Annotated in this window: 218 protein-coding genes, 2 tRNA genes, 1 other RNA gene and 2 pseudogenes (2 of these 223 only partly in view); 99 read left to right on the top strand and 124 right to left on the bottom strand. The window is 66.6% G+C overall.

The window, feature by feature from the left end:
• Positions 1 to 131, top strand: partial view of a nuclear transport factor 2 family protein gene (locus tag AB4Y98_RS05350; protein ID WP_363730124.1) — the 3' portion only. 259 nt of this gene lie to the left of the window's left edge; 131 of the gene's 390 nt are visible here — the last part of the coding sequence; its start codon lies beyond the left edge, outside the window; its stop codon occupies positions 129 to 131.
• A gap of 76 nt (positions 132 to 207) precedes the next feature.
• Here AB4Y98_RS05350 and ffs read toward each other — a convergent pair.
• An RNA gene (gene ffs / locus AB4Y98_RS05345) (signal recognition particle sRNA small type) lies at positions 208 to 304 on the bottom strand.
• A gap of 299 nt (positions 305 to 603) precedes the next feature.
• Here ffs and AB4Y98_RS05340 point away from each other — a divergent pair.
• The 3 genes from AB4Y98_RS05340 (at position 604) to AB4Y98_RS05330 (ending at position 10,552) form a co-directional block, all read left to right on the top strand.
• Positions 604 to 921 (top strand): DMT family transporter, encoded by a 318-nt coding sequence (locus AB4Y98_RS05340; protein WP_032977375.1) that lies wholly within the window; start codon positions 604 to 606, stop codon positions 919 to 921.
• Positions 922 to 946: 25 nt separating this feature from the next.
• On the top strand, positions 947 to 1,123 hold the full coding sequence (locus tag AB4Y98_RS05335; RefSeq protein ID WP_170919616.1) for a hypothetical protein: 177 nt from the start codon (positions 947 to 949) through the stop codon (positions 1,121 to 1,123).
• Between the two features lie 165 nt (positions 1,124 to 1,288).
• Entirely contained in the window at positions 1,289 to 10,552 is a 9,264-nt protein-coding gene (locus AB4Y98_RS05330; RefSeq protein ID WP_442243922.1) for an autotransporter-associated beta strand repeat-containing protein, read from the top strand.
• 55 nt (positions 10,553 to 10,607) lie between these two features.
• Here AB4Y98_RS05330 and AB4Y98_RS05325 read toward each other — a convergent pair whose 3' ends face one another.
• Positions 10,608 to 11,051, bottom strand: a complete 444-nt coding sequence (locus AB4Y98_RS05325; protein ID WP_059063229.1) for a GNAT family N-acetyltransferase — start codon at positions 11,049 to 11,051, stop codon at positions 10,608 to 10,610.
• Positions 11,052 to 11,174: 123 nt separating this feature from the next.
• Between AB4Y98_RS05325 and AB4Y98_RS05320 the strand changes: the two genes are divergently transcribed.
• Positions 11,175 to 11,969, top strand: coding sequence for an isocitrate lyase/PEP mutase family protein (locus AB4Y98_RS05320; RefSeq protein ID WP_442243921.1), 795 nt, complete (start codon positions 11,175 to 11,177; stop codon positions 11,967 to 11,969).
• 465 nt (positions 11,970 to 12,434) lie between these two features.
• On the opposite strand, the gene AB4Y98_RS05315 is transcribed toward AB4Y98_RS05320, so the two are convergent.
• Positions 12,435 to 12,527 (bottom strand) — tRNA-Ser (locus AB4Y98_RS05315).
• Positions 12,528 to 12,649: 122 nt separating this feature from the next.
• On the opposite strand from AB4Y98_RS05315, the gene dnaX reads away from it, so the two are divergent.
• From dnaX to AB4Y98_RS05295, 4 genes are all read left to right on the top strand, one after another.
• Positions 12,650 to 14,746: a DNA polymerase III subunit gamma/tau gene (gene dnaX, locus AB4Y98_RS05310; protein WP_428703575.1), complete on the top strand. Its 2,097-nt coding sequence runs from the start codon at positions 12,650 to 12,652 to the stop codon at positions 14,744 to 14,746.
• 6 nt (positions 14,747 to 14,752) lie between these two features.
• Positions 14,753 to 15,073: a YbaB/EbfC family nucleoid-associated protein gene (locus AB4Y98_RS05305; protein ID WP_025879376.1), complete on the top strand. Its 321-nt coding sequence runs from the start codon at positions 14,753 to 14,755 to the stop codon at positions 15,071 to 15,073.
• Between the two features lie 111 nt (positions 15,074 to 15,184).
• Positions 15,185 to 15,784 (top strand): recombination mediator RecR, encoded by a 600-nt coding sequence (gene recR / locus AB4Y98_RS05300; protein WP_025879377.1) that lies wholly within the window; start codon positions 15,185 to 15,187, stop codon positions 15,782 to 15,784.
• A gap of 66 nt (positions 15,785 to 15,850) precedes the next feature.
• Positions 15,851 to 16,210, top strand: coding sequence for a histidine triad nucleotide-binding protein (locus AB4Y98_RS05295; protein ID WP_176021598.1), 360 nt, complete (start codon positions 15,851 to 15,853; stop codon positions 16,208 to 16,210).
• Between the two features lie 79 nt (positions 16,211 to 16,289).
• Here the strand turns inward: AB4Y98_RS05295 and AB4Y98_RS05290 are convergent, their stop codons facing one another.
• From AB4Y98_RS05290 to AB4Y98_RS05275, 4 genes are read right to left on the bottom strand one after another with little or no spacing between them, the layout of a single operon-like run.
• Positions 16,290 to 16,817, bottom strand: a complete 528-nt coding sequence (locus tag AB4Y98_RS05290) for a Slp family lipoprotein (protein WP_223494354.1) — start codon at positions 16,815 to 16,817, stop codon at positions 16,290 to 16,292.
• Entirely contained in the window at positions 16,814 to 18,763 is a 1,950-nt protein-coding gene (locus AB4Y98_RS05285) for a transglutaminaseTgpA domain-containing protein (RefSeq protein ID WP_428703466.1), read from the bottom strand. Before AB4Y98_RS05285 ends, AB4Y98_RS05290 begins: the two co-directional genes overlap by 4 nt.
• Positions 18,756 to 19,700, bottom strand: coding sequence for a DUF58 domain-containing protein (locus tag AB4Y98_RS05280; protein WP_312110732.1), 945 nt, complete (start codon positions 19,698 to 19,700; stop codon positions 18,756 to 18,758). Before AB4Y98_RS05280 ends, AB4Y98_RS05285 begins: the two co-directional genes overlap by 8 nt.
• A gap of 2 nt (positions 19,701 to 19,702) precedes the next feature.
• Positions 19,703 to 20,656 carry an AAA family ATPase gene (locus tag AB4Y98_RS05275; RefSeq protein WP_312110733.1) on the bottom strand — a complete coding sequence of 318 codons (954 nt, stop codon included), beginning with the start codon at positions 20,654 to 20,656 and terminating at the stop codon, positions 19,703 to 19,705.
• Positions 20,657 to 20,700: 44 nt separating this feature from the next.
• On the opposite strand from AB4Y98_RS05275, the gene AB4Y98_RS05270 reads away from it, so the two are divergent.
• The gene (locus AB4Y98_RS05270; RefSeq protein WP_442243920.1) at positions 20,701 to 22,542 is read left to right on the top strand and encodes a glycosyltransferase family 39 protein; all 1,842 of its coding nucleotides are present in this window, start codon (positions 20,701 to 20,703) and stop codon (positions 22,540 to 22,542) included.
• A gap of 72 nt (positions 22,543 to 22,614) precedes the next feature.
• On the opposite strand, the gene AB4Y98_RS05265 is transcribed toward AB4Y98_RS05270, so the two are convergent.
• The gene (locus AB4Y98_RS05265) at positions 22,615 to 23,187 is read right to left on the bottom strand and encodes a Maf family protein (RefSeq protein ID WP_363730142.1); all 573 of its coding nucleotides are present in this window, start codon (positions 23,185 to 23,187) and stop codon (positions 22,615 to 22,617) included.
• A gap of 115 nt (positions 23,188 to 23,302) precedes the next feature.
• Between AB4Y98_RS05265 and AB4Y98_RS05260 the strand changes: the two genes are divergently transcribed.
• The 15 genes from AB4Y98_RS05260 (at position 23,303) to AB4Y98_RS05190 (ending at position 35,483) form a co-directional block, all read left to right on the top strand.
• Positions 23,303 to 23,812 carry a YceD family protein gene (locus tag AB4Y98_RS05260; RefSeq protein WP_312787669.1) on the top strand — a complete coding sequence of 170 codons (510 nt, stop codon included), beginning with the start codon at positions 23,303 to 23,305 and terminating at the stop codon, positions 23,810 to 23,812.
• A 107-nt stretch (positions 23,813 to 23,919) separates the two neighbouring features.
• On the top strand, positions 23,920 to 24,114 hold the full coding sequence (rpmF, locus tag AB4Y98_RS05255) for a 50S ribosomal protein L32 (protein WP_025879386.1): 195 nt from the start codon (positions 23,920 to 23,922) through the stop codon (positions 24,112 to 24,114).
• Between the two features lie 91 nt (positions 24,115 to 24,205).
• Entirely contained in the window at positions 24,206 to 25,183 is a 978-nt protein-coding gene (locus AB4Y98_RS05250; RefSeq protein ID WP_100463418.1) for a beta-ketoacyl-ACP synthase III, read from the top strand.
• Positions 25,184 to 25,256: 73 nt separating this feature from the next.
• Positions 25,257 to 26,039, top strand: coding sequence for a serine/threonine protein phosphatase (locus AB4Y98_RS05245; RefSeq protein ID WP_312787665.1), 783 nt, complete (start codon positions 25,257 to 25,259; stop codon positions 26,037 to 26,039).
• A 165-nt stretch (positions 26,040 to 26,204) separates the two neighbouring features.
• Positions 26,205 to 27,149, top strand: coding sequence for an ACP S-malonyltransferase (gene fabD / locus AB4Y98_RS05240; RefSeq protein WP_025874079.1), 945 nt, complete (start codon positions 26,205 to 26,207; stop codon positions 27,147 to 27,149).
• Between the two features lie 82 nt (positions 27,150 to 27,231).
• A complete protein-coding gene (gene fabG, locus AB4Y98_RS05235) occupies positions 27,232 to 27,975 on the top strand; it encodes a 3-oxoacyl-ACP reductase FabG (protein WP_025874078.1) in 744 nt (247 codons plus the stop codon).
• A gap of 152 nt (positions 27,976 to 28,127) precedes the next feature.
• The gene (gene acpP, locus AB4Y98_RS05230; protein ID WP_025874077.1) at positions 28,128 to 28,367 is read left to right on the top strand and encodes an acyl carrier protein; all 240 of its coding nucleotides are present in this window, start codon (positions 28,128 to 28,130) and stop codon (positions 28,365 to 28,367) included.
• Positions 28,368 to 28,512: 145 nt separating this feature from the next.
• Complete coding sequence (gene fabF / locus AB4Y98_RS05225) at positions 28,513 to 29,775, top strand: beta-ketoacyl-ACP synthase II (RefSeq protein ID WP_164281031.1); 1,263 nt, start codon at positions 28,513 to 28,515, stop codon at positions 29,773 to 29,775.
• A 92-nt stretch (positions 29,776 to 29,867) separates the two neighbouring features.
• The gene (locus AB4Y98_RS05220; protein WP_442243917.1) at positions 29,868 to 31,232 is read left to right on the top strand and encodes an aminodeoxychorismate synthase component I; all 1,365 of its coding nucleotides are present in this window, start codon (positions 29,868 to 29,870) and stop codon (positions 31,230 to 31,232) included.
• Positions 31,233 to 31,444: 212 nt separating this feature from the next.
• Positions 31,445 to 32,506: an endolytic transglycosylase MltG gene (gene mltG / locus AB4Y98_RS05215; RefSeq protein ID WP_312112405.1), complete on the top strand. Its 1,062-nt coding sequence runs from the start codon at positions 31,445 to 31,447 to the stop codon at positions 32,504 to 32,506.
• Positions 32,503 to 33,168, top strand: a complete 666-nt coding sequence (gene tmk, locus AB4Y98_RS05210; protein WP_049467276.1) for a dTMP kinase — start codon at positions 32,503 to 32,505, stop codon at positions 33,166 to 33,168. Before mltG ends, tmk begins: the two co-directional genes overlap by 4 nt.
• Positions 33,165 to 34,121, top strand: a complete 957-nt coding sequence (locus tag AB4Y98_RS05205) for a DNA polymerase III subunit delta' (RefSeq protein ID WP_442243915.1) — start codon at positions 33,165 to 33,167, stop codon at positions 34,119 to 34,121. The genes tmk and AB4Y98_RS05205 overlap by 4 nt, the downstream gene beginning before the upstream one ends.
• Positions 34,118 to 34,471 carry a PilZ domain-containing protein gene (locus AB4Y98_RS05200; RefSeq protein WP_025874071.1) on the top strand — a complete coding sequence of 118 codons (354 nt, stop codon included), beginning with the start codon at positions 34,118 to 34,120 and terminating at the stop codon, positions 34,469 to 34,471. Before AB4Y98_RS05205 ends, AB4Y98_RS05200 begins: the two co-directional genes overlap by 4 nt.
• Positions 34,472 to 34,603: 132 nt before the next feature.
• A tRNA-Val gene (locus AB4Y98_RS05195) sits at positions 34,604 to 34,678 on the top strand.
• 424 nt (positions 34,679 to 35,102) lie between these two features.
• Positions 35,103 to 35,483: a tautomerase family protein gene (locus tag AB4Y98_RS05190; protein ID WP_025874066.1), complete on the top strand. Its 381-nt coding sequence runs from the start codon at positions 35,103 to 35,105 to the stop codon at positions 35,481 to 35,483.
• Positions 35,484 to 35,514: 31 nt separating this feature from the next.
• Here AB4Y98_RS05190 and AB4Y98_RS05185 read toward each other — a convergent pair whose 3' ends face one another.
• The 24 genes from AB4Y98_RS05185 to AB4Y98_RS05070 all read right to left on the bottom strand — a co-directional run bounded on the left by AB4Y98_RS05185 (position 35,515) and on the right by AB4Y98_RS05070 (position 54,509).
• Positions 35,515 to 36,588 (bottom strand): phage late control D family protein, encoded by a 1,074-nt coding sequence (locus tag AB4Y98_RS05185; RefSeq protein ID WP_312786209.1) that lies wholly within the window; start codon positions 36,586 to 36,588, stop codon positions 35,515 to 35,517.
• Positions 36,579 to 36,794: a tail protein X gene (locus AB4Y98_RS05180; RefSeq protein WP_099842002.1), complete on the bottom strand. Its 216-nt coding sequence runs from the start codon at positions 36,792 to 36,794 to the stop codon at positions 36,579 to 36,581. Before AB4Y98_RS05180 ends, AB4Y98_RS05185 begins: the two co-directional genes overlap by 10 nt.
• Complete coding sequence (locus AB4Y98_RS05175) at positions 36,778 to 37,245, bottom strand: phage tail protein (RefSeq protein ID WP_105163537.1); 468 nt, start codon at positions 37,243 to 37,245, stop codon at positions 36,778 to 36,780. Before AB4Y98_RS05175 ends, AB4Y98_RS05180 begins: the two co-directional genes overlap by 17 nt.
• 2 nt (positions 37,246 to 37,247) lie before the next feature.
• Positions 37,248 to 39,719, bottom strand: a complete 2,472-nt coding sequence (locus AB4Y98_RS05170) for a phage tail tape measure protein (protein WP_442243913.1) — start codon at positions 39,717 to 39,719, stop codon at positions 37,248 to 37,250.
• A 120-nt stretch (positions 39,720 to 39,839) separates the two neighbouring features.
• A complete protein-coding gene (locus tag AB4Y98_RS05165; RefSeq protein ID WP_312107798.1) occupies positions 39,840 to 40,130 on the bottom strand; it encodes a phage tail assembly protein in 291 nt (96 codons plus the stop codon).
• A gap of 83 nt (positions 40,131 to 40,213) precedes the next feature.
• Positions 40,214 to 40,717, bottom strand: coding sequence for a phage major tail tube protein (locus tag AB4Y98_RS05160; RefSeq protein ID WP_093817501.1), 504 nt, complete (start codon positions 40,715 to 40,717; stop codon positions 40,214 to 40,216).
• A 2-nt stretch (positions 40,718 to 40,719) separates the two neighbouring features.
• Positions 40,720 to 41,922 (bottom strand): phage tail sheath C-terminal domain-containing protein, encoded by a 1,203-nt coding sequence (locus AB4Y98_RS05155; RefSeq protein ID WP_312107800.1) that lies wholly within the window; start codon positions 41,920 to 41,922, stop codon positions 40,720 to 40,722.
• A gap of 106 nt (positions 41,923 to 42,028) precedes the next feature.
• The gene (locus tag AB4Y98_RS05150; RefSeq protein ID WP_442243911.1) at positions 42,029 to 42,688 is read right to left on the bottom strand and encodes a hypothetical protein; all 660 of its coding nucleotides are present in this window, start codon (positions 42,686 to 42,688) and stop codon (positions 42,029 to 42,031) included.
• Between the two features lies 1 nt (position 42,689).
• Complete coding sequence (locus AB4Y98_RS05145; protein WP_442243910.1) at positions 42,690 to 44,891, bottom strand: tail fiber domain-containing protein; 2,202 nt, start codon at positions 44,889 to 44,891, stop codon at positions 42,690 to 42,692.
• Positions 44,892 to 44,898: 7 nt separating this feature from the next.
• On the bottom strand, positions 44,899 to 45,678 hold the full coding sequence (locus AB4Y98_RS05140; RefSeq protein WP_442243909.1) for a phage tail protein I: 780 nt from the start codon (positions 45,676 to 45,678) through the stop codon (positions 44,899 to 44,901).
• Positions 45,671 to 46,567 carry a baseplate assembly protein gene (locus AB4Y98_RS05135; protein WP_336025333.1) on the bottom strand — a complete coding sequence of 299 codons (897 nt, stop codon included), beginning with the start codon at positions 46,565 to 46,567 and terminating at the stop codon, positions 45,671 to 45,673. The genes AB4Y98_RS05140 and AB4Y98_RS05135 overlap by 8 nt, the downstream gene beginning before the upstream one ends.
• 2 nt (positions 46,568 to 46,569) lie before the next feature.
• Complete coding sequence (locus tag AB4Y98_RS05130) at positions 46,570 to 46,908, bottom strand: GPW/gp25 family protein (protein ID WP_089239202.1); 339 nt, start codon at positions 46,906 to 46,908, stop codon at positions 46,570 to 46,572.
• A 52-nt stretch (positions 46,909 to 46,960) separates the two neighbouring features.
• Positions 46,961 to 47,551: a phage baseplate assembly protein V gene (locus tag AB4Y98_RS05125; protein WP_442243908.1), complete on the bottom strand. Its 591-nt coding sequence runs from the start codon at positions 47,549 to 47,551 to the stop codon at positions 46,961 to 46,963.
• A complete protein-coding gene (locus tag AB4Y98_RS05120) occupies positions 47,548 to 48,102 on the bottom strand; it encodes a hypothetical protein (RefSeq protein ID WP_312786201.1) in 555 nt (184 codons plus the stop codon). Before AB4Y98_RS05120 ends, AB4Y98_RS05125 begins: the two co-directional genes overlap by 4 nt.
• A gap of 119 nt (positions 48,103 to 48,221) precedes the next feature.
• Positions 48,222 to 48,533: a hypothetical protein gene (locus AB4Y98_RS05115; RefSeq protein ID WP_442243907.1), complete on the bottom strand. Its 312-nt coding sequence runs from the start codon at positions 48,531 to 48,533 to the stop codon at positions 48,222 to 48,224.
• Positions 48,475 to 48,822 (bottom strand): hypothetical protein, encoded by a 348-nt coding sequence (locus AB4Y98_RS05110; RefSeq protein ID WP_442243906.1) that lies wholly within the window; start codon positions 48,820 to 48,822, stop codon positions 48,475 to 48,477. Before AB4Y98_RS05110 ends, AB4Y98_RS05115 begins: the two co-directional genes overlap by 59 nt.
• A 26-nt stretch (positions 48,823 to 48,848) precedes the next feature.
• Positions 48,849 to 49,334, bottom strand: coding sequence for a glycoside hydrolase family 24 protein (locus AB4Y98_RS05105; protein ID WP_223494378.1), 486 nt, complete (start codon positions 49,332 to 49,334; stop codon positions 48,849 to 48,851).
• A complete protein-coding gene (locus AB4Y98_RS05100) occupies positions 49,331 to 49,681 on the bottom strand; it encodes a hypothetical protein (RefSeq protein ID WP_223494379.1) in 351 nt (116 codons plus the stop codon). The genes AB4Y98_RS05105 and AB4Y98_RS05100 overlap by 4 nt, the downstream gene beginning before the upstream one ends.
• Positions 49,678 to 50,106: a Mor transcription activator family protein gene (locus AB4Y98_RS05095; protein ID WP_223494380.1), complete on the bottom strand. Its 429-nt coding sequence runs from the start codon at positions 50,104 to 50,106 to the stop codon at positions 49,678 to 49,680. The genes AB4Y98_RS05100 and AB4Y98_RS05095 overlap by 4 nt, the downstream gene beginning before the upstream one ends.
• 361 nt (positions 50,107 to 50,467) lie before the next feature.
• Complete coding sequence (locus AB4Y98_RS05090; RefSeq protein ID WP_223484784.1) at positions 50,468 to 50,851, bottom strand: hypothetical protein; 384 nt, start codon at positions 50,849 to 50,851, stop codon at positions 50,468 to 50,470.
• Positions 50,852 to 51,019: 168 nt separating this feature from the next.
• Entirely contained in the window at positions 51,020 to 51,556 is a 537-nt protein-coding gene (locus AB4Y98_RS05085) for a hypothetical protein (RefSeq protein WP_442243905.1), read from the bottom strand.
• A 41-nt stretch (positions 51,557 to 51,597) separates the two neighbouring features.
• Positions 51,598 to 51,825, bottom strand: coding sequence for a hypothetical protein (locus tag AB4Y98_RS05080; RefSeq protein ID WP_105163551.1), 228 nt, complete (start codon positions 51,823 to 51,825; stop codon positions 51,598 to 51,600).
• Positions 51,826 to 51,897: 72 nt separating this feature from the next.
• Positions 51,898 to 52,173, bottom strand: a complete 276-nt coding sequence (locus AB4Y98_RS05075) for a DUF7696 family protein (protein WP_442243904.1) — start codon at positions 52,171 to 52,173, stop codon at positions 51,898 to 51,900.
• Positions 52,173 to 54,509, bottom strand: coding sequence for a VapE domain-containing protein (locus AB4Y98_RS05070; protein WP_442243902.1), 2,337 nt, complete (start codon positions 54,507 to 54,509; stop codon positions 52,173 to 52,175). Before AB4Y98_RS05070 ends, AB4Y98_RS05075 begins: the two co-directional genes overlap by 1 nt.
• Positions 54,510 to 54,996: 487 nt before the next feature.
• Between AB4Y98_RS05070 and AB4Y98_RS05065 the strand changes: the two genes are divergently transcribed.
• The 5 genes from AB4Y98_RS05065 (at position 54,997) to AB4Y98_RS05045 (ending at position 59,966) form a co-directional block, all read left to right on the top strand.
• Positions 54,997 to 55,221 carry a hypothetical protein gene (locus tag AB4Y98_RS05065; protein ID WP_223494385.1) on the top strand — a complete coding sequence of 75 codons (225 nt, stop codon included), beginning with the start codon at positions 54,997 to 54,999 and terminating at the stop codon, positions 55,219 to 55,221.
• Positions 55,222 to 55,232: 11 nt separating this feature from the next.
• Positions 55,233 to 55,487, top strand: a complete 255-nt coding sequence (locus AB4Y98_RS05060; RefSeq protein WP_089239227.1) for a hypothetical protein — start codon at positions 55,233 to 55,235, stop codon at positions 55,485 to 55,487.
• Positions 55,488 to 55,715: 228 nt separating this feature from the next.
• Positions 55,716 to 56,102 carry a DUF2946 family protein gene (locus AB4Y98_RS05055; RefSeq protein ID WP_442243937.1) on the top strand — a complete coding sequence of 129 codons (387 nt, stop codon included), beginning with the start codon at positions 55,716 to 55,718 and terminating at the stop codon, positions 56,100 to 56,102.
• Positions 56,103 to 56,220: 118 nt separating this feature from the next.
• The gene (locus AB4Y98_RS05050) at positions 56,221 to 58,359 is read left to right on the top strand and encodes a TonB-dependent receptor (protein ID WP_442243900.1); all 2,139 of its coding nucleotides are present in this window, start codon (positions 56,221 to 56,223) and stop codon (positions 58,357 to 58,359) included.
• Positions 58,360 to 58,370: 11 nt separating this feature from the next.
• Entirely contained in the window at positions 58,371 to 59,966 is a 1,596-nt protein-coding gene (locus tag AB4Y98_RS05045; RefSeq protein WP_442243899.1) for a PepSY domain-containing protein, read from the top strand.
• Here AB4Y98_RS05045 and AB4Y98_RS05040 read toward each other — a convergent pair.
• Positions 59,882 to 60,244, bottom strand: a pseudogene (locus AB4Y98_RS05040) (MFS transporter); the annotation flags it as partial. The gene AB4Y98_RS05045 and the pseudogene AB4Y98_RS05040 sit on opposite strands and share 85 nt — an antisense overlap.
• Positions 60,245 to 60,398: 154 nt before the next feature.
• Between AB4Y98_RS05040 and smqnr the strand changes: the two are divergent.
• Positions 60,399 to 61,046, top strand: coding sequence for a SmQnr family pentapeptide repeat protein (gene smqnr, locus AB4Y98_RS05035; protein WP_442243898.1), 648 nt, complete (start codon positions 60,399 to 60,401; stop codon positions 61,044 to 61,046).
• Positions 61,047 to 61,061: 15 nt separating this feature from the next.
• On the opposite strand, the gene AB4Y98_RS05030 is transcribed toward smqnr, so the two are convergent.
• A complete protein-coding gene (locus AB4Y98_RS05030) occupies positions 61,062 to 61,745 on the bottom strand; it encodes a class I SAM-dependent methyltransferase (protein WP_442243897.1) in 684 nt (227 codons plus the stop codon).
• Between the two features lie 117 nt (positions 61,746 to 61,862).
• Here AB4Y98_RS05030 and AB4Y98_RS05025 point away from each other — a divergent pair, with 117 nt between their 5' ends.
• On the top strand, positions 61,863 to 62,336 hold the full coding sequence (locus AB4Y98_RS05025) for a hypothetical protein (RefSeq protein WP_132825776.1): 474 nt from the start codon (positions 61,863 to 61,865) through the stop codon (positions 62,334 to 62,336).
• 11 nt (positions 62,337 to 62,347) lie between these two features.
• Here AB4Y98_RS05025 and AB4Y98_RS05020 read toward each other — a convergent pair whose 3' ends face one another.
• On the bottom strand, positions 62,348 to 63,073 hold the full coding sequence (locus tag AB4Y98_RS05020) for a hypothetical protein (RefSeq protein WP_442243896.1): 726 nt from the start codon (positions 63,071 to 63,073) through the stop codon (positions 62,348 to 62,350).
• Between the two features lie 49 nt (positions 63,074 to 63,122).
• Positions 63,123 to 64,511: an aminotransferase-like domain-containing protein gene (locus tag AB4Y98_RS05015; protein WP_442243895.1), complete on the bottom strand. Its 1,389-nt coding sequence runs from the start codon at positions 64,509 to 64,511 to the stop codon at positions 63,123 to 63,125.
• A gap of 133 nt (positions 64,512 to 64,644) precedes the next feature.
• Between AB4Y98_RS05015 and AB4Y98_RS05010 the strand changes: the two genes are divergently transcribed.
• The 3 genes from AB4Y98_RS05010 (at position 64,645) to AB4Y98_RS05000 (ending at position 67,396) form a co-directional block, all read left to right on the top strand.
• Positions 64,645 to 65,508 (top strand): DMT family transporter, encoded by an 864-nt coding sequence (locus tag AB4Y98_RS05010; protein ID WP_442243894.1) that lies wholly within the window; start codon positions 64,645 to 64,647, stop codon positions 65,506 to 65,508.
• Between the two features lie 79 nt (positions 65,509 to 65,587).
• Positions 65,588 to 66,469, top strand: coding sequence for an SDR family NAD(P)-dependent oxidoreductase (locus AB4Y98_RS05005; protein WP_442243893.1), 882 nt, complete (start codon positions 65,588 to 65,590; stop codon positions 66,467 to 66,469).
• A 39-nt stretch (positions 66,470 to 66,508) separates the two neighbouring features.
• The gene (locus AB4Y98_RS05000) at positions 66,509 to 67,396 is read left to right on the top strand and encodes a LysR family transcriptional regulator (protein WP_223494397.1); all 888 of its coding nucleotides are present in this window, start codon (positions 66,509 to 66,511) and stop codon (positions 67,394 to 67,396) included.
• A 463-nt stretch (positions 67,397 to 67,859) separates the two neighbouring features.
• Here the strand turns inward: AB4Y98_RS05000 and AB4Y98_RS04995 are convergent, their stop codons facing one another.
• On the bottom strand, positions 67,860 to 68,756 hold the full coding sequence (locus AB4Y98_RS04995; protein ID WP_059063312.1) for a LysR substrate-binding domain-containing protein: 897 nt from the start codon (positions 68,754 to 68,756) through the stop codon (positions 67,860 to 67,862).
• Positions 68,757 to 68,862: 106 nt separating this feature from the next.
• On the opposite strand from AB4Y98_RS04995, the gene AB4Y98_RS04990 reads away from it, so the two are divergent.
• Positions 68,863 to 70,377: an MFS transporter gene (locus tag AB4Y98_RS04990; protein WP_363730214.1), complete on the top strand. Its 1,515-nt coding sequence runs from the start codon at positions 68,863 to 68,865 to the stop codon at positions 70,375 to 70,377.
• Here the strand turns inward: AB4Y98_RS04990 and AB4Y98_RS04985 are convergent.
• The 3 genes from AB4Y98_RS04985 to AB4Y98_RS04975 form a co-directional block, all read right to left on the bottom strand.
• Positions 70,361 to 72,454, bottom strand: coding sequence for a TonB-dependent siderophore receptor (locus tag AB4Y98_RS04985; protein WP_442243892.1), 2,094 nt, complete (start codon positions 72,452 to 72,454; stop codon positions 70,361 to 70,363). The genes AB4Y98_RS04990 and AB4Y98_RS04985 overlap by 17 nt on opposite strands.
• 99 nt (positions 72,455 to 72,553) lie before the next feature.
• On the bottom strand, positions 72,554 to 73,939 hold the full coding sequence (locus tag AB4Y98_RS04980; protein ID WP_088101195.1) for a sensor histidine kinase: 1,386 nt from the start codon (positions 73,937 to 73,939) through the stop codon (positions 72,554 to 72,556).
• Entirely contained in the window at positions 73,917 to 74,600 is a 684-nt protein-coding gene (locus tag AB4Y98_RS04975; RefSeq protein ID WP_025874050.1) for a response regulator transcription factor, read from the bottom strand. Before AB4Y98_RS04975 ends, AB4Y98_RS04980 begins: the two co-directional genes overlap by 23 nt.
• 152 nt (positions 74,601 to 74,752) lie before the next feature.
• Between AB4Y98_RS04975 and AB4Y98_RS04970 the strand changes: the two genes are divergently transcribed.
• Positions 74,753 to 75,919, top strand: coding sequence for an efflux RND transporter periplasmic adaptor subunit (locus AB4Y98_RS04970; protein ID WP_442243936.1), 1,167 nt, complete (start codon positions 74,753 to 74,755; stop codon positions 75,917 to 75,919).
• Positions 75,920 to 75,923: 4 nt separating this feature from the next.
• Positions 75,924 to 79,025: an efflux RND transporter permease subunit gene (locus tag AB4Y98_RS04965; protein ID WP_442243890.1), complete on the top strand. Its 3,102-nt coding sequence runs from the start codon at positions 75,924 to 75,926 to the stop codon at positions 79,023 to 79,025.
• Positions 79,026 to 79,304: 279 nt separating this feature from the next.
• Here the strand turns inward: AB4Y98_RS04965 and AB4Y98_RS04960 are convergent, their stop codons facing one another.
• Complete coding sequence (locus tag AB4Y98_RS04960; RefSeq protein WP_025874047.1) at positions 79,305 to 79,709, bottom strand: GFA family protein; 405 nt, start codon at positions 79,707 to 79,709, stop codon at positions 79,305 to 79,307.
• 164 nt (positions 79,710 to 79,873) lie between these two features.
• On the opposite strand from AB4Y98_RS04960, the gene AB4Y98_RS04955 reads away from it, so the two are divergent.
• Positions 79,874 to 80,851, top strand: coding sequence for an Lnb N-terminal periplasmic domain-containing protein (locus AB4Y98_RS04955; protein ID WP_442243935.1), 978 nt, complete (start codon positions 79,874 to 79,876; stop codon positions 80,849 to 80,851).
• A pseudogene (locus AB4Y98_RS04950) lies at positions 80,848 to 82,737 on the top strand (esterase/lipase family protein); the annotation flags it as partial. The gene AB4Y98_RS04955 and the pseudogene AB4Y98_RS04950, both read left to right, overlap by 4 nt.
• A gap of 42 nt (positions 82,738 to 82,779) precedes the next feature.
• Here AB4Y98_RS04950 and AB4Y98_RS04945 read toward each other — a convergent pair.
• Positions 82,780 to 84,141, bottom strand: coding sequence for an MFS transporter (locus AB4Y98_RS04945; RefSeq protein ID WP_442243889.1), 1,362 nt, complete (start codon positions 84,139 to 84,141; stop codon positions 82,780 to 82,782).
• A gap of 88 nt (positions 84,142 to 84,229) precedes the next feature.
• Here AB4Y98_RS04945 and soxR point away from each other — a divergent pair, with 88 nt between their 5' ends.
• Positions 84,230 to 84,664 carry a redox-sensitive transcriptional activator SoxR gene (soxR, locus tag AB4Y98_RS04940; RefSeq protein WP_032951587.1) on the top strand — a complete coding sequence of 145 codons (435 nt, stop codon included), beginning with the start codon at positions 84,230 to 84,232 and terminating at the stop codon, positions 84,662 to 84,664.
• Between the two features lie 37 nt (positions 84,665 to 84,701).
• Here soxR and AB4Y98_RS04935 read toward each other — a convergent pair whose 3' ends face one another.
• Complete coding sequence (locus tag AB4Y98_RS04935) at positions 84,702 to 85,304, bottom strand: short chain dehydrogenase (RefSeq protein ID WP_165376438.1); 603 nt, start codon at positions 85,302 to 85,304, stop codon at positions 84,702 to 84,704.
• Positions 85,305 to 85,402: 98 nt separating this feature from the next.
• Here AB4Y98_RS04935 and AB4Y98_RS04930 point away from each other — a divergent pair, with 98 nt between their 5' ends.
• The gene (locus AB4Y98_RS04930; protein ID WP_442243888.1) at positions 85,403 to 86,278 is read left to right on the top strand and encodes a LysR family transcriptional regulator; all 876 of its coding nucleotides are present in this window, start codon (positions 85,403 to 85,405) and stop codon (positions 86,276 to 86,278) included.
• A gap of 54 nt (positions 86,279 to 86,332) precedes the next feature.
• Here the strand turns inward: AB4Y98_RS04930 and proC are convergent, their stop codons facing one another.
• Together proC and AB4Y98_RS04920 are read right to left on the bottom strand one after the other, a co-directional pair.
• Positions 86,333 to 87,154, bottom strand: coding sequence for a pyrroline-5-carboxylate reductase (gene proC, locus AB4Y98_RS04925; protein WP_312786827.1), 822 nt, complete (start codon positions 87,152 to 87,154; stop codon positions 86,333 to 86,335).
• 16 nt (positions 87,155 to 87,170) lie between these two features.
• A complete protein-coding gene (locus AB4Y98_RS04920) occupies positions 87,171 to 87,848 on the bottom strand; it encodes a YggS family pyridoxal phosphate-dependent enzyme (RefSeq protein ID WP_442243887.1) in 678 nt (225 codons plus the stop codon).
• 87 nt (positions 87,849 to 87,935) lie between these two features.
• On the opposite strand from AB4Y98_RS04920, the gene AB4Y98_RS04915 reads away from it, so the two are divergent.
• The 3 genes from AB4Y98_RS04915 (at position 87,936) to AB4Y98_RS04905 (ending at position 91,341) form a co-directional block, all read left to right on the top strand.
• The gene (locus tag AB4Y98_RS04915; protein ID WP_004147099.1) at positions 87,936 to 88,973 is read left to right on the top strand and encodes a type IV pilus twitching motility protein PilT; all 1,038 of its coding nucleotides are present in this window, start codon (positions 87,936 to 87,938) and stop codon (positions 88,971 to 88,973) included.
• A 100-nt stretch (positions 88,974 to 89,073) separates the two neighbouring features.
• Positions 89,074 to 90,216, top strand: a complete 1,143-nt coding sequence (locus AB4Y98_RS04910; protein WP_025874039.1) for a PilT/PilU family type 4a pilus ATPase — start codon at positions 89,074 to 89,076, stop codon at positions 90,214 to 90,216.
• A 141-nt stretch (positions 90,217 to 90,357) separates the two neighbouring features.
• On the top strand, positions 90,358 to 91,341 hold the full coding sequence (locus AB4Y98_RS04905) for an aldo/keto reductase (protein WP_032977300.1): 984 nt from the start codon (positions 90,358 to 90,360) through the stop codon (positions 91,339 to 91,341).
• Between the two features lie 81 nt (positions 91,342 to 91,422).
• On the opposite strand, the gene AB4Y98_RS04900 is transcribed toward AB4Y98_RS04905, so the two are convergent.
• Positions 91,423 to 92,298: a LysR family transcriptional regulator gene (locus tag AB4Y98_RS04900; RefSeq protein WP_442243934.1), complete on the bottom strand. Its 876-nt coding sequence runs from the start codon at positions 92,296 to 92,298 to the stop codon at positions 91,423 to 91,425.
• Between the two features lie 219 nt (positions 92,299 to 92,517).
• Between AB4Y98_RS04900 and AB4Y98_RS04895 the strand changes: the two genes are divergently transcribed.
• Both AB4Y98_RS04895 and AB4Y98_RS04890 read left to right on the top strand, forming a co-directional pair.
• Positions 92,518 to 92,730: a DUF4287 domain-containing protein gene (locus AB4Y98_RS04895; protein ID WP_223494409.1), complete on the top strand. Its 213-nt coding sequence runs from the start codon at positions 92,518 to 92,520 to the stop codon at positions 92,728 to 92,730.
• Between the two features lie 409 nt (positions 92,731 to 93,139).
• Positions 93,140 to 93,847: a YitT family protein gene (locus tag AB4Y98_RS04890; protein WP_442243886.1), complete on the top strand. Its 708-nt coding sequence runs from the start codon at positions 93,140 to 93,142 to the stop codon at positions 93,845 to 93,847.
• A gap of 33 nt (positions 93,848 to 93,880) precedes the next feature.
• Here the strand turns inward: AB4Y98_RS04890 and AB4Y98_RS04885 are convergent, their stop codons facing one another.
• Positions 93,881 to 94,426: a DNA-3-methyladenine glycosylase I gene (locus AB4Y98_RS04885; RefSeq protein ID WP_394196040.1), complete on the bottom strand. Its 546-nt coding sequence runs from the start codon at positions 94,424 to 94,426 to the stop codon at positions 93,881 to 93,883.
• Positions 94,423 to 96,234 (bottom strand): DUF4153 domain-containing protein, encoded by a 1,812-nt coding sequence (locus AB4Y98_RS04880; RefSeq protein ID WP_394196042.1) that lies wholly within the window; start codon positions 96,232 to 96,234, stop codon positions 94,423 to 94,425. Before AB4Y98_RS04880 ends, AB4Y98_RS04885 begins: the two co-directional genes overlap by 4 nt.
• An 81-nt stretch (positions 96,235 to 96,315) precedes the next feature.
• Here AB4Y98_RS04880 and AB4Y98_RS04875 point away from each other — a divergent pair, with 81 nt between their 5' ends.
• The 4 genes from AB4Y98_RS04875 (at position 96,316) to AB4Y98_RS04860 (ending at position 99,140) form a co-directional block, all read left to right on the top strand.
• Positions 96,316 to 96,882 (top strand): YqgE/AlgH family protein, encoded by a 567-nt coding sequence (locus AB4Y98_RS04875; protein ID WP_394196044.1) that lies wholly within the window; start codon positions 96,316 to 96,318, stop codon positions 96,880 to 96,882.
• The gene (gene ruvX, locus AB4Y98_RS04870) at positions 96,875 to 97,342 is read left to right on the top strand and encodes a Holliday junction resolvase RuvX (protein WP_025874031.1); all 468 of its coding nucleotides are present in this window, start codon (positions 96,875 to 96,877) and stop codon (positions 97,340 to 97,342) included. Before AB4Y98_RS04875 ends, ruvX begins: the two co-directional genes overlap by 8 nt.
• A gap of 16 nt (positions 97,343 to 97,358) precedes the next feature.
• A complete protein-coding gene (locus AB4Y98_RS04865) occupies positions 97,359 to 98,309 on the top strand; it encodes an aspartate carbamoyltransferase catalytic subunit (protein ID WP_025874030.1) in 951 nt (316 codons plus the stop codon).
• 339 nt (positions 98,310 to 98,648) lie between these two features.
• Entirely contained in the window at positions 98,649 to 99,140 is a 492-nt protein-coding gene (locus AB4Y98_RS04860) for an REP-associated tyrosine transposase (RefSeq protein ID WP_442243884.1), read from the top strand.
• A 54-nt stretch (positions 99,141 to 99,194) separates the two neighbouring features.
• Here the strand turns inward: AB4Y98_RS04860 and AB4Y98_RS04855 are convergent, their stop codons facing one another.
• The 16 genes from AB4Y98_RS04855 to AB4Y98_RS04780 all read right to left on the bottom strand — a co-directional run bounded on the left by AB4Y98_RS04855 (position 99,195) and on the right by AB4Y98_RS04780 (position 112,323).
• Complete coding sequence (locus AB4Y98_RS04855) at positions 99,195 to 99,992, bottom strand: prolyl oligopeptidase family serine peptidase (RefSeq protein ID WP_442243883.1); 798 nt, start codon at positions 99,990 to 99,992, stop codon at positions 99,195 to 99,197.
• Between the two features lie 70 nt (positions 99,993 to 100,062).
• Positions 100,063 to 100,329: a hypothetical protein gene (locus AB4Y98_RS04850; RefSeq protein ID WP_025874027.1), complete on the bottom strand. Its 267-nt coding sequence runs from the start codon at positions 100,327 to 100,329 to the stop codon at positions 100,063 to 100,065.
• A gap of 62 nt (positions 100,330 to 100,391) precedes the next feature.
• Positions 100,392 to 101,693 carry a magnesium transporter gene (gene mgtE / locus AB4Y98_RS04845; RefSeq protein WP_442243933.1) on the bottom strand — a complete coding sequence of 434 codons (1,302 nt, stop codon included), beginning with the start codon at positions 101,691 to 101,693 and terminating at the stop codon, positions 100,392 to 100,394.
• Between the two features lie 65 nt (positions 101,694 to 101,758).
• Positions 101,759 to 103,528 (bottom strand): phosphoenolpyruvate--protein phosphotransferase, encoded by a 1,770-nt coding sequence (gene ptsP / locus AB4Y98_RS04840; RefSeq protein WP_428703436.1) that lies wholly within the window; start codon positions 103,526 to 103,528, stop codon positions 101,759 to 101,761.
• 2 nt (positions 103,529 to 103,530) lie between these two features.
• Positions 103,531 to 103,800 (bottom strand): HPr family phosphocarrier protein, encoded by a 270-nt coding sequence (locus AB4Y98_RS04835; RefSeq protein ID WP_230113211.1) that lies wholly within the window; start codon positions 103,798 to 103,800, stop codon positions 103,531 to 103,533.
• Positions 103,793 to 104,185, bottom strand: coding sequence for a PTS sugar transporter subunit IIA (locus tag AB4Y98_RS04830; RefSeq protein WP_089239297.1), 393 nt, complete (start codon positions 104,183 to 104,185; stop codon positions 103,793 to 103,795). Before AB4Y98_RS04830 ends, AB4Y98_RS04835 begins: the two co-directional genes overlap by 8 nt.
• Before the next feature lie 411 nt (positions 104,186 to 104,596).
• A complete protein-coding gene (rapZ, locus tag AB4Y98_RS04825; protein WP_312109588.1) occupies positions 104,597 to 105,481 on the bottom strand; it encodes an RNase adapter RapZ in 885 nt (294 codons plus the stop codon).
• A gap of 27 nt (positions 105,482 to 105,508) precedes the next feature.
• Positions 105,509 to 106,459, bottom strand: a complete 951-nt coding sequence (gene hprK / locus AB4Y98_RS04820) for an HPr(Ser) kinase/phosphatase (protein ID WP_004147299.1) — start codon at positions 106,457 to 106,459, stop codon at positions 105,509 to 105,511.
• Positions 106,456 to 106,908 (bottom strand): PTS sugar transporter subunit IIA, encoded by a 453-nt coding sequence (locus tag AB4Y98_RS04815; protein ID WP_312787177.1) that lies wholly within the window; start codon positions 106,906 to 106,908, stop codon positions 106,456 to 106,458. The genes hprK and AB4Y98_RS04815 overlap by 4 nt, the downstream gene beginning before the upstream one ends.
• Positions 106,909 to 106,929: 21 nt before the next feature.
• Positions 106,930 to 107,247 (bottom strand): ribosome hibernation-promoting factor, HPF/YfiA family, encoded by a 318-nt coding sequence (gene hpf, locus AB4Y98_RS04810; protein ID WP_312109583.1) that lies wholly within the window; start codon positions 107,245 to 107,247, stop codon positions 106,930 to 106,932.
• A 58-nt stretch (positions 107,248 to 107,305) separates the two neighbouring features.
• Positions 107,306 to 108,745, bottom strand: a complete 1,440-nt coding sequence (locus tag AB4Y98_RS04805; RefSeq protein WP_442243882.1) for an RNA polymerase factor sigma-54 — start codon at positions 108,743 to 108,745, stop codon at positions 107,306 to 107,308.
• Positions 108,746 to 108,785: 40 nt separating this feature from the next.
• Positions 108,786 to 109,505, bottom strand: a complete 720-nt coding sequence (gene lptB / locus AB4Y98_RS04800; RefSeq protein ID WP_353101484.1) for an LPS export ABC transporter ATP-binding protein — start codon at positions 109,503 to 109,505, stop codon at positions 108,786 to 108,788.
• Positions 109,505 to 110,029 (bottom strand): lipopolysaccharide transport periplasmic protein LptA, encoded by a 525-nt coding sequence (gene lptA / locus AB4Y98_RS04795; RefSeq protein ID WP_025874018.1) that lies wholly within the window; start codon positions 110,027 to 110,029, stop codon positions 109,505 to 109,507. Before lptA ends, lptB begins: the two co-directional genes overlap by 1 nt.
• Positions 110,030 to 110,134: 105 nt before the next feature.
• Positions 110,135 to 110,710, bottom strand: a complete 576-nt coding sequence (gene lptC, locus AB4Y98_RS04790) for an LPS export ABC transporter periplasmic protein LptC (RefSeq protein WP_025874017.1) — start codon at positions 110,708 to 110,710, stop codon at positions 110,135 to 110,137.
• The gene (locus AB4Y98_RS04785) at positions 110,707 to 111,255 is read right to left on the bottom strand and encodes a KdsC family phosphatase (RefSeq protein ID WP_025874016.1); all 549 of its coding nucleotides are present in this window, start codon (positions 111,253 to 111,255) and stop codon (positions 110,707 to 110,709) included. The genes lptC and AB4Y98_RS04785 overlap by 4 nt, the downstream gene beginning before the upstream one ends.
• A gap of 66 nt (positions 111,256 to 111,321) precedes the next feature.
• Positions 111,322 to 112,323 (bottom strand): KpsF/GutQ family sugar-phosphate isomerase, encoded by a 1,002-nt coding sequence (locus tag AB4Y98_RS04780; protein ID WP_442243880.1) that lies wholly within the window; start codon positions 112,321 to 112,323, stop codon positions 111,322 to 111,324.
• A 54-nt stretch (positions 112,324 to 112,377) separates the two neighbouring features.
• Between AB4Y98_RS04780 and AB4Y98_RS04775 the strand changes: the two genes are divergently transcribed.
• The 3 genes from AB4Y98_RS04775 to AB4Y98_RS04765 are packed head-to-tail and all read left to right on the top strand — an operon-like array spanning position 112,378 to position 114,215.
• Complete coding sequence (locus tag AB4Y98_RS04775) at positions 112,378 to 112,608, top strand: BolA family protein (protein WP_025874014.1); 231 nt, start codon at positions 112,378 to 112,380, stop codon at positions 112,606 to 112,608.
• 21 nt (positions 112,609 to 112,629) lie between these two features.
• Positions 112,630 to 113,904, top strand: a complete 1,275-nt coding sequence (gene murA / locus AB4Y98_RS04770) for a UDP-N-acetylglucosamine 1-carboxyvinyltransferase (RefSeq protein ID WP_251471993.1) — start codon at positions 112,630 to 112,632, stop codon at positions 113,902 to 113,904.
• The gene (locus AB4Y98_RS04765; protein ID WP_025874012.1) at positions 113,901 to 114,215 is read left to right on the top strand and encodes a hypothetical protein; all 315 of its coding nucleotides are present in this window, start codon (positions 113,901 to 113,903) and stop codon (positions 114,213 to 114,215) included. The genes murA and AB4Y98_RS04765 overlap by 4 nt, the downstream gene beginning before the upstream one ends.
• A gap of 113 nt (positions 114,216 to 114,328) precedes the next feature.
• On the opposite strand, the gene AB4Y98_RS04760 is transcribed toward AB4Y98_RS04765, so the two are convergent.
• The 7 genes from AB4Y98_RS04760 to purM form a co-directional block, all read right to left on the bottom strand.
• Complete coding sequence (locus AB4Y98_RS04760; RefSeq protein ID WP_025874011.1) at positions 114,329 to 115,012, bottom strand: DUF3108 domain-containing protein; 684 nt, start codon at positions 115,010 to 115,012, stop codon at positions 114,329 to 114,331.
• Positions 115,013 to 115,014: 2 nt separating this feature from the next.
• Entirely contained in the window at positions 115,015 to 115,812 is a 798-nt protein-coding gene (locus AB4Y98_RS04755; RefSeq protein ID WP_394196262.1) for a DUF3108 domain-containing protein, read from the bottom strand.
• A gap of 68 nt (positions 115,813 to 115,880) precedes the next feature.
• Positions 115,881 to 116,537, bottom strand: a complete 657-nt coding sequence (purN, locus tag AB4Y98_RS04750) for a phosphoribosylglycinamide formyltransferase (protein ID WP_394196260.1) — start codon at positions 116,535 to 116,537, stop codon at positions 115,881 to 115,883.
• Positions 116,534 to 117,145 carry a DUF2238 domain-containing protein gene (locus AB4Y98_RS04745; RefSeq protein ID WP_394196281.1) on the bottom strand — a complete coding sequence of 204 codons (612 nt, stop codon included), beginning with the start codon at positions 117,143 to 117,145 and terminating at the stop codon, positions 116,534 to 116,536. Before AB4Y98_RS04745 ends, purN begins: the two co-directional genes overlap by 4 nt.
• 94 nt (positions 117,146 to 117,239) lie before the next feature.
• Positions 117,240 to 117,662, bottom strand: a complete 423-nt coding sequence (locus AB4Y98_RS04740; protein WP_428701576.1) for a hypothetical protein — start codon at positions 117,660 to 117,662, stop codon at positions 117,240 to 117,242.
• The gene (locus AB4Y98_RS04735) at positions 117,659 to 118,156 is read right to left on the bottom strand and encodes a hypothetical protein (RefSeq protein WP_442243879.1); all 498 of its coding nucleotides are present in this window, start codon (positions 118,154 to 118,156) and stop codon (positions 117,659 to 117,661) included. Before AB4Y98_RS04735 ends, AB4Y98_RS04740 begins: the two co-directional genes overlap by 4 nt.
• A gap of 22 nt (positions 118,157 to 118,178) precedes the next feature.
• On the bottom strand, positions 118,179 to 119,237 hold the full coding sequence (purM, locus tag AB4Y98_RS04730) for a phosphoribosylformylglycinamidine cyclo-ligase (protein ID WP_164280434.1): 1,059 nt from the start codon (positions 119,235 to 119,237) through the stop codon (positions 118,179 to 118,181).
• A 112-nt stretch (positions 119,238 to 119,349) separates the two neighbouring features.
• Between purM and AB4Y98_RS04725 the strand changes: the two genes are divergently transcribed.
• The 3 genes from AB4Y98_RS04725 to hda are packed head-to-tail and all read left to right on the top strand — an operon-like array spanning position 119,350 to position 122,353.
• The gene (locus tag AB4Y98_RS04725) at positions 119,350 to 120,477 is read left to right on the top strand and encodes a DUF2066 domain-containing protein (protein WP_442243878.1); all 1,128 of its coding nucleotides are present in this window, start codon (positions 119,350 to 119,352) and stop codon (positions 120,475 to 120,477) included.
• Positions 120,474 to 121,646, top strand: a complete 1,173-nt coding sequence (locus tag AB4Y98_RS04720) for an AI-2E family transporter (protein ID WP_080149494.1) — start codon at positions 120,474 to 120,476, stop codon at positions 121,644 to 121,646. Before AB4Y98_RS04725 ends, AB4Y98_RS04720 begins: the two co-directional genes overlap by 4 nt.
• Entirely contained in the window at positions 121,646 to 122,353 is a 708-nt protein-coding gene (gene hda / locus AB4Y98_RS04715; RefSeq protein ID WP_032977533.1) for a DnaA regulatory inactivator Hda, read from the top strand. The genes AB4Y98_RS04720 and hda overlap by 1 nt, the downstream gene beginning before the upstream one ends.
• A 728-nt stretch (positions 122,354 to 123,081) precedes the next feature.
• Here the strand turns inward: hda and murU are convergent.
• The 4 genes from murU to AB4Y98_RS04695 form a co-directional block, all read right to left on the bottom strand.
• Positions 123,082 to 123,792: an N-acetylmuramate alpha-1-phosphate uridylyltransferase MurU gene (gene murU, locus AB4Y98_RS04710; RefSeq protein ID WP_442243877.1), complete on the bottom strand. Its 711-nt coding sequence runs from the start codon at positions 123,790 to 123,792 to the stop codon at positions 123,082 to 123,084.
• Between the two features lie 11 nt (positions 123,793 to 123,803).
• Positions 123,804 to 124,829 carry an aminoglycoside phosphotransferase family protein gene (locus tag AB4Y98_RS04705; RefSeq protein WP_032975827.1) on the bottom strand — a complete coding sequence of 342 codons (1,026 nt, stop codon included), beginning with the start codon at positions 124,827 to 124,829 and terminating at the stop codon, positions 123,804 to 123,806.
• 65 nt (positions 124,830 to 124,894) lie between these two features.
• On the bottom strand, positions 124,895 to 125,164 hold the full coding sequence (locus AB4Y98_RS04700) for a GlsB/YeaQ/YmgE family stress response membrane protein (protein ID WP_025874000.1): 270 nt from the start codon (positions 125,162 to 125,164) through the stop codon (positions 124,895 to 124,897).
• 70 nt (positions 125,165 to 125,234) lie between these two features.
• Positions 125,235 to 126,728 carry a M20 family metallopeptidase gene (locus AB4Y98_RS04695; protein ID WP_080149492.1) on the bottom strand — a complete coding sequence of 498 codons (1,494 nt, stop codon included), beginning with the start codon at positions 126,726 to 126,728 and terminating at the stop codon, positions 125,235 to 125,237.
• A 198-nt stretch (positions 126,729 to 126,926) separates the two neighbouring features.
• Between AB4Y98_RS04695 and AB4Y98_RS04690 the strand changes: the two genes are divergently transcribed.
• The 4 genes from AB4Y98_RS04690 to AB4Y98_RS04675 all read left to right on the top strand — a co-directional run bounded on the left by AB4Y98_RS04690 (position 126,927) and on the right by AB4Y98_RS04675 (position 130,044).
• A complete protein-coding gene (locus AB4Y98_RS04690) occupies positions 126,927 to 127,253 on the top strand; it encodes a ComEA family DNA-binding protein (RefSeq protein ID WP_025873998.1) in 327 nt (108 codons plus the stop codon).
• Positions 127,254 to 127,590: 337 nt separating this feature from the next.
• Positions 127,591 to 128,658, top strand: coding sequence for a L,D-transpeptidase (locus AB4Y98_RS04685; RefSeq protein ID WP_105164937.1), 1,068 nt, complete (start codon positions 127,591 to 127,593; stop codon positions 128,656 to 128,658).
• A 17-nt stretch (positions 128,659 to 128,675) separates the two neighbouring features.
• On the top strand, positions 128,676 to 129,401 hold the full coding sequence (locus AB4Y98_RS04680) for a murein L,D-transpeptidase catalytic domain family protein (RefSeq protein WP_442243876.1): 726 nt from the start codon (positions 128,676 to 128,678) through the stop codon (positions 129,399 to 129,401).
• A gap of 34 nt (positions 129,402 to 129,435) precedes the next feature.
• Entirely contained in the window at positions 129,436 to 130,044 is a 609-nt protein-coding gene (locus tag AB4Y98_RS04675; protein WP_032975832.1) for a HutD/Ves family protein, read from the top strand.
• 252 nt (positions 130,045 to 130,296) lie between these two features.
• Here AB4Y98_RS04675 and AB4Y98_RS04670 read toward each other — a convergent pair whose 3' ends face one another.
• The 13 genes from AB4Y98_RS04670 to AB4Y98_RS04610 all read right to left on the bottom strand — a co-directional run bounded on the left by AB4Y98_RS04670 (position 130,297) and on the right by AB4Y98_RS04610 (position 143,777).
• Entirely contained in the window at positions 130,297 to 131,901 is a 1,605-nt protein-coding gene (locus tag AB4Y98_RS04670; protein ID WP_394196251.1) for a sulfite reductase subunit alpha, read from the bottom strand.
• Entirely contained in the window at positions 131,898 to 132,869 is a 972-nt protein-coding gene (locus AB4Y98_RS04665) for an FAD:protein FMN transferase (RefSeq protein ID WP_442243875.1), read from the bottom strand. The genes AB4Y98_RS04670 and AB4Y98_RS04665 overlap by 4 nt, the downstream gene beginning before the upstream one ends.
• A 55-nt stretch (positions 132,870 to 132,924) precedes the next feature.
• Positions 132,925 to 133,728 carry a DUF4198 domain-containing protein gene (locus AB4Y98_RS04660; protein ID WP_394196247.1) on the bottom strand — a complete coding sequence of 268 codons (804 nt, stop codon included), beginning with the start codon at positions 133,726 to 133,728 and terminating at the stop codon, positions 132,925 to 132,927.
• Positions 133,729 to 133,844: 116 nt separating this feature from the next.
• Positions 133,845 to 134,363, bottom strand: coding sequence for a DUF2271 domain-containing protein (locus AB4Y98_RS04655; RefSeq protein ID WP_394196245.1), 519 nt, complete (start codon positions 134,361 to 134,363; stop codon positions 133,845 to 133,847).
• A gap of 40 nt (positions 134,364 to 134,403) precedes the next feature.
• Entirely contained in the window at positions 134,404 to 135,039 is a 636-nt protein-coding gene (locus AB4Y98_RS04650) for a PepSY-associated TM helix domain-containing protein (RefSeq protein ID WP_442243874.1), read from the bottom strand.
• A gap of 248 nt (positions 135,040 to 135,287) precedes the next feature.
• Positions 135,288 to 137,708 (bottom strand): TonB-dependent receptor domain-containing protein, encoded by a 2,421-nt coding sequence (locus AB4Y98_RS04645; RefSeq protein ID WP_442243873.1) that lies wholly within the window; start codon positions 137,706 to 137,708, stop codon positions 135,288 to 135,290.
• 148 nt (positions 137,709 to 137,856) lie between these two features.
• Positions 137,857 to 138,252, bottom strand: coding sequence for a hypothetical protein (locus AB4Y98_RS04640; RefSeq protein ID WP_080149535.1), 396 nt, complete (start codon positions 138,250 to 138,252; stop codon positions 137,857 to 137,859).
• Positions 138,253 to 138,424: 172 nt separating this feature from the next.
• Positions 138,425 to 139,102 (bottom strand): Fe2+-dependent dioxygenase, encoded by a 678-nt coding sequence (locus AB4Y98_RS04635; RefSeq protein WP_032975840.1) that lies wholly within the window; start codon positions 139,100 to 139,102, stop codon positions 138,425 to 138,427.
• Positions 139,103 to 139,112: 10 nt separating this feature from the next.
• Entirely contained in the window at positions 139,113 to 139,832 is a 720-nt protein-coding gene (locus AB4Y98_RS04630; protein WP_442243872.1) for a tetratricopeptide repeat protein, read from the bottom strand.
• A gap of 70 nt (positions 139,833 to 139,902) precedes the next feature.
• Positions 139,903 to 142,185: a TonB-dependent receptor gene (locus AB4Y98_RS04625; protein ID WP_442243871.1), complete on the bottom strand. Its 2,283-nt coding sequence runs from the start codon at positions 142,183 to 142,185 to the stop codon at positions 139,903 to 139,905.
• Positions 142,186 to 142,338: 153 nt separating this feature from the next.
• On the bottom strand, positions 142,339 to 142,743 hold the full coding sequence (locus AB4Y98_RS04620; RefSeq protein WP_032975844.1) for a hypothetical protein: 405 nt from the start codon (positions 142,741 to 142,743) through the stop codon (positions 142,339 to 142,341).
• A 165-nt stretch (positions 142,744 to 142,908) separates the two neighbouring features.
• Positions 142,909 to 143,241 (bottom strand): non-heme iron oxygenase ferredoxin subunit, encoded by a 333-nt coding sequence (locus AB4Y98_RS04615; RefSeq protein ID WP_032975846.1) that lies wholly within the window; start codon positions 143,239 to 143,241, stop codon positions 142,909 to 142,911.
• Positions 143,238 to 143,777: a GNAT family N-acetyltransferase gene (locus AB4Y98_RS04610; protein ID WP_032975848.1), complete on the bottom strand. Its 540-nt coding sequence runs from the start codon at positions 143,775 to 143,777 to the stop codon at positions 143,238 to 143,240. The genes AB4Y98_RS04615 and AB4Y98_RS04610 overlap by 4 nt, the downstream gene beginning before the upstream one ends.
• A gap of 167 nt (positions 143,778 to 143,944) precedes the next feature.
• Between AB4Y98_RS04610 and AB4Y98_RS04605 the strand changes: the two genes are divergently transcribed.
• Entirely contained in the window at positions 143,945 to 144,256 is a 312-nt protein-coding gene (locus AB4Y98_RS04605) for a hypothetical protein (protein WP_152543295.1), read from the top strand.
• A 166-nt stretch (positions 144,257 to 144,422) separates the two neighbouring features.
• The gene (locus tag AB4Y98_RS04600) at positions 144,423 to 144,803 is read left to right on the top strand and encodes a hypothetical protein (RefSeq protein ID WP_442243870.1); all 381 of its coding nucleotides are present in this window, start codon (positions 144,423 to 144,425) and stop codon (positions 144,801 to 144,803) included.
• A gap of 79 nt (positions 144,804 to 144,882) precedes the next feature.
• On the opposite strand, the gene AB4Y98_RS04595 is transcribed toward AB4Y98_RS04600, so the two are convergent.
• From AB4Y98_RS04595 to AB4Y98_RS04575, 5 genes are all read right to left on the bottom strand, one after another.
• Entirely contained in the window at positions 144,883 to 146,139 is a 1,257-nt protein-coding gene (locus tag AB4Y98_RS04595; RefSeq protein WP_025873982.1) for a cysteine desulfurase, read from the bottom strand.
• Positions 146,136 to 147,398, bottom strand: coding sequence for a Fe-S cluster assembly protein SufD (gene sufD / locus AB4Y98_RS04590; protein WP_442243869.1), 1,263 nt, complete (start codon positions 147,396 to 147,398; stop codon positions 146,136 to 146,138). The genes AB4Y98_RS04595 and sufD overlap by 4 nt, the downstream gene beginning before the upstream one ends.
• Entirely contained in the window at positions 147,398 to 148,162 is a 765-nt protein-coding gene (gene sufC / locus AB4Y98_RS04585; RefSeq protein ID WP_025873980.1) for a Fe-S cluster assembly ATPase SufC, read from the bottom strand. Before sufC ends, sufD begins: the two co-directional genes overlap by 1 nt.
• A 73-nt stretch (positions 148,163 to 148,235) precedes the next feature.
• Positions 148,236 to 149,711: a Fe-S cluster assembly protein SufB gene (gene sufB, locus AB4Y98_RS04580; protein ID WP_033830551.1), complete on the bottom strand. Its 1,476-nt coding sequence runs from the start codon at positions 149,709 to 149,711 to the stop codon at positions 148,236 to 148,238.
• Between the two features lie 17 nt (positions 149,712 to 149,728).
• Complete coding sequence (locus AB4Y98_RS04575; protein WP_025873978.1) at positions 149,729 to 150,184, bottom strand: SUF system Fe-S cluster assembly regulator; 456 nt, start codon at positions 150,182 to 150,184, stop codon at positions 149,729 to 149,731.
• 210 nt (positions 150,185 to 150,394) lie between these two features.
• Between AB4Y98_RS04575 and AB4Y98_RS04570 the strand changes: the two genes are divergently transcribed.
• Both AB4Y98_RS04570 and AB4Y98_RS04565 read left to right on the top strand, forming a co-directional pair.
• A complete protein-coding gene (locus tag AB4Y98_RS04570) occupies positions 150,395 to 150,862 on the top strand; it encodes an SET domain-containing protein (RefSeq protein ID WP_010483549.1) in 468 nt (155 codons plus the stop codon).
• 129 nt (positions 150,863 to 150,991) lie between these two features.
• Complete coding sequence (locus AB4Y98_RS04565) at positions 150,992 to 151,534, top strand: type 1 glutamine amidotransferase domain-containing protein (protein WP_363730326.1); 543 nt, start codon at positions 150,992 to 150,994, stop codon at positions 151,532 to 151,534.
• Between the two features lie 72 nt (positions 151,535 to 151,606).
• On the opposite strand, the gene AB4Y98_RS04560 is transcribed toward AB4Y98_RS04565, so the two are convergent.
• From AB4Y98_RS04560 to AB4Y98_RS04545, 4 genes are all read right to left on the bottom strand, one after another.
• Positions 151,607 to 152,203 carry a DUF1439 domain-containing protein gene (locus AB4Y98_RS04560; protein WP_312786430.1) on the bottom strand — a complete coding sequence of 199 codons (597 nt, stop codon included), beginning with the start codon at positions 152,201 to 152,203 and terminating at the stop codon, positions 151,607 to 151,609.
• Between the two features lie 81 nt (positions 152,204 to 152,284).
• Positions 152,285 to 152,611 carry a hypothetical protein gene (locus AB4Y98_RS04555; RefSeq protein ID WP_312107593.1) on the bottom strand — a complete coding sequence of 109 codons (327 nt, stop codon included), beginning with the start codon at positions 152,609 to 152,611 and terminating at the stop codon, positions 152,285 to 152,287.
• A gap of 286 nt (positions 152,612 to 152,897) precedes the next feature.
• The gene (locus tag AB4Y98_RS04550; protein WP_180163815.1) at positions 152,898 to 153,206 is read right to left on the bottom strand and encodes a DUF3861 family protein; all 309 of its coding nucleotides are present in this window, start codon (positions 153,204 to 153,206) and stop codon (positions 152,898 to 152,900) included.
• Between the two features lie 305 nt (positions 153,207 to 153,511).
• Positions 153,512 to 153,913, bottom strand: a complete 402-nt coding sequence (locus tag AB4Y98_RS04545) for an HU family DNA-binding protein (RefSeq protein WP_089239384.1) — start codon at positions 153,911 to 153,913, stop codon at positions 153,512 to 153,514.
• Between the two features lie 370 nt (positions 153,914 to 154,283).
• On the opposite strand from AB4Y98_RS04545, the gene AB4Y98_RS04540 reads away from it, so the two are divergent.
• A complete protein-coding gene (locus AB4Y98_RS04540; protein WP_019659396.1) occupies positions 154,284 to 154,715 on the top strand; it encodes an OsmC family protein in 432 nt (143 codons plus the stop codon).
• 87 nt (positions 154,716 to 154,802) lie between these two features.
• Here the strand turns inward: AB4Y98_RS04540 and AB4Y98_RS04535 are convergent, their stop codons facing one another.
• A complete protein-coding gene (locus AB4Y98_RS04535; RefSeq protein WP_363730336.1) occupies positions 154,803 to 155,681 on the bottom strand; it encodes a PhzF family phenazine biosynthesis protein in 879 nt (292 codons plus the stop codon).
• A 94-nt stretch (positions 155,682 to 155,775) separates the two neighbouring features.
• A complete protein-coding gene (locus AB4Y98_RS04530) occupies positions 155,776 to 156,648 on the bottom strand; it encodes a PhzF family phenazine biosynthesis protein (protein ID WP_363730339.1) in 873 nt (290 codons plus the stop codon).
• A gap of 75 nt (positions 156,649 to 156,723) precedes the next feature.
• Between AB4Y98_RS04530 and AB4Y98_RS04525 the strand changes: the two genes are divergently transcribed.
• The 3 genes from AB4Y98_RS04525 (at position 156,724) to murD (ending at position 162,151) form a co-directional block, all read left to right on the top strand.
• Positions 156,724 to 159,318 carry a bifunctional aspartate kinase/diaminopimelate decarboxylase gene (locus AB4Y98_RS04525; protein ID WP_394196227.1) on the top strand — a complete coding sequence of 865 codons (2,595 nt, stop codon included), beginning with the start codon at positions 156,724 to 156,726 and terminating at the stop codon, positions 159,316 to 159,318.
• A gap of 90 nt (positions 159,319 to 159,408) precedes the next feature.
• Complete coding sequence (murL, locus tag AB4Y98_RS04520; protein WP_363730345.1) at positions 159,409 to 160,761, top strand: UDP-N-acetyl-alpha-D-muramoyl-L-alanyl-L-glutamate epimerase; 1,353 nt, start codon at positions 159,409 to 159,411, stop codon at positions 160,759 to 160,761.
• Positions 160,742 to 162,151 carry a UDP-N-acetylmuramoyl-L-alanine--D-glutamate ligase gene (gene murD / locus AB4Y98_RS04515; RefSeq protein ID WP_442243868.1) on the top strand — a complete coding sequence of 470 codons (1,410 nt, stop codon included), beginning with the start codon at positions 160,742 to 160,744 and terminating at the stop codon, positions 162,149 to 162,151. The genes murL and murD overlap by 20 nt, the downstream gene beginning before the upstream one ends.
• Before the next feature lie 87 nt (positions 162,152 to 162,238).
• Here the strand turns inward: murD and AB4Y98_RS04510 are convergent, their stop codons facing one another.
• A complete protein-coding gene (locus AB4Y98_RS04510; RefSeq protein WP_312787884.1) occupies positions 162,239 to 162,820 on the bottom strand; it encodes an SMI1/KNR4 family protein in 582 nt (193 codons plus the stop codon).
• Between the two features lie 70 nt (positions 162,821 to 162,890).
• Positions 162,891 to 164,171, bottom strand: a complete 1,281-nt coding sequence (locus AB4Y98_RS04505; RefSeq protein WP_442243867.1) for a hypothetical protein — start codon at positions 164,169 to 164,171, stop codon at positions 162,891 to 162,893.
• Positions 164,172 to 164,276: 105 nt separating this feature from the next.
• Between AB4Y98_RS04505 and AB4Y98_RS04500 the strand changes: the two genes are divergently transcribed.
• Positions 164,277 to 165,068 carry a dienelactone hydrolase family protein gene (locus AB4Y98_RS04500; RefSeq protein WP_442243866.1) on the top strand — a complete coding sequence of 264 codons (792 nt, stop codon included), beginning with the start codon at positions 164,277 to 164,279 and terminating at the stop codon, positions 165,066 to 165,068.
• 162 nt (positions 165,069 to 165,230) lie between these two features.
• Here AB4Y98_RS04500 and AB4Y98_RS04495 read toward each other — a convergent pair whose 3' ends face one another.
• Positions 165,231 to 166,229: a polyprenyl synthetase family protein gene (locus AB4Y98_RS04495; protein ID WP_301868841.1), complete on the bottom strand. Its 999-nt coding sequence runs from the start codon at positions 166,227 to 166,229 to the stop codon at positions 165,231 to 165,233.
• Positions 166,230 to 166,444: 215 nt separating this feature from the next.
• Here AB4Y98_RS04495 and AB4Y98_RS04490 point away from each other — a divergent pair, with 215 nt between their 5' ends.
• On the top strand, positions 166,445 to 168,058 hold the full coding sequence (locus tag AB4Y98_RS04490) for an alpha-glucosidase family protein (protein ID WP_154879587.1): 1,614 nt from the start codon (positions 166,445 to 166,447) through the stop codon (positions 168,056 to 168,058).
• A gap of 332 nt (positions 168,059 to 168,390) precedes the next feature.
• On the opposite strand, the gene AB4Y98_RS04485 is transcribed toward AB4Y98_RS04490, so the two are convergent.
• Both AB4Y98_RS04485 and AB4Y98_RS04480 read right to left on the bottom strand, forming a co-directional pair.
• Positions 168,391 to 171,150 (bottom strand): TonB-dependent receptor, encoded by a 2,760-nt coding sequence (locus AB4Y98_RS04485; protein ID WP_394196215.1) that lies wholly within the window; start codon positions 171,148 to 171,150, stop codon positions 168,391 to 168,393.
• 254 nt (positions 171,151 to 171,404) lie between these two features.
• Positions 171,405 to 173,459: a glycoside hydrolase family 97 protein gene (locus tag AB4Y98_RS04480; protein WP_253078469.1), complete on the bottom strand. Its 2,055-nt coding sequence runs from the start codon at positions 173,457 to 173,459 to the stop codon at positions 171,405 to 171,407.
• 236 nt (positions 173,460 to 173,695) lie between these two features.
• Between AB4Y98_RS04480 and AB4Y98_RS04475 the strand changes: the two genes are divergently transcribed.
• The 6 genes from AB4Y98_RS04475 to AB4Y98_RS04450 all read left to right on the top strand — a co-directional run bounded on the left by AB4Y98_RS04475 (position 173,696) and on the right by AB4Y98_RS04450 (position 180,511).
• Positions 173,696 to 175,888: an alpha-L-rhamnosidase-related protein gene (locus tag AB4Y98_RS04475; protein WP_394196213.1), complete on the top strand. Its 2,193-nt coding sequence runs from the start codon at positions 173,696 to 173,698 to the stop codon at positions 175,886 to 175,888.
• Positions 175,885 to 177,372 (top strand): MFS transporter, encoded by a 1,488-nt coding sequence (locus AB4Y98_RS04470; RefSeq protein WP_394196211.1) that lies wholly within the window; start codon positions 175,885 to 175,887, stop codon positions 177,370 to 177,372. Before AB4Y98_RS04475 ends, AB4Y98_RS04470 begins: the two co-directional genes overlap by 4 nt.
• Positions 177,372 to 179,087: an alpha-amylase family glycosyl hydrolase gene (locus AB4Y98_RS04465; protein ID WP_442243865.1), complete on the top strand. Its 1,716-nt coding sequence runs from the start codon at positions 177,372 to 177,374 to the stop codon at positions 179,085 to 179,087. The genes AB4Y98_RS04470 and AB4Y98_RS04465 overlap by 1 nt, the downstream gene beginning before the upstream one ends.
• 153 nt (positions 179,088 to 179,240) lie before the next feature.
• Complete coding sequence (locus AB4Y98_RS04460) at positions 179,241 to 179,627, top strand: SseB family protein (RefSeq protein ID WP_442243864.1); 387 nt, start codon at positions 179,241 to 179,243, stop codon at positions 179,625 to 179,627.
• Positions 179,628 to 179,744: 117 nt separating this feature from the next.
• Complete coding sequence (locus AB4Y98_RS04455) at positions 179,745 to 180,209, top strand: GNAT family N-acetyltransferase (RefSeq protein WP_088101569.1); 465 nt, start codon at positions 179,745 to 179,747, stop codon at positions 180,207 to 180,209.
• Positions 180,206 to 180,511 carry a hypothetical protein gene (locus AB4Y98_RS04450; RefSeq protein WP_033830565.1) on the top strand — a complete coding sequence of 102 codons (306 nt, stop codon included), beginning with the start codon at positions 180,206 to 180,208 and terminating at the stop codon, positions 180,509 to 180,511. The genes AB4Y98_RS04455 and AB4Y98_RS04450 overlap by 4 nt, the downstream gene beginning before the upstream one ends.
• A gap of 151 nt (positions 180,512 to 180,662) precedes the next feature.
• On the opposite strand, the gene AB4Y98_RS04445 is transcribed toward AB4Y98_RS04450, so the two are convergent.
• From AB4Y98_RS04445 to AB4Y98_RS04435, 3 genes are all read right to left on the bottom strand, one after another.
• Positions 180,663 to 184,241 carry an ABC transporter permease/M1 family aminopeptidase gene (locus tag AB4Y98_RS04445; protein ID WP_442243863.1) on the bottom strand — a complete coding sequence of 1,193 codons (3,579 nt, stop codon included), beginning with the start codon at positions 184,239 to 184,241 and terminating at the stop codon, positions 180,663 to 180,665.
• Positions 184,242 to 184,253: 12 nt separating this feature from the next.
• Positions 184,254 to 185,153: an ABC transporter ATP-binding protein gene (locus tag AB4Y98_RS04440; protein ID WP_059063355.1), complete on the bottom strand. Its 900-nt coding sequence runs from the start codon at positions 185,151 to 185,153 to the stop codon at positions 184,254 to 184,256.
• A gap of 72 nt (positions 185,154 to 185,225) precedes the next feature.
• Positions 185,226 to 185,690 (bottom strand): GNAT family N-acetyltransferase, encoded by a 465-nt coding sequence (locus AB4Y98_RS04435; protein ID WP_442243862.1) that lies wholly within the window; start codon positions 185,688 to 185,690, stop codon positions 185,226 to 185,228.
• A 335-nt stretch (positions 185,691 to 186,025) separates the two neighbouring features.
• On the opposite strand from AB4Y98_RS04435, the gene AB4Y98_RS04430 reads away from it, so the two are divergent.
• Positions 186,026 to 187,522, top strand: a complete 1,497-nt coding sequence (locus tag AB4Y98_RS04430) for an ATPase domain-containing protein (protein ID WP_442243861.1) — start codon at positions 186,026 to 186,028, stop codon at positions 187,520 to 187,522.
• On the top strand, positions 187,512 to 189,566 hold the full coding sequence (locus tag AB4Y98_RS04425) for an ATP-binding protein (RefSeq protein ID WP_442243860.1): 2,055 nt from the start codon (positions 187,512 to 187,514) through the stop codon (positions 189,564 to 189,566). Before AB4Y98_RS04430 ends, AB4Y98_RS04425 begins: the two co-directional genes overlap by 11 nt.
• A gap of 94 nt (positions 189,567 to 189,660) precedes the next feature.
• On the opposite strand, the gene AB4Y98_RS04420 is transcribed toward AB4Y98_RS04425, so the two are convergent.
• Positions 189,661 to 190,692, bottom strand: coding sequence for a LacI family DNA-binding transcriptional regulator (locus tag AB4Y98_RS04420; protein WP_442243859.1), 1,032 nt, complete (start codon positions 190,690 to 190,692; stop codon positions 189,661 to 189,663).
• Positions 190,693 to 190,916: 224 nt separating this feature from the next.
• On the opposite strand from AB4Y98_RS04420, the gene AB4Y98_RS04415 reads away from it, so the two are divergent.
• From AB4Y98_RS04415 to AB4Y98_RS04390, 6 genes are all read left to right on the top strand, one after another.
• The gene (locus AB4Y98_RS04415) at positions 190,917 to 191,561 is read left to right on the top strand and encodes a hypothetical protein (protein ID WP_428703406.1); all 645 of its coding nucleotides are present in this window, start codon (positions 190,917 to 190,919) and stop codon (positions 191,559 to 191,561) included.
• A 231-nt stretch (positions 191,562 to 191,792) separates the two neighbouring features.
• Positions 191,793 to 192,374 carry a single-stranded DNA-binding protein gene (gene ssb / locus AB4Y98_RS04410; protein ID WP_442243858.1) on the top strand — a complete coding sequence of 194 codons (582 nt, stop codon included), beginning with the start codon at positions 191,793 to 191,795 and terminating at the stop codon, positions 192,372 to 192,374.
• Between the two features lie 200 nt (positions 192,375 to 192,574).
• Entirely contained in the window at positions 192,575 to 193,471 is an 897-nt protein-coding gene (locus AB4Y98_RS04405) for a TIM barrel protein (protein WP_442243857.1), read from the top strand.
• A 26-nt stretch (positions 193,472 to 193,497) separates the two neighbouring features.
• A complete protein-coding gene (locus tag AB4Y98_RS04400) occupies positions 193,498 to 195,183 on the top strand; it encodes a GMC family oxidoreductase (RefSeq protein ID WP_363730385.1) in 1,686 nt (561 codons plus the stop codon).
• Entirely contained in the window at positions 195,183 to 195,758 is a 576-nt protein-coding gene (locus AB4Y98_RS04395) for a gluconate 2-dehydrogenase subunit 3 family protein (RefSeq protein WP_336025729.1), read from the top strand. Before AB4Y98_RS04400 ends, AB4Y98_RS04395 begins: the two co-directional genes overlap by 1 nt.
• 11 nt (positions 195,759 to 195,769) lie before the next feature.
• Positions 195,770 to 196,516, top strand: coding sequence for a 3-keto-disaccharide hydrolase (locus AB4Y98_RS04390; RefSeq protein ID WP_442243856.1), 747 nt, complete (start codon positions 195,770 to 195,772; stop codon positions 196,514 to 196,516).
• Positions 196,517 to 196,546: 30 nt separating this feature from the next.
• Here AB4Y98_RS04390 and AB4Y98_RS04385 read toward each other — a convergent pair whose 3' ends face one another.
• From AB4Y98_RS04385 to AB4Y98_RS04365, 5 genes are read right to left on the bottom strand one after another with little or no spacing between them, the layout of a single operon-like run.
• Positions 196,547 to 196,843 carry a c-type cytochrome gene (locus AB4Y98_RS04385; RefSeq protein WP_223494464.1) on the bottom strand — a complete coding sequence of 99 codons (297 nt, stop codon included), beginning with the start codon at positions 196,841 to 196,843 and terminating at the stop codon, positions 196,547 to 196,549.
• A gap of 19 nt (positions 196,844 to 196,862) precedes the next feature.
• Positions 196,863 to 197,729, bottom strand: a complete 867-nt coding sequence (locus AB4Y98_RS04380; RefSeq protein WP_336025731.1) for a sugar phosphate isomerase/epimerase family protein — start codon at positions 197,727 to 197,729, stop codon at positions 196,863 to 196,865.
• A gap of 19 nt (positions 197,730 to 197,748) precedes the next feature.
• Positions 197,749 to 198,873, bottom strand: a complete 1,125-nt coding sequence (locus tag AB4Y98_RS04375; RefSeq protein ID WP_049468733.1) for a Gfo/Idh/MocA family protein — start codon at positions 198,871 to 198,873, stop codon at positions 197,749 to 197,751.
• Between the two features lie 12 nt (positions 198,874 to 198,885).
• The gene (locus tag AB4Y98_RS04370) at positions 198,886 to 200,103 is read right to left on the bottom strand and encodes a nucleoside permease (RefSeq protein WP_025873936.1); all 1,218 of its coding nucleotides are present in this window, start codon (positions 200,101 to 200,103) and stop codon (positions 198,886 to 198,888) included.
• A 26-nt stretch (positions 200,104 to 200,129) separates the two neighbouring features.
• Complete coding sequence (locus tag AB4Y98_RS04365) at positions 200,130 to 201,182, bottom strand: sugar phosphate isomerase/epimerase family protein (RefSeq protein WP_442243855.1); 1,053 nt, start codon at positions 201,180 to 201,182, stop codon at positions 200,130 to 200,132.
• Between the two features lie 95 nt (positions 201,183 to 201,277).
• Between AB4Y98_RS04365 and AB4Y98_RS04360 the strand changes: the two genes are divergently transcribed.
• Positions 201,278 to 202,285 carry a LacI family DNA-binding transcriptional regulator gene (locus tag AB4Y98_RS04360; RefSeq protein ID WP_442243854.1) on the top strand — a complete coding sequence of 336 codons (1,008 nt, stop codon included), beginning with the start codon at positions 201,278 to 201,280 and terminating at the stop codon, positions 202,283 to 202,285.
• Positions 202,286 to 202,324: 39 nt separating this feature from the next.
• Here AB4Y98_RS04360 and AB4Y98_RS04355 read toward each other — a convergent pair whose 3' ends face one another.
• From AB4Y98_RS04355 to AB4Y98_RS04340, 4 genes are all read right to left on the bottom strand, one after another.
• On the bottom strand, positions 202,325 to 202,717 hold the full coding sequence (locus AB4Y98_RS04355) for a DoxX family protein (protein ID WP_442243853.1): 393 nt from the start codon (positions 202,715 to 202,717) through the stop codon (positions 202,325 to 202,327).
• A gap of 191 nt (positions 202,718 to 202,908) precedes the next feature.
• Positions 202,909 to 203,931 (bottom strand): ACR3 family arsenite efflux transporter, encoded by a 1,023-nt coding sequence (gene arsB, locus AB4Y98_RS04350; RefSeq protein ID WP_442243932.1) that lies wholly within the window; start codon positions 203,929 to 203,931, stop codon positions 202,909 to 202,911.
• A gap of 14 nt (positions 203,932 to 203,945) precedes the next feature.
• Positions 203,946 to 204,452 (bottom strand): arsenate reductase ArsC, encoded by a 507-nt coding sequence (locus tag AB4Y98_RS04345; protein ID WP_442243852.1) that lies wholly within the window; start codon positions 204,450 to 204,452, stop codon positions 203,946 to 203,948.
• Between the two features lie 15 nt (positions 204,453 to 204,467).
• Complete coding sequence (locus AB4Y98_RS04340; RefSeq protein WP_108265344.1) at positions 204,468 to 204,797, bottom strand: ArsR/SmtB family transcription factor; 330 nt, start codon at positions 204,795 to 204,797, stop codon at positions 204,468 to 204,470.
• Positions 204,798 to 204,814: 17 nt separating this feature from the next.
• Between AB4Y98_RS04340 and arsH the strand changes: the two genes are divergently transcribed.
• The 6 genes from arsH (at position 204,815) to AB4Y98_RS04310 (ending at position 210,059) form a co-directional block, all read left to right on the top strand.
• Positions 204,815 to 205,546 carry an arsenical resistance protein ArsH gene (gene arsH / locus AB4Y98_RS04335; RefSeq protein ID WP_442243851.1) on the top strand — a complete coding sequence of 244 codons (732 nt, stop codon included), beginning with the start codon at positions 204,815 to 204,817 and terminating at the stop codon, positions 205,544 to 205,546.
• Between the two features lie 85 nt (positions 205,547 to 205,631).
• Positions 205,632 to 206,657: an AI-2E family transporter gene (locus tag AB4Y98_RS04330; RefSeq protein WP_442243850.1), complete on the top strand. Its 1,026-nt coding sequence runs from the start codon at positions 205,632 to 205,634 to the stop codon at positions 206,655 to 206,657.
• Between the two features lie 55 nt (positions 206,658 to 206,712).
• Positions 206,713 to 208,455: a diguanylate cyclase gene (locus tag AB4Y98_RS04325; RefSeq protein ID WP_442243849.1), complete on the top strand. Its 1,743-nt coding sequence runs from the start codon at positions 206,713 to 206,715 to the stop codon at positions 208,453 to 208,455.
• A gap of 72 nt (positions 208,456 to 208,527) precedes the next feature.
• Positions 208,528 to 208,971: a hypothetical protein gene (locus tag AB4Y98_RS04320; protein WP_353098467.1), complete on the top strand. Its 444-nt coding sequence runs from the start codon at positions 208,528 to 208,530 to the stop codon at positions 208,969 to 208,971.
• 11 nt (positions 208,972 to 208,982) lie between these two features.
• A complete protein-coding gene (locus AB4Y98_RS04315; RefSeq protein ID WP_442243848.1) occupies positions 208,983 to 209,483 on the top strand; it encodes a GNAT family N-acetyltransferase in 501 nt (166 codons plus the stop codon).
• 144 nt (positions 209,484 to 209,627) lie between these two features.
• Entirely contained in the window at positions 209,628 to 210,059 is a 432-nt protein-coding gene (locus tag AB4Y98_RS04310) for a pyridoxamine 5'-phosphate oxidase family protein (protein WP_033832071.1), read from the top strand.
• Between the two features lie 42 nt (positions 210,060 to 210,101).
• Here AB4Y98_RS04310 and AB4Y98_RS04305 read toward each other — a convergent pair whose 3' ends face one another.
• Both AB4Y98_RS04305 and AB4Y98_RS04300 read right to left on the bottom strand, forming a co-directional pair.
• The gene (locus AB4Y98_RS04305; RefSeq protein WP_363730407.1) at positions 210,102 to 211,490 is read right to left on the bottom strand and encodes a DUF2867 domain-containing protein; all 1,389 of its coding nucleotides are present in this window, start codon (positions 211,488 to 211,490) and stop codon (positions 210,102 to 210,104) included.
• 11 nt (positions 211,491 to 211,501) lie between these two features.
• Complete coding sequence (locus AB4Y98_RS04300; protein ID WP_025873922.1) at positions 211,502 to 211,813, bottom strand: metalloregulator ArsR/SmtB family transcription factor; 312 nt, start codon at positions 211,811 to 211,813, stop codon at positions 211,502 to 211,504.
• Positions 211,814 to 211,944: 131 nt separating this feature from the next.
• Here AB4Y98_RS04300 and AB4Y98_RS04295 point away from each other — a divergent pair, with 131 nt between their 5' ends.
• The 6 genes from AB4Y98_RS04295 to AB4Y98_RS04270 all read left to right on the top strand — a co-directional run bounded on the left by AB4Y98_RS04295 (position 211,945) and on the right by AB4Y98_RS04270 (position 217,652).
• Positions 211,945 to 212,538 (top strand): NMCC_0638 family (lipo)protein, encoded by a 594-nt coding sequence (locus AB4Y98_RS04295; RefSeq protein WP_336025771.1) that lies wholly within the window; start codon positions 211,945 to 211,947, stop codon positions 212,536 to 212,538.
• Positions 212,539 to 212,724: 186 nt separating this feature from the next.
• Positions 212,725 to 213,192 (top strand): DUF2975 domain-containing protein, encoded by a 468-nt coding sequence (locus AB4Y98_RS04290; RefSeq protein WP_313252008.1) that lies wholly within the window; start codon positions 212,725 to 212,727, stop codon positions 213,190 to 213,192.
• A complete protein-coding gene (locus tag AB4Y98_RS04285; RefSeq protein WP_025873919.1) occupies positions 213,192 to 213,416 on the top strand; it encodes a helix-turn-helix domain-containing protein in 225 nt (74 codons plus the stop codon). The genes AB4Y98_RS04290 and AB4Y98_RS04285 overlap by 1 nt, the downstream gene beginning before the upstream one ends.
• A gap of 62 nt (positions 213,417 to 213,478) precedes the next feature.
• Positions 213,479 to 215,017: a TerC family protein gene (locus AB4Y98_RS04280; protein ID WP_442243847.1), complete on the top strand. Its 1,539-nt coding sequence runs from the start codon at positions 213,479 to 213,481 to the stop codon at positions 215,015 to 215,017.
• 82 nt (positions 215,018 to 215,099) lie between these two features.
• The gene (locus tag AB4Y98_RS04275) at positions 215,100 to 216,236 is read left to right on the top strand and encodes a metallophosphoesterase (RefSeq protein ID WP_442243931.1); all 1,137 of its coding nucleotides are present in this window, start codon (positions 215,100 to 215,102) and stop codon (positions 216,234 to 216,236) included.
• Positions 216,237 to 216,377: 141 nt separating this feature from the next.
• Positions 216,378 to 217,652, top strand: coding sequence for an MFS transporter (locus tag AB4Y98_RS04270; RefSeq protein ID WP_033832073.1), 1,275 nt, complete (start codon positions 216,378 to 216,380; stop codon positions 217,650 to 217,652).
• Between the two features lie 4 nt (positions 217,653 to 217,656).
• On the opposite strand, the gene AB4Y98_RS04265 is transcribed toward AB4Y98_RS04270, so the two are convergent.
• Positions 217,657 to 218,604 carry a nucleoside hydrolase gene (locus AB4Y98_RS04265; RefSeq protein WP_442243846.1) on the bottom strand — a complete coding sequence of 316 codons (948 nt, stop codon included), beginning with the start codon at positions 218,602 to 218,604 and terminating at the stop codon, positions 217,657 to 217,659.
• A gap of 154 nt (positions 218,605 to 218,758) precedes the next feature.
• Here AB4Y98_RS04265 and AB4Y98_RS04260 point away from each other — a divergent pair, with 154 nt between their 5' ends.
• Positions 218,759 to 219,097: a hypothetical protein gene (locus AB4Y98_RS04260; RefSeq protein WP_312786881.1), complete on the top strand. Its 339-nt coding sequence runs from the start codon at positions 218,759 to 218,761 to the stop codon at positions 219,095 to 219,097.
• A 51-nt stretch (positions 219,098 to 219,148) separates the two neighbouring features.
• Here AB4Y98_RS04260 and AB4Y98_RS04255 read toward each other — a convergent pair whose 3' ends face one another.
• From AB4Y98_RS04255 to mdcB, 4 genes are all read right to left on the bottom strand, one after another.
• Positions 219,149 to 219,868 (bottom strand): GntR family transcriptional regulator, encoded by a 720-nt coding sequence (locus AB4Y98_RS04255; RefSeq protein WP_312112709.1) that lies wholly within the window; start codon positions 219,866 to 219,868, stop codon positions 219,149 to 219,151.
• A gap of 104 nt (positions 219,869 to 219,972) precedes the next feature.
• Positions 219,973 to 221,340: an SLC13 family permease gene (locus AB4Y98_RS04250; protein ID WP_442243845.1), complete on the bottom strand. Its 1,368-nt coding sequence runs from the start codon at positions 221,338 to 221,340 to the stop codon at positions 219,973 to 219,975.
• 101 nt (positions 221,341 to 221,441) lie between these two features.
• Positions 221,442 to 222,362 carry a malonate decarboxylase subunit epsilon gene (gene mdcH, locus AB4Y98_RS04245; RefSeq protein WP_428703388.1) on the bottom strand — a complete coding sequence of 307 codons (921 nt, stop codon included), beginning with the start codon at positions 222,360 to 222,362 and terminating at the stop codon, positions 221,442 to 221,444.
• Positions 222,359 to 222,446: the 3' end of a triphosphoribosyl-dephospho-CoA synthase MdcB gene (mdcB, locus tag AB4Y98_RS04240; protein ID WP_442243844.1), read on the bottom strand. 770 nt of this gene lie beyond the right edge of the window; the window shows 88 of its 858 coding nt (coding positions 771-858); the start codon falls outside the window, past its right edge; it ends in the stop codon at positions 222,359 to 222,361. Before mdcB ends, mdcH begins: the two co-directional genes overlap by 4 nt.

The raw sequence follows: 222,446 nt of genomic DNA, 5'->3' as shown, positions 1-222,446 counted from the left end.
AGGTGCGTTACCGCAGTCGCTATCACGTCGATGACCAACCGCAGGGCTGGGTGCTGCGCAGCTCGCTGTGGCGTCAGCATTCAACGGGCTGGCGGGTGGTGTTCCATCAGGGTACGCCGGAGGCGCGGTAGCGCCGGTGCATTCCCGGCGAAGGGCGCCAAGCAAAGTTGGCATCTACTGGAGCGGGGCTTCGCCGAAAAGGCGGTGGCCCCGCCGGCTGACCTCGGCGCCCGCGTCGATCGATACCGTTGCTGCCTTCCGGCCCTGGCGGAGTTTTCGACCTAGCGTCGCGAGGGGCCGACGGGGCCACCATAGAGACGTTGGCCGCCCGGAGGCGGCCGATTCACGGATCAGGGGAAGCAGCGCGTCGTGCGCCAGAGACCACAGCCGGACTGCGCATCAGCTGACCGATGGCAGACGCGCATTCTAGCGCAGGCATGGGTGCTGACGCCAGCTTCACGCGCTGAATCCGATGTAACCCGTTGGCCACGTCATCTGCCCGGGGCGGTTGCCGTTGCTAGAATCCGGCCGCAGGAGGAACGACCTCCCCCACATCGGGATTCAATGACCAGGACGGCCTGGCCCTACCAAAGGAGGGCTGTCATGGCCTGGATCTATCTGTTGTTTGCCGGCTTGCTGGAAATCGTCTGGGCGGTGTCGATGAAGCAGTCTGAAGGCTTCACCAAACTCACCCCCACCGTCATCACCATCGTCGGCATGATCGCCAGCTTCTGGCTGCTGGCCGTCGCCATGCGCAGCCTGCCGCTGGGCACCGCCTATACGATCTGGACCGGTATCGGCGCGGTCGGTGCCTTCGTGGTCGGCATCGTGTTCCTGGGCGAGCAGGTCAGCCCGATGCGGATTGGCGCGGCGGTACTCATCGTCGCCGGCCTGGTGCTGATGAAACTCTCCAGCAGCTGAGTCCGGTTGCGAGCGCGACGGGAATATGGATATTCCCGTTCTGCAGAAACAAGAGAATATGCATTTTCGGCAAAGTCGTGACGACTGCCGTGATTATTTGACGGCCATCATGAAAATAACGTGCCGGATTCACGTGGTGCTGGCGGTGACGGCCGCACAGTGCGCCCATTCGTCGAGCGAAACCGGGGAGTTTTCGCGCTGACGGACATGCAGGGGCGCGCAGTTCCTGCAGCGCTTGCACGTGAAAGTGTGACTGTTTTCCAAGGTTGATACCGCAGGTCTTGTTCCCGGGTGGAGCAGGGCGGGACGACATCACCTCAAAAAAACCTGCCTGCTGTGCCACCGGTCATTTCATGGAGATTTACCGATGAACCGCATTTACCGTCTGGTTTTCAATCGTGCCCTTGGTGTGATGCAGGTGGCCTCGGAAATCACCCAGAATCCGACGGGAGGCGGTAAATCGGCAGGACGACATCTGCCGGGCCTGAAGGCGCATCGGCTGGCGCTGGCATTGACCGCTACTTTGGCCAGTGGGTCGGCGTTTGCGGCATGCACCACGGCCGGTGCGGTGATTACCTGCGATGGCGCGACGGACCAGAACACTCTTTCCAGTACCGCCAATGGCGTGACCCTGAACATCGCCACCGGCGCGGTGCTGAGCGTGCCGCCGGTGTTGGGGGGCACTGCGGTGACGCTGTCCGGCAACGGCATTACGGTGAACAACCAGGGCACGATCGATCCCACCATCAACGGCGGCTTGAGCCTTGCGGCGGCAGGCATGGTGCTGGGCAACAACACTGCCGGTGGCAATACCATCAACGTCAACAACCAGGCGGGCGGCAGCATCAAGGGCCTGGTCAACATCGGTTCGATTCTTGGGTTTGGTGGACAGGCACTGGTCACGCAGAACGCTGCCGGTGGTGTCACCAACATCACCAATGACGGCACCGTGGACATGTCCATCCTCGGGGCGGGGCTGTTCACCACTGCCGACGCCGCTGCCATCGTCAGCTACGGCGGTGCGCAGACCAACCTCACCAACAGCGGCAGCATCACCGGCCGCATAGGTCTGGGCGGATCAACAGCGGGCAACCATGTGATCAACGCCGGCAGCATCACCGGCAGCGTGCACCTGGGCAACTCCACGACGACGGGAAACACGTTCACCGCCGTGTCCGGTTCAAGCGTCAACCGCGGCGTGCTGGCAACGGGCATTGCGGGCGTTTTGGGCACCGTAGGCGTGAATCTGGCCGCTGCCGGCATTGTCGATGGCGGTACCGGTGCCAGCGATCGCCTGCTGCTGCAGAACAGCGCTTCGGGCCCGGGCGCGGGTACCGGCGGGACGGTGACCAACCTCGTTTGGGGCAATTACACTGGATTCGAGAACCTGACCGTCAACAGTGGTACCTGGAATCTGCAAGGTGCCTGGACCGGAACCAGTGCCACGATCAACGATGGCTTGGTCAACTTCAACAACGCGGCGTCATTCGGTACCGGTACCTTCAACGTCAACGGCGGCGCCATCGCGGCATCGGCGGGCGGGCTCACGCTTGCAAATTCCTTTGCGCTCAACACTGGCAGACTGACGTTGGGCGGCACCAACCCCTTCAGCTTGAGTGGTGTGCTGTCCGGTGCTGGCGGCCTGACCGTGACCAACACCGGTGTGGTCACGCTGGGCGGCGCGAACCTGTTCGGTGGTGGCGTCAACCTCAATGCTGGCGGATTGCTGCTGGGCAACGCAGGTGCGCTGGGCAGCGGTGCGCTGACCGTGGGAGGCAACGCATCGCTGGATACCAGCGGGGCCTTCAACCTGGCCAACAACATCGTCGTCAACGGTGGTGGCAACCTCAATCTGCTCGGCAGTAATGCGGTCACCCTCAATGGCTCGCTTTCCGGTGCAGGCAACCTGGTGAAGAACGGCGCCGGCACGCTCACTCTGGGTGGTACAAACACGCTTACCGGCAGTGTCTCGATCGCGGGCGGCGCGTTGGCGCTCGGTGCAGGCGGCAGCCTGTCACCGACCGCTGCGATCTCGCTCACGGCAGGCACGTCGCTGGACCTCACTGCCGCAGCCAACCAGACCGTCGGCTCGCTGTCCGGGCTTGGTGGAACGGTCAGCCTTGGCACTCGCACACTTACTCTAGGCGGTCTCGGCAATACCTCCTTCGCCGGCAACTTCACTGGCACTACCGGTGGCCTGGTCAAGGTCGGTACCGGAGTGCAGACACTGTCCGGCAGCAACAGCTTGACCGGTGGTTTTGCCCTCAACGGCGGCGGCCTGCTGCTCGGCAACAACGGTGCATTGGGAACGGGTGTGCTGAGCGTGGGCGGCGAGGTCACGCTGGATGGCACCACCGCAGCGCTCACCCTGGCCAACGACATCGTGCTCGGCGCCGGCGGCTCGCTCGCGCTGCAGGGCGGCCAGCCCGTGGTGTTGAACGGGGTGATCTCCGGCGTCGGCAACCTGGGCAAGAACGGCGCATCGCTGCTCACGTTGAACGGCGCCAACACATTCGGCGGCGGTGTGGTCGTCAATGGCGGCAACCTGCTGCTGGGCAGCAACACGGCACTGGGTACCGGCCTGTTGGACATCAACAATGCCGCCACGCTGGATGCAAGCGCGGCGTTGAACCTGACCAACAACATCAACCTTGCCGCGGGTGGTTCGCTCAACGTGCTGGGCGGCCAGCCGCTGACGCTGGGCGGCGTCCTGGGTGGCAATGGCGGCCTGATAAAGAGCGGCGCTTCGACCCTGACGCTGACCGGCGCCAATACCTTCAACGGCGGCCTGAACGTTGCTGCCGGTACGGTGGCGCTGGGCAGTGGCGGCAGCCTGGCCGCGACCGGCGCTGTAAACCTGTCGGGCGCTGGGGCGGCGCTGGATCTTTCCCTGGGGGGCAATCAGACCATCGGTGCACTGTCCGGCGTGGCAGGTACCACCGTGGCTCTGGGCGCGAACACGCTTGCCTTTGGCAGCGCGACCAACCAGACCTTTGCCGGTGTGATCAGTGGCGTCGGCGGAGGCCTGGTAAAGAACGGCAGTGGCGTACAGACATTGACCGGCGCAAACACCTTTACCGGCGGCGTCGCGCTCAATGCCGGCGGTCTGCTGCTGGGCAACAGCGGTGCGCTGGGAACCGGTGCGCTGAGCATCAACGGTGCCGCGACGCTGGACGGCACTACCGCGCTCAACTTGGGCAACGTCGTCAACCTCGGCGCGGCGTTGACGTTGGGGGGCAGCAACAACATCACCCTGACCGGCGACATCTCCGGCGTCGGCAGCCTCACCAAGAACGGCACCTCGCTGCTGACCTTGAACGGCACCAATGGTTTCAGCGGAGGTCTGAATCTCAATGCTGGCAGCGTCGTACTGGGCGGTAGTGCAGCGGCCGGCACCGGAGCGCTGAACATCGGCGGCAACGTGTCGCTGGACGGATCGGCTGCGCTGAACCTGACCAACAATGTTGCATTGGCTACCGGTGCGATTCTTACGCTGCCCGGCAGCCAGAACATCACGCTGGGCGGCGTGGTGTCCGGCAACGGCAGCCTGGTGAAGAGCGGCGCCACGGTGTTGACGCTCAATGGTGCCAATACCTTCGGTGGCGGCCTGAGCCTGGCGGGCGGCGGCCTGGTCCTGGGCAACAGTGGAGCGCTTGGAACCGGCGCGCTGAACGTTGCTGCGAACGCCAGCCTGGATGGCAGCGTTGCGCTTGATCTGACCAACGCAGTCAACCTTGGCGCAGGCTCGGCCCTGACGCTGATCGGCAGCAACGCACTCACGCTCGGTGGCGTGGTGTCCGGTACCGGCGGTCTGGTCAAGAACGGCGCCGGTACCTTGACCCTTGGCAACGCCAACGGCTTCAGTGGCGGCCTGGCGTTGAACGGTGGCAACCTGCAGCTGGGCAATGCCGGCGCTCTGGGAACGGGCGCGCTCAACGTCGGCGGCAATGCAACGCTGGATACTGCAGCAGCCTACACCGTGGGCAACGCGATCAACCTGGCTTCGGGTACCACGCTTGCCCTGCAGGGCAGCAATGCGCTGACGCTTGGCGGTGTGGTGGCCGGCAATGGTGCACTGGTCAAGAACGGTGCGGCGTCGCTGACCCTGACCAATGCGAACACCTACGTCGGCGGTACCACGATCAATGCTGGAACCCTGGCGCTTGGCGCCGGCGGCAGCCTGGCTGTCGGTGGTGACGTCACCCTCGGTGGTGCCGGCGCGGGCTTTGACATATCGGCGGCAACCGGCAGCCAGACCATCGGTGCGCTGAATGGCGTGCTCGGTACGACGGTCGCGCTGGGTGGAAATTCACTGACCTTCGGCACCGCCAGCAATGCGGTGTTCGACGGCGTGATCAGCGGAGGCGGTGGTCTGGTCAAGGTGGGCGCAGGTGTGCAGACCTTGTCCGGTGCCAACACCTTCGGCGGCGGCGTCAGCCTCAATGCCGGTGGCCTGGTGCTCGGCAATGACGCGGCGCTGGGCAGCGGTGCGCTGACCGTGGGTGGTGCGGCAACGCTCGACACCAGCCTGGCAGCGACGCTGGTCAACAACATCACACTCAACGCCGGCTTGACGGTGCTGGGCAGCAACGCGCTGACGCTCAACGGGGTGATCTCCGGCGCTGGTGGCCTGACCAAGAACGGTGCTGCCACGCTCACCCTCAATGGGGTGAACACCTATACCGGCGGCACCAACGTCAATGCCGGCACGCTGGCACTGGGGGCAGGTGCAAGCCTGGCCGCCAGCGGCATCGTCAACCTGGCCACCGGCGCTACGCTGGATCTCTCTGCGGGCAGCGGTACCCAGACCTTCGGCACCCTGACCGGCAATGGTACGGTCAACCTTGGCGCGAATTCGATCACTGTCGGCGGACCGACCAACGGTGTCTTCAGCGGCTCCATCGCTGGTACCGGTGGCCTGATCAAGGAGGGCACCGGCACTGAAACACTGACCGGCGCCAACACCTTCACCGGCGGTACGCTGATCAATGCGGGCACGCTGGCGATCGGTGCCGGCGGCAGCCTGGCGGCAACAGGCGCGGTGACGCTTTCCGCGCCGGGCACCGGCTTCGACATCTCGGCCGCGGGCAACCAGGCGATCGGCGCGCTCAACGGCGTCGCCGGCAGCACGGTGGCACTGGGTGGCAATACGCTGACCTTCGGCGGCACCGACAACGGCACCTTCGATGGCGTGATCGGTGGTACCGGTGGGCTGGTCAAGAACGGCACCGGTATCCAGACGCTGGGCGGTGCCAACACCTTCGGTGGCGGCGTGGCACTCAATGGCGGTGGCCTGGTGGTCGGCAACAATGGTGCGCTGGGTACCGGCGCGCTGACCGTGGGCGCCAACGCGTCGCTGGACAGCAGCATCGCCGCGAACCTCGGCAACGACATTGGCCTGCTGGCAGGCGCTACGCTCAACCTGCTCGGCAGTAATGCACTGACGCTGGGCGGAGCGATCTCCGGCGACGGTGGCCTGATCAAGAATGGCGCGGCAACGGTCACCCTGACCGGCGGCAACACCTTCACCGGTGGCACCGTCATCAACAGCGGAACGCTGGCGATCGGCGCGGGCGGCAGCCTGTCGCCGACCGGCGCGGTGAACCTGGCCGGTACCGGCACCTTCGACATCTCCGCCGGCGGCAACCAGAGCATCGGTTCGCTGGCGGGCGTGGCCGGCAGCACGGTGTCGTTGGGGGGCAGCAGCCTGACGCTGGGAGGTACCACCGACGCGACCTTCAACGGTGCCCTGACCGGCAGCGGTGGGCTGGTCAAGAATGGCAGCGGCGTGCAGACCCTCAACGGTGCCAGCACGTTCGGTGGCGGCGTCACCCTCAATGCGGGTGGCCTGGTGGTGGGCAACAACGCTGCGCTGGGAACCGGCACGTTGACCGTTGGGGGCGCTTCCACGCTCGATTCCAGCGGTGCGGTGACCTTGGCCAACAACATGGTGCTCAACGCCGGCCTGACCGTACTTGGCAGCAACGATCTCACCCTCAACGGCAATCTGTCGGGGGCCGGCAGCTTGACCAAGGACGGCGTTGCTACCCTCACGTTGAACGGCACCAACACCTATACCGGCGGCACCTACATCAACGCGGGCACGCTCGCGCTCGGTGCCGGTGCCAGCCTCAGCGCAGGCGGTATCGTCAATCTGGCCACGGGTGCCACCTTCGATCTTTCGGCCGGCAGCGGCACGCAGGTATTCGGCACGCTGATCGGCAATGGCACGGTCAACCTCGGCGCGAACACGTTGACCATCGGCGATGCCACCAATGGTGTATTTAGTGGTTCGATCGGCGGCACTGGTGGACTGATCAAGGAGGGCACCGGTACCGAAACATTGACCGGCACCAACACCTTCACTGGCGGCACCACCATCAACGCCGGCACGCTGGCGATCGGCGCCGGTGGCAGCCTGGCCGCTACCGGCGCAGTGAACCTGGCCAACGCCGGTACCGGTTTTGACATCTCCAGCGGTGGCAACCAGGCCATCGGTACATTGTCCGGCGTTGCCGGCAGCACGATCAGCCTTGGCGGCAACACACTGACCACCAACGCAGCGGGCAACAGCACCTTTGCCGGGGACATCAGTGGCGCCGGTGGCCTGGTCAAGAACGGTGCCGGCGTGCTCGGCCTCACCGGCAGCAACACCTTCGGTGGCGGAGTGGCGCTCAACGCCGGTGGTCTGTCGCTGGGCAGCAGTGGTGCCCTGGGCACCGGCACGCTGACCGTAGGCGGTGACGCCACGCTGGACGGCAGTGTGCCGCTGACCCTGGCCAACAACGTGCAGCTGGCAAGCGGCACGTTGACCCTGCTGGGGGGCACGCCGCTGACGCTGGACGGTGACATCGCCGGCAGTGGCAGCCTGCTCAAGGATGGTGCGGCGACGGTGACCCTGGGCGGCGCCAGCAGCTACACCGGCACCACGACGATCAACAGCGGCACCCTGGCGGTCGCCGCCGGTGGCAGCCTGTCCTCGGCCAGCACGGTGAACCTGGCCGGCGCCGGAACGCTGGACATCAGTGCGGCCGGCAACCAGGCCATTGGTGGCCTGGCCGGTGTTGCCAGCGGCAACGTGGTGCTCGGCGGTTCCACCCTGACCACCGGCGGCAGCAATGCCAGCACCACCTTCGGTGGCACCATCGGTGGCAGCGGTGGCCTGGTGCAGACCGGCACCGGCACGTTGACCCTGACCGGCAACAACACCTACACCGGTGGAACCACCATCAACGGTGGCAGCACCTTGCAGATCGGCAATGGCGGCGCGACCGGTGCGATCATCGGCGACGTGACCAACAACGGCGCACTGGTGGTCAACCTGTCGGGCAACACGACACTCGGTGGCGCCGTCAACGGCAGCGGTGGCCTGACCCAGGCAGGCAGCGGCACGCTGACGCTGACCGGCAACAATACCTATACCGGCGGCACCACCATCAATACCGGTGGCACCCTGCAGGTGGGCAATGGTGGTGCAACGGGGTCGATCATCGGCGACGTCGGCAACAACGGCAGCCTGGTGTTCAACGTGGGTGGCAACACTACGCTCGCGGGCGTGGTCAGCGGCAGCGGCGGGCTGACCCAGGCCGGTGCCGGTACGCTGACCCTGACCGGCAACAACACCTATACCGGTGGTACCACCATCAACACCGGCGGTACGTTGCAGGTGGGCAATGGTGGCGCCACGGGTGCGATCACCGGCAACGTCAGCAACAACGGCAGCCTGGTGTTCAACGTCGGCGGCAATACCACGCTTGGTGGCGTGGTCAGTGGCAGCGGCGGGTTGACCCAGGCCGGCAGCGGCACGCTGGTCCTTACCGGCAACAACACCTATACCGGTGGCACCACGATCAACACCGGCGGTACCGTGCAGATCGGCAACGGCGGCGCCAGCGGCGCGGTCACCGGCAACATCACCAACAACGGTGGCCTGGTGGTCAACACCGGCGGCACCACCACGCTGGGTGGCAGCATCAGTGGTACGGGCAGCATCGTGCAGGCCGGCCCGGGTCCGCTCAACCTGGGCGGCAACAGTGGCGGATTCACCGGTACCGGCCAGGTCACCGGCGGCGGCCTGAATGTCACCGGCACCGTCGGTGGCCAATGGACCATCGGCAGCGGCACCACGTTGTCGGGTACTGGCACCATCGGCGGCAACGCTGGCGGCGTCACGGTGAGCAGCGGCGGTGTACTGTCGCCCGGCAACGGCCCGGGCAATGGCAGCAGTGGCGGCAATGGTACGGGCACGATTACCGTGGGTGGCAACCTGACCCTGGCACCGGGCAGCACGCTGTCGGTCGACCTGGGCGCTACCGGCAGTGACGTGGTGCAGGTGGGCGGCAGCGCGAACATCGGTGGCGCATCGGTGGTGGTCAATGCCATCGACCCGAACACCAGCTACCAGCAGGGCCAGCAGTACACGATCATCAACGCAGGCGGCGGCGTCAGCGGGCAGTTCGTGCCGCCCACCACCACCTCGGCGTTCCTCTCACTGAGCCCGGTCTACACAGCAAATGCCGCGCAGCTGAAGATCGATGTGAAGCAGACAGCGGCCTTCGTCACGGCTGCGCAGACCCGCAACCAGCTGGGCGTGGCATCGGCGCTGGACAGCCTGCCGCAGACCGGCGCGGCGCTGGGCCTGTACAACACGCTGCTGGCCTACGACACCGCCACCGCGCGCAACGCGTTCAACCAGCTCTCCGGTGAAGTGCATGCAGCCAGCCGTGCAGTGCTGCTGTACGACAACTACCTGGAAGAGGGCATCCGCCAGCGTCTTGGCAGCGAGTTGCCGACGGTGCGTGGCGAGCGTGCTTCGGCATGGCTGGCGGGTAGCGGCAAGGTGTTCAAGCAGGACGGCGATGGCAACGGTGACGAGATCCGTGCCAACCGCAATGCACTGATGGCTGGCGTCGATTGGAAGCTTGGCGAGCATGTGGTGCTGGGTGCCGCGGCGGGCAGCGAGCGGCTCGATACACGGCTGTACGATCGCCAGTCGCGTGCACGCCTGCGTGGCAACACCTATGGACTGTATGCGCAGGGCGAGTGGAACAACGGATTTGCGGTCGGTGGCAGTGTGTCGCGCGGCGATTACCGCACGCGCACCACGCGTGAAGTGCCGCTGCTGGCACAGACGCTGCACAGCCGCCAGGATTCGGATGTCACCATCGCCCAGATCGAAGGCAGCTGGACCTGGACCCATGGCAGGACGCAACTGCAGCCGTATGTGCAGTTCACCAAGCACTGGGTGGACAGCGATCGCGCGGTGGAGCAGGGCGGCAGCGCGGCGCTGGTACTGGAGGGCGGCAAGGACACGCTCAATGTCAGCACCGTCGGCGTACGCGGCCGCTGGGATGTGGGCAGCGGCGAGCGCTATCCGGCACAGCTGACGGTCGGGCTGGGCTGGCAGCACGCGTCCGGTGACACCGACGTAGCCAGTCGGCAGAGCTTCGCCGTCGGTGGCACTGCGTTCGATGCCTACAGTGCCGTGATGGCGCGCAACGCACTGGTCAGCCAGGTCGGTGTGGCCGTCGGCCTGGGGCGCAGCAGCCAGCTGTCGCTGTTCGTGCAGGGCCAGCATGGCGACGGTCGCAACGATATCGGCGGCCAGTTGAACCTGCGCGTCGGGTTCTGAGCCAGTGCGTGACTTCGACGGATCCACGCCATGCGTGGATCCGTCGAGAGCCGGGTTACAGCACCCGCTGCATCTCCACGGCGTCGATTCCGGCGCCGTGGCCATCGGCTACCACGCGTACCACCTGGAAGCCGAGGCCGGCATAGAAGCCCTGCGTGTGCTGGCTGGTGCTGAGCGTGATGCGCTGGACCGATGGGTCTGCTTCAGCCTGATGCAAGCGGGCCACTGCCAGCGCGCGTCCCAGCCCCTGTCTGTGGCGACTTCGTTCGACCATGCCCCAGCACAAGCTGGCGCTGCCATCGCCGCAGTGCCAGAGGCCGCCGCAGGCCACCACCTGGCCCTCGACCTCGATCACCTGGAAGGCGCGTGGCACGGCGTGTTCGTGCAGGAAGCGCTCGAAGTCACCCCGCTCTGCGGGTGCGAAGTAGGTGGGCACGTTGCTGTCGAAGATCGACAGGCAGGCGGTGACGTCGGTGCAGCGGTAGGGGCGGGGTGTCATGAATGACTGTCATCGTGGTGGCGAGCACATTGTGCGCGAGGTCCGCACCAGTGATGTCCGGATATGGCGAGCCCGGAAACCGGTTCGGGCGCAGACTGCGGGTCCCCGTCATCAGGAGGTTCCATGTCCAACGTTCACCAGAACTTCGTTCAACTCCATCAACGCGCTGGTCTTTATGTGCTGCCCAACGTATGGGATGCCGGTGGCGCCCGCCTGGTCCAGCAGCTGGGAGCTGTCGCGGTGGGAACATCGAGTGCTGCCATGGCGTGGTCCTGCGGTTATGCCGATGGCGGTGCGCTGCCGGATACCGCGCTGCTGCAGCGGGTTTCAGAAATTGTTGGTGTGACCTCGCTGCCGGTCACGGTCGATATCGAGGACGGTTACAGCGATGTCCCCGATGCGGTCGCTGAGCGGGTGCTGCGCCTGGTGGAGGCGGGTGCGGTAGGGATCAACATCGAAGACGGTGCCGGCAGCCCTGCGACGCTGGTGGGCAAGATCACCGCCATCCGTTCGGCGCTGGGCGGACGATCGCTGTTCATCAATGCGCGCACCGATGTGTATCTGCGCGGCCTGGCTGAAGAGGATGAGGCGGTCAGGATGAGCATCGATCGGCTGCAGGCCTATGCACGTGCCGGTGCCGACGGCGGCTTCGTGCCGGGACTGCGCGCGCTGGACGAGGCTGCTGCGGTTGCCGGCGCCGTGCCGCTGCCTCTCAACCTGATGTGGTTGCCGGGGATGGCGTCGTTTGCTGCGCTGTCGCTGGCCGGCGTGCGGCGGTTGAGCGCTGGCCCGGCCTTGTTCATGCACGCATGGACGGCGATGGCTGCGGCGACCAGGGATTTTCTCGGCGACGCGATGGCGATGCCGGAGGGGGCGCCGGGGTATGCGGCCTTGAACCAGCTGTTCAGCGAAAGGTGAGGGCGACAAAGCGGGGCGTGCCGGCAGGCTCAACCACGGGCGGGTAGTCGATGCGACCGGGCCGAGGCATCCACGCATGGCGTGGATCTACTGCCATATCTGGAGGAACAAGCCCCTCTGTTGAGGGGCTGCCCCGGCAGGGGCGGGGAGAGGCAGGCAAAGGGAGGGGCCCGAACGTTGCGCAGCAACGTTTGGGGCGACGTGCGGAACGCGCGTCGCGTCCCCAGCCAGATAAATAAAAAAGGCCACCCGAAGGGCAGCCTTTTTTATTTATCTGGCGGAGAGAGGGGGATTGCTGGGTGCATCCCTGCACCCAGCCCTTCCGCGCTGCGCGCTGCAGGGCCAGCCTTCGGCTGTCCGGTTCTGCTCCTGCAGAACCGTCGAACCCCGGCGGGGCTTCTCTCGCCCGATGCTCTCCACCAGACAAATGAAGAAGCCGCCCAGAGGGCGGCTTCTTCATTTGTCTGGCGGAGAGAGGGGGATTCGAACCCCCGAAGCGCGGTTTAGACGCTTACACACTTTCCAGGCGTGCTCCTTCAACCACTCGGACACCTCTCCGGATCCCTGCCATCGGCAAACGCCTCAGCAGGGGCGCAAATTCTAGCGGGCGCAGCGGCAGGACACAAGCACTGGTTTGCAGGGCGAGAGGGCTGGACAGGCGTGGCACAATGGAACATCCGATGGAAGACGGTGGCCTGATGTCCTATCTCGTCCTTGCCCGCAAGTGGCGTCCGAAGCGTTTTGCCGAGCTGGTGGGCCAGGAACACGTGGTCCGTGCGCTCAGCAATGCGCTGGACAGCGGCCGGGTCCACCACGCGTTCCTGTTCACCGGTACCCGCGGCGTGGGCAAGACCACGATCGCGCGCATCTTCGCCAAGTCGCTGAACTGCGAACAGGGCACCAGTGCCGATCCCTGCGGCCAGTGTGCGGCCTGCCTGGACATCGACGCCGGTCGCTACATCGACCTGCTGGAAATCGATGCCGCGTCCAACACCGGCGTGGACGATGTGCGCGAGGTGATCGAGAACGCCCAGTACATGCCCTCGCGTGGCAAGTACAAGGTGTACCTGATCGACGAAGTGCACATGCTGTCCAAGGCTGCGTTCAATGCGCTGCTGAAGACGCTGGAAGAGCCGCCGGAGCATGTGAAGTTCCTGCTGGCCACCACCGACCCGCAGAAGCTGCCGGTCACCGTGCTCAGCCGCTGCCTGCAGTTCAACCTCAAGCGCCTGGATGAAGACCAGATCCAGGGGCAGATGACCCGCATCCTCACCGCCGAGGAGATCGAGTCGGACCCGACCGCCATCGTGCAGTTGGCCAAGGCCGCCGACGGCAGCCTGCGTGACGGCCTGTCGCTGCTCGACCAGGCCATTGCCTATGCCGGCGGTGCGCTGCGTGAGGACGTGGTGCGCACCATGCTGGGCACGGTCGACCGCACCCAGGTGGCGGCCATGCTCGATGCCCTGGCCGAGGGCGATGGCCCGCGCCTGCTGCAGGTGGTGGCGGCGCTGGCCGAGTTCTCGCCGGACTGGAGCGGGGTGCTCGATGCGCTGGCCGAGGGCCTGCACCGCATCCAGGTGCAGCAACTGGTGCCGGGCGCGTCCGCCGCTGCCGAGGGACTGGATGCCAGCGTGTTTGCTGAACGCCTGCGCCCGGAGGTGGTCCAGCTCTGGTATCAGATGGCCCTGAATGGTCGTCGCGATCTGCCATTGGCGCCCAGCCCGCGCGCCGGCTTTGAAATGGCCGTGCTGCGCATGTTGGCGTTCCGCCCTGCGGCTGCCGTGCCGTCGGTGCCGCGTACACCGGAATCCTCGGGTGGCAGCGCACCGACCGGTACGGGCCAGACCGGGGGCGGCCTTGCTGGCAGCCACGAAGGAGCTGCACCGGCCGCTGCTGCGGCGCCAGAAGCCGCAGCGGTCACGCAGGCAATTACGGTACCCGTGCTGGCGGAGGCAACCGCGCAGACGCCGAACCCGGCGCCACAGCGCGAACCCGAGCCGGAGCCCGAGCCGACCCCGGAACCAGATCCGACCCCTGAACCTGAACCGGCTCCGATCGAGGAACCCGGGTCACCGCTGCCGATGAAGGCACAGTTGGCTCCCGAGGCGGCCACGGCCAAGGCACCTGCTGAGGCAGACGACCTGCCGCCGTGGGCAACCGACGCGGCTGGCGCGCGCGATGAAGTGCTGGCGGCCGAGATGGCAACGCCCGACGCGGCCATGGTCGCGCCGTGGCACGAGCCGCCGCCGCCGGCTTCACAGCCGGTTGCAGAGGCTGTTGCCGCGCCGGAGCGTCCATTCCGTGCCGAGGGTATCGACATCGCCCCGGCACCGGTTGCGGCAAAGGAAAAAGCCCCGCCGGCAGGCAGCGTCAGTGACCTGGCCTGTGCCGAAGACTGGCTCGACCTGATCGCCAACAGTGGCCTGAGCGGTCCCTCGCGACAGCTGGCTGCCAATGCGGCCTTCATCAGCTGCCAGCATGGGGTCTTGAAACTGGGCCTTTCGCCCGGATTTGAATACCTGCGCTCCGAACGCGCGCTGGCAGCGCTGGGCGAGGTGCTGGAAAAGTCCCTTGGCCACGCGCTGAAGATCGTGGTCGAAACCGTGGAAACCGAGCAGGTCCCGGCCGAGACCCTGCACCAGCGCGCAGACCGCCAGCGTGGCGAGCGGCAGCAGGCTGCCGAGGCCATTTTCATGGACGATCCGGAAGTCCAGCTGCTGATCCAGCAGCACGGCGCCCGGGTTGTTTCCGATTCCATCCGTTCTTTTGACGAGTAAGACGACATGCGCGGCAATATCGCCCAACTGATGCAGCAGGCCCAGAAGATGCAGGAAAACCTGCAGAAGGCCCAGGAAGAAATCGCCAAGATCGAAGTGACCGGCAGCGCCGGTGGCGGCATGGTCAGCGTCACCCTGACCGGCGCCAAGGAGTGCCGCAAGGTACGCATCGATCCGTCGCTGGCCAGCGATCCGGAAATGCTGGAAGACCTGATCGCCGCCGCCTTCAACGATGCGTCCAACAAGATCGACGCCGAGTCGAAGTCGAAGATGGGTTCGGCCACCGCCGGCATGCAGCTGCCGCCGGGCATGAAGATGCCGTTCTGATGCCCTGCGTGGCACCCGCACTGCCGGGTGCCATGCACTGTGTAGCGTCGAGCGTGCTCGATTGCCCGCAATTTCCAGTCGAGCACGCTCGGCTCTACAGAACACGCCGCCGTGTCCGCACCCCTGCTTGAACAACTGATCGATGCATTGCGGGTGTTGCCTGGCGTAGGCCAGAAGACGGCACAGCGCATGGCCTACCACCTGCTCGAACGCGAGCGCGAAGGTGGCAAACGCCTTGCCGAGACGCTGGCGCAGGCGGTTGAACGCATCGGTCACTGTGCGCAGTGCCGAGACTTCAGCGAAACCGAGCTGTGCCCGACCTGCGCCAATGGCAGCCGTGAGCGCAGCCAGCTGTGCGTGGTGGAATCGCCGGCTGACCGCCTGGCGATCGAGAACGCCACCGGCTATCGCGGCGTTTACTTCGTGCTGCAGGGGCGCCTGTCGCCGCTGGATGGCATCGGCCCGCGCGAGCTGGGTCTGGAACAGCTGGAACAGCGCCTGGCCGAAGCGGAAGTGCAGGAACTGATCATTGCCACCAGCGCCACCGTCGAAGGCGAAGCTACCGCGCACTATCTCGCGCAGCTGGCGCGTGCCCGCCAGGTGCGGCCGAGTCGACTGGCGCAGGGCCTGCCCCTCGGCGGTGAGCTGGAGTACGTCGATCGCGGCACGCTGTCGCATGCGTTCGGCACCCGCAGCGAAGTGCGCGATTGAGTCGATGCCGGGCATGCCCCGGCGTTACCGGCCTACAATGCGGAAAACACCCCGCCGAGGCCGACCATGAGCAGCGAAACCCTCTTCAGCAAGATCATCCGTCGCGAGATCCCGGCCACCATCGTCTATGAAGACGAAGACGTGCTGGCCTTCAAGGACATCGCACCACAGGCGCCGGTGCACGTGCTGTTCATTCCGAAGAACGAGATCATCCCGACCCTGGATGACCTGCAGCCATCGCAGGCGCACCTGATCGGCAAGCTGGCCCTGGCCGCCGCCGAGTACGCGCGTCGGGAAGGCTTCGCGCAGGACGGCTACCGCATCGTGATGAACTGCCGCGAAGACGCCGGGCAGACCGTGTTCCATATCCACATGCATCTGCTGGCTGGCGCGCCGCTGGGTCACTTCGGTACGCCAGGGCGTTGAGGCAGCCATCCACGCATGGCGTGGATGAAAAAAGGCCGCCCGATGGGCGGCCTTGTGCATCATGCGTACCGGGCCTGGACTACCACCAGCCCCAGCCGCGGTAACCGCCCCAGTACGGGCCATACGGGCCCGGGCCCCACGGTCCGTAGGGGTAGGGCACCACATCGACCTGGCGCTGCTCCGGCCACAGGTAGATCACGTCGGCAGACAGCTTCGGCAGGCGATAGTCGTAATCGCCGATACGGGTATTGGCGTAGCCATCGATCTTGCCGATGAAGGTCACGTCGCGGCCGGCTTCGAACACGGCCGGATCGTAGAAGCCGGAACGACAGGCGATGAAGCGGCCGTCGCTGGCATCGGAAGAGGTCGTGTTCGGACGGCCGCTACCGTTGAGCGGGCGCGAGATGATCTGGAAACAGGTCTCACCCTGTCCGGGCTTGGTTTCGATGATCCGGCCACCCCAGCGCACCGGCGTGCCGACCTGCTGGGTGGCAACCGAGTCGCGCGGGGAAACCAGGCTGAACTGTCCCTGCAGCGGCTTGGGGGCCGTGGCGCAGGCCGACAGGGCCAGGGCGGCCACGGCGGTGAGGAGGAACTTGGTATTCATGGGGAGGCTCCGGAAGTCGGGCGATGCCTGCGCAGGTCCCGCAATAATGGGGCGAGCTCGGTACAAGTGCCAGCGTAGCGTGCATCAGCGAAACGCTGGCTGAGTGTGATGAGGGCCGGGTCGGGGCGCTGTGCGTGGACCCGGCGGGCCCAGTGCAGGGCGGGTTCGTGCGGTTCGCGGCCCAGCCCCAGCCGCGCATAGCGCTGCCCCAGCCGATGCCAGGCGCGCAGCAGCGGGTCACGCTCGCGTTCGCCACGAGCCAGCAGCCACGCCATCCACGCCAGTGCCAGCAACGCGGCCATCACGAAGCCGGCCAGCAGCTGTCCGGGGCCGAGGTCGTCCAGCCCGAACGGTTGCAGCAACTGCTGCTGGCGGCGCGCGTCAAAGGACAGCACCAGTTCGTTCCAGCCCCTTCGCATCCAGTCGCCGACCTGGCCCAGCTGCACCCAGCGCTGCTGCAGTCCGGTATCGGCACCGGCCTGCAGACGGTCGTCAAGCGTGTCCAGGATGCGCTCGGGTGCTACTGCCGCTGTCGGGTCGACGCGCACCCAGCCGCGTTGGGGCAGCCACACCTCAGCCCAGGCATGGGCGTCCATCCGCCGCAGTACCCAGTAGTCGCCGATCCGGTTGTGGGTGCCGCCGGCGAAACCGGTGACCACCCGCGCCGGAATTCCTGCATTGCGCATCAGCACAACGAAGGCCGAGCTGAAATGCTGGCAGTAGCCGGCCTTGTAGTCGAACAGGAACGCATCGACCGGATCGCGCCCGGCGGCCGGTGTTTCCAGCGTGTACGAAAAATCCGCGGTGATCCATGCCAGGGCGCGACGGACCACGGCGGCATCATCGCTTCCGGCGTCCTGTCGCCACTGTCGGGCGAGGGTTGCCGTGCGGGGGTTGAAGCCTTCCGGCAACTGCAGCGCTGCGCTGCGCTGATACGGCAACAGCGTGGCATCAAAGCGTTGCGGCGGGGCCGAATGCAGACGCCACCTGCTCAGCGCGGACAACGGGCGGTCGCTGCTCAGGCTCAGCGCTGCATCAAGGCGGCTGCCTTCCGGTGCGGTGGTGGGCAGGTCCAGCGCGACCAGCTGGCGGCGGTCGGTGGGTTCGTAATCGATCTGGTAGTCCCAGCCCTCCGTGCCGTGCTCGACGACGGCAGGTGGCAAACGTTCGGTACGGCGGTCGCGTCGCCAGACATGCCCGTCGAACTGGGTCAGTACCGGCCCGCGCCAGTAGCGCTGCGCCGGCTCTGGAGCCGCGCCGAAGAACTGCGCCCGCAGGGCCGGGGTGTCGTCGGCCATCAGGTCCAGCCACTTGTCCGGCTCCATCGTGTCCGACAGCCCGGGCGTGCCGACGGCGCGTTCGGGAATGCCCCACAGCGGCGTGGCCAATCGTGGGAACAGCCAGAAGCAGGCCAGCGCCAGCGGCAGGCCGATCAGCAGCAGGCGACCGACGCCGCGAAGTTGCGCAGACAGCGGCGGTGGCGCACTGCGGCCTTCACCCTGCGCCAGCCGCTGCAGGGCAATCAGGGCACTGGTACCGGCCAGCATGGCCAGTACGGTGGTCAGCGGCCCCTGGTCGAGCAGGAAGGCCGCGAACGGTGAGAACAGGGCAAAGCCGAGCAGGCTGCGCGCATCGCGCAGGGTACGCAGCTCGCTGGACTTGATCGCCAGCATCGCCGCCAGCAGTGCACAGCCGGTATCCCGGCCTGGCCGTACCGCCCCCATCTGCCAGGCGATGGCGGCCAGCATGCCCAGCACCAGCAGTACGCGCACCGGCATCGGCAGCATGCCGCGCTGCGACAGTGCTGCAGTGATCACTGCTGCCACGGCGATCAACCCGGCCAGCGTGGTGGGCAGCTGCAGCAGCAGCGGCAACAGGGCCAGTGCGGCGCTGGCCAGCGTCCACGTGCGGGTGTTGCGGTCCAGCAGCAGGGCAGATTCAGTCATGGGGAAGCAACGCCAGCGCACGCAGGCACAGGTGGTGGTGGCTGGCGCCCTGGCCAGGGCCGATCGGCGGGTGCATCGGCAGCAGCAGTGTGTAGCGACGGCCTTCGCGTTCGGCGCTATCCACCCAGCGTGCCAGCCGCGCGATGCGGGCCTCCTGGCCCAAGGGTGCCAGCGCGCGCCAGTCCAGAACCACTTCGATGCCTATCGGCTTCTCGTATTCGCGTACCAGCAGCGCGTCGCGGCGTGCGGAGTGTTTCCAGGCAATGCTGCGCGGTGGATCTCCAGCGCGATACGGGCGCAGCTGATGCAGTTCCTCGCCGTTGGCGTGGGCGCGGGTGTGCAGTGGATCGCTGCCCTGCTGCGGCAACGGTGGCGCCTTCGCTTCTGCCAGCGGGTAGACCAGCAGGGGTTCTTCCGGCCACACCCATGACCACGCCCTCACCAGGCCCAGCGGTTGTGTGGTGGACAGGCGGATACGCGGCAGGTCCAGCCAGCCGCGGCGTTGGCTGGGCACTTCCAGCTCGGCTTCACCACGACCGTGTGCGGGCAGGTCGAGCCAGGCTTCGCTGTCGCCCAGTTGCAGGTGCAGGCCGTGGCGCGCTCGTGGGTCGCGCAGCGACAGGTCCACGCGCAGGCGCAGCGGTTGCCCGGCTGGCACCGGTTCGGCGGAAATCGCGTCGATCTGCACACCCGACAACTGCAGGTGCGCGGCGATGGCGCTGGCAATTGCTGCCGCGGCCAGCAGCAGCGCCAGCAACAGCGCAGGGTTGTTGTTGTAGTTCAGCGCACCCAGCAACATCGCGACCAGCAGGCAGGCCACAAACAGGCCGAAGCGGGTGGGCAGCACGTAGATGCGCCGGCGGTCGAGCCGTTGCGGCAACGACTCCGGCGTGCGCGGGCGTGCCAGCTGCAACAGTCGCCGGGCATGCGATGCCATCTTCAATCGACCGCGACAGTCTGCAGGATCGCGCGTGCCAGCGCCGGCCCCGAGCTCGACTCGGCTTCGCCCACCAGGCGATGGCCGGCCACCGCTACGAACAGCGTCTGCACGTCTTCGGGCACTACGTGGCCACGGCCGAGCAGCAGCGCATGTGCCTTGGCTGCGCGCAGCAGGGCCAGACCGGCGCGCGGCGATAGTCCCACGCGCACGCCGGCGTGCTGGCGGCTGCGGGTCAACAATGCCTGCACGTAGTCCACCAGCGCGTCGCTGACATGCACCTGGCCGACGGCCTCGCGCAGTGCGCGTACCTGGTTGTCGTCCAGCTGGGGTAGCGCGCGGGCGATCAGGTCGCGACGATCACTGCCACGCAGCAGCTCACGTTCCGCTTGTGGGCTGGGGTAGCCCATCGCCAGCCGCAGCAGGAAACGGTCCAGTTGCGAATCGGGCAGCGGGAAGGTGCCTGACAGATCCACCGGGTTCTGCGTGGCGATCACGAAGAACGGATCGGGCAGGGCATGCGTCTGACCGTCGAGGGTGACCTGCTGCTCGGCCATTGCTTCCAGCAGGGCGCTCTGCGTGCGCGGCGGCGCCCGGTTGATCTCGTCGGCCAGCAGCACGTGGGTGAACACCGGCCCGGGATGGAACTGGAACTGGCGGCTGCCGGCGTCGTACACCGATACGCCGAGTACGTCGGCCGGCAGCAGGTCGGAGGTGAACTGCACGCGCTGGAAGCTCAGGCCCAGGCTGCTGGCCAAGGCATGGGCCAGCGTGGTCTTGCCGAGGCCGGGCAGGTCTTCGATCAGCAGATGGCCGCCAGAGAGCAGGGCCACGAAGGCCAACCGCACCTCGTGCACCTTGCCCAGCACCAGCGCATTGACCTGGTCCTGCGCATTGCGCAGGGACTGACGCAGTTGATCGGTTAGCATGCTGGGAATGGGGGACGAAGCTGTCATGGTCGTCTCAAGTTCGGTAACCGGTCGATTCTATCCATAGAGCAATGCAGGGCGAACAACGCGCACGTACGATTTTTCTCTGGTTATGGACGCTCGTCACAGCGGCCAAGCTGGTCGTGGCCGCACGCCTGCCGTTGTTCGTCGATGAGGCGTTCTACTGGCAGGAAGGCCAGCATCTGGCTGCGGCCTATTCGGATCTGCCGGGGCTGACGGCCTGGTTGACCCGCCTGGGTGTGGAACTTGGGGGCCAGCACGTGCTTGCGCTGCGCCTGCCGTTCCTGGCCATCGGCGCAGTGCTGCCGCTGCTGGTATCGCGCATTGCGGCGCGCTGGTTCGGCAATGTTGCAGGTTGGCAGGCCGGCAGCTTGACGCTGCTGATGCCGTTGTCGGCCACGCTGGGCCTGCTGGCCGTACCCGATGTGCCGATGGCGCTGGCGGCGGTGCTGTGCCTGGACGCCGGCGCACGCCTGCTGCGCAACGTCGACGCCTCCTCGGCGGTAAAGCTGGCGCTGGGCCTGCTGATCGGCGCGCTCAGCCACTATCGTTTCATCGGCGTGATCGGCGTCGGCTTCGTTGCCCTGTTGGCGCTGCCGCAGGGCCGGCGCATGCTGACCGATCCACGCGTGTGGGTGGCCCTGGCCATCGGCGTACTGGCATGGCTGCCGCTGCTGGCCTGGAATGCCGACAATCACGATGCCGGTCTGAAGTTCCAAGTGGTCGAGCGCCATCCGTGGGCGTTCGAGTGGCGCGGCCTGTGGTTCCTGGTGATCCAGCCGATGCTGGTGACGCCCATCCTGTGCATCGCGATGTGGAAAGTGGCGCTGGCTGGCACCCGCAGCGGCGGCGGTGCGCGCGTGCAGTGGCGGTATTTCGGCCTGGTCGGCGGCGTATCGACGCTGGGCATCTTCGCACTGGGTTTTTTCACCGACGTCGAGCGCATCAGCTTCCATTGGCCGCTGCCGGGCTATCTGGCCCTGCTGGTGGCAGTGCCGGTGATACTCAACGGCTGGCCGCGCTGGTTGCGGCGTACAGGCTGGTGGCTGGCCGGGCTGGGCATGGTACTGGCCTTCGGCTATTACCTGATGGCGTCCTCGTCATCGCTGCGCGAGCAGTTGGCCGGCGACAAGTACTACCCGCGCAACTTCGCCGGCTGGCAGCCGCTGGCCGCTGCGGTAAGCGAAGAGCTGCAGCAGATGCCGGAAGGCAGCCGCGTGCTGGCTGGCAACTTCAAGGTGGGCGCCGAACTGGGCTTCCAGCTGGGCCGCGGCGACATCGAAGTGCTGCCGCATCCGCTCAACGACAAGCACGGCCGTACCGCGCAGTTGGCGCAATGGAACCTGGTACATGAGGGCGAGCGCGACGTGCCGATGCTGCTGGTGCTGTCGCCCAGCGATCAGCGTTTCCGCGATCTGCTCACCCGCTATCACGCCATCTGCGAACAGGTCGGGCCGCTGCCGCCACCGCGTGTGGTCAGCAACGACCACGGATTCCAGCGCTTCCTGCTGTTCCGCCTGCCGGTGCAGCATGCGCAGGGGCCATGCGTAGCGCCCGCACTGGCCTGGCTGGACGCCCCTTCCAATGGCGACGTGGTGAGCGGCACGCTGGCGATCAAGGGCTGGGCGTTCAAGGAAGGTGTCGGCCTGTCGCGGGTTGAAGTGTTGGTGGATGGTCGTTCGATCGGCGATGCCACCTATGGACGCGTGTTCGATATCCGCCACACATGGCCGGACAGCACCGATCCGCAGCATCCGGCTGTCGGCTTCGACGCAACGTTCGATACGGGTACGTTGTCACCGGGAAAACACTGGCTGGGGCTGCGCCTGCATGGTCGCGATGGCAGCGTGGAGCAGTGGCAGGAGCAGCCGTTCGTGGTGGAAAAGCGCTGAGGCGTCGTGCCTCCCGTGACGGGCCTGCATTCGGCTCGACGCGGGTCTGGCTCCACCTTCGGGCGGGCAGGGTTACGGCACGCAGAATCCGGCCTTGCGCAGCAATCCGCACAGCGCGATCAGCGGCAGCCCGATCAGGGCAGTGGGGTCGCGATTGTCGATGGCCTCGAACAGGCTGATGCCCAGGCCTTCGCACTTGAAGCTGCCGGCGCAGTCCAGCGGCTGTTCGATGGCCACGTAGCGGGCGATCTCCGGCGCCTGCAGCGCGCGGAAGCGCACCTGGGTCAAATCGATCGCCGAAAAATATTCTCCGTCTCGGGTGAGACTGATGGCGGTATGAAATCTCACCGTCTGCCCGGACATCGCCGCCAGCTGCGCGCAGGCCGCCTCGACCGTGCCCGGTTTGCCCAGCGGCTGACCGTTCAGGTCCGCCACCTGGTCCGAGCCGATCACCCAGCGGCCGGGATGGCGGGCGGCCACTGCGGCCGCCTTGGCGCTGGCCAGGCGCGACGCCAGCGCCAGCGGGGCCTCGTTGGCTTGCGGGGTCTCATCCACCTCCGGGCGTGCGCAGTCGAAGGGCAGGCCCAGCCGTTCCAGCAGGTCGCGGCGGTAGCGGGAGGTGGAGGCCAGGACCAGGGCGGGCATGCGGGAATTTCCAGGAGCAGGGCGCGGCAGTCTGGCTCGGCACAGCCAGCCACAGCAAGCCTTCCATGGCAGCCATTTGACACGCGACCTGCCGATCCTTAATATTCGGCGGCTTATGTCCGCGAACGTACCCGAAACGCTGGATGCCTGGCGGATGGTCGTAGCGCGAAGGCGCTTCGACGGTCAGGTGTCCCTGGCTGAATTGACTCGCCTGCAGGGGCTTGTCGCAGATACCGAAGGCGAGTGTAATTACTCGCTCGAATTCGGTCGCGACGAGATCTTGCGGGTATCCTATGTGGAACTCAGCATCGATACCGCGCTGCCGCTGACCTGTCAGCGCAGCATGCAGCGTTTCCTGCTGCCGGTGAAGATGACCCAGAGGCTTGGCCTGATCCGCGAGGAAGACGAGGAATCGTCTTTGCCGGAGGAATACGAGCCGTTGCTGGTGCCGGAAGACGGCCAGCTGCGTCCGTTGGACCTGGTCGAGGACGAACTGGTGCTGGCGGTGCCGGTGGTACCCCTGTCGCCGTACGGTGAGGCAGTCGACAAGGACTGGGCACCGACCGAAGAAGAAATTGAAAAGGCCAACCCGTTCGCGGCGTTGGCGGCATTGAAGAAACAATAGCAGCCGGTTGTCGTCGGCGGCTGCGGCGAAAGCGAAAAGTGTGCTGGACGCTGGCGTCCTGTGCGACGAAACGACGAAGCAAAACGAACCGAGTTTGGAGCAATCCCATGGCTGTCCAGAAATCCCGTGTTACCCCGTCCCGTCGTGGCCAGCGTCGTTCGCATGACGCCCTGAGCGCCAAGCAGCTGTCGACCGACCCGACCACCGGCGAAGTGCATCTGCGTCACCACATCACTGCTGACGGTTTCTACCGCGGCAAGAAGGTCATCCAGACCAAGTCTTCCGCTGTCCAGGAAGACTGATGTGCCGGAAGGTCGCTGCCCGCTGGGCAGCGGCCTTCGCCTTCTTTCCCGGGCACGCCGGTGAACGGCGGCTCGTGCAACAGGAAACATGATGAGCAAGCGGATCTACTCGAGGATCGCGGGCACCGGTAGCTATTTGCCGGAAAAAGTCCTGACCAACGCCGACCTGGAAAAAATGGTCGAGACCTCGGACGAGTGGATCCAGACGCGCACCGGTATCCGTGAACGGCACATCGCTGCCGAAGGCGAAACCACCAGCGATCTCGGCTACCAGGCCGCGCTGCGTGCGATCGAAGCAGCGGGTATCGACGCTTCGCAGCTCGACATGATCGTGGTCGGCACGACCACTCCTGATCTGATCTTTCCCTCCACCGCGTGCCTGATCCAGGCCAAGCTCGGTGTGAGCGGCTGCCCTGCTTTCGACGTCAACGCAGCCTGTTCGGGCTTCGTGTTCGCGCTCAGCGTGGCTGACAAATTCATACGCTCCGGTGATGCCCGCCATGTGCTGGTGATCGGTGCGGAAACCCTGACCCGCATCGTCGACTGGGAAGACCGCACCACCTGCGTACTGTTCGGTGATGGCGCGGGCGCCGTCGTGCTCAAGGCCGACGAAGAAACCGGGATCCTCAGTACCCACCTGCATTCGGATGGCAGCAAGAAAGAGCTGCTGTGGAATCCGGTCGGCGTCTCGGTCGGTTTCGGTGAAGGCAACAATGGTGGCGGCACCATCAACATGAAGGGCAACGACGTGTTCAAGTACGCCGTCAAGGCGCTGGACTCGGTCGTGGACGAAACCCTGGATGCCAATGGGCTGACCAAGTCCGACCTGGACTGGCTGATCCCGCACCAGGCCAACCTGCGCATCATCGAAGCCACCGCCAAGCGGCTGGACATGTCGATGGACCAGGTCGTGGTCACCGTCGACAAGCATGGCAATACCTCGTCCGCCTCGGTGCCGCTGGCGCTGGATGCTGCCGTTCGTTCCGGCAGGGTCGAGCGCGGTCAGCTGTTGCTGCTGGAAGCGTTCGGCGGTGGCTTCACGTGGGGTTCGGCACTGCTGCGCTATTGATAGTGCCAGTTACGACAACGTGAAACCGTCGTTACGGCCCCTCTGGGGCCGTAATGCGTTAAAGGAGACTGTCATGGTTGAGCCCATCGTCATCGAAGGGCAGCGCGCCTGGCTGAAGCAGTACGGCGAAGGAAGCCGAGCAGTGGCCCTGGGCCTGCTCAATTTTGTTGCCCGCCGGTTCCATCTCGATGCCCTGCGCCCGCCGCCGCACCGCGGTGGCGACGCCGCGCGCGAAACCGAGGCCCGCCGTCTGTCTGAATTGCAGGCGCAGGGAGTGAACGTGCCCCCGGTGATCGGCAGTGGCCATGCCGCGCTGGTGATCGGCGACAACGGCAGCTCGTTCAATACCTGCCTGCGTGAAGCCGATGACGCCGGCCGCGATCGCCTTGTGGCTGCGGCGATGCAGGCCATTGCCGAAGCGCACGGTCGTGGCGCCTATTTTGGCCAGCCGCTGCCGCGCAACCTCACCTGGGATGGCCAGAACGTCGGTTTCATCGACTTTGAAGAAGATCCGCTGGAAGTCATGGACCTGGCCGAGGCGCAGGCGCGTGACTGGCTGATGTTCGGCTACGGCGTGGCCAAGTACTACGCCGACCGCCCTGAAACCCTGCAGGCGATGATGGCCGAGGCGATGAACGGCGTGCAGGCACCGGTGCGTGCGCACGTGCACGCCGTCAGTGGCCGTCTGCAGCGCCTGGCGCGGGTGTGCATGAAGCTGGGGCGGTCGGCGCGCGCGCTGGCCCACTCCATCTTCATCACCCACGGTGCCACCACGCTGGGCCTGCTGATGGTGGTCGGCCTGTGCATGGACTGGTTTGCCGACGGCGAGCTGGACATCCTGCAGCTGCTCTGCTGACAGCGGGGCAGCTCGCAGCGTCAGGTAGTGCCGGCCGCTGGCCGGCATCACCCGCTGGCCGATCCGGCAGGCCGCCTCCATACGCGTGCATACGCGCACGTACAGACGACACGGCATGTTCCCCCTTATCATGGCCCGCTTCGATTGCAACAAGCGGATGACCGCGTGACCGTATCCACCCTCGCTTTTGTCTTCCCCGGTCAGGGCTCGCAGTCTGTGGGCATGCTGGCCGAGCTGGCCGAACTGCACCCGCAGGTGCGTGAGGCCTTCACCGAGGCATCCGATGGTGCCGGCGTCGACCTGTGGGCGTTGTCCCAGGGCGGCCCGGAGGAAATGCTCAACCGTACCGAATACACCCAGCCGGCCCTGCTGGCCGCCAGCATCGGCGCGTGGCGCGCCTGGAATGCCGTGGGCGGTCCGCGTCCGTCGGTTCTGGCTGGCCACAGCCTGGGTGAGTACACCGCCCTGGTCGCCGCTGGCGCCCTCAGCCTGCACGACGGTGCGCACCTGGTGCGCCTGCGCGGCCAGCTGATGCAGGACGCCGCTCCCGCAGGTGTCGGCGCGATGGCCGCCGTGCTCGGTGCCGAAGACCAGCTGGTGCTGGACGTCTGCGCAGAAGCTGCCGGCAGCCAGGTGGTCGTTCCGGCCAACTTCAACTCGCCGGGCCAGATCGTGATCGGCGGCGACGCTGCCGCGGTCGACCGCGCGCTGGCGCTGCTGGCCGAGAAGGGCGTGCGCAAGGCGGTCAAGCTGGCCGTCAGCGTGCCCTCGCATACCCCGCTGATGCGCGAAGCCGCCAACCGTCTGGCCGAAGTGATGGCTGGCCTGTCCTGGCAGCTGCCGCAGCTGCCGGTGGTGCAGAACGTCGACGCCAAGGTGCACGACGGTGTGGACGCGATCCGCGCCGCGCTGGTGCAGCAGTTGTACCAGCCCGTGCAGTGGACCGGCTGCGTGCAGGCGCTGGCCGCCCGTGGCGTCACCCGGATCGCCGAATGCGGCCCGGGCAAGGTGCTGACCGGTCTGGTCAAGCGCATCGACAAGGCCATCGATGGCCGTTCCCTGGCCACCCCGGGCGACTTCGAAACCGCCCGCGAGACGTGGTCGGCCTGATTGCCCCTGTTCCTGCCGACCGTGCCGGTGGCCGCTGCAAGCGGCACGGGTGCGGCGGCCGCCCCAGCCTGAGGAAAACATCATGAGCAAGCCCCTGCAGGGTGAAATCGCACTGGTCACCGGTGCCAGCCGCGGCATTGGTGCCGCCATCGCCGATCTGCTGGCCGCCCAGGGCGCCACCGTCATCGGCACCGCGACCACCGATTCCGGCGCCGCCGCAATCGGCGAACGCTTGGCCGCCCACGGTGGTCATGGCCGCGCGCTGAACGTCACCGACGCTGCCGCGCTCGATGCCGTGCTTGACGGTATCGCCAAGGAATTCGGCCCGATCTCGATCCTGGTCAACAACGCCGGCATCACCCGCGACAACCTGCTGATGCGCATGAAGGAAGACGATTGGGCGTCGATCATCGACACCAACCTGACCAGCGTGTTCCGCACCAGCAAGGCCGTCATGCGCGGCATGATGAAGGCGCGCAAGGGCCGCATCATCAACATCGCCTCGGTGGTGGGTGTGACCGGCAATGCCGGCCAGGCCAACTATGCCGCCGCCAAGGCCGGCATCATCGGTTTCTCCAAGTCGCTGGCCAAGGAAATCGGCTCGCGCGGCGTCACCGTCAATGTGGTCGCGCCGGGGTTCATCGACACCGACATGACCAAGGCGCTGCCGGAAGAAGCGCGTACCGCGCTGATCGGCGACATCGCCCTCGAACGCCTGGGTTCGCCGGAGGACATCGCCCATGCGGTGGCCTTCCTGGCCAGCCCGGCTGCCGGCTACATCACCGGCGAAACTCTCCATGTGAACGGCGGCATGTACATGCCGTAAGCAAGGGGCGCAGGGATCGCGCCGCAAGTGGTTGATCTGCGAGGATTTTTGCTGCAATGCAAGGTCACGCCGGTTTCCACTACACTATCCCACGGCCATCGCCTTTGATGGCGACCACTTTTGAACCACTACTCCATCTGGAGCGATATCCCATGAGCACCATCGAAGAACGCGTCAAGAAAATCGTCATCGAACAGCTTGGCGTCAAGGAAGAAGAAGTCACCAACAGCGCATCGTTCGTCGATGACCTGGGTGCTGACTCGCTGGACACCGTCGAGCTGGTGATGGCGCTGGAAGAAGAATTCGAGTGCGAGATCCCGGACGAAGAAGCCGAGAAGATCAGCACCGTGCAGGCTGCGATCACCTACATCACGGCCCACGTCAAGGCCTGATGCAGGACGTCAGTGCGCGTGCGGGCGTTGAGCTCGCCGCGCACGACACCCCATGGGGCCGCTGTTTGCGGCCCCGTGTGTTTGCGTACCACACCGAAGTAAACCGCGTTACCCGCAAAGAACGTTCGGGTCAGGAGAATCAGCAATGAAGCGTCGCGTCGTCGTAACCGGCCTGGGTATGGTCTCGCCGTTGGGCAATGATCTGGCCAGCAGCTGGGAAGGCATCACCCACGGTCGTTCGGGCATCGGTCCGCTGACCAACGTTTCTGATGCCTACCTGGAACGGTTCACCACCAAGATCGCAGGTGAGGTCAAAGGCTTTGACATCACCGCCGACAATGAACTGTTCGGCAAGTACCGGGTCAGCGGCAAGGATGCCAAGAAGATGGACCCGTTCATCCATTACGGCCTCGGTGCCGCCTTCATGGCCCTGCATGATTCGGGCCTGGAGATCACCGACGCCAACGCCGACCGCATTGGCGCCATCGTTGGCGCCGGCATCGGCGGCCTGCTCGGCATCGAAGAGCAGACCATCGAGTTCCACGAGGGGAAGAAGATCTCTCCCTTCTACGTGCCCAAGACCATCATCAACATGCTGCCGGGCCAGCTGAGCATCATCAGTGGCCTGAAGGGCCCGTCGTTCTCGGCGGTCTCGGCGTGCGCCACCTCCAACCATTCCATCGGCACCGCCATGCGCATGATCCAGTACGGCGACGCGGACGTGATGGTGGCCGGCGGTGCAGAGCGCGGCTCCTCGCCGACGGCGCTGGGCGGCTTCTGCGCGATGAAGGCGATGAGCACCCGCAACGACGCTCCGGAACAGGCCTCGCGCCCGTGGGACAAGGACCGTGACGGCTTCGTGCTCGGCGACGGCGCCGGCATCCTCATCCTGGAGGAGTACGAGCACGCCAAGGCACGTGGCGCGAAGATCTACTGCGAACTGGCCGGTTTCGGTGCCAGCTCCGACGCGTACCACATGACCGCGCCGAGCGAGAACGGCGAAGGCGCTGCGCGCTGCATGACCATGGCCATGAAGGACGCCGGTGTCACCCCGGACCAGGTCGGCTACCTCAACGCACATGGCACCTCGACCCCGCTGGGCGACCTCGGCGAGACCATGGCGATGAAGACCGCCTTCGGCGACCACGCCTACAAGATGATGGTCAGCTCCACCAAGTCGATGACCGGCCACCTGCTCGGCGCTGCCGGCGGCGTGGAAGCGATCTTCTCGGTGCTGGCAATGCGCGACAACGTGATTCCGCCGACCATCAACCTGCAGCAGCCGGGCGAAGGCTGCGACCTGGACTACGTGCCCAACGAAGCACGCCAGGCCAAGGTCGACGTGGTGATGTCCAATGGCTTCGGTTTCGGCGGCACCAACGGCACGCTGATCTTCAAGCGCGTCTGATCGCTCCTGTAGGGTCGAGCCATGCTCGGCTCGGCCAACCACGAGGCCGCCGCAAGGCGGCTTCCGTGTATCCGTCTCCCGAACTGGCTGCCATGACCCACGCCCCGCTGATCCACTCGCTGCCGCACCCGATCGACCTGCTGGCCCTGCAGCAGCGCGAGCCTGCGCGTTTCCCGCTGCTGATGGAGTCCACCGCATCGGGCACCGCGCAGGGCCGCTGGAGCCTGCTGCTGGCCGCGCAGGGCGACACCCTGCAGCTGGACGCCGATGGCCAGGTGCGCGACCAGCACGGCGCGGTGCAGCCCGGCAGCTTCCTGCAGGCGCTGGACCGCGCATGGCAGGCACAGCGGTTGCCGCACGACGGCGGCCACGCGTTGCCGTTCCGCGGTGGCTGGGCGCTGATGCTCGATTACGAAGTGGCCAGCCAGGTCGAACCGGTGCTGCCGGCGCGCGCGCGCGATGACGGCCGGCCGACCGCACTTGCCCTGCGCTGCCCGGCCGCCGTGCTGCATGACCACCAGGCCGACGCCAGCTTCCTCATTGCCGAAGCGGGCGAGCAAGCGCTGCTGGACTCGCTGGTCGCGCTGGTAGCGGGTGAACTGCCGCCGGCCGGGCAGGGCTGGCAGCCGCCGCAGTCGGTCAGCGAAGACGAGCCACAGCGCTTCACCGAGGGCGTGCGCCGGGTGATCGAATACCTTCGCGCCGGCGATGTGTTCCAGGTGAACCTGTCGCGACGCTGGAGCGCACACTTCGCAGCGCCGGTCAGCCCGCAGGCGCTGTACGCGCAGCTGCGACGGGCCAATCCGGCGCCGTTTGCCGGCCTGTTCAGTGCGCACGGCCGGCATGTGGTCAGCTCGTCGCCGGAACGGCTGGTATCGGTGCATGGCGGCCACGCGCAGACCCGCCCGATCGCCGGCACCCGTCCGCGCTTCGAGGGCGACGACGATGCCGCGCGCATCCAGGAGCTGGTCGGCCATCCCAAGGAGCGCGCCGAGCACGTGATGCTGATCGACCTGGAGCGCAACGATCTCGGGCGCATCTGCTTGCCCGGCACGGTCGTCGTGGATGAGCTGATGACCGTGGAAAGCTACGCCCACGTGCACCACATCGTCAGCAACGTCAGCGGCCACCTGCGCGCGGACGTGACCCCAGGCGAAGTGATCGCCGCCACTTTCCCTGGCGGCACCATCACCGGCTGCCCGAAGGTGCGCTGCATGCAGATCATCAGCGAGCTGGAGCAGGTGCCGCGCGGCGCGTACACCGGTGCGTTCGGCTGGCTGAACCGCGATGGCGACCTGGACCTGAACATCCTGATCCGCACCGCCGAAGTGGACGGCAGCGAGGTCAGCTTCCGCACCGGAGCCGGCATCGTGGTCGATTCGGACCCGGACAAGGAACTGGACGAAACCCGGGCCAAGGCCCGCGGCCTGCTGCGGGCGCTGGGGCAGCAGGGCTGAGGGGCGGCCCCGCCGGTATGGCCCGGCGGGGTGGGTGCCGACCGTTGGTCGGCACGGATGCCTCCATGGCGGGTCATCCACGCATGGCGTGGATCTACTGGAGATGGCGGGTGGGTGCCGACCGTTGGTCGGCACGGATGCGTGGCTCCGATCATGACCCCACACCACCGGCACGGTATCCTGCACGACGGAATCGAGTTCAGAGGTAGTCCATGGCGGGAGCCAAGCGCGGGTGTCTGTTGGTGGTAACGCTGCTGCTGGTGCTGGCCGCCATCGTGGCCGGCGCGGGCGCGTGGTTCTTCTACAAGCAGAGCCAGTTTGCCGACGTGCCGTTGACCCCCAGTGCGGACAGCGTGGTCATCGCCAGCGGCGATGGCATGAACAGCGTGCTGCGCAAGCTGCGCGAGGCCGGCGTGGACGAGGGCCAGGACACCCAGTGGCAGCTGCTGGCGCGCCAGCTGGACGCCGCCGGCAAGCTGAAGGTGGGCGAGTACGCACTGAGCAAGGACCTGACCCCGCGCGAGCTGCTGCTGCGCATGCGCGCGGGCAAGGTGCTGCAGCACCGCGTCACCATCATCGAAGGCTGGAACATCCGCCAGCTGCGCGCCGCGCTCAAACGCGCTGATCCGCTGCTGCACACCACCGACACCCTCGATGACGCAGCACTGATGGACCGCCTCGGTTTCGCCGGCCAGCATCCGGAAGGCCGCTTCCTGCCGGAGACCTACGTCTACCAGCGCGGCGACAGTGACCTGGACATACTCAAGCGTGCCCACGGCGCGATGGAGAAGGCGCTGGACGAAGCCTGGGAAAGCCGCGCCCCGGATCTGCCGATCAACACGCCCTACGAGCTGCTGACGCTGGCGTCGATCATCGAAAAGGAAACCGCGCTGGCCAGCGAGCGACCGCAGATTGCCGGCGTGTTCATGCGCCGCCTGAAGATCGGCATGCGCCTGCAGACCGATCCGACCGTGATCTATGGCATCGGCGCGGCGTACGACGGCAATATCCGCCGCCGCGACCTGACCACCGATACGCCCTACAACACCTACACCCGCTCTGGCCTGACCCCGACCCCGATCGCCATGCCCAGCCGCGATGCGCTGATGGCCGCTGCACAACCGACACCGGGCGATGCGCTGTACTTCGTCGCGGTGGGCGATGGCAGTGGCGCGCACGTGTTCTCGCCCAGCCTGGACAAACACAACGCCGCCGTAGCCCGCTACCTGCAGCAGCTGCGCCAGCAACGCACCCAGGAGACTCCGGCGCAATGAGTTCCGCGCTGCTTCGCCATCCCCGTTTCGTCAGCCTGGAAGGCGGCGAGGGCGCGGGCAAGACCACCGCCATCAACGCCATCCGCGAGTGCCTGCGCCGCCACGGCCATGAGGTCGTGTTGACCCGCGAGCCCGGTGGCACGCCGCTGGCCGAGCGCATCCGCGGCCTGGTGCTGAAGCCCGATGCCGAGATCGCCGCCGAGCCGCTCAGTGCCGAGGCTGAGCTGCTGCTGGTGTTCGCCGCACGCGCGCAGCATGTGCGCCAGGTGATCCAGCCGGCGCTGCAGCGCGGCGCCTACGTGCTCAGCGATCGCTTCACCGATTCCAGCTACGCCTACCAGGGCGGTGGCCGCGGCCTGGACCCGCAGTGGATCGCCGACCTGGAGCGCCGCGCCGTGGGCCTGCTGCCCGGCTTGACCCTGTTGTTGGATGTGGACGTGGCCGTCGGCCGTGCGCGTGCCAACGGCCGCGACCTGTGGCCGGACCGCATCGAAAGCGAACAGGACGATTTCTTCCAGCGCGTGCGCGAAGTGTTCCGCAGCCGTGCGCAGCAGGACCCGCAGCGTTTCGCGCTGGTTGATGCAGGACAGGTGCAGGAGCGCGTGGCTGCTGATGTGGTTGCGCGTGTCGAGCGCTGGCTGCAGCAAGGGGAGGGCGCATGAGTACGTTCTCGCCCTGGCAGCAGCGCGCGTTCGACCAGACCGTGGCTGCACTGGATGCAGATCGGCTGGGCCATGGCCTGCTGATCTGTGGCCCGGCCGGGCTGGGCAAGCGGGAGGTGGCCCTGGCCCTGGCCGACCACGTGCTGGCACGCGGGGATGCAGCGCATGCCACCCGCACCCGGCAGCTGATTGCCGCCGGCACGCATCCCGACCTGCAGCTGATCGGCTTCATTCCGAACAAGAGCGGCGACAAGCTGCGCACCGAGATCGTGATCGAGCAGGTGCGCGAGATCACCAACAAGCTGGCGCTGACCCCGCAGTACGGCGTGGCGCAGGTGGTGATCGTCGACCCGGCCGATGCCATCAACCGTTCGGCCGCCAATGCGCTGCTGAAGACCCTGGAAGAACCGCAACCCGGGCGTTACCTGTGGTTGATCAGCAGCGACCCGGCGCGCCTGCCGCAGACCGTGCGCAGCCGCTGCCAGCGCCTGGAATTCAAGCTGCCGCCGCGCGAGGAAGCGCTGGCCTGGCTGCAGCAGCAGGGCCACAGCGAAGCGGCCACGCGTGAGGCGCTGGATGCAGCACGCGGCCATCCCGGGCAGGCCGACAACTGGCTGCGCGAAGATGGCCTGAGCCTGCGTCGCGAGGTCGGCCGTGAGCTGGAACAGCTGGCCGCCGGCAAGACCGGCGCGGTGGAGCTGGCGCAGAAGTGGTGCGCCGATGACAACGCGGCGCTGCGCCTGCGCTTCGCTGCCGACCTGGCGCTGGCCCAGGCCAGCACCGATGCCTTGACCACGCCGGAGCGATTGCACAAGCTTGCAGCCTGGTTCGATGCGGCCAACCGCACCCGCGACCTGCTGCGCACCACCGTGCGCGCAGACCTTGCGGTGGTCGAGTTGCTGCTGGCCTGGAACAAGGTGAACGAGCGGCCTGCCGCGAGGGGAAATCGATGAGTGCCAGCAACGCCCGCCAGGGCATCCTGTCCCTGGCAGTGAAGGACAAAGCCGCGCTGTACAGCGCGTACATGCCGTTCGTGAAGAATGGCGGCATCTTCGTGCCCACGCCCAAGCGTTATTTCCTGGGCGATGAGGTGTTCCTGCTGCTGACCCTGCCCGATTCCAGCGAGCGCCTGCCGGTGGCCGGCAAGGTGATCTGGGTGACTCCGGCCGGTGCGCAGGGCAACCGCACCGCCGGCATCGGCGTGCAGCTGGCCGATGGCCAGGAAGGCGAGACGGTGCGCCACAAGATCGAAACGATCCTGGCCGGTCTGACCGGTTCGGACAAGCCGACGCATACGATGTGAGGTTGCGGATTGGCCTGCCCGGTGGGGCCGGGCGATGCCCGGCTGATCGGGGAAATGGGCCGGGAAACAGGATGTGAAAAGGTGTTGACGCCCTGAAAAACCGCCCTATAATGAGCGGCTCAGCAACACACCGGGCGGTTAGCTCAGCGGTAGAGCATTGCCTTCACACGGCAAGGGTCACAGGTTCGATCCCTGTACCGCCCACCATGTTGCAGAACGAAAAAAGCCTCCAGCGATGGGGGCTTTTTTGTTGCCTGCGATTTACCCGGACTTGTTTGCCACGGCGGTGATCGCATCGCCGAGGTCTGCATGCGCGGCGTGCGCGATCTGGCGTGCGGCCAGCAGCAGAGCGTTTCGATGGAAGTCGCCGATCTGCTGATCGGTATACCCGTCAACGCATACATGCTGTGCCGCGTGCTGAAGCTCGAGGACGAGGGAACGTTCGCAACAATACCCAGACACATCAAGTGTTCCCCGTTCTGTGTGTTGCGACACCCGAACGCCGTGCAGCCCCCGCGCGGCGCATGCCATGGATGGAAGCAGAGGGTTCCATCCGTGCGCTGTCCCGCCGCCCTCGGCGGGCGTAATCTCGGCCCATTGCCGCGCCCCCTCCCATCCCTGGAGTGCCACCATGCCGCTCGCCCGTATCGATCTTCGCAAAGGTAAATCCGTCGAGTATCGCCAGCGTGTCGGCGAAGCGATCTACCAGGCCATGCGTGCCGTCGGCGTGCCGGAAAACGATCGCTTCCAGATCTTCCAGGAGCACGACGCCGGCACGCTCGTGTACGACCCGGGCTACCTGGGCATCGCCCGCACCGATGACTTCATCTGCATCCAGATCACCTGGAACGAAGGGCGCACGCTGGAGCAGAAGAAGGCGCTGTATGCCGGTATTGCCGATGGCCTGCACGCGGCGGTGGGGATCCGCCGCGAGGATGTGTTCATCAATCTGGTGGAAGTGAAGAAGGAGAACTGGTCGTTCGGTAATGGCCAAGCGCAGTACGTGAGCTGATGCGCGAAGAGCATCCACGCATGGCGTGGATCTACACTTCGCTGCCCACCTGCGGGGCCTGCTTGACCGCTGCGGTGCTGGCCGCCTTCACGGCTTCGGCGCTGTTGGGTTGCTCGCACTCGATGCTGGTGCGATAGCCGTCGCTGCCGATGCTGTGCTCGGCGCGCTTGACCAGCCACTCGCCATCCACGCCATCGCGAAAGCCCTGCATGATCACCGTAGCCTCGGCCATCAGCGTCTCGCGGCCTGGAAGGCTGTAGCTCAGCGTACGCGTCTGCCGCGCTTGCTCGCGGTGCTTGGCGCGCGCTGCGGCTTCGGCGGTTTCGCGGTCGGCATAGGCCATGCGCAGGCGCACGATCGGTTCGCCGCTGCCCACCTTCACTTCCTGGCGCTGCGCGCCACGCACATCGCGGTAGTAGGCGATGGTGGTGCCGGCATCGTCGCGGGCGGCGATGGTGACGCGGTAGCTGCTGCCATCGGCCGGCGTAAGGGTCACCTCCGGAATGCGTTCGCCACTGGCGGTGGTCGATTCGCCACGTTTGACCAGCATCAGCCGGCCGCCGCCCGGTTTGGCGATGGCGTCGTGCTGTTTGGCCAAGCGCAGCAGCAGGTTCATGTCCGACTCCTGCGATTGCACCGTCAGCGGCAGCACGATGGATGCCAGCGACGCACTTACCGCAGCGGTCAGGCCGTGTTCGGCGGCCATCCGCTTGACCATGTCGCCGATCGTCGTGCCCTTTTTCCACGTGCGCGTTTTCTGCGTCTGCAGATCGTTCTTTCCGCCTTTGCTGGTTTCGAACGGTGCGGCGCGTGCGCGCAGGGTCATGCTGCCGGGATAGCCTGAAATCTCCACCTCGTCGCAGACGTACAGGCCCATGCGCCGCACCTCGCCGTCGTAGCCGATGAAGGCCTCCAGCTCCGCGCCCACGGGCGGCAGCTGGATCGGATCGTTCGGATCGTGGTCGGCCAACTGCAGTTCCAACGTGTCCGAGCTGTTGCCGGTCTCGTCGGTGATGCGCAGTGACTTGAAGCGCGACATGATCTTGTCGGTGATGTCCTGGCTGTTTGCCACCACGCGGAACGCAGGTGCGATGTTCAATCCCACAGCGATACTCCCTTGCGTTCCTTGGCTGGGCGCTGCACGTCCGGCAGGACAATCGCCACGCCAGCCGTGAGCACCGGGCCGCGCGCGGCCAGGCCGGGGTTGGCATCGAACACCGCGCGCAGGATCGCCGGCGATTGCTCGCCATAGTGCGCGTAGGCAACGCGGTCGACGACATCGCCATCGCGGGTGTTATACGTTCGTGCCATCGCTGTGCTTCCGGAGAGTGAGTGTGAAGTCCTGCTTCTGGATCTGGCTGTCGACGGTGAATTCGCTGGAGGTGACGTCGATCTTCTCGATGACCCACAGACCCAGATTGCCGCCCTTGCCGGTCAGCAGACGCTGCGGTTTTCCCTGGCTGGCCAGCTTGCGCAGTTGCGACATCTCGTTGCCAGCGCCACGGAACAGCGGGTAGACAACGCCTGGCAGTGTCATGGTGGCCGAGCCCGGGCCGGTGTACTGCAGTGCAGGCATCTGCCCGACGCGATCCTGGGCCTGCCAGCGGAAATCGTTGGACTGCTGGATCTGCTGGAATACGGCCGTGTTGAGGCTGAACTTGAAGCCGCCCAGCATCAGCAGCACCGGCGCGTTGCCGGAATCATTGCCCTTGAATTGCGACAGCAGCTTGTCTACTGCGCCGGTTACGAACTCGCGCTTCATGCTTAGTTCCTGTCTCCCAGGGTGGCGCGGGCCTGCACGGCCTGCTGGTGCTGCAGCGCGTTGGCGGTACGCCGTGCCAGCGCCTCGCTGGATTCACCCGGTTGCTGGTGGATGGTGATGTTGTTGGTCTGTTGCTGCTGCACGGTGGTGGGGGTGCGTGCGGTGGCAGAGGGCATCGGGGGGGCTGGGCGGCCTTTAGCAGCATCGCCGATACCAGCCCATCGCTTGCCGGCGCCCGGCGCATCGAAGGTGGCTACGTCCTTGGCCAAGCCCGCGGCGTCATCCAAGCCCCCTCTGCCGTTGGCGCGCATGTTGGTGTACGCCACCATGCCACTGCCGACTGCATCAGCACCGCCAGCAAGCACCTCTTTCCCGAAGTCCATGCCCTTGCCGACGAGTTCGCTGACCTTGCCCAGCCCGCCGCCGACGAAGCCCATCAGCTTCTCGATGTACGGTGCGAGGAACTCCAGTTTTTCGGCAAGCCAGTCGAACAGGAATTCGGCGCCGGACTTGATCAACGTCCATGTCATGCTCATTCCGTCTCCGATCGCGCTGGCCACGGTCGTATACACGCTGCCCATCCAGACGACGTACTGGATCAGGCCGCCGATGAGCTGGATATTCATGCGCAGGCCTTCCATGAGCACCGTGCCGACGAAGCTGCCGATCTCCGCTACGCGCGAAAGTTCGTTGCCGGTGTACTGCGCGGGAGCCAGCATTTTGGAGAGCCAGTCCCATGCCTGGCCCAGCAGCCCGCCGACCGCTTCCCATGCCGGGCGCAGCGGCTCGACGGCGCGCATCAGTTCGCCCATGGCGGCGGTTCCTGCGCCGCTGAGGCCATCCCAGACGCCACCGAGGAAGGCCTTGATCGGCTCCCAGTACTTGCGCACCAGCAGTGCGCCGGCGGTGATGGCGGCGATGGCGATTGTGATCGGACCACCGCCGATGGCACCGACGGCGGTCGCGACCACGCGGAACCCGGATGCCAGGCGCATTGCCGTCGGACCGAACTGCCCCATCTGCGCCAGCAGGCTGCCGCCGCGGAACAGCTCGAAGGCCTTCTGCACCGCCAGGATCGGGCCCTGCAGGAACGTCCACGCATAGCGCACGCCGAGTACCGCAGTGCGCATGCCCATCAGGCCGACTACGACCTGGGTGGTATTGGCGATCAGCTTCGGGTTTTCCTGCACGAACGACGCAACGCCGTTCAGCAGTTCGGTCAGCTTCACCGCCGCCTCACCCACGGCCGGCAGCAGCGCGGCACCGAAGGCCTTGGACAGGTTGTCCACGGCGATCCTGGCGCCTTCGATCCTTTCCGGGTCGGTCTGCAGCTTGGCCGCGAAGCCGCTGTCGGTGGTGCCCGCCGAGCTGTTGAGCGCTTTGTCGCGGATGCGGATGTACTCATCCCAGTTCTGGATCATCGGGCGTACGAAGTTCTGCGCCTGTGCATCGCCGAACAGTTTGCCGATCTTCGTCTGGTCGCCGGCGGTGGCCTGGATGATTGCCTGCATCGCCGCGTCGAACGGATTGCCACCGCTGCTCTGTGCTTCGCTGATGATCTTGCGCAGATCCAGTTTGAAGCCCTTCTTGGCGCGGGCCTGCAGGTCGGGCGAGAGGATGCTGGCCATGAAGCGCTGCATGTTGCCGGCCGCTTCGTCGGCACCACCGGCGCCTTGCCGGGCGACATCCAGCGCAGCGCCCATGGTGGCGGCGGCGGTGTTGCCGTGCATCTGCAGCGACTGGAATGCGTTGCCGAGCACCGGCAGTGCACCGGCCATGTCCTTCAGGCCCAGGCCACCGTTCTTGCCTGCCACCACCAGCACATCAAGCGCCGATTGCAGGCCGGCCGGATTGATCTTCAGCGCCTGCTGCAGGCCCGACGCCGCCAACGTGACGTCGTCGATGCTCTCGCCGGTAGCGGTGGTGGTGCGGCCGATCGCGCCCAGGCTGGATTGCGCGGTCTGCGCATCCAGGCCTGCGGCGACCAGCTGGCTGACCGCGCGCTGCAGTTCGCCCGCGCCTTGGTGGGTACGGCTGGATTCGGCCAGGATGGTCTGGCCCAGCGCAGCGACCTGGGCGCGGGTCAGGTTGGCGGCGTTGCCGATGGCCTGGTTCTCGCGCGCGAAGCCGGCGGCGTTCTCCACCGGTTTGGCCAGCGTGGTGATGGCGCTGCCGAGCATGCCGCGCGCATCGCCAAACGCCGCGCCCAGCTTTTCGCGCTTCTCAAGATTCGCCGTGCGCTTGTCTTCGATCCGCTGCAACGCTTCCTGGGAAGCGCGCAACGCATCGGCCTCGGCACGCATGCGGGCGAACTGGTTGCTCGACCTGCCCATGACATTGAGCTTGCGCTCGAGCTTGTCGGCTTCATCTCCGAGGCGCTTCAGGCCATCGTTGCTGAAGGACAGTGCGTCCTGCAACGATCGGGAAACCGAGCCGCCAATCGTGATCGTTGTCGTTTGAACGTTACTCGCCATGTACCGGCAATCCCTGTATCCACCAGATGAATTTCGACACCCGCAGCGTCATGATCTCGCGCAGGCCCCAGCCGGTATGGCCGGCCAGGGCGAGCGCTCCCTGCCTGATCTGCGGCAGGGTCAGGTGGTAAAAAGCGCGACGCCAGCCTGCAGGCGGGCGTAGTCGCGCAGCGGCATCTTGCGCACGTCATCCGGTGCGATCTCGCACAGGTTGGCGATCATGCGCACCTCGCGCTGGGCGTCGGTGCCCTTGTCGTCCTGGTAGCGCTCCATGTCTTCCACGGTCGGTTCGCGCATGCGCAGCACGGCGGTGTCCACGCCATTGACCTGGCGCGGGCGGGAGAGGGTGATTTCGGCATAGCCGTCGCGTTCGATGACGGTGTCGGCGGTGGTCTTGGTCTTGCTGGACATGGCTGTGTTCCCGGATGTCGATGGAGTTGCGGTGGATCCGGGGGCGCTGTGCGCCCCCGTGTACGTCGAAGTGGTGCCGGGAATCAGATGCCCAGTGCGCCGCGGATGCCGGCCAGTGCGTCCACGCCGCCCTGGCGGGCGATCATGTTGGTCACGTCGATCTCCTGCACGACCTGCACGCCATGGGTCAGCTTGTAGTAGCTCAGCGCCAGGGAGACCTTGACCGTGCCCTTTTCGCCGACCTTGGTTTCGCCGCGGTCGAGGGTCTTCACCTTGCCGCGCATGTTGTGCACGACCGAAGTGACCGAGCCATCGTCGGCTTCCAGCGCCTCGCGAGCGGTGAAGCCATACTCCTTGCTCTCGATGACGTGGAACTTGGACATGATCTCCGCGTCATCGGAGGCGAAGGTGACCTCGGCGGTCAGCTTGTCGTGGCCGAGCACGATCTCCGTCGGGGCGAGCATGCCGCCGGCCTGGAAGTCCTCGGTCTTCAGCGACAGCTTGGGGGCGGTGAAGGACATTACGCTGCCAGCAAAACCCTTGCCGTCGACGTAAAAGTTGAAGTTCTTGCGGATCTTGCGCGCCATGCTTAGAAGATCTCCGAGACGTAGTTGTTGTTCATGTGCATGCGGAAGGTCAGCTGCTCACCCGGGTAGGTCGGGGTGAAGTCGAAGTCCCAGTAGAAGCGGCCATCGGCCACGCTGGCCGCTGCGTTCAGTTCGGGGTCGATCCAGCAGTTGCCACCGAGGATCGCGCCCTGCGTCTTCAGGCCACGCAGGAAGGCATTGACGCCCTCGCGCACGTCATCGACGTAGGTCTTGCTGATGCCGCGGTCGACGGCCCACAGATGGGCAGCCTCCAGGCTGTCGGCGATGATGTCGGCGGTGCGCACCACGCACAGGAACTGCCACTTCGGATCGATGCTGGCGGTGCGGTTGCCCCACAGGCGGAAGCCACCTTCGCGGATGATGGTCGCCACGTTGGCCTGGTTCAGCAGGTTGGCGCGGCTGGTCGCATCGGACAGGCCGAAGTCGATCGCACGAGCGGTGCCGACGATGCCGTACAGCTCCTGGTTGGATGGCGATGCCCACCAGCCGCGCTCGTTGTCGCTGCGGGCGATGGCACCGGCCACGGCACCGGAGGCGTAACGGCTGACGATCGCTTCACCCTGCTGCACCAGTACGGCCGGATCGACCACGTAGACACGCTTGGAACCAGTCAGTGCGGTGGTGGTCTTGGCCGCATCGTCGTTGCTGTTCGGGCCATCCTTGATGATGATGGCGCGCAGCTTGTCGGCGATGCCGAGCAGCTCGGCCACGACCGGGTTGGCCAGGACAGTGTCCGGACTGGCCGGATCGGCCGGGTGCAGGTGGGTGAAGCCCGGGGCGACCAGGATGCGCGGCTTCACGCCGACGATGGACTTGGCGGCCAGCAGTGCATGCACGCCGGAGTACGCGCCGGTCTGTGCGTTCACGCCGCCGAGCACGTTGGCCAGGGTAGCGCTTTCATTGGCGCCGTTCTCGACGCGGATCACGACCACGACGGCCGACGACTGGTCGAAGATCGCATCCAGTGCGCCGGGCAGCGTGCCGGCTTCGGTGCCGGTCTTGGCCGACAGTTTGGCGGCCTGCGACGGCGAGGTCACCAGGACAGGCGTGTTGATGGGGAAAGCGTCGGCGTCGGCCAGCGGCGCAGTGCCGACGATGCCGATGACGCTGGTGGATGCAACAGCGATCGAGCGCGCACCGGTGTCGATGTTGACGACCTGTACGCCGTGGAGAAATTCGGTCATTCGGAGAGGTTCCTCGGTGTGGTGGTGTGCCTGCAGATGCAGGCGACGGGTATATGTTCGGAAAATGCGGCCGCCGCGATAATTGCAGCGGTGGCCCGGAGATCGATCAGACCCAGCCGGAGGCGCTGACGCTGGCGCTGAAGCTGGAGACCTGGGCATTGCCACCGGCACGACGCAGGTGGACGTTGATGCTGGTGGAGGCACTTTCAAAGCTGGTGGACCTGGCGGGCACGCTGATGGATACGCCTGCCGATTGCGTCGATGCCAGCGAGGCGAACGACGGTGCGCTGTTGCTGAAGTACGCCGCTCCCTGGTTGCTTATGCTGAACTGCACGTCGTACTCGGACGCACTGGCGCCGGCCGGAAGCCAGCGGCCGGAGGCAACGACGGTGTTGCTGTTGTTGCCGCCACCGGTGACGCTTCGACGGATGCTGTAGTTGCCATCGGACAGCATGTCGATCGAGATCGATGCCGATGCCGATCCGGTCGAGTTGGTCTTGGCGCCGTTGCTTGCCGAATAGCCCTGGCCATGGAACGGCAGGCGATAACTGGCGCTGCCGCGCGCAGCCCACAGGTTCGATACATCCATGCCGCCGATGCGGTAACCAACGTCACCGCGTTTGCTGCCGTACTGGATGTGGGCATAGCGACGGCTGAGGTCGGTGCCGCCCATGCGCAGGCCGGAATCCTGTGCAACGGGGCCTTCCACATAGGGATCGAACAGATCGTCGAAGTCGACGCCTGCCGAGCGATATCCGCTGGCCATGTCAGCCCTCCGCCTTCAGTGCGCGCACTTCTGCGGCCAGTTCCTGGATGGCCTTGGCCATGACCGGCAGCAGTTGGTCGAGCTTGACCGTGGCGACGCGTTCGCCGTTGAACTCGACACCTTCCAGGTTGACGGCCTCGGGTACGAGTTCGGCAAGCTGTTCGGCGACAAAGAAGAGACGACGGCGGCCGTCGCTGTTGTATTCCGGCTTGTAGTGACCGGTAGCCAGTTCCATGCGCTCGACGACAGCCAGGCCGTATTCGACCGATCCCCCGATGTCTTTGAGCTTGCGCGACGAACCGATGTCGAAGCCGCCGGTAGTGGTGAGCGCTCCGTTGCCGTTCAAGGTCATCAGGCCGCCCATGCTGCTCGGGTAGGTACTGATACCCCACTGCATGGTGCCGGCAGCCATCCACCAGCCACCCTGTATCGAGTTGTCCAGCATCCCAAAGCCACCGCCGAAGGAGCCTTCGGAGGTGAAGCCGAAACCGGTAATGCCCGTGCCGGGATTCGGGAATTCAGGCGAGGTGGTTACCTGCCCGGAATTGGACATGCGGATGCCACGTCGCATCGACGGGTTGTAGAAGTGAAAGCCGTTGCTGATCGCGTGCATTTCCGCGAAGCTGCTGCCGTCTCCGGTAACCGATTCGAGGGTTGTGCGAGGGAAGCCGTTCAGCGTCTGCGAGTGGAACCTGATGCCTGGCTGGGATTCGCCAGCTGCCCTGAACAGCGAAGGACCGTTGGCGAAGATGCCGGAATTGAAGGTGTGCCGTGTCCCGTAGTAGTTCATTGGCACGTAGGCATCAACAGCGGGGTTCGTGCCCATGATGCACGGGTAGCCGTCCCCGGAAATGGTGATGCGCACCTTGTTTCCGCTGGCCGGGCCAGCCGTGATGTGCGAGAGGTTCTTCAGCTCGCCGGTCATGGTGTCGCCAGACTTGTTTACCTTGCCTGCCGGATCGAAGTTTCCACTCGTCCAGATCGAGCCACCAGCACTCAACGTGGTGGTGTAACCACCGGCGGAATTGGCGAAGGTGAAGTTCGGGCCGTTCTTGAACAGGTACGAGCTAGCATCGCCCAGGACCAGCACGCCATCGTTGGCGACGCCGTTCCAGCCGTATGAGCGCAGCGAATTTCCGTTCACCGCGACGTGGCCGGTGAACGTGCCTCCGGTCTTGTCCATTTTGGTGTCCGGCACAAAGTTGCCGGCATGCCACATCGTAGAGCCGTTCCAGCGCGGGCTGTCGCCGTGCTTGATGGTGATTTCACTACTGGTCGCGCGATCATTGCTCCATACCCGCCACAGGCCTGCGTTGGCCCAGCCGCCGATGAAGGATTGCTCTGCACCCTGGGCGCCAAAGCCCACCAGCGGATACGTCCCGCCGACAAACTGCTGATCGGTGAAACTATTGGTTCCCTTGACCGCCTTGGCATCCAACACTCCCTGCAGTCCGGTCACATCCGCGATGACATGCTTGTGGCCGACAGTAGCGAAGTCACCCGCCAGGGCGAACGCGGATGCGTGCTTGCCATCCAGGGTATCGGCATCCAGGCCGTTGCCATGGCCGGTGTCCTTCAGTGCGGCACCCTTCAGCTCCAACGCGGTGCGTGCGGCGGCGGTGGTTGCGGCAGACAGCAGGGTCCTGGCCAGTGCAGTCGGCGCGGCAGCACCAAAGCGCTTGTCGGTGAATGCACGCAGGCCGCGTGGAGTCACCGCGCGCTGGGTGTCAGCCGCGTCTTCCGCTTCGGTGTTGGTGGCCAGCTCGACCACACCCAGCGCCTCGGTGGTGGCCGGCGGGTAGATGAACTCGGCGTTGCCGAACTGGATCTGCGTGATGTCCACGTCGGTGAAACGCGCATCCGTGGCCAGCAGCAGCATCGACGCAGCCGATTTTTCCATGATCGGATCGGTCTGGCCGTAAGTGGCGAACAGCGTGCCGTCGGCCAGGTACAGGCCGAATCCGCGCAGCGAATAGGCGGTTGCACTGTCGTCGCGGATGGTCACGTGCAGCGTGTCATCGCCCACGGCCTGGCCGCCGAAGGTCGCGACCCGTTTGATCTCGCCTGGCAGCGCGGTCAGGTCGCCTGAAGGTGCGAATGCCGTGGACGTCAGGCCGATCTGGGTGATCAGAACAGCATTGGTGCCGGTGTTCGGCGGATTGACCAGCTTGGCGAAGCCGGCGTCGGTGATTTTCAAGCGCATGCGGGGTTTACTCTCCGATAAGTTGGATGCGGCGGAAGGCCGTGGCGTGTGCGGCTGCAAGCGCGCCGATTGCTGCGTCGGCCTGCATGCCCTGGGTGAAGGTGAAGTGCGATCGCACCGGCTTGGTGCGGGTGATCTCGCCGATGACGTCGTCGACGAACATGGCGGTGGCCGACGTGCCGCCCTGGTTGGCGATGGTCATCACCGCTTCGAAGGTGTGCGGTGGTCCCTTCGGTTGCAGCTGCCACCACTCGCGGATCAGTACAGAACCACCGAACGCAGCAACCACATCGCGGACGCTGCCCGCCGTGCCCTTGCGGCGCTGGATGGCGATCGCCGCACGCACGCGGGCGCGCTTGACCGGTTCGGGCCAGTACGCCTTCCATTCGTCCACCGAGAGCGCCCATGCCAGCCAGGGCAGCAACGCGGCCGGGCAGCGATCGGCGTCCCACAGGGCGGTGATGTCCACCGGCAGCGGGCGGGCAACGATCGCCCGCGACAGTGCGCGCTCGGCATGGGTGGCATTGGGCGGCAGCAGGTTGGCCGATGACGGCACCCGGACCTGTGCGTCGGCGTCGATGATCACGCCAGGGGCAGGGGCGGTTGCGAGCGTAACCACGCCACCGGTGATGGAAACATCGTTCAGGCGCCGGCGTCCCTGCGCGTCCGTGCGATACACGGCCTGCACCGTTGCCAGCATGCCGCCGGGATGGCGGAATACCTGGTTATTCCCATCAACCGCGCCACGCAGACGCGCATTGACCAGGCGCGTGGTGACCTCACTCATCGTTGCCACCATGCGCCAGCGTGACGGCGGTGCAGTACGTGGCCTGGGTGCGGTCCACCACCACGTCCGCAGCGGGGCTGTCGATCACCACGCGTTGTACGCCTTCGGCATGCAATGCTGCGAACAACCCGGAGCGGGTCACGTCCCGGCCGAGCCGATGCGATTCGACGATGTAGCGGTCCAGGCGCGTGCGCGCTTCGGCCAGCACGACCTGCGAGTCGGGTCCAGCGAAGGTGTACAGCGTAGCGGCGACAGCGTACTTGATGATTGTCGCCGGTTTTACCAGCACGTGATCGGTCAACGGGCGCACGTCATCCGCGCTCAGCTTCGCCTCCACCACGTCGAGCAAGCCCTGGGTGGCGGTGCCGTCGGCTTCACGCGACAGCACCGACACCACTACTTCACCAGGCGTGCTGCTGGTAGCGCTGGCGTCCAGCACGCGCGGATCCGCGCTCAGCGCATGGAACACATAGGCACCTTCCGGTCCTGCCACGCTGAAGCCTTCCGGTCCGAGCTGGATGCGGCGACGGAAGTCCTCGTCGTTCTCGTAGCGGGGAAGGATGCCTTCCTGTGGCTTGCCCGGATCGAGCACCAGGCGTGTGATGCCGAAGATTGCCGCCAGCTGATCCAGATCGCTGCCCACCGCATAGGCGAGCATGACACCGCGCGCGGCATCGTTGACGCGCTGGCGGTCGAGCAGGCGCAGGTAGGTGCAGACTTCGAGGATCTTGAAGGCGGGGTCCGACGGCAGCAGCGCGTCGAACGTGGGGTCCAGGGCCTGCAATGCCGTCAGCGACTCATCGAACATGGCTTCGAAATCGAGCACTTCGATGACCGCCGGGGCTGGCAGCTGGGAGAGATTGACACTGGTGAACGAGCCGGATGCCACGGTTAGCGAACCTCGATTCCTTCGATGGTGATGGCCTCGCCATCGGGCAGGTGGATCCCGGTCACTGCCAGGATCATCACGCCGGGGGCGGGGAGGGAGACGTCGACGTTCTCGACGTGGAGACGCGGTTCCCATCGCGCGAGTGCGTCGACGGTGGCCGCGATCAGGTCCATGCGCAGGGAGCGGTTGGTCGGCGCATCGATCAGTTCGAAGATGCGCGAGCCGTACTCGCGGCGCAGGACGCGGGAGCCAAGGGGTGTGGTGAGAACGTCACGCACGGACTGGTGCAGATGGGCCAGCCCATCCAGGGATTTGCCGGTGTTGGCGTCGATTCCTCGCATGGTCTCTATCGTCGTGGAGTACGGGTTTTCAGGGCATTGCAGCGATGGCCCATCACGGCTGTGCAGGCGTGGTGGGTGCGGTCGGGCCCTGGGCGGTGTGTTTGTGCGACTTCAGGCTGATGGCGCCGGCTTTGACATCGGCCGATGTGCTGATGTCCTTGCCCGCTGTGATGGCACCGGTGACGTCCAGATCGCCGGTGGCCTTGAGCGCCGGCGTGTCGAGCAACACCGATTCGCTGGCATGCACTTCCGCGTTTGCGCAGTTGACGATGACCTTGCCGCTGCCAACGGTGATGGTCAGCGTGGTGGTTTCGCGGTCGTACTCGACGAGGCTGCCGTCGGCGTACTGCGTGCGCTGCAGCTGGCGTGTGTCGGCCGGTGCGGGAAAGCGATCCTGGTACAGGCTGCCGAGCACCAGGGCCTGGCCGGGGTCGCCATACGGGCATGCCAGCACCACCTGTTCGCCGGGCTCCGGTGCGCACCAGCTGCGCACGCCTGATCCCGCACGGCGTTCCAGCCAGGGAATCCAATCGGTGAGCATGCCGTCAGCATCGACGCGCACGCGGCCGCCGGCTTCATCAAGTTCGCGCACGACGCCGATCATCAACAGGTTGCCGATCAGCCGGGCGTGTTCAGCGCTCATGGCGTGTCCTCCGCGAGCGGCTGGTAGCGCCGCTCATGGGCCCGGCCGATCTCCGGTGCGAAGCTGTACGACGCGTGCGGTACCACGCCATCGCCGTCCTCCCAGGCATTGCCGCCCAGCGCGAGGGGCACTGACCATTCCACGATCCACGTGCGCAGGTCGGGCTGCGCCGCTGCGGCATCCTCTGGAAGCGCTGCGATCACCTCGATCGCGCCACTGGGCGCACCCGGAAAGCGGCCGAGCTGATGCAGCCAGGTGGCGAGGTTTACAGCGATCCGGCGCAGCTGCAGGGCAGAATCGGCTGCCGCGGAATGCACGGAGATGCGTGCTTCAAAGCGCAGCACGGCCTGCAGTTGGCCGCTGCCATCATCGCTGTCCTTGCCGCGATCACAGCGGGTCATCGCCAGCAGGCAGGCGGGCGTGGGCGGCGCACCACTGTTGGCGTCGCGATAGAACTCGACGGTGGCGAAGTCCGCAAAGTGTGTTCGGATCGCCGCTTCGATGGCGGCGTGCAGCGCGTCGAAGGTGGAGGAAGGGGTATCGGTTGCCATGTCAGCTCATGCGATGAATGGAAGGAAGAACGCGACTGGTCGCAGCACGCGCTTTCTGCAAGCAGTGTTGCCATTGCCCGGGGCGCGGGACATTGCACGCGTGGCCGTGACTGGCCCGCTCAGTGCTCGTGTGGGCCGCGATGTCTGGTGTTGCCCGCGGGGATGCAACCGGCAGGCGTCAGCGGTGCTGCACCATTGATGGTGAAGCCGTGCTGGCTGCCGAGGCTGCACAGCAGGGCGCGCATCTGGTCGGCCAGTTCGTGGTACTGGCGCGCCACGGCAACGTGGTTGCGCAGCAGCGCGTCGTCGTCGGCAGCCTGCAGATCGGGCAGATCCAGCGGCGCGCGCAGTTGTGCCGGTGCGATGCTGAGATCAGGGACGAAGAGGGTGGCCGGAGTTGGCTTCGCGCCAGATGCGCACGAACTCAGCATCAGCATCGCCGCGGTCGCGGCCAGGGTTCTTGGCATGGGTCTCGATGTCCTGTTGCAGGGTGGTGAACTGCTGGGTGCGCACGGACTGCAAGGCCAAGTGCTGTGATTCAGCCTGTGCACCGGCCTGTGCGTTGGTCTGGTCCTGCTGGCGCGCGACGAGCGCGGTGTCGGCACGACCGGTCTCCTGCGCGGCCTGTAAGCGCATGGCGGCGAGATCCGCGTTGCGGTCGCGGATCTCCCAGCCCAGCCAGGCGCAGCACGCGTGGCTGGCAACCAGGCCCAGCAGCACGATGCGCAGCCTCAGCGGTATCGGCATCACTGCAGGAGCCCGCCAGCGGCGCGATAGGAGGCGCGCAGCGTTTCCAGCGCATGCTCCTTCTGCCCGTAGCCGGCGCCCGGCAGCGACGCCCAGATGCGCCGGGCGGCGGCGACAGCAGCATCGAATCGGCCCAGGCGGATCAGATCGTAGGCACCGCACTGCTTGAGCAGCGCTACCGCGGCGCGGTCCTGCGATACCGGGCCGAAGTCCGGCAGGTCCAGGCGTGCACGCAGGTCGTCCCAGGTACTGCGCAGGAACTGGTAGCGGCCGGCGGCGCTGGACTTGATGCCGTAGCGGGGCAGCGACACCAGTACGCGTGGATGGTCGCGATGGTCGTTGAACAGCTGGCCGCCGACGATCACGTCGTAGCCACGATTGCGGGAGCGCTGGCCGGGAATGTCGGTGCCTTCGGATACGGCCAGCATGTCCAGGAACGCGGCCACGTTGGCGCCGCCGAGGGCGCTCGCTGCGGCGGCGGTCATGCGGCTGCTCCCGACCGTTTACGCACCAGGTCCAGCAGCGCATCGATCTGCACGCTCTGCTGGGCGATCTGTGCGCGCAGGGCGCTGACTTCACCACGCAGCTGGCCGATCTCCTGGGCCATGGCTTCGCGCTCGTGCATCAGCCCATCTGCGCGTGTGCGTTCCGCGGCCAGCTGTTCCTGCAGGGTGCGCAGGGTGTTGCTGGTGGCTTCATCGGCGGTGCGGTCGACCTTGGCCGACGACAACCATTGCCGCAGCCACAATGAGACTGCAATCAATACCCCGGACGTGCCGCCCAGGTACTTGGCCCAGTCCGGCACGCCGGCCAGCAGCTCGCTCTCGTTCATGCGCGTGCGTATCCCTTCAGCAGTGCAGGATGGACGGCCGGGACCGGGGTGGAGCGGGCACCGCGCACGGCGCGCTTGATGGTGGTCTGCGATACACCGAACTCCTGCGCGACGTGCTCGCGGGGCATGCCGCTGGCTACCGCCCGGGCGATCTGCTCGCGGCGCTCATGTGCACTGGCGGCGAAGCAGGACGCCAGGAACAGCAATTCACCGCCGAAGTGCGCGACCAGGCGCTGGGCCATCTCCAGGCCAAGAATGTCGATCAGTCGATGCTGATCGGGCAGGGTGGAGGGTACGTAGACGATGACGCGGTGGCGTCCGGTGGTGCTGGAGGTGGTCGGCGGCCATGCACGCACCAGCGTGAGGGCTGCGGATTCGCCGATGACCTCGGCAAGGGTCTGGATGCTGTCGGGCAGGGCGTTCATGGCAAGGTTGGTCAGTGGCATTGGTATCCACTGTTGCCATCCCGTCGATCACGTCAACACCTTTCATCTACTTGCGGCACTTGCGACTGAAGGCATTCAGATGCGTGCGCGAGGACCGGCGAGTACCTGCATGCGCAGGTTTGCGATGCGGCCCTGTCATGCCATCCGGCCTTGCCTGTGGTTTCGCTGGTTCTCCCGTACTCCTTGTCCTCACCTGCTGGAAACGGAGACAGGGCAATAGGGGACGGCAGGTACAAGGTGAGGACGGCCACGGTGTTGATGCTCTTGCCGGGGGCTTGGGTGCCTGAAACGAAAAAGCCCCGGACGATGCCGGGGCTTCAGGACTGCAGGTGGTGCTGGGTCAAAGGTCGAACACCAGGTTGCCGCCGGTCTTGCGCGGAATGTAGCCGGCATCACGCAGCCAGCGGGCTGCATTGACCTGGTCCATGCGCTTGACCGGGAAACGGTTGGCGAACATCAGGAAGCGCGCCACGGTGATCGACTCGCCCTTGCCCTTGAGCGCGGCCAGCGTCTCGATGAACCACGGAGCGGGGGGCTGCTGGTTGCCGGGGCGGGCGGTGGTACGTGCCTGCTTGGCGGCAGTAGCCTCGGGCTGGGCGCTGGCCAGCGAGCACAGCGAAATGAAGATCGCATCCAGACTCACGATGTCCTTGCCACCCTTGGGCTGCGACTTGAACAACGCGATGGCCTTCTGGCGCGTCGACGTGAACTGTTCGACCTCCATGACATTTCCTCTTTGCGAAAGCGGTTGGGGATGCAGGGTGACGGCAGGTGCCGTCATTGATGGGGGACGACCTTACATCATTTTCGCCGATGATGGGCCGGAACCTGCTTTATGGATGAAGAAAGCAACGGACCGGCCCGTCGCACGGCGGCGGTTCCGGCAGGCCGTTCAGATCACGCCACGGCACATCAACTGGTCCAGTGCCGTGCGCACCAGATCGGCCGCGCTGCGGTCGTTGTGCAGCTCGAAATCGATCAGCGCGGCGGGCAGCGGCTGGCCGCTGGCATGCAGGTCCACGCTGTCGTGGCCGGGGCGGGTGATGCGGATCACAACGCCGCCCTGGCGGCGGATGGCGCGGGCCTCGTCGGCGGAATGGACATCGGGAACCAGACCGCCTTCGGGCAGGCGCGAGAACAACGAGCGCACCCACAGCTCCGGATGGACATGCTCGCGACGACATCCGGCGCTGGCACTTGGCCGCGCCGGGGCCGCAAAGGTGTCGCAGCGCAGGGCCAGCGCGGAGGCCAGGCCGTTGGCGAGGGTGTCCTTGCCCACGCCCTTGCCACCGGCGATGCCGATGTAGAGCGGTGGCCGCGTCAACGGGGCGGATCGCAGCGGCACGCTGCCAAAGGCGGAACCGCAGCGGAATGCGGCCAGCGTGTCGGCGATCATGCGCTGGCTGCTGTCGAGCGAGGCGGGGATCATGCGGTAAGTACTCCTTGGGGAATGCGCAGGCGCGGCGGCAGTCAGCAATCGCTGCCGGTGGTGCTGCGGGCGCGCAGGATGCGCTGGGTGATGCGGCCGCCGCGTGCTGCGGCGGCGATCGGGTCGAAGCACAGCATGGCCGTGGACGTGCGGCGGCCGGCGGCGAGGTGGTCGCGGATGGTCCGTTGCGATAGAACCGGTACGCGTTGATGGATCTGCTGCACGGTCAGCTGTTCGCCTTCGAAGGCGTGCAGGCGGGCGCGAGGCATGGCTGGGCTCCTGGAAGGTGGCGTGGCCGTTACCCATATCTTGCCTTTGTAGCCGCCTCTAGTCAACACCTTTCATCTACTGTCATCCATTACCGGGGGCACGGGGGCCGCTGCGTCCCATATCCGCAGCGCAGCCGTTGCCAGCCGATCGCGCTCGGCAAGACCACGTGCTGCCTGCACGCCCTGAAGGTACTGCTGGCGGTGCCGGCGAGGCCCTATCTTCATCCTGCGTCCGCGCGCATCGATGCGGTGGTAGCCGTCCAGCCCCAGCAGGTGTCGTGCCTCGCAGTCCAGGCGCCAGTCGGCGCTGCTGTTGCCGACATCACGTCCGTCGTGGGTCCGGGGCATCAGAACGGTCCGGCGGCGTGCTCGGCAACGCTGCGGCTGCGCGGTGGCATCAGCCACACTTTCGCCCGTTCCTTGCCGATCAGCCTGGTGCGTACGTCATGGCGCTTGACCACGTAGGCTGCCGCCTCGTTGACGTCCCGGCGGTTGGGCTTGTCGATGCCCACGGCAATGGCGATCTCGGTGGCGCGATAAGGCACGCTCCGCTGCTCGGCAGGCAGCGACCAGTCGAAGTGACGGTCGATCAGCTCGGCGATCGGCGAGATCGGTTCGTGTTCGCTGTTGGTGGCGTTCAGCGCGTCCAGCTCATCACTCGCCAGATGCCAGGTTTCGCCGTTGCAATAGAGCGCATGCGCTTCGGCCCAGACCTGCTGCATGTCGATCCGGGCAGGCTCGCCCAGCGCCACTGCGTGCACGGTCCACCAGCGCGTATTGCCGGTGGCATCGCGCAGGAAGCGTTCGTCGTTGACACTGGCAAACAGGATCGTGCGCCGCGCATAGCGTGACTCGGTGCGCGCGTAGGGCCGCCGGATTTCATCATGGCTGCGGGAGATGAATGACTTCAAGGCGGCGATATCGGTGCGGCGGAATGTGGCATCTACCTCGCCCAGCTCGACGATCCACTTGGAGATGACCTGCTTGACGCTGTCCTTGTTGGCGGGGTCGAGCACCACGCCGTCGGCGATCAGCTGCAGCTCGGCCGGTGCCAGCTGCCGCGCCCAGCGCGTCTTGCCCAGGTTCTGCTTCGACACGAAGGTCAGTACGCCGCGGGCGACCACGCCATCAGGCTCGAATGCGGCAGCAACGCCGGAGATCAACCAGCGTCGCATCAGGATCTCCTTCAGCACGCGTCCGTCGGCCATGCGTGTGGGCTGGGCTTCCTGCACTGTGTCGAAGAACGCCTGCAGGCGTGATTGCCCATCCCATGGCCGTGAGGTGATCCAGCTGGCGACCGGGTTGTACGGATTGGCCTCGGCCACCTGGCACAGGTTGGTCTCGAAGCTGGCGACGGCCATGCCGGCGCGGTGCATGCAGTCCATCACTTCGCCGGCGGCGACCTCCTTGGCATTGTCCACCGTGGTCTGCAGGCCGGGGACGAGGATCTCCAGATCCTTGCGGATGACGTTGTAGCGCACGATCACGCCGGTGCGCCGGCACAGTTCGGCCAAGTTGCGCGCGGTCGGCAACGGCCGGCCACGTGCGCTGCAGTCGGGGAACGGGGTGAAGGTGTCGAAGGCGGAGAGGTTGCCAGGTACCAGATAGCGCGCGGCCGCCACTGCTGGCGCCTCATCTTCCGTAGCCGCTTCATCGGCGGTGGCGGCAGGGGCGGGCATCAGCTGCGCACGCAATGCCCCCAGGCCTTCGCGCAGATGCAGGTCGTTGAAGTCGGTGGGGCGGTCATCCTCGTCGTGCAGAACGGCGAACTCCGGCCATACCACGCGTGCATCGATGTCCGCAGCGGCATGCGTTGCCTGGGTGACGCCGGGGTTCTCCAGCGGTTGCCGGGTCCATTGGTCGTTGTCGGCGCAGATCACCAGGCTTGCGTCTGGCATGGCGGTGCGCCATGCGCGCGCGACCGAGGCGAGGTTGCCTGCGTCCCAGGCCACCACCACGCACCAACCGGTCGCCTGATGGATGGATTCCGCCGTGGCGTAGCCCTCGGCGATGGCGATGGGCTGGCCGGACAGTGGCTTGCCGATGACATGGAAGCAGCCTTGTTTGCGGCCGCCCGCCAGGAAGTCCTTGTCGCGACCGAGCGCCAGGTCCATGCGTGGAAAGATCGCCTGCAGCGAGACGATTCGGCCCGCGGTATTGGTCACCGGGACCAGCAGTGCGTTGTCGATGTGCCGGAACACCAGACCATCGCTGTTGCGCACCGGCCACGCCGCTACGCGCAGCCCGTGCGCCTGGATGCCCTTGCGCACAAGATACGGGTGGCTGGCATCGGCAGGCACTGCACGGTTCCACAGGACATTGGCCGCCTTGGCCGCCGCGTCCTCGCGTTCGCGCTGCTGTCTTTCCCGCTCCGCGCGGGCGGCATCCTGGCGCTGCCGGATCGCGCGTTGTTCGGCGGCGGTCAGGGAGGTCGGCGACTTCGCGCACCACCCTTGGCGCAGGCCGGTACGCCAGCTGCCGAACTCGCCGGCGGGCACGTTGTCGCCGAACAGCACGGCCCAGCCATTGCGCGTGCCGCGGCGATCCCCCTCGACGTGGAAACGCACCAGCGTGCCGTCCGCATTGAGTGCATCTCGGCCACGTGCATCAGGCACGATGCCGTGCGTGTGCATGGCCTGCAGGAATGCTGGAACGATGTCCTGCACTGGGTGCGGTGTCTGCATTCGGCGGGGTCCCCTTGAAGCGTGGTTCGGTTCACAGCGGCCGGTTGCGGCCAACGTGCTGTGTGCTGCCCGCTGTTCGCGGGACATGCGGCGGCTGCCCGACGCAACGTGGTCAGTGGGTGATGGTAGGTGGTGACGTCATCATGGTGTCGGAGCGGGCTTGTTTTTGCAACACCTTTTGACACCTTGCATCCCCGGTCTCGCATGGCGTCCTTGTCAGCGAGGGATCTGCGATGACGGTCGCAGATTGTCCTCATCGCGACGATGCGTCGCAGCCGGCGAGAACGCATTTTCCGATGATGCCGGTGCCGTTCGATACGGCCCTTCGCCCTCTCTCAACGCCCGACCCGGGCGCCATGCACAAGGAGTCCGCATGTTTGAAAACGAACCCGATGAAGTACGCACGTCCGATGCCGTGCCGATACCGCGCACGACGGTCGCGACGTTCTCAATCGGTGCGACCACCCCCCGATAAAATACGACTGGCATGACGGACACCATCGACGAAGCGCAGGAACTGGAAGCGCGCCACCTGCAACGCGCCTTGGCCCAGCACGCAGTGCGGGCCGGCAACGTTGCCTCTCTCAAACCTACTGGGGAGTGCCAAAACCCGGACTGCAGCGAAGACTTCGAAAACGATCCGGCCAGACTGTTCTGTGGGCCTGCCTGCGCCGAGCGTTTCGAAGCCATCCATCAACACCGCAACGCATAGGAACAGGGGACATGTCTCTGAACAGCAACGACGCTGGCTTCACCGAACGCATCGCCGGGGTATCGGCCGAGCTCGCCGTATTGATGAGCCTGGTGGAGCACCACATCCATCTGCAGTTGGCCGACCTGGCTGACTCCGGGGATGTGGATGCACAGGAGCGATTCGCGGTAGCCGATCCGGAGCGCTGGTTGGAGAACGCCCGCAACAGCCTGCAGGCGGGCGTCATGTTCCTGGAACGCGCTGTGCAGCAACCGGCACGGTTCTAGCGTTTGCCGCCAGGGGACGGAAGGGGCCGGTCACACCAGGCGCCCTTCCGTCCCCCCGGCGGATATCGGCGTATGTCGTGGCTCACCACGGAGGCGCCCTGCGTCACGATGTCGCAGGGCCGCACCAGCAACCCTGGACGTGGTCCAAGGTTGGCCTCAGCCCCGTAGAATGGCCGCGTGCGCCGCTCTGCTCTCCACCGCCGGTTCCAGACCCTGGCATGGCTTGCCATGCTGCTGGTGCTGCTTGCCCCGCTGGTGAGCCGCTGGCTGGCGCATGCGCACGTTGCTGTTGCTGCAACGGTGGCGGTCATGGACCACGCCCTGCACGCACAGCACGCGAGGGAAGGGCACCACGACCACCACGCGATGGCAATGCAGCATGGCGAAGCGGCGCCGAAGCCGCCGGCCGATCCACATGCCGATCACGAGATGGGCGTGGACTGCGACTACTGTCTGATTGCCGCACGACTGATCACCCTGCTGGTGGCGGCGCTGCTGTTGATGATGCCGCTGGCACCGGTGTGCCGCGCGCTGCGCGGTGCGGTGCAGGCGTTGCCGCAGCGGATCTGCGGCACGTTGGGCGCGCGTGGACCACCGGTGCTGTTGGCCGTCTGAGCGCTTTGCGCACGCGCTGATTGATTTTCCCGGGTTGCCAGGCGTGGCCTGGCACTACCGCGTGCGCCATTCTTTCTGCTGCCTCGCAGTGCGGGGCGGCCTTGCATGCCGTGAATACATGAAAACCACCCCCAACTTCGCCCCGCTGCGCTGGGCGACGCTGCCTGCGTTGTGCGCGTCCTTCCTGCAGGCAACGCCTGCGCTTGCTGCAGATGCCGTGCCGCCGACCACTCTGGACACCGTCCACGTGGTGGATACCCGCAGCGGTGCGCTGTCCTCCACCGCCAGCACCGGCTCGGCCCTCGGCCTGAGCGTGCTGCAGACCCCGGCCAGCCTGACCGTGATTTCGCGCGCGCAACTGGAGCAGCGCGGTGATTCCAATCTCAACGACGCGATCACCCGCGCCGGTGCGATCAGTGCACTGCCCCATCCAGGCAACGGCCTGAGTGCGCTGTCCAGCCGTGGCTTCACCGATGGTGCCTCGGTGATGCGCCTGTACGACGGCCTGCGCCAGTATGGCGGTGTGGGTATCACCTTCCCGTTCGATACCTGGTCGATCGAACGCATCGAGGTGCTGCGCGGGCCGGCCTCGGTCATCCATGGTGATGGTGCCATCGGTGGTGTGGTCAACATCGTGCCGAAGAAGCCGTCGCGCGGTGCCATCGAGAACGAGATCAGTGTGACCGTCGGAAGCGAGGAAACCGCGCGACTCGGATTCGGCAGTGGCGGTGCGCTCATGCCTGCGCTGGCTTACCGCGTGGACGTCAGCGGCAACTACAGCAGGGGGTGGGTCGACCGCGGGCACAACGGCGATGCTACGTTTTCCGGTGCGCTGCTATGGCAGCCCCGCACCGATCTGCAGGTCACGCTGACCCATGCGCAGGGCTACCAGAAGCCGATGCGCTACTTCGGTACGCCGTTGATCGATGGAGAGCAGCTGGATGCGCTGCGCCACAAGAACTACAACGTGGCCGACAGCGTGATCCGCTTCCGCGACCGCTGGACCCAGCTCGATGCGGCGTGGACGCCGAACGACAACGTGGAATGGCGCACACGGGTCTACCAGATCGACAGCCAGCGCGACTGGCGCAACGCCGAGGCCTATGTCTACAACGATCGCACCGGCCTGATCGATCGTTCCGGCAACACCCAGATCACCCACAACCAGGACCAGACAGGGTTGACCTCCACGCTGCGCCTGCTGGGGAATGCGGGTGGTCTGCCCAACAGTTTCGCCGTTGGCTTCGATGCCAACCGTGCGCATTTCAAGCACACCAACAACACCTATGCGGGCAGCTCGGGGCCGGTGGATCCCTTCAATCCGGTGCCCGGCGGGTTCGTCAGCGATGCACCCAACCTGCCGCGCTACCGCAACAGCGCCGAGCAGGTCGCGTTGTTCGTGGAAGACCGGCTGGAACTGAGCGAGCGCTGGTCGGTGCTCGCTGGCTTGCGCCACGACCGTGCCACGATCGACCGCAACGACCTGATCAGTGGCGAGCGTGCGTTCTCCAGGACCTACAACAGCACCGGCTGGCGCGCGGGCACGGTCTTCGCGGTGCAGCCTTCGTTGACCCTCTACGCGCAGTACTCGCAGGCGGCCGACCCGGTCAGTGGTCTGCTGATGATCAGCCCGGCCAACGGCGAGTTCGATCTGGCCAAGGGCAAGCAGATCGAGATCGGCATGAAGCAGGCCTTCGACGGAGGCGAGTGGACGCTGGCGGCCTATCGCATCCGCAAGACTGGCCTGCTCAGCCGTGATCCGTTGCAGCCCGACCGTCGCGTGCAGGTGGGGGCACAGACCTCAAAGGGAATCGAAGCTTCGTTGAACTGGAGCTTCGCGCCGCAGTGGTCGCTGGATGCCAACGCGACCGTGCTCAAGGCCGGGTTCGAGGATTTCCTGGAAGCCACCGGCACGCCGGCGGTGATCGTGTCGCGTGATGGCAACGTGCCGCCGAACGTGGCCGAACGTTTGGCCAACGTCTGGTTGAGCTGGCAGTTCCTGCCTGATTGGAGCGTGGCCAGTGGCTTGCGCTACGTGGGCAAGCGCTATGCCGACAACGCCAACACGCTGCAGCTTCCGGGTTACGCCACCACCGATCTGGCCCTGACCTGGCAGGCCGCGCCGCGCACACGGCTGACCGCGCGCGTGTTCAACGTGTTCGACAAGGCGTACTACGGCACGGCGTACTACACCAGCACGCAGTGGCTGCTGGGCGCGGACCGGCGCGTCGAGTTCAGCCTCGACCATCGCTTCTGAGGACGCACGCCATGTCGTTGCGATCCACCGCCAGGCGCTGGACCTACCTGACGCATCGCTGGCTGGGCATCGGCGGGTGCCTGCTGATGCTGCTGTGGTTCGTCAGCGGCATGGTGATGCTGTTCGTCGGCTACCCGAAGCTGACGCCAGCGGAGCGGTTGGCCGCGCTGCCCGCATTGGTCGACGCGCGGGGCTGGCAGGCACTTTCCGTGCTGCCGCAAGTGGTGCGACAGGAGCCTGAGCGCGTCGTGTTGACGACGCTGCGTGGCGAGCCCGCCTACGTGGTGCGCTCCGGCGCGAACGTGGGCGCGTGGTCGGTTCTTACCGGACAGGCATTGCCGCCGGTATCGGCGCAGTTGGCCGAGGTTTCCGCCGCGCAGTTCGCCGGCGGCCCTGCCTTCGTTGGCGCCATGCCGCTGGACGAAGACCGCTGGACGCATTCGCGCGCGCTGGATCCGCATCGACCGCTGTTTCGTGTCGGCGTCGGCGGCGCACAGCCCGGTGATGTCTACGTGTCCTCGCATACCGGCGAAGTCGTGCTGGATGCACCGCGCCTGCAGCAGCGCTGGAACTATGTGGGTGCGTGGTTACACTGGCTGTACTTCCTGCGCATGCAGTCGGTGGACCTGGTCTGGACCTGGACGGTGATCGTGCTGTCGGCGCTGTGCACGGTGGCCGCAATCAGCGGGGTCGTGGTCGGCATCTGGCGCTGGGGGTTTCGCGGACAGTACCGGTCAGGGTCGAAGACGCCGTACCAGGAGCCGTGGATGCGCTGGCATCACCTGATCGGCTTGATGGCGAGTGCATTCGTGTTCACCTGGATCTTCAGTGGGTTGATGTCGATGAACCCGCTTGGGGTGTTCAGCAGCTCACGCGCTTCGCTTGACGTTGCGCGCTATCAGGGTGGGGTGCCGGCGGATACTGGCGTCCTCGCGCAACCGGCTGCAGTACTGGCTGCGGTGCATACACCGCAGTTCGTGCCGGTCGAGATCCAGTGGCGACGCATCGGCGGTGAACTGTTCGCGGTGGCGCTGGATGGCAATGCCGATTCGCGCGTGGTCAGTGAGCGTGGCGGCGCACTGCAGGTGTCCACTGCGTTCGGTGCAGAATGGTTGCGGGGCAGGGTCGCGGCGATGTCCGACGCGGGGCTGCGCGGATTCACCATTCTGCAGGCGCCCGATGCCTACTTCTACCCACGCGCTGCAGAGGCGATGAACGGCGCCGCGGTACGTCGCTTTCCGGTGGCGATGGCTGATTTCGATGACGCTGAGGCAACCCGCGTCTATGTTGACCTGGCCACCGGCGATCTGCTGTTGGCGCTGGGCAAGCGCGAGCGCGCAGGTCGCTGGCTGTTCTCCTTCCTGCACAGCTGGGACTTGCCGGCAATGCTGCGGCAGCACAGTGCGCGGCTGGTCATGCTGCTGCTGCTCAGCCTGGCAGGCACCGCGTTATGTGCAACGGCAACCGTCATTGGCTACCGGCGGTTGCGCATGACATTCCGGCACAAGCGCCGCCATGCGCCTCATGCCCGCAGCCAGCGCGTCGACACCGCCACCAGCAACAGCGCCATCGCCACACCGACAAAGGCGGCGATGAGGCCGAAGTGATTGGCGGCGAAACCGATCAGCGCCGGGCCGGCAAGAATGCCGGCAAAGCCGAGGGTGGACACGGCGGTGATGGCGATCGCCCGCGGCATCCGGTTCTGGCTGCCAGCCAGCGACAACAGCGCCGGTGCGATGGTGGCGCAGCCCAGGCCGGCCAGCACATAGCCGACCAACGACACCTGCCATGGCGTGACCAGGGTGAGCACCAGCACGCCGGCGCAGGCCAGCAGCGCACCAGTCACGATCGCCCTCTGCCGGCCGATGCGCTCTACCAGGTTGTCTGTGCGTTAATGTGCAGTATCTGGCGTTGGTGGCGGCGCGTAGGGACGCCTGTACACACTGCGGCTGCAGCGCTGGTGAATCGCGCGCGAGTTGGTGCTGTCCATCGCCTTTCCAGCGCGGCATCATGGCAAGGCACCCGGCACGGAACCCTGCATGTCCTCCACTGTTCACCACAAGCTGCGCATCGGCGCCGATCAGTTCACCGGCCAGAAGGTGGTCGACCAGCAGTTCCTCGAATGCGATTTCTCCGGCGTGGACCTCACCGCCACCGAGTTCGTGAACTGCGGCTTCTACGATGCCGACACGCGCACCGGGTGCCGTTTCAGTGGTGCCACGTTGAAGGAAGCCAGCTTCCGCCAGTGCGACATCAGCATGTGCAGCTTCAACTTCATCAAGGCGCTGGGGCTGGAAATCAGCGAATGCCGCGCACAGGGTGCCGATTTCAGCAACGCCAGTTTCATGAACCAGATCACCACGCGCAGCTGGTTCTGCAGTGCCTTCATCAAGAAGAGCAACCTGCGCTATGCCAACTTCTCGCGGGTGACGCTGGAGAAGTGCGAGCTGTGGGAAAACCGCTGGGACGGCGCCAACGTGAGCGGCGCCAGTTTTGCGGGGTCGGACCTGTCCGGCGGCCAGTTCGATGGCGTCGACTGGAATTCCGCCAACTTCACCGATTGCGACCTGACCAACTCCGAACTGGGCGAACTGGACCTGCGCAGCACCAACCTGCGTGGCGCCACGCTCGATGTGCAGCAGGTCGCGCTGCTGATGCAGCGGATCGGCATCACCGTGGTGCCATGAGCGTGCGTCGCGGCGCTATACCGGTGTGGCCGGCGCATGTGCCACCCAGCCCTTGAAGCTGAAGCCGGCGTAGAACAGTTCCACGTTCTCGAAGCCGGCCTCCTGCAGCAGCGCCACTTCCTGTTCGGGTGAGAGCAGCGGCAGGCGCTCGGCAATCGCCTCGATCGCGCGCTGTGTATCGGCACGTGGAATGCCGGAAGCCTCGGCGAACGCGGCGTAGCGCTGCAGCCAGCGATGCTTGCCGTCTGCGTCCTGCGGCACGCTGTGGTGGGCCACCACCAGCGGAGAACCCGGTCGCAGCCGTTGCCGCAGTTCGCGCAGGGTGTGCAGGCGCTGTTCAATGGTGAGGAAGTGCAGGGTCAGCAGGCAGGTGGCGCCGTCGAAGACGGTCTGCGGGGCATCGTCGATGTAGCCTTCCAGCAGCGTCACCTGGGCCATCAACGGCCCCAGGGTCTGTTCGGCCAGCGCGAGCATTGGCGCGGCAGGATCGACGCCGAGCATCCGCCATTGCGGGTGCGCTTCTGCGAAGGCCTTGAGTTCCAGACCGCCGCCTGCGCCGAGCACCAGCACCTCGCCATCATCGGGTACGTGTTCGGCCAGCAGCAGGTGGCTCATCTGCTGCAGTCCGAGGAAACCTGGTACCTGCCGCAGCGGGCCCTCCGCGTAGCGGGCCACGGCGTGGGGATCGGAGAAGGACATCGGAAGGACTCCTGCGGCAATGGCGAACATCCACTTTACCGTGCTCGGCAAGTCTCGATTGCACAGTGGCCCGCCTTTGCTTAAGGTCTGCGCCTGCATGCATTGAAGAGATCGGGAATGGACCCTCGCAGCCCCGCGATGCCATCGGCGGAAGCCTTCGAACTGGCGCTGACAATGCTGGGACGGGAGGGCGTGGATGAGGAGCAGGCCGAGCGGGCGCTGCTCGCGCTCGGCAGCGAACACTGGCAGATGCGCCGCCTGCTGGTGTGGTTGCCTGAAGCCTTCGCCATGGCCCTGATCGGTCATATGGAACTGGGCGTGCAGCTGCCCGGTACATTCACCGCCTCCGACGCACAAGGCGAGCTGCATGAACTGCCGCTCGACCGTGAGCCTGTATTCGCCGCCGGTCTCCAGCGCGCCCTGGTCATGTACCACGAAGGTCCACGCGCCGCGTTCCGGGCGATCTGCCAGCGCAGTTCGTCGCTCAATGCGATCGACAATGCCTTGAATACCGGCGCCGATCTGCAGGGCGCGGCGCTTTCGGGTCCGGAGCTTCTGGACATCCCGGCAGAGACCTACCTCGCCCATTGAGCCGGGGCTTTTCAGAGCGCGGGCTTCATCCCGTCTGCTTCCAGGCGATACAGGCCGGCCAATCGCCAGTCATCGTGTACGCGCTGCAACCGGTACTCATGGATGCGGACGGTGGAGCGGCGCTGTTGCGCGGTACGTATGGACGCTGCGTCGCCGAGGATCTGCACGGCCAGGACCTGTTCCATTTCCGGATCATGCGCTGACTCGACGCTGGGCCGGCGCATGACGGTGCGAGAGGTGCCCGGCAGGGCATAGTGCTCCACCAGCTTCGCGTACGACGCATCGGCCAATGCCTGGCCGCGCGATGGGCCATGCTCTGCCAGCCGTGCAAGCGAGGCCTTGTTCCATTCCAGGAAGTCGGACTGGAAGGCGCGCATGCGTACGACCGGCGTGCTGCCGCCCAGATCCAGCGCGCTGCGTTCGAAAACAAGAAGCGGCAGAACCTCGCCGAACCCCACGTCGCGGCCATAGCGGAAGCTGCGTTCGGCCTGCAGCCTTCCATTGCAAAGCAGGGCGACGCGACCGGGCCTGCTGGAATGAACCATCAAGTGCCGTTGAAAATAGCCCTGTACCGGCTCGGCATCCGTGTTGGACGCCCCCGGCGCGGTGATCTGCAGTTGGAAGTTGCCATCCGTGGGCGCATAGCCAGCGATCTGCAGCGAGCCGTCGGGTGGCCCGAACGTGACGCAACCACTGGCCAGCCCGCAGACCAAGGTGATGCCGATCCATCGACGCATGCGGGCGCTCCTTGCCTGGATGGCTGGCAGGATAACGCACTCGGATGCCTCAGCTGTGCTGCTGCAACGCCTTCCCAAGCACCTGCCAGATCTTCGGGTCTTGGCACTGCGACACATTGAAGCGCACGTAGTCGGCAGCCCGCTGCGACTGGCTGAAGGCATTGCCCGGCGCTACCACCACGCCTTCGCGCAGGCACTGCCTGGCCACCGCCGATGCATCACGGCCATCGGGCAGCTGGCACCACAGGAACAGCCCTGCTTCGGGTTGCAGCCACGGCGTGATGCCCAGTTTCTGCACCTGCCGCAGCGTGTGCTTGCGCGCATCGGCGAGGCGCGTGCGCACCGCCTGCATGTGGCGGCGGTAGCCACTGTCGGTCAGTGCGATCTGCATGAGGTGCGCGGCCAGGTGCCCACCGCCGAAGCTGGTGGCCAGCTTCAGATCGGTCAGTGCTTCGATCCAGTCGGGGCGCGCGGCGATGTAGCCGCAGCGCGATGCCGCGGAAATGGTCTTGGAGAAACTGCCGACATGGATCACCCGCGACAATCCATCCAGGGCCGCCAGCCGCGGCGCCGGGCGCAGCTCGAAGTCGGCGAAGATGTCGTCTTCGATGATGATCAGTTCGCTGTGTTCGGCCAGGCCCAGCAGGCGGTGTGCCGTGGTCGCCGACAGCACTGCGCCGGTCGGGTTGTGCAGCCCGGCATTGGTGATGTACAGGCGTGGCGCGTGTTCCTGCAGCGCGCTGGCAAACACCTGCAGGTCCGGCCCGGTGTGTGTGTACGGTATGCCGATGGCCTGCACCTGATGGGCCTTCAACATCGCGTGGTAATTGAAATAGCTCGGGTCGTCGACCAGCACGCAGTCACCGGGCTTCAGCAGGAAGCGGCAGATCAGGTCGACCGCGTGCGTCCCCGATTCGGCCAGCAGCAACTGCTCCATCGACGCGTCGATGCCCAGCGTGGCCGCGCGTCGCTGCAGCGTCTGCCGCAGTGCCGGCAGGCCGAGCGGCCCTGCGTAGTCGACCAGGTGTGCGGCGTCGGCGCGGGCCATGCGGCGCAGGCCACGGCGCAGCCCATCGTGGTACAGCCAGTCGCTGGGCATCCAGCCGCAGCCCGGCTTGAGGTGGCCGGACGGGGTTTCCAGCGATTGCCGCGACACCCACAGCGGGTCCACCGCGCGATCAAGACGCGGTTCCATCTCGGCCAGCGCCAGCGGTGCTGCCGGGCCAGCCACGTAGAAGCCGGAGCCGGCGCGCGCGGCGATCACGCCTTCGGCCGCCAATCGCTCGTAGGCCTCCACCACGGTGGACACGGAAACGCCCATAGTCGCCGCCTGCGCGCGCACCGATGGCAGGCGGCTGCCCGGGCCATCCAGGCGTGAACTGATGCGTGAGCGGACGGCGTGGATGACGCTGTCGATGCGGCTGGGTGGTTGGGACATGAGAGCGACTGTAAGGGAATTGTGGGCAGTACAGTTACTTGTAACTGTACTGGATTGTAGCTGTGTATCGCCGGCGCCCGGTGGCTCAATGATGGGCACAGCCGGCTATTGCCCGGTACTTCTGGAGCAGGGTGTGGAACGGTCGGCAAGCGGGTGGATCAATGGCTTCATCGGTGTGGTGATCTTCGCCGGCTCTTTGCCGGCCACTCGCATGGCGGTGATGGAACTGGACGCCAGCTTCGTTACTGCCGCGCGCGCCAGCATCGCCGCGTTGCTGGGGCTGGTGCTGCTGCTGGCATTGCGCCAGCCGCGTCCGGTCAGAAGCGATCTGCCCGGCCTGGTGCTGGTCAGCCTGGGCGTGGTGGTGGGCTTCCCGTTGCTGACCGCGCTCGCCCTGCGCCACGCCTCCTCGGCACATACCATCGTGTTCCTCGGACTGCTGCCGCTGAGCACGGCGGTATTCGGCGTCCTGCGCGGCGGCGACCGGCCACGCCCGGCATTCTGGGTTTTCTCGCTGCTGGGCAGCGCCTGTGTGGTCGGCTATGCCGCACGCAACGGCATCGAGGCCTCGCTGCAGGCCGATCTGCTGATGCTGGCGGCAATCGTGGTGTGCGGGCTCGGCTACGCAGAGGGCGGTCGCCTGGCCCGGCATCTGGGTGGTTGGCAGGTGATCAGTTGGGCACTGCTGCTTGCATTGCCGGTGATGCTGCCGCTGATGGTGGCGATGCGTCCGGCCTCGTTCACGGCGGTCGCCGCGTCGGCCTGGTGGGCGCTGGGGTACGTGGCGGTGTTCAGCATGCTGGTCGGTTTCCTGTTCTGGTATCGCGGCCTGGCCCAAGGCGGTATCGCGGCGGTCGGCCAGCTGCAGCTGCTGCAGCCGTTCTTCGGCCTGGCGCTGGCGGCGCTGCTGCTGCACGAGACCGTCAGCGCCGGCATGTTGCTGGTGACCGTGGCAGCGGTGATCTGCGTGGCCGGCGCCCGCCGCTTCAGCCGATGACGCGCGATAGCGTGGGCGTATCGTGGCGTGCCGCCAACAGTATTGGCCGGGGCCGGCGCGCTTGGTTGAAGCTGTGCCGATGAAACCCAATTCCAGTATCTCGTTCGAAGGCCAGGTGGGCCTGGTAACCGGTGCCGCCGGTGGCCTCGGCCTGGCCTACAGCCGCCTGCTGGCCCAGCGTGGCGCGCACGTGGTGATGCATGACGTGGGCGCCGCAACGGACGGCACGGGTACCGATCCGCAGCGCATCGCCCAGGCGGTGGCAGCACTGCATGCCCAGGGCCTGCCGGTCGAAGCCGCCAGCGGCCCCATCAACCAGCGCAGCGGTTGCCACGCGCTCGTGCAGGACATCCTGCAGCGGCATGGTCGCCTGGACTTCATCATCCACAACGCCGGCTGGGTGGCCTACGCCGGTATCGAAGTGGTGGAAGACGATGCGCTGGAGCAGATGCTGTGCCTGGCGGCGAAGACACCGCTGTGGCTGGCACAGGCGGCATGGTCTGCGATGCGTGCTGCCGGCGGCGGCCGCATCGTGCTGACCACATCCGATCGCGCGCTGTACCCGCAGTATGCGCAGCGCGGCCTGTGCGGCTACGCGATGGCCAAGCTGGCTGCGCAGGGGCTGGTCAATGTGCTGGCCCTGGAAGGTGCCGAACACGGCATCGTCGTCAACGCGGTGTCGCCGGTGGCCAAGACCCGCATGTGGGGCATCGATGGGGAACCGGATGAACTGCATCCAGAGGCGGTGGCGCCCGGGGTTGCCTTCCTTGCCTCCACGCGTTGCCGGCAGGGTGGCTGGACACTGCGGGCCAGCAACGGCCAGTTCCATGCATTGCGATTGCAGGAAGCCGAACACGTGGCCTATCCGCGCGACCTGCGTGCGGTCGCAGCGGACAGCATCGAATCGGTGGCCCTGCAGTGGCCGGTCATTGCGCGGCCGAGTGTCGATGCGCGCGGTTGAACGCGTACCCTAGGCAGGTCTCCACCTGCCTGCGATGAAATGATCGATCTGCGCCTGCTCCGCCAGTTCGTGGCGGTGGCCGAAGAACTGCACTTCCATCGCGCTGCTGCACGCCTGCACATGTCGCAGCCGCCATTGACGGCGGCGATGCGGCGCCTGGAAGACGAGGTGGGTACCGGGCTGATCGTACGCGGCAACCGCACGCTGGGCCTGACCGCGGCGGGGCAGACGCTGCTGGTGGAGGCGCGTGCAACCCTGCAGCATGCCGAACAGGCGCTGCAGCGCACGCGGGAAGCGGCGGCAGGGCAGACCGGCAGCCTGCGCGTAGGCTATGTCGGCAGCGCACTCTATGGGCGCCTGCCGGCGCTGATCCGCCAGTTCCGTCATGCGTTTGCGCAGGTGCAGCTGCATCTGCACGAAGCCACCTCGCGGCAGCAGCAACAGTGGCTGCGCGAAGGGCGCATCGACCTGGGCATCCTGATTCCGCCGATCATTTCCGCAGAGCTGCATCTGCAGGCGTTCGACCATGATCGACTGGCCATTGCCCTGCCGCGCGCGCATCGGCTGGCCGCACGGCAACGGCTGGATGTCCCAGCCCTGGTGGACGAGCCGTTCGTTTCATGGCCATCGGCCGAAGGCATCGGCTTCCACGCGCAGGTGCTGGGCCTGTGTACTGCTGCCGGCTTCACGCCACGGGTCGTGCAGGAAGCACAGGGCATGCACGCAGTGCTGTCGCTGGTGGCCGTCGAAGCGGGCGTGGCGATCGTGCCGGCAAGCATGGCCGGGTTCCGTCCCGAGGAAATCGTCTATCGGCCCTTGGACGGCGGCAACGCTGCGTTCGAACTGCAGTTCTGCATGCGCCCGGAATCACCCACGCCGGTGCTGCAGAATTTCCTGGCGATGGCAGCACAACCGGTAGTGTCGTGATTGCCGGCAGAGCATCCGTATTGCATGCGCGGGTGCGGCGGTGATCCGCGTCGTGCATGCCTCCGGAATGTGATTCGGCCGGCAGTTCTGTCTTCGGGAATCATGCCTGCGGCAAGCCTGATGCACCGGTGCGGGCAATCCCTACATACCGCCTCGGCTACGACGACCAGCATGTCCCCGTCGGCCATCATCGGCCGACTGGGATTGGCGTCCCACAATCAACTCTGGCACGTGATCGGCAGGCGCACGGATGGCGCCTGCGGATCTCGTGCCCCGCTGTCCGTGGTGGGCGATGTGTGGGGATCACAATGATCCGCCGGTCAGTCCCAGAGTTGTCCGGTACGCCAACCCGCATCGCCCGCCGCCAGTTCGTGGTCAGCCACGAATGCGCTGATCGCGCTTGCCTCGGGGGTGGCAATGCACGTCGTGCGCGGGAGCGGCGGCGGGCGGTGCATCTGTCTGCTCAGCGGGGACGGGCGAACAGATGTTCGGCCGTGTAATCGATGAACACCCGCAGGCGCGCGCTGGGGTGGCGATTGCCCGGCCACAGCAGTGAGAATTGTCCGTGCTGCCGTTCCAGCATCGGCAGCACCTGCTGCAGCCGGCCATCGGCCAGTGCTTCGGCCGCCAGGAAATCAGGCATCCAGGCCACGCCCATGGCACCGATCGCCGCAGCCAGCAGCGCTTCCATGTTGTTGCAGGTCATTGCCGTAGCCAGAGCAGCGCCGGCATCGCCATTCACGCCGGGCAGGCTCCAGGGCTGCAGCGTGCCGGTGGTCGGGAAGCGGAAACGCACCGCCTGCAGTGAACGCAGTTCCGGCAGCGACTGTGGCCAGCCGTGTGTTCGCAGGTACACCGGCGCTGCGCACAGCACGAAGTGGAAGCTGCCGAGGCGACGCGACATCAGGCTGGAATCGGCCAGTTCACCGCTGCGTATCACCGCATCCAGCCCTTCGCTGACTACATCCACGAGGCGGTCATTGAAATCAAGTTCCAACTGCACCTGCGGGTAGCGCTGCTGGAAGCCGGGCAGCACCGGCAGCAGAAAACGGTAGCCGATGGTGGGCAGGCCAATCCGCAGCAGGCCGCGCGGAGCGAATTGGCGTTGCGCAAGATCAGCCTGGGCCTCGGATAGTTCATCCAATGCCCGGCGGCAGCGCTGCAGCAGCAGGTCGCCTTCGTCGGTGAGGTGCATGCGGCGCGTGGTGCGGTGGAACAGTCGCGTACCCAGGTCCTGCTCCAGGCGGGCGATCCGCTTGCCCACTGCGGAGGCGGACAGGCCCAGCACCCGGGCGGCACCGACAATGCTGCCGGCCTCGGCGGTGCGGACGAAGGCCAGCAGTGCGGAAATGGAGTCCATGGCGGAATGATTGCGGAACATCTGGCTGCAATCAAACGCCTGCGGGCCTGTTTTTCCCGGATCGCGGCCTGTTCATCATCAATGGCCCCTTCTGCAGGAGGCCGCGATGGCCCGTTTTCTGACCGATTCCCACTCCGCGCAACGGCGCTGGGCCCTGTTGTCGGTGTGTCTGGCCGCGCTCGCGTTGCCATTGTCGTTCTCGGCCGGCGCTGTCGCGGTGCCGGTGTTGGCCATCCAGTTGGCCAGTTCGCCCGCTTCGCTGGCTTGGGTGACCAACGCCTTCATGCTCGGATTCGGCAGCCTGCTGTTGGCGGCAGGTGGGCTGGCGGACCGCTATGGGCGGCGTCGCCTGTTCCTGCTGGGCAGCGGCGGCTTCGCGTTGGCGACGATGTTCGTCTGCCTTGCGCCGGATCTGTTCTGGCTGGACCTGGCGCGCGGGTTGCAAGGCGTGGGCGCTGCGGCGGCATTGGCGTCGGGCAGCGCCGCGTTGGCGCAGGCGTGGCACGGCCAGGCCCGCACGCGCGTGTTTGCCCTGCTGGGTACGACCTTCGGTGCCGGCCTGGCGCTGGGGCCACTACTTGCAGGCGTACTGCTTGAGGCGCTGGGCTGGCGAAGCGTGTTTGCGGCCGGAGGTGTACTGGCTCTGCTGGCGTGCACGCTGGCAGCCCGCATGTTGCCGGAGAGCCGCGGGCAGGCTGCGCAGCTGGACGTATCGGGCATGCTGGCTTTCAGCCTGACACTGAGCATGCTGACACTGGCGCTGTTGTGGCTGGGCGAATTCGGCCTGTACGCAGCGCGGGTGCGATGGGCATTGCTGGCGACCGTGTTGCTGGCGGCATCGTTCGTGCTGATCGAGCGCAGGCAGCCGGCGCCGTTGCTCGATCTTTCGCTGTTCGCACAGCGGGCATTCGTCGGAGTGCAGCTGCTGCCGGTGGCAACCTGCTTCGGCTACGTGGTGCTGCTGGTGGTCCTGCCGTTGCAGTTGCTGGGCGTGCATGGCCAGAGCGTCGCCACCGTTGGCGTGCAGATGCTGGCACTGTCCGCGCCGATGCTGGTGCTGCCACTGCTGGCTGCGCGCTGGGCCGTCCGGCTGGGAAGCACGCGCCTGTGTGTGGCTGGGTTGCTGCTCTGCGCGCTGGGGCTGTATCTGCTGTCGCGGCAGGCGGCACATCCATTGCCGGCGCAATGGATCCCGCTGCTGGTGCTGATCGGTACAGGCACCGCATTGCCATGGGGCTTGATGGACGGGTTGTCGGTCAGCGTAGTGCCGGTGCAACGCGCGGGCATGGCGGCGGGAATCTTCGGCACGGTGCGGGTAGCGGGCGAGGGCATCGCACTTGCTGCGGTGACTGCATTGCTGGCGACGCTCATCGGTCAACGCCTGCCGGGCGCATCCGCTCCGGCAGTGGGCAAGGCCGCGGTTTATCTGGCTACCGGTGCACTGCATTCGGCCCAGCCGCTGCTGCCTGGGTCAACGTCGCTGCAGTTGCAGCGCGCCAGCGGCGAAGCGCTGGCGCAGCTGCTGCACGTGTTGTCGGCGCTGACCGCCGGCAGCTCCCTGCTGCTGCATGTGCTGCTGCGGCGGTCGCCGGCCGTTGCCGTGCTCAGAACCGATAGCTGATGGTGCCGGTGACCACGCGCGGGTAGCCAGCGAAACAATCGCCGAAGGTGCGGCACGGCGCGTAGTAACGCTTGTCGGTGAGGTTCGTGATGTTCAAGGCCCAGGTCCAGTTGGTCACCTGCACTTCCACCAGCGCATCGGCCAGGGTGTAGCTGGGGGTGATGACGCGGCCGCCATTGCCCAGCGACACCGTGTTGCCGACATGGCGAACACCCAGGCCGAGTTTCATCCGTGCGTCGTCGTCCAGCTGGAAGCCCTTGGACACCCAGGCCGAGGCCAGGTCCTGCGGGGTGTCGTTCAGGCGTTCGCCCACTTCCAGTGCGAAGTTGCTGCGGCTGACCTCGGCTTCGTTGCGCGCCAAGGCTGCCGTGACGGTGAGCTCGTTGGCGAACTGGAACTGGCCTTCCAGCTCCACGCCCTTGGAACGGATCTGGCCGGTCTGCACCACGTTCAGCACGTTGTCCGGGTCGTTGGTCTGCCGGTTGGTCTCGGTGATGCGGTAGGCGGCCAGGGTCAACAGCATGTTGCGGGCCGGCTGCCACTTGATGCCACCTTCGGCCTGGCGCCCGCGCATCGGCTTGAATGCATTGCCGAACAGATCCTGGCCGGACACCGGCAGGAACGATTCGCTGTAGCTCAGGTACGGCGATACGCCGCCGCCGACGTCGCCGATCAGGCCGGCGCGGTAGGTGGTGGCATCGTCGGTCTGGCTGGGCTGGCCTTCGGTCTTCGAACGAGCATGGTCGCGACGCGCACCCAGCACCAGCGACACGCGATCAGCCCAGCGGATCTGGTCCTGCACATACATGCCTAGCTGGGAAGACTCCTGGTCCGGCTGGCGCTCCCAGCCACGAACGGTCGGGGCGGTCGATACCGGCGCGTAGACGTCGATGGGCGTGCCGGTGGCATCCAGCCGCTGCAGCTGCTCCTTGTACTGGCTGTAGTCCACGCCGGCCAGCAGCAGGTGCTGGAAGGCGCCCGTGGCGAAGTCGAACTGCACCGCGTTGTCGGCGCTGATCACCTGGATGTCCGGCTGCGTGCCGTAGGCGGTGCGGTTGACCACGCGCCGGTCGGCATCGATGAAGGGGTTTTCCGGGTTGCTGTAGCTGTCCACATACAACTGCTGCAGGGTGGTCTTGCCGTCGATGTAGCGCACCGCCGAGCGCAGGCTGACCGCATCGTTGAAGCGATGATCGAACAGGGCAGTCAGGCTGTACACGCGCGAATCGATGCGGTCAAAACCGGCATCGCCGATGAAGGTGGTCGGATCCAGGCGGCGACCGGGCGCTGCGTGCAGGGTGGCGGCCAGCGGCAGGAACTGCTGGCTGGAGCCGGTCTTGTCGTGCTGGTAGCTGGCCAGCAGGGTCAACGTACTGCGTTCACCGCGCCAGCTGATCGAGGGTGCCAGATACACGCGGTCGTCCTTGAGGACATCGGTCTGCATGTTCGATTCGCGGACCAGACCGACGAAACGCCCGGCAACCGTGCCGTCGTCATTCAGCGCACCACCGATGTCGCCCTGCAGCTGCCGACGATCGAAGCTGCCCAGCTGCAGGCCGACCTCACCGCTGGCGGCGCCGAAGCTCGGGCGCTTGCTCATGGCGTTGATGATGCCGCCGGTGGCGCCCGCTCCGTACAGCACCGATGACGGGCCGCGCAGCACTTCCACCCGTTCCAGGCCGTATACCTCCGGGCGTGCCAGCGGGCTGAAGCCGTAGCTGCGGCGCAGGCCATCCTGGTACTGAACCGGGTCCAGGCCACGGACCGAACTGGCGTCATTGCGGGTGTCCAGGCCCCAGGCGTCGGCGGTGACACCGGCGCTGTAGCGCAGCACTTCCTGCAGGTTGTGTGCGCCGCGATCGGTGAACAGCTGCTGGGTGACCACGCTGATCGCCTGCGGCGTCTCGGTCAGGGCGGTGTCGGTCTTGGTCGCGGTGCTGGCGCGCTCGGCCACCACGGTCACCTTGTCCAGGGTCCGGGCCGCAGTGCCGTCCTGGGCCTGGGCGATGGCCGACGCCAGCAGGGTGGGCAGGAACAGCGTGTACAGCAGCGGGCGGCGCGACGTCAGGGCGGGCATCGTGGGAAATCCGGGAAGGGCGGTGACGGCGGATTATCCGGATGCCTGCTTCCAAATACAAATGATTCCCAAATGCACTTGCCGGTGATGAGTCCAGCTTCAGGGCAGGCCGTCTGCGGCGCCGCGGATGCTCATCCAGGCGCCGCCGCCGGGCGCGCTGCCGGCGCGGACACGGAAGCCGTGCAGCCCGGCAATGGCGGCCACGATCGACAGCCCCAGGCCAAAGCCGGGCCCTTGCCCGGCACTGCTGCTGCCGCGGAAGAAGCGCTGGTAGATCAAGGTGCGGTCCTGCGGCGGGATGCCCGGCCCGTTGTCGATCACATCGATCCGGGGCGCGCCGTGGTCGTCCACCGCGCGCAGCAGGATGCGCCCGTGCGCAGGCGTGAACTGCAGGGCGTTGGACAGCAGGTTGGCCACCGCTTCGAACAGCAGTTCGCGGTCGCCGCGCAGCTTGCCGATCTGCGGCGCGACCTGCAGTTGCAGATCCTGTTGTTTCTCTTCGGCCAATGGCAGGTAGAACTGGTGCAGTTCCTGCAGCAGGTCGGCGATGTCGACCTCGTCGAAGGCCGAACGGCGCTGGTGGCTTTCCAGCTCGGACACGCGCAGCAGGGCGGCGAAGCGCGCCATCAGCATGTCGGTCTCCGCCAGCGCCTTGTCCAGCGGGTCCGCATGCGGGTCGTGCTCGTCCAGGCCCACGCGCATGCGGTAGAGGTGTGCACGCAGGCGCGTGAGCGGTGTGCGCAGGTCATGCGCGATGCTGTCGCACACGCCTTTGACCTCGGTCATCAGCTGTTCGATGCGTTCCAGCATGGCATTGACGATGCTCGACAGCCGATCGATCTCATCGCGTCGGTTGGATACCGGCAGGCGTTGCCCGAGGTCACCGGCAATGATGCGGTTGGTGGCCGCTTCGATCTGCTGGATCCGCTTCAATGGGCGCCGGCGCAGCAGATGCCAGCCCACCAGCCCGGGGATGACGGTCAGTGACACGCCCCACAGCAGTGCATCGAGGATGATGCTGTTGACCGCCATCAGCTTGCCGTTCTGGCGCACGAACACCAGTGTCCGGCCATCCCGGGTCACCACGCCGAGCGCGCTGCCACCGCTCTCGTGGCGGCCATCGACCAGCGTCCAACCCGCTACCTGGTGCGAGTTGCCATCCAGCGGCAGTCCTTCGGGGATGGCCGTCAGCGGGCCCGCCATCGCCACGCCGGACTTGTCGAACAGCCCGTACGTATATACCTGGTGCAGGTCGAAGCGCTGGCTGTCGCGCAGCGCGTCATCCAGCGCTGGGCCGTCGAAACTCATGAACAGATGGGCGCGCTGCTGCAGGCCCGATTCGGTCAGGTCGTTCAGGTAGTCCGAGATGCGCCAGTACATCACGCCCAGCAGCAGGCTGGACCAGGCCACGAACAGGATGCAGTACAGGCCCAGCAGGCGGCTGCTGGATGAGCGCCAATGGTCAGGATTGCGCGTCGAAGACATAACCGGTTCCACGTACGGTCAAGATCGGCTGCGGCCGGCCGGGTTGTTCGATGCGTTTGCGCACCCGGCCGATATGCACGTCGATCAGGTTGGTGCCCGGGTCGAAGTGGTAGCCCCAGACTTCCTGGAACAACATGGTGCGGGTGACCACCTGGCCGGCATTGCGGACCAGGAATTCCAGCAGTTTGAACTCGGTCGGCAGCAGGTTGATCTCCTGGCCGCCACGGCGTACCGAGCGGCTCATCAGGTCCAGTTCCAGGTCGCCGGCGCGCAGCACCTTGTCGCTGGCAGCGGCCTGGCCCTGGCGCCGGATCAGCACTTCCACGCGCGCGGCCATTTCATCGGAGGCGAACGGCTTGGTCAGGTAGTCGTCGCCACCAGCACGCAGGCCACGCACGCGTTCATCCACGTCCGACAGCGCACTGATCATCAACACCGGCGTGGCGATGCCTTCATGGCGCAGCGTGGTGACCAGGGCCAGCCCGTCAATGCCGGGCAGCATGCGGTCCAGGGTGATCACCGCGTAGTCGCCTGAACGTGCCAGCGCCAGGCCACTGCTGCCGTCGCTGGCCAGATCCACCTCGAAGCCGTGGCTGCGCAGCTCGGTGGCGATTTCCTCCGCGGTGACAAGGTCGTCCTCGATGGTGAGTACGCGCGGCATGGGCCACTTTGCAGATTGGGACCTGCGCATCCTCGCAACCGTAGGCGTGCACTGCAAATGAAAAATGTTTCATGCGTTTTTCGCTGGATCGCAGCGCGCTGTCTTCTATATTCGGCGCCGAACGCTCCCCCCGCGCGTGGAACCTGCTGCCGATGACCCTTCCGTACTTCTCCCTGCCTGCCGCGGGCTGGCGCCGGCCGCTGCTGGTGCTTGCCCTGGCTACCCTGCTGGCCGGCTGCGGCAAGGACGCGCCCAAACCAGGCAGGGCGACGCCGGAAGTTACCGTGCTGACGCTGCAGAACCAGGCGCTGGCGCTGGAGCAGGAGCTGCCGGGACGCACCATCGCCTCGCAGGAATCGGATGTACGCCCGCAGGTGGACGGGGTGCTGGTGAAGCGGCTGTTCGAGCAGGGGCAGCTGGTGAAGGCCGGGCAGCCCCTGTTCCAGATCGAGCCGGCGCTGTACCAAGCCGCCCTGAACGAGGCGCAGGCCAACCTGAAGACCGCCGAAGCGGCCGCCGTGACCGCGCGCCTGCGGGCGCAGCGGATGCAGGCGCTGGGCAAGGACCAGCTGGCCGCGCGGCAGGACGTGGACGATGCCATCGCCAGTGGCCAGCAGGCGGATGCGGCGGTGCAGGCTGCGCAGGCGGCGCGCGATACCGCCAGCACGCGGCTGGGTTTTGCCACAGTCACCGCTCCGATTGCCGGTCGCATCGGGCGCGCGCTGTTCACCCCGGGTGCGCTGGTGACATCCGCCCAGGCCGATCCGCTGGCGCGGATCCAGCAGGTGGATCCCATGAACGTGGACATCACCCAGTCCAGCAACGAGTACCTGGCGTTGCGTCGTGCCATTGCCGAGGGTGGCGTGCAGGCCAACAGCGCGCCGGTGCGGCTGCGGCTGTCCGATGGCACCGACTACCCGCTGCCGGGCACGCTGGAGTTCGCCGACATCGATGTGCAGCAGGAGACCGGCAGCATCACCCTGCGTGCGCAGTTCCCCAACCCCGAAGGACAACTGCTGCCGGGCATGTACGTGCGCGCGCAGGTGGGCCAGGGCACGCAGCASCAGGCGCTGCTGGTGCCGCAGTCGGCGGTGGACCGCAGTGCCAAGGGCGAGGCGCAGGCGTGGCTGGTCGACAAGGAGGGCAAGGCGCGGCTGCGTACCTTCCGCACCGCCCGCGCGGTCGGCAACCAGTGGCTGGTGCTTGATGGCATCAGCGCTGGCGAGCAGGTGGTGGTGGCGGGGGCGCAGGGCCTTGCCGACGGCATGCCGGTGCGGATGAAGACGGCGCCCGTGACTGCGCCGGCCGGAAAGGACTGAGCGCATGCTGCCGCGCTTCTTCATCCACCGCCCCGTATTCGCCTGGGTACTGGCGATCTGCATCATGGCGTTCGGCACGATTGCGGTGACCCAGCTGCCGGTCGAGCAGTACCCGGACATCGCACCGCCGCAGGTCAACATCACCGCCAACTACACCGGCGCGTCTGCACAGACGGTGGAAGACAGCGTCACCCAGGTGATCGAACAGCAGATCAAGGGCATCGACCACCTGCTCTATTTTTCCTCCACCAGTTCGTCTTCGGGGCAGGCGCGGATCACGGTCACCTTCGACCAGAGCGCCAACCCCGATATCGCCCAGGTACAGGTGCAGAACAGCGTCAACCAGGCCATCAACCGCCTGCCGCAGGAAGTGCAGCAGCAGGGTGTGACCGTGGCCAAGTCGCAGGGCGACTCGCTGATGGTGGTTTCGCTGTACGACACCAGCCGGCGCATGGAGCGGGTGGACGTTTCCGATTTCCTGGTCAGCAACGTGCAGGACCCGATCAGCCGCATTGCCGGCGTCGGCGAGATCAATGTGTTCGGTTCGGCCTATGCGATGCGGGTGTGGCTGGATCCGCACAAGCTGCGTGCCTACGACCTGATGCCGTCGGATGTACGCAGCGCGATCCAGGCACAGAACACCCAGGTCACTGCCGGCGAGCTGGGGGCGTTGCCGTCCAGTGCGACGCAGAGCCTCAATGCCACCGTCACCGCGCAGTCGCGCCTGCAGACTCCGGAACAGTTCCGCGCGATCATCCTGCGCACGCTGCCCAGCGGCGCGGCGGTGCACCTGGGCGACGTTGCGCGGGTCGAGATCGGCGCGGAGAATTACCAGACCAGCAGCTTCCTCAACGGCTATCCGGCTGCGGGTTTCTCGGTGACCCTGGCCTCCGGCGCCAACGCGCTGGCCACTGCCGATGCAGTACGCGCGGAGCTTGAACGGCTGCGGCCTACGTTCCCGCCCGGGCTGCAGGTGGCCTATCCACGCGACAGCACGCCGTTCGTACGGGTCTCCATCGAAGGGGTCATCCACACCCTCATCGAGGCGATCGTACTGGTCGTGGTGGTGATGTTCCTGTTCCTGCAGAACCTGCGCGCCACCCTGATTCCTGCGATCACGGTGCCGGTGGTGCTGCTGGGTACCTTCGGCGTCCTCGCGGTGGCCGGTTTCACCATCAACACCCTGACGCTGTTTGCGATGGTGCTGGCCATCGGCCTGCTGGTCGATGACGCGATCGTGGTGGTGGAGAACGTGGAACGCATCATCCACGAAGAGCATCTGCCGCCACGCGAGGCAACCGAGAAGTCGATGGGCGAGATCACCGGTGCGCTGATCGGCATCACCGTGGTGCTCGGTGCGGTGTTCCTGCCGATGGCGCTGTTCGGCGGTTCCACCGGCATCATCTACCGGCAGTTCTCGATCACGATTGCATCGGCCATGACGTTGTCGGCGCTGGTCGCGCTGACCCTGACACCAGCACTGTGCGCGACCCTGCTCAAGCCCTCGTCGGCGCAGAAGCCACCGGGGCGCTTCTTCGCCGCGTTCAACCGTGGCGTCGACCGCAGCCAGTCGGCCTACCAGGGCAAGCTCGGTGGCGTGGTGTCCCGTCCGCGGCGCTGGATGGCGTTCTACCTGCTGCTGGTGATCGCCATGATTGCCTTGTACGCACGCATGCCCACCGGCTTCCTGCCGGTGGAGGACCAGGGCCAGGTGACCTTCCAGTTCTCCACGCCGGAAGGCACGCCGATGGCGCGCACCGAGGCGCTGGGCGAGCAGATCAGCCGTTACTTCATGGAGCACGGGAAGCAGAACCTGGACGTGGTGTTCGTGGTGGTCGGTCGCAACAACGCCGGTACCGGCCAGAATGCGGGGCAGGGCTTCCTGGCACTCAAGCCCTGGGACGAGCGCAAGGGCGACAACACCGCAGCGGCGATCATCGCGCGCGCCACTGCCTATTTCCGCAAGCTGCCCGATGCCAAGGTCAACGTGCTGGCGCCGCCGGCAGTGCGCGGCCTCGGGCAGTCCAGCGGTTTCGAACTGTGGCTGCAGGACACCAGCGCGGCCGGACGCGTGGCGTTGCAGGCCGCGCAGGAGCAGGTGGTACGCGCGGCCGGCGAAGACGACGGACTGACCTCGGTGCGATTGAACGGGCTGGGCGACAAGGCCGAGCTGCGGCTGGACATCGACCACGCCCAGGCCAGCGCGCTGGGCCTGGCACAGGCCGACATCAATTCCACGCTGTCTGCCGCCTGGGGTGGCAGCTACATCAATGATTTCCTGGATCGCGGCCGGGTCAAGCGTGTCTACATGCAGGGCGACCAGCCTTACCGCAGCGTGCCCGACGACATCGGCCAGTGGTACGTGCGCGGTGGCAACGGTCAGATGGCCTCGTTCGCCAGCTTTGCCAGCAGCCACTGGGCACGTGGGYCGCAGCTGCAGCAGCGTTTCAACGGCCTGCCGGCGATGCAGATCCAGGGCAGCGCGGCCGAAGGGGGCAGCTCGGGTGAAGCGATGCAGCGCATGCAGGCGCTGGTGGCCGATCAACCCGGGTTCGATCTGCAATGGAGCGGGCTGTCCTATCAGGAACAACTGGCCAGCAACCAGACGCTGTACCTGTACGCCGCTTCGATTGCCTTCATCTTCCTGTGCCTGGCCGCGCTCTACGAGAGCTGGACGGTGCCGGTGGCGGTGGTGCTGGTGATTCCGCTGGGCGTGATCGGTACGGTGCTGGCGACCACGGCTGCGGGCTTCGTCAATGACATCTACTTCCAGGTGGGATTGCTGACCACGATTGGATTGTCGGCAAAGAACGCGATCCTGATCGTGGAGTTCGCCGAAGCACGCTACCGCGCCGGCAGTTCAGCGGTGGAAGCGGCACTGCAGGGCGCGCGCCTGCGCCTGCGGCCGATCGTGATGACCTCGCTGGCCTTCGTGGCAGGCGTCATCCCGCTGGCGTTGGCCACCGGCGCCGGCGCGGTCAGCCGGCGTGAAATCGGCATGAGCGTGATCGGCGGCATGCTCTCCGGAACAGTGCTGGCGGTGGTGCTGGTGCCGCTGTTCTTCGTGCTGGTACGGCGGGTGGGCAGGGCGCGGCCGGTGCACTGAGGAGGCCAGGGCCATCGGTTGTCACCGGCCTGCCGCAGCGCCATCACCCGGTCTTGGCCCGGGCATCGGTAGGGTTGATCGTCCCCGTCCCCCACGGAGACCTGCCATGTGGTTGCTTGGCCGACTCTGGCCCTCACGTCCTGCGCTGCCCGCCGTGACGCTGCCGCCTGCAGCGGACATGCCCGCGCGTCGAACGCCGTTGAAGCGTCCGTTGCGCGTCGGCCGGGCCAGCATGGCCCCGTGGCAGAAGGTCGCGCCGCCGCCGCGGCGCAGCCGCCACTAACCGGTGCGATCAGAGGGGTGGTTCACCCCGTCGCTGACCGGAACGGTTCCCAGCGCGAACGGATCGATGCCTTCCAGGCAGGCCACGTTGTAGCCGTACTGGTCCGGGTTGGAGCGGCGGCGGTGGTGCGTGTAGATGCCACAGACGTCGCAGAAGTAGTGCTCGGCCACGTGGGTGTTGAACTGGTACAGGCGCAGATGGGCCTGGCCACGGACGATATGCAGCCCGTCTTCGGCCACGCTGGCGGCGATGGCGCCGCGGCGCCGGCACATCGAACAGTCGCAGCGGCGCGGGTCGACGATGCCCTCGGGCAGGTCCAGCAGCAGCTCGACGGTGCCGCAATGACAGCTGGCGCGATGCTGCGCCTGCACGGCGACGCCGGCCACGGTGGTAATGCCCATCCTCGCTCCCTGTGTACCCTTGGTTGACGCCAGTATGCACCCGCAGGCGCCAGCCTGAACCGTCGTAGATGTCGCCGTGAGGCGGCTTGTGGCTAACTATGCCGCCCCGGGACCCCGACAGGATGCCAGTGAAAGCCGCAGGACGATGGATGACAGGATGTGTGATGGTGCTGCTGGCGCTGTGGGTGGCCGGTCTGCTGACCTACCAGATGCCCGGGCCAGGCTGGCTGGGCGTGACCGCGGCGATGCTGTGGCTGCTGGCCGCCGCCTGGGCGGCCTGGCAGGTGGCGCGCGGCCGTGGCACGCGCCGGCTGTGGGTGGCTTTTGCCGGCGCTCTGGCGCTGGCGGGGCTGTGGTGGCTGCTGCTGACCCCACGCCAGGACCGCGACTGGGCCGATGACGTGGCGCAGCGCCTGCACGTGGAATCCTTCGATGGCCGCCACGTGGTGCTGGACAACGTGCGCGATTTCACCTGGCGCACCGAGACCGACTACGACGCGCGCTGGGTGCGCCGCAGCTACGACCTGGACCAGCTGCGTTCGGCCGATCTGGTGCTGTCGTACTGGATGGGCCCGGTGATCGCCCACACCCTGGTCTCGTTCGGATTCGAGGACGGGCGCCACGTGGTGTTCTCGCTGGAAATCCGCAAGGAGCGTGGTGAATCGTTCTCGGCACTGGGCGGCTTCTTCCGCAAGTTCGAGATGACGCTGGTCGCGTCCGAAGAAACCGACATCATCCGCACCCGCACCAACGCGCGCGGCGAGGATGTCTACCTGTACCGCCTGCACGGCATGGACCGCAACCAGCTCAAGACCCTGTTTGCTGCCTACATCGACCAGGCGCGCCAGCTTGATGCCACGCCCGGCTTCTACAACACGCTCACCAGCAACTGCACCACGATTGTCTTCGACCTGGCGCGGCATATCGCCCCGCGCCTGCCGCTGGACTACCGGTTGCTGGCCTCGGGCTACCTGGCCGAGTACGCGCAGGAGGTGGGGGCGCTCACGCCTGGCGTGCCGTACGCCGAACTGCATGCCAAGGGCCGCATCACCGAGCGCGCGCTGAAGATGGCACCCGACGATGATTTCTCCACCGTGATCCGCCAGGGCATCCCTGGCACCGAGCAGGACCTGCAGCAATGACCCCGATGATCCTGTTCCGCTGGCAGCGCGCGCTGCCGGCGTTGTTGGCTGTCTTCCTGCTGCTGGGTGGCAGCGGCTGCGCGATGGTCACCGTCAAGCAGGTGGCATCCAGCGATTACCTGGTCAACAAGCGCGCCGATGTGCTCAACACCGGCAAGCTCAGCCCCGCCTCGCGCGAGACGCTGAGTGCGGCCGGGCTGGACGAATCGCAGTGCGAGAAGGACTTCCTGGTCTGCCGCAGCACGCTGTTGATGACCGATGACCTCAACGTCGAGCAGCGGTTGTCGACGCTGTCCGAGCTGTGGGTGAAGGCCGCTCTGGCATTGACGCCGAAGAAGCAGGCGGCCAACGAACCGCCGATGAGCGATGCAGCGCTGGATGCGTGGCTGGAGGCGGCGCGCTATGGCTATGCCTATCTGTTCTACAGCGGGCGCTCGCCCTCCGATCGCGCGTTCGAGGATCGGCAGACGCAGGTACGCGATTACTACAACTATGCTGCCGAGAAGGCCGCCGTGGTGTTGTTCGCGCGTGCCCGTGCCGCAGCATTGGCCGGCGAGGACTACACCAAGCCGGTGTCGGCGGGCAGCTGGACGCTGGCTTCCGATTTCCAGCGCCTTTCATTGAAGAGCATCCCCAAGCAGCTGGTGCCGGCCGGTACCGTCAGCTTCGTCGGCATGCGCAGCACCTATCGCCGCGATGGTTTCGGCGCCGAGCTGGTGATGGTGATGGACCCGCCGAAGCTGGTGGTGCCTGCCGTCGCCGCGGAAGGGGCCAAGGCCGAAACGGCACAGGCGCAGGCCACCAAGGAGGAGAAGGAGGAGGGCGTCCGCCGCGGACGCCGCCACCAGCACGATGATTCGGTGCCCGAGTACAGCGAGATGTCCTCGATCAACGTCACGGCATTGCTGCGTTTTGAAGGCAACACGCTGGAAGACGTGATGCGCACCCGCCAGGTGCTGCTGGATGGCTATTCGCCCGAGGCCACCGAGCGCATCACCCTGCATGGCGAAGAGGTGCCGCTGGCGGGCAACTTCACCGCCGCCTACGGCCTGTGGCTGGCGCAGAGCGGGTTCGCCACGCAGTCGCTGCGCACCCTGTTCGGCATGAGCGAGGGCATCGGCGAGCCGCACATCTACCTGATGCAGCCGTGGGACCCGAACCGCCGCATCATCTTCATGCTGCATGGCCTGGGCAGCAGCCCGGAAGCGTGGGTGAACCTGGCCAACGAGATCATGGGTGACCCCGAACTGCGCCAGCAGTTCCAGGTGTGGCAGGTGTACTACCCGACCAATGCGCCGATCGCGCTCAACCGCTATGAGATCGCCAACGCGTTCAACGACACGTTGCAGCATTTCGACCCCAACGGCAGCACGCGCGCCTCAAAGGACATGGTCTACATCGGCCACAGCATGGGCGGCGTGCTGGCGCGGCTGCTGGTCAGCGACTCGGGGGATGTGCTGTGGAACGATCTGCTGGCCAACTACGACCTGAAGGGCGAACGCCTGAAGAGGGTACAGTCCAAGCTGGGTCCGCTGCTGCACTTCAAGGCTGAGCCGAACGTGGAGCGTGCGATCTTCATCGCGGCTCCGCACCAGGGCACGGACATCGCCGGCAACAAGGTCGGTCGCCTGATCGGCCGCCTGGTCCGCCTGCCGCTGACCATCCTCGGCAAGTTCGAGGATGTGTTCCTGGCACTGGCGCAGGCCGAGCAGCAGGCGGATGGCACGGCCAAGCCGAAGATTCCCAACAGCATCGACAACCTCAAGGCCAGCGACCCGTTCGTGAAAGCCGCTGCGCAGCTCCCGATCACGCCGGGCCTGAAGTACCACTCGATCATCGCCCAGCGCAAACCGGAACTGCCTGTGGAAAAGTCCGACGATGGGCTGCGTTTCCGGCCGTTGGCCGGCAACGTCCGCTATCCGGGGCGTCTACACCCGCCGTGCGATCACCGTGGCGAACACCGCCAGGCCCAGGGTGATGGCCAGGCACAGGATGTAACCGGTATGCGGGGCGCTTTCCACGAACAGTGCGAACAGCGCGCCGGATACCGCCAGTGCGGTGGTCACCGACAATGCTTCGCTCAACTGCAGGGCCGAGGTGTTCGCACCCTGTTCGTGTGGTGGTGACAGTGACAGCGTCAGCACCGACAGGCTGGCGTAGATCATGCCCATGCCGAAGCCGGTCAGTGTCCAGCCGACCAGGGCGACCGTCAGTGGCACCGCAGTGAACAGCACCGCCAGCGTCGCGCCGATGCCCACGGTCATCAGCGGTGTGCCCACGCGCAGCAGTTGCTGCCGCGACCAGCCGCGCTGCTGGTGACCCTGCAGCCACGAGCCGGTGAACCAGCCCAGCGCGCCCAGGCTCAGCACTGCACCGGCCCAGCTGGGTGACAGCCCACGCTCGCGCTGCAGCAGCAGGGGCAGGTAGGCCTCGCAGGCGAAGAACGCGGCAGCGGCCACACCACGCAATGCGATCACACTGGGCAGGCCACGGCGCAGGCGCAGGGTGCCGGCGGGCAACAGGCGATGCACGCAGAACAGCAGCGCCAGCATCGCCACGCTGATGCACAGCAGTGCAGGTACGCCCTGTTGTTGCCCGCCCAGATACAGAAGCAGGGCAGCCAGGGAGGCGCCGCTGGCCCAACGCACGATGTTGCTGCGGCCATCATCGGCAACATCCGTGGCTGCAGCCTGCATGCGCGCCAGCGCCGGTCGCAGCAGCAGGCCGGCCGGTATCGCCAGCAGCGGCACCGCCAGGAACACCCAGCGCCAGCCAAGATGCTGCACGATCACACCGCTCAGCGCGGGGCCGATCATCGACGGCACCACCCAACCGGCAGAGAACGCGGCGAAGACCTTCGGCCGCAGATGCTCGGGATAGGTCCGGCCGACCATCACATACAGCGACACCGAAATGGCGCCTGCGCCCAGGCCCTGCAGCAGGCGTCCGGCCACCAGCATGCCCATGCGCAGGGCGAAGCCCGCCAGCAGCAGGCCGAGCACGAAGCAGGCCAGGCCCCACCATAGCGGGCGTGCGGGGCCGTGGCGGTCGGCCCAGCGGCCGGCCAGGGTCATGCCGATCACGCTGGTGGCCAAGGTGCCGCCGAAGGCCAACGCATACAAGCGCAGGCCGTCCAGGGCCTCGGCCACGGTCGGCATTGCTGCGGCCACCGCCAGTGCCTCGAAGGCATGCAGGGAGACCAGGGCGACCATGCCCAGGGTGGTGGCGCGGTAGCGCGCGGACAGGATGGAGGAGTCGACCGGATCGGCCGTGGCAGCGGGGGAGGGCATCGGGTTCCTGCGGGGGCGGACGGGCCGCGCTTGTCATCTGGCGGCGATGGTAGCAGCATGCCACCTCAACCAAAGTTGAGGTCAATCGATGCTGGCACAGGACATGAGCGTCGGCGATGTCGCCCGCCGCAGCGGCGTGGCGGTCTCTGCGCTGCATTTCTACGAGCGCAAGGGGTTGATCAGCAGCCTGCGCACGTCGGGCAACCAGCGCCGCTACGCCCGCGACGTGCTGCGCCGGCTGGCGGTGATCCGCGTGGCGCAACGGGTAGGTATGCCGCTGGAAGCGGTGGCGCGTGCGTTCGAGAGCCTGCCGCAGGGGCGGGCGCCGACCAAGGCCGACTGGGCCAAGCTGTCGGCACGCTGGCAGGTGGAGCTGGAGGAACGCATCCACATGTTGCAGCTGCTGCGCGACGAGCTGACCGGCTGCATCGGCTGCGGTTGCCTGTCACTGAAGCGCTGCCGCCTGGCCAACCCGGATGACGTGCTCGGTGAGCGCGGCGACGGCCCGATGCGCTGGGGCTGACCGTGCTGGTGGGTGCCGACCTTGGTCGGCACGCTCGTTACCAGACGGTGATGGTTTCGCCGCTCTGGATGCCTTCCACCGCGCGCTGGAAGGCCAGCGCCGCGCGTTGTGCGGTTACCGCTTCAAAGCCGGGGAAGTAGGGGCCGTAGGCTTCCATCGATTCCACCAGCACGTTCGGGCTGACCACGTTGATGCGCAGCCCGCGCGGCAGCAGTTCCAGCGCCGCCGCCCGCACGAAACCTTCCAGTGCATGGTTGACGGCGGTGGCATTGGCGCCATCGCGGATCGGCTGCGCGCTGACGATGCCGCTGGTCAGGGTGATCGAGCCGCCAGCGTTGAGATGGTGCTGCGCGGCCAGTGCAAGGCGTACCTGGCCGAGCAGCTTGTCCTGCAGGCCGACGTTGAACTGTTCGGGTGTCATCTGCTGCAACGGGCCGAAATGCAGCTTGCCGGTGGTGGAGATCACCGCATCGACCGGGCCGGTCTGCGCGAACAGCTCGCGCACGCTGGCGTCGTCGGTGAGGTCCACGCGCAGGCTGCCGCTGCGGCGGCCTGCAGCGAGGATGTCGTGCTGTTGGCCCAGGTGGCGGGCGACCGCCTGGCCGAGGGTGCCGCTGGCGCCGACGAGAAGGATCTTCATGACAGTTCCTTGCGAGAGGGGATGGACGCAGTCTGCGCTGTCACCGGCTGGTTTGGTAAGCGGCGTATGATTCGCATATTCCTAACCATGGGTTTGCAATGGATACCTTGCGCTGCATGCAGGCCTTCGTCGCCGTGGCCGAGCACGGTAGTTTTTCCGCTGCCGCCAGCCACCTGCAGGTCTCGGCGGTGATGGTCGGCAAGTACATCCAGCAGCTGGAAGCGCACTTGGGCACCGCGCTGCTGCAGCGGAACACCCGTCGCCAACGCCTGACCGAAGCCGGCACTGCCTATCTGGCCGGTTGCCGGCAGGTGCTGGAACAGGTGCAGCAGGCCGAGGCGGACGTGGCCGGGCTGCAGGTGCAGCCACGCGGGCTGTTGCGGGTCAGTGCGCCGACCACCTGGGGCAGCTGCGTGCTGGCTCCCGTGTTGAGCGATCTGCTGCGGGCACAGCCGCTGCTGAACCTCGAGCTGGACCTGAGCAATCGCCGCATCGACCTGATCGAGGATGGCTTCGATGCAGCCATCCGCGTCGGTCCGCTGCCGTCGCAGGAACTGGTGGCGCGGCCGCTGCCGCCGTATGCGATGAGTCTGTGTGCATCACCGTCGTACCTGCGCCGCCGTGGTACGCCGCGCACGCCCGCCGATCTTGAAGGACATGATTGCCTGAGCCACCTGGCCTGGCGCGGCGGTCACGGTTGGCAGCTGGCCAATGGCGAACAGGTCGATTGGGAAGCGCGGTTGACCAGCAATGACGGCTACGCGCTCCGCGAAGCAGCCGTGGCGGGCGCGGGCCTGGTGCTGCAGCCGACCGCGCTGCTTGCCGGCGAAATCGCAGCGGGACGATTGAAGCCACTGCTGCGCGACTATCTGCCCGAGCCACGGCCGATGCACCTGATCTACCTGCCCGACCGTCGCCCCCGACCGCGGCTGCAGTGTTTCGTTGATTTCGTCATCGCCAGGCTGGGCACGTAGATCCACGCATGCGTGGATGGCGGTGGGTGCCGACCGTTGGGCGGCACACCTGTTTCAATCATTGGCCGCAGACAGTTCCTGCCCACGCACCTGCGCGGCACGCAGTGCCTTTTCCACCAATGCTTCAAACCCGCCGGCCTGGAAGCTCTCGATCGCCGCCTGGGTGGTGCCGTTGGGGGAGGTCACCCGGCGCCGCAGTTCGGCTGGGCTTTCACCGGCTTCGTCCAGCATGCGCGAGGCACCCAGCAGTGTCTGCACCACCAGCGTGCGCGCCGCTTCTGCAGGCAGGCCTTGTGCGATGCCGGCCGCTTCCATTGCTTCGGCCAGCAGGAACACATAGGCCGGGCCACTGCCGGATACGGCGGTGACCGAATCCATCTGCGCTTCGTCATCGATCCACACCGTGCGTCCCGCGCTGGCCAGCACGCGTTCGGCCTGTGCATGCTGCTGCGCATCCACCGCTGGCGTGGCATACAGGCCGGTGACCCCGGCACCGAGCAGGGCCGGGGTGTTGGGCATCGCGCGCACCACCGGCAGCGTGCCACCCAACCAGCGCTGCAGCTGCGGGCTGGTGATGCCGGCGGCGATCGAGATCACCAACGGCTCCTGTGCCTGCGCCAACACCTGCAGTGACTGGCAGACCTCGCGCAGCACCTGCGGTTTCACCGCCAGCAGCCACGTGCTGCCCTGCGCCGCCGCTGCGGCCGCGTTGTCGTGGGTCTGCACGCCGAAATCGGCAGCCAGTTTTTCGCGCAGTTCGGCCACTGGCTCGGCCACGTGGATGTGGGTGGCCGGCACGCCCTGCCGGATCAGGCCGGAAATCAGGCTGCGTGCCATGTTGCCGCCGCCGATGAAGGTGATGGAATCAGCTGCCATGGGAATCTCCTTGGAATCAGGCCGGGCGCGGACGCGCGCCGAACAGGGCGGTGCCGATGCGCACCAGGGTGGCACCTTCGGCAATGGCTTCAGCGTAGTCGCTGCTCATGCCCATCGACAGGGTGTCCACCTGCGGATGACGGGCCACCAGCGCCTCGAAAAGTGTGCGCATGCGCACGAACGCGTCGCGCCGGCGCTCGGCGTCGGGCCACGGCGCAGGAATCGCCATCAGGCCGCGCAGGCACAGGTTCGGCTCGGCGGCGATGGTTGCCGCCAGCGCGTCCACGTCGTCCGGCGCGCAGCCGTGCTTGCTCGACTCGTCATCGATGTTGACCTGGATGAGTACGTTCAGCGGGCCGCGTTCAGCGGGGCGGTAGCGGGCCAGGGCGGTGACCAGCTTGGGCCGGTCTACGCTCTGCACCCAGTCGAAGTGCGTGGCCACCGGTTCGGCCTTGTTCGACTGCAGGTGGCCGATCAGGTGCCATTCCAGGCCCAGCGGCTGCAGTTCCTGCATCTTGGCCAGCGCTTCCTGCACGTAGTTTTCGCCGAACGCGGTCTGGCCCTGCGCGGCAAGCGCAGCCACGGCCTCGGCCGGCTGGGTCTTGGACACCGCCAGCAGGCGCGGCGGTGGCCGCCCGGCGGCAGCGGCGGCGTTGTGCAGGTTGCTCAGGATCTGGGGCAGGGGAGTGGCCACGTAACGCGTTCCGTTCAATCAGGAGGCTATACTGCCGCCCGGGGAAAGATCCTTCCAGTCGAAGCCGTTATTGGGGAGTAGCCGCTCATGGATATCGCCGAGCTGTTGGCGTTTTCCGTAAAGAACAAAGCGTCCGACCTGCATCTGTCCGCAGGCCTGCCGCCGATGATCCGCGTGGACGGTGATGTTCGCCGGATCAACATTCCAGCCCTGGACCACAAGCAAGTCCACGCGCTGGTGTACGACATCATGTCCGACAAGCAGCGCCGCGATTACGAGGAGTTCCTCGAAGTCGACTTTTCCTTCGAGATCCCGTCGCTGGCGCGCTTCCGTGTCAATGCGTTCAACCAGAACCGTGGCGCCGGTGCGGTGTTCCGTACCATTCCGTCCGAAGTGCTGACCCTGGAAGACCTGGCCTGCCCGCCGCTGTTCCGCGAGGTGATCCAGCAACCGCAGGGCCTGATCCTGGTGACCGGCCCGACCGGTTCGGGCAAGTCGACAACGCTGGCGGCGATGATCGACTACATCAACAAGAACGAATACGGCCATATCCTCACCGTCGAGGATCCGATCGAATTCGTGCACACCTCGCAGAAGTGCCTGATCAACCAGCGCGAAGTGCACCGCGATACGCATGGCTTCAACGAAGCGCTGCGTTCGGCACTGCGTGAGGACCCGGACATCATCCTGGTCGGCGAACTGCGTGACCTGGAAACCATCCGCCTGGCGCTGACCGCCGCGGAAACCGGCCACCTGGTGTTCGGCACCCTGCACACCAGTTCGGCGGCCAAGACCATCGACCGCATCATCGACGTGTTCCCGGCCGGCGAAAAGCCGATGGTGCGCTCGATGCTGTCCGAATCACTGCGCGCGGTCATTTCGCAGGCGCTGCTGAAGAAGGTCGGTGGCGGGCGTACCGCTGCGTGGGAAATCATGGTGGGCACCCCGGCCATCCGCAACCTGATCCGCGAGGACAAGGTGGCGCAGATGTATTCGGCCATCCAGACCGGCCAGCAGTACGGCATGATGACCCTGGACCAGCACCTGCAGGACCTGGTCAAGCGCAGCCTGATCACCCGCAACCAGGCCCGCGAATACGCCAAGGACAAGCGTCTGTTCGAGTAAGGCGAGGCAATGGCGGGGCAGGGCGCGCGAATACGTCGCCGGCCCCGCGCTGTTTCCTCCACCGACCGATTCCTGGTACATGCCCCATTGGGAGCCCGCCGTGAACACCACCGCGACCACCATCGATTTCACCTCGTTCCTCAAGCTGATGGCGCACCAGCGCGCCTCGGACCTGTTCATCACCGCCGGCATGCCGCCGGCGATCAAGGTCAACGGCAAGATTTCGCCGATCACCCAGACGCCACTGACGCCGCAGCAGAGCCGCGACCTGGTGCTGAACGTGATGACGCCGGCGCAGCGCGAAGAATTCGAGAAGACCCACGAATGCAACTTCGCCATCGGCCTGTCCGGCGTCGGCCGCTTCCGCGTGAGCTGCTTCTACCAGCGCAACCAGGTCGGTATGGTGCTGCGTCGCATCGAGACGCGCATCCCGACCGTGGAAGAGTTGAGCCTGCCGCCGATCATCAAGACGCTGGCGATGACCAAGCGCGGCATCATCCTGTTCGTCGGCGCGACCGGTACCGGTAAATCAACCTCGCTGGCAGCGATGATCGGTTACCGCAACCAGAATTCGACCGGGCACATCATCACCATCGAAGATCCGATCGAATTCGTGCACAAGCACGAGGGCTGCATCATCACCCAGCGCGAAGTCGGCATCGATACCGACAGCTGGGAAGCCGCGCTGAAGAACACCCTGCGCCAGGCGCCGGATGTGATCATGATCGGCGAAGTGCGTACCCGCGAGGGCATGGACCACGCCATCGCCTTCGCTGAAACCGGTCACCTGGTGCTGTGCACGCTGCACGCCAACAACGCCAACCAGGCGATGGACCGCATCGTCAACTTCTTCCCGGAAGATCGCCGCAACCAGCTGTTGATGGATCTGTCGCTGAACCTCAAGGGCGTGGTCGCGCAGCAGTTGATTCCTTCGCCGGATGGCCGCTCGCGCAAGGTGGCGATGGAGATCCTGCTGGGCACGCCGCTGGTGCAGGACTACATCCGCGACGGTGAGATCCACAAGCTGAAGGAGCTGATGAAGGAATCGGTCCAGCTGGGCATGAAGACCTTCGACCAGAGCCTGTTCGAGCTGTACCAGGCCGGTGAGATCAGCTACGAGGACGCACTGCGCTACGCCGATTCGCAGAACGAAGTGCGCCTGCGCATCAAGCTCAGCCAGGGCGGCGATGCCCGCACCCTGTCGCAGGGGCTGGATGGCGTGGAGATTTCAGAGGTACGGTAACGAAGGTGCCGCTGCCGGCGGCAGTGCGATGGATGGCAGGAGGGCATTCATGAAATCCAGTCATGACCGACTGCCATCCAGGTCGTTCAATCCGCTGCCCCTGCAGGCGTATCGTCATCGCTCCCCTACTGGAGCACGACGATGCAGACACGTGAACTCGGCCGCAGCGGCCTGAAAGTCTCCGCCCTGGGCCTGGGCTGCATGGGCCTGAGCCACGGCTACGGTCCTGCCGTCGAGCAGAGCCAGGGCATCGCCCTGCTGCACGCCGCGGTCGAACGCGGCGTGACCTTCTTCGACACCGCCGAAGTCTATGGTCCATATACCAACGAAGACCTGCTCGGCAGGGCGCTGGCACCGCACCGCGACAAGCTGGTGATCGCCACCAAGTTCGGCTTCAAGGACGCACAGGTCGACACCGGCCTGGACAGTCGTCCGGAGAACATCCGTGCGGTGGCCGAAGCCAGCCTCAAGCGCCTGCGCACCGACTACATCGACCTGTTCTACCAGCACCGCGTGGATCCGAACGTGCCGATCGAGGATGTGGCCGGCACCGTGCGTGACCTGATCGCCGAGGGCAAGGTGCGCCACTTCGGCTTGTCCGAAGCCAGCGCCGCCACGGTGCGTCGCGCGCATGCCGTGCAACCGGTGGCCGCAGTGCAGAGCGAGTACTCGCTGTGGTGGCGCGAACCGGAACGCGAACTGCTGCCGGCGCTGCAGGAACTCGGCATCGGCTTCGTGCCGTTCAGCCCGCTGGGTCGCGGCTTCCTGACTGGCGCGATCAACGCCGACACCACCTTCGCCGACAACGATTTCCGCAACACCGTGCCACGCTTTGAAGTGGAAGCGCGTCGCGCCAATCAAGCGCTGGTTGACCGCATCACCACGATCGCGGCGGCGCGGGGCGCCACTCCGGCACAGGTCGCGCTGGCCTGGTTGCTGGCGCAGGCACCGTGGATCGTGCCGATTCCGGGTACGACCAAGATCCATCGCCTGGAAGAGAACCTGGCTGCCGCCGACCTGCAGCTGTCGCCGGCCGAACTGGAACGCATCGCGCAGACGCTGCAGGAGATCGCCATCGTCGGCGAGCGCTACAACGCGCAGCGCGCAGCGCAGGCCAAGGGCTGATCGCAGTGGGTGCGGTCTTTCGATCTGTGGTGGGCTCGGACTCTCGTCCTGTGGTGGGTGCGGACCGTTGGTCCGCACGCCTCACCCCACCATCGGCCCGCGCAGCGCATCAAGCACCGTACGCATCGCCACGGTGACATGCCGGCGCGACGGGTAATACGCGTAGTAGCCATCGAAGTGCGGGCACCAGTCATCCAGTGTTGATTGCAGGCGGCCTTCCAGCAGGGCCGCCTGCACCTGGTCTTCGGGCAGCCAGGCCAATCCGCTGCCGGCCAGCGCCGCAGCCCGCGTCATGCCCATGGTGTTGAAGGTCCACTGACCAGAGACGCGGATGCTCAGCTCGTTGCCATCCTGACCGAAATCCCACGGCATCAGGCCGCCATGGGTGGGCAGGCGCAGGGTGATGCAGTTGTGCGCGGCCAGATCGTGCGGATGCACCGGCGCCACGTGCTGGCGGAAGTACGACGGTGCACCCACCACGCGCATGCGCAGCGGCGGACTGATCGGCAGCGCCACCATGTCGCGTGCCAGGCGCTCACCGAGACGGATGCCGATGTCGTAGCGTTCGGCGACGATGTCGGCCAAGCCGTAATCGGTGGTCAGTTCAACCTTCAGGTCCGGGTACTGCTGCAGCAGCGGTGCCAGCCTTGGCCACGCCAGGTACTCGGCGGCGTGGCCGGTGGCATTGATGCGGATGGTGCCTGCGGGCCGCTCGCGGTACTCGGCCAGCGCGGCCAGTTCGTCTTCGATCTCGGCCAGGCGCGGGGCCAGGGTTTCCAGCAGGCGGGCACCGGCCTCGGTGGTGGCGACGCTGCGGGTGGTGCGGGTCAGCAGGCGCACGCCCAGTCGTTCTTCCAGCCCGCGCATGGCGTGACTGAGGGCGGACTGGGAGACGCCAAGCTGGGCAGCGGCCTTGGTCTGCAAGTACGTCCCTGTAAGCTCGGTCGCGCCATCCATGGCGCTCACGCCCCTGCAACCGGACCCACCCCGCCTTCGACAGTTTCCCGGTGCTGTTGGTAGATGCTGTTGGTAGGTGTCGACCTTGGTCGACACGTAGATCCACGCCATGCGTGGATGCGTACCCGGTGGTACCGGCGCTGGTCGGTAAATGCCGATGTCGATTTGTGGTTCCGTGGTTCGTCGAATGGGTACTTTCCAAACAACAGGGAGCAGCACATGAGCAGCGACAGCAAACCCAAGGGCCCGGCGTCCTATTTTCCTTCCATCGAAAAGACCTACGGGCAGCCGGTGACGCATTGGCTGGGGCTGCTGGCCAAACGGCCGGGCTTGAAGCATATGGAGCTGGTCAGCTTCCTGAAATCCGAGCACGGGCTGGGCCATGGCCACGCAAACGCCCTGGTCGCCCACCACCTAGCCACCCGGCGCTGAGACAACCGCTCCACCGAGCGCAGCGACCCGCTTCTGCTCTTCTTTTCTCTTTACGTGGCTGGACGCGCACGGAACCTGTCCGGGGGCCGGGTGGGTGGGCTGTGCAGGGGCGTGAGCCGCATGGGCCCGAGGCATGCCTCGGGCGGGTTGGGCAGGACGCTCAACCCCGGTCTTGTCGTGCGCGCGGGATAGCGCGCACGAGCAAGCGGCGACCGAGCTTACATGGACGTACTTGCAGCGCCCCCTGCACAGCCCACCCGCCCGGCCCACTGCCAGATTCGGAGGTAGTATGCCGCCCAGCCACGAGGGGCTGCGCCGTTCGCCGCAACTCCCAACTGAACGATTTCATCTGCAACTGTCATGCAGATCGTGTCTAATACCGCTCCCCACCCGTAGTGCCCCCACCTGTATGTCCCTCCAATCCCATGGCCCGGCGCCGTGCGACGACGCTGACGGCCACCTGGTCACCGCTGGCCCGCTGACCCCGCCGCCCGATGTTGCCGGCACCCCCGCCGATGAGAAGGCGCTGCGCCACTCGGTCGCCGAGGACGTGCAGGGCATGGTGCTGGCCATGCTCGTGGCTTCACTGGGCCTGGCGATCTTCGCCAAGGGCGGGCTGATGATCGGGGGCATGGCCGGCATGGCGTTCCTGCTGCATTACACGATGGGCTGGAACTTCGGCCTGGTGTTCGTGCTGGTCAACCTGCCGTTCTACTGGGTGGCGGTGCGCCGCATGGGCTGGGAATTCACCCTGAAGACGTTCGCGGCGGTCACCGCCTGCGGCCTGCTGACCGACATCCTGCCGCGCTGGGCCGACTTCTCGCATATCGCGCCGTTGTACTCGGCGCTGGTCGGTGGCGCGCTGTCCGGCCTGGGCATCCTGTTCTTCATCCGCCACCGCGCCAGCCTCGGCGGCATCGGCATCCTGGCGGTGTACCTGCAGCGCACCCGTGGCTGGAGCGCCGGCAAGGTGCAGATGTCCTTCGATGCGTGCCTGATGGTGGCCGCGTTCTTCGTGCTGTCGCCGTCGAAGGTGATGTACTCGGCCATCGGTGCGGTGGTGCTCAGCCTGGTGCTGATGTTCAACCACCGTCCGGGCCGTTACATGGGCGTCTGACGGCTCACGGGCAATGCCGGCCAGCGGCCGGCACTACCGGGCGGATGCCTGCACCCATGGCGGTGCCAGCTTCAGCAGCTTGGCGTGCACCGGGCAGTCCTCGGCATGCGCGCCCGGCAGGTAGCCCAGGCTCATCAGGAACTCGCCGGTGATCTCGCCGCCGGTGAAGCGGAAGGTCTTCTTGAACAGCTTCACCCAGTCAGCTTTATTGCGCGGGTGATGGGCGTCCAGCCACGCGGCGAAGCTGCCGTGGCTCCGGCGCAGCTGCTGGATCACCTGCGCGTTGTGGATCGCGGCCAGCACCTTCAACCGGTTGCGGATGATGCCAGGGTCCGACAACAGGCGCTCGATGTCCTGCTCGGCATAGGCGGCGACGCGATCGACGTCGAAAGCGTCATAGGCCGCGCGGAACCCCTCGCGCTTCTTCAGGATGGTTTCCCAGCTCAGGCCGGCCTGGTTGATCTCCAGCAGCAGGCGCTCGAACAACTCGCGCTCATCGCGCTGCGGGAAACCGTATTCGTTGGCGTGGTAGTACTCGTGCACCGGGTGGCCCGGGGCGATGCGGCAGTATCCGCTCATGGTGTTGCCGCCTCCGCGCGGTCTTTGCTGCGATCAATCTCCAGCTGACCCGCCGTGCCGTCAAGCAGCAGCGTCGGCCAGCGCGGCGGTTGCACGGTCAAGCGGCCATCGCGCAGGGCCTGTGGGGCCTCGTTGGAAGTGCGCTGGTCAACGTCCTGGAAGGAAACATCACCCTCCTTTCTCCAGCCAGCCGGTTCACGCACGTGCAGCTGGCAGCGCGGACCGCTGTACAGGGTGGTCATGCACAGCAGCACGTCGTCTTGGCCATCGCCGTCCAGGTCACGACGCAGGGCGACGCAGCGGTTGTCGCCGATCTTGTCGGCGTCCAGGCAATCGCCCGCGCTCAAGCGCCTATCCAGTACTGCCTGCCACCAGTCATCGGCTGGCGATGCGGTGCCCTTGGCCAGCACGATCCGTGCCTTCAGGCCGGCCAGGTCGCGCACGCCATCGTCGATGTTGTTGTCCCAGCGCGATTCGCGCTTCTGTCGGGCCAGTGCCTGCACGATGATGCTGGAGGCGCGGGTGTCGGCCGCCAAGGATGGCGCCTTCTGCAGCGTGCGCAGCGCCTGCACACCACGGCGGCCCAGCTCGAATCGCAGCTGGTTGGCCGCGTCCGCGGTCATCAGCGCGGGATCGGCGCGCAGGCGCTTCATCTGGCTGGCCAGGGTGATGCGCACCGGGTCGATCACCGGGGAGATGGCCAGCAGTGCAGTGGCCAGTACGGTCCAGCACATCCAGCGGTTGACCGGCTCAAGCCGATGCAGCCAACGGCCCTGCCGGCGCAGTGCGGCGAAGGCGTAGCCGATTGCATAGCCGGCGATCAGTACCGCAACCGCAAAGCCCCAGAAGCGCGAGAGGGTCCAGCCGTACTGGCTGACCCGCAGCGTCATTGCGTACAGCGCCAGGCCGGCGTAGATCGGCAATGCCAGCAGGCTGGCCTCGACCAGCCGGCGCAGCCAGGCCGGGTAGGGCGGGGTGCCGTCGTCGTGCTGGTAGACCGCGTTGGCCAGGCTGATCAGCAGCACCGCCAGCACCAGCAGCAGGCTGGCGGCCGAGCGCGTGGCCCACAACGGCGCCAGCCCGGTGAACGGCAGCGACAGCACGAACAGCACCGCGATGAACGACAGCAACGGCAGCAGGCCGCGGCAGATGGCGAACAGCACTTGGCGGGTGATCTGCATCGCGCGATGCTGGGTGCGCCCGATCAGCACGCCGAAGCCCGCCAGCATGCCGGTGGCCAGGGCGATGAAGGCGTCGCTGCCGAACAGCTCGTGGAAGAAGTCGACCTTGACCATCCGGAACAGCGCTGCCCACAACCACAGCAGCAGCCAGGTCAAGCCGGTGAACACCGCCGCCAGCACCAGCGTGAGTCCGTTCTGCCAGGCACGTTCGAACAGTGCGCCGTAGTCGGCCCGCCAATGACCGGCGTGCAGGCGGAACTGCCACCAAGGCAGGGCAATGAACGTGGCAACCGCCAGGCAGACCGAGAGCGGAACCTGCAGCCCGGCCGCATACAGCGCGGTTTCTCCGCTCAGGTTCCAGGCGGCCCAGGCCGCCAGAGCAAGCACCAGCAGCGAGGCCAGCCCGGCGTGCAGCCACAGGCGCCAGGCCTTCAGATCAATCAGCGTCAAGGCCACCGCGGTGGGCACGGTCAATACCCAGGCATACCAGCAGTAGCGCCAGCCGATGTCCCGGAACGGCCATTGATCGGCCAGTTCCTGGGCGGCGAAAAGCATCAGCCCCTGCAGCAATGCGATCAACACGATCATGCTGCGGGTGGGCCATGACAGCGTTGCGTCCTGCTGCATCGGGTCGTCCTCCTTGCAAGAGCGCCATCCTAGCCCATCCCTTCGCGCCCGCATCCGGTTGCAGCGGTTAGAATGACACCCATGCCAGTAACGCCGACTTCCCTCGCCAATCACCTGCTCGTGGCGCTGCCGTCGCTGATCGACGCCACCTTCGCCCGCACCGTTGCGCTGATCTGCCAGCACGACGAGAACGGGGCAATGGGGGTGCTGGTCAACCAGCCCTCCGAGTACACCCTGGGCGAAGTGTTGGCGCAGATGGACATCGCGACCGGCGATGGCGTCCTGCAGGCGCGTCCGGTGCTCAATGGCGGGCCGGTGCATCCCGAGCGCGGCTTCGTCATCCATGATGATGCGCGCGCGTGGGATTCCAGCCTGATCGTCGGTGACGGCCTGTACCTGACCACCTCGCGTGACATCCTCGAGGCGATGGCGCGCGGCGAAGGCCCGGCCAATGCCGTGGTCACCCTGGGCTGCGCGGGCTGGAGTGCCGGCCAGCTGGAAAGCGAACTGTCCGAAAACAGCTGGCTGACGGTGCCGGCCGACGCCGAACTGGTGTTCCAGCTGCCTCTGGAACAGCGCTGGCAGGGCGCCGCGTCGCGTATTGGCGTCGATCTGTTCCGGCTGACCGATTACAGCGGCCATGTCTGAGCCGGCCCTCATCCGTCGCGATGGCACCGTGCTCGGTTTCGACGTCGGCTCGCGCCGGATCGGTGTGGCGATCGGCAGTGCGTTCGCCGCGCATGCGCGCGCCGTGGCCGTGGTCGATGTTCACGGCAATGGTCCCGACTGGGCGGCGATCGAACGCCTGCTCAAGGAATGGAAGCCCGATGGCCTGGTGGTTGGCGATCCGCTGACCCTGGACGGCCAGGACCAGCCCAACCGCAAGCGCGCGCAGGGCTTTGCCCGCCAGCTGCGGGAACGTTTCAAACTGCCGGTGGTGATGATCGACGAGCGTTCCAGCTCGGTCGAGGCTGCCCGCCGCTTCGCCGTCGAGCGCGCCGAAGGGCGCAAGCGTCGTCGCGATGCGGCCGCCCTCGATGCCGTGGCCGCGGCGGTGATCATCGACCGCTGGTTGTCGTCGCCGGACGACGCCATTCCCATTCCCTGACGATACGAACCCCGCCATGACCGCCCAGCAACTCGATGACTCCGGCCGCCTGCGCCACCTGTTGACGCTTGAAGGTCTTCCCCGCGACACCCTGGTGCAATTGCTCGACCGCGCCGGCCAGATCCGCGATGCCGCGGTGGGCCGCGTCGGCAACAAGCGCCACGTGCTGGGCGGGTCGGCGGTGTGCACCCTGTTCTTCGAACCCTCCACCCGTACCCGCAGCTCGTTCCATCTGGCGGCGCAGCGGTTGGGTGCGGACGTGCTGAATTTCGACGCTTCCACCTCGTCCACGCGCAAGGGCGAAACCGCCTGCGACACGCTGAAGAACCTGGAAGCGATGGGCGTGCGTGGTTTCGTCGTACGCCACCCGGACGACGGCGCCGTGGCAGCGCTGGCTGCCGTGGCGGGCGAGGGCACCGCACTGGTCAATGCCGGCGACGGCCGCAGCTCGCACCCGACCCAGGGCCTGCTGGACATGTTGACCCTGCGCCAGGCCAAGGGCCCGGACTTCTCGAAGATGAAGGTGGTGATCGTCGGCGACGTCAAGCACTCGCGCGTGGCCCGCACCGACCTGCATGCGCTGCGCACGCTGGGCGTGGGCGAGATCCGCGTGTGTGGCCCGCAGTCGCTGCTGCCGGACGACGACACCCTGAAGGGCTGCGTGGTGGGTGATGATTTCGACGCGATGCTGGAAGGCGTCGACGCGCTGATGATGCTGCGTCTGCAGCGCGAGCGCATGGAAGAAGGTCTGGTGCCGTCGCTGGAGCAGTACCACGCGCAGTACGGCCTGAACACCGCACGCCTGGCCCGTGCCGGCAAGGATGCAGCCGTGCTGCACCCGGGCCCGATCAACCGCGGCGTGGAAGTGACCGATGAAGTGGCCGACGGCCCGCAGTCGTGGGTGCTGCGCCAGGTCGCCAACGGCGTCGCCGTACGCATGGCCGTGCTGGAAACCCTGCTGGGTTGATACCCCGCGTCCCGGTTGGGTGGGAATTCACCTTGAACTACCTTGGTGGTGCCGACCGTTGGTCGGCACATGGGGGAATCACCTTGAATTGCCTTGGTGGGTACCGACCGTTGGTCGGCACATAGGGGAATCACCTTGAACTGCCTTGGTGGGTGCCGACCGTTGGTCGGCACATAGGGGAATCACCTCGAACTGCCTCGGTAGGTGCCGACCGTTGGTCGGCACAGAGCAATCAGTCCCGTGAAGCGCTGGGCGCAACCATTGATTGGCTACAGGCCTACCTGCATCGGAGTAGTTGCCCGATAGAAGGGCACTGCCGGTAAGCACACGCTTGTGCCCATGAACCGTGCACGTCTATGCCATGGCCGCCATTCCCGGATCGGGCAATCCTACATCCTGACCACCGTCACTCAGGGGCGTCGACGCTACTTCGACGATGCCACTGCGGCGCAGGTGGTGATGGACGTCGTCCGCCGCATTGATGCTGAAGGCCTGACACACTCACTTGCCTATGTGGTCATGCCGGACCACATCCATTGGCTTGTGGAACTCCGCGCGTTCTCGCTGGATTACATCATGCAACGCTTCAAATCGAGCAGTGCATTGCGGATCAACCGCATGTTCGGCCGATCAGGGCGATTCTGGCAATCGAGCTATCACGATCACGCGATCCGCTCCGATGAATCACTGTACCGGCATGCGATGTACGTGTTGGGGAATCCGATCAGGGCAGGGCTGACCGCGCAGCTTGGTGAATATCCCCATGCGTGGTGTCGATGGGAGATTGAAGGGAGGTTCCAGGCAATTGAACACATTGGATTGGAGAGATAGTGCCGACCAACGGTCGGCACCCACCGACATACGTTTTCCAGCAGGGGCCGTGGTTCAGCGCTTCTGGGCGAACAGCCACGCCCACATCGCCGCGTCGGCGTAGGTGGCATCCCAGGCGTTGTGGTTGCCTTCCGCGTACTCGGTATAGCGCACATCACGCGCGCCGGCGGTCTGGAACGCGGCATGCAGCCGGCGATCATCATCCGGTGGCACCACATCATCCAGCGCGCCGTGGAAGATCCAGATCGGGGTGCGCTGCAACCGTTGCGCGATCACCGCATAGGGATCCGCTTCGTTCGCCACCTGCTCGACGAACAGGGTAGGGCGTACCGCACGTGGTGCCAGCACCGCACCGCAGACCGGCACGATCGCGGCAAAGCGCTTCGGATCGTCCAGCGCGATGTTCCAGCTGCCATAGCCGCCCATCGACATTCCGGTCAGGTACTGCCTTGCCGGGTCAGCGCCGAATTCGGCAATCGTGGCGTCCAGTGCCGCGATCGCCACCCGGTTGTTGCGGCCGCTCCATTCCTCGTTGCCGGGAACCTGCGGAAACACCGCCAGCGCGGGGAAGTCGGCCGCGTGCCGGCGCAGGTACGGGCCCAGGCCTGCGTGGGTCTGCTTCACGCCATCGCCGCCGCGCTCGCCGGAGCCGTGCAGGAACAGCACCACCGGCAGCGGACCAGCTGCGCGCGCGGCAGCGGCTGGAATGAACACCTGGTAGTAGGCGGTCTCGCCGTCCACCTTCACCGCGCGTGCCTCGAAGTGGCCGCGCACACCGGGCGGCGTACTGGCGCACCCGGTCATCATCAGCAGGGCCAGCAGCGGCAGCCAGCGCAGAAGCGGTCGAAGCATGGCGGTTCCCATGATGGCGATGTCGCCTCGATGGTAGTGCGCTGCGGCCGGCCCGGCATCGTGCGCCGCATCACTGCGGGCGCGGGAAGCTGGCGATGATCTCCAACTGCTCTTGGGCTTCGGCATTGCCGCCTGCGGCTGCGGCCTGAACCTGCGCCATGTCCGGGTGCAGCACCACCAGCAGCGGGTTCTCGCACACCGGGCACACGTACTCGGTGGCGTCCTCGTCCAGCTCCATCACCATTGCCCGCGAACTGCCTTTCCATTCGCAGGCCGCACAGGTGTGAAGCTGGTCGCGCCAACCCGGTGCAAAGTAGTTTTCGATCGTCGTTGCCATGGGTTGTTCCAGGTGGAATGGGGTCAGAGCCCCGCGCGGCGGGGATCCGACCCCTGATAGAGTCAGTGCAGCAGGACCATGGTGGCCAGGCCGAGGAAGGTGAAGAAGCCCATCGAGTCGGTCACCGCTGTCAGGAAGATGCCGCTGGCCAGCGCCGGATCGAAGCCGAAGCGCTTCAGGCCCAGGGGCACCAGCACGCCTGCCAGTGCCGCGAACAACAGGTTGCAGGTCAGCGCGATGGCGATCACGGCCGAGAGTCCGGGCGAGTGGAACCAGGCGAGCACGATCAGGCCCAGCACCGAGCCGAGTACCACGCCATTGAGCAGGGCCACCCGCACTTCCTTCCACAGCAGCGTGCGTGCGTTGGAACTGCCGACCTGGCCCAGTGCCAGGCCGCGCACCATCAGCGCCAGTACCTGGGTGCCGGCATTGCCGCCGAGGCCAGCGACGATCGGCATCAACACCGCCAGGGCGACCAGCTTGTCGATGGTGCCCTCGAAGTGGCCGACCACGCTGGAGGCCAGGAAGGCCGTGCACAGATTCACCGACAGCCACATCAAGCGGCGGCGCATCGCGCGCCAGACCGGGCTGAACAGATCCTCGTCCTCGTCCAGGCCGGCGGCGCCCAGCGCCTGGTGCTCGGCCTGGCCACGGATGATGTCGACCACGTCATCGATGGTGATGCGGCCGATCAGGATGTTGTTGTCATCCACCACCGGCGCGGAGATCCAGTCATGGTCGGAGAACTGCCGCGCCACCTCCTGGTCGCTTTCGCCGACATCGATGGCAGGCTGCTCATCGTCGATCAGGCGGTTGATCGGGGTGGTGTCTTCGTGGGTCACCAGCGAGGCCAGCGACACGCGGCCCAGGTACTGGTGACGGCGGCTGACTACGAACAGGTGATCGGTGTGGTCGGGCAGTTCGCCGCGCAGCCGCAGGTAGCGCAGCACCACATCGACGTTGACGTCGGCGCGCACCGTCACCACGTCCGGGTTCATCAAGCGGCCAGCGCTGTCCTCGGGGTAGGACAGCACCTGCTCCAGGCGCTCGCGGTTCTCGCGGTCCATCGACTTGAGGACTTCGTCGATGACCGTGTCCGGCAGGTCTTCGACCAGGTCGGCCAGATCGTCGATGTCGAGGTCTTCGACCGCGGCGATGATCTCGTCCGGGTCCATGTCCGCGAGCAGGCTTTCGCGCACGTCGTCGCCGACGTGGACCAGTACCTCGCCGTCATCTTCCGGATCGACCAGGCCCCAGACGATCTCGCGCTTGCCCGGCGGCAGCGATTCGAGCAGGTTGCCGATCTCGGCCGGCGCCAGAGTATTGACCAGACGGCGTACCGGGCCCAGCCGACCGCTGTCCAGTGCAGCAACATGCCTACCGAAGGCCCATGAGGTTGCCTGCCAGCGGCCGGCACTACCGTCGGGAATCAGGACGCGTCCGCCACAAGCGCCAGCCAGCGCTCGATGCCGCGGCGGTCGCGCATGCCCAGCAGCTTCGGTGCGCGGGCACGCAGGGCCCCCAGATCGGCATCACGGACAGCACGGCGTACTTCCAGCAGGGTGCCCGGGTGCAGGCTGAACTCGGTCAGGCCCAGTGCCAGCAGCAGCGGGGTCATCCGTGCGTCGCCGGCGATTTCGCCGCATACCGCCACCGGAATGCGATGGCGTGCGCCGGTCTCGATCACCATCTGCAACAGGCGCAGCACGGCCGGATGCAGCGGCGAATACAGTTCGCCCAGTGCTTCGTTGTTGCGGTCGGCGGCCAGCAGGTACTGAACCAGATCGTTGGTGCCGATCGACAGGAAGTCGACCAGATCGATGAAGCTCTCCAGCGCCAGCGCGGCGGCGGGTACTTCGATCATCGCGCCCAGTGGCACGTGCTCGGCCACCATGTGGCCCTCGGCGCGCAGTTGCTCGCCCAGTTTCAGCATGCGCCGGCGCACCGCCAGCAGTTCGTCGCGGGTGCTGACCATGGGCACCAGCACGCGCAGCTTGCCGTAGGCCGAGGCACGCAGGATCGCGCGCATCTGGGTGTCGGCCACCTTGGGCCGCGCCAGCGACAGGCGCACGCCGCGCAGGCCCAGCGCCGGGTTTTCCTCGTTGCTCAGGGTCAGGCCGGTGCGGTCAGCCTTGTCTGCACCCAGGTCGAGGGTGCGGATGGTCACCGGCCGGCCACTCATGCCCAGCGCCGCATCGCGGTAGGTCTGGAACTGTTCTTCTTCGTCCGGCAGCTCGTTGCGCTGCAGGAACAGGAATTCGGTGCGGTACAGGCCCAGGCCGTGGGCGCCCAGCGCATGTGCCTGGGTCACATCTTCCAGCGATTCGGCGTTGGCCAGCAGTGCGATGTCGACCTGGTCGCGGGTACGGCTGGGCTTGCTGCGCAGGCGGCCGAGCTCGCGCTGCTCGCGTGCGTGCTCCTTCAGGCGCGCCCGGTAATCACGCAGGTTGTCGGCCTGCGGGTTCACTGTGATGCTGCCGTCGGCGCCATCGATGATCAGCACGTCGCCGTCGAGCACCTTGTTCAGCAGCTGCGGCACGCTGACGATCAACGGCAGGTGCAGGCTGCGGGCAAGGATCGCACTGTGCGAAAGCGCGCTGCCAGCGCTGGTGACGATGCCGACCACACCGTGCGATTGCAGCTGGGCCAGCTCGGAAGGGGCGATGTTGTCGCAGACCAGGATTTCGCCGGCCAGGCCCTTCACCGCTGCGGGCCGCTCGGGCTGCAGGAAGGCATGTATGCGCCCGATCACATGGTCGAGGTCGTCCATGCGGCTCTTCAGGTAGGCATCGTCCATGCCGTCGAAGACTTTGGCCAGGCGGTCGCGCTGCAGGCGCAGCGCGTAGCCGGCACTGTAGGGTCCACTGCGGATCAGTTCGTCCAGGCCGAACAGCAGTTCGGGATCGTCCAGCAGCAGTGCATGCAGGTCGAGGAACTCGCCCACTTCCTGGTTCAGCGCGCCATGCAGGCGCTGGCGCAGCTCGTGCATCTCCGTGCGCGCCGCGTCCACGGCGCGATGCAGGCGTGCCAGCTCGGATTCAACCTGGGAGGGGGCGACGCGCTGTTCGGCTACTTCCAGTGCATGCGGCAGGCGCACGCGGGCGCGGCCCATCGCAGTACCTCGGGCGGCGCCGTGTCCGGCCAGCAGCTGTACCGGCCGTTGGCCGGTGGGGGCTTGGCCGGCGCGCGCGCGCGGCACGCTCAGTTGTCCTCGTCGAAGCGACGCTCGAACAGCTCAACCACCGCGTCCATCGCGGCGACTTCGTCTTCGCCGTTGATGCGGATGGTGACCGGCGTGCCTTGCCCAGCCGCCAGCAGCATCACGCCCATGATGCTCTTGGCGTTGATTTCACGGCCCTTGGCGGCCATGGTCACGTTGCAGCGGAACGGCGCCAGGGTCTGCACCAGCTTGGCGGTGGCCCGGGCATGCAGGCCCAGGCGGTTGCTCACAATGAGTTCTCGTTCAAGCATCGTCGACTATCGCTCCATTACGGGTGCCCGCCGCCGCAGTGGCAGGCAGTTGATCCAGTCCCTGTTCCGGATAATTCATCACCCGCAGCAACATCGGCAGACTCAGCGCCGACACCCGGCGAACCGGGGTCCCCAACCGGGCCAGCTGCCCGGCAAGGTTGGCGGGGCTGGCACCGTACAGGTCGGTCAGGATCAGCACGCCCTCACCCCCATCGACCCGCCGCAGAGCGGCCGAGGCGAGCGGGAGCAGAGCATCCAGGTCTGCGTCGAACGGTACTTCGAAAGCTTCGGTCTTCAGCGGCAACTGCCGCAGAAGCCGGGTCGCCACGTCGAGCAGGGCGATCCCGACCCCAGGATGTGTTACGAGGAGAATGCCACAGGTCATTACTGCACGTTAACAGGTCAAGGTGAATTGGCGATAGCAGCAGGAGAGGGGCACTGTGTCCCGTATTCAGCGTTGTTCGGGTCAGAGCCCTTTTCCGTTGAAAAAGGGACCCGACCCCATCCGTTTTTTCGATGCCTGACAGAGATTCATCCACGCATGGCGTGGATCTACCGTGTCTACCAAGGTCGACACCCACCAACAGCCAAACGACGATGCGCCGCTATCTGTCGAAGGCGGGGCGGGTCCGGTTGCGGGGGTGTCCGCGGCATGGATGCCGCGGCCAAGCCCCCATGGATGGGTTTACGGCGTCCCCCGCAACCGGACCCACCCCGCCATCCCACGTAATCCGGCTCTTGCCGTTGACGTTGCCGTGGTTTCTGCGGGTGCTGGGCGCAGCCCGGCCGACCCCCCTCAATCCTGCTCGCGGTGGTACGTCGCCACGTCTTCCCAGCCCATCTCACGCGCATGGCGAGCCAGGCGTTCGGCCAGGAACACCGAGCGGTGCTTGCCACCGGTGCAGCCGAAGGCCACCGTCACATAGCTGCGGGTGCCGTCACCCAGCTTGGGCAGCCAGGTATCCAGGAAATCCATCAACTGCGACAGGTAGCGCTGCACATCCGGCTGTGCTTCCAGGTAGTCGCGCACGCCGGGTTCGCGGCCGCTCAACGCACGCAGTTCCGGATCCCAATGCGGGTTGGGCAGCACGCGCGCGTCGAACACGAAATCGGCCTCGGCCGGCACGCCACGCTTATAGGCGAACGATTCGAACAGCAGCGACAGGCGGGTGGCATGGCCCATCGCGAATTCGGTGATGATGCGGCGGCGCAGCTGATGCACGTTCAACGCACTGGTATCGATCACCGCATCGGCTTCGCGGCGCAGCGGCGCGATCAGTTCGCGCTCGCGGGCGATCGCTTCCGGCAGCGACAGGCCCAGCTGGCTCAGCGGGTGCCGGCGGCGGGTGTCGGCGTAGCGCTTGAGCACCGTTTCATCGCTGGCCTCGAAAAACAGCACCTTGGCGTCCACCCCGGCATCGGTGGCCAGCTGCCGCCAGCTGGACAACTGGGTCAGGTCGCTCTGCCCACGCACGTCGATGCCTACAGCCAACCGGCGCGATGCCGCGCCGTCGTGGTGGCTCAGCACATTGCGCACGAAATCCGGCAGCAGCTGGATCGGCAGGTTGTCCGAGCAGTAGTAGTCCTGGTCCTCGAAGGTCTTCAGGGCGACGGATTTACCCGAGCCGGACAGGCCACTGACGATGATCAGGGTCGGGGCGGTGGGAATGACGGTGCTCATGGACGGGCTCTTCGAAGGACAGGGGGGTCAGGGCGTTCGCCGTTCCAGCAGGTTGCTGTGGCGGGCGATGAACATTGCCGCTGGGTCGATACCCTTGGTACGCAGAATGTGCAGGCGGGTGGCCGCCTCGGTCAGAACGGCAAGGTTGCGGCCGGGCATCACCGGCAGGGTGATCAGCGGCACGTCCAGGTCCAGCACGTGGCGCGTGCCCGAGTCACCGGTCAGGCGCTCGTAACCATGGGGGGTGGGCTCGGTCATCGGCTTGGTCAGGTGGACGATCAGCCGAAGGTACTTGTTCTTCTTTACAGCGGTGTCGCCGAACATCTCGCGCACGTTCAGCACGCCCAGGCCGCGCACTTCCAGCAGGTCCTGCAGCAGTTCCGGGCAGGTGCCATCGAGCACGTCGGGGGCGATCTGGGTGAACTCGGGGGCATCGTCGGCCACCAGGCGGTGACCGCGGCTGAGCAGTTCCAGGGCCAGCTCGCTCTTGCCTGATCCCGCTTCACCGGTGATCAGCACGCCGATGGAGTAGATCTCCATGAACACGCCATGCAGGATCACCCGCGGCGCCAGCGTCCGGGCCAGGTGGTAGGACAGATGGTTGAGCAGTTCGTGGCCGCGCTTGGGTGACAACCACAGCGGCGTGCCGGATTCATCGGCGGCCGCGCGCAGGTCTTCCGGGCACGGCTGGTTGCGGGTAAGCACCAGCGCCAGCGGATGCGACTGCATGATCTTTTCGATGGTTTCCCAGCGCTGGCGTGGTTCCAGCGCGTCCAGCCAGGACAGTTCCTCGGTACCGAGGATCTGCACCTTGTTGGGATAGATTGCATTGAGATAGCCGGCCAGCGAAGGGCGTCGCGAGACCGTATTGCCGGCCTCCAGCTCGCGCTTCTCACCGGATTTGCCCGCTGCCCAACGCAGGCCGAGCCGCTCACGCTGCTGTTCGAACAGTTCGCGGGCAGTGATGCTGGTATTCATGCGGCGCTCGCCGGTGGGGTCAGGTCCAGGGCCTGGCGCAGCTCCCGTGCATCGCCGGCCTCGCGCAGCGCCTGGCGGATGCAGGGCGCGGAAAACAGCTCGGCCAGCTCGGACAGCAGCATCAGGTGTTGATGGGTGTAGTGGGCGGGAACGGCCATGGCGAACACCAGGTCCACCGGCTCGTCGCCACCGAAATCGACCGGGGCCTGCAGGCGCAGCAGCGCGCCACGGGGGCGATCCAGGGTCGGCGCACGACCATGCGGGATGGCGATGCCGTAGCCGATCGCGGTACTGCCCAACGCTTCGCGCTGGCACAGGTTGAGATAGATCTGTTCGGCGTTGGCCTGGCGGCAGGCCAGCAATCCGGCCGCGGCCTGCAGGACGCTGTCGCGGTCGGTGGCCGTGCAGAGCTGGGTCTGCACGGCCGCCAGGAGGTCAGTCAGGGGCATGTCTGCGGGGAGCGGTGGCGATCAGCCACCATTGTCGCCCACCGGCAGCGGTGCGTGCTGCTGTTTTTTCTCCTTGTGCTTGATCACCAGGCGGTCAAGCTTGTCCGCCAGCAGGTCGATCGCCGCATACATGGTCTGCGCATTGGCTTCAGCGTGCAGGGTCTGACCCGGAATATTGAGGCTGGCATCGACGTGGTGCTCAGTCTTCTGCAGCTTGAGCGTCACCCGCGCTTCGCAGTGCTGGTCGAAGTGTTTGCCGACCCGGGCCAGCTTCTCCTCTACATAGGACTGCAGGGCCGGGGTGACTTCGACATCTTTGCCAAACGTTTCGATGCGCATCGGGTTTCTCCTTTGATCGGAAGTGCCAATGAACCTCTCCGCCGGGCGCGGCGGCGCGTCAAACGATTCTGACTCTTTCGTGCGAGGCGGAGATGTTCATGGCCTCACGATACTTCGCCACGGTGCGCCGCGCTACTGGGATTCCCGATGTTTTGAGCAGGTCAGCCAGCTTGGCGTCAGAAAGCGGCTTGCGTGGGTTCTCGTCATCGATCAGGCGCCGGATCATGGCCTGGATGGCGGTGCTGGACGCTTCGCCACCGCCGTCGGTGTCGATGCCCGAGGCGAAGAAGGCGCGCAGCGGCAGGGTGCCGCGTGGCGTACGCACATGTTTGCGGGCGATCGCGCGCGATACGGTGGATTCGTGCAGGCCCAGTTCGCCGGCGATCTCGCGCAGGGTCAGCGGGCGCAGTGCCTGTTCGCCGAATTCAAGGAAGCCCGCCTGCTGCTGGATCAGGCTGCGCACCACCCGCAGCATCGTCTCGCCACGCGCCTGCAGGCCCTTCAGCAGCCAGCGCGCTTCCTGCAGCTGGCCGCGCAGATAACCGGCATCGGCGTCACCGCAGTGACGGATCATCTGCTCGTAACCGCGGTGGATCACCAGCTTGGGGCCGGCATGGGCGGCCAGCGCGGCGCGCCAGATGCCGTTCTGCCGCCATACGACCACGTCGGGTACCACGTAGGTATCCTGGGCGAGCGGGGCGATCTGGGTGCCGGGGCGAGGGTCCAGCGAGCGCAGCAGGGCCACGGCCGTCTCGACCTCGGCCAACGGCTGCTTCAGCTGCTGGGCCAGGCCCGTCACGCCGCTGCGTGGCAGCTGTTCCAGTGGGCCGGCGGCGACCTGCCGCGCCAGGGCCAGGCAGGGGGTGTCGACAGGAAGCACGTCCAGCTGCAGTTGCAGGCATTCGCCAAGGCTGCGTGCGGCCACGCCAACGGGGTCGAAGCGCTGGATCTGGTGCAGCACGGTCAGGATTTCGTCTTCACCGGCGTGGATCGCCGGCAACAGCGCTTCGGCGATGGCCGAGAGCGGCTCGCGCAGATAGCCGTCGTCTTCCAATGAATCGATCAGCGCGGCACCGATGCTGCGGTCGCGCTTGGACAGGTGGGTCAGGTGCAGCTGCCACAGCAGGTGGTCGGCCAGGGTTTCGGTTTCGGCAACGCGTTCGGCGGCACTGCCGTTGTCGTCGTCGTCATCGAAACTACCGCCGCTGCCGCCACTGCTCCAGTCCAGTTCGGCGGGCGCCCAGTCGTCGCCGCTGCTTTCAGCGTTGTCGGGCGGGGCGTCATTGTCGCCGCCCGCGTCGTCGCTGCTGGCGTCTTTGTCGACACCGGCGCCTTCGTCGCTGCTGTCGGACCAGTCCAGCAGTGGATTGCTCTCCACCGCCTGGGCGATTTCCAGCTCCAGCTCGGTCGTGGACATCTGCAGCAGCTTGATCGCCTGCTGCAGCTGGGGCGTAAGCACCAGCTGCTGTCCCAACGATGTCTGCAGCCGAGTCTTCATGCCTGTGCCGAACGGAAGGGAGAGGGCCCGGCGGCCGCGGTTACAGCTTGAAGGAATCCCCAAGGTAGACGCGGCGCACGTCGGCGTTGTCCAGGATCGCCTCCGGCGAGCCCTGGGCCAATACGGTGCCCTCTGCGAGGATATACGCGCGGTCGCAGATTCCCAAGGTCTCGCGCACGTTGTGGTCGGTGATCAGCACACCAATGCCGCGTTGCTTGAGATGGGTGACGATGCGCTGGATTTCGCCGACCGAGATCGGGTCCACACCAGCGAAGGGTTCGTCGAGCAGGATCAGGCGCGGCTTGGCGGCCAGTGCACGCGCGATCTCGCAACGACGACGCTCACCACCGGACAGGCTGGCGCCGAGCTGTTCGGACACGTGTCCCAGCTGCAGTTCGTCGAGCAGGCTGTTCAGTTCGCGCTCGCGGCCGGTCGAATCCAGGTCCTCGCGCAGTTCCAGCACCAGACGCAGGTTGTCGGCCACGGTCAGCTTGCGGAACACCGACGGTTCCTGCGGCAGGTAACCCACACCCTGCTTGGCGCGGGTGTACATCGGGTCGCCGGTGATGTCCTTGCCGTCCAGCACGATGCTGCCGGCATCGGCACCGACCAGGCCGACGATCATGTAGAAGCAGGTGGTCTTGCCGGCACCGTTGGGACCCAGCAGGCCGACCACTTCACCGGCATCCAGAGTCAGCCCGAAGTCCTTGACGACTTCGCGCTGCTTGTAGCGTTTGCGCAGGCCAGTAGCGACGAGCATTACTTCTTGCCTCCCGCCGGGGCCGGGGCGGCAGCAGGCGTCTTGTTCTTCGGCGGAATCACGGTGCGCACGCGGCTGCCATCGCCGCCGGAGTTCATCTCACCGCTGCGGGTGTTGTAGACCATGCGCTGGCCAGCATTGGTGCCGCGCGCGCTGGTGACCTTGTAGTTGCCGGTCAGGGTGATGATCTCGGTGGTGATGTCGTAGTCGATCCGGTCGGCCACCGCATCCATCCAGGTGCCATCGTCGAGCTGCTGCTTCATCTTGGCCTGCTTGCCGGTGAACACCGCACGCACGGCTTCGCCGCCCTTGAGGTAGATCTCCGCTTCGGACGAGCGCAGGTCCAGGGTGCCCTGGGTGATGATCACGCCACCGGACAGCACGGTCTTGCCATCACCGGTGAGGGTGCCGGACTGCGCACCGGAATCAATGTTCATCGCTTCGTTGCGGTCCGTCGACTTGGCAAAGGCGACAGCGGGGACAAGAAGACTGAGTGCGAGCACGGCTGCAAAGGGAATCTTCATCGGGGTCCGTTCTACCGGTGGTGGCCCTCCGGCGGGACCGGGGGCGGCGGGTGGGGGCTGCCGGCTTCGCGCCTGTCGGGAAGACGTCGCGGGCGGGCGGCGGAATCAGCGCTTGGGCGTGTAACGGCCCTTGGACTGGCTGAGGAAATGATACGTGTTGTTCTTCGAATCCACCTCGAACCCGACACCGGACTGCTCCATGCCGGGCCGGGTCATGGTCACCAGGGCATCGGTGCGGGCGCGATTGTCCTTCGGGAACACGTCCAGGTGGTCGGTGCGGAAGGTGGTCGGGACCACGCCCGGGCCGGCCGGGCTGTCGCCGGCGACGTTGCCACGCAGCTTCATCTCGTCGCCCTTGGCACTGAGCCAGCCGGTCTGGGCGCGCAGCGTCCAGTGCTTGCCGTCCTTGTCGGGCATTTCGAACAGCGGGGTGGTGATGTTGAGCGTCTGGTCGCCACGCTGGCGTTCCAGCAGGGGCGCGCGCAGAGTGGTCGATTCCTTGCCATGTTCGTCCAGGGCGACGATCTGGAAGTCGTGCAGGATGTAGTCCACACCGGCGTCCTGGCCTTCGACGGCAGGTGCCTTTTCACGGTTGCGCAGCGCTGCCCAACTGCTCAGCAGGGCAGCCAGCAGCAGGCCGACGCCGAGGATCATCCGCCAGTTCAGGGTGGGGGCATTCATGCGCCGAACCTCGCCAGCACGGCGTCCACGCGGCCCTGCGCGGCCAGCAGCACGTCGCACAGCTCGCGCGCGGCACCACGGCCACCGTCAGCACGGGTGATCCAGTGCACGCGCTCGGCGATCCACGGATGGGCATTGGCCGGAGCCACCGCCAAGCCGACCGCTCCCAGCGGCGCCAGGTCGGGCAGGTCGTCACCCATGAAGGCCACCTGCTCCAGGCCGATGCCGTGCTGGGCGCACAGCGCCTGCACGCTGGCCAGCTTGTCGCCGACGGCAATCTGGGTGTCGATGCCCAGGTCGGCGCCGCGCTTGAGCGCGGACTGGCTGTTGCGCGCGGTGATCAGCACGGGGTGGATACCGTGCTGCTGCAGCAGTTTCAGGCCCAGGCCATCCTGCACGAAGTACGCCTTGCTCTCGTTGCCATCCTTGTCGTAGTACAGCCGACCATCGGTGAGGGTGCCGTCCACGTCGAAGCAGGCCAAGCGGATACCGGCCGCAACGGCATGCAGGTGGGCGGGGAAGGCGGGCAGGGGGGACCAGGGCATCAGGGCATCGGACTCGGTGGTTGCGGGCTCGTTGGTACAGACTGAATGGGGTCTACGGACTGTCGGTTAAACCACCCGGGCCCGCAACAGGTCATGAATGTTCAGGGCGCCGACCGCGCGGCCCTGGCTGTCGACCACGATCAGGCCGGTGATCTTGTGGGTTTCCATCAGCCGCGCAGCCTCCACCGCCAGCTTGTCGGCGCTGATGGTGCGCGGTTGCCGGGTCATCACATCGGCGATCCTGGCGGTGCGCACGTCCAGGTCGGTGTCCAGGGCGCGGCGCAGGTCGCCGTCGGTGAACAGGCCGATCAGCACGCCCTGGTGGTCGACCACGGCGGTCATGCCCAGGCGCTTGCGGCTCATCTCCATCAGCGCTTCGCTGAGGCTGGCGCCGACATCGACCTTGGGCAGGTCCTCGCCGGTGTGCATGACGTCGGTGATGTGCAGCAGCAGGCGGCGGCCGAGGCTACCGGCCGGGTGCGAGCGGGCGAAATCGTCCGCGGTGAAGCCGCGTGCGTCCAGCAGGGCCACCGCCAGGGCGTCGCCCATCGCCAGCGAGGCGGTGGTGCTGGAGGTGGGCGCCAGCGCCAGCGGGCAGGCTTCGGCCGGCACGCTCACATCCAGGTGGAAATCGGCGGCGCTGGCCAGGCTCGACTGCGGGCGGCCGGTCATGGCGATCAGCACATTGCCCTGGCGCTTGAGCACCGGCAGCAGCATCAGCAGCTCATCCGATTCACCCGAATAGGACAGGGCCAGCACGACGTCATCCTCGGTGATCATGCCGAGGTCGCCGTGGCCGGCCTCGCCCGGATGCACGTAGAACGCCGGGGTGCCGGTGGAAGCCAGGGTGGCGGCGATCTTGCGCGCGACATGGCCGGACTTGCCCATGCCGGTGGCGACCACCCGGCCGCGGCTGCCCAGGATCGCCCGGCAGGCCTGCTGGAAGGCATCGCCGAGGCGGTCGGCCACGGCGTCCAGCGCCTGCCGTTCGATCTCGAACACGCGCCGGCCACTGGCGACCAGGGCGGCAGGGTCGGCGGAACGGGGGGGCAACAGGGATTCGGCCATGCGGACGCCACGCAGCGGAAGTAGAATGGACGCACATTTTATTAGGAAAGCCCGTTGGACGCCGACACCATCCGCAATCTGATCGAAACCGGCCTGCCCGGCGCCCGCGCCGACGTACAGGGTGACGATGGCGTGCATTTCGAAGCGACCGTGGTCAGCGAGGCCTTTGCCGGCAAGCTGCCGCTGGCCCGCCACCGGATGGTGTATGCCACTCTGGGTGACCTGATGGGCGGCGCGATCCACGCGCTCGCACTGAAAACCGTGACCCCGGCCGAAGCCGGCTGAACCGCAGAAGATCCCCAATACATGGCCAAGATCGTTGTGACCGGCGGCGCTGCGCTGCACGGTGAAGTAAGCATCTCCGGCGCCAAGAACGCCGTCCTCCCCATCCTGTGCGCAACCCTGCTGGCCGACGCGCCGGTGGAGATCACCAACGTGCCGCATCTGCACGATGTGGTCACCACGGTGAAGCTGCTGGGCGAACTGGGCGCGAAAGTGACCATCGACCAGGGCACGCTGTCGCGCGGCAGCGCGATCGTGGTCGACCCGCGTTCGGTCAACCAGCATGTGGCTCCGTATGAGCTGGTCAGGACCATGCGTGCCTCGATCCTGGTGCTGGGCCCGCTGCTGGCCCGCTTCGGCGCCGCCGAAGTATCGCTGCCCGGCGGCTGCGCGATCGGTTCGCGCCCGGTCGACCAGCACATCAAGGGCCTGCAGGCACTCGGTGCCGACATCGTGGTCGAGAACGGCTTCATCAAGGCCACCGCCAAGCGCCTGAAGGGTGGCCACTTCACCTTCGACATGGTCAGCGTGACCGGTACCGAGAACGTGCTGATGGCCGCAGTGCTGGCCGAAGGCACCACCATCCTCGACAACGCGGCGATGGAACCGGAAGTCACCGACCTGGCGCACTGCCTGATCGCTCTCGGCGCGAAGATCGAAGGCCTGGGCACCGCCCGCCTGGTCATCGAAGGCGTCGAACGCCTGTCCGGTGGCCGCCATGAAGTGCTGCCCGACCGCATCGAAACCGGCACCTTCCTGGTGGCCGCAGCGATGACCGGTGGCAAGGTCACCGTCAACCGCGCGCGCCCGAACACCATGGACGCGGTGCTGGCCAAGCTGGTGGAAGCCGGCGCGACCATCGAGACCACCGAAGACAGCATCACCCTGGACATGCACGGCAAGCGGCCGAAGGCAGTCAACCTGACCACCGCGCCGTATCCGGCGTTCCCGACCGACATGCAGGCGCAGTTCATGGCGCTCAACTGCGTGGCCGACGGCGTGGGCGTGATTAATGAAACGATCTTCGAGAACCGTTTCATGCACGTCAACGAGCTGCTGCGCCTTGGCGCGGATGTGCAGGTGGAAGGCCACACGGCCATCGTGCGTGGTCACGAGCGCCTGAGCGGTGCACCGGTGATGGCAACCGACCTGCGCGCGTCCGCGTCGCTGATCCTGGCCGGCTTGATGGCCGATGGCGATACCACCATCGATCGCATCTACCACCTTGATCGCGGCTACGAAAACATCGAAGAAAAGCTGTCTTCGCTCGGCGCCACCATCCGGCGCGTGGCCGCATGATCCTGCGCGGCAGGTTCAGCCGTCGCCGCAAGGCGCTTCTGGTGCTGGTGCTGATCGTGCTGGCGTGGCTGGGCTATGCCTGGTACGCCAACATCGCCATCACCAAGGGCATCGAGCAGAAGGACATGGACTGGAATGGCGACGGCACGGTGACCCGCGACGAGATCATCCAGTCGTTCTACGCGGTGGCGGTCAACGACAGCCAGGACGGCAACCGCCATTGCCGTACCTTCGTGCGTCGATCCACGGGCGAGCAGATCCGGGTGGACTGCCGCACCGAGTTCAAGCCGGCGGAAGAAACGAAAAAGTGAAAAAAACGCCCGCGAAAGCGGGCGTTTTTTCTGGGACATCCATCCACGCATGGCGTGGATCTACTTTGCGTCCCAGTAGATCCACGCCATGCGTGGATGGCGCGCATCGTCGGTCAGTTCATCGCTTTGATGGTCAGGTCCAGCGCATCGCGGCCGCTCTCACGCTGCAGCATGCGCGCCGGCACCGGGAACTCCGGCACGATCCAGGCAATCAGCTCCTTGTTGCCGTCGACGCGCGAGACCTTGGTCGCCTCGTAGCTCTTGCCGCCAACGGTGACCGATTCCTTGCCCACCACGCGGTAGGTCATGTTCTTGATGCGGCCCTCGTCGACCATGCGATAGGTCAGCGGCTTGCCGGCAGCCAGGTCGCGGGCGATGGCCAGGTTGATCAGCAGCGCGTCCATGTCGCCGGCCTTCAGGGCGATCGGTCCGGCGCGGTCAGGCTTGATGTCGCCGGTCCAGGTGGCCTGGTTGCTGGTCCAGTTGTAGTTGGCCTGCACATTGCGCTTTTTCACCAGCAGCGCAGAGCGGTCCTGACTGCTGAGCGGACGCAGCTGCCCACGCACTTCCTCGAACACGGTGGTCTGGCTCAGGTCCGCCAGCTGGTTCTTGACCTGCAGGCTGTAACGCCACTTGTTGGTGCCTTCGCTGGCCAGGGTCATGCTGCCGTTGGCCTGCATGCCCATGTAGCTGGCGAGGTAGTCGGCCTTGAACGGCTGCAGGGCCATGGCCGGCAGGCTGGCCACCGACAGTGCGGCAGCGGCGATCCAGGTCAGGGGGCGGGTCAGGGTGTTCATGCTCAGACTCCTTGGTATTCGATCAGGCGCAGATCGACGCGATCTTCGCCGTCTTCACGTTGCAGGATGCGCACCGGGGTGGGGACACCGTTGGCGATCCAGAGAATGGTTTCATTGTTGCCGCCGTTGGTGCGATACACCCGCAGCGCGTTGTAGGACAGGTCGCCGACCTCGACGTTCTCGGTCTGCGGCGCGGCCTGGTAATCGTGCTGGCGCACCTTGCCCATGTCGACGTAGCGATAGTGCATAGCCGCGCCGGGACGCGCGTCGCGCATGATCGCCAGGTTGATCAGCAACGCGCTCTGGTCGCCGGCCTGCAGTGGAATCGGCTGGGCGCGCTTCTTTTCCACGTCGCCGCTCCACTGCGCGGTGCCGGCCTGCCAGTTGTAGGTGCCGACCGCCTTCTTGCCAAGGAACAGGCCCTTGCGCACCGTGCTCTGGCTGAGCGGCGCGTACACACCGCTGCGCTCTTCGAACACCGTGCTCTGCTCGATGTTCAGGCCGAGCACGCTGGCAAAGCCGCGGCGGCCGACCACCTGCATGTCCACCCGCCACTGGCTGCCGCCGGTGTGGGTCACCTGCATGGTCGCATCGCCTGCTTCCTTGCCCCTGTAGAACGCCTGATAGGTCGCGCTGAACGGCTGCAGCGGCGGCGGCTCCCAAGCCAGGGCGGGCAGCACCGGCGGTGCCACCTCGGCAGGTGCCGGCGCAGCAGGCGCTGTTGCCTGCCCCCAGCCCGCACAGGCGAGGACGGCAAGCGGCAGCAGCAGAGTTGTACGCAGCAGGGACGTGGTCTTCATGGCCGACAGGAACCGCAGGAGGGGAGCAGGATGCCAGCCCCGCAGTCAGCGGGGCGTGTGCACGGGCGTTACCGGTTCAGGTTTCCGGCGGAATCTAGAGCCAAGGGGCTAAACAGGGGGTGACCGTCGAACGTCGGCTGGCCTTCCCGTTCAGCCAGACGCCCCTCACAGAGCAGCTTCAGGGTGGCGATCAGCAGGGGATGCTCTACCGCAAGCACGCGTTCGGCCAGGGTCTGCGCATCGTCGCCGGCAAGCACCGGAACCCGGGCCTGCGCCAGCACCGCGCCGGCATCCAGTTCCGGCACCACCAGGTGCACGCTGGCGCCGTGCTCGCTATCGCCGGCCTCAAGCGCCCGTGCATGGGTGTGCAGGCCCTTGTGCAGCGGCAGCAGCGAGGGGTGGATGTTGACCAGGCGGCCATTGAACCGCTGCACGAAATCGGCGCCGAGGATGCGCATGTAGCCCGCGCAGACGATCCAGTCCGGCGTGGATGCTGCCAGCGCATCACCCAGTGCCTGCTCGTAGGCGGCGCGGTTGCTGAATTCCTTCGGCGCATGCCCCCAGCGCCGATCCGTTGCCACCCGCTCCAGGGCGGTCGCATCGGGACGATCGGAGAACACGCCGACAATCTCGGCCTGCAGTCGCCCTGCCGCGATGGCGTCGACAATGGCCTGCAGGTTGCTGCCGCGCCCGGATGCCAGCACGGCGATTCGGCAGATGCTCATCGCACCACGCTCCGGCGTACCAGCGGCCACAGCAGCAGGCTGCCCAGGGTCGCCAGCAGCATGTCCGCATGCGCGTCCCACATGTCGCCCTGCTGGCCGTTGTAGGCTTCGGCCGCTTCCGGCGACAGGGCAAGGGCGATGCCCCATTCCAGCCACTCATACACCAGGCTGGAGCACATCACCGCCATCAGTGACAGGGTGAATGCCTGGCCGATGCGCAGCGCAGGCCAGGAATGTCGCGCCAGCTGCAGCAACGCCGGGGTGAAGCAGACGCCATAGAGGAAGTGGATCAGGCGATCGAAGTGGTTGCGCTGCCAGCCAAAGGCCGCATCCGGCGACCATCCCAGCAGCGCCTGCAACCACGCGTCATACGGCACGTTGGAATACAGCCAGCGCGCGGCCACGCAGTGGATGGCGATGAAGCCGCAGATGGCGATGAACGCACCGTTGCCCAGCTGCCAGCGCCGGTCCACCCACCACAGGGCCAGCAGGCCGATCACCGTCAGCGAACTGTGCAGGGTCTGCTCGAGCGGCCACAGCGGATGGATCCAGGTTGCGGCGAATATGCCCAGCACTGCGGCCAGTGCGGCCTTCTTCGGTGCCGACAGTGAGTGGGTGGCGCGGTTGCGGGCGAGCGTGGGGGCAGCGGGCGTGGACATGTCGGGGCGATCAGCAGAAGAGACGGAACATGCGCTTGCCAGCTCAGACGCTGACGTGGTCGCCGCGGTCGAACAATGCAGCGATCTCCGGCTTGCGCAGGAAATACACCGCGTAGGCGGTCAGGGCCATGCCCAGTGGGCCGGCCATCACCGCTGCCCAGGCCGCGCCGCGACACCAGGCCAGGTGGCTGCGCTGGCCGAGCAGCCGCGCGGTGCGCAGTTGCAGGAGGCCCAGCCCGATGGCCAACAGCGACACCGCGCCGTACACCGTCGCCAGCACGGCGCCGTCATCCATTCCGCGTTCGAAGGCGACGATGCCGACAAAGCCGAGGAACACCAGCGCTGCCAGCCAATGGAAGCCGGCCAGCGCGTAGAACAGGATCTTCAGGTTGTGCAGGTGGCTTGCGGTCTGCAGGTCCGCCAAGGTCTGCCGTGGCAGCGGCGGTGGGTTCATTCCATCGTTCATGCCAGACCCGCCTGGCCAGCGAAGGCGGCCTTCACCTGCGGGCGCAGCAGCACGACCAGGGTGAACACGCCGAGGATGGTGCCGATGGGGGTGAACAGGCACGCCAGCCCCGCCACGATCATGCACAGCAGGTAGCGGCGCTGCTGCGACAGGCAGCGGCCGGCATAGGCCACGAAGCCTGCCAGGGTCAGCCCGCCGAGCACGATGCAGACGCCCATCACGGTGAACAGCCAGCCGACGAACTGCTGCTCTTCCGGCGATGACGGTTCACCGCCGGACTTCATCGGCAGCGAGCCGGACAGCATGGCGATGCCCAGCACGATGTGCAGGACGAAGACCAGCGAGAACACCGCCATCAGGCCAGCGACCACATAGTGGCCGATCGCCAGCTGGCGCAGCTGGGTGGCGTCCTGCGGGCCGAACACCGGCACGACCGGGTTCGGCGGCAGCACCGGCGGAGCCGGCGGCGTCGACAAGGGAGGAGGTGCGTCCATGCGGGTTCCTTTGTCCAGTGGATCAGGCGATGTGGACGCGTTCGCCGCCCTGGGCGGTGACCACCTGGCCGATCGTCCAGTGCTCCAGGCCTTCCGCCTTGACCGCAGCGGATACGGCCTCGAGCTGGTCCGCAGCGACGATCAGCACGAAGCCGATGCCGCAGTTGAAGGTGCGCCACATCTCGCTGTCGGCCACCGCGCCTTCCTTCTGCAGCCACTGGAACACCGGCGGCAGGGTCCACGACGAGGCCTGGATGTCCAGGCCGAGGCCTTCGGGCACCACGCGGATGATGTTCTCGGTCAGGCCGCCACCGGTGATGTGGGCCATGCCGTGGATGGCATCGCCGTGCGACTTCAGCAACGACAGGATCGGCTTGACGTACAGGCGGGTGGGGGCCATCAGCGCATCGACCAGCTTGACCCCGCCTTCCAGTTCCAGCTCGGCCGGGCGGCCGGCGCGGTCATAGATGCGACGGACCAGCGAATAGCCGTTGGAGTGCGGGCCGGACGAGGCGATGCCGATCAGCACGTCGCCGGCGGCGACATGGGCGCCGTCCTTCAGTTCGCTCTTTTCGACGGCCGCGACGGTGAAGCCGGCCAGGTCGTATTCGCCCGGCGCGTACATGTCGGGCATCTCGGCGGTTTCGCCACCGATCAGGGCGCAGCCGGCCTCGGTGCAGCCATTGGCGATGCCGCCCACGACCGCGGCGGCGGTGTCGATGTCCAGCTTGCCGGTGGCGAAGTAGTCCAGGAAGAACAACGGCTCGGCGCCCTGCACCAGCACGTCGTTCACGCACATGGCGACCAGGTCGATGCCGATCGTATCGTGGCGGTTCAGCTGGTGGGCCAGCTTCAGCTTGGTGCCGACGCCGTCGGTGCCCGACACCAGCACCGGTTCGCGGTACTTGTTGGACAGGTCGAACAGGGCACCGAAGCCACCCAGGCCGCCCATCACCTCCGGACGGAAGCTGCGCTTGACCAGGGGCTTGATCCGCTCGACCAGTTCGTTGCCGGCGTCGATGTCGACACCCGCGTCACGGTAGGTGAGGGGAGAAGGGGCGGAAGACGGGCTGTTGGTCACGGGCGTCGGCGCTGGCAGGGGTTGAATCGCCGATTTTAACAGGCCGCATTGGCGCAAAGGCCGTATTCGGGCAACAATTCCCCCCGGATACGTCGAGCCAATGGATGTCCTGATGCGCCGCAGCCTGTTTTTGACCCTGCTCCTTGCGCTGTGCCTGCCGGTGGCCACGATGGCCCAGAGCGGCATGCGAACCGAGGGGGATGTTGCCACTGCCAGTGGTGCGTACGAGGCCGAAGTGCCCGTCAACAGCCAAGCCGAGGCTGACCGCAACGGTGCACTTGCCCGCGCGTTGAGCGTGGTACTGGGTAAATTGTCCGGTGATCGCAGCGTCATGTCGCGCCCCGGCGTGGCGCAGGCGTTGCGCAATGCCAAGGATTATGTGGCCAGCTACGACTACAAGCAGGACCAGAGCGTGGGCGCCAGCGGTGCGCCGAGCTTCCGTACCCTGCTGGTCGCGCGCTTCCGCGAGGATGACGTGGACGGGCTGGTGTCGGCCCTGGGCCTGCCGCTGTGGCCGCAGCCGCGACCGAAGCCGGTGCTGTGGCTGGCCGTCGATGACGGCAGCGGTCCGCGTCTGGTCAGCGTGCAGCAGGCCAATGCCGCGCGGCCGTTGCTGAGCCGGGCCATCGAGCGTGGTTACAAGCTCGGCCTGCCCAGTGGTGGCGCCGCCGAGCAGGCCCTGGCGGGTGCCATCTGGCGCCAGGACAGCGCCGCTGTCGCCCGGGCCTCGTCGCGCTATTCGCCGCCGATGCAGCTGATCGGCAAGCTCTATCGCGCCAATGGCGGCTGGCAGGCGGACTGGGTGTTCGTCGACAACGGCCGTGAACTGAACAAGTGGTCCAGCAAGGACGCCAACGCGATGCGCGCGATGGCCGCCGGTGCCGATGGCGCTGCCGACGCGCTGGTCAAGCGTTATGCCAAGGCCGGTGCGGCCACCGGCCAGGCGGGCACCTACCGCGTGGTGGTGACCGGCATCAACAGCGCGGACGAATACCTGCGCCTGGCCGCTGGCCTGCGTGAAGTCGCGGTGGTGCGCAACGTCACTCCGCTGCGCGCGACCGCCGACCATCTGGAGCTGAATCTGGAACTGACCACCGGCCTGGCCGGCTTCAACCGCATGCTCGGCGACAACGGCGTGCTGGTGCCGTCGGCGACACTGCCGGCCCTGCCGACGCCGATCGACGATACGACCGGTGCACCGGCACCGGCGCCGGTCAGCAATGAGTACCGCCTGCGATGATCCTGTCCCCGGAAGCGGAAATCGCGCAGTTCCTGCGGCGGCTGAAGTTCATCCTGCTGGCCGGCCTGATCGGCTGGGTCGTGTGGCTGCTGGCACCGATCCTGACGCCGTTCGTGCTGGCGCTGGCCCTGGCTTGGCTGGGCGATCCGCTGGTGGACCGCATCGAGGACACCGGCCGCTCGCGCATGACCGGCGTGGTGCTGGTGTTCGTGGCAATGGTGCTGGTGATCGTCGCGCTGCTGCTGGTGCTGGTGCCGATGATCGAGCGCCAGATCAGCACCCTGATCGCCGCGGCTCCGCAGGCGCAGGCCTGGCTGATGGAGAAGGGCATTCCCTGGTTCGAGCAGAAGACCGGGCTGGAAGTGATGCAGTGGATGGATCCCGACCGTGTGATCGAATGGGTGCGCAGCCATTGGCAGCAGGCCGGCGGGTTCGCCACGACCTTCATGGGCTACGTATCGCGCTCGGGCTTCACGGTGGTGACCTGGGTGGTCAACCTGTTGCTGCTGCCGATCCTGGCGTTCTACTTCCTGCGTGACTGGGACAAGCTGGTCGAACGCGTGGCATCGGTGATCCCGCGCAACCAGATCGGCACGATCACCACGCTGGCACGTGAATCCAACGAGGTGCTCGGCGCCTTCATCCGCGGGCAGTTCCTGGTGATGCTGGCGCTGGGCGTGATCTATGCCGGTGGCCTGTCGCTGGTCGGGCTCAAGCTGGGCCTGCTGATCGGCCTGATCGCCGGCCTGATCAGCTTCATTCCCTACCTGGGCGCGACCACCGGCATCCTGATGGCGATCGTGGCTGCGCTGGTGCAGGCGCAGGGGTTCGACCTGAAACTGCTGATCCTGGTGGGCGTGGTGTTTACCGTTGGCCAGCTGCTGGAGAGCTACGTGCTGACCCCGCGCATCGTCGGCGACAAGATCGGCCTGCACCCGGTGGCGGTGATCTTCGCGGTGATGGCCGGTGGCCAGCTGTTCGGCTTCCTGGGCATGCTGCTGGCGCTGCCGGTGGCGGCGGTCAGCAATGTGCTGTTGCGCTATGCGCACCAGCGTTACCGCCAGAGTGAGCTGTACGCCGGCGAGAAGCCCGCGATCGTGCTTGATGGTGTGATCGACCAGCCCCATATCATCGTGCCTGGCAATGACAAGGGTCCGGAACTGAAGTGATTGGTGTGCCGCAACTTCCGCTGGCCCTGCATTACCCGCGGGACCAGCGGCTGGAAAGCTTCATCGGCGCGCCGGACGGCGCGCTGGCGCAGCTGCATGCCATCGCGGTAGGGGCCAGCCACGACTGGGTGTACCTGGAAGGCGCGGCCGGCACCGGCAAGACCCACCAGGCGCTGGCGATGTGTTCCAGCGCCGAGCAGGCCGGGCGCCTGCCGACCTATGTACCGCTGGCCAGCGTGGTCGGCCGGGTGCGGGTGGCGCTGGAAGGGCTGGAGCAGCGCGAGCTGGTGGCGCTGGATGGCCTGGATGCGGTGGCAGGCAATCGTGAGGACGAAATCGCGCTGTTCGATTTCCACAACCGCGCGCGCGCTGCCGACGTGACGGTGCTGTACACGGCACAGAAGTCGCCGGGCGAACTGGGCCTGGTGCTGCCGGACCTGCGCTCGCGCCTGGGCCAATGCGTGCGCGTGCTGCTGCAGCCGCTGGACGAGGAAGGCCGCGCGGCGGTGTTGCGCGAGCGCGCGCTGCGCAGGGGGCTGGCGATCGACGAGGCCGCCATCGAGTGGCTGCTGTCGCACACCGGTCGCGAGCTGGGTGGGCTGATCACGTTGCTGGACTGGCTGGATCGCGAATCGCTGGCGGCGAAGCGGCGGATCACCGTGCCGTTCCTGCGCCAGGTACTGGAAGAAGGCCGTCCCCGCTACTGAGGGATGTTGTCCGGCAGGGCTGCGCCCTGCACCCGCCGAAGCAACGTCAACGTCAAAAGCTGGCTTCCTGAGGGATGGCGGGGCGGCTCAGGTTGCGGGGGACGGCGCAAGTACGTCCATGTAGCCTCGGTCGCGCCATCCATGGCGCTCACGCCCCCGCAACCTGAGCCACCCCGCCTTCGACAGGTTCCCGCGATCTGGTGTGTCGGCGTTCTGCACTGCTGTTGGTGGGTGTCGACCTTGGTCGACACGTGTCTTGCTTGTGGTGGGTGACGACCGTTGGTCGTCACCAGAGCGAAGCGACCCGCTTCTGCTTTTCCTTCTTTTCCGTGGCTGGACGCACACGCAGACTGTCAGAGGCCGGGCGGGTGGGCCATGCAGGGGCGTTGGCGCCATGATGGCGACAAGTAGATCCACGCCATGCGTGGATGAGACTTTCCGGGGAAGGACTGCCTTGGATCCGACGTTCTCTGCTTGTGGTGGGTAGCGACCGTTGGTCGTCACCAGAGCAAGCGCAGCGAGGCGACCCGCTTCTGCTTTTTTCTTTCTTCCGTGGCTGGACGCCCACGGAAACTGTCAGAGGCCGGGCGGGGTGGGTTGCGCAGGGGCGTGAGCCGCATGGATGCGGCGACCGAGCTTACATGGACGTACTTGCAGCGTCCCCTGCGCAGCCCATCCCGTCCGGCCAAGCAAGGCTTCTGCTTCAGATGCGACCAACCACGACGGGCTCAGCCGTTCGCGGCCAACTCCGCATCCAGCGCATGCAGGCGATCAACGGTCCCGACATCGGTCCAGCGCCCGCGATGATGCTGCCCCGTCATCAACCCCTGTGCCATGAAATGCTTCTGCAACGGCACCACCGAAAACTTCGGTGGCACACGCTCGCTGCCCGGTGCCTCACCGATCACCGCGCGCCAATCGGCCACGATCGAAGGACGATAGACGCCGATGCCCGCATAGGTCAGGCACGGGCCTTCGCGGTCATGGTGCAGCACACCGTGCGCGTCCAGCCGGTAGTCGCCATTGGGGTGCTGCGCGGGGTTGTCGACCAGCACCAGATGCGCTTGGCCGGCCGGTTCACGCGGCAGCGTGGCGAAATCGAAATCGGTCCAGATATCGCCGTTCACTACCAGGAACGGATCGTCCCCCAGCACCGGCAATGCATTGAGGATGCCGCCACCGGTTTCCAGCGGGGTATCGCCTTCGTGCATGAAATGCAGGCGCAGGCCCCACTGGCTGCCATCGCCCAATGCGGCCGGGAACTGCTCGGCGAGCCACGCGGTATTGATCACCACGTCGTGAATGCCGAGCGCAGCCAACCGCTCCAGATGCCACGCGATCAGGGGTTTGCCGGCCACTGCCAGCAGCGGCTTGGGCGTGTGCAGGGTGAGGGGGCGCATGCGCTCACCCAGGCCGGCGGCGAAAATCAGTGCCTTCATCGATGCGGCCTTCAGCGCTGCACGCGCATCGGCGCGGCCAACTCGGCCAGTGCCGGTTTGATCCGCGTTTCCAGCAACTGCTGCAGGGGCGCCAGTTCGCGATAGCGCGGCAGCACTTCATCGAGGTAGGCGATGAAGCGCGGCGCATCGTCCAGGTAGTGGCCCTTGTTGTCGCGATAGCGCAGGCGGCAGAACAGGCCGAGGATCTTCACGTGGCGCTGGATGCCCATCCAGTCGGCATCGCGCAGGAAAGTGGCACGGTCGGGTACCGGCAGGCCGGCATCGCGTGCGCGCTGGTGATACTGCGCCAGCCATTCGTCCACGCGCTGCAGCGGCCAGCTCAGGAAGGCATCCTTGAACAGACTTACCGCGTCGTACGCGATCGGGCCACGCACCAGGTCCTGGAAATCCAGCACCGCCGGGCCGCCATCCACCGGCATCAGGTTGCGCGGCATGTAGTCGCGGTGGGTCATCAGCTGGGCCTGGCCCAGCGCGTTGTCCATCAGCCGACGGTGCACCAGCTGCAGGCCTTCGATCTCGCCGCAGTCCAGTTCAAGGCCAAGATGGCGTTGCAGGAACCACTCGTCGAACAGGCCGGCATCACGCTGCAGCAGCGCTTCGCCGAACTGGCCGAAATCGGCCGGCACCGGAATGGCTTGCAGGCGCAGCAGCTGATCGATGGATCGGCTGAACCACGCGTCGGCATTGCGTTCGTCGAGGATCTTCGCCAGCGTCGGGCCGCCCAGGTCTTCCAGCAGCAGGAAGCCGGCGTCGAGGTCCTGGGCAAGCAGGGCGGGCACGCGCAGGCCGTGATCGTGCAGCAGGCCGCGCATGCGCAGCCACGGCGTGGGGTCTTCCAGCCCCGGCGGGGCGTCCATCACGATGTGGCTGCCGCGCTGGCTGGTGGTGCGCCAGTAGCTGCGCATGCCGGCGTCGACCGAGGCGCGTTCGACCACGGTGTTGCCGTCGTCAAGCTGGGTACGGGCCCACTGCAGGCGCTGTGCGCTGCGCTGGGGATCAGAGGCGGGTTCGGTCATGCAGGCATATCCGGGCGCGCCGGGCGCGCCAACGTCGGGGGCAGAATGAGAAAAGAGAGGGCGGCTCAGCGGCGGCCGCTGAACAGGCGCAGGATCGCCAGCACGACGACCGCACCCAGCACCGCGCCGAGGAAGCCGGCCGGTTCACCGGGCGCGTACCAGCCCATGTACTGGCCGAACCAGCCGGCCAGCAGCGCGCCGATGATGCCCAGCACGATGGTCAGCAGGCAGCCCATGCGGTTGTTGCCGGGCATGAAGAAGCGTCCCAGCAGGCCGACGAAGAAGCCGACCAGGATGATGTAGAGCCAGCTGGTGCTGCCAAACAGACCGTTCATGCAATCAGTGCTCTCGAAGGATGGACGCAGCCTAGCAAGGCCGGGCTGCGTCCGTCACGGTGTGTCTGGATCAGCAGCAGCCGTGGTCGCCGTGGCGGGTGCCGCTGTCGGCAGCTACCGGCGAACCGCTGGTCTCGCCACGCAGGCTTGCCGCGTAGTGCTCGCTGATCACCTTGGACACGCACGAGGTGACCTTCTTGCCCATCGGAATGTGCAGGAACTCGTTCGGACCGTGGGCGTTGGAGTGTGGGCCGAGCACGCCGGTGATCATGAACTGGGCGCCCGGGAACTTCTCGCCCAGCATGCCCATGAACGGGATCGAGCCGCCTTCGCCCATGTACATCGCCGGCTTGCCGAAGAAGGTCTGGCTGGCATCGTCGATGGCCTTGGTCAGCCACGGTGCCATCGCCGGCGCGTTCCAGCCGGTGGAGGCCTTTTCCAGGTCCAGGGTGACCTGCGCGCCGTTCGGCGGATCGCGCAGCAGCGCTTCCTTCAGCAGCTCGCCGCAGGTCTTGCCATCGGCGGTCGGCGGCAGGCGCAGCGACAGCTTCACCGCAGTATGCGGGCGCAACACGTTGCCGGCCGATTCCAGCGGCGGCATGCCGCCGATGCCGGTCACCGACAGGGCAGGGCGCCAGGTGCGGTTGAGCACCAGCTCGGTCAGGTCGTCGTTCATCGGCTTGAGGCCGTCGACCAGCGGGAATTTTTCGAAGATCGCGGTATCGACCACGTCGGCGGCGCGCTTGGCCTGTTCCAGGCGCTCGGCCGGAATCTCCACGTTCATGCCGTCGATCAGGATGCGGCCGGTGTCCTGGTCCTCGATGCGCGACAGCAGCTGGCGCAGCAGGCGGAAGCTGGACGGCACCACGCCGGAGGCATCACCGGAGTGCACGCCTTCGTTGAGCACCTTCACCGAGAAGTTGCCGCCGGTCAGGCCGCGCAGCGAAGTGGTGCACCACAACTGGTCGTAGTTGGCACAGCCCGAATCCAGGCAGACCACCAGCGACGGCTTGCCGATGCGGTCAGCCAGATGGTCCACGTAGGCCGGCAGGTCGTAGCTGCCCGACTCTTCACAGGCTTCGATCAGCACCACGCAGCGGGCATGCGGCAAGCCCTGGGCCTGCAGTGCCAGCACGGCGGCCAGCGAGCCGAAGATGGCGTAGCCGTCATCGGCACCGCCACGGCCATACAGCTTGTCGCCGCGCAGGACCGGGGTCCACGGGCCCAGGTCGTCGTCCCAGCCGGTCATCTCCGGCTGCTTGTCCAGGTGCCCGTAGAGCAGGATGGTGTCGTCGCCGGTTTCGGCGCCGGTAGCCGGAATTTCCAGCAGAATCAGCGGGGTACGGCCTTCCAGGCGCACCACTTCGACCTTCAGGCCGGGCAGGTCCTGGGCCTTGGCCCAGGTTTCCATCAGGGTGACCGCCTGCTCCATGTAGCCGTTCTGCACCCAGTTGGCGTCGAACATCGGCGACTTGTTGGGAATGCGGATGTAGTCGACCAACTGCGGGACGATTTCGCTGTCCCACTTGTCATTGACGAATTGGCCGAGCTTGGCGCTGTCCATCTGAAACTCCGGTTGCATGGCTGATCCGTCCATTCTACGCCTCGGCCAAGGGTAGGGTTTTCCCTACATCACGTCGGGTATTTGGCTGGCTTTTAGAAATCCGTGAAACCTATACGCTGTGTGCATGTGGTGACGGACACTGTTTCGACCGACGGGATTGCCGGTCGGGACGGTCAGAACCACAAGGAGATACACGTCGTGCCTTGGTTTGTCGTGTTAAGGGCGCTGGTGCTGGGAATGTGGATCGCGGGAGCGCAAGCTGCCGAGCCGATCGACATCAACCGGGCCGATGCCCAGGCGCTGCAGCAGGGATTGACGATGGTCGGGGCCACCAAGGCAGCGGCGATCGTCGAGCACCGGCGCAGACACGGCCCGTTTCACCGCGTCGAGGACCTGACGCAGGTGAAGGGGATAGGGACATCGATCGTCGAACGGAATCGACGACGGATCACCGTTGGCAACACGATGTTGCCTGCGGATCCGGTACCCGGATCGGTACCGGTGCGAACCGTACCCAGGCGCTGACAACAGGAATCGTCGGAATCTGCAGGATGCAGGTTCAATGGCTGCGGACAGGATGGCTGCAGCCGCCGACCGTCGCAGGGATGCGGCACCAATCACCAGGATGGTGGCATCACAGACCTGTGGAAGGGGCTGAGATACAAACAGGACAGACGCGGCCGCGTGCAGGACGCAACGCCGCCCCCGCTTCGCAGGATGCGAGGGGGTGGCAGCAGGCCGACAGGGACGTGACGATTGCCCGGTACGACACATGGCTGTGTCGCCGGGCAATTTCTTTTGGCGCGGCTGCGACGTGCCCATGGTGTACGGTGGGGCCTTCGCATGGAATGGAACCTGCTGGATGCACCTGCACCGTTTGACCTTGATGCTCGCCGTGGCCTTGGCACTGCCGTGCGCCGCACAGGCGGCCGCCCCCTCCAAGCCTGTCGTGGCCACGACTTCCGAAGTACGCGGGCCGACCGACCTCAAGCCGGGCGAGTACCTGTGGCATCCGGAAGTCTCGCCGGCCGGTCCGATCGTGCTGGTGGTGAGCCTGGATGAGCAACGGGCTTACGTGTACCGCAATGGCATTGCCATCGGCCTGACCACGATCAGCTCGGGCAAGACCGGCCATGAGACGCCGACCGGTGTGTTCACCATCCTGCAGAAGGACAAGGACCACCGCTCCAACCTCTACAACAGCGCACCCATGCCGTACATGCAGCGGCTGACCTGGGACGGCATCGCCCTTCACGGCGGCAGCCTGCCCGGGCACCCGGCCTCGCATGGCTGCGTGCGCCTGCCGCAGGCCTTCGCCCAGAAGCTGTTCAGCGAAACCAAGCGCGGCGATACGGTGGTCGTGGCCGATGCCAAGAGCGCGCCGATGACGCTGGCCTATCCGGCGGTACTGGCGCCGGTGAATGCACGCGGCCAAGCCCTGCCGGAAGGCGAGGGCGGAGCTCCCGACAAGGCCTGGTGGGATGATGCGGCGGCACCCAGTGGCCAGGTCGGCATCCTGGTCAGCCTGCACGACCAGCGCCTGTACGTGCTGCGCGATGGCGTGATGATCGGTGAGTCGCCGCTGAAGGCCGACGCGCTGCCAGCGTTCCAGGGCACCACCCTGTTCGTGATGGGCCAGGGCTACAGCGATACGCCCAGCCCGCTTGATGCACAGCAGCGCCTGCACCAGTGGACGGCGTATCCGCTGCTCGGCCAGGACCGCGCCCAGGCCACGCCGGACCTGCTGGCCACGCCGTCGTTGCCGATGGCCCTGCCGGCCGATTTCGCCCGCCAGCTGTACCAGGTGCTGGTGCCGGGCACGACCCTGCTGGTGACGTCGCTGCCGGCGGTGCGCCCAAGCGCGGCTGAATCGGGAATGCAGCCGGTCTTGGAATCAGAGCCGCCAGCGTCCACCCTCAAGGGATCCTGAGACCTCCCTACGTGCCCATGTCTGCTTCCCGCCTGTGCCGGCTGGCCGCCCTTGGCCTGCTGGCAACCACTGCCAGCGCCCCGGCCGGGGCACAGACGCCCATTGCCGCCATCAGCGCCGACGACCTCGCCGCGCAGCTGGCACGCACCGCGCCCAAGGCGGACCGTCGGGTTCTGCAGTTGGCTGCCCACGCCATGCGCTGCGCACTGCAGCGGCCGGAGCTGGGAGTCAGCAGTGAACGCCTGAGCGTGATCGATTACTCGCGGCCGTCCACCGAGCCGCGGATGTGGGTCTTCGACCTTGCCCGCCAGCGGCTGTTGTTCGAGGAGTGGGTGGCGCACGGCCGCAACAGCGGCGAGAACCGCACCCAACATTTCTCCAACCGCGATGGCAGCTTCATGTCCAGCATCGGTGCGTTCACCGCGCAGGAAACCTACATGGGCGGCAACGGCTATTCGCTGCGCCTGGCAGGGTTGGAGCCGGGGTTCAATGATCGTGCACGCGAGCGTGCCATCGTCATCCACGGTGCGCCGTATGTGAATCCGTCCACTGCGCAGTTGCAGGGGCGGTTGGGGCGCAGTCTGGGCTGCCCGGCGGTGCGGTTGTCGGTGGCCAAGCCGCTGATCGACGCGTTGCGAGGCGGCACGATGGTGTTTGCTTACTACCCCGACAAGGACTGGCTCAAGCACTCACAGCTGCTGGGCGGCGATTGCGGTACGGCTGCGGGTCTTGCAACGCGTTGATGCGTTGCGTCGCGCGGCATGATGCAATGCGCGCATGAACATCGACTCCCTGCTGCAGACCCCGAGCCAGGTGATTTCCAGCCTGGACTACCGCCGCGAACGCTGGCGCAACGGCCTCGGCTGGACCCGCGAGATCCTGCGGTTGCCAGCGCAGGGCGATGATTGGGCGTTGCGCCTGTCGGTGGCCGAGATCGAGCAGGACGCCGCGTTTTCCGCATTCCCGGGTGTCGAGCGCGAACTGGTGCTGCTGCAGGGCAACGGCGTGCGCCTGCGTTTCGAGGACGGCCGCGTAGCCGAGGTGCTGCCACCTCATGGGCGCGTGCGTTTTGCCGGTGAGGCTGCGCTGCACGGCGAGCTGGTGGACGGCACCACCCACGATTTCAACCTGATGTGGAAGCGCGGACTGCTGCAGGCCGAGCTGCTGCACCGTCCACTGGTCGGGCCGATGTTCTTCTTCTGCGAGCCGGGCGTGGCCTGGGCCCTGCACCTGTTGGGCGGGCAGGCCACGTTCGGCGCGGACAGCGGATTGCCTGCGATGCAGGCCGGCGATACCGCGTGGTTGGCCGCCGGTGAGCGTCAGCGGCATGCATTGCAGGGCGGCGGCGAGTTGTTGGCGATACGGGTGAGCGCGGCGGGCGGCTGAGCCAGCGTCGGCGCCCGGAGGCAATCATCCACGCATGGCGTGGATCTACTGCAGCATGGTTGTCACCCTGGATCCGCGTAGATCCACGCCATGCGTGGATGCAGCAGCCGATATCGCAGCAGGGTGCCAACAAGGGATCGCCGCCAGCCGTTCAGTAGATCCATGCCATGCGTGGATGCAGCAGCCGATATCGCAGCAGGGCGCCAACAAAAGTTCGCACCCACCAGGAGGCAATTCGCCCCAAACGTTCGCTCAATACACGTCGCGCCGGTAACGACCGGCCAGCAGCAGCGCTTCCTTGCCGTCGGCACCGAGCACCTGCTCGATCACCGCATCCACTGCCGGGGCCATGCCCTGCAGGCTGCCGCAGACCAGGATCGTCGCGCCGTCATCGACCCACTGCCGCAGCGTGGATGCTTCGGCCAGCAGGCGATCCTGCACGTAGCGATGTGCGCCGCCATCACGGCTGAATACCGTATCCAGGCGGGTCAGCGTGCCGCCGCCGAGCATCGCCTGCAGTTCATCGCCGAAGTGGAAATCATGCGCAGCCGAGCGTTCGCCGAACAACAGCCAGGTGCGGCCACCGCCAACGCGTGCGCGTTCGTGCAGGTGTGCGCGCAGGCCGGCGATACCGGTGCCGTTGCCGATCAGCAGCAGTGGAACGTCGGCGGCGACGCCATGGAAATTCTCGTTGCGGCGCAGGCGCATCTGTACCGGCCCGCCGATGACGGCGTGGTCGCACAGCCAGCCACTGCCGATGCCCGGCGTGCCATCGGCACGCAGCTGCCGGCGCAGCAGCAGTTCCACCGCGCCGTCGTCCATCACCGAGGCGATGGAGTATTCGCGATGTGGCAGGGGCTGCAGTGCCGCCAACAGCCCAGGCAGATCGCCTGCTGCAACCAATGACGGCAGGTGCGAGCGCGCAACGCGGGCGAGCAGCGTAGCGTCGTCGTCCAACACGGTGTCCGCATCGAAGCCCTGCGTCTGCAGCCAGTCGCGCGTACTCTGTTCGGCATGCTGCGGACCGACCTCGGCGATGTCACCGGCCTGCCACTGCGCGCCGCTGCCGGTCGGGGGCTGCAGGCGCAGCCAATAGACCGGACCACCGGCGCTGCCGGGGTTGAGGTGGGTACGCTGCAGCAGCGTCCACGGCTGGTACTCGGCCGGTGTCCAATCGGGAAGTTCGCTCGCGTCGCCGCCGAGCTGGCCAAGCAGTTGCTGCCAGTGGCGCAGGGCAGCTGGATCGGCGTTGTCGACTTCAATGGCATCGAACAGCGGATGTGCTCCGTGCTGGCGCAGCCAGTCGTGCAGCTGGTGGCCGAACGCGCAGAAATGCCCGTAGCTGCGATCACCCAGTGCGAGCACGCCGTACTGCACGTGGTGCAGCGGCGGCGGCGTGCCCATCACCTTGCGCAGGAAGGGCAGGGCATGGTCGGGTGCATCGCCTTCGCCGGTGGTGCTGACGATGAACAGTGCACGCGCGCTGCCCGCCAGCAGGGGGGCATCGACTTCGTGCAGACCGCGCAGGCGCACCGACATGCCGGCCGAGCGCAGAGCCTGCGCACTGCGCTCGGCCAGTTCGCGGGCGAAGCCGGTCTGGCTGGACCAGACCAGCAGCATCGGTGGGTTGCCGCCTTCGGACGTGTCGTCGTGCGGACGGCTGCGCCACCACAGCACGCCACACGCCAGCAGATACAGCGCGGTGGCGGCGAGCGCGATGCCCCATTGCCGGGCCGGCGGCGCACCCTGCCACCACGCTTCGCCCAGGTGCAGACGCAGCAGTGCCCCGCCGATCACGGCCAGCAGGGCCAGTACCATGACGTTGCCAACGGTCGCGCGCGGGAAACGCATGCTCATCCAGCCTGCTCATCCAGCAGCTGCTGGAAGGCACTGCTGAGGGTTTCGCATGGGCCATCGGCGGAGCGTTCCAGGTAGCGCACGGCCAGCCCTTCGCGTTCTGCCAGGGCGATGCCCGCGTCGCGACCGAGCACGGTCAGCGCGGTGGCCCACGCGTCAGCGTGCATCGCGTCGCTGGCGACCACGGTGACGGCGGCTGCGACCTGCCGTACCGGCGTGCCGCTGCGCGGGTCAAGGCTGTGGCTGTAGGCCACGTCATCGTCGTGATAGTGGTGCCAGCGATCGCCGGAGGTGGCCACCGCCTTTCCGTCCAGCGCCAGGACACGCGGTGGCGTTTCGGTGTGGGCATCTTCTTCCGGCGCCGACTCCACCAGCACGCGCCACGGCTGGCCGTCGGGCTTGCGGCCGTAACCGGCCAGTTCCCCACCGACTTCAATCAGTGCGGCATCGACACCCTGGCCGCGCAGCCAGGCAGCGACGTGGTCGACACCGAAGCCCTTGGCGATCGCCGAAAGATCCAGCTCCAGGCCACCGGGCTGCAGCAGCGCATCCTCCTCCCAGTGCAGGCGCTGCCAGCCGCAGCGTGCACGGGTTGCCTGCAACGTGGCGGCATCGGGTGCGCGCCGTGCGCCGGCATGGGCGCCGAAGCCCCACAGCGCCACGAGCGGGCCGACGGTGGGGTCGAACGCACCGCCGCTGGCTGCAGCGATGGCCTGCGCGCAGGCCAACACATGGCGTGTTTCGATGGGAAGCACGAGGTACTGACCTGCGTCGGCACGGTTGTAGCGGCTCAGGTCGGAACCCGCTTCCCAGGTGCTCATCTGTGCGACCACTTCATCCAGACGTGCCTGGATGCCAGCATGCAGTGGATGCAGGTCGCGCTGGCGCGGTACGACCAGTGACACGCTCCAGGTGGTGCCCATGGTGGTGCCGCCCAGCCGGGTGATGTCGAGTGCGGTAGAGGTCATCGGCATGCGTGGCAGGCTGCGATACCAGGGCGTGCCGGGTATCGCAGCGCTGTCTTTACTGCGGCAGCACTTCCAGCGTGGCGACGTAGCTGAGGCGGCGCTTGGCGGCCTGCTTGACCGAGGTCTTCTTGTCCTCGGTGCCGGTTTCCAGCCAGTACATGCCGGCTTCCGGCCAGGTCACCTTGATCTCGCCCTTGGCGTCGCTGGTCAGCTTCTGCTCGTCCTGCGCGTTGCGGTAGCGGGTGCCGCCGCGCACGATCTCGAACTCCAGGCCTGCGGTCGGCTTGCCGTCGACCAATACGCGGAAGGTGGCTTCCTCGCCGGCGAACAGGTCGTTCGGGTGACCGACGGCCACCAGTTCGATGCCGCGGTTGGTCGGCTTCAGCGCGGTGTCGTTCGGCGCCCCGTTGGTGACGAAGGTCTCCACGCGGCCTACCGACTGGCTCACTTCCAGCTTCTTCGCATCCTTGGGCAGTTCGCCGAAGGTAGCGGCGGTACCGCGCCAGCGCTTGCGCTCGCCGTTCAGCTCATAGGTGGCCGACAGGCCGTCGTTGACCGAGGCGATGCGGTAGGTGCCCTGCTGCTTCAGCTCGAGGTCGAACACGCTGCGGTACTTGCCGGTGGCCGCGTTCTGCGCCTGCACGGTGCTGCCATCCGGGGCGGTGATCACCACCGATTCCAGGCGCAGCGGCACGTGATTGAAGTAGAACAGGTCGTTGGAGACCGCACCGTCGACGGTGATCCACGGCGCGTTGCCGGCGATCACGGTCTGCGAGGGCAGCAGCCAGGCCTTGTGGGCCAGGGCAGAGAAGGGAAGGGCAGCGGCCAGAGCGGCGGCGAGGACGAGCGTGCGCTTCATGCGGAAGACTCCAGTTGGGAGGGAGCGGATCCCTTTCCAACGGAAAGGGCTCTGACCCCGAGGGTAGGGCGATGGGGTCAGAGCCCTTCCTGCGGAAGGGATCCGACCCCACTCAATCAGGGTTTGACGGCGAGGGTGACCTGGCCCAGTTCGGTGGCGCCCTGCGCGCGGCCGTTCTGTGCGGCGCTGGCCGGCCAGGTGAAGGGGATCTTCAGCAGTTCACGGCCGCCGACTTCGCGCACCGCTTCCACCACCAGGGTGTAGTTGCCCGGGGCCAGCTGCTTCAGTGCCGGCTGCTTGTCGTTGAACGACAGCGCGTGCTTGCCGGCCGGGCGGGTCGGGCCGGTCACGCCGTCCACCGGCACCTGCAGGGTGCGACCGCTCTTGCGCCACCACTGGCGCAGGTCGGGCAGCCACTTGGTGCCATGGCCTTCGCTGTTGCTGGTCTGCTGGTACCAGACCGACAGGTTGGCGGCGACCTTCTGGTCGGCGCCTTCCAGCCACACCGCCACGTACGGGCGGTGGTATTCGGCCACGTTGAGCTTGGGCACTTCGACGTTGATGTCGAGGGTGGTGGCGTAGGCCGGCGAGGTGGCCAGCAGGCCGCTTAGGGCGATGGTCAGGGTGACGCGCATGGGGCGGCTCCGGAAGAACGGATGGAATACACGGTGGAAGTCAGTGGATCAGCAGCAGGGCGATCAGCAGCGGGATCATCAGGCCCAGGCCGACCAGTGGCCAGGTCATGCGCCGCTGCCGCGCATGCAGGTGCAGCAGGAACAGGCCGGTGATGCAGAACACCAGGCAGGCCACGGCGAACACGTCCAGGAACCAGCCCCATGCGGGGCCGGCATTGCGGCCCTTGTGCAGGTCGTTGAGATAGGACACCGCGCCGCGCGAGGTGGATTCGTACTCCACCGCGCCGGTTTCGCGGTCGATGCTCAGCCAGGCGTCGCCGCCGGGGCGTGGCAGTGACAGATAGATTTCCTCGGCCGACCATTCGGCGGGTCGACCGCCGATGGAGATGCCCAGCTGATCGTCGAGCCATTGCCGGGCCGGGCGTGGCAGTGGTGCATTGCCGTCCTCGCGGGAGCCCAGACCGCCGAGCAGTTCCGTCGGCAGTTCCAGGTGCTGGTTCTGCACCTGTGGCTTGGYCTCGATCTTCGCCGCATGGTTCAACGTCAGACCGGTCACCGCGAACAGCAGCATGCCGATCAGGCAGACCGCAGAGCTGATCCAGTGCCACTGGTGCAGGGTACGCAGCCAGAAGCCGCGGCTCTGCTGCTGCACGGTGGAAGATGCGGGACGGCTCACGGCACGGTTCGGGACGGATGAATACTGGCCATTACATCATTGATGAGAATTGCTCGCAATTAGATGTCGTTGTGTATCTCTGAAGGGGTAGTGCCGGCCGCTGGCCGGCAATCCCATGACACCTGAAAACATCGCGCGGTTGCCGGCCAGCGGCCGGCACTACCACTACCACTACCGCTGACCGGTAGATCCACGCCATGCGTGGATGGAGCGGTGCCGACCAAGGTCGGCACCCACCAGAGCGACGATCAGAACTTCGCGTTGAGCGAGATCCAGTAGCTGCGTCGCTGGTCCTTGGTGGCGTAGTCGTCCACGCAGTTGTATTCGCTGGGGCTGGTCAGCAGGCACGACTGCGAGACGAAGTTCTTGCCGAACAGGTTGTTGACTCGCGCGTTGACCGTCAGCCACTGCGTGGCCTTCCAGCTGCCACCGAGGTGGAAGATGGTGTAGTCCTCGTAGTAACGGGTGTGACTGGCACCGGCGGCATCGAGGATCGTGTCGCGGTAGCGGTCGTAGCGGCCTTCGCCGATCAACGACAGGCTGATGGCGTCGTTGAGCTGCCAGTTGAGGCTGGCGTTGGCCATGTGCTTGGCCGGCATGGTGCCGGTGATCGGCAGGCCCTTGCCGGAACCGGCGGTCTGCTCGCTCTTGGTCCAGGTGTAGTTGCCGCGCAGCTGCAGGGTGTCCAGCAGGTCGACGTGGCCGGCCAGTTCTGCGCCACGTGTCTCGGCCTTGTCGATGTTCACGCTCTGGGTGAAGGTGCTGTAGCCCAGCGAGGCCCAGCCCGGGCCGATATCCACGCAGTAGCCGCTGCCTGCAGGTGCCACCTCGCAGTTGGGGAACGTGCCGCCGCTGGCGATCTTGTCTTCGAACTTGTTGATGAAGCCGGTGACGTTGAAGCCCCAGCGCTGGCCCTCGTAGTACGCAGCCAGCTCGTAGTTGGTGCTGGTTTCCGGCTTCAGGTTGGGCGAACCCACCAGCGGCAGCACGCCTTGGCCACCGAAGCCGGTGATGCCGGGGAACAGCTGGTCCGGACGCGGGGTCTTGTAGCCGGTGCTGACGCCGCCCTTGAAGGTCCACGCATCGGTGGCATTCCAGACCAGGTAGCCGCGCGGGCTGAGATGGCTGCCGAAGATGTTGTGGTCGTCATAGCGCAGGCCGAAGGTGGCGGTCAGGGTGTCGGTCAGCGACCAGTTGTCCTCGGCGAACAGCGCCCACATGCGGTGCTTCTGCCTGGTGTTGCTGCGGTAGCCGGCGCCATCCATGCCGAACACGCCGTCCACCATGTCGGTGTCGTTGTACTGGCCGCCCACGGTCAGCTTGTGCGCGCCGAAGTCCAGGTCGAGCAGGGTGTCCAGCACGTAGCCTTCCAGCTCCATGGTGCGCAGCGGTCGCGGCAGGAAGGCCTGAAGACGCGCCTGTTCGCTGGCGTTGAGTGCGCCCAGCGCGTTGTTGCGGCCGGCGGCACAGTTGTTGGCGGCACCGGTGCGGCGGCAGACGTCGTTCCACAGGGTCTGCAGGCCGGCGCGCTCGTCCAGCGTCAGCGGCAGCGAGCGGCCGAGGTTGTTGCTCTTGCTGTGGGTCAGCGAGGTCTGCCAGGTGCCGAAGCTGTAGCGACCCTGATGGGTCAGCGACAGCTGGTCACGCTCATAGCGCTGGTAGGCGGTGTAGCCCACGCGCGGCTGCACCACGCGGCGGGTGACGGTGCCGTTGCCATTCGGGTTCGGAATCACCGCGTTGCCCACGCGCCACAGGCTGGCCAGGCTGTCCAGCGTGCCGGTCTGGCCCTCGCTGTTGTCGTACTTCTGGCGTGAGACGTCGTAGTCCAGCCACAGCTCGTGATCGTCGTTGACGTGGAAGTTCAGGCGCACGCCGGTGTTCCAGTTGGTGTTGGCCACCGACTTGCCGCCGCCACCGAAGCCGATGCTGCGTTCCCACAGCGTGCCGTCGGGCAGGGTCAGTGCGTCCCATTCGGGATTGGATGCCTTGGCGTCGTAGTAGCTGCCGCGCACGGCCAGACCCAGGCGATCCTTGACCAGCGGGCCGCTCAGGTACACGTCGGTGCTGCGCGCATCGCCGAACTGATCGTCCTGCTGCACGGTGAAGCCCTGGGTGACTGCGCCGTGCCAGCTGTCCTGGTTGCGGCGGGTGATGATGTTGATGACGCCACCCATCGCATCCGAGCCGTACAGCGTGGACATCGGGCCACGCACCACTTCGATGCGCTCGATCGCATCCAGCGGCGGCAGGTAGGCGAACTGGCCACCGCCGAAGTTGTTCGGATACAGCTGGCCGGCGTTGCTCTGGCGGCGACCGTCGATCAGCACCAGGGTGTACTCCGACGGCAGGCCGCGCATGGAGATGGTGGCGCGGCCGTTCTTGTCGGTGGCTTCCAGGCCGACGTCGATGCCTTCGACGTCGCGCAAGGCGTCGACCAGGCTGGTGTAAGGGCGCTTGCTCAGCTCTTCGCGGCTGACCACGCTGATGCTGGCCGGTGCATCGACCACCTTCTGCTCGAAACCGGAGGCGGTCACCACCACCTTGTCCAGCGTCTGCGGCGCGCCGCTGGCGGCACCATTGGCGTAAGCGGGCGCCGCGACCGCAGCCAGCACAGCGCTGGTCAACAGATGTCGGGACAGGGACGAACGGACACGATGGCGCTGGGCCATGGCAGATACCTCGAAGGATGTAGGGCAGCGCGATGCAGGGCGCGGAACGCGCACGGCAGGGCAGGGATGGCCCGGTCAGGGGCGGCAGGGGCGAAACAGGCAGCGGCGAGCCGTCGCAACCGCGCAGGCGGTCACGGCGTGCCGTGGATCAGGCGAGCGGCGGCGCCTGGCCGCGTTGCTGGCGGCGCCCGGGCGCATCGGCCCAGGGCATGTCCGGTACGGCCAGCGGCCAGTGCGGACGCGCGCCGGAGGGAACCGACGCAGAGGGAACCAGATCAAGTTCGGTGCGCAGCCAGTGGCTGGCCAGCAACAGCGGCGGGATCGGCTTGTCCGTGGACTTGGCCGGTGCCGAGGCGCAGCGCCGCAGTTTGGCCGGCGCTTCTTCCTGCAAAGGGCCTTCGCCGCCGCGCTCTTCCAGCGGCTGCTGCAGCGCCTGGGGCGCGGCAGCGTGGGCGACCGGCAGCAGCGGCAGGGTGCCCAGCAACAGCGTCAGCATCGCCACCCACGCCAGCAGGCTGGCCAGCGCAGGCCGACGGCCGCGCATGGCGGTGCCGAGCTGTACAAGCCGAAGCGGGCGAGGGCGGAACGGGCGACGCAAGCGGAGATCCCTGGCTGGCCGGAACATCCGGCGTCAACGGGGCGTGATTGTAATGAGACCTGTTAGCCGTTGCAAATGAGAATGATTGCCAAATTATCGCAGGGAAGGCCTGATCGGCTCAGACCTCGCTCCAGCGTCGCAGCAGGTTGTGGTACACGCCGGTCAGCTGCAGCACCGCATCGGCATCACCATTGGTCTGCCGCAGGCGCTCGATGGAGGTATCCATCTCCCACAGCAGACGACGCTGCACATCGTCGCGGATCATGCTCTGCACCCAGAAGAACGATGCCACGCGCGCACCGCGGGTGACCGGATTGACCTTGTGCAGGCTGCTGGAGGGATACACGATCAGATCGCCGGCCGGCAGTTTCACTTCGTGCTCGCCGTAGGTATCACTGATGATCAGCTCGCCGCCGTCGTACTCGTCCGGGTCGGACAGGAACAGCGTGCAGGAGATGTCCGAGCGCAGCTGCTCGCCGTTGGCCAGGTTCATCACCGCGCCATCGACGTGGAAGCCGTAGGTGCCGCCGCCGCTGTAGCGGTTGAAGCGCGGTGGCAGGTACTTCAAGGGCAGCGCGGCGCTGAAGAACAGCGGATGCCGTGCCAGGGCCACCAGAATGGTTTCGCCCAGTTCGCGGCGCAGCGGCGAAGCTTCAGGCAGCTGCTGGTTGTGCTTGGCCTGCGCGCCGAGGTGGCCGACGGTCTCGCGGCCATCGGTCCAGTCGGCTGCGTCGAGCCTGCGGCGGATGTCAGCCACCTGTCCGGCGCTGAGGATGTCGGGGATGTGCAGCAGCATGCGGAAGTCCTCAGCAAGCAGACGGTGCGATCAGCGCGCGCACCTGCGGGTAGGGTGAGGCGGCCAGCTCGGGCACGATATGTGCCATGAACGCGGGACTGCCGTGCTGCAGCGCCAACTGCAGCCAGTGCACGGCCTGTTCGATCTCACCGGCCTGCAGAAGGATGGAGGCGTAGTTGGCCTGGCCGCGGAAATCGCCGGCCTCGGCCGCGCGCCGATACCAGCCCAGTGCAGCCTGCGGATCGCGACCGGTGTCCAATCCATCTTCCAGATGCCGGGCCAGCAGGTTCATCGATTTGGCGTGGCCCAGATGGGCCGCGCGGGTGTACAGCGCCAGTGCCTGTGCACGGTCCTGTGGTACGCCGCGGCCGGTGGCCAGCAGGTTGGCCAGGTTGTACAGGCCCCAGTCCAGACCGTTGTCGGCCGCGCGCCGGTACCAGACCGCGGCAAGCGAAGGATTGGCGGCGGTGCCCTGACCCAGCTCATGGCAGCGTCCGAGCATGTTCATCGCCATCGGCGCGCCGTTGTTGGCCGCGGTCTCGTACCAGAGCAGTGCTGCAGCGGCGTCTTCCGGCGTGCCTTTGCCTTCCATGTGCATCTGCGCGAGCAGCAGCTGCGCCTCGACCTGCCCGGCCTGTGCCGCATCGCGCACGCGCGCAAAGGCGGCCTGCGGGTCGTGCAGCAGCAGGTCTGCCAGGACGTCGGAATCAAACGGGGTGTTGGAAGCCATGCGCGGAGTATCGCCGGAAACAAAAACGGCGGCAGGAGATCCTGCCGCCGTGCGGGTGCTGCGGGTTACATCAGAACTTCACGTTCAGTGCCAGGGTGGCCGAACGACCCGGAGCGATGCTCGCGTAGTGCGACGCATAGGCCTTGGTGAAGTAGGTCTTGTCGGTCAGGTTCTGCACGTTCAACTGCAGGCTGATGTTGTCCTGGATCGCGTAGCTGGCCATCGCATCGAAGCGGGTGTAGCTGGGGATCCACTTGGTGTTGGCCACATCACCGTACTGCTTGTCGGAGTAGTTGGCACCGGCGCCGACGGTCAGGCCGAACGGGAAGCGATAGGTGGTCCACAGCGTGGCGCTGTGCTTGGCGGTGTTCGGGAACACGTTGCCGTTGTAGGGCGAGGGCACGTAGACGTTGGACGGGCAGGTACGGCCGGACACGGCGCAGACGAAGCCGTTGTCCTTCAGTTCCGAATCCAGGTAGGTGTAGCCGCCGTACAGGCTCCAGGCGTCGGTCAGCTGGCCGGTGAAGCCCAGTTCCACGCCGTTGATCTCCTTCTTGCCGGCGTTCTGGCTGGTGCCGTTGTCGACGGTCACGCGCGCGTTGTCCATCACGGTGTGGAAGATCGCCGCGGTCAGGTTCAGGCGGTTGTCGAACAGGTCCCACTTGGTACCCAGTTCGAGGTTCTTGGTGTCCTGCGGCTTGAGGTCGGCCACGGCCGCGCTGAGGCCATCGGAACCATCGCCACCGTCCATGCCCGGCGGGGTGGAGGAGGTGCCGTAGGACAGGTAGATGCTGCCGTTGGCGGTCGGCTTGAAGACAATGCCGGCCTGGTAGTTCAGGAAGTCATTGTCATTGCGCACGCGGGTCGGCGCCTTGCCGGCCACCGGGGTGGTCAGGGTGGTGGAGAAGTCGTCATAGCGCAGGCCGACGTTGATCATCCACTGCGCGTTCAGTTCGATGGTGTCGAACAGGTAAGCGGACTTGGTCTTGGTGCGCTGCTCGACGTCCAGCGCCTTGTCGCTGCGGTACACCGCATGGGTGGACGCCCACGGATCGTTCGGGTTCGGGTTGTCGAAGCTGGTGCAGTTGTAGCCGGTGGCCGCGCCGATGGTCGGGCACTTGCTGCTGTTGGTCAGCGGATTGTTGGTGCCCGGGGTCATCAGGTAGCTGCCACGGGTCATCTTCTCGTCGCTGTATTCCGCGCCGGCGCTGTAGCTGTGCTTCAGTGCACCGGTTTGGAAGCTGCCGGTCAGGCTCAGCTGGTCGGCGAAGCTCTTGACGTCGACGGCGCGGCTGTTGGTACGGCGCCACAAGGTGCCGTAGTTGTTCGGGTTGCCCTGGCTGTCGTCCGGCTGGGTCCACAGGTAATCGTTGCTGGTGTTGCCCAGGCGCGCGATGTTGCGCAGCTTGTGGCTGCCGAAGTCGTAGCTGCCGTCCAGCGTGCTGATGTCGGCGCGGGTGCGCTGGAAATCGCGGTCCACCAGGCCGTAGTAGTTGTTGCGGTCGGGCACCATCGGGCGGCCGTCGACCCACTTCGACACCGGCGCGCCGTTCGGGTTGCCATACGGGAAGCCGCCTGCGTCGGGCAGGTCGTCGCTCTGCATGTGGTAGTGGCTGGCGATCAGCTGCGCCGGGCCGTTCAGGCCGAACGCGATCGACGGCGCGATGCCCCAGCGGCTGACGTTGGCCGCGTCACGACCGGCAATGTCCGACTCGTGCTTCATCAGGTTCAGGCGTGCGGCGATGCCATCGCCCAGCACGTAGTTGGCATCCACGGTGCCGCGTGCGTAGCTGTCGGTACCGATGCCCATGCTGGCAGTGGTCTCGTTCTTCAGCTTCGGGGTCTTGCTGACCAGGTTGAGGCTGCCACCACCGGAGTCGCGACCGCCGTAGGCCGAGCTCGGGCCCTTGACCACTTCCACCTGCTCCAGGTCGAACACTTCGCGGGTCTGCGAACCGACGTCGCGCAGGCCATCGACGAACATGTTGCTCTGCGAGTCGAAGCCGCGGATGAAGGGGCGGTCACCGGTCGGGTTGCCGCCTTCGCCGGCGCCGAAGGTGATGCCCGGGACCATGCGCAGCGCATCCTGCAGGTTGGTCGCACCGGTTTCGGCGATCAGCTTCTCCGAGACGATCGAGACCGACTTCGGGGTGTCCAGCAGCGCGGCGGTGAACTTCGGCGAGGACGGGTTGAACCAGCTGCCGCGCACCTGGACCTTGTCCAGCTCGGTGGCCTTGCTTGAGCCGGCGTCGTCGGCGGCCTGTGCGGCAAGCGGCGCGAAGCCGGCGGCGAGGGTGGCGGTGGCCAGTACGGAAACGCGAGGTGCGTACTTGCGGGTCTTGATGTGGGTCATGGGTAGGTTGGCGATGGCTTGGATCGGGAATGAGCGAGAGCTGGCCAGCACGACTCAATGGCGCGATGGCGGCGGCGAGGTTCGGGTAGTGCCAGGCCATGCCCGGCGGCAGTTCAGACGAGGCGAGGCGCACGGCAATGGCCGCAGGGCGCCTCAGATGGCGTGCGGTGCCGGAGGTGCGTGGCCGGGATTCAGGCGCAGCGAGGGGTCGTGCAGCTGCCAGCGCAGGGCATCGGAGTGCCACAGCGGGATGTGGGCCACCAGCGCAGCGCGCGGCGGCGCAGCGCCGGCACAGGGCGTGCTGCCCTCACCGTCCAGCGGAGGCTCCGGGGCCGGCGCAGCGTGGTGGGGGCATTCGTCGCTGGAAGGAGCCGGCAGCGGAGCGGCCTGGTCCATATTGTCCAGATGCGCCTGCCAGCCGGCGTGGGTGGCGTGGCCGCCGCGCCCTTCGTGCAACGCCGACCAGCCCAGCAGCAGCGTCAGCAGCGCGGCCACAAGCAGCGGCCACCCCTGACGGGCGAGCTTGCACAGCGTGGCAGTGGGCGCGGACGAAGCCATGGCGCAGGCGGAGGCGTTACGAAGATGTTACGTAGGATAACATCAACGATAATGATTCGCATGTACGGGCGTGGCAGGCCACCCGGAACGGGCCCGAAAGGCCCTGGTGGGGCCCTCAGGCTGTTCCAGTAGATCCACCCCATGGGGGGGGGGATGCCTTGAACTTCAATCGCGGTCGTCGCGGGTCCAGATGGCGTCGTGTTCGCGCTTCACCGGAAACTTCGGCACCGCGGTGTACGCCGGCGCACACAGGGCGCGGCCATCACGCACGTCGAAGCGCGCGCCATGCAGTACGCATTCAACGCTGCCCTCGGCGGTGTTGAACTCGCCCGAGGACAGCTCGAACTCCTCATGCGTGCACTGGTCTTCCAACGCGTAGAGCTCGCCGTCGAGGTTGAACACCACGATCGGTGTGCCGGTGACTTCGTCGAAGACGCTCTTCAATTCGCCCGGCAGCAGTTCGGCGCCGGCGCAGACAAAGGTCCAGGCCTCGCTCACGCGGTGGCTCCGGCCAGCGGCTTTTCCAGGATCTCGAAGCGCAGGTCGTCGCGCTTGGGGATGCCGAAACGTTCGTCGCCATACGGGAACGGCTTCTTGATGCCGGTGCGCTGGTAACCGCGGCGCTCATAGAAGGCAATCAGTTCGTCGCGGATGTCGATCACGGTCATCTGCATCACCGGCACGTTCCATTCGCGTGCGGCGTGGGCTTCGGCCGCGTCCATCAACTGCTTGCCGACACCGCCGCCCTGCTGGGCCGGGTCGACCGAGAACATGCCGAAGTAGCCCTTGCCGTCGACGTCGGCGACATGGGCGCAGGCTACGAGCTGGCCGTCGCGTTCGGCCAGCAGGATGGTCGAGCGCGGGCGGTCCAGGTCGCCCTGGATGCCTTCGGCATCGACGCGGGCGCCGTCCAGCAGGTCGGCTTCGGTGGTCCAGCCGACGCGGCTGGCGTCGCCGCGGTAGGCCGAGGTGACCAGGGTGATCAGGGCGGGGATGTCGGCCGACGTGGCGGCGCGGAAGGTCAGAGTGCTCATGGGGGCATTCTAGGTGGGGCGGGGGCGGGCGCAAAATGGGTCGAGGCGATGGGCCAGGGTCAGATCCCTTTCGCGCCGCGAAAGGGCTCTGACCCCATCCCTGAATCCCACCCCTGCGAAAACGACGGCACTATGGGAACAAGGATCCAGGGAGGATCCAGAGGGCCGTGACCATGCGATTCGACGCTGTTGTCTCCGTTCGCTTCCTGCAGAGCGCCGAAGGTGGGAGGCGCACTGACATCGTGGGACAGGTATACGCCTGCCCGTTGTTCGTGGCGGGCCGAGTATTTGACTGCCGCGTGCTGTTGCAGGAAGGACGGGCCGTCCTTGGGGAGAGCTACGAACTTCCCGTTGCGTTCCTGTTCCCGGAGGACGCGCTCGCCGTGGCCAACGTGGGAGAGGACGTCTCGTTGTGGGAGGGAAGGACGATTGCGCGCGGCCGGATTCTGCGTGTCGCCGGGAGGCGATTGCAGGAGTGAGCCGGTGATGGGGCCACATGCCTTCTGCAATCTTCCGCGCGCGAGGCAGCGTGGGGAAACGAGCGAGGCTACGGCTGAATCGCGAACGCTGTAGAGGTTGAGGTTGCGCATGGACTATGCTCCCGGGGTGCACAGATCCGCACGGAAGCGATGAGGCGTTACCCGCATGATGCGTACCAGGGATGGCAAAGCGACCACCTACCCGATGCTGCGCCTGAGCGTGCTTGCGCCAGCCGTTCTTGCGGTGTCGGCGTGCTCAGGGTTGACCGACACTGTCGTGGTCGTCAGGAACGTGGGCTCCCAGCGCATCGACGCGGTGCAGATCGACGCTGGCGGTCGAGTGACTGAGCTCGGGGCGATCGATGCAAATGCACAGGTTTCGATGACGCCGGTGGTCCAGCAGGACTCGTCCGTATCCGTGCGCTATCGGGAAGCAGGCCTCGACGTCGCGTGCCTGGGTGATGTGTACCTGACGCAGAATCTGCGGGCACGCATCGAGGTGCAGGTGGGCGATGGCACGTGCAAGGTCGTGGATGCCACCCGCTAGCTGGGTGGCCGGGGTCAGAGCCCTTTTCGCGGTGCGAATGGGATCTGACCCCGGATTGCCGCTCTGCCGGTGTGCGGGCTCACCCCAACAGCTTCCGCACCTTCGTCAACGCGGTCATGAACCGCTCGATCTCTTCATGCGTGTTGTAGAACGCCAGCGACGCACGGCAGGTAGCCGCCACGCCGTAGTACTGCAGCAGGGGATGCGCACAGTGCTGGCCGGAACGTACGGCCACACCTTCCAGATCCAGCAGGGTAGCCAGATCGTGCGCATGGGCGCCGTCGATAAGGAATGACACCACCGCCGCCTTTTCCGGCGCTTCGCCGATGATGCGCAGGCCATCGACCCGGCGCAGCTCTTCGGTGAAGTGCGCCAGCAGCTCGGCTTCGCGTGCTTCCACATGGTCCAGGCCGACGTTCTGCAGATAGTCCGCCGCCACGCCCAGGCCGATGAAGCCGGCGATGTTGGGGGTGCCGGCTTCGAACTTGTGCGGGGCGTCGTTGAACACGGTGCCGTCGAAGCTGACTTCCTTGATCATCTCGCCGCCGCCCAGGAACGGCGGCATCGCGTCCAGATGCTCGCGACGCGCCCACAGCGCACCGGTGCCGGTCGGGCCGCACATCTTGTGGCCGGTGATGGCGTAGAAGTCGCAGCCGATCGCGGTGACGTCGACCTTGCGGTGAGGGGCGGCCTGCGAGCCGTCGACCACGGTGACGATGCCGCGCTTGCGCGCTTCGCGGCAGATCTCGCGCACCGGGTTGATGGTGCCGAGCACGTTGGAGACATGGGCCACGGCCAGCAGCTTGACCTCGGCGGTCATCGCCGCGCGCAGCGCGTCCAGGTCCAGCGCGCCGTCCGGCGTGATCTCGGCCACGCGGATGGTCGCGCCGGTGCGCTGGGCGACCAGCTGCCACGGCACGATGTTGGCGTGGTGTTCCATGCGCGACACCAGGATCACGTCGCCGGCCTTCAGCCGGGGCAGGGCCCAGGAGTACGCAACGAGATTGATCGCGAAGGTGGTGCCGCTGCACAGCACCAGGTCGTTGCTGCGCACGTTGAGGAAACGGGCCAGCTTGTTGCGTGCGCCTTCGTAGGCGTCGGTGGCCTCGGTACCCAGCGCATGCACGGCACGACTGACGTTGGCGTTGTAGCGGCGGTAGAACTCGTCCACCGCGCCGATCACCTGCACCGGCTTCTGGCCGGTGTTGGCGTTGTCGAAATAGACCAGCGGCTTGCCGTGCACTTCGCGCATCAGCAGCGGGAAGTCCAGGCGCACGCGCGCCCAGTCGGGGGCGTCGGCGGGTGCTTCGATCGGTCGCGGGGTGGACAGGTTCATGCCACGCCCGCCTCGGCCAGCGCCTTGTCCAGCCGGCGTGCCAGCTGTTCGCGCAGCGCTTCGGGCAGCACCCTCAGCGGCTCGTGGCAGAACGCGGCGCTCAGCAGCGCCTGCGCCTGGGCCTGCGGCAGGCCACGCGAGCGCAGGTAGAACAGCGCGTTGGCGTCGAGCTGGCCGACGGTGGCACCGTGTGCGGCCTTCACTTCGTCGGCGTCGATCACCAGCGTCGGCTGGGTATCGATCTCGGCGTCGGCCGACAGCAGCAGGTTCTTGTTGGACAGGTTTGCGTCGGTGCCATCGGCACCGGCACGGATCTGGATGCCGCCATGGAACACCACGCGGCTGCGGTTGGCGGCCACGCCACGCCACTGCAGCTCGGCGCTGGTGTCGCGGGCGATGTGGTCGATGCCCAGCCGGGTATCGACGTGGCGGCGACCGTTGCCGAGCAGCACGCCATTGGCGGTCAGCTGGGCGTTGTCGCCTTCCAGGCGCACGTTCAGCTCATGGCGGCTGAGCGCGGCACCCAGCTCCAGGTCCACGCGGCGGTACTGCGCGTCCTTGGCCAGCACCGCGTCGGTACGCAGGAAGCTGGTCTGGCGCGCGCTGCCGGCCTGCACGCGGGCGTGCTTGAGCACCGCATCGCGGGCGACGTGGGCGTGCAGTACCGTGTTGTCCAGATGCGCCGAATCACCGACGCTGAAGCGGTGCTCGACCACGCCCAGGCTGGCGCCGGCACGCAGTTCGATCAGGTGGCGGTGGTGCCAGGCCAGATCGGTGTCGCCGGCCACGCTGGCGAATACCAGCTGCAGCGGCACCTCGACCTGCACGCCGTCGTCCACGCGCAGCACCACGCCTTCATCGGCGAGGGCGGCGTTGAGGCGGGCGAACACATCGTCGCTGCGATCGTAGCGGCGGCCGAGGAAGCGCACGGCGTCCTCGCCAGCGGCCAGTGCGGAGGACAACGTCTCCAGCTGCACGCCGGCCGGCAGGCCCTGCACGTCGCTCAGCGCGTCGTTGAGGCGGCCATTGACGAACACCAGGCGCGGTGCCGGGATGTCCTCCAGCGCGGCGGCATCCAGCAGCGCCGGGGCCAACGGTGCGGCCGCAAAGCTGCGACGCTCCAGCTGGCGCAGCGAGGTGTACTTCCAGGTTTCGCTGCGTGCGCCGGGCAGGCCGTCGCGCAGCACGCTGTCGAGCACTTCGCGGCGCGCATCGCTGCCGCAGAAGGCCTGGGCCATGGAATCGAGCAGGGCGCTCATCAGACCGCCGCCTCGGGCACGACCCGGTCCTTCAGGAAGTCATAGCCGTGCGCTTCCAGTTCCAGCGCCAGTTCCGGGCCGCCGCTCTTGACGATGCGGCCATCGGCCAGCACGTGCACGACGTCCGGCTTGATGTAGTCCAGCAGGCGCTGGTAGTGGGTGATGACCAGGAACGAGCGGTCGGCGCTGCGCAGCGCGTTGACGCCGTCGGCCACGCTCTTCAGCGCATCGATGTCCAGGCCCGAATCGGTTTCGTCCAGGATCGCCAGCTTCGGCTCGAGCACGGCCAGCTGGAAGATCTCGTTGCGCTTCTTCTCGCCACCGGAGAAGCCTTCGTTGACGCCACGGTGCAGCAGTTCGTCCTTCAGGTGCAGCACGGCCAGCTTCTGCCGCACCAGCTTGAGGAACTGCATGGAATCGAGCTCTTCCTCGCCGCGCGCCTTGCGCTGTGCATTCAGCGCGGCGCGCAGGAAGTAGGTGTTGTTCACGCCGGGGATTTCCACCGGGTACTGGAACGCCAGGAACAGGCCGGCAGCGGCGCGCGCTTCCGGGTCCTGGTCGAGCAGGTCGACGCCTTCGAACTGCACGCTGCCTTCGCTGACCTCATAGCCGTCACGGCCGGCCAGGACATTGCCCAGGGTGGACTTGCCGGCGCCGTTGGGGCCCATGATGGCGTGCACCTGGCCGGGCTTCACTTCCAGGGACAGGCCCTTGAGGATTTCCTTGTCGCCGATGCGGGCGTGGAGGTTTTCGATCTTCAGCATGGTGGGGGTTTCCGTGGTGCGGGCCGTGGCCCGCCGGTAAAGAGAATGCGTTGTGCGAGGGCAGGGCGGGCGATCAGCCCACCGAACCTTCCAGCGAGACTTCCAGCAGCTTCTTGGCTTCCACCGCGAATTCCATCGGCAGTTCGCGGAACACCTGCTTGCAGAAGCCGTCGACGATCATCGACACCGCGTCTTCCTGGCTGATGCCACGGGCGCGGCAGTAGAACAGCTGGTCGTCGGAGATCTTCGAGGTGGTCGCCTCGTGCTCGACGGTGGCACCCGGGTTCTTCACCTCGATGTAGGGGAAGGTGTGGGCGCCACACTGCTTGCCGATCAGCAGCGAATCGCACTGGGTGTAGTTGCGCGCGCCGTCGGCATTGCGGTCGATCTTCACCAGGCCGCGGTAGGTGTTCTGGCCGCGGCCGGCGCTGATGCCCTTGCTGATGATCTTGCTCTTGGTGCGCTTGCCGACGTGGATCATCTTGGTGCCGGTGTCGGCCTGCTGGCGATGATGGGTCAGCGCCACCGAGTGGAACTCACCGACCGAGTCGTCGCCCAGCAGCACGCAGGATGGATACTTCCAGGTGATCGCCGAGCCGGTCTCGACCTGGGTCCAGGTGACCTTGCTGCGTGCACCACGGCATTCGGCACGCTTGGTGACGAAGTTGTAGATGCCGCCGACGCCGTTCTCATCGCCCGGGTACCAGTTCTGCACGGTGGAGTACTTGATCTCGGCATCGTCCAGCGTCACCAGCTCGACCACCGCCGCATGCAGCTGGTTCTCATCGCGCATCGGCGCGGTGCAGCCTTCCAGGTAGGACACGTACGCCTTCTCTTCGCAGATGATCAGCGTGCGCTCGAACTGGCCGGTGTGGCCGGCGTTGATGCGGAAGTAGGTGCTCAGTTCCATCGGGCAACGCACGCCCTTGGGAATGAACACGAAGCTGCCATCGGAGAACACCGCCGAATTGAGCGCGGCGAAGTAGTTGTCGCCCACCGGCACCACGGTGCCCAGGTACTGTTTGACCAGTTCCGGGTGCTCCTTGATGGCTTCGGACATCGAGCAGAACACGATGCCCTTTTCGGCCAGCTCCTTGCGGAAGGTGGTACCGACGGACACCGAATCGAACACCGCGTCCACCGCTACGCCGGCCAGCTTGGCGCGCTCGTGCAGCGGCACGCCCAGCTTGTCGTAGGTGTCCAGCAGTTCCTTGGGCACGTCATCCAGCGAGGCGTACTTCGGGCCCTTCGGCGCGGAGTAGTAGCTGAGCGCCTGCAGGTCGATCGGGGCGATCTGCAGCTTGGCCCAGTTCGGCATCGGCATGGTCAGGAAGTGGCGGTAGGCGTCCAGGCGCCACTGCGTCATCCATTCCGGCTCTTCCTTCTTGGCCGACAGGGCGCGGATGGTGTCCTCGTCCAGGCCGGCGGGAAGGGAGTCCGACTCGATGTCCGTGATGAAGCCGGCCGAATACTTGCGGCCGAGCTGCTCATGGATCTCGCGGTTGGGGGTGTCGTCGCTGGCGACGGTTTCGATGGTTTCGGTGGCCATGGGGGGCTGCCTACGGATCAGGAGACGACGTCGACAGCGATGGTGCGGCGCTGTTCTTCGTCGACAAGGGGAAGAGGGGGCAGGATCTGCGCCAGGCTGACATCGCGCAGGGCCTCGGAGACCACGTCATTGATCAGCCGCCAGCTGCTGCGCGCGCCGCACTTGGGCGCCATGCCGCACTGGTGGTGGTCGTGGCTGCACTCGGTCAGGGCCAACGGCCCTTCCATGGCTTCGACCACTTCAAACAGCGAGATCTCGATCGATGGGCGGGTCAGCCGGTAGCCGCCGCGGACGCCGCGCAGGCCTTCGACCAGGCCGGCCTGGGCCAGTGGCTTGAGCACCTTGCTGACGGTGGGCGGCTCCAGACCGGTGAATTCGGCCAGCTCGGTGGCACTGAGCACCTCGCCCGGACGGGCGGCGAGTACGGTCAGTACGACGGTGGCGTAATCGGTGAGCTTGGTGACGCGCAACATGGGATGCGAGTGGTTCTTAAAGCGGACTGAAATTGTACGCTTTTATTCGCCGGCATCCAACCCGGCCATTCAGCGGGCGCTTGGGCCCGGCCGGAGGGCAGTCGCCAAGGACCGCCATCGGGGCGACATGCTGGGGCATGGGGGTGATTTTCGCAATCACCCGGAATGGGCGAGAATCAACGTTCCTTTCGCTGCAAACGTCTCTTGCCGATGCCCAAGAAGATCCAAGCCCGCAAGTCCGCCATCCACGGCAACGGTGTGTTTTCCGTGGCCCCGATCAAGCAGGGCGAGCGCGTGATCCAGTACAAGGGCCTGCTGCGCAGCCACGGCGATGTCGATGCCGATGACAGTGGCGATGTGGAAAGTGGCCATACCTTCCTGTTCACCCTCAACGATGACTGGGTGATCGATGCCAACTACAAGGGCAACGACGCGCGCTGGATCAACCACAGCTGCGACCCGAACTGCGAGGCGGTGATCGAGGAAGACGAAGACGGTGACAGCCGCGGCGACAAGGTCTTCATCGAGGCGCTGCGCGATATCAAGGCCGGTGAAGAGTTGACGTACAACTACGGCATCACCCTGGCCGAGCGCCACACGGCCAAGCTGAAGAAAATCTGGGAGTGCCGCTGTGGCTCGCCCAAGTGCACCGGCACGATGCTGCAGCCCAAGCGCTGAATGTGTTGGGTAGTGCCGGCTGCTGGCCGGCGCTACCCGGGCGTTTCTCCACCTGCCGTGCACGTGAGGGTCACCGCCGTTCAAGGCCCACTCGGCCACCCTGTCCGCTCCCCCTATCTGGAGCACGACATGACTCAGCGTCTACGCGGCAAGCAGATCGCCATCCTCGCCACGCACGGTTTCGAGCAATCCGAACTGATCGAGCCCAAGCGCCTGCTGGAAGCGGAGGGCGCGCGGGTGAGCGTGGTGTCGCCGGCCAAAGAGGCGAGCATCAAGGGCTGGAAGGACAAGGACTGGGGCGACTCGGTCGCCGTGGATCAACCGCTGGATGAAGCCGATGCCGGCCGCTTCGATGCGCTGGTGCTGCCCGGCGGCGTGATCAATCCGGACACCCTGCGTACCAATGAAGCGGCATTGAATTTCATTCGCGGCGTGGCCGATGCCGGCAAGCCGGTGGCGGCGATCTGCCACGGCCCCTGGCTGCTGATCAACAGCGGGCTGGCCAAGGGGCACGAGGTAACGTCGTGGCCGTCGCTGCAGCAGGATCTGGCCAATGCCGGCGCGCGCTGGCGCGACGCGGAAGTGGTAGTGGACGGCAACCTGATCACCAGCCGCAAACCGGATGACATTCCGGCCTTCAGCGAGGCGGTGGTGAAAGCGCTGGCGGCGTGATGCTGCGCTGGTAGTGCCGGCCCCTGGCCGGCACGTGCGTGAAAGGATTGCCGGCCAGCGGCCGGCACTACCTTATTTGCCGAGGATGCCGGCCGGCACCAGGTCGCCCAGGTTCTGGTTGAAGGTCACCACCAGCTTGCCGTTCTTCACCTGCGCCGACTGCACCTGCAGGGCACCAAGCAGGCCGGCCACGGCCGGGTCCAGCTTGTAGATCGGTTCCCGCTGGGCGTAGTCGCTCAGCCACGCATTGAGCAGGCCGCGGGTGCGGGAGTCGAGGCGGCCACCCTGGTTGGCCGGAGTGAAGTCATCCACGGTCGGCTGCTGCAGGTGGAAGCCTTGGGTCTGCGCGTCATAGCGCAGGCCACTGCTGAGCTTCACCGTGCCCAGCTGGGCCGGGTTGCCGCCGGCGGTGGCCAATGCCACGTCCATGCCCAGGTTCAATCGCTCGCCTGCCGGCAGGCTCAGCTGCGGGTGGCTCATGGTCAGCGCGATCAGGCCGCCCAGCGCGTCCTGGGTACGCGGGAAGCTTCCGTCCAGGTACTGCTGCACGTCGCTGGCGCCAACCGCCAGTTCGCGACCGGAGATCGAAGGGGCGGCCTGCGCACCGATCGCGGCAGCAATCAGCACGGTCGAGGCGGCAAGGCGGGTCATCAGGGAACGCAGGCGCATGGCGGTGACCGGAAGAGGGATCCAAGAGGCCTACAGAGTAGCTTTGCCCGCTGAATCGCGGGTACACACGGGTGCAACGGTTCAGTCCAGCGTTGGCTGCAGGCTGGCCGACTGGATCTGCCAGGCGCGGCCGTCAGCACTGGGCTGTACCCGGTACCAGCCGTGGTAGCGGAAGGTGCCGTCGGCGGTCACCGCGCGGATCTTCACTGGCACCTCCAGCAGGCGTGGCGGCTGCCCATCGTCGCGTGGCAACGCCACGTCACTGTCCAGGCGCAGGTTGCGCACGTCGGGCAGCAGGCGCAGCACGGCATCGTCGGCATGGCGCGGGTCGGCCGGGGCATAGGCCCAGGCAGCATCGCTGCGCACCTTGTTCTGGTTGAGCAGGTCGAGCATGTAGCGGTTGAGCATTCCCGCGGGCGATTCGCTGCCGATGGCAACAGCGCCATACAGCGGGTCGATGGTGATGGCGTCGACGGTCGCAGATTCCGGGGCCCTGTTCGTCGTAGGCGCGGAAGGGGCGGGTGCGGCGGGGGTTGAGTCCGACGTGCTGGAATCGGCTGGAGGGGGCGGGTTGGAGCACGCCACCGCAAGCAACGGGATCAACAAGGCAAGAAAACCACGCATGTCTGCCTCCTCCCCGAGGCGACCTGGAAGGCGGCAGTGTAGCGGCCGGGGGCCGCTCAGCGTGAAGTGGTCAGCGCGAAGAGGGAAGCTGCTCCAGCGCATCCAGCGCCGGCAGGACCTGTACCGCGATCGCTGCCAGTGCATGGCCGTCGGTGTCTGCATGGCGCTGCACGATGTCACGCAGCAGTTGGGTGGCCACCACCAGGGTGGCGCGTTCGTCGCCGCTCAGGCCTGCCGTGCGTGGGGCCGATTCCAGCAGGCGCATCAGGTCGCGGCTGGCTCGGTGTTCCAGTTCGATGGTGCAGCGCCCGGTGCACTGGTGCCCGTCCTTTTCGATCGGGGTCACCGAGATCCGGTAGCGGGTCGAGGGGCTGGCCATGGGGGTGCTCGCGCTGGGGGGAGGAATGTGTCCACCATAGGCAAGGCATTGGCCGGCGGCGATGGCCGGGGCTGCACGCAGTGTTCCACCCGGTTCGTTCCCGCACTGGAAAAAACAGCGGCGAGGCCATGGGCGGCGGGCCTGTGCGGGAGATTGCCTGGGCGCGGGAAACGCTGTGTTGCGGAGGGCGCAGTGGACGGCATCCACGCATGGCGTGGATCTACTGCAGAGCGTGCGCGGATGCGGGGCAAAAAAAACGGGACGGCCAAGGCCGTCCCGTCAGGTATCCGCTGCAGGGCGCGCGCTTAGAGCGCAGCGTCCTTGAGCTTCTTCAGCGGGCGAACCTTGAGCTTGGTGGTGGCCGGCTTGGCGGCGAACCACTGCTCTTCCTTGGTGAACGGGTTGATGCCCTTGCGCTTCGGCTTGGCTGCCACATTGACGGTGCTGATCTTCAGCAGGCCCGGCAGGGTGAACGAGCCTGCGCCCTTCTTGTGCACCGAAGCGGCGACAGCGCCTTCCAGCGAGGCCAGCACAGCGCGGACGTCCTTGGCGACAACGCCGGAGACTTCAGCGATGTGTGCAACCAGGCCCGACTTGGTCAGCACTTCCTTGATCGGCTTCGGAGCGGCCGGCTTGGCGGCAGCAGCCTTCGTCGCGACTTTCTTCACTGCCTTCTTCGGGGCAGCCTTCTTAGCGGTCTTTGCCATGGTTTCCTGTTCCGTGAACGGTTGGTTGTTTGGTCGGCGCCGAACCCCGTCGGCAAGCGCAATGTAGGGCAACTCTTGGGCGCCGCCAATAGCCTGGAGCGCTGAAAGTGCATGTTTTTTCATATCCAGGCCGATTCAGTACATGACCGGTAGTGGCGGAAACGGGTGTCCTGGTGCACTGCACCGCAGTATTCGTGTTTTCGGTCGGGTTGGCGAAATGACTGAAAACAAGGGAGAAATCGCCGGATTGGTGGCGAAGAAGTGTCCACTCGCTGGCTCGGGACAGGCGCGGCGCATGCGGCGGGGCGACGCAGGGCTAACGCGGTGCGTGCCAGGGTATCGGTTCATCGCAGCCACAACGGAGCAGGACATGGGAATCTCGCGACACGCTACCGCGCATTGGGAAGGCGACCTGAAGTCGGGCAAGGGCCAGTTGAGCACGCCACAGAGTGGCCTGCTGGACAAAACCCGCTACGGCTTCAACAGCCGTTTCGGTGATGAAAAGGGCACCAATCCCGAAGAGCTGATCGCTGCCGCGCACGCCGGATGTTTCACCATGGCGCTGTCGGCCAAGCTCGGCGAAGCCGGTTTCACCCCAACCTCGTTGGATACCGAAGCCAAAGTCGATCTGTCGATGGAAGGCGGCCCGCAGCTGTCGCAGATCCGACTGAAAGTGAAGGCGGTAGTACCGGGAATCGATGCGACGCAGTTCCGCGCGATCGCTGATGACGCCAAGCAGAACTGCCCGGTTTCCAAGGCACTGAGTGCAGTGCCGATCAGCCTCGAAGCCGAGCTGGGCTGAGAAGGTAGTGCCGGCCGCTGGCCGGCAACCACGTGAAACCGGGTATAAGGTGGCAGCCGGCCAGCGGCCGGCTCTACCGCCTTGCGTTCACCAGTCGATGGTGCCGGAAATTACGGTCTGCACCTGGCCACCGGACCAGACCTCGCCGTCTTCATCCACCAGCAGCGTCAGCCGCGCATCGTGGCCGACTTCGCGGCCTTGGCTGACTTCGAAGGGCTGGCGGCCGCGCGGAAGGGCATCGCGCAGGTCCAGCCAGGCCGCCAGCACGGCATTGGCCGCACCTGAAGCCGCATCCTCGAAGCGGCGTCCATTGCCGACGAACGCGCGCACGGCCAGATCGTAGCCTTCGCTGCCTTCGGCAAAAGCGTAGGCGAACACGCCCATGCTGTCGGTCGATTCAGCCAGTGTGGCGATCGCATCCCAGTCCGGACGCAGGGTGCGCAATGCGGTCTCATCCGCAACCTGCACGACCCACCAGCTGCGGCCGCCCTGCATACGGGCCGGCGGCAGCGAACCCAGCGGCCAGGTGCGCAATGCGGGTTGCAGGCGCGGATCCTCGGCAGCGGCGATCTCGGCCAGCTGTGCACGCGGTGTACGGATGGCGATGCGTTGCTGTGCGCCTTCGCCCGTCACGCGCAGTGGCAGGGCGCCTGCGATGCCGTCCTGTACCAGAACCCCGTCGACAGGCAAGGCGAGGCCTGCCTGCAGCACCGCATGGGCGGTGCCGACGCTTGGATGACCGGCGAACGGCACTTCCTTCTGCGGGCTGAACATGCGCAGCCGATAGCTGGCGCCGGCCGTCTGTGCCGGGAACACGAAGGTGGTTTCGGGCAGGCGGGTCCAGCGGGCGATGGTCTGCATCGCTGCATCGTCCAGGCCTTCGGCATCGAGCACGACGGCCAGCGGATTGCCGGCGCCCGGGCGCGGGGAAAACACATCCAGCTGCAGGAAACGGCGGGTGGTCATCGGGCAGGAACTCCAGGAAGCAGGCGGCATAGGGTAGCGCGGGGCCATGCCCCGCGAGCGCGCAGCGCGGCAGGCCGCCGGGCGTGGCCCGGTACTACCAGCGGATGTTGCCGTCGATCACCGGCTGCACCTGACCACCGATCCACACCGTGCCCTGCGCGTCGACGGTGACCTGGACACGGCCGTCGCGGCCGATCTCGCGGCCCTGGCTGGCCACATAGGTCCCGTTCTCGCCGGGCAGGGCATTGCGCTGCCGCAGCCAGGCGCCGATCAGCGCGTTGGCGCTGCCGGTCACCGGGTCTTCCGGCACGTTGGGCGCATCGGCGGGGCAGAACGCGCGCACCACCAGGTCGTGCCCGGTATCGGGTTCGAGCGCGAACACGGCGATGCCGAGCGCGTCGGTGGCAATGCTCCAGTCGCGCAGGGCCGCCATGTCCGGTGCGAGCGTGCGTACGGCCTCGGCGTCGCGCAGCGGCAGCAGCCACCAGCGCGGTCCGTTGTCCCACAGCTCGGCGCGCTGGCCCTCGGCGGCAGCAGCGCGCAGGGCATCAGGAATGCCGTCTGGCACTGCCGGCAGCGGCCGCGCCGCTGGACTGGCCAGCTGGATGGTGGGCGCGTTGGCCGGCCCGGTAACCCGCACCGGCAGCAGGCCGGCCGCGCACTGTTGCACCAGGGCCCCGTCGCGTGGCTGCACCAGGCCGCAGGTGACCGCAGCCCAGGCGGCACCCACGCTGGGGTGCCCGGCGAAGGGCAGCTCGCTGGCAGGGGTGAAGATGCGCACGTGGTAGTCGGCGCCGGCAACGGTGGGGCGAAGGAAGAACACGGTCTCGGACAGGTTCAGCCAGGCGGCCAGGGCCTGCATGCGGTCGGTGGACAGTCCATCCGCGTCGAACACGACACCGAGCGGGTTGCCGGTACCGGGCTGGTGGGCGAAGACATCGAGCTGCAGGTAGCGGTAGGCGGTCATTGACGGGTGTATTGGGCTTAGAATCGAAGGTTCCGCCCCCGAGGGCGGCTTCCCCACATTACACATAGCCTATCCATGTCAGCTTCCCCCCTTGTCGATCGTTGGATCGTACTGAAGTTCGGCGGCACCTCGGTGTCGCGTCGCCACCGCTGGGACACGATCGGGAAGCTGGCGAAAAAACGGGCCGAAGAGACCGGTTCGCGCGTTCTGGTGGTGGTTTCGGCGCTGTCCGGGGTCACCAATGAACTGACCGCGATTGCCGATGGCGCGCCGGACAGCCGTGATCGCGTGGCGGCGCTGGTCGAACGCCACCAGGCCTTCCTGGACGAGCTGGGGCTGGGCGCGGAGGTGCTGGCCGAGCGGCTGGCCGCGCTGCAGGGCCTGCTGGACGACCCGCGTGCACCCAGCCGCCCACTGGACTGGCAGGCCGAAGTGCTCGGCCAGGGTGAACTGCTGTCTTCCAGCCTGGGCGCGGCCTACCTGCGAGCCAGCAGCCTGGATTTCGGCTGGATGGATGCGCGGCAGTGGCTGGACGCGCTGCCGCCGCAGCCGAACCAGAGCGACTGGTCGCAGCGCCTTTCGGTGAACTGCCAGTGGCGTGCCGATGCCGAGTGGGCGCAGCGCTTCCGCGCCCAGCCCACGCGCCTGCTGATCACCCAGGGTTTCATCTCGCGCCATGCCGACGGTGGCACTGCCATCCTCGGCCGCGGCGGCTCGGATACCTCGGCGGCGTACTTCGGTGCGCTGCTCGGCGCCAGCCGCGTGGAGATCTGGACCGATGTGCCAGGCATGTTCAGCGCCAATCCCAAGGACGTGCCGGATGCGCGTCTGCTGACCCGGCTGGACTATTACGAAGCGCAGGAAATCGCCACCACCGGTGCCAAGGTGTTACACCCGCGCTCGATCAAGCCCTGCCGCGATGCAGGCGTGCCGATGGCGATCCTCGATACCGAGCGTCCGGAACTGCCGGGCACCAGCATCGACGGCAATGCCGCGCCGGTGCCGGGCGTGAAAGCGATCAGTCGCCGCAACGGCATCGTGCTGGTGTCGATGGAAGGCATCGGCATGTGGCAGCAGGTCGGCTTCCTCGCCGATGTATTCGGCCTGTTCAAGAAGCACGGCCTGTCGGTGGACCTGATCGGTTCGGCCGAGACCAACGTCACCGTATCGCTGGATCCGTCCGAGAACCTGGTCAACACCGATGTGCTGGCCGCGCTGTCGGCCGACCTGTCGCAGATCTGCAAGGTCAAGGTGATCGTGCCGTGCGCGGCGATCACCCTCGTCGGCCTGGGCATGCGCTCGCTGCTGCACAAGCTGTCGGACGTGTGGGCGACCTTCGGTCGTGAGCGCGTGCACATGATTTCGCAGTCGTCCAACGACCTGAACCTGACCTTCGTCATCGACGAAGCCGATGCCGATGGCCTGCTGCCGATCCTGCACGCCGAACTGATCGACAGCGGCGCGATGCCGGTGGAAGAGACCGAAGTGTTCGGCCCGCGCTGGCGCGAAATCGCCGGCACCGTGCGCCCGCGTGGTACGCCGTGGTGGCGTGGTCAGCGTGCGCACCTGCTGCAGCTGGCCGATGCCGGCACCCCGCGCTACGTCTACCACCTGCCGACGGTTCGGGCGCGTGCCCGCGCGCTGGCGGCGATCAAGCCGATCGACCAGCGTTACTACGCGATCAAGGCCAACAGTCATCCGGCCATCCTGCAGTTGCTGGAAGCCGAGGGTTTCGGCCTGGAGTGCGTGTCGCACGGTGAGCTGAAGCATGTGTTCCAGGCCATTCCGGAACTGTCGCCCAAGCGCGTGCTGTTCACCCCCAGCTTCTGCCCGCGCAGCGAGTACGAAGCGGCGTTCGCGCTGGGCGTGACCGTCACTGTCGACAACGTCGAAGCCCTGCAACGCTGGCCGGACCTGTTCCGCAACCGCGAGCTGTGGCTGCGCGTGGACCTGGGCCGTGGCGAAGGCCATCACGCCAAGGTCCGCACCGGTGGCAAGGAATCCAAGTTCGGCCTGCCGATCGCGCGCGTGGACGAGTTCGTACGCGCGGCCACCGAGCTGGGCACCCGCGTGGTCGGCCTGCATGCGCACCTTGGCAGCGGCGTGGAAACCGCCCAGCACTGGCGCCTGATGTGCGATGAGCTGGCTGGCTTCGCGCGTCGTATCGGCAGCGTGCATACCATCGACATCGGTGGTGGCCTGCCGATTCCGTACAGCGACGAAGACGAGCCGTTCGACCTGGATGCCTGGGCCGAGGGCCTGGCCGAGGTCAAGGCGCTGCATCCGGCGTTCCGCTTGGCGATCGAGCCGGGCCGCTTCCTGGTGGCCGAATCGGGCGTGCTGCTGACCCACGCCACCCAGGTGGTGGAGAAGGATGGCGTGCGCCGCGTCGGCCTGGATGCCGGCATGAACACGCTGATGCGCCCGGCCCTGTACGACGCCTGGCACGACATCGAGAACCTCAGCCGCCAGGGCGGTTACGCCGAAGCGGCGTTCGATGTGGTCGGCCCGATCTGCGAATCCAGCGATGTGTTCGGCAAGCGCCGCAAGCTGCCGGTGTCGACCGCGCCGGACGATGTGATGCTGATCGCCGACGCCGGTGCTTACGGCTATGTGATGTCCAACACCTACAACCAGCGGGCGATGCCGCGCGAGGACGTGATCGAATGATCGTCGCCTTCCGCGCCCTGCACCCGCCCACCGACACGTCCCGCGCCTGCGCGCGGGCACGTGCCTGACCGTGCTTGAACTGGATTCACCATGACTGCTTTCGACAAACACCAGGTTTCCCGCTTCCGCTTCGTCCGCTGCGAATTCGCCGCGGACACCGGCGTGGCCAAGCTGGTCTACGCCTTCGATGACGGCCCGGAAATGGTGGAAACCGTTACCGTGCCCGGCGCTCCGTTCGTGCTGGAACCGGCCCGTGCCGATGCCGTGCAGCGCGCGCTGCGGCTGCTGCACCTGATTGCCGGTGTGAGCTACTACAAGGCCGGCGTGCCCGATACGGTCAGCATCGACAGCTACAGCATCGATGCCGATACCGCAGCGCTGGTGGAGACCATCTACCTCAACGGCCTGGGCGAATTCGCCTACCGCAACGGCCTGAACCTGCGTGGGCGCTTCCGCCTGCCGGTGCAGGGCGAAACGGTGCAGGTACCGGTGCTGGGCCTGCAGGCGCATGCGCTGGTCGCCATCGGTGGAGGCAAGGATTCGCTGGTCAGCATCGAAGCGCTGCGTCGCGCCGGCGTGGACGAGACGGTGACCTGGATTGGTGGTTCGCAGTTGATCCGTGCCTGTGCCGAGCGCACCGGGCTGCCGACGTTGAACCTCGGCCGCGCGCTGGCGCCGGAGCTGTTCGAACTCAACCGCCAAGGCGCATGGAACGGGCACATCCCGGTCACCGCGGTGAACTCGGCGATCATGGTGCTGGCTGCGCTGCTGCAGGGCGTTGACCAGGTGGTGTTCTCCAACGAACGGTCGGCCAGCTACGGCAGCCAGATTCCGGGCACCGGCGAGGTCAACCACCAGTGGTCGAAGGGCTGGGCGTTCGAACAGGCCTTCGGCATGTACGTGCAGAAACAGGTGGCCGCTGATCTGCAGTACTACTCGTTGCTGCGGCCGATGTCGGAGCTTGCGGTGGCCCGCCAGTTCGCCAAGAGCGATTTCTACGACGCGCATTTCTCCAGCTGCAACCGCAACTTCCACATCCTTGGCGAGCGCCCGGTGAACCGTTGGTGCGGCGTCTGCCCGAAGTGCCACTTCGTGTTCCTGGCGCTGGCCCCGTTCATGCCGAAGACCCGCCTGGTGCGCATATTCGGCCGCAACCTGCTGGACGACATCGAGCAGGCTGCTGGCTTCGACGCGCTGCTGGAATTCCAGGACCACAAGCCGTTCGAATGCGTGGGCGAAGGCCGCGAATCGCGTGCAGCGATGGCCACCCTGGCGCAGCGCCCGGAGTGGAAGGAAGACGTGCTGGTGAAGCGCTTCTGCAATGAAATCCAGCCGCAGCTGGATGCGGCCGAGCTGGAGCTGGCACCGCTGATGCAGCTGCAGGGCGAACATCGTATTCCGGCGACGCTGTGGGAACGGGTGCGTGAAGATTTCGCAGCTTGAAGGCAAGCGCGTAGCGCTGTGGGGCTGGGGACGTGAGGGGCGTGCTGCGTATGCGGTGCTGCGCGCGCGCCTGCCATCGCTTGGCCTGAGCCTGTTCTGCCCGGCCACCGAGGTCGCGGCCGCGCGTGCGGAAACGCAGGGCGTGCTGGACGTGCGTGGTGAACCGTCGGCTGATGCACTGGCTTCATTCGAGGTAGTGATCAAGTCGCCGGGGATCAGCCCGTACCTGCCGATCGCGCTGGCGGCGGCGGAGCGGGGCACCCGCTTCATCGGCGGCACGGCGTTGTGGTTTGCCGAACATGCCGATGCCGATGGCACCGTGCGCGACACGATCTGCGTGACCGGCACCAAGGGCAAAAGCACCACCACCGCGCTGGTCGCGCACCTGCTGCGCGCAGCGGGGCATCGCACCGGCCTGGTCGGCAACATCGGCCTGCCACTGCTGGAAGTGCTGGACCCGCAACCGGCGCCTGCGTACTGGGCGGTGGAGCTGTCCAGCTACCAGACCGGCGAGGTCGCGCGCAGTGGTGCGCATCCGCAGGTGGCGGTGGTGCTGAACCTCTTCCCGGAGCACCTGGACTGGCACGGCAGCGAACAGCGCTACATCGAAGACAAGCTGCAGCTGGTGACTGGCGCCGTGCCGCGCGTTGCCGTGCTCAATGCCGCAGACCCGCATCTTGCGGCGCTGTCGCTGCCCGGCAGCGAGGTGGTCTGGTTCAACCAGCCGCAGGGCTGGCACATGCGCGGTGACATCGTGCATCGCGGCGGGCAGGCGGTATTCGATACCCGCAATACGCCACTGCCGGGCCGCCACAACCGCGGCAACCTGTGCGCGGTGCTGGCCGCGCTGGAGGCGCTGGGCCTGGATGCCGTGGCGCTGGCGCCGGCGGTGCAGGACTTCCGCCCGCTGCCCAACCGCCTGCAACGCATCGGCCAGGCCGATGGCCTGACCTACGTCAACGATTCGATCAGCACCACGCCGCATGCCAGCCTGGCGGCGCTGGAGTGCTTTGCCGGCCAGCGCATCGCGTTGCTGGTGGGTGGGCATGATCGTGGGCTGGACTGGACCGACTTCGTGCAGCACATGGCGCATGACATGCCGCCGGTGGAGATCGTGACCATGGGCAGCAACGGCCCGCGCATCCACGCGATGCTGCAGCCGTTGGCCGACGCCGGCCGTTTCGGCCTGCATGCCGCTGCCGATCTGCCTGATGCGATGTCGCTGGCGCGTCGCGCACTGGGCGAACAGGGTGGGGTGGTGCTGCTGTCACCGGGCGCGCCGAGCTATGGCGCCTACCGCGATTACGTTGCACGTGGGCGGCATTTCGCCGAGCTGGCCGGGTTCGACCCGGACACCATCAGCGCGATTCCGGGGATCGGGATCGCCTGATCGGCGGGATCGGGGTCGGATCCCTTTCCGCAGGAAAGGGCTCTGCCCCTGCTGAATCCTGTGCACCCATCCACGCTTGGCGTGGATCTACTCGTCGAGGAAGCTGTAGTCGCGGTCGATCAGCTGCTGCAGGTAGGCATCGAAGCTAGGGGCGATGACCGCGTAGCTGTCCGGATCGTGCAGGTAGCGCACCACCTGTCCAACACTGCCGCCGGGTGCAGGTTCGAAATCCAGATACAACATCGAGGTGCCGCCGTTGTTCATGCAGTGCGAGAAGCACAGTCGGCGGCTCATCGGCAGGTTTGCATCGATGCCGGCGCCGAGGATGTCCGGCTCTTCATCCAGCCATTCTTCGTAGATGGAACGGATGCTGTCGTCCCACTGCTGCTGGTCTTCGAAGATCTGCGCGACCGAGCGCAGGTAATACGGATAGTCGCCGACGTCGGAGCCGAGCATCAGTACGCAGACCTCGCCGCCGGGATACTCGCGGAAGTGGGTGCCATCCACCTGCGACAGCAGCGCGACAAGACTGTCCGGCACCTGCGGCCACTGCGCGCGCAGCCGCCGCAGGTCTTCGGTGCTGGCGCCCAGGACATGCGCCCATTGCAGAGCATCCTCGGCAGGCAGGCGCGGAATCAGGCCAGAGAGGAAACGATCAACAAGTATCATCGGAAGACGCCAATGGCAGGGCAGGCACAGTCGGCTTCGTGCGTCGAAGCCGACCGTGCAGAGCAGATTCTCAGCGTACCACCTCGAAATCGATGATGTCGTAGAGCGATGAGCCGTACTTGCCATGCGATTCCAGCGCAACCGCGATGCCGAGATCCTCGATGAAGGCACGTACACTGCGATCGCCATCCACCTTGCACTCCAGCCTGATTGCATCGCCAGAAAGCGAAGCAGATACCTCGCGTGCCGGGAATCGCTCTCCGATCACGCAGGACAGCTCGGTCCTGAGTGGCTTTGAAGTGCCACGTTCCGGATAGAACACCATCGTCGTTTCAGCGCGGAAGCGGTTGCCGGGTGTCCACGTGGCGGGAAGATCCTGCTTCAGCGAGCGGGTCTGCAGCGTCATCCCGGCATCGCGCATTGACGCCAGCTGGAAGAGATTGGCCTTTGACAGCCGCTGCATGGTGAACGAAGTGTAGTCCTCGGTAATCTTCAACAACCCGTTGTCGGCCACCATCGTGATGGTTGTCGGCGTGGTCGAGGCGGGCTTTCCCTTGATCCGGTAACGGTAGGTCAGTGATGTAAAACGAGGTGCCAGCAACGGGTTGTCCACGCCATCAACAACCGCCTTGGAAACGGGGACATCCTCCAGCCGGCGACCGGCCGCCTGCGGTTGCGGGCGATCAGCCGCCGGTACGTCAGGGCGTAGCAGGGCCATGACATCTGCATCCACCGCGCCCTGCAGCGAACATCCCACCCGGGTCCTGCCGTCGCTGGATTCCATCATCAGTACGCGTTCCAGAAGCATGCGCCCGGCGGCGATACCACCGCGATTGGATGTGGGCAGCCACTGATCACCCGCGCGGACTTCGCTGCGGACCTGCATTCCGCGATCACCCTGCAGGCGGTCGGCGTGTTCGATCAATGGCGACAGCTGCTTGACCACTGCGTCCTGTGGCGCGTCGAAGGTGAATCCCCAGGCCACATAGCGCCCCAGCACGCCCAGGTCGGAGGCGTTGTCGAAGTAAGCGGTGACCGGCAGGCCGGCAATACGTGGTCCGCCGCGGAGCTGGACTTCGTTTGTGGCATCGGAACGGTCCTTGCTCTCGATCCAGCTGATCGTGCCCGTGCCGCCCAGCGATGCGTGCGCGGCCCATGCATCTGCGTGCTGGTGCAGGCTGGAGAAGAAACTGGCATCGCAGCGGCTGAACGCGGTGAAAGTTTCGTCCAGGGGACTGGCGGTCAGCTGGGCGGCGGGGAGCAGAAGGGAGAGCGAGACAAATACGGTGGAACCCAGGGTGTTCACGAAGAAGGACATCCTTGTTGGAGAAGGGGGGGCATGGTTGGACACTACCTATCGGCCTTTTTGCCTGGATCTGAAGTGCGGGCTGCACTGCCTGCTCCAGCTTCACACCGGGCTCGTACACTCCGGATTCCCTCTTGGTGGAGCAGGCGCATGAACCGTTGGCGTTGCGGGGTGGCGATGGTACTGGGGCTGGCAGCGATGCCAGCGTGGGCGGCGATGAAGACCCAGCCGGTGGAGTGGAAGCACCAGGGCACGACCTTCAGTGGCGTGCTGGTCTATGACGATGGAGATGCTGACAAGCGTCCCGGCCTGGTGATGGTGCCGAACTGGAAGGGCGTGAACGAATCGGCCATCGAGAAGGCCAAGCAGCTGGCGGGCGATGACTACGTGGTGCTGGTGGCTGATGTGTACGGCAAGGGCGTGCGGCCGAAGACCGATGCCGAGGCCGGACCGGTGGCGACCAAGCTGCGCAATGACCGGCCGCTGCTGCGGGCGCGGGCACTGGAGGCGGTCAACGTGCTGAAGGCGCAGGCGGGCAAGGCACCGCTGGACGCCAGCCGGATCGGCGCGGTGGGCTTCTGCTTCGGTGGCACCACGGTGCTGGAACTGGCGCGCGCCGGTGCGCCGCTGGCGGGTGTGGTCAGCCTGCATGGCGGACTCGGCTCCCCCTTGCCGGCGCAGGCCGGCGGCAGCCACCCGTCGGTGCTGGTGCTCAATGGCGCCGACGACAAGAGCGTGACCGCCGAGGATATCGGCAGCTTCCAGAAGGAAATGGATGCGGCCAAGGTGGACTGGGAGTTCACCAACTACAGCGGTGCGGTGCACTGCTTTGCCGAGCGCGATGCCAACAGCCCGCCGGGCTGCCAGTACAACGAACGTGCCGCCAAGCGTGCCTGGAAGGCACTGGATGAGTTCTTCGAGGAGCGGTTCGAGAAACGTTGAAAAGGTGTGCCGACCAACGGTCGGCACCCACCCGTCCTTGCAGGTGCCGACCGTTGGTCGGCACTCATCTGCCCTGGTTGGTGCCGACCGTTGGTCGGCAACCTCATGATGCTGCGGATGTCATCGGGAATGCCGGCCAGCGGCCGGCACTACCGGGTGCGGTCAATGCGAGCGCTGTACCGCGTAGCGGGCCAGGCCGCGCAGGGCGGCGACGGCGTCGTTGTCGGCCAGGCCGTCGAGCGCGCGTTCGGCGGCTTCGGCATATTCCTCGGCACGACGGCGGCTGTATTCCAGGCCTCCGGTGGCGTGGATCGCCGCCAGCACTTCCGGCATCGCCGAGGCATCACCGTTCTGCACGATCGCGCGCAGGCGCTGGCGGGTGGCCTCATCGGAATGGGCCATGGCATGGATCAGCGGCAGCGTCGCCTTGCCTTCGGCCAGGTCGTCACCCAGGTTCTTGCCCAGCTCGTCGGCGTTGGCTGAATAATCCAGCACGTCATCGGCGATCTGGAAGGCGTAGCCCAAGTGCATGCCGTAGTCGTACAGGGCCTGCTGGGTGGCTTCATCGACACCACTGGCCAGTGCACCCAGGCGCGTGCCGGCGGCGAACAGCACCGCGGTCTTGCGCTCGATCACGCGCAGGTAGGCGGCTTCGTCGGTATCCGGGTTGTGCACGTGCAGCAGCTGCAGCACTTCGCCTTCGGCAATGCGGTTGGTGGTGTCGGCCAGGATCTGCATCACCGGCATCCGGTCCAGCTCGACCATCAGCTGGAAGCTGCGCGAGTACAGGAAGTCGCCCACCAGCACGCTGGGCGCGTTGCCCCACAGTGCATTGGCGGTGCTGCGGCCGCGGCGCAGGCTGGATTCGTCCACCACGTCGTCGTGCAGCAGGGTGGAGGTGTGGATGAACTCGATGATCGCTGCCAGCTGGTGGTGCTCGGGGCCGGCGCCGCCGACCGCATGGCCGGCCAGCATCACCAGCATCGGCCGCAGGCGTTTGCCGCCAGCGGAGATGATGTGGTCGGCGATCTGGTTGATCAGCACCACATCCGAGGACAGCCGGCGGCGGATCAGGGCATCGACGGCAGCCATGTCGGCTGCGGCAAGCGACTGGATCTGGGACAGGCCCAGGGCGGGACGGGTGTCTTCAGTGATGGTCATGCGATCAGGCTTTCAGGCTCATCCCTGATTATAGGCGTTGCCTGTGAATTGGGGAGGAAACCGGGGGCCAGGCCACCGCCGCGCGCCACCGGGCGTGGCGTCTGGCGTGAATACGTATGCAGGCAGCGCCATCGTCGTGGGCCGCCGCTAAGCTTGCGGGAGTTGGTTTTCGGCCCGCTTCCAGCGGGTCCCGCATGCCCGGAGGGGGGCTGTCGATGTCGCACTATCCATGGTGGCGCGGAGCCGTCATCTACCAGATCTACCCGCGCAGTTTCCTCGACGCCAACGGCGACGGGGTAGGCGACCTGCCCGGCATCATCCAGCGCCTGGACCATATCGCCGCGCTGGGCGTGGATGCGATCTGGATCTCGCCGTTCTTCCGATCGCCGATGGCCGACTTCGGCTATGACATCGCCGACTACCGCGATGTCGATCCGCTGTTCGGCAGCCTGGACGACTTCGACCGGCTGCTGGCCAAGGCCCACGGCCTGGGCCTGAAGGTGATGATCGACCAGGTGCTCAGCCACACCTCGATCGAGCACGCCTGGTTCCGCGAGAGCCGCCAGGACCGCAGCAACCCGAAGGCGGACTGGTATGTGTGGGTGGATCCGCGCGAAGACGGCACGCCCCCCAACAACTGGCTGTCGCTGTTCGGCGGCGGTGCCTGGCAGTGGGAGCCGCGCCGCGAGCAGTACTACCTGCACAACTTCCTGGTGGACCAGCCGGACCTGAATTTCCACCACCCGGAGGTGCAGCAGGCGACCCTGGACAACGTGCGCTTCTGGCTGGACCGGGGTGTGGATGGCTTCCGCCTGGATGCGATCAATTTCTGCTTCCATGACGCGCAGCTGCGCGACAACCCGCCCAAGCCGGCCGACAAGCGCGTCGGCCGCGGCTTCAGCGCGGACAACCCGTACGCCTACCAGTACCACTATTACAACAACACCCAGCCGGAGAACCTGCCGTTCCTGGAGCAGCTGCGCGCCCTGCTGGACGAGTACCCGGGGGCGGTGAGCCTGGGCGAGATCTCCTCGGAGGATTCGCTGGCGACCACCGCCGAATACACCCAGGATGGCCGCCTGCACATGGGCTACAGCTTCGAGCTGCTGGTCAACGATTACAGCGCGGCCTACATCCGCGACACCGTTTCGCGCCTGGAAGCGGCGATGACCGAAGGCTGGCCGTGCTGGGCGGTGTCCAACCATGATGTGGAGCGGGCGGTCAGCCGCTGGGGTGGCCATCCGGCCGACCCTCGCCTGGCGCGGATGCTGGTGGCGCTGCTGTGTTCACTGCGTGGTTCGGTCTGCCTGTACCAAGGTGAGGAGCTGGGCCTGGCAGAGGCCGAAGTGCCGTTCGAGGCGCTGCAGGACCCGTATGGGATCACCTTCTGGCCCAACTTCAAGGGGCGCGACGGCTGCCGCACGCCGCTGCCGTGGATCGACGCGCCGCTGGCCGGCTTCACCACCGGCAAGCCGTGGCTGCCGATCCCGGCCGAGCACCAGGCGGCGGCCGTGGCGGTGCAGGCGCAGGATCCGCATTCGGTGCTGTCGGCCTTCCGCAGCTTCCTGGCCTGGCGTCGTACCCAGCCGGCCCTGCTGCACGGTGACATCCGGTTCCTGGACAGTGCCGAGCCAGTGCTGCTGTTCGAGCGTATGCTTGCAGATGAAACTCTCCTGCTGGCCTTCAACCTGTCGGCCGAAGCGGTGAGCCATCCGCTGCCGGCGGGCAACTGGCAGCAGGTGGCTGTGCCGGGCCCGGATGCGGGGACGGTGCAGGGCAATGAACTGCAGCTGCCGCCGCGTGCGGTGTATTGCGCGCGACGCAGCTGACCAATTTCTCCGGTGGCGGTACTTGCGGGGACGGGGCCGAAGCGCCCCGTCCCTTTTTTGTGGGCGCGGTTCCGGTGCAGGACATCCACGCATGGCGTGGATCTACCGGGGGTATGCAGGATGGATCCCCGTCATGCATGGATGCGATGCGGCGGGGTAGATCCACGCCATGCGTGGATGGGGCCGTACCGATCACGCTTGACTGGCCAACGCGTTGCGCACAAAAGAAAACCCGCTGCCTGCGCAGCGGGTTTCCGGTCCTGCTCCCCTTGGGTGCCGGCCAGCGGCCGGCACTACCGAGTCCGGGTCGCCGGGCATGGCCCGGCGCTACCTCAGAACTTGTAGTTCACGCCCAGCATGTAGGTGCGGCCCCACTCGATGTACTCCAGCGGGCGATCCTTGGTGCCGGCGTAGGTGCGGTACGGCTCGTTGGTCAGGTTGCTTCCCTGCAGCAGCAGGGTCAGCCCACGCAGGCTGCTGCTGTCGCTGAAGGTATAGCTGACCTGCGCATCGGTCACGTTCTCGCCCACGACATAACGCAGGGTGCGGTTGCCGTTGAAGTTGCCGATCTCGCCGATGAAGTCCGAACGGCGGCGCTGGCTCACGCGTGCTTCAAAGCCACTACGCTCGTAGTAGGCAGTGAAGTTGTACACGCGCTTGGACAGGCCGGGCAGGCTGATCGGGTCGGTGCCCACGCTGGACGCGCTTTCCGGATCCAGGATCTGGATGTCGCTCTTGTTGAAGGTCGCGCTGGCCTGCACGCCGAAGCCACGCAGGCTGTCGGTCAGCATTTCCAGCGGGAACGACGCGGTCAGCTCCAGGCCCTTCAGGGTGCCGCCCTTGCCGTTCACCGGAGTCGAGAACGTGCCGGTCGGCAGCACCGGCACCACCATGCCCGGCGGCGGCACATAGTCGCCCAGCAGGCCGGTGAAGTCGTAGTTGTCCACCGACTGGGTGTAGACGTAGCTCTTCAGGTCCTTGTAGAAGATCGCGGCGGCCACGTAGGCCTTCTCGCCGAAGTACTTCTCGTAGGACAGGTCCAGTGCGGTGGCGCGCCACGGGTCCAGCAACGGGTTGCCGCCACTGCCGCCGGGGCGACCGGTACCGGTATCCACGCCGAACTCCAGGCCCGCGCGCATCTGGTCCACGCGCGGGCGCGCGACCTGCTTGGCTGCGGCAAAACGCAGGGTCTGCTCATGCGGGAACATGAAGGCCAGGTTCAAGCTGGGCAGCCAGTCGTTGTACTTGCGGCCGTCCGAGTAGGGCTGGATGTTGTTGCCGGCCGCCTGCGAGCTGTCCCAGTAGCGCGAGTCCGAGCTCTGGTCGGTGTGCTGCATCTGCACGCCGATATTGCCGCGTACGCCCACCACACCGATGTCGGTGTTGATGTTCAGGCGCGCCCAGGCGGTGGTGATCTTTTCCTGCACCGTCCACGACTTGGGAATCAGGTAGTCCAGGTTGTCGACCGGATTGAAGGTCATGTAGCGACCGACCGCGCCAGGCACGTTCCAGGCCGGGATGGTGCCCAGGCCGGCGAAGCCGAGGTTGACCGGGCGGTACTGCAGATCCGATGCGATGTTGGCATCGCCCTGCGCGCCCAGCAGGATGTTGCCTTCGGACTGGGTCTTCACCTTGCGGCGGTCGGCATAGTTCACGCCGATATCCAGATCCGGTGCCCACGACGCCATTGCTTCGGGCAGGGCGATGGTCGCGGCCAGCTTGCCACCCTTCAGGCGGTCTTCCACCTTCGGCACCTTGCCGTAACCAGAACCGTAGATGGTGTTGGTCAGGAACAGCGCGTCCGGGTTGGAGTAGTTCAGGCCCGGGCTGATCTGCGAGAAGCCATCCTGGCGGAACTGCACACCGACCGTATCCAGCTGCGGCATCGGGGTCAGCTGCAGGTTGTTTTCCAGGTTCAGTTCGTCGCGGGTGGCCTTGGAATAGTTCAGGTCAGCGACCAGCTTGACGCTGCCGAAGGTGAACTCGTTGTTCCAGCCGAACGCATCGATCTTGTCCTTGCGCTTGTTGTACATGCCGCGTACCAGCGGGTACACGCCACTGGCGGTGCCACCGGTGAAGGTGCCATTGGCGTTGACCTGCGGGTTGCTGACCAGCAGGCCCGGGGTGTAGTTGCCGTTGTAGTTGCTGAGGTTGAGCTCGAACTGGTTGGCGGTGTCGATCTGCTCTGCTTCGGTGTGGAACGCGTCGAAGGTGCTGGTCCAAGCGTTGTTGGGCCGGAACTGGATCGTGGCCATCACACCGTCGCGCTTGTTGTTGCCGGTGCGGCGCAGCGCCTTGATGCCGTCGGTGAAGTAGGTGCCAGCGGCAACACCGGGGCGGTTGCCGTTGGTGGTGTGCTCGGTGGTCCACGGCTCGTACAGGCCCACCTGGTTTTCCTGGATCGGCATGTCGCTGTGCGCGTAGCCGATCGCGATGCCGAGCGTCTTGTCCAGGAACTGGTCGATGTAGCTGGCGCTGAAGCGGTTGCCGTACGGGTCGGTGTCGGCGGCGCGGCCCAACGAACTCTTCTGGTAGCGGCCGCTGACGGCGATGACGCGGTCGGGGAAGCTGAGCGGACGTGCAGTCTGCATGTCGATGGTGCCCGACAGGCCCTGGCCGACCAGCGCTGCGTCGGGGGTCTTGTACACGGTCACGCCGTTGACCAGCTCGGACGGATACTGGTCGAACTCGACGCCGCGGTTGTCGCCGGTGCTGACCACTTCACGCCCGTTGAGCAGGGTGGTGGCGAAATCCGGCGACAGGCCGCGCACGCTGATCACCTGCGCACGACCGGCCACACGCTGTGCGGCAAGGCCAGGCAGGCGCGAGATCGATTCGGCGATGCTGACGTCGGGCAGCTTGCCGATGTCCTCGGCGGAGATGGCTTCGACCACCGAGGTGGCGTCCTGCTTGGTCGCGATGGCGCTTTCGATGCCGCGACGAATGCCGGTGACCTGCACGGTGTCCAGGTTGGTGGCGGCGGTGCCGGCTGGCGGGGTTGCCGTGCTCTGCGTGGACTGCGCTGCTGCCAGCGATGGCGTCAGTACGACGGCCAACGCGATGCTCAGCGCACTGCGCTTGTGGTTCAACATTTTCCCCTCCCAGGCAATGTTGTAGTGCGATTCGTGGTCGTCCCGATGGTGTCGAGGACGTGCGACGCGGTGGCCGCTGTCGTCGCCGCTATGGTAGGCAGCGCGTTCTTCGTGGGAATCACCCTGCATACGTATTCAATGGCGTTTGCAGAGTTGTAATCGCTTCCAGATCATCATTCCGGTAGTGCCGGCCACTGGCCGGCAACCATCCACGTCGCAACGATGCCGGCCAGCGGCCGGCACTACCTGCGCATTCACAGCGGGGTGAAGCGGATGGCCTGTCCGCCGCCCGGCGCCAGCACCAGCGTGAGTGAATCGGTGCTGCTGACCACGCGGGTTTCGCGCTTGAAGGCAAAGGGATTGCTGCGGAAATCCGCGCCATCGCCATCGCGGTAGACCTCGGCCCGGTAGCGCACGCCCGGCTCCAGGAAACCCAGCGACACCGGCAGCACGCGGCCGTTCTCGTCGGTGATGCTGCCCAGGAACCAGTCGCGGCTGTTGCGGTCGCGGCGCACGATCGTCACGTAGTCGCCGACCTCGCCATCGAGCACGCGGCTCTGCTCCCAGTCCACCGCCACGTCCTCGATGAAGCGGAACGCTTCGCGGTGCTGCAGGTAGTGCTCGGGCAGGTCGGCAGCCATCTGGATCGGGCTGTACAGCACCACATACAGGGCCAGCTGGCGGGCCAGCGTGCTGGGAATGGCCTGGCCGTGGCGGCCCTTCAGGCTGAGGATGCCGGGCGTGTAATCCATCGGCCCGGCCAGCATGCGGGTGAACACCAGGTTGACCTCATGCTCGGGCGGGTTCGGTGGCTGGCCCCAGGCGTTGTATTCCATGCCACGTGCGCCCTCGCGGGAAATCCAGTTCGGGTAGGTGCGGCGCAGGCCGGTGTCCTTGATCGGCTCGTGCGGGTTCACCGACAGGTGCCGGCGGGCGGCTTCCTGCACCACCTTCAGGTGATGGCGGGCCATGAACTGCCCGTCGTGCCACTCGCGCCACAGCGGGCCGCCGGCCGGATTGCGGCGATCAACCTGGCCGTCGTCGCAGACGTAGCCGGTCTTGAACTGGTCCACGCCCAGCCGCGCATACAGATCCAGCGCAGCACCCAGCTGGTCTTCGTAGTGTTCGATCGCGCAGCCGGTTTCATGATGGCCGATCAGGTGCACGCCCTTCTTCAGCCCGTACGCCGACAATGATTCGATGTCGAAATCCGGCGTGGCGCGGGTGAAGTCGAAGTCGTAACCATTGCCGACCCAGTTGCCGTCCCAGCCAGGATTCCAGCCTTCCACCAGCACACCACGGAAGCCGTGCGCGGCGGCGAAATCGATCACCTTCCGTGTCTTTGCGGTGGTGGCCGCATGCTTTGGTCCGGTGGCCCAGCTCTCTTCATCCAGGTGCATCGACCACCACACGCCCAGATACTTGGCCGGCTTCACCCAGCTCACATCGCCCAGCGCATTGGGCTCGTTGAGGTTGAGGATCAGGTCGGACTCGACCAGGCCGCCGGCACGGTCGGCGATCTGCAGGGTGCGCCACGGCGTGGCGAAGGGCAGGGCGCGGCGCACCTTCCAGCCTTCGGCCGAGGGCGAAAGCTGGGCGCGCAGGCGCTGGCCCTCGGTGCGGCGCAGCCACATGCCCGCGTAGTCGACCAGTGCCGCCTCATGGATGGCCACGTGCAGGCCGTCGTGGCTGCGCAGGGTCATCGGCGTGTGCACCAGCGGCACTTCGCGCAGCGGCGTGCGCTGGTACAGGTATTCGTAATGGATCGGCTCGCCCGCAGGTATCCACCATGCGGTGGACTCCGGCGCGATGGCGAACTCGGTCAGCTCGTCATCGATGATCGCTTCGCGCAGGTTCGGTTGCTCGGGGAACACGTAGCGGAAGCCCAGGCCGTCGTCGTAGACGCGGAACACCAGGTCCAGCCGGCGCTTGCTGCCGGTGGTTTCGGCCAGGTGCACGGTCAGTTCGTTGAAGTGGTTGCGGGTGAGCCGGCGCTCGCCCCAGGGCTGTTCCCAGCTGTCGTCGACACTGCGGCGTTCCTGCGCCAGCAGGCTGAAGTCGCGGTCGAGGCGACCATCGCGCAGTTCAAAACCCAGCTTCGAATCGGCCACCACGGTCTGGCCGAGGCGCTCGACGCGGTAGCGCGCGGTACCGCCGTCCAGCACCAGGCTGACCTTCAGCACCTTGTCCGGTGATTCGACGCTGGCGATCTGCGGTGCCGCCGCCTGTGCGAGCGCGGCCCATCCCAGCAGGGCCAGGCCGAAAGCGTGCGCGAACACTGCGCGTACCGTTGTGGGTGACGTCGGCATTTCCCCTCCCAAGGCGCCGTTGACAGACCCGGACCATAAGCCAGCCCGGCAGGCCTGCCGGTACTGCACGCCATGAATACGTATGCAGCTGGACGCAGTCGACAGCCCCGCGTCTACCATGGGGCCAGGGCACCTTGAGGGAGGTGCCGCGCCCGCACGCCGGCAACGGCAGTGCGGACCCACAACGGTGCAGAGAGGGAGGGAGGTCGACGGGCGCAAGCCGGTCTGCCGCTTCGATGCTGAAGATCATTTGCCTGACCGCTGCCCTGGGGGCAGCGCTGGGGACGACCGCGCACGCGGCCGACCTGACATTCGACGGCCGCCAGGCGCGCGCCGAATCCGCTGCCAAGGGCAGTTTCATCCTGCATGCGCCGAAGGGTGAGGTGCGCATCGCCGCCGCGCCCATGCGCAGCCAGACCGGCAGCGTGATGTTCGACGCGCTGTTCGCGCTGGCCCAGCAGGAAATGGACCAGGACCGGGTGGATGCCATCCGCGATCCGGCCTTCGACGAAGGCCGTCCGGTACCGTGCGAGTGCTTCCAGACCGGCGCGCGCTGGCCGTATGTGTGGACGCGTGACGTCAGCTTTGCAGCCGATCTGGCGCTGGCGAAGCTGGACCCGAACCGCACCCGTCAGTCGCTGCAGTTCAAGTTGTCGGCTGCGCGCGACGGGCACACGCCCGGCCTGTTCGTGGCCCAGGACACCGGCTCCGGTGGCAGCTGGCCGATCAGCAGCGACCGCGTGGTGTGGTTCCTCGCCGCACGCCACCTGCTGGATGATCCTGCGTTTGCCGAGCAGGTCTGGCAGGCCCTGCAGGGCACATTGGCGCAGGACCGGGCGATGGTCTTCGACGCGCAGATGGGCCTGTATCGCGGCGAGACCTCGTTCCTTGACTGGCGCGAGCAGACCTATCCGGACTGGACGCGCGAGGACGTGCGCTTCATCGGCGATTCCTACGCGCTGTCCACCAACGTGCTGCATTACCAGGCGCTGCGCCTGGCGCAGCAGATGGCCGCGCAGCTGGGCGACGAGCGCAGCGAGCAGTACAGGGCCTGGGCCGACGCACTGGCGGTGCAGATCGACGCGCGCTTCTGGCGCGAAGACATGGGCCAGTACATGAGCTACATCGGCGAAGCGGCGCACCCGGTGCCCTACGCCAAGATCGATCTGCTCGGCCTGTCGCTGGGCATCCTCGCCGACGTGCTGCCTGCTGAACGTGCGCGTCGGGCGCTGGCGGGCTATCCGATGGGCGCTGCCGGCAGCCCGGTGGTGTGGCCGCAGGAAGCGCAGCAACCGATCTACCACAATCGTGCGATCTGGCCGTTCGTCAGCGCGTACTCGCTGCGCGCGGCGCGCAAGGTGGACGATGCGCCGCGCATTGCTGCCGAGATCCGCTCGCTGATGCAAGGGGCGGCGCTGGCCGGTTCCAACATGGAGAACTATGAGCTGGTGAGCCAATCCGTGCACGTGGACGAAGGCGCGTTGAGCGGGCCGGTGGTCAACTCCGAGCGCCAGCTGTGGTCGGTGGCCGGCTATCTGTCGATGGTCACCGAAGGCGTGTTCGGCGTGCAGGACGACGGCCGCGTGCAGCCCAAGCTGCCGGCCGAGCTGGTGCCGGAGCTGTTCGGAAAGCAGAAGCGGATCAGTCTGGAGGCGGGCGGCAAGCGCTATGTGCTGGAGCGCCCGAAGCAGGTGGGCGCTGGCTTGTTGATCGCGGGAAAAACGCGTACGCGCGGCACCACGACCACCGTGCAGCTGGTCGCCGCGCCGGCAGCTGTGAGCCCCGATGTGCCGCGTGCCGATGCCAATGCACGGGCACCGGCCACGCCGCTGGCACCGCAGGCAAAGCGCAGTGGCAAGGGCTGGTCGGTCGCGGTGGCTGCCGGCCAGGTCCTCTGGCAGGACGGTGTCGCGGCCACGACCAGCAAGGGCCAGGTGCGCGTCGGCGATGATGGCCTGCAGCACTGCCTGAGCCTGACCCGGCGCGAAGGTGCGCTGGAATCTCTGCACAGCCCGATGGTCTGCGTCGGCCCGCAACAGGTGCTGCGGGGCAGCCGGCAATGGCAGTTCAATGAAACCAGGGCGGGCCACGTGCGCCTGCGCCTGCAGTACATCAACCCGAATGGCCCGATCAACACCGGCGTGACCGCGGCGGTGAAGCAGCTGGCCGTGCAGTGCAAGGGCCAGCCTCCGCAGCGGCACACGGTAACGCTGCCGCACAGCGTGGCGGCGCAGGACTCGACCGCGGCAATCTTCGCTGTACCCAAAGGCCGCTGCACGGTGACGCTGGAAGAGGGCTTCAACATGAGCGCGCTGCAGCACTTCGCGCACTACACCGGCGGCAAGGGCGGTCGTGATGGCGTGCTGAACCAGGCCCAGGTGCAGGCGCTGAAGATTGCGCCGGTGGCCGCAGCAGAGGACGCACGATGAGCCGTCCTGCAAAACCGCAGTTGTCGTTCTGGCAGATCTGGAACATGTGCTTTGGCTTCCTTGGCATCCAGTTCGGCTTTGCCCTGCAGAACGCCAACGCCAGCCGCATCTTCGAAACGCTGGGTGCGGACATGGACGCGGTGCCCGGACTGTGGATCGCCGCACCGCTGACCGGCCTGCTGGTACAACCGGTCATCGGCTATCTGTCCGACCGCACGTGGACACGCTGGGGGCGTCGCCGCCCGTTCTTCATGATCGGCGCGGTGCTGACCACGCTGGCCCTGCTGGTGATGCCGAACTCGCCGACGCTGTGGATCGCGGCCGGCACGCTGTGGGTGCTGGACGCCTCGATCAACGTGTCGATGGAGCCGTTCCGCGCCTTCGTTGGCGACCAGCTGGCACCGCGGCAGCGCCCGGCCGGTTATGCGATGCAGAGCTTCTTCATCGGCGTCGGCGCGATCGTTGCCAGCTTCCTCCCCTTCATCCTGGCCCACTTCGGTGTTGCCAACACGGCAGCGGCGGGCGAGGTGCCCGATACCGTGCGCTATGCGTTCTACTTCGGCGCGGTGGTGCTGCTGGCGGCGATCACCTGGACGGTGGTCAGYACCCGTGAGTATTCACCCGACGAGCTGGCCAGCTTCGATGATGCCGAACCACCGGCGCGTCACGCTGGGGCCGCGGTCACCGGGCCCGCGCCGTGGACGCAGGTTGCGCTGTGGCTCGGTCTCGGCGTGCTGCTGGCGGCACTGATCGCGTGGCGCCACGGCGACAAGATGCTGTACGTGCTGGCCGGCCTGTGCGTGGGTTACGGCGCACTGCTGGCGGCGGCGCGGGTACTACCGGGCACGCACATGCTGGCCGCCATCGTCGGCGACCTGCGCGCGATGCCGATCACCATGCGCCGGCTGGCCTGGGTGCAGTTCTTTTCCTGGTTCGCCCTGTTCGCGATGTGGATCTTCACCACGCGCGCAGTGGCCGGCATGCATTTCGGCTCCACCGATGTCGAATCGGCGGCCTACAACGAAGGTGCCAACTGGGTGGGCGTGCTGTTCGGTGCCTACAACGGTTTCGCCGCACTGGCCGCGCTCCTGATCCCGCCGATGGTGCGGGCGATCGGCCTGCGCTGGAGCCACCTGGTCAACCTGTGGCTGGGTGGGGCCGGGCTGATCTCGATGATGTTCATCGACGATCCGCAGTGGCTGCTGCTGTCGATGGTCGGCGTGGGTTTTGCCTGGGCCTCGATCCTTTCATTGCCCTATGCGCTGCTGTCGGACAGCGTGCCGGCGGCGAAGATGGGCGTGTACATGGGCATCTTCAATTTCTTCATCGTGATCCCGCAGCTGGTCGCGGCCAGCGCGCTCGGTTTCGCCCTGCGCGCATGGCTGGGAGGCCAGCCGATGCATGTACTGGTGCTGGGTGGCTGCAGTCTGTTGATTGCGGGTCTGTGCGTGTTGCGGGTTCCGTCCCGTCCGGAGGTGGTGTGATGCGTGGTGTCTTGTCTGTTGCTGTATCCCTTGTGCTGTTCGCTGGCCACGCTGCGGCTGCGCCACGCCCTGCCTATGTCGGCACCACCGAACCGTTCGCCGGCGACGCGGTGTACTTCGTAGTCACCGACCGCTTCGTCAACGGCGATCCGTCCAACGATCACCGCGACCAGGGCGGCAAGCACCGCACGTTCGATATCCCGGTGCCGTGCCCGGACAAGGTGGACGGCAACATCGGCTATCTCGGTGGCGATTTCCGCGGCGTGCTCGACAATGCCGACTACATCCGCAACCTCGGCTTCGGCGCGGTGTGGATCACGCCCATCGTCGACAACCCGGATGAAGCCTTCACCGGCAGCAAGCCGATCAGCTGCACCAGTACYCTGACCGACCGTGGCAAGACCGGCTACCACGGCTACTGGGGCATCAACTTCTACAAACTTGACGAACACCTGCCAAGCGAGGAGCTGGACTTTGCAGGGTTGACCAAGGGCCTGCACGACGCTGGCCTGAAGGTGGTGCTGGACATCGTCGGCAACCACGGGTCGCCGGCATGGACCATGCCCAAGCGGCAGCCGCAGTTCGGCCAGATCTTCGGCAAGGACGGCACGCTGATCGCCGACCACCAGAACCTGCCGCCGCAGAAGCTGGACCCGAAGCACAATCCGCTGCACGCGTTCTACAACAACATCGGTCCGGTCGACAGCAAGGACGGCTCTATCTTCGACGGCAACCTGGCCGAGCTGAGCGACTTCAACCAGGACAACCCGGCGGTGATGGACTATCTGGTGGGAGCCTACCTGCAGTGGACCGCGCAGGGCGTGGACGCGCTGCGCATCGATACCATCGGCTGGCTGCCGCATCCGTGGTGGCACGAGTTCGTCAACCGCATCCGCGCGCAGCATCCGGGCATGTTCATGTTCGGCGAAGCGTTCGACTACAACGCCGCCAGCATCGCCGAACACACCTGGCCGGCCAACGCCAATGTCAGCGTGCTCGACTTCCCGCTGCGCGGCGCGCTGGAGCAGGCCTTCGGCAGCGCTGGCAAGGGCTTTGAAACGCTGGCTGAGCCGCTGCACCTGACCGGTGGCCCGTACGCCAACCCGTACGAGCTGATGAGCTTCTACGACAACCACGACATGCCGCGCCTGCAGGCCAGCGACAGCGGCTTCATCGACGCGCACAACTGGCTGTTCACCGCGCGTGGCATTCCGGTGGTCTATTACGGCTCGGAAACCGGCTTCATGCGCGGCCGTGCGGAGCACGCCGGCAACCGTGCCTACTTCGGCCAGCCGCGGGTGGATGCAGCCCCGCAGAGCCCGATCTTCGCCCCGCTGCAGCGCATCGCCAAGCTGCGCGAGAGTACGCCTGCGTTGCAGCGCGGCCTGCAGGTGAACGAACGTCTGCAGGGCGATGAAGCGGTGTTCTTCCGCGTGCTGCAGCACGGCGACGTGGCGCAGACCGCGCTGGTGCTGCTGAACAAGGCCGATGCCGCGAAGACCTTCAGCGTGGACCGCTACCTGCAGTCCGGCCTCTGGCGCGACGCGCTGGACGGCGGCCAGGTGACGGTGAAGGGCAGCCTGAAGGCGGAGGTGCCGGCGCACGGGGTGAAGGTGTTTGTGCTGGATGCGGACGTGCAGCAGCCGGCCCTGCAGGCCGAACTGGACAAGGCCGTGGCTGACCAGCAGGCGCGCGATCGGCGACTGAAGCGCTGACCGCCCACGGGGCCTCGCAAACGGTGATGCTGGCCGCTGGCCGGCAACCTCCGTGTCGTTGGAGCCAATGCAGTTGCCGGCCAGCGGCCGGCACTACCCGGTGAGGCGGCATCCGGCACAATAGGCATCCCCTGATGCCGCGCCTGTACTGCCATGACCGACCTTGCCCCGCAGACCCCGATCGAAACCCTGCTCAAGGCCGCGATGGATGGAACGGTGCCGATCCGCGCGTTCATGGAGGCCTTCGTCGCTTCCCAGGTGGTGCTGTTGACCGGCAGCCTGGTCACGCCCGATGGGAGTGGCTTCGATCCGCTGCTGTTCGACAAGCAGGGCACCCTGCACGTGGCCGTGTTCACCGATCCGGCGCGGGTGGGCATCTACAGCCAGCAGGCCGAGCATCAGGTCCGCTGGCTGATGCTGGATGTGCTGCGTCGCGTGCCGGGCGGTTACGGCGTGGTAATCAACCCGGGTACTATGCTGGGCTTCGAGATCTCGCCCAGCGGCGTCGGCGAGATCCTGAAGGACTTCGCGCAGGGCTGAGGTGCAGATCGCCGCGGAGCCGATCCCATGCACGGCTTGGTTGATTGCAACAATTTGCAGTGACTGCAGACGTGAAGCATGCTTTCCTGAAGGACGATCAGGACAGCGAGGTTACCCATGGAGTTCAGGATGCTGGCGCCAGCGGCGCCGGAGTGCGAGCAGCTGGCGCAGTGGTATCACGCGCAGTGGGGAAAGGATGCAGGCTTCACTCTGGAAGATGAGCGTCTGCGGCTGCGCAAGCCCAAGGACGCGCAGGGATTCCCGCATCTGCTGGCGGCAATCGACGATGGGCAGGTGGTCGGCGCCGCGCAGCTCAAGCGCGGTGAGATGCCCGGTTTTCCCGAGTATGAGCACTGGCTGGGAAGTGTGTATGTGGCCGACAGCCAACGCGGACGAGGGTTGGCCAGCACGCTTGTCGAACGCGCAGTGAAGCACGCCCGGTCGATGGGCATATCGCAGCTCTACCTGCAGACCGAGTCGCTGGACGGTGGTCTGTATGCGCGATTGGGGTGGAAGCCCGTCGTCGAGTCCAACACGCGTGGCTTCCCGGTGCTGGTGATGGTCCGCGGGTTGAGCGCATGAGCACCGCCTCGGCCCGCCATTCCCGTCTTGCCCTGGTCTTCCTGATCGGCGCCATCGTCGCAGCCCTCATCGCCGCGCCATTGCTGAGCGCGGTCGGCATCGTGCAGTGGCCGGTGTTCGTCATCGCCTGGCTGATCAATCTTGGCGCTGCCTGGCATCTGGGCGTTTGGGCAGGGCTGCAGGGCCGTTCGGAGTTTGCCTTCATGTTGCTGGCTGCACTCGGCACCGTAGCGTCGATCGTGATCTACGTGCTGCTGGCGGTGCTGGGGCCGAAGGCCGGTTCGCAGGGCCCCGCAGCGTAGCCCAGGGCGTCAACCGGGCAGTACGGCATCCACGCCGCGCATGGATGCATTCCAGTAGATCCACGCCATGCGTGGATGCATCCCCGTAGATCCGCGCCATGCGTGGATGCCGTAGGAGGTCGGTGCCGGCCCGAAGGCCGGCACCGCCACATCACATCGTCACCTTGCGCCGGTTGTCTTCGCTCACCCGGTCGATCAGCTTGTTGTACGGATCGAAACCGGCCTCGTCCGGCTTGGCATCCACCGTCACCGTGATCGTCGGCGCTGCCGTGGTGATGTGATGGCGCTGCAGGTACACCACCTTCTGGTCGCGTTCCTTGCCCGAGGGACCGTTGGCGAACACGCCGATCTCGACCCAGTCGTCCAGCGCGGCCGGCGTTTCCTTGCCCTGGCCATCGGCATGGACCTTGGCGGCGTGCAGCTTCAGGGTGACGTCGTAGCGGCCATCGGCACGCTTGCGCGCGCTGGCGGTCTCCAGCCGGTTGTCGTACAGCGTGATCTTCTCGAACAGGTCGGTCAGCAGCTGCTGTCGGTCGGCCGGGGTCTCCGCACGCAGGTAGTCCAGCAGCTCCCGCGAGGTGGTGTACGGCGGCTGCTGGTAGCCCTTGTCCTGCAGGAAGCGCTGCAGGGCGCGGTTCAGCGCCTGTTCGCCGATTTCCTCACGGAGGCGGTAGAACACCAGCGAACCCTTGCGATAGTGGATGTACTGCTGGTTCTCCACCCGTTCCAGCGGCAGTTCCTCGATGCGCTCGCCGCCCCGGCCGGCCAGGTAGCGGTCCAGTTCGGTCTTCAGGAACTGGCGCATGTGCGCGCGGCCGTACTCCTTTTCCATCACCATCAGCGCCGAGTACTGCGACAGCGATTCGGACAATACCGTGGCGCCCTGCACGTTGGCACCGATCACCTGGTGGGCCCACCACTGGTGTGCAATCTCGTGCGCGGTGACGTAGAACACGTAGTCCACCTTGTCCGGGTCACGCAGGTCGGCGATGAAGCCGATCGACTCGGAGTAGGGGATGGTATTGGCGAAGGACTGGGCAAAGCTCTGGTAGCCCGGGAACTCGATGATGCGCACCTGGCGGTGCTGGTAGGGCGTGAAGTTCGCCTCGTAGTAGGCCAGCGACTTCTGCACCGCTTCGATCATGCGGTCCACGTTGTAGGCATGGGCCGGGTCGAAGTACACCTCGATCGGAATGTCCTTGTACATGCCCTTCTTCACCTGCCAGCGCGCCGACAGATAGGCGTAGAAGTTGAGCATGGGCCGGTCCATCGCATAGCTGAAGCAGCGGCGGCCGTTCACGGTGGTCTCGTGCTGCAGGTAGCCCGGGGCCAGCGCGACCTGGTCCGGTGCCGTGCAGATGGTGGTACGGAAGTCCAGCCAGTCGGYRTCGTCGGAGATGTAGGTGTTGGCACGTGCTGCTTCATCCTCCAGCTTCGGCATGCGGGTCGGCTCACCCAGCCCGCGCTTGCGCCGTTCGTTGCGGTCCTCCAGCTCGCCGCGCGGGTCGTAGCCGAAAGACGGCAGCAGGGTGCTGTTGAAGAACGTGCCGTTGTCCACGATGTTGCTGGGTGCCTGGCCGGCGGTGATGCCCTTGGGTCGTTGTTCGACGCGGAAATGCACCTGCCGCTGCTCGCCGGGCAGCAACGGCTTGGCCAGGCGGTAGATGCGGTAACCCAGGTCGACATCATGGAAGGCCAGGGTCTGCCCGCCCAGGTCGACCTTGACCAGATTGCGGTCATCGCCCATCGCGATGTGGATGTCACTGATCGGGGCAGCGTGGGTGTTGCGCACCGTCCAGTCGGCATCGATGACCATAGACTGGGTTTCCGGATGGAGGTCCACGCGGTTGTCGACGGCGATGATGCGCGGTTGCGGCAGGTTCCTGTACTTCGACAGCTCGCGCTCGTAGCGCACCTGCAGGTCGCGCTGCTGGTCGGGAGACAGGAATTCATTGCGGATGTTGGTGCTCCAGTACAACCATCCGCCGAGCGCGACAAAGCCGAGCAGGGATACGGCAAAGCCCGCGCCGGTCGGACCGCGCAGGCGACGTGCCGCCAGCTTCAGCCGGTCGCGCGCATTGGCGCCGACGCCGCGCACCCAGAACGCGGATGCAAGGAACAGCAGCGCGGCCAGCAGCAGGCCCCAATAGGCCTGGAAGACCAGCTGCCCAGGCAGGAAGTGGCCGTAGCCGTTCATGTCCGAGTACGGGGCGTTGGGCCAGTTGCCGAAGTTGTACAGGTTCTGGGTGAAGTCCAGCAGGCCCAGCGCGACCTGCGCGATCATCACCACGATCAACAGTGCGTAGCCGAAGAACTTGTTGTTGGTCAGGACCTGCAGGACCAGCGCCATGCCGCCCATCAGCACATAGAACACCGAACCGAGGGCCAGCACCTTCAGGTACAGCAGCGGCTCCAGGTGGGTATAGCCCTGCACCAGCTGCATGGCCATCGACACCACCGCACCGATGGCCTGGAAGCAGGCGACGATCACCACCAGGGTGGTCAGCCGGGCCAGCAGCGGTACCCAGTTGGGTACGGGCATGGCGTCGTTGACTTCGTTCAAGCGGACCGCGCGCTCCTTCCAGACCAGTTCGCCGGAATAGAACAGCACGATGATCACCAGCAGCCAGCTGTAGGCGCCCTGCAGGGCCGACAGCATTTCGGTGGTGACCGGCCAGATCGGCGTGCCATAGACCGCGCTCTGGTGAAGGGCGGCGGGGATGAAGTTGGCCAGGCCCAGCACCAGCAGCACGATGAACGGCACCCCGCGCAGGACGCCGAGGGTGTCAAAGCGCACCTGGCGCACGAACTGGTGCCAGCCGGTTGCCGCGCTGAAGCGGGGGCGCACGCGCGGTGCGGTGATCGCCGCCGGCCGCGGCGCATCGGCGCTGACCACAGCCTGGCGACGGCCCCAACGCCTGCGCCCACTGCCGGTACGCTCGGTGCGGAACAGAGCGAAGGTGGCGGTGAACAAGACGGCGGCCACCCCCAGCCACAGGGCACGGTTGGCCAGCAGGTAGCCCGCCACCTCGGGCAGGCGGGTGTTGCTCTGCTCGGCGGCCCAGTAGCGGACCGTGCGACCGAGCGCGCGCATGCCCAGTGGCTCGGTCAACGTGGCGATCCAGACGTTGTCGATATCGCTCAGCAGCGACGCACTCACGCCATACAGCACGAAGTAGCCGACCAGGCCGATGTAGACCCACAGGATCGAGCGCGTCAGCGCCGCCAGCAGCGACAACAGGGCGGTGGTGAACAACACGTTGGGCAGCACGATCCAGGTGAAGGTCCAAGCGTAGCTGGCCAGCGAAACCGGGCCGACACGCGCCTTGTCCACCCAGGGCATGAACGGCCCCAGGAAGATGCCCAGCGCGATGATCAGGTAGACCACCAGGCTGGCACAGATGGCTGCCAGGATGCGTCCGGCCAGGTAATCGCGGCGCTTGATCGGGCTTGCGAAGATCAGCTCCGAGGTGCCCAGCTCGAAGTCGCGCAGCAACGCATTGCTGACGAACATGGTGGACACCAGCATGCCCATCATGGTGAAGATGCCCATGAAACGCGCGATGACGATCGGCGCATTGCTGTGCACGTTGTTGACGCCGCCGCCGATCTGTACGGCTTCGGAGGAGGCGGCGGCGAAGGCCAGCGCGGCGAACAGGAACGCCAGCAGCCACAGCAGCGGCGAACGCAGCTGCTCGCGCAGCTCGAAGCGGAAGAAGGTGAGGATCATGGTGTGCTCCGCTCAGGCTGCACGGGCACGCGCCTGCAGGCGCAGGCGCTGGAAGTACACATCCTCGAGATCGGGGGCCACTGCAGTGAAGCCATCACCGGGGTCGCTGGCGCTGTGCACGTGGATCACCGGGCGGCCGCCGACCAGGCGCGAGGACAGCACCGTGTAGCGCGCCTCGTGGTCGGCCAGTTCGGAAGGCTCCACCTGCTTGCGCCAGACCTGTTGCTGCAATGCCTCGATGGCATCGGTGGGGCGACCGGTCAGCAGCACCTGGCCCTTGTTCATGATCGCCATGGTCGGGCACAGGTCGGTCACGTCCTCGACGATGTGGGTGGACAGGATCACCGCCACGTTCTCGCCGATGGCCGCCAGCAGGTTGAGGAAGCGGTTGCGCTCTTCCGGATCAAGACCGGCGGTGGGTTCGTCGACGATCACCAGGCGCGGGTCGCCCAACAGCGCCTGGGCGATGCCGAAGCGCTGGCGCATGCCGCCGGAGTAGGTGCCCAGCTTGCGCTTGCGTGCATCCCACAGGTTCACCTGCTGCAGCAGGCCATCGACCACCTCGCGGCGCTGACCGCGCTGGGTCAAGCCCTTCAGTACGGCAAAGTGCTCCAGCAGGTCCAGCGCGCTGACTTTCGGGTACACCCCGAAATCCTGCGGAAGGTAGCCCAGGCGGCGGCGCACGGCGTCCTTGTCGCGCAGCACGTCGATCGGCGATTCACCCGGAATGCTCAGGGTGGCACTGCCGCTGTCGGCCTCCTGCAGAGTGGCCAGCGTGCGCATCAGCGAGGATTTCCCCGCGCCGTTGGGCCCGAGCAGGCCGAACATGCCGCGGGGAATATCCAGGGTGACCCCGTTCAACGCGTGTACGCCGTTGGCGTACGTCTTGGACAGCGAATCGATCTTCAGCATGCGACGTACACCTTTCCGTGTGTTGATCTGCTGTTTATCGCGCTGAACGGGGGCGGCGTCATGCCCCTTTGGTCATGGTGCCGTTGGCGGGCGGCCCAGCTGCCAGCACAGCAGTGCACCGTCCTCGGCATCCATGCCCTGGCCGGCCACGTAGAAACCATTCCGGCGCAGCACTGCCTGCGAGGGCCGGTTGGCCACGGCGGTTTCCGCCTTCAGCATGCGTACGCGCGGGTCGGTCCACGCCCATTGCACGAACGCGGCCAGTGCGGCGCTGGCAAGCCCGCGTCCCTGGTGGGCCGGGGCGACGCCATAGCCGAGGGTGAGTACGCCGGCGCGCGGCGCGCAGGTCAGGGACAGCAGGCCAACCGTGTGGCCGGCCTCGACGATCCGCCATGCGGCTGGAGCAAAGCGGGGCTCGATGGAGGCGGTGAGGTCGGCCAGCATGGCGATCACATCGGGCGGGGCGACTGCTTCGTCAGCGGGATCGGTGCAGGACAGCAGAGCGCGCACGTCGTGCGCGGACGCGGGAATGAGCATGGGAACCTCGACAGGGAGCTGCCCGGAAGGGCATTGCCGGTACGAGGGCAGGAGCGTGGGCCTCAGCCCAGGTGCAACGCGCCGTCCGCCGCCGTCACCGGTGCGGTGTGGGAAATGCTGGCGGAGGACAAAGGCCTTCTCCCGGAAGGGTGGAATGGTGCGGCGTGGTACCAATCTAGCGCATCGCACGCGCGTCGGCGCTGGCGTGTGCGCCCAGGGCCGGAACCCGCGCCAACGCCGTGAAGGCATTCTGAATGCGGATCTGGACTTGCGCTGGATCACACAATGCGTCGACAGGGGCGCCGATAGGCTTTGCCCCTCAAACGTCGACGTCGATGCAGGCACGCATGCGGATCACAACCGGAATTGAAGGACTGGACAGCATCATTGGTGGCGGGCTGCCGCAGGCGCGGCTGTACCTGCTTGAGGGGCCGCCGGGCTCCGGCAAGACCACGCTGTCCCTGCAGTTCCTGCTGGAAGGCCTGCGGCGCGGCGAGCGCTGCCTCTACATCACCCTGTCCGAGACGGCCGAGGAGCTGCGCGAAGTCGCGTTGGCGCACGGCTGGTCGCTGGACGGTCTGCACCTGTTCGAGCTGGGTTCGGCCGAAGGGGCAATGGGCAATGGCCGCCTGCAGTCGGTGCTGCATTCGTGGGAAATGGAGCTGGACGAGACGGTCAACCTGATCATGTCCAAGGTGGACAGCATCGGGCCGACCCGGGTGGTGTTCGATTCATTGTCGGAACTGCGCCTGCTGGCGCAGGATTCGCTGCGCTATCGTCGCCAGATCCTCGCACTAAAGCAGTTCTTCGCGCCCAAGAGTGCGACGGTTTTCCTGGTGGACGACCTGACGTCCACCGGCGATGAGCGCGACGGCCAGCTGCACAGCCTGTGCCATGGCGTGGTCTCGCTGGAACGCCTGACCCTGGACTTCGGCCCTGCGCGGCGCCGGATGCAGGTGCAGAAGCTGCGGGGCGTCGATTTCGTTGCCGGCTACCACGACATGGTGATCCGTCGCGGCGGCGTGCAGATCTTCCCCCGCCTGATCGCCTCGGAACATCACGGACGGTTCGTCGGAACGCCCATCAGCAGCGGCGTGGCCGAGATCGACCGGCTGCTGGGCGGCGGTCCGCTGCGCGGTACCTCCACCCTGTTGACCGGCCCGGCCGGCAGCGGCAAGACCAACGTGGCGCTGCAGTATGTGTGGGCCGCCTGCGAGCGCGGCGAGCGCAGCTGCATCTTCGAGTTCGACGAGCGCGTGGGCACGCTGCTGGCACGCGCTTCGGCACTGGATATCGATCTGGACAAGCATCTGCGCTCCGGCATGCTGGAGATCCTGCAGATCGACCCGGCCGAAGTGTCGCCCGGGGAGTTCTCCTGGAACCTGCGCAAGTCCGTGGAGGAGCGCAACTGCCGTGTGCTGGTGATCGACAGCCTCAACGGCTACGTGACCGCCATGCCGCAGGAAAAACAGCTGATGCTGCAGTTGCACGAGATGCTGTCCTACCTCAACCAGAAGGGCGTGGCGACCTTCATGATCAACCCGCAGCACGGGCTGGTCGGCACCATGTCCACCGGCAGCCTCAATGTGTCCTACATCGCTGATGCGGTGGTGCTGTTCCGCTTCTTCGAAGCGAAGGGACGCATCCGCAAGGCGATCTCGGTGATCAAGAACCGCGGCGGTGCGCATGAAGACACCATCCGCGAACTGAGGATCGACGGGCGCGGCATCACGGTCAGTGCCGCATTGGCCGATTTCCAGGGCATCCTCACCGGCACGCCGGAGTTCGTCGGCGACAGCGCAGCGCTGCTGGGCCAGTCCGATGTCCGATAGCGATGAGGGCGGCACCGTTGTCCGTATCGTCGCTCCCTTCGGCCGTGATGCCGACAGCATCGCTGCGGTGCTGGCCGGCGCAGGGTTGAGGACGGGCATCGCGCCAAGCCTGGAAGTGCTGGCTGAGCAACTTGATGACTGCACCGGGCTGGTGGTGGTCACCCAGGAAGCGGTGGCACGCGGCAGCGAGATACTGCTGCAGGCGTTGCAGCAGCAGCCCACCTGGTCCGACATCCCGTTCATCCTGCTGCGGTCGGCGCGCTCCTATCGGCGTTCCACCCGCGAGCCGCTGCTGCCCGGCTCGATCAACGTGGTGGAAATGGACCGGCCACTGGGAAGCGTGTCGCTGCTCAGTGCGGTACAGGGCGCGCTGCGCGCGCGCGGCAAGCAGTTCGTGGTGCGCGACCAGGTCGCCGCCTTGGCCGACGGCCGCGCGGCATTGGCACGCAGTGAGTCCGAGCTGCGATTGATCGCCGATGCGATGCCGGTGCTGATCGCATTCGTGGACCGCGCGCTGTGCTTCCGCTTCGCCAACAAGGCCTACGAAAGCTGGTTCGAACTGGCCACCGGAGAGGTCATCGGCAGGCACGTGCGCGAGGTCATCGGCGAGACCGTGTGGCAGCAGCGTCGCCCGGCGATGGAAGCGGCGTTGGCCGGTCGCGAGGCGATGTTCGAGATCGTCTGGCCACATCGCGTGTACGGGCGCCGGGACTGCGAAGTGCGTTACTCGCCGCGCCGCAATGGCGAGGGGCGCATCGACGGCTTCCACGTATTCGTTACCGATATCACCGCGGCCAAGCTGGCCCTTGCCAGCAGCCAGCAGCACGCGCACGCGCTGGAGGCGATGGTGGCCGAGCGCACCCGTGAACTGGAAGCGCAGATGGCGGCGCGCGAGGCCAGCGACGCTGCATTGCGGCAGTCACAGAAGATGGAGGCGATCGGCCAGTTGACCGGCGGCATCGCCCACGATTTCAACAACATGCTGACCGGCATCCTGTCTGCGCTGGATATTGTCCGGCTGCGCCTGGATATGGGCCGGGTCGACGACCTCGAACGTTTCCTGGACACCGCCACCGCCTCGGCCCAGCGTGCGGCGGCACTGACCCAGCGCCTGCTGGCGTTCTCCCGGCGGCAGTCGCTGGATGCGCGTCCGGTGGAGCTCAACACGCTGCTGGTTTCGGTGCAGCACCTGCTGCACAGCACCCTGGGCGAGGCGGTGCGCATCCGCGCCGAACCCTCGCCGCTGCCCTTGCACGCCACGCTGGATGCCAACCAATTCGAGAGCGCGCTGCTGAACCTGGCCATCAACGCGCGTGATGCGATGCCGGACGGCGGCGATCTGACTCTGCGTGCCTCGTCGGTAAGCGTAAGGGAAGGCCAGTACACGGCCGTGCCTGCCGGTGACTACGCATTGGTGGAGGTGGCCGACACCGGTGCCGGCATGGCGCCGGAAGTGGTCGAGCGCGCCTTCGAGCCCTTCTTCACCACCAAGCCCATCGGCAAGGGAACGGGGCTGGGCATGTCGATGGTGTACGGCTTCATGCAGCAGTCCGGTGGCCACATCGCCATCCAGTCCAATGTCGGCGAAGGGACGACGGTGCTGCTGTTCATTCCGTTGTCGGAGGCCGTTGTGGAGGACGCGCCTGCACCCTCGCAGCCGATCCGCCGCGGCGCCGGCCAGTCCATCCTGGTGGTGGAGGATGACGAGCAGGTACGGATGCTGGTGACGGTGGTGCTGGAAGACCTGGGCTACCACGCCCAGGTGGTGGGTGATGCCGATGCGGCGATTCCCATCCTCACTTCGGCGCAGAGCATCGATCTGCTGGTCACCGATGTCGGGCTGCCGGGGCTCAACGGGCGCCAGCTGGCGGAGATCGCGCGGCAATCGCGACCGGCGCTGCCGATCCTGTTCATGACCGGCTATGCGGAAAAGGCACAGGAGCGCGCGGCCTTCCTGGACGAAGGCATGGCGATGATCGCCAAGCCCTTCCTGCTGGATGAATTCAGCATGGCGGTACGCACGGCCATGCCGGGCGGCGCGTAGCGATGCAGGTCCTGTAGAGCCGGGCCATGCCCGGCTGTCGTCGGCCTTGCGTCCCACGCATGCATGCCGGGCATGGCCTGGCTCCACCGAAGGGCTACGTGCGCAGCGACGACTCGCGCACCACCAGCTTCACCGGAATGCTCTGGCCTTCCACCGGCTGCCGGCCGATCAGCGCCAGCAGCTTCTCCACCAGCAGCTGGCCGGCCTGCTTGGTGTCCTGCTGCACGGTGGTCAGCGGCGGCGACACCGAGGCTGCCAGCGGGATGTCATCGAAGCCGGTCACCGCCACGTCCTGCGGCACCCGCAGGCCCTGTTCGCGCAGCGCGCGCACCGCGCCGATGGCGATCAGGTCGCTGGCCGCGCAGACCGCATCGATGGAACGGTCCTGGGCCAGCAGTGACAGGCACGCCTCATGCCCGGACGCCTCGGTGGTGATCGCATCGTGCTGCAGCGCCGGGTCGGCGGTCAGGCCATGCGCACGCAGCGCTTCGACGTGGCCGCGATAGCGCTCCTCGAATTCCGGGTAATGGCTGGAGGCATGGCCGAGGAAGGCGATGCGGCGGCAGCCCTGTTCGAGCAGGTGGGCAGTGATGTCATACCCGCCCTGGAAATTGTCGCTGCCGATCGACACCCCCGGCTGACCGGGCAGGGCCGCGCCCCAGCGCACGAAGTGCGTGCCCTGTTCGACCAGCCGCTGCAGGCGGTCGCGCGACTCGTGGTAATCGCCGTAGCCGAGCAGGATGATGCCATCGGCCTTGTTGCTGTCTTCGTAATCGGCCTGCCAGTCGGTGGACAGCTGCTGGAAGGACACCAGCAGGTCCTGCCCGTGCAGCGCGCAGGCACGGGTGATCGACCCCAGCATCGAGTGGAAGAAGGGGTTGATCAGCGAGTCGTCGTTGGTCGGGTCCTCGAAGAACAGCAGGGCCAGGGTGCCGGCATTGCGCAGGCGCAGGCTGGAGGCGTTCTTGTCGACCTTGTAGTTCAGCTCGCGGGCGATACGCAGGATGCGCTCGCGGGTCTCAGCATTGACCATCGGGCTGCCGCGCAGGGCCCGCGACACCGTGGGCTGGGAGACCCCGGCCAGGTGGGCGATGTCCAGGGAGGTGGCTTTGCCTTTGATGGTCATGGGGGCCGGAAGGGGGATGGTCGGGGAATGATGCCATGCGGCTTGGCAGGGCGGCGCCGGACCAGCAGGCTTGGCGTGTGCCACCCGCACTGAACCGCTTTTTGCGATGGACAGGCGGCGCGGGCTGGCGATAGAGTCGCTCTACAAGGGCCGACAGGACGGGGTAGTGGCATGCGACGGATCCGGGATCGATCTCTGCAGGAGGACCGGACCATCGCAGAAGCATGCGTTTCGTCACGGCAGATGCCGGATCGTCCAGGGGACAGCAAGGGGCCGTTGAGGCCCGCCGGCAGGCCGCGATGAAGTGGCATCGTCACCTGCGAATTTCCCACTGCGTTTCATTGCTGATTCCCATGCTCACCGTCGCAGCGGCGCTGGTCTCCGGGCCCCTGAGCGCCCATCCGGCGTTGACGGTAAGTGCCGCCGACCTTGAAGGACGCATCCTGTTGTTGCTGTCTGGCCAAGGGGGCAAGGGATGGAAGGGCATTCCGCCGCAGACGGTGGCGCAGGCAATCGGGGTCGAACTGGTCCGGGAAGGTGATTCGGCCTCCGCAGTAAAAGGCAGAGGAAAAACCAGGGAAGGGTGGTCCTTCTGGGTGGACTCGGACTTTCGCCATGGGGGGCATCAGACAAGCTTTGACACCTATGTCAGCGATCCTGCCAAGGTGTGTACGTTTCCTGTCGAGCCTTTTGCACGCAAGCTGACCTCGATCGGGCTGGCGGGCGTGCCCGTTCGGGGCATGCAGCCCGAGACCTGGTACCTCGAAGGAAGAAACGTCACCCTGGCGGTCAGGACATACACCAGCACTGTGAACGGTGAGCGGCAGCAGTGTGTGGAAACGATCAGCATCGGCCCCCGGGAGTTCTGAACACGGCGGCGAAAGGCCTCCCCCGTCGCACCGGCTGGCGTGCCCGCCAGTCCCCGATCGCGGCCGGATCCGACGCGGATCCAGCGATTTCCCGACGGGGTGGGGCTGGCAGGAATGGTAAGATGACCCGTTCCGATATCCCCCATTCTCAACCGTGGGCGGTTCAGCGTATCGGCACCCCGCTGGGTGTGCTATCACTGGAGCAGCCCCGGACAACGGAAGAACCCATCTATGGCGCGCGGCATCAACAAAGTCATCCTGGTCGGCAACCTCGGCAACGACCCGGACGTGAAGTACACCCAGGGCGGTATGGCGATCACCCGTATCAGCCTGGCCACCACCAGTGTCCGCAAGGACAAGGATGGCAACCAGCAGGAGCGTACCGAGTGGCACCGCGTGGTGTTCTTCGGCAAGCTCGGCGAAATTGCTGGTGAGTACCTGCGCAAGGGCAGCTCGGTTTACGTCGAAGGCAGCCTGCGTTACGACAAGTACACCGGCCAGGACGGCGTGGAGAAGTACTCCACCGACATCATCGCCGACGAAATGCAGATGCTGGGCGGCCGCGGTGAAGGCGGCGGTGGCGGTGGCGGTGGCAACTTCAGCGGCGGCGAGCGTCCGCAGCGCCAGCAGGCCCCACGCCAGGAGTATGGCGGCGGTGGCGGTGGCGGTGGCAACCAGCGTGGCGGCCAGGGCGGTGGTTACAACCAGGGCGGCAACCAGGGCGGCGGCTACGGCCAGCAGCGTCCGCAGCAGCCGCCGCAGCAGTCGGCGCCGCCGATGGATGATTTCGCTGACGACGATATTCCGTTCTGATCGAACGCTCGTTCGCAGCAGAAAAGAAAGCCCCGCTCATGCGGGGCTTTCTTTTTCCGCGATTCCTGCGGAGTTGTGCCTCGCACCATTGATTTTCGTGCACCGCGACTTGCAAACAGCCAATTTCCTCCTCTATGGTGCAATCGATTGCATTGCCGTGAATCGTTGCGTTTGATACCGGTTGGGAGGCCGGCAGGTGGATGTCCATCCATTCGATCAGACCGGCCCCAGGCCTCACGCGGCGCGACGCGCTGCGCATGGCGGCCGCCGCGAGCCTTGGCCTTGGCTTGGGCGCTGCGGGCGTTCTGCCTGCGTTTGCCGCCACTGCGCCGCTCAAGGGCAACCTGAAGCACTCCGTGGCCCGCTGGACCTTTCCGCAGCTGTCGGTCGCCCAGCTCTGCGCGACGGTGAAGGACATCGGTTTTGCCGCGATCGACCTGGTCGGCCCGGAAGACTGGCCCACCCTGAAGGCCCATGGCGTATACAGCTCGATGTGCAACGGCGCCGAGCTGGGCCTTACCAAGGGCTTTGCCGGCCGTGAGTTCCACGATCAGCTGGTGGAGCGCTACACGCGGCATATCGACCTGGTGGCCGATGCCGGTTACCGCAACCTCATCTGCTTTTCCGGCAACCGCAACGGCATGGACCCGCAGGAGGGCATGGCCAATGCCGAGGCCGGCCTCAAGCGCATCCTCGGGCAGGCCGAGAAACGTGGCGTGGTGCTGGTGATGGAGCTGCTGAACTCCAGGGTCGATCATCGCGACTATCTGTGCGACCACTCCGCCTGGGGCGTGGAACTGTGCCAGCGGCTCGGCTCGGACAACTTCGGCCTGCTGTACGACATCTATCACATGCAGATCATGGAGGGCGACATCATCGCCACCATCGGCAGGCATCACGCCTGTTTCAAGCATTACCACACCGCGGGCGTGCCGGGCCGGCACGAGATCGGGGACCAGCAGGAACTCAATTACCCCGCCATCTGTCGCGCGATCCGCGACACCGGTTTCGATGGGTATCTGGCGCAGGAATTCATGCCTGCGGCACCGGATCCCGTCGGTTCGCTGCGCGAGGCCATCCGCCTCTGCGACGTCTGAAACGATATCCACCAGGTGAGAGATCCATGGCAGACAATCATTACGACGCCATTGTTGTTGGCTCGGGAATCAGTGGCGGTTGGGCGGCGAAGGAACTGACCGAGAAGGGCCTCAAGGTCCTGATGCTGGAACGCGGACGCAACATCGAGCACGTCAAGGACTACGTCAACGCGATGAAGGAGCCGTGGGATTTCCCGCATCGCAACCGGCCTACACAGGCGATGAAGGCGGCCTTCCCGGTGCTGATGCGCGACTACGCGCTGGCCGAGAACCTGCAGGGCATGTGGGCCGACGAACAGGAATCGCCGTACATCGAGACCAAACGGTTCGACTGGTTCCGCGGCTACCATGTCGGCGGGCGTTCGCTGATGTGGGGCCGACAGAGCTATCGCCTCTCCGACCTGGATTTTGAGGCGAACCTCAAGGACGGCATCGCCACCGACTGGCCCATCCGCTACGCCGACATCGCGCCGTGGTACGACCATGTGGAGAAATTCGCCGGCATCGCCGGTACGCGCGAAGGGCTGGACGTGCTGCCGGACGGCGAGTTCCTGCCGCCGATCCCGTTGAACATCGTCGAGAAGGACGTGGCCGCGCGGATCCGGAAGGCCTTCGGCGGAACCCGGCACATGATCCACTCGCGCACGGCGAACATCACCAAGCCGATGCCCGAGCAGGGCCGCGTCAACTGCCAGTACCGCAACAAGTGCATCCTCGGCTGTCCCTTTGGTGCCTATTTCTCGACCCAGGCGGCGACACTGCCGGCGGCGATGAAGACCGGCAACCTGACCTTGCGGCCGTTCTCCATCGTCAAGGAAGTGCTCTACGACAAGGACCGCAAGCGGGCGCGGGGCGTGGAGATCATCGACGCAGAGACCGGCCAGACCTACCAGTACACGGCCAAGGTCATCTTCCTCAACGCCTCCTCCTTCAACTCGACCTGGCTGCTGATGAACTCGGCCACCGATGTGTGGGAGGGTGGGCTGGGCTCTTCGTCCGGTGAGCTGGGACACAACGTGATGGACCATCATTTCGGCGCGGGTGCCTCCGGCCGCGTCGAAGGCTTTGAGGACAAGTACTACTTCGGTCGTCGTCCCTGCGGCTTCTACATTCCCCGCTTCCGCAACGTGGCCGCTGACAGGCGCGGCTACCTGCGCGGCTTCGGCTACCAGGGCGGTGCCAGCCGCACGGGGTGGTCGCGCGAGATCGCCGAGCTGAACATCGGTGCCGACCTGAAGGAGGCGCTGACCGTGCCCGGTGACTGGCGCATCGGCATGACCGGCTTCGGCGAAATGCTGCCGCACCACGACAACACGATCCGCCTGGACCGGGACCGCAAGGACAAGTGGGGACTGCCGGTGCTGGCGATGGACGTAGCCATGCGCGCCAACGAACTGGCCATGCGCAAGGACATGGCCGCCGATGCCGCCGAGATGCTGGAGGCCGCCGGCGTCAAGGACGTGGAGATGCACGACAACGACTACGCCCCGGGCAAGGGCATCCATGAGATGGGGACCGCGCGCATGGGCCGTGACCGCAGGACGTCGGTGCTGAACCAGCACAACCAGGTCTGGGATGCGCCCAACGTCTATGTGACCGACGGTGCCTGCATGACCTCCAGCGCGTGCGTGAATCCTTCGTTGACCTACATGGCACTGACCGCGCGGGCTGCTGACCATGCCGTGCGCGAACTGAAAGCGGGGAACCTGTGATGGACCGCCGCGAACTGCTGAAAATGATCGTCGCCGCCACCGGTGCGGCGATGATCGGCCTGCCCGCGCTCGGTCAGGCACAGGCTCCCGCCGCATGGGCGAAGACGCGCTTCTCCGACGCCGATGTCGGCACGCTGGACGAGATCGCCGAGACCATCCTGCCGCGGACGAAAACGCCGGGGGCGAAAGACACAGGCGCCGGTGCGTTCATGGCGACGTTCGTCAGCGACTGCTACACCGCCCGGCAGCAGGCGACGTTCCGTGCTGGCCTGGCCGATATCGACAAACGCGCCGGCGGCCGCTTCGTTTCACTTGCGCCGCAGGCCCGCACTGAACTGCTGCGCGCGCTGGATGCAGAGGCCAGGAAGCACGCGGTCGAGGTGACCGAAACCGGCACCGCCGAGGCAGGAGAACCGATGCCGCATTACTTCACGATGTTCAAGCAGCTCACCATCTTCGGTTTCTTTACCTCCAAGGTTGGCGCGACCGAAGTGCTGCGTTACGTCGCCGTGCCGGGCCGCTACGACGGCGACCTGGCCTATGTTCCCGGCACGCCCGCCTGGGGGACCAGCTGATGGATCACGCCATGAAGATCACGCCGCTATTGATCGCCGCCGGCATGCTGGCCGCTGCATCGGCGTTCGCGCAGGCCGCGGCCGATCCCGCGCGCGATCCAGCGAAGACCGAGGTATGGACGCCCGTGCCTGCAACCGTCGCCACACCGCCGGGCAAGGCGCCGTCCGACGCCATCGTGCTGTTCGATGGCAAGGATGTCTCCGGGTGGGAGTCGGAGCAGGGCGGGCGTGTGCCCTGGACCGTCGCCGATGGCGCGCTCACGGTGGTTCCGGGCAGCAAGGGCATCCGCACCCGGCAGCGCTTCTGCGACGTCCAACTGCATGTCGAGTGGCGTACACCCGTCGAAACCAAGGGCTTCGACGGACAGAACCGGGGCAACAGCGGCATCTTCCTGCAGGAACTCTATGAGCTGCAGGTGCTCGACAGTTACAACAACCCAACCTATGCCAACGGCCAGGCCGGCTCCATCTACAAGCAGACCATGCCGCTGGTGAATGCTTCGCGTGCACCGKGGCAGTGGCAGGCCTACGACATCCTCTGGAAGGCACCGCGCTTCTCAGTGGGCGGTGGGCTTGTGTCGCCTGCGCGCATCACCGTCCTGCACAACGGCGTGCTGGTGCAGGACGACACCGTGCTGGCGGGCAGGACCGAGTACATCGGCGCGCCCTCGTATTCGCCCCATGCGTGCGCGCCGCTCTACCTGCAGGAACATGATTCCAAGGTCAGCTACCGCAATATCTGGGTGCGCGAGCTGTAGCGGCACGCGGCCGGCGTGATCGCCGGCCGTTTACTTGGCCAGGTAGCTGGCGATGTCATCTATTTCCTGCTGCGACAGCTGGGAGAAGGGCGGCATCAGCCCGCCACCTTTGCTGATCTTTTCCTTGATCTGCGCGGGTGCCATGCGCTTGCCGATATCGGTGAGCGCCGGGAATGCGCCGGGCATGCCCGCACGATCGGCACCGTGGCAGGCCGTGCAGTTGGCGGTGTAGAGCTTCGCACCGGCGGCCGGGTCATCCTTGCACCATGCGGCTGTCGCAACGCTCATGCTGCCCAGGGCCACGGCCATTGCCAGGATCGTCTTCATGTGGGGCCTCCTTCAGGCATCAGTGCTGCGCACGGGTGGACACGTTGGCGGGCAGGTGTTCACGCAGGTAGTCCGCGCCGGTCTGGATGACCTTGGCCGGGTCGCGTGGCTGGTCGTGCTCGAGGATGTACCAGTGCACGCCGGCCGTTGCGGCGGCTGGCAGGATCGCGCGCCAGTCCAGCACACCCTGGCCGACGGCAGCGAAGCCGCCCTCGTCTTCGGCCTGGCCCTCGGGTGCATTGTCCTTGGCGTGTACCGCAAACAGGCGGCCGCGGAACTTGCCGAGCATCACTGCCGGATCGAGGCCCGCGCGCGCCACCCAGGCAAGATCCAGCTCGGTCTGCAGGTCGGGCCCGGCGGCTGCGAACAGCAGTTCCAGGCCGGTCCGGCCATTGAAGTCGACCAGTTCGAAATCATGGTTGTGGTAGGCCAGGCGCATGCCCTTGGCCCGTACCTGCTTGGCGATCGCGCCCAGTTCCTTGCCCAGCGCGGTCCAGCCTGCGGCATCGGTCGGCCGATCCTTCGCGTCCAGGTAAGGCACCACCAGGGTGGTGTTGCCGATCAACCGGTTGAAGGCCACCACGCCGTCCAGGTCCTTGCGCAGCTCGGCCAGTTGCACGTGGGAGGAAATCGCCCTGATCGAATACCGGTCCAGCAACTGCTTGAGTTCGGCCGCGCTGACGCCCTGCGTGCCCACCGTTTCCACCGCATCCACGCCGGCGTCGTGGACGATCTTCAACTGCTGGTCGAGCGGGCCGGCGTTGCGCAGTGTGTACATCTGCACGGCGATGGGCTTGTGCGGGCTGGCGGCTTCGTGTGCCAGGACGGGCAGGGCAGCGAACAGCAGCAGGGCGAGGGTGGCAGTTCTGCGGGCAGGCGTGTTCATCATGAGATGCTCCCGGGGTTCAACCGATGGCGGTCCAGGCACGGGTCCTGGCCGAGGTGATGACGCGGTCGACGATCAGCGCCGAGCGCACGCCGTCTTCGAAGGTGGGCAGGCCATCCGGTCGCTCGCCTTCGATGGCGCGATAGGTGTCGGCGACGAATGCCTCGAAGCAGTGGCCGTAGCCCTGCGCGTGCCCGGCCGGCAACAGCGACAGCCGGCGCTGTTCGGCACTGCCGGCGCCCGGTCCGCGCACGAAGACTTCCTCGCGCTGGTCGGGCTTGCCGATCCACAGCCGCTCGGCATCTTCCTGGTTGAACGCCACGCTGGCCCTGGCGCCATCAATCTCGAACCAGAGACGGTTGTGGCGTCCGGCCGATACCTGGCTGACCGTCAACGATGCCAGCGTCCCGGCGCCGGTACGGAACATCGCCGCGGCCACGTCCTCGCTGGTGACCGCCTGCATCGCGCCACCGGCCGCTGCTGTGGTGAAGCTTTGCCCGGTGTCGGTGCTGCGTTCGGCGATCACCGTGTCGAACGCCGCGCTGACCTCGGTGAAGCGCTCGCCGCTGACCCATTCCACCAGGTCGCACCAGTGCGAGCCGATGTCGGCGAACACGCGCGACGCGCCGCCCAGCGCCGGGTCCACGCGCCAGTTGTTGCTGGCCGGGTCCAGCAGCCAGTCCTGCAGGTAGCTGCCGTGAATCAGGTGCAGCGGCCCCAGTTCGCCATGGGCGATGCGTGCGCGCGCCTCGCGGACCACCGGGTGGTAGCGGTAGACGAAGGGCACCGTGGCGACCAGCGCGTTGGCGGCCGCCAATGCTGCCAGCGCCCGGGCGTCCTCCAGCGTGGTGGCCAGCGGCTTCTCGCAGACCACGTGCTTGCCGGCTTCCAGTGCGGCCTGTGCCATGGGACGGTGCAGGTGGTTGGGCGTGCATACGTGCACGACCTGCACCTGTGGATCGGCGACCACCTCCTCGATGTCCCGATAGGCACGCGGGACACCCCACGCCTGCGCCACGTCGCGTGCGCGCTGCGGAGAAGAGGCGGCCACGCCACGGATGTCGGCACCCGCCAGCAGCGCCGCGCGACGGTGCACGGCACCGATCATTCCCGTGCCTACGATGGCGATTCCAGGCTTTGGCATCAGGTAGGGTCCTCAGGGCGTGGAAGGTGCGGCCGCAACCACTGGCCGGTCGCGGAACAGCAGCAGGAAGGCGATCAGCACGAGCAGCGCGACCCCTGCCGGGAACAGCCAGATCTGCTGCCAGTCCGGACCGGCTGCAGTGGTGAAGTGCTCCACCACCGCGCCGGACAGGAACGTGCCGATCAGCATGCCCACGCCGTACGTTGCCAGGGTGATGAAGCCCTGCGCGCTGCTGCGCGCGGCGGGCCCGGCATGCGCATCGGTGTAGATCTGGCCGGTGACGAAGAAGAAGTCGTAGCAGATGCCGTGCAGCACGATGCCGATCACAAGCAGCGAGAAGCCGCCGCCCGCATCGCCAAAGGCGAACATGACGTAACGCACGACCCATGCGGCCATGCCCACCGCCAGCATCGTCTTCACCCCCAGGCGCACGAACAGGAACGGCATGGCCAGCATCAGCAGGACTTCGGAGACCTGTCCCAGCGACTGCAGGCCCGCCGCGCCGCGCACGCCCAGGTCGTTGAGATACGGGTTGGTGAAGTTGTAGTAGAACGCCAGCGGGATGCAGATCGCGATGGACGCAAGGAAGAACACCAGGTACGAGCGTGACTTCAGCAGGCGCAGCGAATCCAGCCCCAGGATCTGCCCCAGGCCGGCATCGCGCTGCTGCGCCAGCGGCGGGGTGTGCGGCAGGGTGAACGCATACAGGCCCAGCGCCAGCGACGCCATCGCCGCCATCCGGAAGGTCAGCTCGAGCCGGTGCGCCTGTTCCCAGCCCAGCCAGCCGATCAGCACGCCTGCAACGATCCAGCCGACGCTGCCGGCCACCCGCACCAGCGGGAACTGTTTCTCGGGCGACTGCATGTGCCGCATCGCCACGCTGTTGGCCAGTGCCAGCGTCGGCATGAACAGCAGCATGTAGCCCATGACGCAGGCGGAGAACATGCTGAAGCTGGTTGCGGTGGACGCCAGCCACATCAGCACTGCGCCAGCCAGGTGCAGGACCGCAAGGATGCGCTGCGCCGCGAAGTAGCGGTCAGCGATCAGGCCAACCAGGAAGGGCGCGACGATGGCACCGATGGACTGGCTGAGGAAGGCCGTCGCCACTTGGCTTGCGCTGGCCTGCAGCGGGCCCTGCACCAGATAGGTTCCCAGGGTGACGAACCATGCCCCCCAGATGAAGAACTGCAGAAACATCATCGCGCCCAAGCGCGACATGGTGTGCGTCATGGCTTGCCCTCCCAGGCAGTGATGTCTCAGATCCCGAGCATGCGGCGCAGTGATCCGGGATCGGTGCCGCTGTCGGCAAAGTCGTCGAAGGCGCGTTCGGTCACGCGGATGATGTGGTCGCGGATGAAGGCGGCTCCTTCCCGTGCACCGTCTTCCGGGTGCTTCAGGCAGCACTCCCATTCCAGTACTGCCCAGCCGGGGAAGTCGTACTGGGCGAATTTCGAGAAGATCGCCTTGAAGTCGATCTGCCCATCGCCGAGTGATCGGAACCGCCCCGGACGATCGATCCAGTCCTGGTAGCCGCCATACACGCCACTGCTGGCACTGGGGTGATATTCCGCGTCCTTGACGTGGAAGATGCCGATGCGATCGTGGTAACGGTCGATGAAGCCGAGGTAGTCCATCTGCTGCAGCAGCAGATGGCTGGGGTCGTACAGGATCTTCGCGCGGGGATGGTGGTCCACCACGTCGAGGAAGCGCTCGAAGGTCGCGCCGTCATGCAGGTCCTCGCCCGGGTGGATCTCGAAGCACAGGTCCACGCCGCACGCGTCGAACGCATCCAGGATGGGGCGCCAGCGGCGGCCAAGTTCGGCGAAGGCTTCTTCCACAAGACCAGGCGGGCGTTGCGGCCAGGGGTAGAAGTAGGGCCAGGCCAGCGCGCCGGAGAACGTGGCATGCGCGGTCAGGCCCAGGCGCTGGCTGGCCTTCGCGGCCAGCAGCAGCTGCTGCACCGCCCAGGCCTGGCGGGCGGCCGGATCGCCACGCTTGTCCGGCGGCGCGAATCCGTCGAACAGGCTGTCATAGGCCGGATGGACTGCAACCAGCTGCCCCTGCAGGTGGGTGGACAGCTCGGTGATCTGCACGCCATGTCCGGCCAGCATGCCGGCAATGTCGTCGCAGTACGCCTGGCTGCGCGCCGCCTCGGCCAGATCGAACAGGTGGGGCGCGCTGGTCGGCACTTGTACGCCAGAATAGCCCAGCCCCGCGGCCCATCCGGCCAGCGTGTCCAGCCGATCAAAGGGAGGTGTGTCGCCGATGAACTGCGCCAGGAACAGCGCTGGACCCTTGAGCGTCTTCACGTTGATTCGCCCTCGATGCAATCGATTGCATTATCCTAGCAGGGGCATTCGAAAGACCCGTTGTGCACTGCACAGCGGAAGGAAGAGGTAACGCCATGGCCACCATCTACGACATCGCAAGGCACGTCGGCGTCTCCGCAGGCACGGTGTCGCGAGCGCTTTCCCGGCCGGACAAAGTGCTGCCGGCTACACGCGCGCGCATCGAGCAGGCCGCTGCTGCGCTGGGCTACGTGCCCAACACGGTGGCCAGGACACTCAAGACCCAGCGCAGCGGCAAGATCCTGGTCACCGTGCCGGACATCGCCAACCCGTTCTTCGCGCAGATCCTGCAGGGCGCGGAGGACGCGGCGCAGGCCGTCGGCTACGCCGTCTTGTTGGGCGATACCCAGAACCTGCCCGAGCGCGAGGAGCGTTACGCGCAGATGCTCCGGCGCAACGAGGCCGATGGCCTGATCGTGCTGGGGCATCGCCTGCCGCCGACAGCGCGCGATATCGTCGAGCAACGGGGTGTCGCCGCGCCGGTGGTCAACGGCTGCGAGTTCGACCCCGCGCTGGGCATTCCCAGCGTCCACATCGACAACGCCGCCGCCGCGCGCGCTGTGATGGAACACCTGTACGGACTGGGGCACGAGCGGATCGCTGTGGTCGGCGGACCGCCCGACAATCCCCTGCACACGCAACGGCTGGAAGGCGTGCGCGCCGCCGGCAGGGCGCGTGGCCGCCTGCGCCACCTCAGCGTCGTGCCGGGTGACTTTTCCGTGGAGTCCGGCCATGCGGCCGCGATGGCGCTGCTGCCGCCCGCAACCGCACCCACCGCAATCTTCTGCTTCAGCGACCAGATGGCGCTGGGTGCGCTGGCAGCCTGCCGGGATCTGGGCATCCGCGTACCGGATGACGTCTCCATCGTCGGCTTCGACGACCTGGCGTCATCGCGTTATCTGACGCCTCCGTTGACGACCATCAGGCAGCCGATGCGGGAGATCGGCGAGCGCGCAGTCAACCTGCTGCTCGCCATCATCGAACAGGTCGATGTGCCGCGTCAGCAGACGCTGGAGTTCAGCCTGATGGTGCGGGGCTCGACGGCCCCGCCCAAGGGTCGCTGAGACAAGGGCAGGGCGGCGGGATGCCGCGCTTTGCCCGGCTCAGGGCTTGCTGCGCCTGGCGTCCACGCTGAAGCGGCCAGGCCCGCTGCAGGCCAGCAGCAGGAAGCCGCCGGCGATGGCCAGATTTTTCAGGAACATGATCTGCTGCACCGGGTCGGCGAGCTGGTGGTGGAAGATGAAGGCCGTGACCAGGCTGAAGGCGGCCAGCACCGCGGCCACTGCCCGGGTCTGGAAACCGAGCAGGATGCACAGGGCCGTGCCGATCTCGAACAGGATGGTGGGCCACAACAGGATGCCGGGAAGACCCATCGCCGCCATGTAGCCCTGTGTTGCCGCCGGGTCGGACAGCTTGCCCAGGCCCGATACCAGGAACAGCAGCATCAGCAACACGCGGGCGGCCAGCTTCGCAAGAGAGTGAAGTGATGTGTTCACGGCAACGTCCTCAGGGTGGCGGGGCGGGTGGATGGTCGAGAAGATGTAGAGGGCGGTATGCGCCTGCCCATCACCACCCGGGCGTAGCGGCAGAATCTCCTGTGCGGCCATCGAAGCCCATCGCGGGTGAAGTCGGTGTTGACACCGATGGCGCCGAGAGCCTGCGGACATGCGCACGGCGCGGCCCTGCCTCAGCGTCGCTCATACCACCCGCGCGATGCATTGACGATGCGCACCACCGACAACATCACCGGTACTTCGATCAACACGCCGACCACGGTCGCCAGCGCCGCGCCGGAATGCACGCCGAACAGGCCCACGGCGGTGGCCACGGCCAGTTCGAAGAAGTTGCTGGCGCCGATCAGCGCCGAGGGACCGGCCACGCAGTGGGCAACACCCAGGCGCCGGTTGAGCAGGTAGGCCAGCCCTGAGTTGAAGTAGACCTGGATCAGGATCGGCACCGCCAGGATGGCGATGACCAGCGGCTGCCGAACGATCTGCTCGCCCTGGAAGCCGAACAGCAGCACAAGCGTCAGCAGCAGGGCCAGCAGCGAGACCGGGCCCAGCGTCCGCAGCGCAGACTGCAGGCCCGCCTCTCCATTGCGGGCCAGCATCCAGCGCCGCAGCAGTGCGGCCACCAGCACCGGCGCGATGATGTACAGCGACACCGACAGCAGCAGCGTGTCCCACGGCATGCTGATCGCCGACAGGCCCAGCAGCAGCGCTACCACCGGTGCATACGCCACCACCATGATCGCGTCGTTCAACGCCACCTGGCTGAGGGTGAAGTTGGCATCGCCGCGGCACAGGTTGCTCCACACGAAGACCATCGCGGTGCAGGGCGCTGCTGCCAGCAGGATCAGCCCGGCGATGTAGCTGTCGATCTGCGCGGCGGGCAGCGCGTCGGCGAACACGTGGCGCAGGAAGAACCAACCCAGCAACGCCATCGAGAAAGGCTTGACTGCCCAGTTGATGAACAGCGTCACCCCGATGCCTTTCCAGTGCTGGCCGAGCTGGCGCATCGCACTGAAATCGACCCGCAGCAGCATCGGGATGATCATCAGCCAGATCAGCACCGCGATGGGCAGGTTGACCTTGGCCACCTCCGCCGACGCCAGCGCAGCGAATGGCTGCGGCAGCGCGTGGCCAAGCAGGGTGCCGGCCACGATGCACAGCGCCACCCACAGGGTCAGGTAACGCTCGAACAATCCCATCGGTGCCGGTGCGCTCACGCCTGGCCGTCCCCGGGCTGCACGAAACCAATGCGATCCAGCGCGTCTTTCAAGGGCCCGCGGTCGGACCATGTAGCTGCCGGCAATGCCAGAAGGGCCAGCAACCGTGCCTTGACGATGGCGTGGGCCTGCGCGAACGCAGCCGCCTTGTCCTCCGCGCTGCCATCGACGGCGGCCGGATCAGGCAGGCCCCAGTGCGCGCGGACGAAATCGCCGAACACCACCGGGCATGCCTCGGCGGCCGCGGCATCGCAGACCGTGATCACCAGGTCCATCGGCGCGCCGTCGGCGAACTCGTCCCACGATTTGCTGCGCAGGCCTGCCGTTGCAATGCCCTCGGCCTGCAACTGCGCAAGTGCGAACGGATTGACCTTGCCGGTGGGCTGGCTGCCGGCGCTGAAGACCTCGAAGCGATGACCGGCCCACGCCCGCAGCGTGGCTTCGGCAAGGACGCTGCGGGCGGAATTGCCCGTGCACAGGAACAGGACGCGTTGGGTGGTCACGAAGCGGATCTCCGGTCAGCAGGCGCAATCAGGGGACGTCGGGCTGCAGGCCGGATCGGGCGAGCCTGCGCAGCAGTTGTGGGTCAGGTAATCGATCAGGCCGGTCATGGCGCTGAAATTGGCGCGGTAGCAGACGTTGCGGCCCTGGCTCTCGCTCTCGACCAGCCCGGCCTGCAGCAGCTCCTTCAGGTGGAAGCTGAGCGTGGCCGGCGGCACCTGCAGGGCGCTGCCGATGTCGCCGGCCATGCGGCCGGCCGGGCCGGCTTCCACCAGCAACCGGAAGGCGGCCAGGCGGGTGGCATGGCCGAGGGCAGTGAGGGCGGCGATTGCATTCTTCGTTTCCATATTTCTAGAATAGTCGAATGAACGAATCCGTCGCAAGCGCCACCCTTCCGAATCTGGTCGAAGCCTCGCTTCCCCAGCCCGACCCGTCCCTGCTGGGCGCCGGCCGCGCACACCCGCCGCGGATCCTGCTGCTGTATGGCTCGCTGCGCCCGCAGTCGTTCAGCCGCAAGCTGGCGCTGGAGGCCGAGCGCCTGCTGCGCCACCTCGGCTGCGAGACCCGGGTGTTCGATCCGCATGCGTTGCCCATGCTCGACAGCGTCGGCGCCGATCACCCTGAAGTGCAGCGCCTGCGCGCGTGGTCGCAATGGTCCGAAGGCCAGGTCTGGATCAGCCCGGAGCGCCACGGCACGGTCACCGGCGTGTTCAAGAACCAGATCGACTGGCTGCCGCTGGAAGATGGCAGCGTGCGCCCGACGCAGGGCAGGACGCTGGCGGTGATGCAGGTCAGTGGCGGTTCGCAGTCGTTCAACACGGTCAACACGCTGCGCGTGCTGGGGCGGTGGATGCGCATGCTGACCATCCCCAACCAGTCTTCGGTGGCCAAGGCATGGCAGGAGTTCGACGAGAGCGGGCGGATGAAACCCTCGGCGTACTACGACCGGGTGGTGGATGTGATGGAGGAACTGGTCAAGTTCACCCTGCTCACGCGGGATCGTTCGGACTACCTGGTGGCTCGCTACAGCGAGCGCAAGGGTGATCAGCAGGCGGCCGCACTGGCATGTTCGGCAGGGGCGGTGGTCGCACGTTGACGGCACGCGGAGCCGCAGGGACGCGCATGCGCGGGCGCATCACCTCAATCCACTACCATGGGCCACCCCACCAGGATGTGCCCCGATGTCCATCGTCATCCCGACCCTGCCCAGGCCTCCCGCCGCACGCATCGCCGCCTGGCTGATGATGCTGCTGGGCATGTGGCTGGCACTGAAGCTTGGCCTGGTGGTGACCCTGCTGTCGGGCCTGCTGGTGTTCCAGCTGACCCATGTGCTGGCCTCCACCGTGGAAGGCAAGCTGCGTCCCGGTCGAGCGCGGGCGATCGCGGTGATCGTGCTGTCGGCGGCGATCATCAGCGTGCTGGTGCTGGCCGGTATCGGCGTGGCCTCGTTCTTCCGCAACGAGACCGGTGGCCCGGACGTGCTGCTGGCGCGGTTGATGGACATCCTCAACACCTCGCGCCACCAGGTGCCGGCCCTGCTGCAGCCCTACATTCCCGAGGATCTGACGGCGCTGCGCGCCGCCGTGAACGAATGGGCCGCCGAGCACCAGCGCCAGCTGGGCGTGGCCGGCACATCGGTGGTGCAGGTGGGCGTGCGGGTGCTGATCGGCATGGTGCTGGGCGCGATGATCGCGCTGTACGACGAACTGCCGCTGCCGAAGATGGGCCCGCTGGCGCAGGAACTGATCGGCCGCACCAGCCGCCTGGCCACCGCGTTCCGCCAGGTGGTGTTCGCGCAGGTGAAGATCTCGCTGCTCAACACCGTGTTCACCGCCATCTTCCTGCTGGGCGTGCTGCCGCTGTTCGGCGTGCACCTGCCGTTGTCGAAGACGCTGGTGCTGATCACCTTCCTGGCGGGCCTGCTGCCGGTGGTGGGCAACATCATCTCCAACACCATCATCGCCATCGTCGCGTTGTCGGTGTCGTTCTATGTGGCCGTGGCTGCGCTGCTGTACCTGGTGGTGATCCACAAGCTGGAGTACTTCCTCAACGCGCGCATCGTCGGCGGCGAGATCCAGGCACGCGCCTGGGAATTGCTGCTGGCCATGCTGGTGATGGAAGCGGCCTTCGGCCTGCCCGGGTTGGTGGCTGCGCCGGTGTTCTACGCCTATGTGAAGCGCGAGCTGGTGGACCAGCGCTGGATCTGACCCGCCTTCACCCGGGCAGAGCGCTACACTGATCCACACGCCAGGGGATACATCGATGGGCCGCAGGGCATCGCCCAACGGACTGCAGACCTGGCTCTGGATCCTCGGTGGCCTGTTCGTGCTGTGCACGCTGCCGCTGATGGCCATCGCGCTGGTGCAGGGCACGCAGCGCTACACCGAAGCCGAGGCCAACCTGGTCAGCCTGCAGCAACTGCGGCAGACCTTCGAACTGGCCAATCTGGTGTCGGCCGAGCGTGGACCGGCCAACAGCCTGCTCGGCGCCGACAGCACCGATGTGCAGGAGCAGCGCCGACTGGCCGCGCAGCTGGCGGTCGCCAGGCAGCGGGTGGACGCAGCGACGCAGCGCCTGCAGAGCGTTTTCCAGACCGACCCGCGGGTGGTGGACGAAACACCGCGCCTGCATGAAGCGCGGCGGCGGCTGCAGACCGCGCGCGCTGCAGTGGACCGGGTCGCCGCGTTGCCCAGAGGCGAGCGCTCGGCGGAGGATGTAGAGCACGCGATCAACAGCATGTTCGCGGTGTACGACCGGCTGCAGGCGCTGACCTCGGTGCAGATCAGCGATCTGGTCGCCGCCGATCGCGAAGCCGCGATTCCGGCCATGCAGGGGCAGATCCTGATCGACCTGCGCGAACATGGTGGCCGCTTGGCATCGAACGTGATGGCGCCGCTGGCCGTGCCTGGTGCGTGGCGGGAGCCACAGGTGCGCGCCGCGCAGCAGACCGAAGGCCGCCTGCTGGAGCTGTGGCGGTTGGCCGCCAGCCACGAGTCGGTATTCCGCAGTGAGCCGACGCTGTCCTGGCATTGGGACATGGCGCGACGGCAGTTCTTCGGCCAGTCGCTGCCGATGGTGGAACAGCTGATCGAAGATGGCCGGCGCGGCGTATCGCCACCTTGGTCGGCAGCCGAGTTCACCGCACGCTACGTGCCCACCCTGCAATCGCTGGAAGCGCTGCGCGATGGCTACCTCGGCGTTTCCATTGCACGCTTCGAGCACACCCGCAACAAGGAAGCGGTACGCCTGGCTGTACTGGCCGCCACTGCATTGGGGACGTTGCTGCTGCTTGCGCTGGCACTGCGCATCGCCCATGTGCAGATCCTGCGGCCGTTGCTGCAGGCGCAGGCGCAGGTGATCCAGATCGCCTCGGATGCGCCGGGCGCCGAGCAGCATGCCACCCACCCGATGGCGGAAATGCAGCGCCTGTTCGATGCCATCGAGGTGCTGCGGGCGAAGTCGCACCAGCGTTCGGCATTGACCCGTGAACTGCGCGAGCTGGCCGATACCGATCAGCTGACCGGCCTGTTGAACCGGCGCTCGCTGGAGGAACTGGTGCGACAGCGACATGCCGATGGATGCACGCAGGCGGTGGTGATTCTGCTGGACGTCGATCATTTCAAGTCGATCAACGATGGGCAGGGCCATGCGGCCGGTGACGATGTGCTGGCGCAGGTAGCGCAGTTGCTGCGCAGCCACCTGCGCCGCAACGACAGCATTGCCCGCTACGGCGGCGAGGAATTCCTGGTGCTGCTGGCCGACGGCGATCTGGCCAGTGGTCGGCAGCTGGCCGAGTCGCTGCGGGCGGCATTGCGCGGGAAAGACATCGTGCTGAGCAGCAGCGACATCCTGCGGGTCACCGCCAGTTTCGGTGTTGCCCAGGGCACGCTTGATCCGATTGGGTGGCACGCGCTGGTACGTGCTGCCGACACGGCCATGTACGCGGCAAAATCGCTTGGCCGCGACCGGGTACAGGTGGCTTCGGGGGGGCGTGCGCCGCGCTGAGGGCGGTCTTGTTCATCGCCAGCGCACGCGCGTCTGCCTAGACTGACCGCTCGTCTGCCGGAGGAGTACGCCATGACCCTGCGTTCCGTTGTGACTGCCACGCTGGTGGCGGGCCTGTTCGCTGGCTGTGCCAGTAGCGCACCGCAACCCGATGCGGGCGCCGACGCACCGCGTCATCCTTCGATTGCCGCCGATGCCAGCCCGGTGCCTGCCTTCACCGGCGGTGGTGAAGGCTGGTCCATCGAAATCGCCTCCACCGGCAAGGGCAACCACGATGCCACGCTCACCGTTGCTGGCCGCAGCAGTGCTGGAACGCTGCGCTACCTCGGCCAACCGGCCGGTGCGCCCAGTTCGTTGACGGTGCTCAACGGTGAGCTGGGCAAGCAGCCGACCATTGTTGAGATCAAGCGCGAGTCCTGCCGCAATGCCGAAGGCGTGGATACATCGGCCAGCGTGCAGGTGACGGTTGAAGGCCAACCACAACGCCGGGGCTGTGGCTTCCTGGCCGTGTACTGACCGATGCACGCATGATCGACATCCCGTTGCTGGAAACACCGCGCCTGCGCCTGCGCGCGCAGCGCTTGGACGATTTCCCGGTATATGCCGCGTTCCTGGCCTCACCCCGTGCACGCGGCATGGGCGGGCCGTTCGGCGAAGTCGCCGCGTGGGGACAGTTCTGTCACGACCTGGCCAGCTGGCATCTGTTCGGGCACGGTGCCTTGATGATCGAGCGCCGCGACACGGGCGAGTGCATCGGCCAGGTGGGCATCAACCATGGCCCGCTGTTTCCGGAACAGGAACTGGGCTGGTTGCTGTATGCCGGGCAGGAAGGGCAGGGTTTCGCCAGCGAGGCGGCGGCGGCGCTGCGTGATTGGGCGTTCGTGGTGCGCGGATTGCCGACGCTGGTGAGCTACATGGCAGCAGACAACCACGCCTCGCAGGCAGTGGCGGTCCGCCTCGGCGGCGTGTTGGACGCGCAGGCGGTGCGCAGCGATCCGGATGACCTGGTGTTCCGCTATCCGCGCTGATGCGTGACGGTCACCGCGGCGCAGGCGCGCTGCACGCGGGAATGCCAACTGCGGCCACTGCGTGAAGAAGGCGCCAGCAGCCATCCACGCATCGGTCACCGCGTCGGGCAGACGCTGGACACCCATCTGTTGAAGGAACTGCCCATGACCACGCTCACCCTTCCCGAACTGGCCAAGAAAATGGCCGGCATCGATTTCACCATGCTGCAGACTCATGCCGGCGGCCAGATCGCTGGCCGCCCGATGAGCAACAACGGCGATGTGGACTACGACGGCGACAGCTGGTTCTTCACCATGGAAAACACCGATATGGTGCGCGAGATCAGCGCCGACCCGAACGTGGCGCTGGGCCTGACCGGCAGCAAGTCGCTGCTGGGCAAGCCACCGCTGTTCGTGCACGTGCAGGGCAGGGCGGCGCTGGTCCGCGATCGCGCCACGATGGCCCAGCATTGGGTGAAGGACCTGGAGCGGTGGTTCGAGCAGGGCGTGGATACGCCGGGTCTGGTGCTGATCCACGTACACGCCAGCCGCATCCATTACTGGGATGGCGAGGACGAAGGCGAGATCGTGGTCTGATCGCGGGGGCTGCACAGGGCCCCTGCACAGTGCTGCCGCAGCTCAGGAATGTGCAGGCGTGCCGGACCACGCGGCCAGTTCCGGTGCCAGCGCATGTTCAACGGCGCGGCGCAGCAGTGCCGGGGCCACGTAATGGCGATGGGCGCTGTCGATCATGGCCATGTAGAAGCGGCCAAACGCATTGAGCGTCTGCACGCGCGAGCCCAAGCTGATCTGGACCTGGCCGTCCTCGCAGAACTGCACGCGCACGCTGCTGCGGAAGCGGAGATGGCGGTCGTCTGCGCCGAGCAGCACTTCGGCACACCGGTCTTCCGCATCTACTCGGGCATCCAGCACCGGGAAACGTCCGCCGAACACGCGGCTGCGATCGGTGGACAGCAGCGACGACACCGGGCAGCCCAGCGGCGAGGTGCGCAGACGCAGTGGTGCAACCAGACGATTGCGCAGGGCCATCAAGCGGCCGACGCCCGCCGGCGGGTTGCGCAGGAACCCGTCCAGTATGTCGGCCAGCAGGGCGGAGGCCGATCGATGGCGGGTCTGCCCGCCGTGCAGGGTCAGCGTGGTCGTGTCGTTGTAGTGACCGTGCGGCAGGGCGCTGGCGAGCATTCCCGCTGAAGGCGACGACGCGCTGCTGCAGACCGGGTACGCCGGCGTCGCCCGCTCCACGAATCCGCGCAGTGGCTCCAGGTTGAGGCGGCGCAGCGGCCCCAGCAACGTGCGCATCTGCATGCACAGGCGCGCGCGCAGGCTGGGCGCTGCCGCCTGCAGTGACAGTTGCAGCAACGGCGTGGCGGCGAGTGTGGTTGCGCTGGGCCAGTGCGCCGCTGGCAGCACGTCGGTCAGGCTGGGAATGTCCGCGGCGTTTGCCTGTGCCAGTGCGCGCGCCTGCGCGCTCATTGCCCCGGCCAGTTCATTGCTGTGGCACGAGAGCGCGAACAGGGCAGGGTGGGCAGGACTGTTCGAGGCGAACTGGTGCCAGGTGCCACCACCAAAGCGCACGGTGAACAGGCAATCGGGCGGGATGCGGACACGACGCAGCGACCGCAGGAAGTGCGAGGGATCGTCCGCCAGCTGCTGATCGGATGCGCTGGCAAACCGCAGCTCCGCACCGGCACTGCCGGCGATGGCGGTGAACATGCGCGGCCCGGCATGGCGGTGGAAGGGATGGCCGCCGGCACCCACCACGAAGCTGTACAGCGATGACGGATCGCCGTGCTGCAGGTGCATGCCACCCAGCCGTGCCGAGGGCTCGTCCAGCGCATCGATGAAGGCCGGGTGGTGGCGCTGGCGCTGGCTGGCATCGCTCACCAGCGCATCGCCGCCACCGATGCCGAGCTGCGCGATCAGGGTGACTTCCACCGGGCCACCACCGTCGTGTGCCGGAAGCTGGATACTCGGGAACGAACGGCTGGTGCGGGTCGAACCGGGCATCGCAGTGCTCCTCAGCGGGCGGGTGTCTTGCGGCGTGCGCGCGCTTCGCGCTTCAGCGGGCCGCCGACCGGACAGACTTCGGCAGCCCAGGAAAACAGCGTGTTGGCCAGGCGGTCGGGCACCTGCCGGAAGTACACGAACTGGCCGCGCTTCTCGCGTTCGATCAGGCCGGCGTCTTCCAGGATGCGCAGGTGGCTGGAGAGTGCCGGCTTGCTGAAATCGAAGCGCTCGGCCAGCTCGCCCGCGCTGAGTTCCCCGGCGCTGAGGTAGGCCAGGATCTGCCGGCGTGCGGTGGAGGCCAGGGCTTCGAAGATGCGATCCATGGTTGCAGTTAACTAATTCGTTAACTGATGTTCCCCCTGGTGGCAGGTGATGTCAAGCGCGGGCGTGCCCGTTGCGTACTGCCTCCCGGCTTTGTCATCCTCCCCGCTGTTTTCCGTTCCGTGGAGTTCCGATGCGCCCTGCGCCCTGGCTGATCGCTGGCCTGCTGCTGCCGATCGTGGTGATGGCCCAGCCTGCGCGTGCGCCGAAGGCACCGGCGCAGGATCCCTTCAGCGAACTGTTCGACACGGCCTGCATGCAGCACATCGGCGCGCCGGCGCGGCTGCAGTCGCTGATGGATGCCAATGGCCTGACGCCGCTGCAGCCGGCCGAGGCCGCCACGCTGCTGCAGGGCCAGCCGGGCATGGCATGGATGGTGCCGTTGGCCAGTGGCCGCTATGCGGTCAGCTGGGCCGACGATGGCACCTGCACCGTGTATGCCGAGAAGGCCGACCCGGCAGTGGTGCAGAAGGGCTTCGCGCGGCTGATGCAGGCCGCACCGAAGCCGCTGCAGATCCGCTCGCTGCCCTCGCGCGGTCCATTGTCCGGCGACCAGGTGGCGATCCAGTACGGTTGGGCAACGCCGGGCGAAAGCAAGCTGCGCGTGCGCTTCCGGCTGGTCACCCGGCAGGCCGCCGAGGCGGGGGTGCAGGCGATGGCCTCGGCCTCGCCGGGCGAGGCGATGCTCGAACAGGCCGCGCCGCCTGCACCGCCGCCCGCCCGGTAGCGCTGCCGGAGTACACGCGATTCAGCCAACAGCCCGGGGATGTGATATATCGTTTATCGATAAATCCACCCCGGGGCGGCAGGGCCGCTCCACATCGGAGGCTGCTTGACCGCTCGTCCCGCCCGCGTCCTTCCTGCGCGCGGCTTGTTCACTCTGGCCCAGACCGCCGTGCAGGCGGTGCGCGCGATGTGCTGGCTGGGCATCCTGGCCGCGCTGCTGGCGGTGCCGCTGGTGGCCTACGACCGCAGCTGGCTGCTGGACAGCGTGCACGACGCGCAGGCCGCGGCCATGCACGGTTCGCATCTGTTCCTGCATTTCTGCGTGGGCCTGGCCGCCATCGTTGCGCTGCTGGTGCTGTGCCTGGTGTTCCTGCGCCACTTGGCGCGGCTGCTGCGTTCTGCGGCCAAGGAACGCCCCTTCACCCATGCCAATGCCGTACGCCTGCAACGCATGGCCTGGCTGATGCTGGCGATGGAGGTGCTGTCCATCGTGATCGGCCTGTACGCCAGCTGGATGGGGCCGGATTTTGCGTGGATGGAGGTGGGCGGCGGCATGTCGATCACCGGCCTGGTGGCCGTGCTGATGCTGTTCGTGCTGGCGCGCGTGTTCACCGTCGGCGCCGCGATGCGCGACGATCTGGATGGCGTGATCTGATGGCGATCGTCATCACTCTGGACCGCATGCTGCAGCAACGCGGCATGACCTTGTCCGAGCTGGCCGGTCGCATCGACATCACCCTGGCCAACCTGTCGATCCTGAAGACAGGCAAGGCGCGCGCGATCCGCTTTTCCACCCTCGATGCGATCTGCCGCGAACTGCAATGCAGCCCCGGCGACCTGCTCGGGCATGACCCTGCACAGGCGCAGGATGCGGATTGAGCCTGGCTGCGCCGCGCGCCTGCACCGCACCACTTCCCCCTTACTGACGAAACGGACCTGAAATGGAATGGTTGGCTGACCCCTCGATATGGATGGGCCTTGCAACCCTGGTCGTGCTGGAGATCGTTCTCGGCATCGACAACCTGGTGTTCATCGCGATCCTGGCCGACAAGCTGCCACCGCACCAGCGCGACCGCGCGCGGGTGATCGGTCTGGCGCTGGCGCTGCTGATGCGGCTGGTGCTGCTGGCTGCGTTGGCCTGGATCATGAAACTGACCGAACCACTGGTCACGCTGCTGGAGCACAGCTTCTCCGGCCGCGATCTGATCCTGCTCGGCGGCGGCCTGTTCCTGCTGTTCAAGGGCACCATGGAGCTGCACGAACGGCTTGAAGGGCGCGAGCATCACGAGGACGGCAAGAAGGTCTATGCCAGCTTTGCGATGGTGGTGGCGCAGATCGTGGTGCTCGATGCGGTGTTCTCGCTGGATTCGGTGATCACTGCGGTCGGCATGGTCGACAACCTCGGCGTGATGTATGCGGCGGTGACCATCGCGATGGTGCTGATGCTGCTGGCCAGCAAGCCGCTGACCCGCTTCGTCAACAAGCACCCGACCGTGGTGGTGCTGTGCCTGGGCTTCCTGCTGATGATCGGTTTCAGCCTGGTGGCCGAGGGCCTGGGCTACAAGATTCCGAAGGGGTACCTGTACGCGGCCATCGCGTTCTCGATCCTGGTGGAAGCGTTCAACCAGTGGATACGTTTCAACCGCGAGCGCAACGAGCAGCGCCAGCCGTTCCGCCAGCGCACCGCCGATGCAGTGCTGCGCCTGCTGGGCGCGCGCCAGGCCAATGGCCACGATGAAGAAGAAGCCGATGAACGCGGCAGTACCGAAGAACGCCTGCAGCCGGCCGAGCACGAGATGATCCGCAGCGTGCTGGGCCTGGCTGACCGCCCGGTTTCGAGCGTGATGACCGTGCGTGCCGACGTGCAGTGGATCGACATGGCGCGCGGTGACGACGACGTGGTCGCACGCCTGGTGGCGTCGCCGCATACGCGGATGCTGGTGGGCGACGGTGACCTGGACAGCCTGCGTGGCGTGGTGCAGAGCCGCGACCTGCTGGCCGACCTGCTGCAGGGCAAGCCACTGCAGCTGGAAGGCAACCTGCGCGAGCCGCAGTACGTGCTGTCCAGCGCCAGTGCATTGCAGGCCCTGGAGCTGATCCGCCAGCACCCGGTGCCGCTGGCGGTGGCGGTGGACGAGTACGGCAGCGTGGAAGGCCTGGTGACTGCCAATGACCTGCTGGCGGCCATCGCCGGTGACCTGGCCGATACCCAGGACGAGCGCTATGGCGTGATCGCACAGGGTGAGGACTGCTGGGACGCCGACGGCGCGCTGACCCTGGACGACCTGCAGCGGCTGGCCGGCGTGTCGCTGCCGCGCAGTGCCGACTACATGACCATCTCCGGGCTGGTGCTGGAGCAACTGGGGCGCCTGCCCGACATCGGCGACACGCTGGAGGTGGCCGGGATCCGCATCACCGTGCTGGCGATGGAGAAGCGGCGCATCACGCGGTTGCGGGTGGAACGCCTGCCGGAGGCGTGACGATGGTAGGGCTGGGCCCATGCCCGGCTCTATCCATTGCCATCTTCTGCCGTCACCATAGCGGGCCTGTTTGCCGTTCTGGATTGTCGTAGTGCTGAGTACGATTGGTTTTCTGATGGGCCTGTATGTGGCCTGGCGCCTGTTCTGGCCACTGCGCCTGCCCGTCTGGTTGAAGGTGGTGCTGTCCGTCCTGCTGGTGGCCATTGCCGTGCAGCTGCGCATCGTCGCCAGCTTCTGGGGCACGATGGCCTCGCCGGAAATTCCGAAGATGGCCATTGCCACGCTGGCCACCGGTTCCACCGCCGTGCTGCTGCTGGCCCTGGTGTTGCTGGTACTGGACGCCGGCCTGTTGGCTGCGCGCCTGCTGCGCGCACCGCGCGCCCTTTCCGTACTGCGCAGCAAGGCGCTGCGCCCGTCTGCCGCGGTGCTGGCGCTGCTGCTCAGTGCCTTCGGTGTCAGCCAGGGCATGGCCGTACCCAAGCCACGGCAGATCGAGGTGGCCATCAGCGGCCTGCCGCAGGCCTTCGATGGCTACCGTGTGCTGCAGCTCACCGACATCCACGCCAGCCGCCTGCTGACCGGCGACTGGGTGCGCCAGGTCGTGGCTGCAAGCAACGCACTGCAACCGGACCTGGTGGTGATCACCGGCGACCTGATCGACGGCAGCGTGCAGGCGCGCCGCAATGATTACACCCCACTGGCGGACCTGCGTGCGCCGGACGGTGTGATCGCCATCACCGGCAACCACGAGTACTACGCGCAGTACAGGGAATGGATGCAGGCCTTCCGTGCACTACACATGCAGGTGTTGGAAAACAGCCACACCCAGGTGCGCCGTGGCGGGGCGGCACTGACCATCGCCGGCGTCACCGACCCCGTGGCTTCGCGCTATGGCCTGCCACTGCCCGATCTGGAGGCCGCGCTGGCCGGTGCCGACCTCGCCGCACCGGTGATCCTGCTCGACCATCGGCCACGCAATGCACGCGAGGCCGCTGCACGCGGGGTGAAGCTGCAACTCTCCGGGCACACCCATGGCGGCCAGATCATCGGCATGGACCAGCTGGTGAAGCGCGCCAACGGCGGCTTCGTTTCCGGCCGCTATGCGGTGGATGGCATGACGCTGTACGTGAGCAACGGTGCCGGCCTGTGGGCCGGGTTCCCGGCGCGCATCGGCGTGCCGTCGGAGATTACGATGATCACCCTGCGCCGGGCGCCGTGATGTGGTGGGGTCGGATCCCTTTGCAGATAGCAAAGGGCTCTGACCCCGTTTGCCAAGGAGGGCGACCATCCACGCATGGCGTGGATCCACTGCATCGTCACCGCCTTCATGACACGCTGCGGCCATGAAGGAAAGCACGCAATGACCGCAGGACGGCAGCGCTCGATGTGGGTGGCCGGCCTGTCCACGGTGGTGGAGTGGTACGACTTCACCCTGTACCTGTACTTCGCCACGGTGCTGTCGCGGGTGTTCTTCGGCGGTGGCGAAGAGGCGATGCTGGTCACCCTGGCCGGCTTCGCGGTGTCCTACCTGATGCGTCCGCTCGGTGCGCTGTGCTTTGGCCACCTGGGCGACCGGCTCGGCCGGCGCTGGATGCTGCTGGCCTCGATGGCGTTGATGGCCGCGGCCATGCTGGCCACCGCGTTGCTGCCGACGGCCGCTACGGCCGGTGCGACTGCTGGCGTGTTGCTGTTGATCCTGCGCTGCGTGATGGCGTTTTCCGTGGGCGGCGAATACACCGGCGTGGTCGCCTATCTTCTGGAAAGCGCGCCGGCACGACGACGTGGTCTGGTCACCTCGCTGGCCTCGGCGGCCAGCGAAGTCGGCGCGCTGCTGGCAGTGGCCATCTCCGCGCTCACCGTGGCCCTGCTGCCTGCGCCGCAGCTGGACAGCTGGGGCTGGCGGATCCCGTTCTTCTTCGGCGCGGCGCTGGCACTGGTGATCCTGATCGCGCGTTCGGGCATGCACGAATCGCCGGAGTTCGAACGGCAGCGGCGCGAAGGCAGCATTCCGGCTACGCCGCTGCGGCATGTCCTGCGCAACCATCCTGGTGCGGTGGCACGCACGTTCGCGATTTCCGCACTGGGTTCGATCACCTACTACGTGGGCATCACCTATGTGCCAGCATTCCTGCACGCACAGGGGCACGACGAAGGTGATGCGCTGTGGCTGTCGACGATTGCGGCGGTGGCGGTGATCGCGATCACCCCGCTGTGCGGGGCGCTGTCCGATCGCTTCGGGCGGCGTCCGCTGCTGCTGGGGCTGACGGTGCTGGCGGCGCTGCTGCCGCTGTCGATGTTTGGCTGGATGGCGTCTGCTGCGCCGTTGGGCATCGTGCTGGCAGCGGTGAGCCTGGCCTGTGTGGCCGGCGGTATCAGTGCGGTGGCGGCACCGGCCACGGCCGAGCAGTTCCCTGGCGAGGGCCGGGTCAGTGGTCTGGCGCTGGGGGTGACCATGGCCACCGCAGTGTTTGGCGGGGCGACGCCGTGGTTGGCGCAATGGTGGGTGGAACGCAGCGGTTGGGCGGCGGCGCCGGGGGCGATGATCGCGCTGGTGGCGGTGCTGGTGCTGCCGGTGCTGTGGACGCTGCCGGAGACCGTGCCGAAGACCCGCCCCGTGTCCCGGGGCGGGCAGTGAGCGCTTAGACCTTCAGGGTCTGCTCGATGTCGGCCAGCACTGCGGCCGCATCCACGCCGATGGCGATGGACTGCAGCACGTGACCGTCCCACACGCTGGGGCCGAAGCCCATGCCTTCCGGCTTGGGAATGGTCATGCCACGGGCGACGCCGTCGGTGGCCACGCGCACGCTGGCGCGCTCGAACTGGAACAGCTCCGAGCGGGTCAGGGCGATGCAGGCGCAGCAGTCGTGCACGACCATGCCCTTGTGGCCGGCCTGCAGATAGAAGTCGACGTAGTCCTGCGACAGGGCGCGCACCAGTTCGGCATCGGCGCCGCCGATCGCGGCCAGCTTGTCCAGACCGTCGCGGTTCATCTCGACGCGGGTGGTCACGTCCAGGCCGATCGCGGTGACCGGCCAGTGGGCGGTGAACACGATGTCGGCCGCTTCCGCGTCGCCCCAGATGTTGGCCTCGGCCGCCGGGGTGATGTTGCCGTTGACGTGGAACGCACCGCCCATCAGGACCACGCCACGCACCAGGCCGGCGATGTCCGGGGCCTGCTGCAGGGCCAGCGCCAGGTTGGTCATGCGGCCGACCGCCACCAAGGTCACTTCGCCCGGATGGGCGCGGACCAGATCGATGATCAGCTGGTGGGCCGGACGCGCATCAGCGGCCACATCCAAGGCCTCCGGCACCGGATGGTTGCCCAGGCCGTTGTGGCCGTGGATGTGCACCGGCCAGGCTTCCGGGGTGGCTTCGGGCTGCAGCGGGCCACCGGCGCCGCGCGCGACCGGCGCGGACAGGCCCCAAGCCTGCTTCAGGTACAGCGCGTTGTGGGTGGTCGACTCCACCGAGGCATTGCCGAAGGTGGTGGTGACGCCGATCAGGTCGATCTGCGGGTGCTTGTGCAGGTATAGCAGAGCCAGCGCGTCGTCGACGCCCGGGTCGGTATCGAAAATGACTTTCAGCATGTTGTTGTTCTTCTTCTTCCGTGTGGTGCAGGGGGGCCGGCGGCCCCGAGGGCAGGCCGGCGCGCCCCACATTGTCCCATCTTCATGACAGGCAGGGCGAACCGGCGGCGGTGGTATCGTCTGCGGGCCCGAACCCGTCGCAGGGAGCTGCGCCATGCTGGCTGTGACCCTCGTCCTGATTGCCCTGGTGCTGGGGCTGAACCTGGTGGCCAGCTTCGTGGTGCTGGGCCGCGACGACCTTCCCGTCAGCAGTCGCGCCGGGCAGCTGCTGGTGGTGTGGCTGCTGCCACTGGTCGGCGCGATCGTGTGCATGGCGATGGCCACCGCCGATGGTTCGCCCGCGCGCGCTGATGGCAGCAGCGGTGGACCGGCCGATTTCTCCGGGGGCTATTCCGGAGACAGCAACAGCCACCACAGCTACAGCAGTTCCGACTGCAGCAGTGGCGACAGCGGTGGGGGCGGAGACGGCGGCAGCTGTGGCGGCGGCGATTGAGGCGAGGTCATGCCCCGGTAGTGCCGGCCGCTGGCCGGCAACCCCATGAACTCAGCTTCCGCCTTCGGTCGGCAATGGCGCAGGCACGTTCAACAATCCGCCGCTGGCCACATACGCGGCCAAGGCCTGGCCCTGGCTGAGCAGGTGGCGTTCCATCGTGCGTTCGGCGGCTGCAGCATCGCGCTGGCGGAAGCAGTCCATCAGTTCGCGGTGTTCGGCCAGCGACTGCGCGGTGCGGCCCGGCGCCAGCAGCTGGCGGCCGCGATGCATCTTCAGGATGCGGTGCAGGTCGTGGGTGATGCGGATCAGCCACGGGTTGCCGGCGTAATGCTGCACCGTCTCGTGGATGAGGTAGTTGTTGCGGTAGTACTCGGCGATGTTGCCCTCGGCGGCGGCCGCTTCCATCGCCGCGTGCAGTTCTTCCAGCTGCTGCACGCCGGCGTCGTCGATGTGCTTGACCGCTTCATGCGCACAGCGGCCTTCCAGCATCGCCATCACCGGGAACAGCTGGTTAAGGTCTTCCAGGGTCAGCCGGGTTACCCGTGCGCCGCGGCCGGCATCGATCTGCACCAGGCCTTCGGCAGCGAGCAGCTTCAGCGCTTCGCGCAGGGGCGTACGGCTGATGGCCAGTTCCTCGCACAGCGCCGGCTCGTCGATCCACTCGCCCGGCGGCAGGCGGTAGTCGTAGATCCGCTCGCGCACGTGTTCGGCCACCTCCTCATACAGAGGGGCGCGCTTCTTCGGAGGACGCGGAGCGGGAGCGATGGTCATGCGGAAAGTGTAACGCCAGGTAGTGCCGGCCGCTGGCCGGCAACCCGTGATCGCTCGACGGATCCACGAGGTTGCCGGCCAGCGACCGGCACTACCGCAGGCATTTACATCCAGCCCGGCACCACGAACACCAGCCACGCCAGAAGCGGGCCGAATGCCACCACCAGGCCGCTGTAGACCAGGAAGCGGCGGAACAGCGTTTCGCGTTCTTCCTTCGCGGCCGAGGCCACCACCAGTGCGCCGTTGGTCGAGAACGGACTGACATCGACGATGGTGGAGGAAATGGCCAGCGCGCAGATCACGCCAGCGGCACTGAGATGGCCCTGCATCAGGAACGGCACCGCCAGCGGAATGGTGGCGCCCAGCACCGCTGCTGACGAGGCGAACGCGGAGACGATGCCGCCCACGTAGCAGACCAGCAGCGCCCCCAGCAGCGGGATGCCGATGCTGGAGACGCCGTGGCCGATGAAGTCCACGGCACCGGCATGTTCCAGCACGCCGATGTAGGTGACCACGCCGCAGATCAGCAGCACGGTGGACCAGCTGATGCCGTCCACCGCACCCTTCTGGCTCTGCGGGGACAGCAGGGCCAGCACCACTGCAACGGTGATCGAGACCAGGCCGACGTTGAGGTTGTAGATCAGTGCGGCCACACCCAGGCCGAGCAGGCCGATCAGGGTGAACAGCCGCTCGCGGGTCAGGCCCACCGCATCCAGTGCCACCGGATCGTTGGACAGGGTGCCACCACCGGCTGCGACCAGGGCACCGTGGCCTTCGATGGCGAACTGCCTCGATGAGGCCTGCGGACCGCCGGCCATGGCCAGTTCCGCACTGCCGAGCGCACCTGTCGCCGTGATCGAACCGCGACGCAGCAGCGCGATGCCGCCGAAGGCGAAGAAGCAGATCGTGGCCATCATGAAGTTGAAGCCGAGGCTGGTCAGGAACACCGCCATTTCGGTGACTTCCAGGCCTGCCTTCTGCACCACGCCATTGGTGATGCTGCCGTACACGCTGATCGGCGAGAAGCCACCGGCCTGCGCGCCATGGATCACCAGCAGGCCCATCATCAACGGATTGATGTTGTACTGCTTGGCAAAGCGCAGCGCGACCGGGCCGATGATCGCAACCGCGGCAGGGCCCAGCGCGCCGAAGGCGGTCAGCACGGCGGTGATCACGAACATCACCCACGGGATGGCCACGATATGGCCGCGTACCGCTTTCACCGCCCAGTGCACCAGCAGGTCGATGGTGCCGTTCTTCTGCGCGATGGCGAACAGGTAGGTGATGCCGACCAGGGTCAGGAACAGGTCGCCCGGGAAGCCGGCGAGAACCTCCTTGCCCCCCATGTCGACCCAGAGCCCGCCGACGATGAAGGCCAGTGCGAAGGCGACGGCGCCCATGTTGATCGGCATCGCGGTGGCGACGATGAACATGATCACCAGACCGATGATCGTTGCAATTTGTGGAGTCATGCGCCCTCCCAGACACCTGATTCGCGTGTTGCACGGATGGAGGCCCGCCATCCCGGGGTATGGCCTGTTACGTACTGCGCGTTACGTACTGCTCAAACCCGTTACTGCAGCCGCTGCAGCGCGCTGCGGACCCACGCCGCCGCGCCGTCCAGGCTCTGGAATTCCTCGATCGCGCGTACCTCGCAGCACGGATAGGCCGGCGCGATCATGCGTGCCAGTGCGTTGCCGGGGCCCAGCTGCAGAAACACGCGCGCGCCGCGCTCGAAGGCCTGGCGCATCACCTGTGCCCACTCGATGGTCTGTGCCAGCTGCGCGGACAGCGTGTGCACCACCGCTGCGGTGTCTCGCACCGGCCGTGCGTCGATGCCGGCCAGCAGCGGCAGGCGCGGTGCGTGCAACGTAGTGGCCTGCAGTGCGGCGGCAAACGGTGCGACCGCCGCCGACAGCAGTGGCGTATGCGCCGGCACATGTACCGGCAGCACGCGCACCTCGGCACCCTGTGCGTGCGCGGCAGCGGCCAGCGCACGCAGTGCCGGCAGCGTGCCGCCAACGATGAAATGATCTGTGCCGTTGGCGATCGCCACGTGCGTGCCGTGGATTTCGCACAATGTCTGCACCGTCTGTCGATCCAGCCCCAGCATCGCCTGCATTCCGGCATCGACCGGACTGACGGCGTCCATGAATCGTGCACGCTGCGCCGACAGGGACAGGCAGGTGGTCACGTCGAAACTGTCGGCGATGGCATGTGCCGCCAGTTCGCCGATGCTGTACCCGGCCACCACGATCGGGTCCGGCACGGCGCCGCGCAGGGCATGCCAGTGCGCGATGCTGGCGGCGCACAGCAGCGGCTGCGCCTGTGCGTTGTCGAAGCGGTCGTCGTCGGCCGCGGCCGCGAACACATCGCGCCCCAGCGCGTCGCTCGCCGCATCCAGTACCGCGCGTGCAGCGGCCATGCCGCGCACATGGTCGAACATCGCCGGATGCTGCGCACCCTGTCCGGGGCAGAGCAGGGCCAGGCTCATGCGCCCTCCTGCTGCAGTAGGAACCAGGCGCAGGCCAGCAGATCGGCACTGCCACCCGGGCTGAGCCGACGCCTCACGAACGCA

The organism is Stenotrophomonas sp. 2YAF26, from assembly GCF_052114625.1.
Taxonomy (GTDB): Bacteria; Pseudomonadota; Gammaproteobacteria; order Xanthomonadales; family Xanthomonadaceae; genus Stenotrophomonas; species Stenotrophomonas indicatrix.
Note: the sequence above shows the minus strand (reverse complement) of the source record. Positions and strands in the feature narration are given on the sequence as shown.

Bases quoted from the DNA above. Each gene is read 5' to 3' on its own strand.
- AB4Y98_RS05335 (WP_170919616.1), top strand. From the start codon at position 947: ATGGATATTCCCGTTCTGCAGAAACAAGAGAATATGCATTTTCGGCAA.
- sufD (WP_442243869.1), bottom strand. From the start codon at position 147,398: ATGAGCGCCCTGCTCGATTCCATGGCCCAGGCCTTCTGCGGCAGCGAT.
- smqnr (WP_442243898.1), top strand. From the start codon at position 60,399: ATGTCCTCCACTGTTCACCACAAGCTGCGCATCGGCGCCGATCAGTTC.
- AB4Y98_RS05330 (WP_442243922.1), top strand. From the start codon at position 1,289: ATGAACCGCATTTACCGTCTGGTTTTCAATCGTGCCCTTGGTGTGATG.
- AB4Y98_RS05305 (WP_025879376.1), top strand. From the start codon at position 14,753: ATGCGCGGCAATATCGCCCAACTGATGCAGCAGGCCCAGAAGATGCAG.
- AB4Y98_RS04260 (WP_312786881.1), top strand. From the start codon at position 218,759: ATGCTGGCTGTGACCCTCGTCCTGATTGCCCTGGTGCTGGGGCTGAAC.
- AB4Y98_RS05170 (WP_442243913.1), bottom strand. From the start codon at position 39,719: ATGGCGAGTAACGTTCAAACGACAACGATCACGATTGGCGGCTCGGTT.
- tmk (WP_049467276.1), top strand. From the start codon at position 32,503: ATGAGTTCCGCGCTGCTTCGCCATCCCCGTTTCGTCAGCCTGGAAGGC.
- AB4Y98_RS04550 (WP_180163815.1), bottom strand. From the start codon at position 153,206: ATGGCCAGCCCCTCGACCCGCTACCGGATCTCGGTGACCCCGATCGAA.
- AB4Y98_RS04675 (WP_032975832.1), top strand. From the start codon at position 129,436: ATGAACATCGACTCCCTGCTGCAGACCCCGAGCCAGGTGATTTCCAGC.
- AB4Y98_RS04485 (WP_394196215.1), bottom strand. From the start codon at position 171,150: ATGTTGAACCACAAGCGCAGTGCGCTGAGCATCGCGTTGGCCGTCGTA.
- AB4Y98_RS05055 (WP_442243937.1), top strand. From the start codon at position 55,716: ATGCTGCTGGTGCTGCTTGCCCCGCTGGTGAGCCGCTGGCTGGCGCAT.
- AB4Y98_RS04860 (WP_442243884.1), top strand. From the start codon at position 98,649: ATGAACCGTGCACGTCTATGCCATGGCCGCCATTCCCGGATCGGGCAA.
- AB4Y98_RS04635 (WP_032975840.1), bottom strand. From the start codon at position 139,102: ATGCTGCTGCACATCCCCGACATCCTCAGCGCCGGACAGGTGGCTGAC.
- AB4Y98_RS05045 (WP_442243899.1), top strand. From the start codon at position 58,371: ATGTCGTTGCGATCCACCGCCAGGCGCTGGACCTACCTGACGCATCGC.
- AB4Y98_RS04425 (WP_442243860.1), top strand. From the start codon at position 187,512: ATGTCCGATAGCGATGAGGGCGGCACCGTTGTCCGTATCGTCGCTCCC.
- AB4Y98_RS04780 (WP_442243880.1), bottom strand. From the start codon at position 112,323: ATGGCCGAATCCCTGTTGCCCCCCCGTTCCGCCGACCCTGCCGCCCTG.
- AB4Y98_RS04720 (WP_080149494.1), top strand. From the start codon at position 120,474: ATGATCCTGTCCCCGGAAGCGGAAATCGCGCAGTTCCTGCGGCGGCTG.
- AB4Y98_RS05260 (WP_312787669.1), top strand. From the start codon at position 23,303: ATGTCCGCGAACGTACCCGAAACGCTGGATGCCTGGCGGATGGTCGTA.
- AB4Y98_RS05325 (WP_059063229.1), bottom strand. From the start codon at position 11,051: ATGACACCCCGCCCCTACCGCTGCACCGACGTCACCGCCTGCCTGTCG.
- AB4Y98_RS04405 (WP_442243857.1), top strand. From the start codon at position 192,575: ATGTCCATCCATTCGATCAGACCGGCCCCAGGCCTCACGCGGCGCGAC.
- arsB (WP_442243932.1), bottom strand. From the start codon at position 203,931: ATGGGATTGTTCGAGCGTTACCTGACCCTGTGGGTGGCGCTGTGCATC.
- AB4Y98_RS04725 (WP_442243878.1), top strand. From the start codon at position 119,350: ATGCGCCGCAGCCTGTTTTTGACCCTGCTCCTTGCGCTGTGCCTGCCG.
- AB4Y98_RS04890 (WP_442243886.1), top strand. From the start codon at position 93,140: ATGTCCCTCCAATCCCATGGCCCGGCGCCGTGCGACGACGCTGACGGC.
- AB4Y98_RS04340 (WP_108265344.1), bottom strand. From the start codon at position 204,797: ATGGAAACGAAGAATGCAATCGCCGCCCTCACTGCCCTCGGCCATGCC.
- AB4Y98_RS04415 (WP_428703406.1), top strand. From the start codon at position 190,917: ATGCGTTTCGTCACGGCAGATGCCGGATCGTCCAGGGGACAGCAAGGG.
- AB4Y98_RS04855 (WP_442243883.1), bottom strand. From the start codon at position 99,992: ATGCTTCGACCGCTTCTGCGCTGGCTGCCGCTGCTGGCCCTGCTGATG.
- AB4Y98_RS04540 (WP_019659396.1), top strand. From the start codon at position 154,284: ATGGGAATCTCGCGACACGCTACCGCGCATTGGGAAGGCGACCTGAAG.
- AB4Y98_RS04815 (WP_312787177.1), bottom strand. From the start codon at position 106,908: ATGCCCCTGACTGACCTCCTGGCGGCCGTGCAGACCCAGCTCTGCACG.
- AB4Y98_RS04530 (WP_363730339.1), bottom strand. From the start codon at position 156,648: ATGACCGCCTACCGCTACCTGCAGCTCGATGTCTTCGCCCACCAGCCC.
- murU (WP_442243877.1), bottom strand. From the start codon at position 123,792: ATGAAGGCACTGATTTTCGCCGCCGGCCTGGGTGAGCGCATGCGCCCC.
- AB4Y98_RS04475 (WP_394196213.1), top strand. From the start codon at position 173,696: ATGCTGAAGATCATTTGCCTGACCGCTGCCCTGGGGGCAGCGCTGGGG.
- AB4Y98_RS04395 (WP_336025729.1), top strand. From the start codon at position 195,183: ATGGACCGCCGCGAACTGCTGAAAATGATCGTCGCCGCCACCGGTGCG.
- AB4Y98_RS05060 (WP_089239227.1), top strand. From the start codon at position 55,233: ATGTCTCTGAACAGCAACGACGCTGGCTTCACCGAACGCATCGCCGGG.
- lptA (WP_025874018.1), bottom strand. From the start codon at position 110,029: ATGAAGATTCCCTTTGCAGCCGTGCTCGCACTCAGTCTTCTTGTCCCC.
- AB4Y98_RS04930 (WP_442243888.1), top strand. From the start codon at position 85,403: ATGGATACCTTGCGCTGCATGCAGGCCTTCGTCGCCGTGGCCGAGCAC.
- AB4Y98_RS04285 (WP_025873919.1), top strand. From the start codon at position 213,192: ATGGCGATCGTCATCACTCTGGACCGCATGCTGCAGCAACGCGGCATG.
- AB4Y98_RS05270 (WP_442243920.1), top strand. From the start codon at position 20,701: ATGCAGGGCGAACAACGCGCACGTACGATTTTTCTCTGGTTATGGACG.
- AB4Y98_RS05155 (WP_312107800.1), bottom strand. From the start codon at position 41,922: ATGACCGAATTTCTCCACGGCGTACAGGTCGTCAACATCGACACCGGT.
- AB4Y98_RS04565 (WP_363730326.1), top strand. From the start codon at position 150,992: ATGACTCAGCGTCTACGCGGCAAGCAGATCGCCATCCTCGCCACGCAC.
- AB4Y98_RS04895 (WP_223494409.1), top strand. From the start codon at position 92,518: ATGAGCAGCGACAGCAAACCCAAGGGCCCGGCGTCCTATTTTCCTTCC.
- AB4Y98_RS05030 (WP_442243897.1), bottom strand. From the start codon at position 61,745: ATGTCCTTCTCCGATCCCCACGCCGTGGCCCGCTACGCGGAGGGCCCG.
- hprK (WP_004147299.1), bottom strand. From the start codon at position 106,459: ATGAATACCAGCATCACTGCCCGCGAACTGTTCGAACAGCAGCGTGAG.
- AB4Y98_RS05295 (WP_176021598.1), top strand. From the start codon at position 15,851: ATGAGCAGCGAAACCCTCTTCAGCAAGATCATCCGTCGCGAGATCCCG.
- AB4Y98_RS04980 (WP_088101195.1), bottom strand. From the start codon at position 73,939: ATGTCTTCGACGCGCAATCCTGACCATTGGCGCTCATCCAGCAGCCGC.
- AB4Y98_RS04500 (WP_442243866.1), top strand. From the start codon at position 164,277: ATGAACCGTTGGCGTTGCGGGGTGGCGATGGTACTGGGGCTGGCAGCG.
- AB4Y98_RS04370 (WP_025873936.1), bottom strand. From the start codon at position 200,103: ATGACGCACACCATGTCGCGCTTGGGCGCGATGATGTTTCTGCAGTTC.
- AB4Y98_RS04315 (WP_442243848.1), top strand. From the start codon at position 208,983: ATGATCGACATCCCGTTGCTGGAAACACCGCGCCTGCGCCTGCGCGCG.
- AB4Y98_RS05080 (WP_105163551.1), bottom strand. From the start codon at position 51,825: ATGCCTCGCGCCCGCCTGCACGCCTTCGAAGGCGAACAGCTGACCGTG.
- AB4Y98_RS04330 (WP_442243850.1), top strand. From the start codon at position 205,632: ATGTCCATCGTCATCCCGACCCTGCCCAGGCCTCCCGCCGCACGCATC.
- AB4Y98_RS04680 (WP_442243876.1), top strand. From the start codon at position 128,676: ATGTCTGCTTCCCGCCTGTGCCGGCTGGCCGCCCTTGGCCTGCTGGCA.
- AB4Y98_RS04630 (WP_442243872.1), bottom strand. From the start codon at position 139,832: ATGGCTTCCAACACCCCGTTTGATTCCGACGTCCTGGCAGACCTGCTG.
- AB4Y98_RS05245 (WP_312787665.1), top strand. From the start codon at position 25,257: ATGGTTGAGCCCATCGTCATCGAAGGGCAGCGCGCCTGGCTGAAGCAG.
- AB4Y98_RS04570 (WP_010483549.1), top strand. From the start codon at position 150,395: ATGCCCAAGAAGATCCAAGCCCGCAAGTCCGCCATCCACGGCAACGGT.
- AB4Y98_RS05180 (WP_099842002.1), bottom strand. From the start codon at position 36,794: ATGGCACGAACGTATAACACCCGCGATGGCGATGTCGTCGACCGCGTT.
- AB4Y98_RS04955 (WP_442243935.1), top strand. From the start codon at position 79,874: ATGGTGCTGCTGGCGCTGTGGGTGGCCGGTCTGCTGACCTACCAGATG.
- AB4Y98_RS04460 (WP_442243864.1), top strand. From the start codon at position 179,241: ATGACCGACCTTGCCCCGCAGACCCCGATCGAAACCCTGCTCAAGGCC.
- AB4Y98_RS04280 (WP_442243847.1), top strand. From the start codon at position 213,479: ATGGAATGGTTGGCTGACCCCTCGATATGGATGGGCCTTGCAACCCTG.
- lptB (WP_353101484.1), bottom strand. From the start codon at position 109,505: ATGCTCGTCGCTACTGGCCTGCGCAAACGCTACAAGCAGCGCGAAGTC.
- AB4Y98_RS04915 (WP_004147099.1), top strand. From the start codon at position 87,936: ATGGATATCGCCGAGCTGTTGGCGTTTTCCGTAAAGAACAAAGCGTCC.
- AB4Y98_RS05340 (WP_032977375.1), top strand. From the start codon at position 604: ATGGCCTGGATCTATCTGTTGTTTGCCGGCTTGCTGGAAATCGTCTGG.
- AB4Y98_RS04975 (WP_025874050.1), bottom strand. From the start codon at position 74,600: ATGCCGCGCGTACTCACCATCGAGGACGACCTTGTCACCGCGGAGGAA.
- AB4Y98_RS04255 (WP_312112709.1), bottom strand. From the start codon at position 219,868: ATGACCATCGCTCCCGCTCCGCGTCCTCCGAAGAAGCGCGCCCCTCTG.
- AB4Y98_RS04700 (WP_025874000.1), bottom strand. From the start codon at position 125,164: ATGAACGGTCTGTTTGGCAGCACCAGCTGGCTCTACATCATCCTGGTC.
- AB4Y98_RS04375 (WP_049468733.1), bottom strand. From the start codon at position 198,873: ATGCCAAAGCCTGGAATCGCCATCGTAGGCACGGGAATGATCGGTGCC.
- AB4Y98_RS05000 (WP_223494397.1), top strand. From the start codon at position 66,509: ATGATCGATCTGCGCCTGCTCCGCCAGTTCGTGGCGGTGGCCGAAGAA.
- AB4Y98_RS04305 (WP_363730407.1), bottom strand. From the start codon at position 211,490: ATGCCCGGTTCGACCCGCACCAGCCGTTCGTTCCCGAGTATCCAGCTT.
- purN (WP_394196260.1), bottom strand. From the start codon at position 116,537: ATGAGCATCTGCCGAATCGCCGTGCTGGCATCCGGGCGCGGCAGCAAC.
- hpf (WP_312109583.1), bottom strand. From the start codon at position 107,247: ATGCGCATCGAAACGTTTGGCAAAGATGTCGAAGTCACCCCGGCCCTG.
- AB4Y98_RS05265 (WP_363730142.1), bottom strand. From the start codon at position 23,187: ATGCCCGCCCTGGTCCTGGCCTCCACCTCCCGCTACCGCCGCGACCTG.
- lptC (WP_025874017.1), bottom strand. From the start codon at position 110,710: ATGAATGCCCCCACCCTGAACTGGCGGATGATCCTCGGCGTCGGCCTG.
- AB4Y98_RS05025 (WP_132825776.1), top strand. From the start codon at position 61,863: ATGGACCCTCGCAGCCCCGCGATGCCATCGGCGGAAGCCTTCGAACTG.
- AB4Y98_RS04625 (WP_442243871.1), bottom strand. From the start codon at position 142,185: ATGACCCACATCAAGACCCGCAAGTACGCACCTCGCGTTTCCGTACTG.
- AB4Y98_RS04400 (WP_363730385.1), top strand. From the start codon at position 193,498: ATGGCAGACAATCATTACGACGCCATTGTTGTTGGCTCGGGAATCAGT.
- soxR (WP_032951587.1), top strand. From the start codon at position 84,230: ATGCTGGCACAGGACATGAGCGTCGGCGATGTCGCCCGCCGCAGCGGC.
- AB4Y98_RS05290 (WP_223494354.1), bottom strand. From the start codon at position 16,817: ATGAATACCAAGTTCCTCCTCACCGCCGTGGCCGCCCTGGCCCTGTCG.
- AB4Y98_RS04320 (WP_353098467.1), top strand. From the start codon at position 208,528: ATGACCCTGCGTTCCGTTGTGACTGCCACGCTGGTGGCGGGCCTGTTC.
- AB4Y98_RS04740 (WP_428701576.1), bottom strand. From the start codon at position 117,662: ATGAACGATGGAATGAACCCACCGCCGCTGCCACGGCAGACCTTGGCG.
- AB4Y98_RS04620 (WP_032975844.1), bottom strand. From the start codon at position 142,743: ATGGCTTCGTCCGCGCCCACTGCCACGCTGTGCAAGCTCGCCCGTCAG.
- AB4Y98_RS05190 (WP_025874066.1), top strand. From the start codon at position 35,103: ATGCCGCTCGCCCGTATCGATCTTCGCAAAGGTAAATCCGTCGAGTAT.
- AB4Y98_RS04325 (WP_442243849.1), top strand. From the start codon at position 206,713: ATGGGCCGCAGGGCATCGCCCAACGGACTGCAGACCTGGCTCTGGATC.
- AB4Y98_RS04480 (WP_253078469.1), bottom strand. From the start codon at position 173,459: ATGCCGACGTCACCCACAACGGTACGCGCAGTGTTCGCGCACGCTTTC.
- AB4Y98_RS04610 (WP_032975848.1), bottom strand. From the start codon at position 143,777: ATGAGCACTCTGACCTTCCGCGCCGCCACGTCGGCCGACATCCCCGCC.
- AB4Y98_RS04300 (WP_025873922.1), bottom strand. From the start codon at position 211,813: ATGGATCGCATCTTCGAAGCCCTGGCCTCCACCGCACGCCGGCAGATC.
- AB4Y98_RS04595 (WP_025873982.1), bottom strand. From the start codon at position 146,139: ATGAACCTGTCCACCCCGCGACCGATCGAAGCACCCGCCGACGCCCCC.
- AB4Y98_RS04905 (WP_032977300.1), top strand. From the start codon at position 90,358: ATGCAGACACGTGAACTCGGCCGCAGCGGCCTGAAAGTCTCCGCCCTG.
- rpmF (WP_025879386.1), top strand. From the start codon at position 23,920: ATGGCTGTCCAGAAATCCCGTGTTACCCCGTCCCGTCGTGGCCAGCGT.
- AB4Y98_RS04995 (WP_059063312.1), bottom strand. From the start codon at position 68,756: ATGGACTCCATTTCCGCACTGCTGGCCTTCGTCCGCACCGCCGAGGCC.
- AB4Y98_RS04385 (WP_223494464.1), bottom strand. From the start codon at position 196,843: ATGAAGACGATCCTGGCAATGGCCGTGGCCCTGGGCAGCATGAGCGTT.
- AB4Y98_RS04735 (WP_442243879.1), bottom strand. From the start codon at position 118,156: ATGGACGCACCTCCTCCCTTGTCGACGCCGCCGGCTCCGCCGGTGCTG.
- AB4Y98_RS05020 (WP_442243896.1), bottom strand. From the start codon at position 63,073: ATGCGTCGATGGATCGGCATCACCTTGGTCTGCGGGCTGGCCAGTGGT.
- AB4Y98_RS05115 (WP_442243907.1), bottom strand. From the start codon at position 48,533: ATGCTGAGTTCGTGCGCATCTGGCGCGAAGCCAACTCCGGCCACCCTC.
- AB4Y98_RS04960 (WP_025874047.1), bottom strand. From the start codon at position 79,709: ATGGGCATTACCACCGTGGCCGGCGTCGCCGTGCAGGCGCAGCATCGC.
- AB4Y98_RS04420 (WP_442243859.1), bottom strand. From the start codon at position 190,692: ATGACCATCAAAGGCAAAGCCACCTCCCTGGACATCGCCCACCTGGCC.
- mltG (WP_312112405.1), top strand. From the start codon at position 31,445: ATGGCGGGAGCCAAGCGCGGGTGTCTGTTGGTGGTAACGCTGCTGCTG.
- AB4Y98_RS05105 (WP_223494378.1), bottom strand. From the start codon at position 49,334: ATGACCGCCGCCGCAGCGAGCGCCCTCGGCGGCGCCAACGTGGCCGCG.
- AB4Y98_RS04535 (WP_363730336.1), bottom strand. From the start codon at position 155,681: ATGACCACCCGCCGTTTCCTGCAGCTGGATGTGTTTTCCCCGCGCCCG.
- AB4Y98_RS04695 (WP_080149492.1), bottom strand. From the start codon at position 126,728: ATGGACAGCGCCAAGCTCGGCCAATTCGTCAATGACAAGTGGGACAGC.
- AB4Y98_RS04765 (WP_025874012.1), top strand. From the start codon at position 113,901: ATGATCCTGCGCGGCAGGTTCAGCCGTCGCCGCAAGGCGCTTCTGGTG.
- proC (WP_312786827.1), bottom strand. From the start codon at position 87,154: ATGGCAGCTGATTCCATCACCTTCATCGGCGGCGGCAACATGGCACGC.
- AB4Y98_RS04450 (WP_033830565.1), top strand. From the start codon at position 180,206: ATGAGCACCGCCTCGGCCCGCCATTCCCGTCTTGCCCTGGTCTTCCTG.
- arsH (WP_442243851.1), top strand. From the start codon at position 204,815: ATGAACGAATCCGTCGCAAGCGCCACCCTTCCGAATCTGGTCGAAGCC.
- AB4Y98_RS04835 (WP_230113211.1), bottom strand. From the start codon at position 103,800: ATGCTTGAACGAGAACTCATTGTGAGCAACCGCCTGGGCCTGCATGCC.
- AB4Y98_RS04660 (WP_394196247.1), bottom strand. From the start codon at position 133,728: ATGAAGCGCACGCTCGTCCTCGCCGCCGCTCTGGCCGCTGCCCTTCCC.
- sufB (WP_033830551.1), bottom strand. From the start codon at position 149,711: ATGGCCACCGAAACCATCGAAACCGTCGCCAGCGACGACACCCCCAAC.
- AB4Y98_RS04560 (WP_312786430.1), bottom strand. From the start codon at position 152,203: ATGCGCCTGCGTTCCCTGATGACCCGCCTTGCCGCCTCGACCGTGCTG.
- acpP (WP_025874077.1), top strand. From the start codon at position 28,128: ATGAGCACCATCGAAGAACGCGTCAAGAAAATCGTCATCGAACAGCTT.
- AB4Y98_RS04935 (WP_165376438.1), bottom strand. From the start codon at position 85,304: ATGAAGATCCTTCTCGTCGGCGCCAGCGGCACCCTCGGCCAGGCGGTC.
- AB4Y98_RS05075 (WP_442243904.1), bottom strand. From the start codon at position 52,173: ATGCCCCGGACCCACGACGGACGTGATGTCGGCAACAGCAGCGCCGAC.
- AB4Y98_RS04555 (WP_312107593.1), bottom strand. From the start codon at position 152,611: ATGCTCAACCGCTACATGCTCGACCTGCTCAACCAGAACAAGGTGCGC.
- AB4Y98_RS04880 (WP_394196042.1), bottom strand. From the start codon at position 96,234: ATGCAGCAGGACGCAACGCTGTCATGGCCCACCCGCAGCATGATCGTG.
- AB4Y98_RS05095 (WP_223494380.1), bottom strand. From the start codon at position 50,106: ATGAACGCCCTGCCCGACAGCATCCAGACCCTTGCCGAGGTCATCGGC.
- ruvX (WP_025874031.1), top strand. From the start codon at position 96,875: ATGTCTGAGCCGGCCCTCATCCGTCGCGATGGCACCGTGCTCGGTTTC.
- ssb (WP_442243858.1), top strand. From the start codon at position 191,793: ATGGCGCGCGGCATCAACAAAGTCATCCTGGTCGGCAACCTCGGCAAC.
- AB4Y98_RS04885 (WP_394196040.1), bottom strand. From the start codon at position 94,426: ATGAGCGGATACTGCCGCATCGCCCCGGGCCACCCGGTGCACGAGTAC.
- AB4Y98_RS04900 (WP_442243934.1), bottom strand. From the start codon at position 92,298: ATGGATGGCGCGACCGAGCTTACAGGGACGTACTTGCAGACCAAGGCC.
- AB4Y98_RS05005 (WP_442243893.1), top strand. From the start codon at position 65,588: ATGAAACCCAATTCCAGTATCTCGTTCGAAGGCCAGGTGGGCCTGGTA.
- AB4Y98_RS05320 (WP_442243921.1), top strand. From the start codon at position 11,175: ATGTCCAACGTTCACCAGAACTTCGTTCAACTCCATCAACGCGCTGGT.
- murL (WP_363730345.1), top strand. From the start codon at position 159,409: ATGACTGCTTTCGACAAACACCAGGTTTCCCGCTTCCGCTTCGTCCGC.
- AB4Y98_RS04990 (WP_363730214.1), top strand. From the start codon at position 68,863: ATGGCCCGTTTTCTGACCGATTCCCACTCCGCGCAACGGCGCTGGGCC.
- AB4Y98_RS04640 (WP_080149535.1), bottom strand. From the start codon at position 138,252: ATGCGCGGCCGTCGGCCTGCGCTGGCCAGCCTGCTGGCGTGGGTGGCG.
- AB4Y98_RS04600 (WP_442243870.1), top strand. From the start codon at position 144,423: ATGATGCGTACCAGGGATGGCAAAGCGACCACCTACCCGATGCTGCGC.
- AB4Y98_RS05100 (WP_223494379.1), bottom strand. From the start codon at position 49,681: ATGAACGAGAGCGAGCTGCTGGCCGGCGTGCCGGACTGGGCCAAGTAC.
- AB4Y98_RS05065 (WP_223494385.1), top strand. From the start codon at position 54,997: ATGACGGACACCATCGACGAAGCGCAGGAACTGGAAGCGCGCCACCTG.
- AB4Y98_RS04435 (WP_442243862.1), bottom strand. From the start codon at position 185,690: ATGCTCATTCCCGCGTCCGCGCACGACGTGCGCGCTCTGCTGTCCTGC.
- AB4Y98_RS04490 (WP_154879587.1), top strand. From the start codon at position 166,445: ATGTCGCACTATCCATGGTGGCGCGGAGCCGTCATCTACCAGATCTAC.
- AB4Y98_RS04290 (WP_313252008.1), top strand. From the start codon at position 212,725: ATGTGCTGGCTGGGCATCCTGGCCGCGCTGCTGGCGGTGCCGCTGGTG.
- AB4Y98_RS04545 (WP_089239384.1), bottom strand. From the start codon at position 153,913: ATGGCAAAGACCGCTAAGAAGGCTGCCCCGAAGAAGGCAGTGAAGAAA.
- AB4Y98_RS05070 (WP_442243902.1), bottom strand. From the start codon at position 54,509: ATGCAGACACCGCACCCAGTGCAGGACATCGTTCCAGCATTCCTGCAG.
- murA (WP_251471993.1), top strand. From the start codon at position 112,630: ATGGCCAAGATCGTTGTGACCGGCGGCGCTGCGCTGCACGGTGAAGTA.
- AB4Y98_RS04850 (WP_025874027.1), bottom strand. From the start codon at position 100,329: ATGGCAACGACGATCGAAAACTACTTTGCACCGGGTTGGCGCGACCAG.
- AB4Y98_RS04805 (WP_442243882.1), bottom strand. From the start codon at position 108,745: ATGAAGACTCGGCTGCAGACATCGTTGGGACAGCAGCTGGTGCTTACG.
- AB4Y98_RS04430 (WP_442243861.1), top strand. From the start codon at position 186,026: ATGCAGGCACGCATGCGGATCACAACCGGAATTGAAGGACTGGACAGC.
- mdcH (WP_428703388.1), bottom strand. From the start codon at position 222,362: ATGAGCCTGGCCCTGCTCTGCCCCGGACAGGGTGCGCAGCATCCGGCG.
- AB4Y98_RS04665 (WP_442243875.1), bottom strand. From the start codon at position 132,869: ATGACCTCTACCGCACTCGACATCACCCGGCTGGGCGGCACCACCATG.
- AB4Y98_RS05145 (WP_442243910.1), bottom strand. From the start codon at position 44,891: ATGCGCTTGAAAATCACCGACGCCGGCTTCGCCAAGCTGGTCAATCCG.
- AB4Y98_RS04250 (WP_442243845.1), bottom strand. From the start codon at position 221,340: ATGACTCCACAAATTGCAACGATCATCGGTCTGGTGATCATGTTCATC.
- sufC (WP_025873980.1), bottom strand. From the start codon at position 148,162: ATGCTGAAGATCGAAAACCTCCACGCCCGCATCGGCGACAAGGAAATC.
- AB4Y98_RS05140 (WP_442243909.1), bottom strand. From the start codon at position 45,678: ATGAGTGAGGTCACCACGCGCCTGGTCAATGCGCGTCTGCGTGGCGCG.
- AB4Y98_RS05090 (WP_223484784.1), bottom strand. From the start codon at position 50,851: ATGGAGGTCGAACAGTTCACGTCGACGCGCCAGAAGGCCATCGCGTTG.
- AB4Y98_RS05205 (WP_442243915.1), top strand. From the start codon at position 33,165: ATGAGTACGTTCTCGCCCTGGCAGCAGCGCGCGTTCGACCAGACCGTG.
- AB4Y98_RS05250 (WP_100463418.1), top strand. From the start codon at position 24,206: ATGAGCAAGCGGATCTACTCGAGGATCGCGGGCACCGGTAGCTATTTG.
- AB4Y98_RS04360 (WP_442243854.1), top strand. From the start codon at position 201,278: ATGGCCACCATCTACGACATCGCAAGGCACGTCGGCGTCTCCGCAGGC.
- AB4Y98_RS05220 (WP_442243917.1), top strand. From the start codon at position 29,868: ATGACCCACGCCCCGCTGATCCACTCGCTGCCGCACCCGATCGACCTG.
- AB4Y98_RS04455 (WP_088101569.1), top strand. From the start codon at position 179,745: ATGGAGTTCAGGATGCTGGCGCCAGCGGCGCCGGAGTGCGAGCAGCTG.
- AB4Y98_RS04785 (WP_025874016.1), bottom strand. From the start codon at position 111,255: ATGCCCTGGTCCCCCCTGCCCGCCTTCCCCGCCCACCTGCATGCCGTT.
- AB4Y98_RS04670 (WP_394196251.1), bottom strand. From the start codon at position 131,901: ATGAGCATGCGTTTCCCGCGCGCGACCGTTGGCAACGTCATGGTACTG.
- AB4Y98_RS05160 (WP_093817501.1), bottom strand. From the start codon at position 40,717: ATGGCGCGCAAGATCCGCAAGAACTTCAACTTTTACGTCGACGGCAAG.
- AB4Y98_RS04655 (WP_394196245.1), bottom strand. From the start codon at position 134,363: ATGCGCGTCACCCTGACCATCGCCCTAAGCGGCCTGCTGGCCACCTCG.
- AB4Y98_RS04945 (WP_442243889.1), bottom strand. From the start codon at position 84,141: ATGCCCTCCCCCGCTGCCACGGCCGATCCGGTCGACTCCTCCATCCTG.
- AB4Y98_RS05085 (WP_442243905.1), bottom strand. From the start codon at position 51,556: ATGATCCCCGCCTCGCTCGACAGCAGCCAGCGCATGATCGCCGACACG.
- AB4Y98_RS05015 (WP_442243895.1), bottom strand. From the start codon at position 64,511: ATGTCCCAACCACCCAGCCGCATCGACAGCGTCATCCACGCCGTCCGC.
- dnaX (WP_428703575.1), top strand. From the start codon at position 12,650: ATGGAAGACGGTGGCCTGATGTCCTATCTCGTCCTTGCCCGCAAGTGG.
- AB4Y98_RS05050 (WP_442243900.1), top strand. From the start codon at position 56,221: ATGAAAACCACCCCCAACTTCGCCCCGCTGCGCTGGGCGACGCTGCCT.
- AB4Y98_RS05280 (WP_312110732.1), bottom strand. From the start codon at position 19,700: ATGGCATCGCATGCCCGGCGACTGTTGCAGCTGGCACGCCCGCGCACG.
- fabG (WP_025874078.1), top strand. From the start codon at position 27,232: ATGAGCAAGCCCCTGCAGGGTGAAATCGCACTGGTCACCGGTGCCAGC.
- AB4Y98_RS04310 (WP_033832071.1), top strand. From the start codon at position 209,628: ATGACCACGCTCACCCTTCCCGAACTGGCCAAGAAAATGGCCGGCATC.
- AB4Y98_RS04645 (WP_442243873.1), bottom strand. From the start codon at position 137,708: ATGGCCCAGCGCCATCGTGTCCGTTCGTCCCTGTCCCGACATCTGTTG.
- rapZ (WP_312109588.1), bottom strand. From the start codon at position 105,481: ATGAGCACCGTCATTCCCACCGCCCCGACCCTGATCATCGTCAGTGGC.
- AB4Y98_RS05125 (WP_442243908.1), bottom strand. From the start codon at position 47,551: ATGAGCGCTGAACACGCCCGGCTGATCGGCAACCTGTTGATGATCGGC.
- AB4Y98_RS04495 (WP_301868841.1), bottom strand. From the start codon at position 166,229: ATGACCATCACTGAAGACACCCGTCCCGCCCTGGGCCTGTCCCAGATC.
- AB4Y98_RS04265 (WP_442243846.1), bottom strand. From the start codon at position 218,604: ATGCTGAAAGTCATTTTCGATACCGACCCGGGCGTCGACGACGCGCTG.
- AB4Y98_RS05200 (WP_025874071.1), top strand. From the start codon at position 34,118: ATGAGTGCCAGCAACGCCCGCCAGGGCATCCTGTCCCTGGCAGTGAAG.
- AB4Y98_RS05150 (WP_442243911.1), bottom strand. From the start codon at position 42,688: ATGGCCAGCGGATATCGCTCGGCAGGCGTCGACTTCGACGATCTGTTC.
- AB4Y98_RS05120 (WP_312786201.1), bottom strand. From the start codon at position 48,102: ATGGCAACCGATACCCCTTCCTCCACCTTCGACGCGCTGCACGCCGCC.
- fabF (WP_164281031.1), top strand. From the start codon at position 28,513: ATGAAGCGTCGCGTCGTCGTAACCGGCCTGGGTATGGTCTCGCCGTTG.
- AB4Y98_RS04575 (WP_025873978.1), bottom strand. From the start codon at position 150,184: ATGTTGCGCGTCACCAAGCTCACCGATTACGCCACCGTCGTACTGACC.
- AB4Y98_RS05165 (WP_312107798.1), bottom strand. From the start codon at position 40,130: ATGTCCAGCAAGACCAAGACCACCGCCGACACCGTCATCGAACGCGAC.
- AB4Y98_RS04685 (WP_105164937.1), top strand. From the start codon at position 127,591: ATGCACCTGCACCGTTTGACCTTGATGCTCGCCGTGGCCTTGGCACTG.
- AB4Y98_RS04510 (WP_312787884.1), bottom strand. From the start codon at position 162,820: ATGATACTTGTTGATCGTTTCCTCTCTGGCCTGATTCCGCGCCTGCCT.
- AB4Y98_RS04755 (WP_394196262.1), bottom strand. From the start codon at position 115,812: ATGAAGACCACGTCCCTGCTGCGTACAACTCTGCTGCTGCCGCTTGCC.
- AB4Y98_RS04705 (WP_032975827.1), bottom strand. From the start codon at position 124,829: ATGACCGAACCCGCCTCTGATCCCCAGCGCAGCGCACAGCGCCTGCAG.
- AB4Y98_RS04985 (WP_442243892.1), bottom strand. From the start codon at position 72,454: ATGCCCGCCCTGACGTCGCGCCGCCCGCTGCTGTACACGCTGTTCCTG.
- AB4Y98_RS04270 (WP_033832073.1), top strand. From the start codon at position 216,378: ATGACCGCAGGACGGCAGCGCTCGATGTGGGTGGCCGGCCTGTCCACG.
- AB4Y98_RS04380 (WP_336025731.1), bottom strand. From the start codon at position 197,729: ATGAACACGCCTGCCCGCAGAACTGCCACCCTCGCCCTGCTGCTGTTC.
- AB4Y98_RS04760 (WP_025874011.1), bottom strand. From the start codon at position 115,012: ATGAACACCCTGACCCGCCCCCTGACCTGGATCGCCGCTGCCGCACTG.
- AB4Y98_RS04865 (WP_025874030.1), top strand. From the start codon at position 97,359: ATGACCGCCCAGCAACTCGATGACTCCGGCCGCCTGCGCCACCTGTTG.
- AB4Y98_RS04830 (WP_089239297.1), bottom strand. From the start codon at position 104,185: ATGACCTGTGGCATTCTCCTCGTAACACATCCTGGGGTCGGGATCGCC.
- AB4Y98_RS04295 (WP_336025771.1), top strand. From the start codon at position 211,945: ATGCGCCCTGCGCCCTGGCTGATCGCTGGCCTGCTGCTGCCGATCGTG.
- AB4Y98_RS04525 (WP_394196227.1), top strand. From the start codon at position 156,724: ATGTCAGCTTCCCCCCTTGTCGATCGTTGGATCGTACTGAAGTTCGGC.
- AB4Y98_RS04440 (WP_059063355.1), bottom strand. From the start codon at position 185,153: ATGCTGAAGATCGATTCGCTGTCCAAGACGTACGCCAACGGCGTACAC.
- AB4Y98_RS04875 (WP_394196044.1), top strand. From the start codon at position 96,316: ATGCCAGTAACGCCGACTTCCCTCGCCAATCACCTGCTCGTGGCGCTG.
- AB4Y98_RS05175 (WP_105163537.1), bottom strand. From the start codon at position 37,245: ATGAAGCGCGAGTTCGTAACCGGCGCAGTAGACAAGCTGCTGTCGCAA.
- AB4Y98_RS05130 (WP_089239202.1), bottom strand. From the start codon at position 46,908: ATGCGAGGAATCGACGCCAACACCGGCAAATCCCTGGATGGGCTGGCC.
- AB4Y98_RS05275 (WP_312110733.1), bottom strand. From the start codon at position 20,656: ATGACAGCTTCGTCCCCCATTCCCAGCATGCTAACCGATCAACTGCGT.
- AB4Y98_RS05285 (WP_428703466.1), bottom strand. From the start codon at position 18,763: ATGACTGAATCTGCCCTGCTGCTGGACCGCAACACCCGCACGTGGACG.